We start from the raw sequence: 230686 nt of genomic DNA, 5'->3' as shown, positions 1-230686 counted from the left end.
TCGGCCCGCTTGAGCGCCTGTTGATCGTGACGCTGGCCCTCGCCGGCATGTATCCGATCGTCGCGGCACTGATTGCGGCAAAGGGCATTGTGCGTTTCCCCGAAATCTCCAGAGACGGCCCGTCGGGATCGAAAGCCGAGTATTTCCTGGTCGGCAGCCTCGTCAGCTGGTCGATCGCGGTCGCCATCGGTGGACTGCTCTGGATATCAGCCCACGGCTGATAATCGCCGAGTATGAGCAAGGAGCTTATGACTTTTTCACTGGAAGACCTCAGGCGGTGGCCCGACGTCGAAGCCGCAAACCTGTTCGCCTTCGACGCGAGCGACAGGCTGATCCTCGACGAGGCCGATGAGCTGCTCAGCGAAGTGAGCGGCAACGAGATCGTCGTGATCGGGGACCGGTATGGCGCGCTGACCCTGGGGGTCGCTGCGCGATACGGCGCCACGGGCATCCGCGCCCAGCAGGACCGGCTGACGGGCGAGCGGGCACTGGCGAACAATGCAGAGGCCGCTGGTCTCGAGACCACCTACCGCAGCCTGCCTCTGGGGGAGGAGTTGCTGGCAGGGGCGAAAGTCGTGCTGATGCAACTGCCGCGAAGCCTCGCAGAACTCGACGAGCTGGCCGACCTCATCGCCCGATTCGCCGACTCCACAGTTACCGTCTACGCCGGCGGCCGAATCAAGCACATCACGCGTGCGATGAACGATGTGCTCGGCGCCTCATTCAGCACAGTGTCAGCGACGAGGGCGCGCCAGAAGTCACGCGTGCTGGTGGCGTCGCAACCCAAAACAGCACCGGATGATCGCCCGTACCCGAAGCGCGAACTCCACGCCGACCTCGGGTTGACCGTGGCCGCGTACCCCGGGGCCTTCGCCGGCACCTCCCTCGATATCGGCACGCGTTTCCTGCTCGATTTTCTCGGGCAGGTCTCGCCCTCAGCCCACGCCGTGATCGATCTGGGGTGCGGAACCGGCATCCTCGCCTCCGCCATCGCGAAACAGCGGCCAGACGTGCAGGTGCTGGCGACCGACCAGTCGCAGGCCGCCGTCGAATCCGCGAGAGCCACGATGGCAGCCAACGGTCTCGCCGATCGCGTTTCTGTCGTGCGCGACGACGGGCTCGCATCCCAGCCCGATGCGAGCGCCGACGCGGTGCTGTGCAACCCTCCGTTCCACGTCGGAAGCACGGTTCACACCGGCGTCGCCCTGTCGCTCTTTCGCGATGCGGCCCGGGTACTCGTGTCGGGCGGCCAGCTGTTCACCGTCTTCAATTCGCACCTCGCCTACCAGGCAGATCTGCGACGCCTCGTTGGGCCGACGTCCGTGCTGGGGCAGAATGCGAAGTTCACAGTGACCGTTTCCACAAAGCGATGATCGGCACACTCTAGGCTGGGGCTGTGTCATATACCGTTCGCGACGTCAACGCTGTCATTGAGGGTCTCTGGCCCATCGAGCACGCCGAGCCGTGGGATTCGCCGGGTCTCGTGTCGGGTTCGCCGGAGGCCGAGGTCACGAGCATCCATCTCGCCGTCGATGCCGTAGCCGAAACGGTCGACGAGGCCGTGGCTGTCGGTGCCGGTCTGTTGCTGGTTCACCACCCGCTGCTCTTCCACGGGGTGACCACGATCGCCGAGACCACGTACAAGGGCGCCATGCTCGCCCGTCTCGTTCGGGGCAACTGTGCACTGGTGGCGGCCCACACGAATGCAGACATCGTTGAGAACGGGGTGTCGGCGGTGATCGCCGAGCGACTGGGGCTCATGGATGCTGTTCCCCTCGTGGCCGGAACTGTGCCTGGCACGGGGCTCGGTCGCTCCGGTGATCTCGCCCAGCCGGTCACCCTCGGGCGACTCGCACTGGAACTCGCAGAGATCCTGCCCGCAACCGCGACCGGCGTGCGCGTCGCCGGTGCGTACGACACCGTGGTCTCGAGGGTCGCGCTCTGCGGCGGGGCCGGCGATTCGCTGCTGTCGACTCCCGAGGTGCAGGCGGCCGACGTGTACATCACCTCCGACCTGCGCCACCACCCCGTCTCCGAAGCCCGCGAACAGGCCGCCGTGGGTGGCGGGCCCGCGCTCATCGATGTCTCGCACTGGGCGAGCGAGTGGCTGTGGCTCGAAGTCGCCGCTGAGCAACTCCGGGCTGCCCTGCCGGGAGTCGTCGTGACAGTGAGCGATGTGCGAACCGACCCCTGGGACTTCGTCGTCACCCAGTGACCGGCAACACCTAGCCCTGGCAAGAAGTCCCCCTGGCCACGAACCACCGGCCACACGAACCGACGGCCACACCTTGCACCTCAACACCGCTCACTGAAGGATTGAACCCATGAAAGCTCCCGTCTCCGAGCAGCGAACGCTGCTCGACCTCCAGGCCGCAGACAGCCGGATCGCTCAACTGGGTCACCGGGCGAAGACGCTTCCGCAGCAGAAACGGCTCGACGAACTCGCCGCCCAGATCGGTACCGTGTCACACCGGCTCGCCGGCACGAATGGCGAGCTCGAAGACGCCCAGCTGGAGATCTCCCGGGTGGAATCCGATGTGGAGGTCGTGGCAGCCCGGCTGGCCCGGGACCGATCGCGACTCGAATCCAGCTCGTCGACAAAAGACATCCAGGGTCTCGAACACGAGATCGCCTCCCTGGAGAAGCGGCAGTCCGACCTCGAAGACATCGAACTCGCCGTCATGGAGCGCATGGACGAGATCAATGGCCGCCTTGCCGTGATCGTCGAGGAGATGGCAGGCCTGGCTACAGAGCGCGACGAACTGCAGGCATCGCGCGACGCCGATCTGGCCGCGATCACCTCCGAGCTCGCCGGCGTGCAGCTGAACCGCGACCTGATCGCCGGGGGAGTCGGCGACGAGTTGCTGGCTCTCTACAACCGCCAGCGCGAACGGTACGGAATCGGCGCGGCGCTGCTCACACGGGGCGTCTCGATGGGGAGCAACGTCAAGCTGCACGAATCCGACCTGGCGAAGATCCGTGCCGCGGCACCCGACGACGTCGTGATCGATCCCGACAGCAGCTGCATCCTGGTGCGCACCGAGGAATCCGGGCTCTAGCAACGCGGCCGGAATCAGTCCCGTAGCGCCGGGTCGGGGTTGAACCGGTACCCGAGACCCGGCTCGGTGATGAAGTAGCGCGGCCTCGACGGGTCGGGCTCGAGCTTCTTTCGCAGCTGGGCAAGGTAGAGCCGCAGGTACCCGTCTTCGGAGCTGTAGGCTGCGCCCCACACAGTGGTGAGCAGGTGATGCTTGGTGACGAGCCGGCGCGGGTTGCGAACCAGCACCTCGAGAATGTGCCACTCGGTGGGAGTGAGTTTCACGACTTCGGGCGCCGCTGAGACCTCTGCGCCTCGAGCAGTGTCGTTCTGGGTTGTGTTGCCCCGGGCATCGGCCGCGCCATTCCTCGCCTCGTGCCTCACCTCGTGGGCGGCGAGGTCGACCACGATGTCACCGAACCTGACGATGGGCTCGTCGACGCCCGCGACCGTGCGCCTGGTCAGTGCACGGATGCGGGCGAGCAGCTCATCGACGGCGAACGGTTTGGTCACGTAGTCGTCAGCTCCGGCGTCGAGGGCGTCGACCTTGTCTGCAGAATCGCTGCGCCCGCTCACCACGAGAATCGGTACGGCACTCCAGCCGCGGATACCCTCGATCACCTCGATCCCGCTGAGTCCTGGCAGGCCCAGATCGAGCACGACGAGCTCGGGCGGATGCTCGGCAGCCCTCTTCAGCGCGGCTTCGCCTGTCGAGGCGAGGTCGACGTCGTACCCGCGGGCCGACAGGTTGATGCGCAGGGCGCGAAGGATCTGCGCGTCGTCATCGACGATCAGCACCCTCATGACGCCGCCACCTCCATGGGGTGCAGGGGGGCGTGCCGGCCGGGGCGGAGGGAGACGACCATGGTCAGCCCGCCACCAGGGGTGACCTCGGCTTCGAGCGTTCCCCCCATCGCCTCGACGAAGCCCCGGGAGAGAGCAAGTCCCAGTCCCACGCCGCTGGTGTTGTCGGTGTCACCCAGTCTCTGGAACGGCTGGAAGGCATCCGTGAGCCGTTCGTCGGGGATACCTGGCCCCTGGTCGATCACCCGGAGCTCAACGGTGTCGGCGAAGGCGCTGCCCGAGAGGATGGGTGGCTGGCCTGCAGGAGCGTACCGCAGGGCGTTCGAGAGCAGATTCACCAGAACCCGCTGCAGCAGGGCCGGGTCGCAGATGACCGGCGGCAGCTGGGGGGAGACGTTCACGACGACGGCACCGGCGACCACGTGGAGCTCGTCGAGAGCGAGCGGCACAATCTCATCCAATCCCACCTCAGAACTCGCCACAGCGAGCACGCCAGCCTGCAGTCTGCTGACGTCGAGAAGGTTGCTCACCAGGTCGGCCAGGGTCAGCAAGGACTCTTCTGCCGTGCGTAGGAGGTCGTCGCGGTCGTCGGCGCTCCATTGCACCTCTCTGCTGCGCAGGCTCGAGACGGCTGCGGTCGCCGACGAGAGCGGTGTGCGGAGGTCGTGGCCCACCGCGGCGAGCAGTGCCGTGCGCATGCGGTCGGCCTGCTCGAGAGGTTTGATGCTTTCGGCTTCGGCGGTCAGTCTGCGTTGGACAAGCGCGGACTCGATCTGTGAGAGAAACGCGGCGAGAATGCGGCGGTCGGAGGCCTCCAGTACGCGACCGGCGAGAACGAGCCGCGCCGACTCCGAGAGATCGAATACTGCCGTGGTGGTGAGCGGTTCTGCCGCACCCCTTCTCTGCGGTTGCTCCGGCACTCCGGAGCTCGCCGCTTCGTAGAGCACCTCGCCGTCGGATTCGAGCAGCACCGAATCGAGGGAGAAGACCTCTCGCAAACGGTCGATGAGTGCCTGCAGGGCATCCTGGCCCCGGAGTACGCTACCGGCGACGGTCGCGAGGGTCTCCGCCTCGGAGGCGCTGCGCCTGGCCGCCCGGGATCGCCTGGCCGAGGAGTCCACCACCACGCTGACGAGCACAGCGACCACGAGAAAGATCACGAGGGCGAGAAGATGGCGTGGGTCGTTGATGGTCACGGTGTACAGCGGTGCCACGAAGAAGAAGTCCAGCAGGAGGCCAGCGAGCACGGCGGTGGGAACGGCGGGTCGCAGGCCGCCGACGAGTGCGACGATCACGATCAGCAGCTGGTAGAGCAACACATCGCTCGTGATGGTCTCGTCGCTGCGAATGGCCGACAGGCCGAGAGTGAGAAGCGGCAACCCGAGCAGCGCAACCGCGCCACCCATGAGCTGCCGCCTGATGGTCAGGGCCCCGCCCAGCCGTGGCAGAGCGAGGCTGCCTGCAGCAGCATGGGTCACGATGTGCACGTCGATGTCGCCCGACTCGCGGATGACCGTGGCCCCGATTCCCGCACCGGTCAGCAGTGCCGTAAGCCTCGAGCGGCGGCTGACCCCGATGACGAGTTGAGTGGCGTTGGCACCTCTCGCGAAGTCGACCAGGGCCGTCGGGGTGTCATCACCGACCACATGGTGGTACTCGCCGCCCAGTTGCTCCACCAGCGTGCGCTGGGTGGCCAGGGAGCCGGGGTCTGCTGCGGCGAGGCCGTCTGCGCCGCTCACGTGCACCGCGAGCAACTCGCCTCCGCTCGAACGCGCGGCGATACGGGCACCCCGACGAACGAGCGTCTCGCCCTCCGGCCCGCCCGGCAACGCGACGACGACCCGTTCGCGTGCCTCCCACTTCTGCCCGATGCCGTGTTCGCTGCGATACGCCTTGAGTGCAACATCCACCTCGTCGGCCAGCCAGAGCAGCGCGAGTTCTCGAAGAGCCGTGAGGTTGCCGAGCCGGAAGTAGTTCGAGAGCGCGGCATCGATCGTACCGGCCGGGTAGACGAACCCGCCGGAGAGCCGGGCACGCAAGGCCTCCGGTGCGAGGTCGACGAGTTCGATCTGGTCGGCCGCACGAAGGATCGAGTCGGGGATGGTCTCCTTCTGGGCGATGCCGGTGATCTTCTCGACGACATCGTGCAGGCTGTCGATGTGCTGGATGTTGACGGTCGACATCACGTTGATGCCGGCGTCGAGCAGCATCCCGACATCGAGCCAGCGTTTGGGGTTGAGTGAGCCAGGCGCGTTGGTGTGGGCGAGCTCGTCGATCAAGGCCCACTGTGGAGCTCGCGCGATGAGTCCTTCGACGTCGAACTCGTCGAGAGCGACAGAGCGATGATCGACCCGCCTGCGTGGGAGGACTTCGAGCCCCTCGACGAGCTTCGCTGTGCCCGCCCGCCCGTGGGTCTCGACGATGCCGACCACCACGTCGAGTCCCTGATCGCGCAGGCGGCGCCCCTCTTCGAGCATGGTGAAGGTCTTGCCGACCCCTGGTGCTGCGCCGAGGTAGACGTGCAGTAAGCCTCTGCCCACGAATCCAGCCCTAACTGTGATGAGCGCGCCTGGGAACGCGCGTGACGATGAACATCGTGCCTCTACTTCAGAGCGTTCAGGGCAATGTTGAGTTGCAGCACGTTGACGGTCGGCTCACCGACGTACCCGAGATCGGCACCCTGGACGAACGATTCGACAAGTTTCGACACCTCAGCTTCGGGAAGATCTCTGGCCGCGGCGACCCGCGCCACCTGTTCACGAGCGTACTCCGGGCTGATGTGTGGATCGAGACCCGACGCGGAGGCGGTCAGCGCGTCTACCGGAATCGAAGCGGGGTCGACACCGTCGCTTGCAGCGATGGCTGCCTTCCGGTCTGCGATGGCCTGCACCAGCTTGTCGCTGTTCGGCCCGAGGTTCGAGCCGCTTGAGGCGCTGCCGTCGTAGCCGTTGCCGGCGGCAGAGGGCCGCGACTGGAACCACTGCGGCAGTGCGACACCGTCGGAATCAGTGAAGCTCTGCCCGATCAGGCTCGACCCGACGACGCTGCCGTTCACAGAGATCAGCGAGCCGTTGGCCTGCGCCGGGGCGATGAGCTGGCCGACCCCGGTGACCACCAGCGGGTAGACGATGCCGAGTGCGACGGTCATGATCAGGAAGAGCCTGATTCCGACCCAGTACTGCCTCAGTGTTGCGTTTCGTTTGCTCATGAGAGCTTTCTCGATTCTGGCTGTGGTGCGGTGGATGTCTCGTCGTGGGCGTTCATCAGGAGAGCCCCGGAATCAGACTGATGAGCAGATCGATGATCTTGATACCGATGAACGGCGCGATGATGCCGCCCAGCCCGTAGATCAGTAGGTTGCGGTTCAGGATGCTCGAGGCCGATGCGGCACGGTACTTCACTCCACGCAGCGCAAGCGGTATCAGCGCGACGATCACCAGGGCGTTGAAGATGATCGCCGAGAGGATCGCCGAAGCAGGTGACGAGAGCTGCATCACGTTCAGCACCGCGAGCGACGGGAACGCGACCGTGAACATGGCCGGGATGATGGCGAAGTACTTCGCCACATCGTTCGCGATCGAGAACGTTGTGAGCGAGCCCCTCGTGATCAGCAGCTGCTTGCCGATGCTCACGATGTCGATCAGCTTGGTCGGGTCGGAGTCGAGGTCGACCATGTTGCCGGCCTCCTTCGCAGCCGAAGTTCCGGTGTTCATCGCGACGCCGACGTCGGCCTGGGCCAGGGCGGGGGCATCGTTGGTGCCGTCTCCGGTCATCGCGACCAGGTTTCCACCCTCCTGTTCGCGTTTGATGAGCTCCATCTTGTCTTCGGGCGTTGCTTCGGCGAGAAAGTCGTCGACGCCCGCCTCCTCGGCGATGGCCTTCGCGGTGAGCGGGTTGTCGCCGGTGATCATCACCGTGCGGATGCCCATGCGGCGCAGGTCGGCGAAGCGGGCAGCAAGGCCGGCTTTCACGATGTCCTTCAGGTAGATGACACCGAGTACCTGGGCCTGACCCGAGGCCGACTTCTCGGCAACGACCAGCGGGGTTCCGCCCGCCTGGGCGATGTCGGTGACGATCTGGTCGAGCTCGGCGACCAGCGCAGGGTTCTGGGGAGCACCCTCGGCAACCCAGGCGGCGACCATGGAACCGGCACCCTTGCGCACCTGGGTGCCGTTGTCATAGTCGACCCCGCTCATCCGGGTCTGTGCGGTGAACGGAACCGCAACGCCGTCGCTCGCCTCAGGTACAGGCAGCCCGAGCGCGCGGGTGAGATCGAGCACCGACTTGCCTTCGGGAGTCGGGTCGCTGAGCGACGAGGCACTAGCGGCCGCGGCCAGCCTCGACACCGTGACTCCGGTGACGGGGCGGAACTCGGCGGCCTGCCGGTTGCCATAGGTGATGGTTCCGGTCTTGTCGAGCAGCAGGGTGGTCACGTCTCCCGCAGCCTCGACGGCACGACCCGACATGGCGAGCACGTTGTGCTGCACCAGTCTGTCCATGCCGGCGATTCCGATGGCAGAGAGCAGGGCCCCGATGGTGGTGGGGATCAGGCACACCAGCAGGGCGACGAGCACGATGAGGGACTGGGCGGCGTTGGAGTAGTCGGCGATCGGGTTGATGGTGAGCACGACCAGGAGGAACACGATGGTCAGGCTCGAGAGCAGGATGCTGAGGGCCAGCTCATTCGGAGTCTTCTGTCTCGATGCGCCCTCGACCAGCCTGATCATCCTGTCGACGAACGTGTCGCCGGGTTTGCTGGTGATGGTGACGACGATGCGGTCGGAGAGCACGCGTGTGCCACCAGTCACTGCGCTGCGGTCTCCGCCGGATTCACGGACGACCGGAGCGGACTCGCCGGTGATGGCCGACTCGTCGACGGAGGCGATGCCCCAGACGATGTCGCCGTCGCCGGGGATGAGTTCACCGGCGGTGACCACGATCGTGTCACCCAGCGTCAGGTCGGCAGAGGCGATCTGAGTGACAGGCGCGTGCTCAGCGCTCGGGTCGCTCACCGGGTTGTACTCGACGCGATTGGCGAGGGTACTGGTTCGGGTCGCCCGCAGGCTGCTCGCCTGCGCCTTGCCTCGGCCCTCTGCAACCGATTCAGCGAGGTTCGCGAAGATCCCCGTGATCCAGAGCCAGATCGCGATCGACCACGCGAAGAGCAGGGACGTGGGCGAAGCGGAGGCCGTGGAATCGGCACTCAGGAACGGCTGCGAGATGGCCAGCACCGTCGTGAGGAGTGCACCGATCTCGACGATGAACATGACCGGGTTCTTGTACATGAGTCGTGGGTCGAGCTTCTTCAGTGCACCCGGCAGTGCGTCAAGCAGCTGGCGTGGGCCGAAGGGAGCCGATCGTGTGGCGTGAGTGGTCGATGGCTCCTGGGGAGCCGTGGCGCGTGCTGCGGTGTCTGTCGACATGGTTATTGCAGCCCTTCCGCTAGGGGACCTAGCGCTAGAACGGGGAAGTAGGTGAGAGCGGAGACGAGCAGCAGCGTGCCGATCGTGAGGACGACGAACTGGGGTCGATGCGTCGGGAGGGTTCCCGCGGTTGCGGGCACCTTGCCCTGAGCAGCGAGGGAACCAGCGAGAGCGAGTACCAGCACGATCGGGATGTACCGGCCGAGGAGCATGGCGGCCCCGAGCGCCGTGTTGAACCACGGCGTGTTCGCGGTCAGGCCGGCGAAGGCCGAGCCGTTGTTGTTCGCCGCAGAGGTGAAGGCGTAGAGCACCTCGGAGAAGCCGTGCAGCCCGGTGTTGGCCATCGAGGTGCCTGTCACCGAGTCCCGAACCGCAGGAATGGCGAAGCTGAGGCTCGTACCGATCAGTACCAACGCCGGCGTAGCAAGGATGTAGAGGCTGGCGAGCTTGATCTCCCGCGTGCCGATCTTCTTGCCCAGGTACTCAGGAGTTCGGCCGACCATCAGCCCGGCGACGAAGACCGCGATGATCGCGATCACCAGAATCCCGTAGAGCCCGGAGCCCGTTCCGCCCGGGGCCACCTCGCCGAGCATCATGTTGACGATGGCTAGGCCACCGCCGAGCCCGGTGAAGCTGTCATGCATACTGTTGACGGCACCGGTCGAGGTGAGCGTGGTCGAGGTCGCGAAGATCGACGACAAGACGGTTCCGAAGCGCTCCTCCTTGCCTTCCATAGCTCCGCCCGCAGCCGCCGTTGCTGTGCCCGCGAGCGATGATTCCGCCCAGACCATGAGGGCAGACGACGCCACCCAGATCGTCGCCATGGCGCCGAGGATGGCGTAACCCTGGCGGTTGTCGCCCACCATCTTTCCGAAGGTGCGAGGCAAGGAGAAGGGGATGACCAACAGCAGGAAGATCTGGAGAAGACTGGTCCAGGCCGTGGGGTCTTCGAACGGGTGCGCGGAGTTGGCGTTGAAGAACCCGCCACCGTTGGTGCCGAGCTCCTTGATGGCCTCCTGCGAAGCCACAGGGCCTCCAGGCAAGGTCTGGGTACCGCCGGTGAGAGTCGTCACGTCCTGGAAGCCGTTGACGTTCTGAATGACCCCGCCGATGATGAGAACGATCGCGGTGACAAACGCGAGAGGCAGCAGGATCCGCAGGATGCCTCGAGTGAGGTCGACCCAGAAGTTGCCGATCGTCGTCGAGTTCTTGCGGGCGAACCCGCGCACGAGGGCGATGGCGACAGCAATGCCGAGCGCCGCAGAGACGAAGTTCTGCACCGTCAACCCGATGAGCTGCACGGTGTACCCCATGGTCGCTTCGGGGGAGTACGACTGCCAGTTGGTGTTGGTGACGAAGGAGATGGCCGTGTTCCACGAGAGCGACTGTTCGACGGCAGGCAGGCCCAGCGCCCAGGGCAGGAACTCCTGCAGCCGTTGGATCGCATAGAGGAAGACGACGCCGATCACCGAGAAGAGCAGAACGCTCTTCAGGTACCTCGGCCAGGTCTGATCTGAAGTCGAGTCGACTCCGATGAGCTTGTACAGCCCGCGCTCGACCCGCAGGTCTTTGCCCGAGGTGTAGGTGTGGGCCATGTAGTCGCCCAGCGGCCGATAGGCCAGCCCCAGGGCGATGATGAGCGTGCCCAGCTGGGCGACAGTGAGCCAGACGTCACCCATCAGAACCTCTCTGGCTTGACGAGGGCGTACACGCAGTAGAGAACCGCCGCGACGCCGAGAACGACGCTGATGATGCCGAAGACGATCACAGTTTCTGCACCCCTCGCGCGATCAGGGCCACGAGGCCGAACAAGACCACGATGCCGAGTAGGTAGGCGATATCAAGCACGGAATGCTCCCAAGGCTCAAACGGGCTGCACGGTCGGCGACTTTCTGCGCGACCGGGCAGGCGTGGTGATGACCACTGATCGATCACACACCCGCCGGGCATCCGGATGACCGTTCCTAACGGCTTCCTAACGCCGGCCGCACGATCCCTAACACGGCGCTGCACTTCCGGAGGAGATGCAGCCACACGCGCATCTGGCTGGCTGGGGCCACCCGGGCTGTGCTCCTCCCGAACTGGCACACGGGGTAGGCTGGGGCACGCGAATGGGTCGGCAAGACGGTCGCGTTGGCTCGAGCATCCGTCGTTCTGCGACAGGTGCGGCAGTCACCGAGGAACGTCCGGGCTCCGCAGAGCAGGGCGGTGGGTAACACCCACCCGGGGCAACCCGAGAGAACAGTGCCACAGAAAACAGACCGCCCTGGCTCCTTCGGGAGCCGGTGGTAAGGGTGAAACGGTGGTGTAAGAGACCACCAGCTGCCATGGTGACATGGCTGGCTAGGTAAACCTCGCCCGGAGCAAGGTCAGACAGAAGGCGATACGGCTGCTCGTCGTGTCTTCGGGTAGACCGCTGGAGGCGTGCGGCAACGTACGTCGTAGATAGATGGCCGTCCATGGGTTCGTGCGTTTTTCGCAGGGGCCCAAGACAGAACCCGGCGTAGCAGCCGGCCCATTCGTTCCACCTGCAGACGCCGACGCTGAAATTCAGAAGTGAAGTTCTGGATGCCCGGACCGACCGGCGCCGCGAAGGCCCCGGTAACGCCGGGTGGTCAGGTCTTCTGCGGGTAGATGGTCTCGCCGCGGGCGAGCATGTCGACGTACTCGCCGATCTTGCGGGCGCGGGTCTCCGGGCGTTTGACGTTGCCGATGCGAAAGAGGATCGCGTAGCGGTTGACGCTGTTCAGGCGTGCGAAGAATTCCGCTACAGCAGGGTTCGCGTCGAGCGCCGTTCTGAGGTCGTCAGGCACCTCGATGGTCTTCGAGCCCTCATAGGCCGCCTCCCAGCGGCCGTCGGCGCGGGCTCGCTCGATCTCCCGGAGCCCCGCGGGCTGCATGCGGCCAGCCTCGATCAGAGCGAGGGCCCTGTCGCGGTTGATTCGCGACCAGATACTCCTCGCCCTCCGCGGCCCGAAGTTCTGCAGGAAGTGATTCTCATCGAGCTTCGCCTTGCCGCCGTCGATCCAGCCGAAGCACAGTGCGATGTCGAGGGCTTCGGAGTACCCGACGCCGGGGATCGTGCCGCCCTTCTTCGCCAAGGCAAGCCGAACGCCGTCGGACGTGCCGGAGTTCTCCGTCAGCCAGCGCGCCCACTCGCGTGCATCGCTGCAGAAGAGAGCCTCACGTTCGACGACCATGACCGCCATCATATTCGGAGCAACCGACGCCTGCGTCGGGGTTTCGATGCGGCCCGTCGGGCCTACTCAACCAGCGTTGGTGTTGACGCCGGCGAGCACCTTCGGCTCGAGTGCCAGCGTCGCTGCGCCGAGGATTCCCGCGTTGTTGCGGAGCGTTGCGGGCACCATCGCGGTGTTGATCGAGATCTTCGGCAGGAACTCCTCGTAGCTCTTCGAGACGCCACCACCCACGATGAAGAGGTCGGGCCAGAGCAGCTTCTCGAGTTCGGCGTAGTAGGTCTGCAGGCGCGCGGCCCACTGCACCCAGTTGAGGTCGTCGCGCTCCTTCGCCGCGTACGAGGCCTTCGTCTCGTAGTCGACGCCGTCGATCTGGATGTGACCAAGCTCGGCGTTCGGAATGAGCACGCCGTTGTAGATGATCGCCGTGCCGATCCCTGTTCCGAGGGTCGTCATGATGATGAGGCCGTTCTTGCCTTTCGCAGCGCCGAAACGCACCTCGGCGTACCCGGCCGCGTCGGCATCGTTCACGAAGGTGATGTCGCGCTTCAGAGAGGTCTCGAACAGCTTCTCGGCTTCGAGGCCGATCCACTTCTTCGAGACGTTCGCCGCAGACATCGTGCGACCGTTCTGCACGACCGCCGGGAAACAGACCCCGATGGGAGCGTCGGCGGGAGCAGCCGTGAGGCTCTTCAGGATCTTCTCGACCGTTTCGACGATGTCTTTGGGCTTGCCGCCCTCTGGAGTGTCGAGTTTGATGCGGTCACTGAGGAGTTCGCCGGTCGACGTGTTCACGATCGCGCCCTTGATACCGGTGCCCCCGATGTCGATCCCGATGGCGATGTGTGCTGCCGAATCGTCGGTCATCTTTCTGTGCTCCCTTGTCGTTCGTATCTCGCCTGTGAGACGCATGCGAGTCTATTCTGCAGGTCGAAGGTGCCTTCGGGCGACACGTGGCCGGATGACCGGCTGAACCATAGCGGCGCGGCTTCGCCTGTGGTAGCGCCGCTGGGTGACTCCACCATCACGGCAGTGTCAGGACTTCGGCGCCCCGTTCGGTGACGACCAGGGTGTGCTCGAACTGGGCGGTGACGGACTTGTCGCGCGTCAGAACCGTCCAGTCGTCGCTCCAGAGTTCCCAGGACTGCGAACCGAGAGTGAGCATGGGCTCGATGGTGAACACCATTCCCACCTCCATCACGTCGGTGAAACGATCGGTGTCGTAGTGGGGAATGATCAGGCCGGAGTGGAACTGCTCGCCCACGCCGTGCCCGGTGTAGTCGCGAACGACGCCGTACCCGAACCGCTTGGCGTAGGACTCGATCGCCCGGCCGATCACGTTGACCTGGCGACCGGGGGCGACGGCCTTGATTCCCCGGTTCATCGCCTCACGGGTGCGTTCGACCAGCATGCGCACCTCGTCGCTCGGCTCACCGGCGAAGAACGTGGCGTTCGTGTCGCCGTGCACGCCGTTCTTGTAGGCCGTGATGTCGATGTTGACGATGTCGCCGTCGTCCAGAACAGTGGAGTCGGGGATGCCGTGGCAGATGACCTCGTTCACCGAGGTGCAGAGCGATTTCGGGTAACCGCGGTAGCCGAGGGTGGAGGGGTAGGCATCGTTCGCGATCAGAAAATCGTGGCCGAGGGCATCCAGTTCATCCGTCGTCACGCCCGGCGCGACGTGCTGGCCGACCCACTCGAGCGCCTCTGCAGCAATTCGCGACGACTCGCGGATGTCGGCGATGCGTTCGGGGGAGTAGATGTCGCTCTTGCCACCCTCGTCGGGTTCACGGCGGCCGACGTACTCGGGGCGCTCGATCGTCGAGGGAACGCTGCGAAGGGGAGAGACTCTCCCTGGCGTGAGGTGGCCGGAGGAGTCTTTGGGCATAGGCTCTATCGTAGTTGAGGCCCCTCCGGCGACGAATGCCGGTCTGGCCGTCGTGCACCCTGGGAGAACACATGTCAGCCGACCCGTCGCAGCAGTACTGGTACAACATCACGACCGGTGAGGTGGAGTTCGGTTACGTCTCCCCAGCCCCCGAGCGTGTGGGGCCGTTCCCGACCAAGGTCGAGGCCGAGCACGCCCTCGAGACGCTGCGAGCCAACAGCGCCAAGTGGGCAGAAGAAGACGCCGCCAACGACTAGACGGGTGTTGTCAGCGATCCTGGCACCGATTACCGGCCGGTGAACTTCTCCATTGTCGTATAGAGGTGGAACACGCGGTCGGCCATCTGGTCCCAGATCGCGGTCGGCAGCAGGCCCTTCGTGACCTTGGCGATGTGAACACTCCACGGCATCAACAGCAGGGGCTTTCCGGCGAGCATCGACGTCCAGACGCGGTCGACGACGAACTCCGGGGTCATGATCGGGGTGAGCACCGGGCCACGCGCGCCGGCGAACATTCCGGTCGAGATGTAACTGGGGGCGACCGTGGTCACAGTCATGTGACGGTGGCCCTGTTGCGACAGTTCGAGTCGTAGGGAGTCGCTCCAGCCGATGACCGCCCACTTCGAGGAGGCGTACACGCTCATCCTCGGGTTCGAGATCATGCCGGCGGCAGAGGCGATGTTGACGATGCGTACGGCCCGGTTGCCCGCGATCATCCGGGGCAGGAAAGCGCGTGTCACGAGCATCGGGCCCAGCGCGTTGATGCGCATCGTCTCGATGATGTCGGAGTCGATGTCGTGCTCCCAGAAGTACTTGCCGCGAACGATGCCGGCATTGTTGATGAGAACGTCGGGCACGCCGACCTCCGCAAGCACGCGTTCGGCGTTCTCGGCGATGCTCGTCGGCTCACCGATGTCGACCCTGTAGGTGTGTACGCGGCTGCGGCCCGGTTCGGTGTTGAGCCTCGCGGCGATCGATTCGAGCTTCTCGCCGTTGCGGTCCCAGAGGATCACGTCGCGCGCGCCTTCGGCGACAGCTCGCTCCGCGTAGAGCAGGCCCATGCCACTTGCCGCTCCAGTGATCAGCACGCGGGCGTGAGCCACCGTGCGTCTTGTTGCCACTGAACCGAGGATGGTTCTTGCCACTGTTCTACTCCTCGTACTCGTGTTCGGGTGCAGGGTACGCACCGGAGACGACATCGGCCCGGTACGCAGTGACGGCGTCGGTCAACACCTTCGTGAGATTCGCGTACTGCTTGACGAACTTCGGAGTTCGACCCTGCGAGAATCCAGCGAAGTCTGTCCACACCAGCAGCTGCCCGTCGGTGTGCGGCCCTGCGCCCACGCTGATCGTCGGAATGCGGAGCTCTGCGGTGACCCGCGCCGCGACCGCACTCGGCACCATTTCGAGAACGACGGCGAATGCACCCGCGTCTTCGACCGCATGAGCGTCGGCGAGCAGGGCTTCAGCGCCTTCGCCCCTGCCCTGGATGATGTGCCCACCCAGCCCGTGTTCACTCTGCGGGGTGAAGCCGACGTGCCCCATCACGGGAATACCCGCATCGACGATTCGCCGGATCTGCGCGGCACTCCGAACGCCGCCCTCGAGCTTGACCGCGTGGGCATGCGATTCCTTCATGAAACGCACGGCCGTGTGAAGCGCATCATCAGGGCCGCCTTCATATGAACCGAACGGCATATCTGCGACCACGAGCGCCCGCGACACTGCACCGGCGACTGCTCGTGTCAGTGGGATGAGGTCGTCGACGGTCACGGGGAGCGTGGTCTCGTAGCCGAAGACGTTGTTTCCGGCTGAATCGCCGACCAAGAGGAAGTCGATGTCAGCAGCGTCGAAGATGGCCGCTGACAGCTGGTCATAGCTGGTGAGGCCGACGATCGGTGTTCCATTCTCCTTCGCGGTCTGAAAGTGTCGCGTGCGAACGCGCTTGCGAGGGGACTGCTCCATCATCGTTCCAGTCTAATGACCGCGACTGTTGGGTCGGCCCCGGTCAGACGTCAGACGGGCGATACGTGATCGGCAGGCGTCGGTCGCGCCCGAATGCGGTGCGCGAGATCTTCGTGCCGATCGCGCTCTGGCGCCTCTTCCACTCCGAGTGGTCGACGAGCCCGACGATCCGGTCGACGGTCTCTGCGTCGAAACCACGGTCGACCAGCTCTGACCGGCCGAAACCACCGTTGATGTAGTCCTCGAGCAGGGCGTCGAGAACGTCGTACTCCGGCAGCGAATCCTGGTCGGTCTGGTCTGGTCGGAGCTCGGCCGACGGCGGTTTGCTGATGGAGTTCTCGGGGATGGGTGGTGTCTCGCCGCGACGGGCCGCGAAAGCATTCCGCCACCGCGAGAGCTCCCACACCAGCATCTTCGGCACATCCTTCAGTGGAGCAAAACCCCCCACCGAGTCACCGTAGATCGTCGAGTAGCCGACGGCCAGTTCGCTCTTGTTGCCCGTGGTGAGCACCAGGTGCCCGAGCTGGTTCGAGAGACCCATCAGAATGATGCCCCGGATGCGCGCCTGCAGGTTCTCTGCCGCCACGCCGTCGAGCGACAGCTGCGTCTCGATGGGGGCGACCAGCTCGGCGATCGCCTGCGTCTCGTAGTGGAGCCCGATCCGTTCGGCGAGGTCGTCGGCGTCGGATCGCGAGTGATCAGAGGACCACTGGCTCGGCATCGAGACGCCGTACACGTTGTGGGAACCGATGGCGTCAGCGGCCATGATCGCACAGACCGAGGAGTCGATGCCGCCGGAGAGACCCAGGATGACCGAACGGAAGCCGTTCTTGCGCACGTAGTCGCCGAGCCCGAGCACGAGGGCGTTCCAGATCTGCTCCAGCTCGTCGGGCACGACGGCTATGTCGCCGGAGACCGGCGTCTGGGAAGCGGAAAGCGAACCGGTTGCCGGGAGGGCGAGTTCCACCCGAACGACATTCGCGGGTAACTCCACGTTGCTCGCGGCCTCTGCGTCGACGTCGACCACGAGCAGGTGGGGCGCGAACTGCGGCGCGCGGGCGATGATCGTGCCTGAACGGTCGACGACGACGCTGTCGCCATCGAAGAGCAGATCATCCTGGCCGCCGACGATGTTGACGTAGGCGACGATGGTGTCGTTCTCGACCGCACGCCGGGTCACGAGGGGGAGCCGCACCTCGTTCTTGTCGCGCTCGTAGGGTGAGGCATTGATCACGAGCAGAACTCCGGCATCGGCCGAAGCGACGCGGTTGACTGGCCCGCCGTCTTGCCAGAGGTCTTCGCAGATGATGAGGGCAACATCGACTCCGCGCAGCCGCAGCACCAGCAGGTCGTCGCCCGGGATGAAGATGCGGTACTCGTCGAAGACCGAGTAGTTCGGCAGGTGGTGCTTCGCGTATCGCGCCTGAACAGCGCCATTCTGAAGCACGCTCGCCACGTTCTGGGCGATCGCGGTGGGCGCATTGCTGGTCGTGAAGCGCCGCGGTTCGAACGGCCCGTCAGGATGCCCGACCACGACCACCACGTCACCGAGCCCTGCCTCGTCGAGCTCTGCCGCAAGCGTGGCGATGCGCCCGCGGCACGCGGCAAGGAACGACGGACGCGAGGCGAGGTCTTCGATCGGGTAGCCCGAGAGGGCCATCTCGCCGAAGGCGACCAGGTCGGCCCCAGCGTCTCTGGCCCGGCGAACGGCGGCGATGATCTCGAGCGAATTGCCTCGGAGGTCACCGACAATGGGGTTGGTTTGGGCCAACGCTAAGCGAAGTCTCGGCATAGCCACTAGCCTAATAGCGGCAGAACTCCGTGCCGGAAAGAGGATCGAATTGTCGATGGATAAGCAACGTGACTTCGTTCTTCGAACCATTGAGGAACGTGGCGTGAAGTTCGTTCGGCTCTGGTTCACTGACGTGATCGGCACCCTCAAGTCGGTGGCCATCGCTCCCGCCGAGGTGGAGGGTGCGTTCGCAGAAGGGCTGGGATTCGACGGCTCGGCGATCGAAGGCCTCACCCGGTCTTTCGAGGCCGACGTGCTCGCGCATCCTGACCCCACCACCTTCCAGATTCTGCCGTGGCGCGGTGAGGTCGACCCCACCGCCCGCATGTTCTGCGACATCACCACGCCAGACGGCCAGCCCGCTGTCGCCGACCCGCGTAATGTGCTCAAGCGAACCCTCGCCAAAGCGGGCGAGCGCGGCTTCTCGTTCTACACGCACCCCGAGATCGAGTTCTACCTGCTCAAGTCGAGCGAAGTCGGCCCGAACGGCCCCGAGCCCGTCGACAAGGCAGGGTACTTCGACAACGTGCCGGGCGGAACGGCTCACGACTTCCGGCGTCGATCGGTGCGGATGCTCGAAGACCTCGGCATCTCGGTGGAGTTCTCGCACCACGAAGCCGGCCCCGGCCAGAACGAGATCGACCTGCGCTACGCCGATGCTCTCACCACGGCCGACAACATCATGACGTTCCGCACGGTGATCAAAGAGGTGGCGATCGAGCAGGGCGTGTACGCCACGTTCATGCCCAAGCCGCTTTCGGGACACCCCGGTTCAGGAATGCACACCCACCTCTCGCTCTTCGAAGGCGACTCCAACGCGTTCTTCGAAGCCGGTGCCGAGTACCAGCTCTCGAAGGTCGGGCGCCAGTTCATCGCAGGGCTGCTGAAGCACGCACCGGAGATCACAGCGGTGACGAACCAGTTCGTCAACTCGTACAAGCGCCTGTGGGGCGGGGGAGAAGCCCCGAGTTTCGTCTGCTGGGGCCACAACAACCGCTCCGCTCTGGTGCGCGTGCCGTTGTACAAGCCGAACAAGGGCCAGAGTTCGCGCATCGAATACCGGGCCATCGACTCGGCCGCGAACCCGTATCTCGCCTATTCGCTGCTGCTGGCCGCGGGGCTCAAGGGCATCGAAGAGGGCTATGAGCTGCCACCGGAAGCCGAAGACAACGTCTGGGCACTGAGCGATGCTGAGCGACGCGCCCTCGGCTACAGTTCACTGCCGGCGAGCCTCGACCAGGCGATCTCCGAAATGGAGAACTCAGAACTCGTCGCCGAGACTCTGGGTGAGCACGTCTTCAACTACGTGCTGCTGAACAAACGCCAGGAGTGGGCTTCGTACCGCGACCAGGTCACCCCATTCGAGTTGCAGAGCAACCTGGAAATCCTCTAAGAGCGCCGCAATCCCACCATGGCGAGGGTTCAGACCACACTCACCGATCTCGCCCGCGTCGGGTTCTCCCAGCTCTCGCAGGCTCCGGCCGACCTCGAGGTCGCCACGGAGCTGGGGGCTGTGGGGCTCGGCGATCTGCTGGGATCGCTCCGGCTCACCGCCGACCCCGACCAGGCGTTGTCCACACTGGTGAAGCTTCTGCGTCTGGCCGAGGCACCGACCAGGCTGCTCCTGGAGAGCGAACAGAGCCGCACACGCCTGTTGAGGGTGATTGGGGTCTCCCGTGGCTTCGGCGACTTCTTTCTTCGGCACCCCGAAGAGCTGGATTGCCTGGAAAGCCATCTCTCTGTGCTACCCGGACTACCGGAACTCGAGGCGGAGCTCCTCGACTCGGTCGGCGCGATCGACGGTTTCGCAGCAGTTTCCGGTGGCGTCGCCTACACCCGGCTGCGCGTGCGCTACCGACGAATCCTTGCGCAGGTCACGGCGTTCGACCTCGAACAGCCAGACCCGGTGCGCGGAGTCGACGCCATCGCCGACACGCTCGCCGACCTGGCATCGGCCGCGCTCGACGCCTCGCTCGCCGCAGCCCGTGCCCGGGCATCCATCAAGGGCGAAAGCCGCTGGCTGTTCCCGCGAGACGAGGTGGCTGCGACCAGGCTTTCGATCATCGGGATGGGCAAGGCCGGGGCGCAGGAACTCAACTACGTCAGCGACGTCGACGTCATCTTCGTGGGCGAGGGTGACGAGGAGGCGGGGCTCAGCACGTCGCGGGCCATCGACATCGCAACCGCCCTGGCCATGATGACCATGCACGGAATCATGGAGACCGGGCTGGAACCGGCGCTGTGGGAGGTCGACCCCAACCTGCGGCCGGAGGGCAAGGCCGGGGCTCTCGTCAGGTCGCTGGAGTCGCATCTCGCGTACTACGACCGCTGGGCAAAGAGCTGGGAATTCCAGGCACTCCTGAAGGCCAGGCCGTTGGCTGGCGACCTCGAACTCGGTGGCAGGTATGTCGATGCCGTGAGGCCCAAGGTCTGGAACAGCGCTTCACGTGACGGGTTCGTGGGTTCGGTGCAGGTCATGCGCCAGCGTGTCACAGAGCACATCCCCGATGACGAGGTCGAATACCAGCTGAAACTCGGTCCCGGCGGGCTCCGCGACATCGAGTTCACTGTGCAATTGCTGCAGCTGGTTCATGGCCAGAACGACCCGATGGTGCGTCAGAGCGCGACTCTGCCAGCTCTCGTGGCACTCGCAGACCAGGGGTACATCGGGCGTATCGAAGCGCAGGAGTTCTCGCAGGACTACCGCGTGCTGCGTCTGATGGAGCACCGCCTGCAACTGCGTGATCTGCGGCGCACGCACCTCGTGCCCCGCGACGAGTTCGAACAGCGGGTGCTGGCACGGGCAACCGAACTCGCGCCCAGCGCCGCGGCGCTGCTCACCCTCTGGAGCGAGATCAAGGTGCGCGTGCGTACGTTGCACGAACGGCTGTTCTACCGGCCTCTCCTGGCCGCTGTCGCCGCTCTCGGACCTGACGAACTCAGCCTCACCAGCGAACAGGCCGTCGCCCGACTTGCCGCCATCGGTTTCCAGGACCCGAGGGGCGCCCTGGCTCACATAGCGGCGATGACCGCCGGTGTCTCCCGGCGCGCGGCGATCCAGCGTCACCTTCTGCCGGTGATGCTGCAGTGGTTCGCCAATGGAGCAGATCCCGACTACGGGCTGCTCGCCTTCCGTCGGCTGAGTGACACCCTCGGCGAGACCTACTGGTATCTCCGGATGCTCCGGGACTCCTCGGGCGCTGCATCACGCCTCACGCAGGTACTCTCGGGCTCGCGTTTCGCCGGAGAACTGCTTGAGCGCATACCGGAGGCGGCCGCGTGGCTCGAGAACGACCACGAACTCCGGCCCCGACCCTTCGAGGTACTCGCAGGGGAGACGGCGGCCATCATCGCCCGGCACGACACTCCCGATGCCGCCGCGGCCGCCCTTAGACATGCGCGGCGTCGAGAGGTGCTGCGCCTCGCGTTCGGAGCGATTCTCGGCCTGCTCACCGTGCAGGAGCTGGCCAAGGGCCTGACCGACATCACGACGGTACTGCTGGAGGGGACTCTCGGGCTCATCCGCCAGGCAGCGGCCCCCGCAGCGGGGGATGGGATCGAGTTCGCCGTCATCGGCATGGGCCGGTACGGCGGCCGAGAGATCGGCTTCGGCTCCGACACCGACGTGATGTACGTCTATCGAGCGAAGACGATCGACGGTGAGACCGCCCAGTCGGTGGCACGGTTCATCGTCAACGAACTGGTCAGGCTGACCGAAGACCACAGACTGACACTCGAGCTCGACAACGACCTGCGCCCCGAGGGCAAGAACGGCATCGTCGTGCGTTCGCTCGATTCGTACCGTGCGTACTATTCGCGATGGTCGCTCACCTGGGAGGCGCAGGCACTGTTGAGGGCACGGGGTGTCGCCGGTGACCCAGCCCTGATTGCCGATTTCGAAGCCCTTGCCGATGAAGTCCGTTACCCGCACCAGATCGCCGAGACCGCGGTGCGCGAGGTCAAGCGCATCAAGGCCCGGGTCGAGAAGGAACGGCTGCCGCAGGGCGCTGATCCGGCTCGCCACCTGAAGCTCGGTCGCGGGTCGCTGAGCGACGTCGAATGGTATGTACAGCTCCTTCAGCTCGAGCATGGTGCCGATCATCCGGAATTCCGGACCACGTCGACACTGGATGCCCTGCAGGCCGAAGTAGAGGCCGGGTACATCGACCCTGCTGACGCCCGGAAGCTCCTCGATGCCTGGATCTTCGCCTCGCGCGCCCGGTCGGCGATGACGCTGTGGACGAACCGCACCGCCGACGTCCTGCCGATGGATCGTCGTGCGCTCGACGGTGTGGCCCGGCTTCTCGAGTATGCGCCCGGGTCGGCCACGGCCCTCGAAGAGGACTACCTGGCCGTGACCCGGCGAGCGCGGGCGGTCTTCGAGAGGCATTTCTACGGCGAGCTCTAGCTCCAGCCGGTCTTGCATCTGATGTATGCTCACATACTACGTCGAAGGGTACAAAGATGACAGACCAGCCCCAGCCGGTTCGCCAGTCCGTTCTGAGCGGACTGAGCGGCAACGAGATGTACTGCATCGATCTCCTCGGCTACCACCCCGGAAACCTCCTGGTCGGCAACAGTGTGTTCTCGAGGGGTTTCCTCGGGTCGATGAGCGCCGGGTTCAGGGGAATGGTCGGTGGGGAGATCACTGAGATCACTTCGATGATCACCCAGGGGCGTCACCTCTCGATGCAGCGGCTGATCGGCGAGATGCAGCACCACCAGGGGCACGGTGCAACCAGTGTCACAACAGAGCTGATCTTCCACACCCAGAACATCGAATTCCTTTCGGTGGCCTCAACGGTGCATCAGAAGGTCGGGGTGCCGGCCGTCGCCTTCACCTCGGCGAGCGACGGGCAGGAGCTCTTCTGCCAGGTCGATGCGGGTTACCAGCCGATCTCCTTCGTCATGGGCAACGTGGCGTACTCCATCGGTATCGGGCGTGGAATCACTGGTGCCTTCAAACAGATGGCGCGCGGCGAGGTGCGACAGTACAGCGATCTCTTCGCCCAGACGCGCAATCTGGCGCTCCAGCGGATCGTCGATGAAGCCACGTCGGTGGGCGCAAATGCGGTCGTGGGCATCACTACGAACATCCTGCCGTTCGGCGGCACTGCCGTGCAGGAGATGCTGATGGTCGGTACGGCCTCACGCCATGACATCTCCGACCCGGCGCTGGCAGCCATGGGTGTGATCACGAGCGACCTCACGGCCGAGGAGATGTGGAGCCTGGCCCGAATCGGATATGCACCGATGAAACTCGTGATGGGCACTTCGGTGTACTCACTCGGGCTGGTCGGCGGCATCACCTCGGCCTTCAAGAACTTCGTGAAGGGGGAGATCAGCGAACTGACGCAGCTGATCTACGGCGCAAGAGAAGAGTCGCTCGGCAAGATCCGCGATCAGGCAACGGCGGTCGGTGCCGACGACGTCATCGGCATCAAGACCTACGTATACGACCTCGGCGGCGGCCTGATCGAATTCCTCGCCATCGGAACGGCAGTGAAACGAACCTCGGTCGCCCACACCCGGTCCGAACAACTGCCGCCGCAGGCCATCGTGCGCGATCGCGACACCTTCTTCAATACGGCGGAGGCGTCCTACGGCGTGACGCTCACCGACCAGCAGCAGTAGCCTCGGCATCAGGGCCCGTCTCCTCAACGGACGTGGAGCGACCGCGTCACGCTGGCGCGCGCTCCACTCCACTTCGGTCGGAGATCGGCACACCCGGCGGCACAGTGTGCACACAGAGCCGTTCCTCCGCCGAAAGTGCACAGATCGCTTCGGACCGCCATGCTTTCAGGCCGCCGCGCCGCACACTCATCGCATGAGAATCGAAGAATACGTCCAGTCCGTGGGATTCACGCTCGGTCGCACTCGGAATTCCGAACGAGAGCGGGGTCGCCGTGCATCGGACATTTCCTGCGTATCGAGCGCCGCGTCACTGCCACATGGATTCGGTCGACGTTGCTCTGATGCACGCCATCGATTGTCAGCCCCGAGACTATGCGGTCGCCCTGTGCGACAGCGCACTCAATCTTGATCCTGCACGAGCGGGGCTACTTCGTCGTGCGGCTCAGCTACGCCCAAACGATGTTCGAGTGGTACGGCGCAAGCACCGCTGGCCCCGGACACGGTCCGCGCCCTTCAACACTTTCGACGAACATCCGGTGTTCTGGCAGCCAATAAGACGCCGGATGCCCGATTCTCCGCCCGAAGTGGAGTACGCATTCGCAGAGCAAACTCGCTCCCATCGAAAACCAGCCCAGTGGCCTAACCTCCGCTTGGCCAGCGAACGAAAAGGGCCGCACCCCATGAGGATGCGGCCCTTCGCGCTACCTGAGCAGAGCGTTATACGTCGCGCCCGACAGGGACGGGCGCGACCGTACACTCAGACGCCGTAGTACAGTTCGAACTCGAACGGGTGCGGGCGCTGGGCGATCGGCTTGATTTCGAACTCCCGTTTGTACGAGATCCATGTCTCGATCAGGTCGGGAGTGAAGACGCCGCCCTTGGTGAGGAACTCATTGTCTTCCTCGAGAGCCAGCAGGGCCGCTTCGAGGGAGGCGGGAACCTGGGGGATGTTCTTCGCCTCTTCTGGCGGCAGCTCGTACAGGTCCTTGTCGACGGGCTCGTGCGGCTCGATGCGGTTCTGGATGCCGTCAAGACCGGCCATGAGCTGGGCTGCGAACGCGAGGTACGGGTTGCCCGAAGCATCCGGGGCGCGGAACTCGATGCGCTTGGCCTTCGGGTTGGTGCCGGTGATCGGGATGCGCACCGAAGCCGAACGGTTGCCGGCCGAGTAGACCAGGTTCACCGGAGCTTCGAATCCCGGCACGAGGCGGTGGTACGAGTTGACCGTGGGGTTGGTGAACGCGAGCACCGCGGGAGCGTGCTTGAGCAGCCCACCGATATACCAGCGCGCAATGTCGCTCAGGCCGCCGTAGCCAGCTTCGTCGTAGAAGAGTGGCGAGCCGTCGTTCCAGAGCGACTGGTGGGTGTGCATGCCCGAGCCGTTGTCTCCGAAGAGGGGCTTCGGCATGAAGGTCGCAGTCTTGCCCCACTGGGTGGCCGTGTTCTTCACGATGTACTTGAACTTCAGGATGTCGTCTGCCGCGTGCACCATGGTGTCGAAGCGGTAGTTGATCTCGCCCTGGCCGGCCGTGCCGACCTCGTGGTGCGCGCGCTCGAGAATCAGGCCGGCGTCGATGAGCTTCAGCGAGATGTCGTCGCGAAGGTCGGCGTGCTGGTCGACGGGGCTGACCGGAAAGTAGCCGCCCTTGTACGGGGTCTTGTTGGCGAGGTTTCCGCCTTCTTCTTCGCGCCCGGTGTTCCAGGCACCCTCGCTGGAGTCGATCGAGTAGAAGCTCTTGTTCTGCTTCACTTCGTAACGCACGTCGTCGAAAATATAGAACTCAGCCTCTGGGGCGAAGAACGCGGTGTCAGCGATTCCCGTCGAAGCAAGGTACTTCTCCGCCTTCTTGGCAACCTGGCGCGGGTCGCGGTGGTAGATCTCACCGTTTCGCGGGTTGTAGATGTCGAAGATCAGGATGAGCGTGCGCTCGACCCGGAACGGGTCGATGTAGGCGGTCGAGACGTCGGGAATCAGCTGCATGTCTGACTCGTGGATCGAGGCGAACCCGCGGATCGACGAACCGTCGAACATCTGGCCGACGGAGAAGAATTCCTCGTCGACAGTTGAGGCAGGGATGTTGAAGTGCTGCTGAACACCGGGGAGGTCGGTGAACCGAATATCAAGGAACTTGACGTCGGTGTCCTTGATGAACTTGAGCACCTCTGAAGAATCACTGAACATTTGAGAGGCTCCAAATGGCTGGTACTTGATCAGTTGCAATCACAACTACCCCGAGGCTATCGCTAAGCCATTACCCCGTCGTATCGCGATTGTTTCGGGCATGTTACGCCGCTCCACGACGAGTAGCCGACGACCGCCCCTTTCTTCTTCGGGATGATCGCCGGCTGACGCCGTAAAGCTGTGTTCAGTTGGACGGAAAAGCGATGTGACTACAGGATGAAGAGCATCTCCTGGTAGGTCGGGAGGGGCCAGAGGTCGTCAGCGACGATCTCCTCGAGCACATCGGCTGCTGCGCGAACCCCAGACATTGCGGGCAGGAGTGCGTCGCGCGCGTGCTCCGCCTCGGCGAGAGCCGAGTGCCCGACCTCTGCACCAAGGGCGTCGCGCAGTGTCGACAATGCGCTCCGCAGCTCGGCAAGCGGGCCGCTCACCTCGTCGAGGAGTGCAATATCGGCGTCGACACCGGCGGCCTTCAGTGCGCCTAGGTTGACGGCGACCTCCGTCTGGTGACGGACGGCTGCGGGAAGAATGGCCGTCGAGCCGACCTCGAGCGTGAGGCGGGCCTCCACACCGATCGTGAGTGCGTACTGCTCCAGGCCGATCTCATAGCGGCTGTGCATTTCGCGGTGGTTGAACACCTTGTACTTCTCGAAGAGCTCCATGGCCGGCTCTGTGATGAGCTCTGGCAGAGCATCCAGAGTCGTCTTGAGGTTTGCAAGCCCACGCTTCTCAGCTTCGACCGGCCAGGCGTCAGCGTAGCCGTCGCCGTTGAAGACAACAGCGCCGTGCTCGTTGATGATCTGCGTGAGAAGGGTCTGAACTGCTTCGTCGAAGTCGGTGCCGTCGGCGACAGCGGTCTCGAGCTGGGTGGCGATGAAGTCGAGCGAGTCGGCCATGATCGTGTTGATCGTGGTCATCGGGCCGGCAACACTCTGCATCGAACCGGGCGCGCGGAACTCGAACCGGTTGCCGGTGAAGGCGAAGGGGCTCGTGCGGTTGCGGTCTCCCGGGTCGGTCGGCAGGACGGGCAGCGTGTCGACGCCGATGATCATCTGGCCCTTGCCCTTGGAGGACGTTGCGCGGCCGTTGGCGATCTGCTCGAAGACATCGGCGAGCTGGTCGCCGAGGAAGATCGAGATGATGGCCGGAGGAGCCTCGTTCGCACCGAGGCGGTGGTCGTTGGTCGCCGAGGCGACGGATGCCCGCAGGAGGCCTGCGTACAGGTGCACGGCACGGATGACCGCGGCACAGAACACGAGGAACTGGGCGTTGTCGTGGGGAGTGTCACCGGGCACGAAGACACTGCCGACCTCGGAGTTGCCGAGCGAGAAGTTGACGTGCTTGCCAGAACCGTTGACACCCTGGAACGGCTTCTCGTGAAAGAGGCACTCCATGCCGTGCTTCTTGGCGATGGTTTTGAAGGTCGTCATCAGGAGCTGCTGGTGGTCGGCAGCGAGGTTGGCGCGCTCGAACATCGGTGCGATCTCGAACTGGCCGGGCGCGACCTCGTTGTGGCGGGTCTTGGCAGGGATGCCCAGTTTGAACAACTCACGTTCGGTGTCCATCATGAACCCGAGCACACGCTCAGGGATTGCGCCGAAGTAGTGGTCGTCGAATTCCTGGCCCTTCGGCGGCTTCGCGCCGAACAGGGTGCGGCCGGCATTCAGCAGGTCGGGGCGCGCGAGGAAGAAGTGTCGGTCGACAAGGAAGTACTCCTGCTCCGGGCCACAGAATGAGACCACGTGCTCGGGATTGGTGTGGCCGAAGAGCTTGAGGATGCGCTCGGCGTGCTCACCCATCGCCTGCTGTGAACGCAGGAGAGGCGTCTTGTGGTCCAGTGCCTCCCCGGTCATGGAGACGAACACGGTCGGGATGCAGAGCGTGTTGCCGTTGGGGTTCTCGAGAACATATGCCGGGCTGGTCACGTCCCAGCCGGTGTAACCGCGTGCCTCGAACGTGTTGCGGAGTCCACCGTTCGGGAAGCTCGAGGCGTCAGGCTCGCCCTGGGTGAGGGTCTTGCCAGCGAACTCAGCGAGTGCTGATCCGTCGCCGACGGGTTCAAGAAAGCTGTCGTGCTTCTCTGCAGTGAGACCCGTCAGCGGGTAGAAGACGTGTGCGTAGTGTGTCGCGCCCTTCTCGAGCGCCCAGTCCTTCATCGCTGAAGCCACTGCGTCTGCTACCTGCGGGTCGAGCGTGGTGCCGTGCTCGATGGTCGAGATGACCGACTTGTACACCGACTTCGGAAGACGCTTCTGCATGACGACTTTGTTGAAGACGTTCTCGCCGAAGACCTGGCCAGGCGCCTCGGTGATGTCGAAGCTGACCGCTGGGGGCACGTAAGCCTCAACGTCTTTGATCGCCTGGAGGCGAACTGCATTTCCACTCATTTATTACCCCTTTGACACAGCATGCTGTTCTCAACAGCGTGCAGACTGCGGCCGAATGCGGATTGTGATCGCCCACATATTACGAAGGGTCTGTGGCGGGGATGTTTCGGCTGTGTGTCAGTTGGCAACCAGTAGCGTCGCTTAGAATCAGCGCGTGTCCAACGTCAAGTCATCGTCGCGATTCTCTGGTGCCGCGCCCAGTAACTGGCCGGGCGAACGCCTCGGTTTTCCTGAGGAAGGGCGCGGTTCGGTGGCGCGACCGGGCAGGCGCATCGGTGCCCTGTTGCTGGACTGGGCCGTGTGTTTCGTGATCTACGCGGCATTCTTCTTCGGCAACGCGTGGGCCGCGACGATCATCTTCGTGGTTGAGCAGGTCGTGCTCATCGCGTTCACCGGCAGCGGCTTCGGGCATCTGTTGCTGGGGCTGCGGGTTGTGAAGGTCGACGGAACATTTGCGGGCTGGTGGAGGCCGATCATCCGGACCGGACTCTTGATCCTGACGATTCCCGCGCTCATCTGGGATTCAGACCAGCGCGGGCTGCACGACGTGTTCGCCGGAACGGTACTCGTTCGCAAATAAGACCGGGGGTGCGGGGTCAGCGACCGCGCTGTGGCCGGGCCTTCATCGGGTCGACGCCCTTGGGGATCGGCAAGTTGCCCGACGCCAGCGAGCTGAGCCTGTTGCTCACGGCCAGTACCTCGGGCTTGGTGAGGTTCGGCTTGATCCTGGCGAGTTTTCTCGGGATGTTCTGCAACGAGATCGAGTCTGCGTCGGGGCCGACCGAGAGAAAGGTGACGGGCACGTTGGGCAGAACCCGAAGGACCTTGCGACGTTCGTCTTCGAGCATGCGGGTCGTGCGCGACTTGGGGCCCTCACCGATGAGTACGACTCCACCTCGCCCGACGGCACGGTAGACAGCATCCTGTGTCTTTGCATTGACAGCGACCGGCATTTCACTGCCACGCCAACTGCGGCGAAGTGAACTGCGGAGCACAGCGCCGACCGCACCCGGCTGACCCTCGATCTGGCCGTACGCGGCAGCTTCGGCGCGACGCCCGAGCAGAAGCAGCGCGAGAAGGATGCCCGCCAGCACGCCTGCGACAACCCACATGGTGATCGCGAAACCGTTGCCGTCGCCGAGTGTGAGAGCCAGAACCAGACCGATCGCAACGGGTACGAGGATGCTCAGCACCAGGATCAGGGTGATGTTCTTGTCATAGCGGCGAGTCATTTGGAAGACTTGCCACATCTGCTTCAGACGGCCGTCTTCTTTCGGCTTCTTGGGGGTCTTTTCTTTGGAACGTGCCATGTAACCCATGGTACCGAGTTACGCGGAGCCCCATCATCCCGGTCGGCGGTCTGGTCGTCCACAACGAACGCTGTCGGCGAACTTTTCACAGTTCAGAGGCTCTGGATGCCCGGAGTCTCCTCCCCGATTCATTCTGTTGTCATGAATCCTGCCGTCGCTCCTCTGGTTGTCAACTCCCCACCCTCCGACACCTCGCTGCCCAGCTGGGGTCCGCTTGCGATCGAGGTGCCCGCTTCAGACGAGATGATGCTGCAGGAGTTCCTGGAGGCCCGTGATCTGCTGCCGGGAGAAGCAACAAACGTGCTCGTAGCGGTGCTGCAGTCCTTGGCGGAAGTTCACGCGACGACCCAGGTCAGCGGGCGGATACGTGCCACAGACATCTGGCTCAGCGAGACTGGCGAAGCTCGCACTCTTCCGCCCCTCAACCATCCCCCTGGCTGCCCGGCTGCCGCCTCCGCTGGTACGCGGAGGATGTCACGCAGGGCTCGTCGAACGATGTCCCGCCGAGCCCGAGCGGCGGCGATGGACGACTGTCAGGCATTTGTCGATCTCTGCCATCACGTCTTCTCCTTCTCAGAGGTCGATGATGAAGATCATCGACAGCTCTTCGTTGAACTTGGACGCGCTGAACGCAGGCTGCGCCGCACGCCCCGCCGTCATCCCGGATACCGCCCCTTCAGCCGAGGGATTCTCCCTTCGATGCCTCCCAGCGGTACAGACCGCCGTGCCGTTTGGGTTCGGCAGGTGTGCAATTTCGCGGCCGAGTGTGAAGCCGCGCTCTTTGCCTGTGCTGAGCCATGCGCAATCGCACGCACGCCATCTGCTCCGGCGAAAACTTCGGCTCACTCCGATCCAGTGGTACCAGCCGTTACGGTCGCCAGCGAAACCGCCGAGTTCGATTGGTACGCTCAGTCAGCCAGCGCTCTTGCCGACATCGACAGAGCGGTCGACCGCATCCTCGAAGCAGACAGGGCGAGCCATCGACCTCGCGCACGTGTCGCAGATCTTGCGGCCCGCTCGAAGGCAGCAGGGGCGCGTCAGCTCACTCGAGCGGCGTCGGCGGTGAGGTCCCGGGTGAAACTGGTGATCGTCAGCGTCTCGGTGGTCACGGTGGCGCTTGTCGGTTCCCTCAGCGCCGGAGCGACAGCCTCCCACACCCAGGCGTCGGGCTATGCGGCATCCGACGCGCTGGTGTCCAGCACACCTTCGTCAGCAGCGCCGGGAGAAGCTACCGCTGTGACACTGCCTGAGTCGTCAGGTCGTGCGAGCAGGCTAACGCCCGACGTGTTGACCGCTGACGACCCGCGCGCCGCTGCCCTTAGTTCTGCTGGAAAGTCGGGATCACTGTCTTTCTGGTAGTTCAGCAGCCTGTCTGTCTGAAGTGGACCAGTTCCAGTCTCCTCTCCTTGCCGCCGACCTGATTCAATTCGCATGGAGTCACCGCGTGGGGACTCCACCGACGACGGCATCTTTCGCCAGCACGGCGACGGTACCGACGGTCGAGATTCTTCAGCGAACCGGGGGAGCCGTTCTTGTCAGAGTCGATCCGTGGCACGGAAATGAATCACAGCCTGCTGAACCGGCACCCGCGGCACACAACAAACCGGCCTCACTCCTTCTGGTGAAGGGTGAGGCCGGTTGGCGACTCCGAGAGGTCTTTCTGGCAGTTACCGATTGACGAACTCGCTGACACGATTCCGAGTTTCCCGGCGACCGGAGTATCGGCGGCCGGTATCTCTCAGTTAAGCGCTCCTCAGATACCGAGCTTGGAGGCGAAATCGCCGCCCTCGAGGCGGTTCTTCACTGCGACCAGGAAGCGCGCGGCATCTGCACCATCGACGATCCTGTGGTCGTAGCTCAGAGCGAGGTACACGGTCGAGCGGATCGCGATGGCGTCAGCCCCGTCGACAGTCACGACAACCGGCTTCTTCGTGACGATGCCAGTACCGAGAATGGCGACCTGGGGGAGGAACACGATCGGCGTATCGAAGAGGGCACCACGCGAACCGGTGTTGGTGAGCGTGAAGGTGCCCCCACCGAGCTCGTCAGGCTTCAGCTTGTTGTCACGCGTGCGAGCAGCGAGATCCGCGATCTCTTTGGCCAGGCCGGCGAGGTCCAGTTCGCCGGCGTTGCGCACGACGGGAGTGAGGAGTCCCCTCTCCGTGTCGACAGCGATGCTGATGTTCTCCTTGTCGGGGTACACGATCGAGTCGCCATCGATGGTGGCGTTGATGATCGGGTAGGCCTTCAGTGCCTCTGCGGCGGCCAGGGCGAAGAACGGGAGGAACGAGAGCTTCGTTCCCGTCTTCTCTGCGAAGGACGCCTTGACGCTGTCGCGGAATGACGCAACCTTCGTGACATCGACCTCCACCACGCTGGTGAGCTGGGCGCTTGTCTGCATGGAGATGACGGCGCGTTCTGCGACCACCTTGCGCAGCCGCGACATGGGCACCGTTGTGCCACGAAGCGGTGAGACTTCAAGAGGCGCCGGGGCAGCGGGAGCTGCTGCTGCAGGAGAAACGGTTGCTGAGGGACGAGCCGCGACTGCAGCAAGCACGTCTTCTTTGCGGATGCGTCCGCCAACTCCGGTGCCGGCCACACTGGCGAGGTCGATGTTCTGATCGTTCGCCAGTTTGCGCACGAGCGGCGTCACGTAGCCGGAGTTGCTGGTGCTTTCGGCGACAGGTGCAGCCGCAGCCGGCGCCGGTGCGGGGGTAGTGGGTGCAGGTGCTGCGGGTGCAGGTGCTGCGGGTGCCGGAGCTGCAACGGGTGCGGGAGCTGGAGCAGCAGTTGCGGGTGCTGCAGGAGCCTGCGCTGCGGGAGCCGGCTCAGGCTCCGCTGGTGCGGGAGCTGCGGCTTCGGTCGGCGCATCGACGGAGGGTACTTCGGCAACAGGGGCCTCGGCGGTCGGCGCGGCGGCTTCGGGCGCCGGAGCCTCTGCAGGTGCCGCACCCGACCCGTCGCCGATTGTGACCAGCGGCGTGCCCACCTCGACTGTCTCGTCTTCCTGCACGAGGATCTGCTCGATGACTCCAGCGATCGGCGATGGGATCTCGGTGTCGACTTTGTCCGTTGACACTTCGAGAAGGGGTTCGTCGACTTCGACGCGGTCCCCGACGTTCTTGAGCCAGCGGGTCACCGTTCCCTCGGTCACACTCTCGCCGAGTGCAGGAAGGTTGACGGATTCGCTCATCAGTGTGTCTCCTCTTCAGAAACAGTTCAGGTGTTGGTTTGTAGTTTATGTCTAGAGTGCGTGGAGCGGTTTGCCAGCAAGCGCGAGGTGCGCCTCGCCGACTGCTTCATTCTGGGTCGGGTGGGCGTGGACCAGCGATGCCACATCTTCGGGGTAAGCCTCCCAGTTGACGATCAACTGGGCCTCGCCGATGAGCTCGCCGACACGTGCCCCGATCATATGGATGCCGACGACGGGCCCGTCGTTGACCCGAACGACCTTGACCGAACCAGCGGTGCCGATGATGTGGCTCTTGCCGTTGCCTGCGAGGTTGTAGTCGTACGACGAGACCTTGTCGGTGCCGTACTTCTCAACGGCCTTGGCCTCCGTCAGGCCGACAGAGGCGACCTCGGGATCGGAATACGTCACCTTCGGGATGTTCACGTCTTCGACGATCTGCGGCGCCAGGCCAGCGAGTTCCTCTGCGACGAAGATGCCCTGCTGGAAGCCGCGGTGTGCCAGCTGGAGGCCGGGGACGATGTCTCCGACTGCGTATACTCCGGGAACACTCGTCTCAAGCCGTTCGTTCGTGATCACGAAGCCGCGGTCGACCGTGACACCCGCTTCTTCGAAACCGAGGCCGGCAGTCTGTGGTCCGCGTCCGACGGCGACCAGGAGCAGTTCTGCCTCGATGGTCTTACCGCTCTCGAGCGTCACCACGACGCCGGAGTCGTTCTGCGTGACGCTCTGGAAACGAACGCCGAGGGAGAACTCGATGCCGCGCTTTCGGAAGGCGCGCTCGAACTGCTTGCTGACCGATTCCTCTTCATTCGGCACAAGGTGGGGCAGAGCTTCGATGATCGACACTTCAGACCCGAAGGACTTCCACACACTGGCGAACTCGACACCGATGACGCCTCCGCCGAGGATGGCGACCTTTTTTGGAATGAAGTCGAGCGTGAGTGCATGCTCGGAGGTGATGACTCGTCCACCGATCTCGAGCCCCGGGAGGGAGCGCGAATACGAACCGGTTGCGAGGATCACGTTCTTGCCGACATAGCTGTCGTCACCGACCCGCACCGTCTTCGGGCCCACGAGCCGACCCTCGCCACGGATGACGGTGATCTTGCGGGCGTTGATCAAACCTTCGAGACCCTTGAACTTGCTCGCGACGATCGCCTCGCGGTACGCCGTCACTGCAGCGAGGTCGACGCCATCGAACGTGGTCCTGACGCCGTACTTGCCGGCATCGCGAGATACATCGGCCACTTCGGCGGAGTGCAGGAGTGCCTTGGTCGGAATGCAGCCCTTGTGCAGGCACGTTCCGCCCAGTTTGTCCTTCTCCACCAGCGCGACGCTGAAACCCAGCTGGCTGGCACGAAGAGCTGCCGCGTAGCCGCCGCTTCCTCCGCCGAGAACGACAATGTCAAAATTCTGCTCAGACACTCAAAGACTCCCTTAGCGTTTCGTATCCGTGAAACGACCGGCCGACAACAGCAGGTCTCTCGATGGCGAGATATTTTTTCGCCCTCCCGAGCCTACTACTCGGATGCACGGCCGAGCTTCTCCGCGACATCGAGCAAAGTGCGCACGGTGACACCCGTCGGGCCCTTCGGTGTGAACCCGTAACCCTCGCCGCCGTTGACTGCAGGGCCAGCGATGTCGAGGTGGGCCCAGGGGATCTGCGCCCCACCCTCGGCTGTCTTGCCGACGAACTCGCGAAGGAACGCGGCGGCGATCAGCATGCCACCAGCTGTGTTGCCTGGCTTGATGTTCTGGAGATCGGCGATGTCGGAGTTGAGCATCGGCCGGAACTCCGAGGGAATGGGCATCGGCCACAGCGTCTCGCCGACAGCTTTAGCCGATTCAATGACGGTGTTCACGAGATCGTCGTCACCGAGAGTGCCGACGTAGCGGTTTCCGAGTGCCGTCACTGATGCACCGGTCAGTGTGGCGACATCGATGATGGCGTCGGGGAATTCCTCGCTGGCGGCAACGAGTCCATCGGCGAGCACCAGCCTGCCTTCCGCATCGGTGTTCAGGACCTCGACCGTGCGCCCGCCGTGGATCGTGAGCACATCGCCGGGCCTGATGGCAGAGCCGGAAGGCATGTTCTCAGCGAGGCACAGCCATGCCGTGATCCGAACGGGCAGCGAGAGTGCTGCAGCGGCGAGGGTCACAGCGAGAACCGTCGCCGACCCGGTCATGTCGTTCTTCATGCCGATCATGGAGCCCGGCGGCTTCAGTGAGAGTCCGCCGGAATCGAAGGTGATTCCTTTGCCGACCAGGGCGAGGTGGCTCGACGAGGCAGCGGGTTCATAGGACACCCGCACCAGGCGCGGGCCACGTGTCGAGCCTTGACCGACCCCGAGGATCCCCCCGTATCCCTCCGCTTCGAGTTCTGCCACCTCCCACACCTTCAGGGACACCGGCAGGCCCTCAGCAGCGCTTCTGGCACGCTCCACCAGCGACTCGGGGTAGAGGTCGAGGGGAGCCTCGTTCACGAGGTCGCGCACCAGGTACACCGCCCTCGCGGTCTCTCGGGCCTGGGTCGCTGCCGCTTCCGCCCCGTCGAGGCCGGTGGGCACAACCAGGAAGTTCGCGCCGAGTTGCCGGGCATCCAGAGACGCCTTGCGATAGGTGGTGTAGCTGTAGGCGCCGAGCGCAGCCCCCTCGAGCACAGCGCGAACGTCGGCGACGCCGGTCACCGGCAGAGCAAGCGCGAACGAGGCGAACCCACGGATGCGCCTCGTTGCAACGCCCGCAGCATACCGCAGCGACTCCGCTGTCGGGCCGGCCTGCCCGAGCCCCACGACCACGATCACCTTCGACCGGATGCCCTCCACCGAGGGCATTCGAACGACCTCGTCCTTCTTTCCCGTGAACCCGAGCCCGTCGAACATCGATTCGATGCTGTCCGCCACACCGGCGGGCAGGTCGTCACTGCCGAGAAGGAAGAGCCGATCATCCGTTCGCCCTGCCGCGAGAACGAGAACATCGGCGTCGAGGTCGTGGGCGGGAGATTCTGCAACCGAAATATCTGGAAGAGTCATGTCAACAAGTATCGCGTTCGCTGAGGGCAGTTCTCCAACCGGGGCGCGGCCGTGCGCGCTCGGATTAGAGTGGAAACATGAAGGATCCGGCGGAGTTGTACGAACTGGCAGACGAGGTCGGCCTGATCCCGCAGGGACTGCCGTTGGTGGCGGCCCTGACGGGTTTCACAGACGCGGGCGGTGCGGTTTCACAACTCGGTGAGTATGTGCTCGACACTCTGAACAGTCGGGTGGTGGCTGAATTCGACGCCGATGCCCTGCTCGACTACCGGGCGCGACGACCCATCATCTACTTCGACCAGGACCACCTGACCGACTACCAGCCGCAGACTCTTCGGCTCTACCTGGTGAATGACGAGCTGGGCCAGCCGTTCTTGCTGCTGCACGGCTTCGAGCCCGACTTCAAGTGGGAGCAGTTCACGGCTGCGGTCCTGCAACTCATCGATCTCTTCCAGGTCAAGACGACGACCTGGGTCCACGCCATCCCGATGCCTGTTCCGCACACACGCCCCATCGGGGTGACCGTGAGCGGCAACCGCATCGAGCTCACTGATGCGATGTCAGTCTGGCGGCCGCACACCCAGGTGCCGTCGAACGCCCTTCACCTGGTCGAATACAGGCTGGCAGAGCTGGGTCACCCGGTGACCGGTTTCGTTCTGTTGATTCCGCACTACCTCGCCGATACCGAGTATCCCTCTGCCGCCGTCGCCTCACTCGAGAGCATCAGTGCGGCCACCGGGCTCATCTTTCCGACGGATCGCCTGCGCGAAGAAGGTCGTGAATTCCTGACGAAGATCGGCCAGCAGGTCGAGTCCAACCCGGAGCTCGAGAAGCTGGTCGGCACACTCGAAGAACGACACGACAGCTACATGCAGAATTCCGGCCTGCAGAACGCCGGATTGAGGTCCCCGTTGACGGACGAAGACGGTGAGCTGCCGTCAGCAGACGAGATCGCAGCGGAGCTCGAGAACTTCCTGGCGATCAAACGCCGCGGCGACGACGCCTCGCCCGGTTTCGCCGGCCTCTAAGCCTGGATTCACCGATGTTTTTGAGTGGTGAGCCGTTGACGGTTTCTGGGCAGTTCGGTGTTGCTGGGCGTGCTGGTGTTGCGTCCCTCGCTGGCCGCGGTGTTCCACTGGTTCGTTTCGTCGTTGCCTGGGGTGGCATGTTGGTCGGGTTCGTCAGCGTCGTGGTGGAGCCAGCGAATGCGTGACGAGCGTGGTCCATGCGGTTTCCCAGGGCCAGTTCTCGGGGAGATGCAGTCGAATGCGGCGCGCGGACGTCGCGATCCTCGCGGGGATGTTGATGAGTTTCTGGCGGATCGTCCCGGTCGTCGCGGACGCGAGAGCGGAGCCGGTGATGGTCGCGGCGGTGCGGGTGAGGTTGAACGCGATGACGGCGAGGACGAGCCAGGCGGCGTTGGCGGTGAAGACGCCTGAGGGCATGTGGGCGAGTGCGGAGTTCTTCAGGTCTGCGTTGACTTGCTCGATGATCGCGTGGCGGCGGTGGATCTGGTCGGCGGTGATCGTGTCGAGGGTGCTGGTGGTGAAGAACGCGTGGAAGCGGTGCGTGTCGAACAGGGTCGGCTGAGACAGCTTCTTCTTGTTCAGTTCAGGGATCCGCCGCACCACGAGGCGCCCGTGCACGTGGTCCTTCTTCGGTCTGGAGGCGAACGCAGTGAACGGGACCTCGGCGACTTCCGCGACAGAGGTCCAGGTGGCGGTGTCGGGGTCATAGATCGCGTTCGGATACTCGATCTTCGTCCAGGCATCATCCGGGATGGCGTGGATCGCGCGTTTCACCGCGGGATCCTGCCGGGCGGTGATCGACACGTTCGCGCCCGCGCGGAGCGCGGCGCTCACCGTCGCGTGTCCGTAGTAAGCGGAGTCCGCGCGCAGCAGCACCGGTGCAGCGTTCATCCCGGGGAGTCGGGTGACGGTCTTGAGCGCGTCGGCGACGATCCGGGCAGCGCCTCGTGGGGACCCGGCCGCACCCTTGCGGAGGCGCTGCCCGATGACCACGGGAGCGGTGGTGTCGGTCGATACGGTCGCGAGCAGCGCGTTGATGCCGCGGACACCGGAGTATCCGAACCCGGCGCCCTGCTTCTTCGGGCCGTGCACTTCGATGATCGTGTCATCGACATCAACGAACACCAGCCCGCCGTCGGCGGGCGGTGACACGATCGGAGCCTCAGCGGCGAGGTTGATCAGCAGCCGGGACGCGACGGCGTCGAGTTGGCGGACGTGCCCGAACGTAAACGATCGGAGGAACGACCCCAACGTCGAGGGGGCGTAGATCGATGTGAAGATCTTCCCCATCCCGCCGTGGCGCAGCACCGCCATGTCATCAATCGAATCCGCGCCGGCGACCATCCCGGCCACCAGCGAGGACACCTTCAACCCGGCATTCGCGCCCTTGTCTGTCGGGACGCTCAACCACTGGTCGGCGAGGTCACGGAGGCCTGCGTTCTCGGCGAGGCGCATGACCGGGAGTAAGCCGACGGACGACACGAGATTCGGGTCATCGAATGACCAGGCAGCGGACCGGGAGACGTGAGAAACTTGCACCTGCGAGATGCCTCTCTTTTCAGAGTAATAGGACCTTAGACAAGCTCTATTTTCCCTGATCAGACAGGCATTCTCCGTTTAACGCGCCGACCTCAACTCATACTCCATCGGTGGATCCAGGCTAAGAGAAGGCCCGCGGTCGCGAGCCTCTGATCGTCGACCCCGGGTTGCAGCCGGGTGGCGCATCGGGTGTGAGTTGCGTTCGGTATTATCGAATCAATGAACTCCAGACGCTCGTGGGTGATCTTCGGCGTGGCCGCGATCGCCTACATCGCGGCTGTCCTGCAGAGAAGCACCCTCGGGGTGGCTGGCGTCGCAGCGTCTGACAGGTTCCAGACGTCTGCGGCAATTCTCTCGAGCCTCGCCGTCGTGCAGTTGATCGTGTACGCAGCACTACAGATCCCCAACGGGATCCTCATCGACAAAGTCGGACCTCGCTGGCTTGTTGTCGTGGGAACGGCGGTGATGGCCGTCGGCCAGCTCATTCTCGCCTTTTCGCCAGACATCAGCATCGCGATCGTCGGCCGGATCCTTGTGGGCGCAGGGGACTCTGCGATCTTCATCTCGGTGATCAGGCTCGTCAACTCGTGGTTCTCGGGCCGAATCGTGCCTCAGGTCTCCCAGTGGATGGGCAATCTCGGTGCCCTCGGGCAGATTCTCTCTGCCGTGCCCTTCGCCTACCTTCTGCACCTCGCCGGCTGGAGCGTCGCCTTCGCCTCTGCGGCCTCCGTTGCGGTTCTCGCCTTCGTTCTCAGCCTCATCGTCCTGCGCGACAGGCCGCAAGCGGTGATTGCACCGCCTGCCCCGAGTTTTCGCACCGTCCTGGGGCGACTGGGCCCCACGTTGAGGCGTCCCGGTACCCAACTCGGGTTCTGGTCGCACTTCGTCACACAGTCATCAGGAACCGTCTTCAGTCTGTTCTGGGGCTTTCCGTTCATGGTTTCGGCCCTCGGCTACGACACCGGCTTTGCTTCCGGGCTCCTCGTGGTGATCGTCGTGACCGGTCTGATCTCCGGGCCGATCCTCGGCCTGCTCACAGCACGGTTTCCGACGAGGCGGTCGAATCTCGTGCTGGGAATCGTGGCCATGCTCGCAATTGCCTGGACCACTGTGCTGCTCTGGCCAGGCACACCACCCGTCTGGCTCATCATTCTGCTTGTGGTAGCCATGGGAGTCGGAGGGCCTGGTTCGCTGATCGGGTTCGACTTCGCGCGCACCTTCAACCCGCCGCACACCCTTGGTTCGGCGAACGGCGTGGTGAATGTCGGGGGGTTCACGGCCAGTTTCACAATGATGTTCCTCATCGGTGTGCTCCTGGATCTTCAGCACAACCTCGGGTGGAGCACGAATCTGTACGACCTCAGCGCGTTCAAGATTGCTTTCTGCGTGCAGTATGTCGTGATCGGAGCCGGCGTCATCCTCCTGCTGAGAGCCCGAAGGCGAGCACGTCGACAGCTCGAGGAAGACGAGGGAATATCGGTGGCACCGCTGTGGGTTGCACTGACTGAGGCATGGACGCAAAGAAAGACTTGACAAATCGTGTTGAGGTCAGAATGTTTCTCAATCCGTGCAATAATTAGTGCTAGAGACCCGTTCTTGTATTGGGGTGGCCGTTCATACGGCAACGCAAAAGCCCAGCACTTGACATGGGTCTTAGTAATGTCAAAAAACAACTCCGGTCGACCTTGACTCGGGCTCGCCAGATCTGGCGTTCCTGGTTTCTCGCCCGGTGTGAAAGGTGATCTCATGGCCACCACGAAAGCTCCCTCCGCCACAAAGGCGCCCGCTGCCAAGGCGCCTGCAACCAAGACCGCTGCGGCAGCCAAAGCTCCCGCAACCAAGGTAACGGCAACCAAGACAACGGCAGCCAAGACAACAGCAGCCAAGTCGGCCGCCGCCAAGAAGACCGGGCCTGCCGTCAAGGCGACTGCCCGCGGCAAGGCAACGGCAAGCAAGGCATCTGGCGCCAGCGACGCAGACGACGACGACGAAGCGGTCGAACTCGACGACGTTGTCGTGGTTGAAGACGACACCGAAGACGTGCTCGTCGTTGTTGCCGTGCCCGACGCCGACAGCGACTCGGCCGACGATTCGGATTCCGACGACGACTCCAAGAAGTCGGCATCGACCGAAGACCTACCCTCGGGCGCACTCGTCCTCTCGCTCGTCGACGATGACGATGACGTTCCCGTCTACTCGAGCGCAATCACGGGCGCCACAGCTGACCCGGTCAAGGACTACCTGAAGCAGATCGGCAAGGTCGCGCTTCTGAACGCGGCCGAAGAAGTCGAGCTCGCCATGCGCATCGAGGCGGGGCTGTTCGCCGAAGACAAGCTGGCGAACGCCGAGGGCCTCACTCCCCAGGTCAAACGCGAACTGCAGTGGGTCGCCAAAGACGGGCAGCGGGCCAAGAGCCACCTGCTCGGCGCGAACCTGCGCCTCGTCGTGAGCCTTGCCAAGCGCTACACCGGCCGGGGAATGCAGTTTCTCGACCTCATCCAGGAGGGAAACCTGGGCCTCATCCGTGCCGTCGAGAAGTTCGACTACACCAAGGGTTTCAAGTTCTCGACGTACGCGACCTGGTGGATCCGCCAGGCGATCACGAGGGCAATGGCCGACCAGGCGCGCACCATCCGCATCCCGGTCCACATGGTCGAGGTCATCAACAAGCTGGCTCGTGTCCAGCGCCAGATGCTGCAGGACCTCGGTCGTGAACCCACGCCAGAAGAACTGTCGCGTGAACTCGACATGACCCCCGAGAAGGTCGTGGAGGTTCAGAAGTACGGTCGCGAGCCCATCTCTCTCCACACCCCGCTCGGTGAAGACGGCGACAGTGAATTCGGTGACCTGATCGAAGACACCGAGGCAGTCGTGCCCGCTGACGCCGTGGGCTTCACCATGCTGCAGAAGCAGCTCGAGTCGTTGCTCGACTCCCTCTCTGAACGCGAAGCCGGCGTCATCCGCATGCGCTTCGGCCTCGGAGACGGCATGCCGAAGACTCTCGACCAGATCGGTGACACGTTCGGCGTGACGCGTGAGCGCATTCGCCAGATCGAGTCCAAGACGATGGCCAAACTCCGCCACCCCTCGCGTTCGCAGTCGCTTCGCGACTACCTCGAGTAGACCTTGAGTCTTCGCACCACGACGGCTGTTCTGGTCGGCCGAGCCGTTCGGCTCGCCGCACGTGCGCGAGGCGGCGGTTCGGCCATCCCGGGCACCATCGCGCTCACGATCGCTCCGCGCTTTCTCGAAGACACGATCTCGCGCATCCCGCTCGGTGTTGTGGCGGTTTCGGGTTCGAACGGTAAATCGACCACCACGAACATGCTGGCGGCGATCCTGCGCGAACACGGGCTCAAGGTCTTCACGAACCCTTCCGGTGGCAACCTGCCTCAGGGCATCGCGTCGTCTGTTCTCTCGAGTGTTTCGGTGACCGGTGTGCTCGACGCTGACATCGCGATTCTCGAGGTCGACGAAGGCTACGGCCCCAAGATCGCGAAGATGCTGAAGCCGACGACCGTGCTGCTGCTGAACATCCAGATCGACCAGCTCAACAGGTACCACGAGCCCGAACGAGTCGTGAGGATGCTCGAAGAAGTGGCCGGCACTGCCACCCGGGCCCTTGTGCTCAATCGTGACGACAACCACCTCGTGGACCTCGACTCCCGCCTCGCCGGCTCTCGTGAGGTCACGTTCTTCGGTGCCGCTCCGGAGCTCATCGCCGCCTCGGCCCACGGAGTCGCCTCGGCGGACCGGTTCGGTACAGGCGGCGTGCAGGCAGGGGATCGCGAAGCCGAGGTGACGGTGACCGACCTCGGTGAGAGCCAGGCTGTGCTCGCGATCGACGGGCGTGACGTGGCAGTGAGGCTGCCGGCCAGGGGCCTGCACTACGCACTCGATGCCGCCGGTGCCGCTGCCACGGCTAAGGCGATCCTCGGTGACCGCTTTCACCCTGGGCTCGTGACGGCGGCCCTCAACGGCCTCACGACGGTCTACGGCCGGGGCGAGTTGCTTCACGTGGGCAACGAAGCCATCGAGATCATCATGATGAAGAATCCGGCGAGCCTCCAACTGAACCTCGATTCGCTCGAAGCGGCGCCAGAGCAGGTCTTCATGGCGGTCGACGAGGGAACGCCCGACCCGTCGTGGATCTATGACATCGACCTCAGCAGGCTCGACCACGTCGACGTGATCACCGGCTCGAAAGCGTGGCAGTTCGCTGTTCGGTTCGGGTACGCCGGGATTCCTGTCGGAACCGTCGAACTCGACGTGCGTTCGGCGATCAAACAGTTTCTCGCCCTTCCCCGGCCGAATACCGGGCGAAAGACGATGATCCTGAACTACGAACAGATGATGCTCATTCGCAAGATCCTCGGTTTCAAAGAGCTCGAAGGCGGGGGCAAGTCATGACCGGATTGCGCATCTCCCACCTCTTCCCTCGCACCCTCGGAATGAACGGCGAGAGCGGCAATGTCGACGTTCTGCGCTTCCGCGCCGAATCACGCGGTCTCACCGTAGTAGTCGACCGGATTGAGCACGGCGACATCATCTCGCCGGAGACCGACCTGGTGTTCATCGGCAGCGGACCGGTCTCGGCGCTGATCGAGACCGAGCCGTGGATCGACGAGGTGTCGCCCGCCCTGCACACGCTGGCGTCAGCAGGGGTGCCTCTGCTTGCTGTCGGCGGTGGATTCCAGCTGCTCGGCGAATGGGTCAGGCTCGCGGATGGCCGGGAGCTCGAAGGTGCCGGAGTGTTTCCGGTGACGACCACAGTTGCGGGGGAGCGAGTGGTGGGCGACTTCGTCATCGAGTCCCGCCTCGGCCTCCTCGTCGGCTTCGAGAACCGTGGTTCGTATGTCGACATCGGCGATGCGACAGCTATCGGGCACGTCATCTACGGGCGTGGCAACGTCGCGGCCACAGGGCCCGGGGCCAGCGCTGGCGCGGCAGCTGTTGCGGCATCCGGGGCGAACGCGGTCGGTACCCTCCTCGTAACCCCCGACGAGCGCGTCGAAGGCTACTGGGTGGGCAACCTCATCGGTACACACCTCCACGGCCCCGTGCTGGCGAACAATCCGGCCCTGGCCGACTGGCTTCTGGAGGCTGCACTCGCGCGCCGCGGAGAGACTCTGCCAGCGGCGACGGCCGAGCTCGACGAGATCGATCGGCGTGCATCCGAAGCTCGCAGCACGATCGCGGCGGCTCCCCTCAGCGAATAGGGTCAGATCGACTGATCGTCGGCCCTCGTTCCGGCGCGAATAGTGCGTTGAGGTCAACCAGCGCCGACGAAGCTATGCTTCGTCGGTTCGCTAGGTGTCGATGCGCGCGCTGGAGCTATGGCGATTGCACAGCAATCGCGCGACGCCAGCGCCGACGAAGCTATGCTTCGTCGGTTCGCTAGGTGTCGATGCGCGCGCTGGAGCTATGGCGATTGCACAGCAATCGCGCGACGCCAGCGCCGACGAAGCTATGCTTCGTCGGTTCGCTAGGTGTCGATGCGATCGCGCGACAACCCTGAGCTCCCGGCGATGATGAACTCCTTGCGCGGGGCGACATCGTCGCCCATCAGGAGCTCGAAGGTGCGTTCGGCGGCCTGGGCATCGGTGACGCGAACCCGGCGAAGCATTCGGTGTCGCTTGTCCATCGTCGTCAATGCGAGCTGGTCGGCATCCATCTCGCCGAGGCCCTTGTACCGCTGGATCGGATCCTGGTAGCGCTTGTTCGTGCGCTTCAGCCCGGCAAGCACGCCCTGCAGTTCGGTCTCCGAGTAGGTGTAGATGGTCTCGTTCGGTTTGGTGCCCGGATTCATCACGACCACCCGGTGCAGCGGAGGTACTGCCGCGAAGACACGCCCAGCGTCGATCATCGGCCGCATGTACCGGAAGAACAACGTCAACAGCAGTGTGCGGATGTGTGCGCCGTCGACATCGGCATCGCTCATCAGGATGATCTTGCCGTACCTGGCCGAATCCAGGTCGAACGAACGGCCCGACCCGGCGCCGAGCACCTGGATGATCGAAGCACACTCGCTGTTCGAGAGCATGTCGGAGACCGACGCCTTCTGCACGTTCAGGATCTTGCCGCGAATGGGCAGCAGGGCCTGGAACTCGCTGTTGCGCGCCAGTTTCGCCGTGCCGAGCGCCGAGTCACCCTCGACGATGAACAGTTCACTCGAGACCACATCGCTGCTGCGACAGTCGACGAGCTTCGCCGGCAACGATGAGCTCTCGAGCGCATTCTTTCGGCGCTGTGTCTCTTTGTGGGCGCGCGCCGAGATACGGGACTTCATCTCGGCGACAACTTTGTCGAGCACCAGCGCTGTCTGGGTCTTGTCGTCGCGTTTCGACGACGAGAACCTCTCGGAGAGCGACTTCGTCACGACCGAGGTCACGATGTTGCGAACGGCAGGCGTTCCGAGGATCTCCTTGGTCTGGCCCTCGAACTGTGGCTCCGGCAGCCGAACCGTCAACACCGCGGTGAGACCTGCGAGAACGTCTTCTTTGTCGAGCTTGTCGTTGCCGACCTTCAACCGGCGTGCGTTGGCTTCGACGGTGGTGCGCAGAAAGCGGAGCAGCCCTGCCTCGAAACCGGCGAGGTGCGTGCCCCCCTTCGGGGTGGAGATGATGTTGACGAAGGTCTTGACCGTCGTCTCGTACCCCGTTCCCCACCGCAGGGCGACATCGACCGTGCAGTCCCTGGTGAGCTCGGTTGGCACCATCGCCCCGGCATCGCTGAGTACGGGCACGGTCTCGGTGAAGCTGCCATCACCCGTCAGGCGCCAGGTGTCGGTGAGCGGGGCATCCGGTGCCAGAAAGTCGACGAACTCGGCAAGACCCCCCTCGTAGCTGAACGATTCGTGCAGAGTCTCTTCGCCACGGTTGTCGGTGATGTCGAGCGAGAGCCCCGACACGAGGAACGCGGTCTGGCGTGCCCGGTCGACGAGCTCGTCGGTCTGGAACTGCGTGGACTCAGTGAAGATCTGCGGGTCGGCCCAGTACCTGATGCGGGTACCGGTCACACCGCGGGCCACCTTGCCGACGACACGCAGTTCGCTCTTGTTCTCGAACGGAGTGAATTTCGACGAAGGAGTCGGTGCACCGGCATCGGCGAAATTGCCCGGCTCCCCTCGGTGGAACGACATCGCCCAGGTCTTGCCGTCACGGTCGACCTCGACGTCGAGCCGCTCAGACAGCGCGTTGACAACCGAGGCGCCCACGCCATGCAGCCCACCAGAGGCCGCATACGAACCCGAACCGAATTTGCCACCGGCGTGCAGCTTGGTGAAGACCACTTCGACGCCAGACAGGCCGGTGCGCGGCTCGATGTCGACCGGTATGCCGCGAGCCCTGTCACGCACCTCGACGCTGTTGTCAGGGTGCAGGATGATCGAGATCTCGTTGCCGTGGCCACCCAGCGCCTCGTCGACCGAGTTGTCGATGATCTCCCAGAGGCAGTGCATGAGCCCGCGTGGCCCCGTCGAGCCGATATACATGCCAGGGCGCTTGCGAACAGCTTCGAGACCCTCGAGAACCGACAGGTGCCTGGCCGAGTAGTCGGAGGATGCCACAGAGTTGCCCTTCGTGATGGGTTGACGGGTTCCCACCCAACCACCAACCATACTTTCGGGCACTGACATCAGACGGCATCGACACCCGAATGCGGGTGTGCCGTACGCGCACAGCGAAACACAGACGAATGTAACCTAGTGGGAACATACTCATGCTTGTATTGGTTACACAGATTGTCTGAGGTACGAACCCGTGAGGAGCCAGAAGATGCAAACAATTGCAACAGAGACCAGCGTGGTGGGCGATCTCGAAGTGAGCCGTCAGCTGACCGGTGCCGACCGCTGCGACAGCTGTGGCGCACAGGCCTACGTCCGTGTCGAGATGGCCAGCGGTGAACTCCTGTTCTGCGCGCACCACGGTCGCGAGGTCCACGCCAAGCTGTTCCCCATCGCCAAGAGCTGGCACGACGAGTCCGCGCGACTGCTCGAAGACCACCGCTCGTAGTAGCCACTACGCACGCTTGAAGAGCGGCGCCTCGGCATCACTGGATGCCCGGCGCCGCTTTTTCGTTTCCTGCGGTTTCGATACGGGGCGCTTCGCGCCCCTACTCAACCAGCGGTCAGCCCAGCCAGCCTCATCAGCCCGGCCAGCCGTCTCAATCAATGGAGACGGCGAAGCCGATCGAGCCGACGGCGGCAGCCAGGGGAGTACCTGAGGCATCACGTTTCGCGCCCGCATCTGGAAGGGTTCGCACCGCACCGTCTGCGGCCACAGCGAGAGCCGGGGCCTGGCCGACCCAGGCGAGTTGGAGTGCATCTTCGCCCCTCAGGAAGCGATGCGCACGCACTCCACCCGTGGCACGGCCCTTCGGTGGGAACTCGGTGAACCGGGAGACCTTGGCCGACCCGGTGTCTGTACCGGGGAGAACGCCGGAACTGCCAGCGACAGTCGCGACCACGATCTGCAGCTCCTCGTCGGCGTCAGTGCTCGGCACAACGGCGGAGAACGCAATGACCGTTGCTCCCCCCGACAGGCTCATGCCGGCCATGCCTCCGGCCAGGCGCCCCTGCGGGCGAACGCTGGCCGCCGGGAAGTGCAGGAGCTGGGCATCCGTTGCCACGAACACCAGGTTCGACGACTCCTGTGCCTGCGCTGCACCGACGACCTCGTCGCCGGGCTTCAGGGTGATGAGCTCGAAGTCCGGCTTGTTCGGCCAGTCGCCGGGCGTGACGCGTTTCACGACCCCCTGTTTCGTGCCGAGCGCGATCGGGGTCTCTGAGGTGAGCGAGACGAGAGCGACGACGCGTTCGCGCTTGGCATCGACGGCGAGATAGTCGGAGATTCGCACCCCGGCGGCGAGCTGGATCGACGCCGAAGGGGCCGACGGCAGGTCGAGCACCGACATGCGGATGACGCGGCCCAGGTTCGTGACGGCGCCGATCTCCGTGCGGGTTGTCGTGAGCACCGTGGAGCGGACGGCATCGTGTTTGCTGCGACGCGCGTGAGCCGCAGCATCCGGAGCCTGCTCGCCGTCGTTCGGAAGATCGACCCGAAGTGCCCTGCCGGTCGTGCTGAGGAACACACGGCAAGGAGTGTCTGCGAGTTCGAGCGAAGGCAGGCTGCGGCCGCGGGCCGCCGCGGGCGCCGCTGCGCGGGCCTCGGTGAGCATCGTTCGGCGCGGCGTGCCCAGCTTGTCGGCGACGTCGTCGAGCTCTTCTGAGACGGTCTGCCTGATGAGAGCCTTGCTGGCCAGGAGCGCTTCGAGGTGCTCGATCTCGCGGCGGAGCTGATCGCGTTCGGCCTCGAGTTCGATGCGTGAGAACTTCGTCAACCGTCGAAGGCGCAGCTCGAGGATGTAGTCGGCCTGCAGTGTGTCGAGGTCGAAGACGTCGATCAACCGGACCCGCGCCTGCTCGGTGTCGTCGCTGTTGCGAATCACCTGGATGACCTCGTCGATGTCGAGGATGGCGATCAGGAGCCCCAGTACGAGGTGCAGCCGATCGCGTCGCTTCGTGAGCCGGAACTGCGTGCGCCGGGTCGTCACCTCGATGCGGTGGTCGATGTAGACCTGCAGCAGCTCTTTCAGCCCGAGCGTCTGGGGCTGGCCGCCGACCAGCGCGACGTTGTTGATGTTGAACGAGTCTTCGAGCGGCGTGAGTTTGTACAGTTGCTCGAGCACCGCCTCGGGGCTGAACCCCGTCTTGATGCCGATGACGAGCCGCAGGCCGTTCGTGCGGTCGGTGAGGTCGGTGACGTCGGAGATTCCCTGCAGCTTCTTCGCGTTCACGCCGTCTTTGATCTTCGAGATGACCTTCTCGGCTCCCACGAGGTAGGGCAGTTCGGTCACGACGAGACCCACCTTGCGGGCAGTCAACGTCTCGACGCTGACCTTCGCCCGGGTCTTGAACGCCCCCCGGCCGGTCGTGTAGGCATCACGGATGCCCGCCAGACCCACGATCGTGCCGCCCCCCGGCAGGTCGGGGCCGGGTATGAACGACATCAGGTCATCGACGGTCGCGTCGGGGTGCGTGATCAGGTAACGGGCACCCGAGACCACTTCGATGAGGTTGTGCGGCGCCATGTTCGTGGCCATACCCACGGCGATGCCGCTCGCGCCGTTCACCAGCAGATTGGGGTAGGCCGCAGGCAGCACGTCGGGCTGGGTGAGCTGGTTGTCGTAGTTGGGAACGAAGTCTACGACATCTTCGTCGAGCCCGTCGGTCATGAGCAGTGCAGCCGGCGCGAGACGGGCCTCGGTGTACCGCGAGGCCGCCGGGCCGTCGTCGAGCGAACCGAAGTTGCCGTGGCCGTCGATGAGGGGGAGCCGCAGGGTCCAGCTCTGCGCCAGACGAACCATGGCGTCGTAGATCGATGCGTCGCCGTGCGGGTGAAGCTTTCCCATCACCTCGCCGACCACGCGGGCCGACTTGACGTGGCCCCGGTCGGGGCGAAGCCCCATCTCGCTCATCTGGAAGAGGATGCGGCGTTGTACAGGCTTCATGCCGTCACGGGCATCCGGAAGTGCACGCGAATAGATCACCGAGTAGGCGTATTCGAGGAACGACCCCTGCATTTCGCTCGAGACGTCGATGTCTTCGATGTTCTCGACGATCGGAGCTTCGGGTTCGGGAGTTCTGGGCGTCATTCCTGCAGTTTCATCGAAGGTTGTCAGTCGCCGTGGGCCGGCACGATTGTGTCAGACTGGGCGCAATGCCCCCCATGCTACCGGCCCTCGATCAGGCTGCCCCTCACCTCACAGACGTGTTGCCCAGTTGCCTCGCCGCGCTGTCGGGGTCGGCCAATCGCCTGGAGCTTCCCCCGGCCGAACGGGCGGTGGTCGTACTGGTCGACGGCCTCGGCGCTTCGTCGCTGCGGGCGAGTGCGGGGCACGCACGCCATCTCGCCGCGAAGCTCACCAAGAGGGCGCGACTGGTGAGCGGCTTCCCGACGACCACGGCAGTAGCGCTGGCATCATTGACGACAGGTGTCTCTCCGGGTGTTCACGGGCTCGTCGGCTACACCGCGCTCGTGCCGGCAGCAGATGCCGTGCTGAACCAGCTCACCGGTTGGGGAGCCCAGATGCAGCCGGCCGAATGGCAGTCGCAGCCGACCATCTTCGAGCAGGCGACCGCGGCGGGTGTGGAGTGCACGGTCGTGGGTGCTGCGCGCTACGAGAACAGCGGGTTCACCGGAGCGGTGCTGCGCGGAGCCGCGTACATTGCCGGCAAGAGCATCGCGGAACGGTTCACCGCGGCACGCGCTGTGCTCGATCGCGGCGGGCGCAGCCTGGTCTACCTCTACATTCCTGAACTCGACATGGCAGCCCATGCGTTCGGCTGGCAGTCAGACAAGTGGCGGGCGGCCCTCGAAACGGTCGACGCCGAAACGCACAACTTCGCCGAGCACCTGCGCAAGGGCGAAGGGATGCTCGTGACCGCCGACCACGGAATGCTCGACATTCCTCTCACCTCCCACGTGCTCATCGATGCCGACCCTTCGCTGGTGGCTGGCGTCAGGCACGTGGCTGGCGACCCTCGCTGCCTGCAACTGCACCTCGAGCCTTCACTCGACCAAACGGAACGGGCCGGGCTCCTTGAGGCGTGGCGGGCGGCAGAGGGGGAGAGGGCGTGGGTCGTGACCCGCGACGAGGCGATCGAGGCAGGGTGGTTCGGTGAGGTGCTGCCGGGCATCCGCTCGCGAATCGGCGACATTCTGGTTGCCGCGCGAAAGAATGTGGCCTACTACGACTCGCGCCGAACTCCGGTGGCCAAACGCACCATGATCGGCCAGCACGGCTCGTGGAGTGACGACGAGCTGATCGTGCCTCTCTTACGCTTCGGAGCCTTCGACCGCAACTGACGTGGGCAGCTGACAGGGACGCAGCTGACGGGCACGCAGCTGACGGGGTTTGAGTAAAGCGTCTAGCCCAGGTCGTCGTCTGAGCGCGCCCCGAAGACGATCTCGTCCCAGCTCGGCATCGCCGTGCGGCTCGCGCGCTTTCGTGTGCCTGTTGCCGAAGACGACGTTGGTGAAGCATCGTTCGCTGTCGCAGAACCGGGGGGCACTTCCAGGCCATCGAGGGCGATCTCGCTCGTCTCCGGGTTTGCGGCGGCCTGGGCAGGTTGCCTAGCCGAGAAGCCACTGAATGGTGAAAGCCTGGCCATGGGCCGGGTTTCACCCTCGAGCGCGTCTGGTGCGTCGATGAGGTCGAAATCGTCGGAGGCATCGACCAGGAACGAGGCGGATTCGCGCTCGCCCCGGCGTCGCCGTAGGGCCTCGAGGAGGTCGGCCGTCTCGTTGTGGGCTGCAGGGCGCTCGGCTGCACGATTCACTGCAGCCGCCGAGGCCGCAGCAGACGATTCGCTCGAGCTGCGGGTGAACGGCGTCGGCTCCACGAGAACGGCAGGCACTCCGGGCACGGATGCCCCGGATGCCGGCATGGTGCCGATCGTCGGGGTCTCACGCGTAGTGGACGGATCTGAGTCGAGAGCGGAATCGAGTTCGTCGAAGCTGAGGCCGTCGCTCTGCCTCACCTCTCTTTCATGCCTCGCTCCGTCTGCTCTCTCTCTGCCGCCCGCACTCCTGTCGATAGCGCTCTTGTCGACGACGCGAAGGCGAGGAATGAGGCCGTCGGAGATCTCACCGTGTTGCGAGAGAGTGACCGCCCCGGAGTTCAGGGGCACCAGGGTGTGCCGCTTCACGTCGAACTGCCACCGGGCGTCGTGGTCGATGGTCGAAGCGGTGAAGGTGAGCTTGACGATCCAGCCCGCCTCTTCTTTCCAGCTCGCCCAGCGGAGGTCGACAGCTTCGAGCCCCGCGAGGCGTTCTTCGATGACGTCACCGAACGTGGAGGACTGGTCGTCACCGAGTGGGTCGCTCCGGAGGGGGTCGACACTCGACGCGATCTTCACGGGAACCCGAAGCGCAGAACTCACGATGTGGAGTCGTTCAGCGAGCACTGGCCCTTCGAAGCGCTCGACGTACTCGAGAGTGGCTCCTGTGGCCCTGGCGACGTCTTCAGCGCTCATTCCGGCACGGATCTGGGACTGGATCTCTCGCGGCGAGACCTTCACACCGGCGCTCGGCGTCGTCGTGCTCTGCCGCAGGCGCGACTGGAGCACCTCGTCGATGGCTACGCGGTATCGCTCACCGGTTTCGGAAGTGACGAGAAGTGCCCCGTTTTCGATTCCGATGACTGTTAGATCCTGCATGGTGAAAGTCCCCGTCTTGGTCTGGAGTTGCCTGCAAGGATGCCATGACAAACGCCCCGAGGTCGGGAATGTTCAGGGCGTGCCGTAAGTTGCTACGGGCGAGGAGTGTGAGCCGCAGATGCGCGGTTTGCTATTCCCCTTGGAATGATGCAAACTAACGCCGCCGATTTTGTTTCAGCTGGCGTATGAGAAGTGGATAAGCATGGCAACCGATTACGACGCTCCGCGCAAGACCGACGACGATTCAGATTCCATCGAGGCGCTGAAAGAACGCGTCCCCGACAAGATGTCTGGAGTTGTAGACGTCGACGACGCCGACAACCCCGGTGGGTTCGAACTCCCGGGTGCAGATCTCTCCGACCTCGACCTCGACGTGGTGGTTCTGCCACCCCAGGCAGACGAGTTCACCTGTGTGAACTGCTTCCTCGTGAAGCACCGCTCACAGATCGACCACCAGACGAAGCTGGGCCCGGTCTGCATCGAATGTGAAATGTGAACAATAGATAAATCGTCTTACTGACCAGCGAGCTCGTGGTGGGCCCTTTCGAGGGCGGCCACGAGCTCGTTCGGGTTTCGGGTCGAAACCAGCCAATAGGGCACCGGGTCCTGCGGGTCGTGCACCCAGACCTTGACGACAGGCTGGATCCACCCACGGATACACAGCCATGCCCGTGCGTCGAGCTTCTGCCCTCGTGCAAGTGTTGCAGCGCTGCCCGTGAAGGCTTCCGGTTCACCGAGGAGTGAGACGGGAATCCTTGCCTTGCCGGCCTGGAACACACCGTTCTCGATCTCGACGACGGGTGAGAGAACGAGAAGCGCCGCCACGCTTCCGCCGTAGAGCACGATCGCGCAGATGATGCCGGCAAGCATGTTGATGGGTGCGAACACCAGGATGCTCGCCGGCACCAGCAGCACCAGGTAGATGTACACCCGTGCTGAGGGGCTCAGTCTTTCTCGATACGTCGACATGCCTCTATTCGATCAGAGTTTCGGCTGGGAAATCTGCACTACCCTCGACTCGTGACTGAAAGCATCGAAGTACTCATCAAAGCTGAGCACATTCCCAGCTACGCTCACCCCGGTGATGCCGGAGCCGACCTGCGGTCAGCCGAGGCTCTCACACTGGCCCCCGGGCAGCGACACACCGTCGCCACGGGCGTGTCGATTGCCCTGCCCGACGGGTTCGTCGCATTCGTGGTCCCGCGCAGCGGGCTCGCGAGCAAACACGGCATCACGATCGTCAACTCCCCGGGAACGGTCGATGCAGGGTATCGGGGCGAGATCAAGGTCGCTCTTCTGAATACTGACATCAGCGTGCCGTACGATATCGCCGTCGGCGACAGAATCGCCCAGCTGATCGTGATGCCCGTGAGTCGGGCCACATTCGTGCCGGTCGACGAGTTGCCGTCGAGTGACCGAGGAGCCGGCGGCTTCGGGTCGACCGGAAAAAATGACTGAAACTGAGGACGTTCTCGCTGTGACTGACAACAACGAACCGATTGAAACCGAACTCGAAGGGAGCGAGCTCCAGGAGGTCTCCCTCGAAGAAACGTCTCCTGTGCAACAGGACGCAAAGTCGGCTCCGGAGAACCGGGCCGACGAGGGCCCCTTCGACGCAGAAGAGGCCAACCCGGCGAGGCCCTACGTCGACCTCGGGGGTGTCAAGATCCTCCCGCGCGAGGGGCTTCAGCTCCGGCTCGAGGTTGAAGAGGGCACGAACCGGGTCGTCGCGGTCGGTCTCGACTTCGCAGGCTCCACCCTTCAGGTCCAGGCCTTCGCTGCCCCCCGCTCCACGGGACTCTGGCACGATATCCGCGGGCAGATCCGCGAACAGATCACTGCCCAGGGAGGCAGGCTCACTGAGCAGGAAGGCGTATTCGGGCCCGAGCTCATCGCCGAAGTACCTGCCACCGCGCCTGACGGCACGACCGTGACCCGGCTCGCCCGCTTCATCGGTGTCGACGGACCGCGCTGGTTCCTCCGGGGTGTGATCGCCGGCGAAGCGATGGTGAACGAAGATTCCAGGGCGGCCGTGGAAGAGCTCTTCCGCAGTGTCGTCGTTGTGCGGGGCGGCTCGCCCATGCCACCGCGCGACCTGATTCCTCTCACCATTCCCAAGACATCGGCAGCTCCGAACGCCTCGACGACGCTGTAACGGCACAGCTCGATGACAGACCAGGAACCGCCGCGCTACGGAGAACGAACCACCGGCGAGCCGCTTTCACAACCGCCCGCTCAGCGGCCGGATCCCGGGGCCGCACAAGAACCAGACGATCACCCGATAACACTGTCTGACGCGTTTGCAGCAGCCGCGAGGCGTTCCGGGATCGGCCAGGTCGAACCAGGCCAGGCGCCCACGGCCCACTCACTGCTGCGGGCGATGGGCGGTGCAAGGGGCCTCATCGAGTCGATCCTGCCGGGCCTTGCCTTCCTGGTGATCTACACGTTCACAAAAGACCTGACTCCGAGCGTGATCGCGCCAGTCGCGGTCTCTCTCGTGTTCATTCTGGCGCGTGCTGTGACGCGAAGCGCCGTCATGCCTGCTGTCGTGGGATTGCTCGGGGTCGCCGTTTCAGCAGCTCTCGCCCTCTTCACCGGGCGAGCGGAAGACAACTTTCTGCCGGGCCTGGTTATCAACGCCGTATCGCTCGTCGTCCTGCTCGGGTCGATCGCTGCACGCTGGCCGCTCATCGGACTGATTGTCGGAGTGCTCACCGGCGATGCCACCGGATGGAAGAGCGACCCCGCCAAATTCAGGGTCGTGCTGATCGCGACCTGGTGCTGGGTCGGACTCTTCGGCATTCGGCTCGGCGTCGAATTGCCGCTGTATCTGGCCGGTAACGCCGAGGCTCTCGGTTCGATGAAGCTCCTGCTCGGCATACCGCTGTACGCCGGCATGCTCTGGGTCACCTGGCTGCTCGTGCGGGCCGCATTCGGTCACGAGAAGAAGCAGTAGTCGCTGGGCAACGCGCCAGGCGACGAGAATCACCGGAACGGGTTCAGACAGTGGCATTCGATCCAGGCCTGACGGGAGCCGACGTAGCCGAGCGTCTGCGCAACGGCCAGGTGAATGTCACGCATGCGCCGACCTCGCGTTCGCTGAGGAGCATCTTCGCCGAGAACGTGTTCACCTTCTTCAACGGCATTCTGACGGTCTGTTTCATCGCGGTCATTCTGCTCGGCGACCTGCGCGACGGCTTCTTCTATGGCGTGGTCGTCTTCAACGCACTCATCGGTATCGTGCAGGAGCTGAGAGCCAAACGGGCGCTCGACCGGCTTGCGTTGCTGGCCGCCCCCGAGACGGCGGTTCGTCGCGACGGAGCACTGCAGATCATCCGACCAGAAGAGGTGGTGCTGGGTGACCTGGTCATCGTGCGCCCTGGGGACCAGATCACCGCAGACGCCGAAGTGCTCGTGACGACGGCACTCTTTCTCGACGAGTCGCTGTTGACGGGCGAATCCGACCCGGTGGCGAAGAAGCCGGGTGACCACCTGATGTCGGGGTCGCTGGTGTCGTCGGGCACGGCTGAAGCTCGCGTGATCGCGGTGGGGGCGGATTCCTATGCGAGCAAGCTGACAGCGGAGATCAAGAGGCACAGCCTCGTGCATTCGGAGCTGCGGGCGGCCACCAATCGCATTCTCGTGTACCTTTCGTGGATCCTGGTGCCGATGATCATCATCATCGGTTTTGGCCGAATTGCCACGTACGGTGGCTTTGCAGCATTGGCGAACCCGGCAGACCAGAGCTGGCGTCTTGCCCTCATCGACGCCGTCGCGGGTGTTGTCGGCATCATCCCTGAAGGGCTCGTACTGCTCACCAGCCTGGCCTTCGGTGTCGCCGCAATCTCCCTCACCCGGCAGAAGGTGCTGGTTCAGGAACTCGCGGCCGTCGAGGTCCTGGCGAGGGTGGATACGCTGTGCCTCGACAAGACCGGCACACTCACCACCGGGGCAATCGGGTTCCATGGACTCGAGAGTCTGCCCGGTGATGACGGTGACCTCGACGACTGTCGGGTCGCCCTCGCTGCCCTGGCCACCGACGACGCCGGCAACTCGACCTCGCGTGCGCTGTCGAATCATTTCGAGCTCGGTGATGCCGTCGTGGGGGAGAGGCTGGCGTTCAGCTCGCAGCGGGCCTTCAGTGCCGTACGGCTCTCGTATCGGGTTGCCGCACCCGGTGGGCACGACGACGGCGTCACGTGGCTGCTGGGGGCTCCCGAGAAGCTGCTGGCCGGGCATCCGGTGGCCCTGACGGCGGCCAACACGATCGCGTCGAGCGGGCGCAGAACCCTCGTTCTCGCGCGCACGGAGTACCTGCCGACTCACTTCGTCGACCACCCCGATGCTGTCGCCTCGTGCTCACCGGCCTGTTTTGTGATCTTCGAAGAGACCGTGCGGCCCGACGCGCGCGAAACTCTCGACTACTTCGCCGAAGAGGGAGTGCGCGTCATCGTCCTGTCGGGAGACAACCCGCGCACCGTAGCAGCCATCGCCCGAAAGCTCGGCCTGGGTGAGGCGGCGGTCGACGCCAGCCTGCTCGACAGCGACGACGAATTGACGGCCGCCCTCCTGGAGTCGAACATCTTCGGGCGCGTGTCGCCGGCGCAGAAGCAGTCCGTGGTTGCGCTCCTCCAGGGCCAGGGTCGCTCGGTCGCGATGACGGGTGACGGCGTGAACGACGCGATGGCAATCAAGAATTCCGACCTCGGAATCGCGATGGGCAACGCGACGCCCGCCACACGCGCGGTCTCCCGGATCGTGCTGCTCGACAGCCGATTCGACCGGATGCCCGAGGTACTGATGCTCGGACGACGGGTCATCGCCAACGTCGAGCGGGTCTCGAACCTGTTTCTCTCGAAGACCGTCTACGGGATCGTGCTGGCACTGTTCACCGCTGCCTTCGCCTGGGAATTCCCCTTCCTGCCGCGACAGCTGACCCTGGTCTCGGTGCTCGCGATCGGTGTGCCGTCGTTCTTTCTCGCGCTGGCACCCAACCGGCGCCGGTATCGCCACGGAATCCTCCCACGAGTGCTCAAATTCTCCCTGCCGACGGGCGTCATCGCGGCGACCGCTTGCCTGGTGGCATACGGCCCGCTCCGGGAGACGCTGCCGCAGCGTGAAGCCCGCAGCCTCGCCACCATCGCCCTGTTCATCGTGTCGCTCTGGATTGTCTCCGTGCTGGCGCGCCCCCTCTCGCGGCAGCGCGTGGCGCTCGTGCTCTCGGTGTCGCTCGCCTTCGTATTGGCATACCTGCTGCCGTTCACCCGGGACTTCTTCCTGCTGGAGGTGTCGCTCTCTCCGTGGCTGTTCTACGTGGTGGGCGTGGGAATCGCCGGAGCCTTCGGAATTGAGATCTACTACCGCTTTGCCAAGCGACGTGGGCTCGTCGTCGACAGGGAATGACGTACGCGCAGGTTCGGGCGCGTGTGAAGGACCATACATACGTGTGGTGCTAAAGTTATCTCGACGTCAAGATACTTTGTGAAGCACGAGGGTGCCGCAGCCGGTTAGGTAAGCCTTCCTAGCCACGGGTATCTCGAGCGCAGAAGATTGACGTAGTCAGCGAAGGAGAGACGAACGTGAGTGCAGTCAACAGTTTTGGGTCGAAAGACACCCTGCAGGTGGGGGACAAGTCATATGAGGTCTTCCGCCTCGACACCGTTCCGGGGTACGAGAAGCTCCCGTTCAGCCTGAAGGTCCTTCTCGAGAATCTCCTTCGCACCGAAGACGGCGCGAACATCACCGCCGAGCACATCAAGACCCTCGGCGGCTGGGTTCCCACCGCCGAACCCGACACCGAGATCCAGTTCACACCTGCCCGTGTCGTGATGCAGGACTTCACTGGCGTTCCGTGCATCGTCGACCTCGCAACGATGCGGGAAGCCGTCGGAGAACTCGGCGGCGACCCGACCAAGATCAACCCGCTCGCGCCAGCCGAACTGGTCATCGACCACTCGGTCATCGCCGACCTGTTCGGCACCGAGAACGCCCTCGAGCGCAACGTCGAGATCGAGTACGAGCGCAACGGTGAGCGCTACCAGTTCCTCCGCTGGGGCCAGACTGCATTCGACGACTTCAAGGTCGTACCGCCGGGAACCGGCATCGTGCACCAGGTGAACATCGAGTACCTGGCTCGCGTCATCTTCACCCGGGAGGTCGGGGGAGTGCTCCGCGCCTACCCCGACACCTGCGTCGGCACCGACTCGCACACCACCATGGTCAACGGCCTGGGCGTGCTCGGCTGGGGCGTCGGCGGAATCGAGGCAGAGGCGGCCATGTTGGGCCAGCCCGTCTCCATGCTCATCCCGAAGGTCGTCGGCTTCAAGCTGAGCGGGTCGATCCCCGCAGGCGTCACCGCGACCGACGTCGTTCTGACGATCACGCAGATGGTGCGTAAGCACGGCGTCGTGGGCAAGTTCGTCGAGTTCTACGGCGAAGGCGTCACCGCTGTGCCGCTGGCCAACCGAGCAACCATCGGCAACATGAGCCCCGAGTTCGGCTCGACCGCCGCCATGTTCCCGATCGACGACATCACACTCGACTACCTGCGCCTCACCGGCCGCAGCGAAGAGCAGGTCGCCCTCGTCGAGGCCTACGCCAAGCTGCAGACGCTCTGGCACGACCCGTCGGTCGAACCCGCCTTCAGCGAGTACCTCGAGCTCGACCTCGGCACCGTCGTGCCGTCGATCGCCGGCCCGAAGCGCCCGCAAGACAGGGTGGAGCTCAGCCACGCGAAGTCGCAGTTCGAGCAGGACCTGAACGATTACGCCAAGCAGGACCTCTCCCGCGTGGACGCCTCGCTCGACGGCTCGTTCCCGGCCTCAGACCCCAACGGTTTCACCGCGCAAGACGAGGCCTCGGCCCACGAGCTCTCACACTCGCACGTCAGCCATGCACCGTCGACCGTCTCGGCTCCGACGAAGGTCACGACACCCGCCGGCCTGAACTACACGCTCGACCACGGAGCAGTTGCGGTCGCCGCCATCACCTCCTGCACCAACACCTCCAACCCGAGCGTGATGCTCGCGGCCGGTCTCCTCGCACGCAATGCCGTGAAGAAGGGCCTCACCTCGAAGCCATGGGTCAAGACGACCCTTGCACCGGGCTCCAAAGTCGTCACCGACTACTACGCCAAAGCAGGGCTGACCGCCGACCTCGAGGCCCTCGGCTTCTACACGGTGGGCTATGGATGCACAGTATGCATCGGAAACACCGGCCCGCTCATCGAAGAGGTCACCGACGCGATCAACAAGAACGACCTCGCCGTCACCGCAGTGCTCTCGGGCAACCGCAACTTCGAGGGTCGGATCAGCCCCGACGTGAAGATGAACTACCTGGCCTCACCGCCGCTCGTCATCGCCTACGCGCTGGCCGGCTCGATGAACTTCGACTTCGAGACTGACTCGCTCGGTACGGGCAGCGACGGCACCGAGGTGTACCTCCGCGACATCTGGCCCGACGCGGCAGAGGTGCAGCGCACGATCGACACCTCGATCAACACCGAGATGTTCACGCACGAGTACTCGAGCGTCTTCGACGGTGACGAGCGCTGGCGCTCACTGCCCACGCCGACCGGCCCCACCTTCGAGTGGGATGCCCAGTCGACCTACGTGCGCAAGCCCCCGTACTTCGAGGGCATGACCATCGAGACCACACCGGTGGCCTCGATCAGCGGTGCCCGCGTTCTTGCGAAGCTCGGCGACTCGGTGACCACCGACCACATCAGCCCCGCCGGCAACATCAAGGCAGACAGCCCTGCTGGCAAGTACCTCGATGCTCACGGTGTCGACCGCAAGGACTACAACTCCTACGGATCGCGCCGCGGCAACCACGAGATCATGATTCGCGGCACCTTTGCGAACATCCGCCTCCGCAACCAGCTCCTCGACAATGTCGAAGGCGGTTACACCCGTGACTTCACGCAGCCGGATGCCCCGCAGTCGTTCATCTATGACGCCAGTGAGAACTACCAGGCCGCGGGTATCCCGCTGGTCATCCTCGGCGGAAAGGAGTACGGCTCAGGCTCCTCGCGTGACTGGGCAGCAAAGGGCACCTCGCTGCTCGGCGTCAAGGCCGTCATCACTGAGAGCTTCGAACGGATCCACCGCTCGAACCTCATCGGCATGGGCGTGCTCCCGCTGCAGTTCCCTGCCGGCGAGTCGTGGGCCTCACTCGGGCTCGACGGCACCGAGGTCATCAGCATCTCGGGCGTCGAAGAGTTGAACGAGGGCCGCACGCCGAAGACCCTGCACGTCACTGCGGTGCCGAGCGAGAACTCGCCGGCGGGCAAGGCGACCATCGAGTTCGACGCCGTGCTGCGCATCGACACGCCCGGCGAAGCGGACTACTACCGCAACGGCGGCATTCTGCAGTACGTGCTGCGCTCGCTGGTCACCGCGGCGTAACAACCCTGCTCGCCGTTCTCCACGGCAGCTGATGCCCCATACCCTGCTTTGCTGCACCCTCAGGTGCCGACGGGGTGTGGGGCATCGTGCGTTCTGCGAGAGTTCCCCTGGCGGGTGAGCCGATCCTGCAGCCAGCGGCGCGATTGTCAAGTTCGCGGCCACGCTTCGAAGGTTCACACGAACCACCAATAGACTCGTACAACGGCTGCAGATCATCCGGATTTCGAAAGGTGGGGCACCGCGTGACACTCCTCGAACAGATCACCTCCCCCCGTGACCTCGACGCGCTGACGACAGACCAGCTCATCCAGCTCTCCGACGAGGTTCGGCAGTTCCTGATCGCCGAAGTCTCGAAGACGGGCGGGCACCTCGGGCCGAACCTGGGTGTGGTCGAACTGACCATTGCCATCCATCGTGTCTTCGATTCGCCGCACGACGCGATCGTGTTCGACACCGGGCACCAGTCCTACGTACACAAGCTCCTGACGGGCCGCCAGGACTTCAGCCACCTGCGTGAGCGCGGAGGCCTCGCCGGGTATCCCCAACGCTCTGAGAGCCCGCATGACGTCGTCGAGAGCTCCCACGCGTCGAGCTCGCTCTCGTGGGCCGACGGCATCTCCCGCGCGTTCACGATGACGGGCCAGGCCAATCGTCATGTTGTCGCGGTGGTGGGCGACGGTGCCCTCACCGGCGGTATGACCTGGGAGGCACTCAACAACATCAGCGACGACAACGACCGAAATCTGGTCATCGTCGTCAACGACAATGGCCGCTCGTACGCGCCGACCATCGGCGGCATGGCACGCTACCTCAACTCCGTACGAACTGCAGCGGGGTACCGTGATCTTCACCATTCGAGTGAACGACTCTTCGGTCATTTCGGAGCGTTCGGCCGCGCGATCTACCGAGGTGCCCGCGGCGGCATGCACGGCTTTCTGAGCCGCCTCACGAACAACGAGGCCCTCTACTCGAACCTCGACATCAAGTACATCGGCCCCATCGACGGGCACGACGTCGAGGCGATGGAGCAGGCCCTCCACCAGGCCAAGGAATACCGTCAGCCCGTCATCGTGCACGCCATCACCGAGAAGGGCCGGGGCTACCAACCGGCCCGCGCCGACGAGGCAGACCAGTTCCATGCCGTCGGCCAGATCGACCCCGAGACAGGCGAGCCGATCGGCAGCGCCTCAGGCGGCCCCTCGTGGACGAGCGTCTTCTCCGACGAGATCGCCGCGTTGGCGGAGAAGAACCCGAAGATCGTGGGCATCACCGCAGCAATGCTTCGCCCGACCGGTCTCCACACTCTCGCCGAGCGGTTTCCCTCACGCGTGCTCGACGTCGGCATCGCCGAGCAGCACGCTGTCACGAGCGCGGCCGGAATGGCCTTCGGGGGCCTGCACCCTGTTGTCGCTCTCTATGCCACCTTCATCAACCGGGCATTCGACCAGGTGCTGATGGATGTCGGGCTCCACCACGCCGGCGTCACCTTCGTTCTCGACCGCGCCGGCGTCACCGGCCCCGACGGACCGAGCCACCACGGCATCTGGGACCTGGCGATTCTTCAGGTCGTTCCGCACATCCGTCTGAGTGCCCCCCGCGACGCCGTTCGCCTGCGCGAGGTGCTGGCTGAAGCGATCGCCGTCGATGATGCACCGACGGTCATCCGGTTCCCGAAGGGCAGCGTCGGTTCGAACATCGACGCGGTCAGGCGAATGGATGATGGCGTCGACGTTCTTCGCGAGGGCGCTCAGAAAGACGTACTCATCGTCACGGTCGGCCCGTTCGCCTCAATCGGGCTCGACGTCGCCGAGCGCCTGGCAGCCCAGGGAATCGGCGCCACCGTCATCGACCCCCGCTGGGTGGTTCCGGTTGCGAAGAGTCTGATCGAACTCGCGGCAGAACACCGCCTGGTGATCACCATCGAAGACGGCATCCGCGTCGGCGGAATCGGTACGCGCATCAGGCAGGACCTGCGGGAGGCCGGCATCGACACCGCCGTGACCGAACTGGGCCTGCCCGACGAATTCATCGAACACGCCACCCGCTCACAGATTCTCGAAGACGCGAGGCTCACTCCTCAGCACATCGCTCGCGACGTCGTGGCTCAGGTACTCGGCAGCAAGATCCCCATCGCCCGCCCGCTGCCCGACGACGCCGACTCCCGCCAGCTCGACTCACACTGACAGAGGGCTCGCAGCGACCTCTCCTCGCAGGCACAGACAGCAGCGGGTTCGTCTGCCGCACTCGCGTGTGGCGACGAACCCGCTGGATCGTGTTTCAGCTGGCGCTAGCTGACTCCCGCAATGCGGGGGTGGTGGAAGGTGTCTCCGAAGACCCGCTCTGATGCGCCGACCCGGTCGAGGTAGGGCGTTGCGCCACCCATCTGGAATGGCCAGCCTGCACCCAGGATGAGGCAGAGGTCGATGTCTTCAGCTGCATGAACCACATCGTCTTCGAGCATGCGGTGGATCTCGTCGGCGAGGCCGTCTTCGACCCTGCGCAGGATCTCGTCGCCCGTCATCGGCGTGGTTCCGCCCGAGACGATCTTCACGGCCGTCTTGTCGAAGCCCTTGATCTTGCCCTTGGCGTCGCGCTCGAAGATCTTGCCGTGCTCGGCCAGCTTGTGCAGGTTCTGGCTCTCGAAGAACCGGTCGGGGAACGCGGCGTGGTGCGTGTCGAGCACATGGGCACCGACCTTGAGTCCGACGAGTTCGAGCAGTTCGAACGACGTCATCGGGAGCCCGAAGGGCGCGAGAGCCGTGTCGACGACCTCGAACGGAGTGCCGGTGTCGACCGCGTGCATGGCTTCGCCGAGCAGCTTGGCCAGAATGCGGTTCACTACGAAGCCCGGAGTGTCGCGGGTGATGACCGCATTCTTTCGCAGCTTCGCGGCGACGACCATCGCGGTGCTGAGGGTGGCGTCATTGGTGAGGGGAGTGTTCACGACCTCGACCAGAGGCATGACAGCCACCGGGTTGAAGAAGTGGAAGCCGACGACCCGCTCGGGGTGCTTGAGGTTCGCCCCGATCTGCTCGACAGAGAGCGAAGAGGTGTTCGTCGCGAGCACGGCCGTCTCTGAGATGTACTGTTCGACATCGGCGAAGACCGCCTGCTTCACGCCGAGCTCTTCGAACACCGCCTCGATGACCCAGTCCGCGTCAGCGAAATCGGCCTTGTCGGTGGTGCCGGAGATGAGGGCGTTCAGCCTGTTCGACTCGTCGGACGAGATCCGGCCCTTCGCCAGGAGTCCCGCGATCTCGCCCCGGATGTAGTCGAGGCCCTTGTCAACCCGGCCCTGGTCGAGGTCGGTGATGACCACAGGTACCTTGAGCTGGCGAACGAAGAGCAGCGCGAACTGGCTGGCCATGAGACCGGCGCCAATGACTCCGACCTTGGTGACGGGCTTCGCGAGCTTCTTGTCTGGTGCGCCCGCCGGCCGCTTGGCCCGCTTCTGCACGAGGTTGAAGGCATAGATGCTCGCCCGGAACTGATCGCCGGCAACCAGATCGGCCAAGGCGTCGTCCTCGCGGGCGAAACCCTCTTCTTTCGTGCCTGATTTTGCAGCCTTCAGCAGGTCGAGGGCGGCATACGGCGATTTGGCAACCGTACCGATGCGGCTCTCGAGCATCTTGCGGGCGATGCCCACCGCTGCATCCCACTTGACCAGGCGTTCGACCTTGCCGGGGGCGTTCGGGCGCTTGACCATGATCGAGCCGTCGAGCACGCCGTCAGCCCAGGTGAGAGACTCCTCGAGGAAGTTCGCCGACGAGAACATGACGTCGGCGATGCCGAGCTCGAGAACGTCTTTGCCCTTGAGGGTGCGGTTGTTCTTGAGCGGGTTCTCGATGATCACCTTGAGGGCGTTCTCAATGCCGATGAGGTTCGGAAGCAGGTATGCGCCGCCCCAGCCGGGGATGATACCGAGAAAGACCTCGGGCAGTGCCAGGGCGGGGATCGACGAGTCGACCGTGCGGTAGTCGGCCGCGAGGCCGATCTCGACGCCGCCACCGAGGGCCAGCCCGTTGATGAAGGCAAACGAGGGCACACCGGTCTCGCCGAGTTTGGTGAGAACGTAGTGACCGAGCTGGGCCATCTGCTTCGCCATCGCGTGCGACGACACTTCTCCCACCTTGCTCAGGTCAGCACCGGCGGCAAGGATGAACGGCTTGCCTGTTACGGCGACCGCGTCGATCTCACCGTTCGCGGCACGCTGCCGCAGGGCATCCAGTACGTCGCCGTACTCGACGAGCGTGACGGGTCCCAGCGTGTTCGGCCGCGTGTGGTCACGGTCGTTGTCGAGCGTGATGAGTGCGAGGGTCTTGCCGCTCCTCAGAGGAACGTCACGCACGTACGAGTGCGTGACGACTTCGTCGACGGAGAAGGCGATGAGTTCGGAGAAGTCGATCTTGGAGTAGTCAGTCATGGTCGTGTCAGCCGTGTCGCCCTAGCGACGTGCCTTCTTCGCCTTTCGGTCGTAGTTCGGGTTCTCCCAGATGACGGTGCCGCCCTGGCCGAGGCCGATGCACATGGCAGTCAGACCGTAGCGAACCTCGGGGTGTTCAGAGAACTGGCGGGCGAGCTGGTTCATCAGGCGCACGCCAGACGAGGCGAGCGGATGCCCGATGGCAATCGCTCCGCCGTACTCGTTGACTCTCTCGTCGTCGTCGTCGATGCCGAAGTGGTCGAGGAACGACAGTACCTGAACCGCAAACGCCTCGTTGAGCTCGAACAGCCCGATGTCGGTGATAGAGAGACCGGCCTTCTTGAGGGCTTTCTCGGTGGAGGGAACGGGCCCAATGCCCATGATCTCGGGTTCGACACCGGCGAAGGCGAAGCTCACCATTCGCATCTTGGCCGTGAGGCCGAGCTCTTTGACGGCGTCGCCGCTCGCGAGGATGCACGCCGTCGCGCCGTCGTTCAGGCCGGAGGAGTTGCCGGCGGTGACCCGGCCGTGGGGGCGGAATGGCGTGCGCAGAGTGGCGAGGCCCTCCATCGTGGTCTCGGGGCGCGGTGCCTCGTCGGCGGTGGCGAGACCCCACCCGGAGGCGCTTCGCGTGGCGACCGGAATCAGGTCGGGCTGGATCTTGCCGGCCGCGTAGGCCGCAGCGACCTTCTGCTGGCTACGCAGGGCGTAGTGGTCGGAGCGCTCTTTGGTGAGCTGAGGGAACCTGTCGTGGATGCGCTCCGCTGTCGATCCCATGTTGAGCGCCTCTTCGCTCACCAGCCGCTCGGCCAGGAAGCGTGGGTTGGGGTCTGCGCCGAACCCCATGGGGTGACGACCCATGTGCTCGACACCACCGGCGATGACGACGTCGTAGGCGCCGAAACCGATTCCGCTTCCCGTCGTCGTCACGCTCGTCATGGCGCCAGCGCACATGCGGTCGATGGCGAAACCGGGAACGGATTTCGGGAGCCCTGCGAGAAGAGCGGCCGTGCGGCCGAGTGTCAGGCCCTGGTCACCCTGCTGGGTCGTGGCCGCGATGGCGACCTCGTCGATGCGCTCGGGTGGGAGCCCAGGATTGCGTTCCAGGAGCCCCATCATGGCCTTGACCACGAGGTCATCGGCCCTGGTCTGCCAGAACATGCCCTTTTCACCCGCACGCCCGAACGGCGTACGAACTCCATCAACAAAAACGACTTCAGATATTTCGGCCACTATGCCTCATGCCTTTCGATTTACGTGCTGGTCTACACAGTGCAGGGTTTCACCCGCGCTGTCATTCGACCGTGCTGTCATTCACCATAAACACAGGCCGATTCGCGTCGAAATCGTTTGACTGTTCCTACGATTCGTCTTCGACCGCGTCGGCTGGCTGTTGGAGGGCTTGTACAAAGGCATCGGCGATCGGCTGTGCAGTAAGCCCAATCTGCCATGGCCGGGCCCCGGCCGAAGCCAGCGCAGTGGAAATGGCTTCGACATCGATTGAAGCTGGGGGAGTCCACGCCAGGCGGCGGAGAATCTCGGGCGTGAGCAGGTTCTCGAGCGGGATATGCTCGGTCTCTCCCACCTCGAGCAGTGCGGTGCGGGCCAGCTTGAGCCGGGCATCCGCTTCGGGGTTGCGGTCTGACCAGCTTCGAGGTGGCGGGAGAGTGTCGCCCGTTCGTGACAGCTGGGGTGCCGCTGTTGCATTTCGGCCGATCTCGATGGCGGCCCACCATCGGTCGAGCTCTGACCGGCTTGCCCTGCCGGTGAACTCGCGGAGAGAGGCAAGTTCACGCTTTGAAGCGGGGAGGGCACGGGCCGCCGCCGTGAGCGCGAGGTCGGGCACGAGCCGGCCCGGCGCGACATCGGTCTCCCGCGCGAGCTGGTCCCTGGCCAACCAGAGTTCACGTGCGGCAGTGAGGTTCTTGGCTCCTCGAAGCGAATGCACGCCCGACAGACGGCGCCACGGGTCTGCGGAAACCGGCTTGGCTGTCTTGTCGAGGGTCGCCTGGAACTCCTGGCGAGCGATCTCTGCCTTGCCCTGCACGTCGAGCATGTGGCTCATGACATCGCGGAGATCGATGAGAAGCTCGACATCGAGCGCTGCATATTCGAGCCACGCCGCGGGCAGCGGCCTGGTCGACCAGTCTGCTGCCGAGTGCTCCTTGGCAAGATGGATGCCCAGCAGCTCTTCGACGACCGTACCCAGCCCCACCCTGGGCAGCCCCAGCAGTCTGGCGCCCAACTCGGTGTCGAAGATCACCGTCGGGTCGAGCCCGACCTCGCGCAGGCACGCGAGATCCTGGCTGGCTGCGTGCAGCACCCACTCCTCGCCAGAGATGACGCTGGCGAGTTCGGTGAACGCACCGATCGGCGGAGGGTCGAAGAGGAAGGTACCAGCACCTCGACGGTAGATCTGGATGAGGTAGGCGCGCTGGGAGTAGCGAAAACCCGATGCCCGCTCGGCATCGACGGCCAGGGGGCCGGTACCACCGGCGATGAGCGCGACGGCCTCGAGATATTCGTGGTGTGAGTCGATGACGTGGCGGGGCTTGTTCACTGCCCCAGTCGCGAGGTCGCTCACCGGATCACTCACGCGCTGCGCGCCGGGCCTGGAGCAGCGTCACTCCTTCGGCGACAGGCGGCAGACCCGCGAGCATGCAGAGCAGGTCACCCCACGCTTCGACATGGGACTTCACGTTGCCATCTCCCGGCGTCCACGATGCTCGAAGCTCGATCTGGGCACCGTCGCCCTGCGCAGCCAGCTCTCCGAATCCCGTGGAGATGATCTTTGTTGCGGTTCCCGAAGCATGTGAATAGTTTGCACCCTGCGCGTCGAGCGCATCAATCAGCCACGACCACGTGACGTCTGCCAGGAACGGATCGAGCCCGATCTCGGTCTCGAGTGGTGCCTGAACGAAGCACACGACGCGAAAGACTCCACCCCAGGCGGCCGGCGCTTCGGGATCGTACAACAGGATGAAGCGCCCTGTGCCGAGATCAGAATCAGCGCCGTGACGCAGGGGCGTGACATCGGCAGACAACGCGAGGGTGTGGGGCGCGAGGTTCGCCGGCGAGGCTATCTCCCTGACCATCAGTTCTGGCCGCGCCGCAGCGGTGCGGAGGGAGCCCAGGGCCTCGGCGAATGCCGCAGGCAGAGCGGAGCTGGAGTCTGAATCGGGCACGTGGCCAGACTAGAGTTTTTTGAAGTAGTCGCACGCGAGGCTCGCCGCTTGAAAGTGCACGACTGGCGCTCAGACGGGCGGCGAGCAAAACAACGACAGGAGATGCGTACAGTGACAGGCCTTCAGGCATGAGCGGCAAGCGTGCTGGCGCCGAACATGCGGGGTCCCATCGGGCCAGCAAGAGTGACACCGTCTCGCCGTGGGTCCTCGGCCTCATCGCCGTGGGGGCCGCGGCCAGTTCCACAGCGGCAGCGGCAGCCTTCGTCACTGCGAAGTTCTCCCGGTCGGTGGTGATCCCGACCGATTCCTCTGATGAATCCCTTCGCATCCATGCGGTCGACGAGCCCGGCGGCACCATCACCCTCGGTGTGTCGGCAGACTCCCTGGTCGCCGGAAAGTACAGTCTCTGGTTCGCCGGCGGCACCGGTCACGCCAGGGTCGGCGACATCGTCTCGGTGACCGCCGGCCGGGTGACGCGCACGCTCGAGCGGGTCGACTACGGTGACCTCACGGATGCCCGGTGGTGCCGCCTCGGCAGCTGGTACTACCTCGATCCCCGCGAAACCGGTCTTGACGTCGTCGACGTCGAAGTCGAGACCGAACTGGGGCTCGCACCGGCGTGGTTCGTGACGGCCACCGACGACAAGGGGCACCCCAGCGACCGTTGGGTCATCCAGGTGCACGGCCGGGGCGTGCGGCGGGCCGAGACGATCCGGGCGCTCCCGCTCTTTCACGAACTCGGCTACAGCACCCTGCAGATCTCGTACCGCAACGACGGCGAGGCACCACGGAGCCCCGACGGGCGTTACGCTCTCGGCGACACGGAATGGCACGACGTCGACGCCGCGATGAAGTACGCGATCGACAACGGCGCCAAGCAGCTCATCCTCATGGGCTGGTCGATGGGTGGCGCGACAGTGCTCCAGGCAGCGACGAGGTCGGTCCGGGCATCCTATCTGCGCGCTGTGGTTCTCGACTCACCGGTGGTCGCCTGGAGTGACACGATCGTGTTCCAGGGCCACCTGAATCACCTGCCAGAGCCCATTTCGAAGGGCGTGATGGCGACCATCGGCAGTGGAATGGGCAAGCTCGTGGCCGGGCAGGCACAGCCCATCAACTTCAAGAGACTCGACTTCGTGGCCCGTGCGGCCGAGATCACGTTCCCGATCCTCATCCTGCACAGCGACGATGACGGGTTCGTGCCCTCGACGGCCTCACGGCGGCTGGCCGAGGCCCGGCCAGACCTCGTCACGCTCGTTCCGTTCTCCATCGCCAAGCACGTGCGGCTGTGGAACTATGACCCGGTCCGCTGGACGGGCTCCATTCGCGACTGGCTCACTTCACGCGGACTGGGACGCCAGTAGTTCGCGAACCTGGCGCTTCGCCCGCCCCAGCATTCCGCTCATCCCTCGAAGCCTGAGCGGCGAGACGGCCTGTGAGAGACCGAGCATCTGCGGGAAGTCGTCGGGAACGGCGAGCATCTGCTCTGCCGTCAGTCCGCTGAGGCCCTGGGCGAGAATCGAGGCGAAACCACGGGTGGTGGGGGACTCCTTGGGAGCCGTGGCGAAGAAATGCACCACAGCGTCTGCGTCGACCTCCACGAAGATGAATACCGGCGACTGGCACTCGACGACCTTCTCCAGGAGCTCCGGATGATCGGCATACCGCGTCGGGAGATCAGGCAACTCGTTCGAGAACTCCAGAAGCAGCTGCAGGCGCTCCTTCTGCGTGAGCGCGAGGAAGTCGTCGCGAATCTCGGCGAGAACGGGGAGCAGCTCAGTGTCAGACATGATGCTCCATTCTCTCAAGAACGACACTCACGAATGACCCTCATGAACGAAACTGAGCTGCCGTACCTCAGCGCGCGACGTGCTCGCCCGGCTCCGAGCCCTGCACGATCGGCGCTTGCACAGCAGAGCCCCACTCCGTCCATGAGCCGTCGTAGTTGCGCACCCCCTCGAAGCCGAGCAGGTGCGTCAGCACGAACCAGGTGTGGCTCGACCGCTCGCCGATGCGGCAGTAGGCCACCACTGCATCGTCGTCGGTCAGGCCGAGCTGGTCGCGATAGATCGCATTGAGGTCGGCGAGCGGCTTGAACGTGCCGTCTTCAGCGGCAGCTTTGGCCCAGGGAACGTTGTGGGCACTCGGGATGTGCCCGGCCCGCAGGGCACCCTCTTCGGGGTAGGCCGGTGCGGTGGTCCGTTCTCCGCTGTATTCCTCTGGTGATCGCACGTCGACGAGCTTTCCGCCCTCGTTCAGGTGAGGCACGATGTCGTCTTTGAACGCGCGGATCTCGACGTCACTGCGTTCGGCGATCGGATATTCGACCGGCGTCACCTCGGGCTCCTCGGTGGTGATGGCACGCCCTTCGGCGATCCACTTGTCACGGCCACCATCGAGCAGTCGAACGTCTTCGTGGCCGAAGAGGCTGAAGACCCAGAGCGTGTAGGCGGCCCACCAGTTGCTCTTGTCGCCGTAGATGACCACGGTGGAGTTGCGGGAGATGCCCCGGGAGCCTGCGAGCGTCGCGAACTCCTCGCCGAAGATGTAGTCCCTCGTCACGGGATCGTTGAGGTCGGTGTGCCAGTCGATCTTCACCGAGCCGGGAATGTGGCCCGTCTCATAGAGCAGCACGTCTTCGTCGGACTCGACGACGACGACATCGATGTCGTCACGATGGGCTTCGAGCCACTCGGTGCTCACCAGCCGGTCGGGGTGTGCGTATTCGGCGAACTTCGGGTTGGGGTCTGTTTCGACGGCCATTGTTACCTCCTTGCGGCCCCGGGGGAGGGCCGATCTTCGAACGTGCGCTTTAATAGCCAGTGATGACAACTGACAGCACAACTCTTCCTTTGCACCTCGTCGACCTCCGGCCCACTCTGAGCGGTGCGGAGATGGCTGCGGTGCTTGTGCCACCACGCCAGTTTGACACGGCATCGTTCGACTCCTACCGGCCCGACCCCGATCATCCGTCACAAGCCGCAACACTCCAGACGGTGAGAGAGTTCGCCGGCAGCTGGGCTCCCGCCAAACCCACCGGGTTCTTCGGGCGCGGCAAGAAGGCTCCGGCTGCGAAAGCGGGAATCTACCTCGACGGCGGGTTCGGCGTCGGAAAGACCCACTTGCTCGCCGCGCTCTGGCATGCGGCTCCCGGGCCCAAGTATTTCGGCACGTTCATCGAGTTCACTGCCCTGGTCGGCGCACTCGGGTACGCCGAGACCGTGAAACTCCTCACCGGCGCGAAACTCATCGCCATCGACGAGTTCGAGCTCGACGACCCGGGCGACACGATGATGATGACGCGCCTGCTCGGCGACCTCGTCGCCACCGGCAGCAAGCTCGCTGCGACATCGAACACGCCACCGAACGCCCTGGGGGAGGGTCGTTTCGCAGCCCAGGACTTCCTGCGCGAAATTCAGGCACTGGCCGACCGCTTCGACATCATCCGGATCGACGGACTCGACTACCGCCGCCGTGACATCGAGGGACACGCGAAGACGATGAGCTCCGAAGAGCTTGCCGCGCAGATCAGTTCACTCGAATCCAACGGTGCCCGATTCACCGTCGACTCCTTCTCGCAGATCGTGGCCTTCCTCGGCTCGCTTCACCCGTCGAAGTACATCAAGCTCCTCGACGACGTCGATGCGCTGGTGATGACAGACGTGGTCGAACTGCACAACCAGACGGATGCCCTGCGGCTCGTGGCCTTCATCGACCGCGTCTACGACGCTCAGCTGCCCATCTACGCCTCTGGCGTGCGGCTGGACCAGGTGTTCGCCGGTGACATGCTGAACGGCGGCTACCGCAAGAAATACCTGCGTTCGGTCTCCCGTCTCATCGCCTCGACCCAGTACTGAGAACCGACAGCGGATGGTATGAAATGTGCCCCAAACAAGGGGTAAACATTTCAATCGAATTGTCGGTTCGCCGAAACACAGATGTTACAAACGTCTCAATCGCGTTACGCGCCCGAAACATGGTTCGACACCTGTCGAAACCTCGACCCACGATGCTAACGGTGTAGCCGAGGCGAGCAGATCCCGACATGAACCCGGATTGTCCTGCGCACCGGTGCATTTACTCGGTTCGAGAGAGGTAATTTTTCAATGTTCCTAGCAGATGATCCAACAGCAGGGCAACTTGCAACAACGATCAACGCCCTGTGGCTGCTGGTAGCCGCAGCGCTCGTGCTCGTCATGACCCCCGGTGTCGCCTTCTTCTACGGTGGCATGGTCAAGGCGAAGAGCGTTATCAGCATGATGATGATGAGCTTCGGAGCCATCGGCCTCGTCGGTGTGCTCTGGATGATCTACGGTTACGGTCTCGCTTTCGGTACGGTTGCCGGCGACACCAGCAACGACCTGATCAAGGGCGTTCTGGGAAACCCGACCGGCCAGTTCTTCCTGAGCGACCTCATCTCGGCACCGGACGGATCGGGCCCGAACCTCTTCGGCCTCGCGTTCGCCGGCTTCCAGGCGACGTTCGCCATCATCACGGTCGCCCTCATCTCCGGTGCGATCGCCGACCGCGCCAAGTTCGGCGCCTGGATGGTCTTCGCCTTCTTCTGGGTGACCATCGTGTACTTCCCCGTCGCTCACTGGGTGTTCAACTTCACCCTCACCGACGGCGTCGTCTCCGACGGTGGCTGGATCGTCTACAACCTCGGCGTGAACGACTTCGCCGGTGGAACCGCAGTGCACATCAACGCCGGTGCAGCCGGCCTCGCCCTGGCATTGGTTCTCGGCAAGCGCATCGGATTCCAGAAGGGCATCCAGAAGCCTCACAACGTGCCTCTGACCTTGCTCGGCGCTTCGCTGCTCTGGTTCGGCTGGTTCGGCTTCAACGCCGGTTCTGAAGCTGCTGTCGACGGCATCGCGGCCACCGCCTGGATCAACACGCTCGCTGCTCCCGCCGCTGCAATCATCGGCTGGCTGATCGTCGAGAAGATCAAAGACGGCAAGGCAACGTCGATCGGTGCCGCTTCTGGTGCAGTCGCCGGCCTGGTCGCCATCACCCCGGCGTGTAACATCCTGACGCCCGGTTGGGGCATGCTCCTCGGTCTGATCACCGGTGCCGTCTGCTGTGTCGCGATCGAGCTGAAGTTCAAGCTCGGCTTCGACGACTCGCTCGACGTCGTGGGTATCCACCTCGTCGGTGGAATCATCGGTACGCTCTACATCGGCATCTTCGGTAACGGAATCGGCCTCATCGACCGGATCGCTGCTGGCGACTCCAACCCGCTCTCGCAGCTCGAGGCTCAGGGGCTTGGCGCCTTGTCAGTGCTGGTCTACTCCTTCGTTCTCGCCTGGATCATCGGCACGATCATCCAGAAGACGATGGGCTTCCGCATCACCAACGAAGACGAGATCGCTGGCGTCGACACAGTGGTTCACGGCGAAGAGAGCTACGCACTCGACGCGGTGTAACCACCACCTGCACCAAACGCTTCACAGCAACAACCAGCTTCACAGCAGAAAACCGGGTGTCGCTTCCTCTTTGGAGGCAGCGGCACCCGGTTTTTGCGTGCACGCGGGACGGTGTCTGTACGGCCGGCACTGTGCGTTCATTCAGTCCTGCGCGAGCAGATCCTCCCGCACCCTGCGGCGCAGCACCTTGCCGATGAGCGAGGTCGGGAGCTCGTCGATGACCACGATGCGCCTGGGCACCTTGTAAGCGGTGAGGTGGTCACGACAGAAGTCCCGGATGCCCTTCTCATCGAACTTCGCACCCTTCACCAGCACGACAGCCGCGACGACGTCTTCGCTCCCACCGGCACCGGGCAGGCCGACCACGGCGGCGTCCTTCACGCTCGGGTGGAGGCGAACCGCCTCCTCGACCTCCGAGGGCGAGACGTTGAATCCGCCCGTGATGATGAGCTCCTTGATGCGGTCGACGACTGTGACGAATCCGTCGGAGTCGGCCGTGACGATGTCGCCGGTGCGAAACCAGCCCTCATCGATCAGCACGTCACGCGACTGATCGGGCTTCTGCCAGTACCCCGCGAAGACCTGCGGCCCCCTGATCAGGAGCTCACCCGCCTCACCCTGGGGCAGGTCGCGAGTCGTGTCTTCGCGGTCGACGATGCGGATCTCGGTACTGGGGAATGGCACACCGATCGTGCCGGGCTTACGGCTTGGGCCGACGGGGTTGCCGAGCGCCACAGGTGAAGTCTCGGTGAGGCCGTAGCCTTCGACCAGGATGCCCCCGGTGACCTCTTCCCAGAGGCTCACGGTCGAGGCCGGCAGCGTCATTGCGCCGGAGATCGCGAACCGGATGCCGCGAAGATCGACGCCTCGATCCCTGGCCGTCTGGGCGAGCTTCTGGTAGATGGGTGGCACGGCAGGCAGGAACGTCGGTGGATGCTTCTTCGCTGCCCGGAGAACCAGGTCGACATCGAATCGGGGAAACAGCACGAGCCGCGCACCCGCGCTCATGGCGAACGTCAGGCAGAGGGTGAGCCCATAGGCGTGGAACATCGGGAGAGCGCCGTAGACGACTTCGCCTCCTTCACGGAGCTCGGGCAGCCAGGCCCGCCCCTGCAGTGCATTGGCGTGCAGGTTGAGGTGGGTGAGCATGGCGCCTTTCGGGCTGCCGGTGGTGCCGCTGGTGTACTGAAGAAGAGCAAGGTCCTCCCTGATGGGCCCGGGTACCGAATCCTTGATCCGGCGGTGATTCAGCAGCGTCTTCCAGGCAGTGGTGTGGCGCGCGACTCCGTGCAGAGCATCGCGGGCCAGGCGTGCCTTCTTCACCGGCAGCCGAAGTGCAATCCGTGTGTGCAGAGGCATGCCTTCGGTGAGGTCGACAGAGACCAGGTGTTGCACTGCAAGATCGTCGGGCATCTTCTGGATCGTTTCGCATACCTTGTCCCACGCGATCACGACCCGGGCTCCGTGGTCTTCGAACTGGTGCCGGAGTTCTTTCGGCGTGTAGAGCGGGTTGTGTTCGATGACGATCGCGCCGAGTCGCAGTACTGCGTAGAAGGCAGCGATGTGCTGGGGGCAGTTCGGCAACACCAGGGCGACACGATCGCCGTGCTTCACGCCCATTCGGCGGAGGCCCTCCGCCGCGCGGTCGATCTGCTCGCCGAGCTGTTTGTAGGTGGTTTCAGCACCGAAGAACTCGAGGGCGACCTTCGACCCGTAGGTCTTCACCGAAGCGCGAATCAGGTCGCTGAGTGACCCCTCGGGCAGTTCGATGTCGGTGGGAACGCCGGAGGCGTAACTCACCAGCCACGGCCGGTCCGCGAGATAGCGCGTGGAAACCCGAGCATCATCTGGAACAGGTCTGGCTGAAACCGATCCATCGGATCGAGGACTCTCGTCGTTCGTGTACTCAGTGGTGCTCATGCTCATCTGTGGCTGCAACCTCTCTGTAGCGCCTCAGCACCGTCTACAGCGGTGCGGATCCAAGACAGTATGCGCGGAGCCACCCCTGCTCCCGTAGCTGACTGTCGGCTTCCGACAACCATCGGCCCCGCGCAGGCGAAGCGATTATGAGACTTCGCCGGTCAAAGGTGCCTCGCGACCACCGGTCGTCAGGATGAGATGGGCGACGAGCGCGGTCCACCCCGTCTGGTGTGAGGCACCGAGCCCCTGGCCGGTGTCACCGTCGAAGTATTCATAGAAGAAGACGTTGTCCTTCCATCGGGGGTCGGTTGAGAGCAGGTCGTAACGGGCATCCGCCGGCCGTCGGCCATCGGGCCCCGGCAGAAAGAGCGAGATGAGCCGATGAGAGAGGGCGTCAGCAACGGAATCGAGGCTCATGAAGACGCCGGAACCGAGCGGGAACTCGACGACGGCGTCGTCATCCGGGTCGCCGCCCCCTGGGCCATCATCCACAGGCTCATCGACGGCCGAACTGTAGTTTCGCAACGCTTCGATGAACAGCACGTTCAGCGGAAACCAGACCGGCCCACGCCAATTGGAGTTGCCCCCGAAGAGCCCGGAGGTGGATTCCGCGGGTTCATAGTCGACACTCGCGGTCTGACCGTTCACCTCGACACTGAAGGGATGCTCGCGGTGATACGCGGAGATGCCGCGAATACCGTGGTCTGACAGCATTCCCTGTTCGTTGAAGACCTTCGTCACGATGCGATGCAACCGCTCCGGAGAGACGAGGGCCAATAGGTACCGGTCGTCCTCCGGCCCGTGACGACCGTGCACCGCTTTCGCGAGTCGCGGGTGATTGGTGAGAAACCAGGCGACCCTGGTCTTGAACTCCGGCAGATCGAGCTGTCCGTGAGCCACGAAAGCGAGCGAGGCGGCAACGGGCACGAGCCCGACCAGGGAGCGGACTTTGAGCGGCACATCCCGTCCGTCCGCGAGATGAAGCACGTCGTAGAAGTAGGCGTCGGTGTCGTCCCAGAGGGCGGTGTCGTTCGCCGAATCGGCGATCTGCAGAAAGTGCTCGAAGAACTTCGTGGCCACGTCTTCGTACGAGCGGTCGTTCGAAGCGAGTCGCACAGCGATGTTCAGCAGGTCGAGCGCGTACATGGCCATCCACGCGGTCGCATCGGCCTGCTCGAGGATGCCGACTTCGGGCGGCAGCTTCGAGCGGTCGAGAGGGGCGATGTTGTCGAGCCCCATGAACCCGCCCTCGAACAGGTTGTTGTCCCCGTGGTCCTTGTTGTTCGTCCACCAGGTGAAGTTCATCAGCAGCTTGTGGAACACCCGCGCGAGAAAGCTGAAGTCGGTTCCGCCGTCGAGCAGAAAGACCTGCAGGGCTGCCCAGGCATGAGTGGGCGGGTTCACATCGGAGAAATTCCACTCGTACGCCGGGAGCTGGCCGCTCGGGTGCATGTACCACTCGCGCAGCATGAGAATGAGTTGCGCCTTGGCGAACTCCGGATCGATGTGAGCCAGGGTCACGCAGTGGAAGGCCAGGTCCCAGGCGGCGAACCACGGATACTCCCACGGGTCGGGCATGAGGATCACGTCGTGGGCGTCGAGGTGTCGCCAGTGCTGGTTCCTGATCGTCAGGCGTTCTGGTGGCGGCGGGGGAGAGGCCGGGTCTCCCGAGAGCCACTTGTCCACATTGAAGTGGAAGAACTGCTTCGACCAGAGCAGCCCCGCAAACGCCTGGCGCAACACGCGGGCTTCATCGTCGCTGGCGTCGCCGGGCGTGACATCGGCGTAGAACGCGTCGGCTTCCTGCTTTCTCAGGGTCACGATCTCGTCGAAAGAGGTGGTGTTGAAAAAAGCCGTGTCGAAAAGAGCCGTGTCGAAAGATGCCGGGTCGGACGAGGCGGTGTCTGGGGAAGCCGCGTCTGAGGAAGCGGAGGAAGCGGAAGCCGAGGCGGGCGGCTCAGGGGCCGAGAGCGGCTCGTCGTACCCGCCTGTCAGCCTCACTCTGATCACCCGCGACCCACCCGGAGCAACAGTCACCGTGTAGTGCAGCGCCGCTTTGGTGCCCTCACCCTGAGGGTTCACGGTCTCCGCTCCCGCAACAATGAAGTCGTTGATGCCGTCTTTGGGGAATGCCGGCGACTCGAGTTCATCGTCGTCGGGGACACCAGAGGCAAAGAGCCGTGCGGTGTTGGTCTCGTTGTCGCAGAACAGTGGATGACCGCCGGACTCTCCCCGCAGAACCAGGCGGTGCCCGTCGGGAGTTTCGCCGACTATGGTCGACGACCCAGCAGGCCCGGGAGAGTGCAGTCGCGGTCTCTCTCCCTGGCCTTCATACCCCCAGGACCAGGTGTTGCGGTACCAGAGTGTTGGCAGGACCTCGATGGTCGCAGCATCCGGACCGGCGTTCTCGAGAGTGATCTGCATCAGGAGATCGTGCGGGCCCTCCTTGGCGTAGTCGACGGTGACCACCCAGTAACGGGAGTCGTTGAAGATCCCCGTGTCGACCAGCTCGTATTCGGATTCGAGCTTGCTGCGCCGGGCGTTCGTGTCGATGAGGTCGTCATAGGGGAACTCGGCCTGCGGGTAGTGGTAGCGCCAGGTGTTGAACGAATGGGTCGGCGTGCTGTCGAGGTACCACCAGTACTCTTTGACGTCTTCGCCATGATTGCCTTCGGGGCCGGTGAGCCCGAACATGCGCTCTTTGAGAATCGGGTCGACCCCGTTGTGCAGGGCCAGGGCAAGGCACCATTTCTGCCCGATGTCACTGAACCCGGCCATACCGTCTTCGTTCCAGCGGTATGTGCGGCTTCGCGCATGGTCGTGGGGGAAAGACGCCCACGCGTCGCCGTCGGCGCTGTAGTCCTCGCGAACCGAACCCCAGGCGCGCTCAGCGACGTACGGCCCCCAGTCCCGCCAGGCGACAGACCCGTCATTCGCCTGGGCCAACCGGAGACGTTCGGAGTCAGTCATGCACTCATTCTGGCTCACTCCGTGCTGGGTCATCTTCGAAGCTCCTGGCGGAAATTCCTCGAATTCGTCAAAGAACCACCCCCATTTCAGGTGGCAGACACGCCGAACGGTGTGCTGAAAGACTCCATACGTAAAGCCGAAACACACTTTGCAGAGCCAAACGTTAGGATCTCGCGGCCCTCGCGGGTTGAACCACACCATGAACCTCATTGGGCGCCAAACGGCGTTATCGCGAATCGTCTCGGTCGGGCAACAGCCCGAAGAGAACGCTGTCGTGGTCTATGGGGGGCCGGGTCTTGGCCGCACGAGTCTGCTCGAATCGGCGCGCCCGTTGTTGCCCATGCGGTCGGTGCTTGTTCGAGCGAATCCCTCCGAGTCGGAGATTCCGCTTTCCGGGTTGTCATTGATGATCGCGAATCTGGGCGATTCTCGCCTGGCGGAGTTCACGGGGCGTTTCACCGTCGCAAGTGGCGAGAAGGAACACCTCTTCGCTGCCGCCAACGCCCTGCTCTCGCTCCTGAGAGGGCTCTCACTCGACCCTGTAGTCGTGCTGCTCGACGATGCCGACAGGATGGATGAGGAGAGCCAGGTCATCGTGGGCTTCATGAGCACCCGTCTCACCTCGACCGGAATCCGCCTTGTGCTCTCACTTCAGGAGCTACCCGTGAACTCACCATTCGCCGGGTTGTCAGCCGTTGCGCTGAATCGTCTGAACCGAGCCGAATCCGAGCGTCTGTTCACCACCTTCGCCGGGCCCGATGCCGAGCCCGGCACCAGGCAGATCGTCTGTGATTTCGCCGAGGGAAATCCTGTCTCCCTGACGGAGATCGTGCAATCGCTCACCGATGAGCAGCTCAAAGGCGAGTCGGGTCTGGCGCTTCCGTTCAGACCCGGGCCCCGAATGCTGGAATTCGCCCGGAACGCGATCGCCGGGATCGACGAAAAGACGATGCAGATCCTGAAATCCGTGAGTACAGCCCCTCTTGTGCACCTCGAAAGCCTGATCGGAGACAACCCGGAGGCGACAGACGCGATCGACGATCTGGTCAGCAGTCGGCTGGTGCACATCGACGGCCGCTACGTTCTGGTGAGCGATCCTCTTGTGCGCTCCGGCCTCTATTGGGGCATGAAATCCGGGCAACGACGCGAGGAGCATGCGCTCCTCGCCCACGTGAATCGGGAATCCGATCCTGTTCTGGCATGCTGGCACGAATCCTGGAGCATCATGGGGTCAACGGGGCCGGGCCTTCTGGAAGGTGCCGCCGCACTGGCTACCGAAGGCTTCCGTACGGCAGCTGTGGAGTTCGTCGAACGAGCTCTTCTTCTGAGGCACCGCACCCAGTCGAGCATCGAGGAGATGCTGGGGGTGGTTCGCGCATTCGTCGATCGCGGCGACCTCGAGCTCGTCCTTCGGTACTGCGCACTCGGTCTGTCGGCGTCGATCGAACCGACGCTCGCTCTTGCGCTCTTCAGGGTGAAGGTGATTGCGACGTTCCTCCTCGAGGAGCGAATCGCCGCCGACGATGTCTGGGCACACATCGAGACGGCCGATGTGGCCCAGCCGAGCATCCGGGTCGAGATCAATGAGCTGTGCGCCACCGCAGGTCTCCTTGCTGCAGAGAGGGGCGAGACTGCAGAAGCGAACCGCTACCTCGCGAAGATCGAAACCGACAGCGTGGCCGGCGACGCCCTGATTCCAGGGCAGGACCCGTGCCTCACGGTAGGAGCATCAGACGGCGTGTCGACGGGATTCGACCTTCGCACGGTCGTGGTGCGGGCACTGGGGGGCACGCTCGAACCTCGGTTGCCCTCGTTTCTCTCCGCAGACGCGGCAGAACTCCAGTCCGATCCCATCGCGTCTCAGCTTGATGCGGCGCGCGCCCTCACCTTTGCCGAACATCACGACGATGCGCGCCGCATCTTCTCGAGAATGCTCATTCACGCCCCTGAATCTGCGAGCGTGTTGCGCGACACGGTTCGGATCTACGCTGCAGAGAACGACATCGCCGCGGGTCACTTCGACCAGGCCGGAGCCCTCGTCGACCAGCTGAACATCGAATCCCGGGTGATGCGGCTGCGCCAACTGCTTCTGCAGACCTGGTGTCTGACCATTCGCGGAAAGAGTGAACTGACGGGCCCTCTGATCGCTGAGTGCCTCACTCTGGTCGAACGAGACCGGAATCCGGTTCTGGGTGCGCGGTTCTTCGCCAACCAGGGAACCACGGCGCTCATGCGCGGCGAAGTCGAGCAGGCGGTCGATGAATTCGATCGGGTTCGCGCCTTCACCGCCGAGCTTCCGTTCACGCTCCACCCGCGATACCTGCCCGACTTGATCGAGGCGACGGTGCGCGGGAACTCGCCGCAGGATGCCCTTGACCTGCTCGCAGAATTCGACGAACAGCGTGCACGGACGCCGATGCGGTGGTCACTGCTGGCAGCTGCCCGTGCACGAGCGATTGTGGCACCGGATGATCGGGCCATCGCCGCGTACGAAGAAGCTCTCGCGCTCTTCACACCGGCGGATTCGCCCTACGAGCTCGGAAGAACCCTACTGAATTACGCATCGCGGCTCGACCGGATCTCAGGCCCGGAACAGGGCAACAGTGCCCGTGCTCGTGCGCATCATCTCTTCGGACGGATCGGCGCCCCGGCTTGGACGGAATCCGTCGTGCGCCCCCAGAGGGTGGCCCAGCCCCCGCCTGAAGCACGACCCGATTTCGAATTGAACGACAACGAGCTGGCTATCGTTCACATGATCCAGCGTGGCTTCAGGAACAAGGAGATCGCTGCGCGACTCTACATCTCACTTCGCACCGTCGAAGTGCGCCTCACCCAGATCTACCGCAAGACCGGGGCGAATTCGCGCACACACCTCTTGGCGCTGCTCACGCACTACGAGACGCAATCAGAGCTCGTCTCCCCGACGTCGGCCCTGAGCGGCGAGCGCTGATCCCGTCGTGGGCACCTGCTCGGAGACCAGCTCTGCGCCGCGCCGCGAAGGGCTCGTCCACACGCCGTTCGATTCGCCGATGATCGCCTCGGGCAGGCGATGGAGGCAGACCGCGGCATCCACGATCCGCAGGAGAGGAAAGGCGAATCCGAGCAGCAGGTAGACGGGCCGACGGGTGGCCGCGGCTGTGAGAATGGTCAGCAGGTAATCGGGTATCACGAACCCGAGGACGAGCACGTACACCGGTATTCCCACGCCCACTGAGACACCGCCGATGGTGCCGTCCCACCCAGCGGAGGCGAACACGCTGCTCAGGGCCGAGACGATGATCATCGGCACGAGAAGGAGCACCAGCACGCTGCTCACCACGAGTTCAGCGACGTAGAGGTACAGGGCGAACCAGAATTTGCGGGGCTGGAACGGATGCCTCAGCACGGTCTGCCAGAACCCGAGCGACCAGCGCCCCACTTGCTTGAGGTAATCGTGGAAGTTGTCGGGGTCCTGGGTGAAGGCCACCGCTGCGCCCGGATGGAACGCGATCCGCCCCAGTTTCTTCGCGTGGATCTCGAACGTCATGTTGTAGTCCTCGATGGTCAGGCCCGCGGCCGCGATGTCGACATGACTCAGGATGCCCGTGCGATACATGCTCGCAAAGCCGGGTACGATCGACACGACATCCGCAGGTCGTGCGGCCTGCCCAAACTTGATCAGGAGCTGCACGACCACGTAGACCCGCTCACGGTAGGCCACCAGGACCCGTCCCAGCGCAGACCGGGCTCCCGGAACGACGAGTGTCGTCGCGCGGCCGGCCACAGCCACAACTCCATCGTCGGTGAATAACGGCAGGCCGGTCTGCAGGTAGTCGTCGGAGAGCACGGTGTCAGCGTCGAGCAGCACGACGACTTCGAAGGCGCCGGCCAGGTCGAAGTGCTCGATGCCTGCGACGAGCGCGCCGGCCTTGCCGCGGTTGGGGTTCAGTTCGAGAACGTTGGCTCCAGCATCCATCGCCATCCTGGCTGTGTTGTCGTGTGAGCCATCCGAGATGACGAAGACGTGGTTCATCGGCACCTGGGCACCCGCGGAATGAAGGGTCTTCGCAATCACGGTCTCTTCGTTGTGGGCGGCGATCAGTATGGCGACGTCGCGGCGCCTGACGATACTCTGCTCGGCCGGAACCCGCACCAGCCCGCGGCGCACGTCATAACGGGTCTGGAGCGAGTTCATCCCTGTCGCCGCTATCCTGGCGAGCCCAGCCGTGCCCCAGATGATCGTGTTGAGGCCCAGCACAAGCACCATGACGAGAATGAAGGCGATCTCCGTCTGGTTCATTCTGTGTTCTCCCCGATCGTCTGGCCAGTGCCCTACAAGAGGCCTGCCCCAAAAAAAGGGGGTGCCCTGCAGAAGCAGTGCCACGCGTTCAGCGCAGCGACGCCCCCACCGTATTGGAGGGTTGCGACCGACGGGGATCTTTTGTCCGCATAGACCCGCACACCTTGTATCTGCGGGTGGAAGTGCGGAACTCTGCGGAGAACCGCATCTCGCAGGCTCACCACCGCCGCGTGTCTGCGCAGAACCGCACTGTTGAGGGTTTTGCGTTGCCACGAGCCGAGACCGCCGTCCAGTGTGAGACCCGAGCGGTGCGAGACCCACGTTGTGGGAGCACCCGGATCAACCAGGCAACAGGGCAGACAACCGATACGAACAGGGGACACGCACATGACATCGATCATCGACCGTCGAGATTCAACACCCGACGAGATTCCCGTCGGACCTCGGCCAGACAGGCCAACATTCGACTACGACGTCGCCATCATCGGACTCGGCTATGTCGGTCTCCCGACGGCCCTGTCGTACTTCGGCGGTGGAGCGCGGGTTGTCGGGCTGGAGATCAGCCAGCGCAGGCTCGAACAGATTGTGCGAGGCGAGGCCGACCTCCTCGAGCGTGACCAGCTGCGACTCAGCGATGCGATGATGTCCGAGACATTCACCCTCACCACGGAGGTCTCCGAGATCTCGAAGGCCAAAGCGATCATCGTCTGCGTACCAACGCCGGTCGACGACTTCCTCGTCCCAGACCTGTCGATCCTCCGGGCGGCGTGCGCCATGGTCGTCGAGGCCGCTGTTCCCGGCCAGACCCTCATGCTCACCTCTACCACCTACGTCGGATGCACAGACGATCTCCTCGTCAAGCCCCTGAGGGCACGTGGCCTGGCGATCGGCGTTGACGTCTTCGTCGCCTTCTCGGCAGAGCGCATCGACCCGGGCAATGCCAGCTTCGACCAGAGTGACGTGCCCCGGGTCGTCGGGGGAGCGACTCCCGAGTGTGAGGAGGAGGCAGACAGGCTCCTCCGGCGGTACGCGAACACCGTGCACCACGTCGGCTCCCTCGCCGCAGCAGAGATGACCAAACTCCTGGAGAACACGTTTCGTGCCGTCAACATCGCCCTGGCCAACGAGTTCGCCGACATCTGCCGCTCGCTCGACATCGACGTGAATGACGTGATCGACGCCGCCTCCACCAAACCATACGGTTTCATGGCTTTCCGGCCGGGGCCGGGCGTCGGCGGTCACTGCATTCCCTGCGACCCGCACTATCTCCTCTGGCAGTTGAAGAAGACGCGAGTGGATGCCCCGCTGATCGAAGAGGCGATGTCCGCCATTGCGCGCCGACCGAGGCAGGTGGTCGAACGAGTGCGTGACGTACTCTCGCAGCGCAGCCACGGACTCGGCGGGACACGGGTGCTGGTCGTCGGCATCTCGTACAAGCCGAACGTTGCGGACCTTCGCGAATCACCGGCTCTCGAAATCCTGAGCGGGCTGCGCGAACACGGTGCCGTCGTCGGCTTTCTCGACAACCACTTCGACCTGGTGACGCTTGCAGACGGCCACGTTCTGCAGGCCGTGACGCAGCCTGTCGCGTTCAACGCCGACCTGATCATCCTGCACACCACCCACGAGGGCGTGGACCTGAGCTGGATCCCCGGCGACCAGCTCGTCATCGACACGACCTACAACCACAGCGTGTTCCCGATGGCGGTGCAACTGTGAGCGCGACACCGGCCCGTGACCAGGCTTCGCCCTTACCCATGCGAACCCTGGTCACTGGCGGCGCTGGCTTCATTGGGAGCCATCTCTCGGACTATCTGCTGGCGCAGGGTGACCAGGTCACGGTACTCGACGATCTGAGCACCGGGTCGGTGCAGAACATCGCCCACAATCTCATGGATCCTCGTTTTCACTTCCACGAAGGATCGATTCTCGACGCCGAGACTGTGCACACCCTCGTGAGCGGTGCGGACCGGGTGTTCCACCTGGCGGCTGCCGTCGGTGTAAAGCTCATCGTCGAGCATCCACTCACCAGCTTGCGCACGAACATCCACGGCACCGAGAGTGTTCTCGACGCCTGCACGGCCTACAAGCGCACCCTGCTGCTGGCGTCGACGAGCGAGATCTATGGCAAGAATGAGGCCGACAGCCTGAACGAGGAGTCCGACCGAATTCTCGGGTCTGCTCTGAAGTCGCGGTGGAGTTACGCCGCGGCCAAAGGCATCGACGAGTCGTTCGCGCACGCCTACTGGCAGGAGTTCGGGCTCGAGGTGGCGATCGTGCGCCTGTTCAACACAGTCGGGCCGCGGCAGACCGGGCGCTACGGAATGGTTGTTCCGAACCTCGTCGGGCAGGCGCTCCGGGGTGAACCGCTCACCGTCTTCGGTGACGGTCACCAGACCCGGTGCTTCTCGTACGTCGGAGACATCGTGCCGGCGCTCAGTCGTGTGATCGAGACACCCAGCGCGCTCGGCCAAGCCTTCAACCTCGGAGGTGCACACGAGATCTCGATCATCGACCTGGCGGCCAGAATCATCGATCTGACGGGAAGCACCAGCACGATCAAGCTAGTGCCGTACGAGAATGCTTACGCGGCCGGATACGAGGACATGCGAAGGCGCGTCCCTGACAACAGCAAGGCGAACGCCCTTATCGGCTTCGTACCACGCACGGGAATCGACGAGATCATCGTCGCAGTGGCCGATGCTCTGTTTTCCAAGGCCTCGCTCGACAACGACATCATGGTGCAGGCCTCAGCGCTTCGTGCTTCGACCGTCGCTGGCCACGAGCCTGTTGCATCGGCGGCGCACTGATGTGCGGCATCGTCGGTTGCAGCACTCCGGCCAACGCAGCGAGTTACCTCCTGCCAGCCCTGCAGTCACTCGAATACCGCGGTTACGATTCGGTCGGCGTGGCGATTCGCACCACGGGCGGCGATGTCGCCACCCTGCGGTCGATCGACCGCATCGACGACCTCACGGCCCGAGTCGATGCCTGGGCTGGCCTCACCCTCGGCGGCGTCGGCATCGGTCACACCCGGTGGGCGACCCATGGTGACGTCACCGAGGCCAATGCGCACCCGCACCGTGACTGTGCGGGGCTCATCAGCGTGGTGCACAACGGGATCATCGAGAACTCCGACGCACTGCGGTCAGAACTGGTGGCCGGTGGCCACGAATTCGCCTCGGGAGTCGACAGCGAAGTGGTCTGCCATCTGATCGAATACAGGCTGGTCTTGGGTGACGACATCCAGACCGCCATATGTTCGGCGACCGCTCGACTCACCGGTTCCTGGGCGCTCGTCGTGATGGAGACCTCCACCGGGCGGCTCTTCGCGGCGACCCACCGCGCGCCCCTCCTGGTGGCGAACAGCGACCACGGTGTCTTCGTCGCCAGCGACATCACGGCGATCGCCCCCTGGGTCAGCCAGTTCAGGGTGATGGCCGACGACGACCTCGTGGAGCTCACGAGCCCGCCGTCGTGGAGCCGAAAGGGCGTCAGGGTTGCCCTGCCGGAGCCGGTCAGCCTGTCGTGGTCGAACACCATCCAGGCCCTCACCGCAGACGACGAAGACTTCATGGGCCGAGAGATCGCTGAGCAGCCCGAGACCGTCGCTCGAATTCTCGACGAGCTCGCTGATCGCGTCAGTGACGGGTCCCTGTGGAAGGATTTCGACCTGCCTCGATTCGACCGCGTCGCTGTGGTCGGGTGCGGAACCTCCCTGAACGCCGGGCGTATCATCGCCTCGGCGTTCGGCTCTTTCGCTCATCTGCCGCACACCTCGATCATCGCCAGCGAAGCTTCGGGGGTCGTTCTTGACCAACGCACCCTCATGATCGCGACGAGCCAATCGGGCGAGACTGCAGACGTTCTGCGTGCCCTCGACGACCTGCAGGGCAGTGGATGCCCGGTGCTGGCACTCACGAACAACTCCCATTCCACGCTGGCCCGCCGTGCCGACGGAGTGGTGAACTGCTTTGCCGGCCCCGAGATAGGGGTCGCAGCGACGAAGACCTTCGTCGCCCAGATCGTCACGGGCGTGTGCGTGGCGCTGTCGTCGATGGTAGCCAACGGCCAGATACCTGGCACCCAGGCCCAGGCGATCATCGACGACATGGCCCGCCTGCCCGACCGGCTCGAACGGGCGATCAGCGTGTCCAACGCTCTCGTGCCAGAGCTCATCGCCCAGCTGGTTGCGGCAGATGGCTTCCTGTTCCTCGGCAGGGGAGCGGGCGTCATATACGCGGCAGAGGGTGCTCTCAAACTCAAGGAGCTCACCTACCGCTGGGCCGAGCACTATCCAGCCGGCGAACTCAAGCACGGGCCGCTGGCCCTGGTCGACACGGGCACACCCGTGGTCGTGATCGACAACGGCGACCCACGCCTCGCCGGGAACATCGCCGAGGTACACGCGCGGGGTGGTCGGATCATCCGGATCGGCGGGCCAGGCACCTCGGTGCCCGTCGTCGCTGCCGGCCCGGTCGACCTCCTCCAGACGGATGGCGCCTCATCCTTCGCGCCACACACCTTCGCGCCGTGTGGGCCACTCGAGAGCGTGGTTCCCCTGCAGATCCTCGCGCGAGACCTTGCCATCGCTCTCGGTCGAGACGTCGACAAGCCACGCAACCTCGCCAAATCGGTGACCGTCGAATAGTCATCGTCGAATAGTCATCGTTCGTCATCACCGATCACACCCAGCCAGCAGTAGTCACCAGAAATTCAGAACCAGAGAGAAATGCGAATAGTGCCATGAGAAAGTCGAATCGCCCCGAATCTGAACCCGCGCACGACAGCAACGCGAACAACACGCGCGCCAGCAGACGCCGAGACCAGCGACGGCGGGCAACCCGCATGGGCATCGCGGCCCTCATCGCACTGTGTATGGGTGCGTTGGCATTCGGCGTCGGAACTTCCGGAGCTGTGGCGGCGACTGTGCCACCCACAGCGACGCCAACGGCGGCAGCTACAGCTACAGCTACTCCAACACCGACTCCCAAGCCGTCCACGGCGACGCCAACGCCCACGCCTACGACCCCGACGCCCACCCCGACGGCGACACCAAAGGCGCCAACAGCTGCTCCCACGCCGACAGCGACGACAACACCCGCCCCCAGCCCTACCCCAACCGCCACGGCCGCGCCCAAGCCGCAGACGGTCGTCAGCCTGACGTTCGACGACGGTAACGCCGACCAGCAGGCCGCAGCCAACACTATGGCGCAGTACAAGCTCAAGGGAACGTTCTTCATCAACTCCGGGTTCGTCGGAGGCGCGAACTACTTCACCGTCGCGAACCTGACCTCGCTGGCTGCGGCCGGCAACGAGATCGGGGGCCACACCGTGAGCCACCCGGATCTCACGACCCTGAGCTCCGATGAAGCCAAGCGGCAGGTCTGCAACGACAGGATCAACCTCACCAACTGGGGTTTCACACCCGTCAGCTTCGCGTATCCGTATGCTTCGACCAACGCCGCTGTTCAAAAGATCGTCTCCGACTGCGGCTACAACAGCGCCAGGGGCCTGGGCGATCTGCGTTCCCGGTTCGGCTGCGCGGGCTGCGCCTATGCCGAGACCATCCCGCCGGCAAGTAAATTCATCACCAAGGCCCTCGACGAGGTCGACAGCACGTGGACCTTGAAAGACCTGCAGGATTCGGTCACAAACGCTGAGAAGACCGGCGGCTGGGTGCAGTTCACCTTCCACCACGTCTGCGCCACGACCTGTGACCCTCTCGGGCTGACCATCACTCCGACCCTGTTCGCGCAGTTCGCAGCCTGGCTCGCTCCCCGCGCCACGACCAACAACACAGTCACGAAGACGGTCGCCCAGGTCATCGGCGGGGCCGTGAAGCCAGTCGTGGCTGGCCCGATCGTCGCTCCGGCGGCCGCAGGCGTCAACGGCTTGAAGAACCCGGGAATGGAAACCTTCAACCCCGCAACGGGCCTTCCCAGCTGCTGGATGATCGGCGGCTACGGCACGAACACCGCCGTCTTCGCTACGGGGAGTCCGACGCACACCGGCACCGGCGCCGAAGCGATCACGATGTCGAGTTACGCCTCAGGTGACGCCAAGCTGCTGCCCCAGTTCGACCTCGGAGACTGCGCGCCGACGGTCGTACCCGGGCACACGTACTCGCTCAGGAGCTGGTACAACTCGTCCGTCGTCACCCAATACGCCGTGTATCTCCGTGACTCGATCGGAGTCTGGCGGTACTGGACCTCGAGCCCATGGTTCGCAGCCTCGCCGACCTACGCCCAGGCCATCTGGACGACCCCAACCATCCCGACTGGCATGACGGGCATCAGTTTCGGCCTCAGCATCTTCCTCAACGGAAAGATCACCACTGACGACGCTGAGCTCTACGACGCCGTCGGAGCACCTGGCACCACCGCTCCCGCCGCGGCCACACCCCTGGTGGCACCGCCAGTGACCGGCAAAGTCGAGACACACGCCGGCGTGGCCCCCGCAACCGCGCCAGCTGGCTAGCCCACGTGTCACGGCTACCCCGGGCATCCGGAAGCAAGGCATCCAGGAGGACGGTGACGGCCGCAGTGGCCGTCACCGTCCTCCTCCTTGCCTCGGTCGTGCTCACAGCGTGCGCGTCGACTTCAGCACCGGATGCGCCGAACCACAGCACCTCGAAACCCGGCGCGACCGGGACCGCGCCGGCTCCGGTCGCGCCAACTCCAGGTACGACCTCAGGTACCTCCACAGCGAACGCCTCGCCATCGTCGAGTGCCAAACCCGCACCGAGTCCGTCATCGGCGGGTTCCTCGTCAGAACCATCTGGCGGGCTGCAGTCCGGACTCCCGTCTGCTGGCACCTATCCCTGGCACACCAACATCGTTTCGACCACCTTCTGGGTCGGCGAGATCTTCGACCCCACGGCCCCCGACGGCTCACAGGTCCTCTCGACCTACGATTCGAAGTGGTACGCAAGCTACGGCGGCTGCGACGGCGTCATTGTCTCCGGCGTGTGCCAGACCGAGACGAGAACGGCTGCCAGGGGCTACTTGCCGACCTCGATGACGCCCAAGGAAAACCCGTTCTACCTCGATCTGCCGTTCGATGACATCAACAATGCCTCCGCTCTCACCCAGCGTGCCTCGGTGATTCCCTGGGCGCACGAGCCGGGGTATGCCTCCCATCTCGCGGACCCGAATTTCAGCCTCATGAAGAACCGCTGGGTCGAACTCCAGCGCGGGTCACGCACCTGTTACGCCCAAATCGAAGATGCCGGCCCCGGCCAGTATGACGATTCGGCGTACGTCTTCGGGTCAAACGATGCCAGACCCCTGAACTCGAAATTTGGGGGAGCGGGAATGGATGTCTCGCCAGCCGTGAACGGCTGCCTCGCTTTCACCGAACTCAATGGCGACACCGATACCGTCTCGTGGCGCTTCGTCGACGACTCGAGTGTGCCGACGGGGCCGTGGACCACACGCATCACGACCAGTGGCGTGCAGTGAGATCGAGCCAGTCGGTCATGGGCCGGGCGGTGAACAGCCGGACAATCAGCAACCGGGCGATCAACAACCAGGCGTCAGTGCCACTTTCACATAGGCAGTGTTCTGGTAGGCGAACTGGTACATCCAGTCGATGAGGCTCAGTGGCGTCGTGACGGCGAGCATGTCGAGCTCACCGTCGAAACAGCGCTGCACGATGATTCGTGCGCGTGAGATGTGCGGCTTGAAGGTGATGACAGTCGCGCTCTTCCAACCGTGTTCCCGGGCCATTCGGCCCAGCCACCGCGCCTCGCCCTGCGTGGTGAAGGGATCAGGAACGGCACAGTAGACCGTGTAGCTCACCTTCTTCGAGCAGATCGTGTCTGGGTCGCTGGTGGCTTTCGACGATCCGACTGAGACCAGGAGGTTCGAGCTGAGACCCTTCTTCATGAGGCTCTCCGCGAGTGCAATGCGGTCATTGGTCGCGGGGCCGAGCACCAGGACGACGTCAGTGCGTTCCGGTCGACCGGTCTGCGGGTAGGCGAGATTCGCGACGGCGAAAGCCACAACGAGCGACAGTGCCGTGGCAACGACTACAACGGTCACCAGCAACTTCTTCGAGCGACGCGACATTCTCGTTCCTCCGGATGCGATGTCTGGGGGTGAGGGGAACACGTCGCTGTGCGTGGATGTTGTGCGTGGGTGCTGTGCCTGCTGTACTTTTGGAATGAACCTTCTGAGTGGGCGATACCGGACTCGAACCGATGACCTCTTCGGTGTGAACGAAGCGCGCTACCAACTGCGCCAATCGCCCGAGAATTGATTGAACCCGCGTGTGTGAACCACGCCGGGGAAGCGAATCTCGTGCTCGTCGATACTAGCCGGTCCCGGGCATCCATTGCACATCGACTCGCGCTCACAACCGTGCGAATAACCGTGCAGCCACAGTGTTACGACACGCAGGCGGCGCGGTTTGGCTTTGTGTCTCGGGTTCAGGTAGAGTCTTCCGAGTCGCAGTAGTGCGGCGAAACAAGCAGTGACGTACAAGTAGTACCGTTCAAGCAATACCGTTCAAGAATGCGGATGTGGCGCAGTGGTAGCGCACAACCTTGCCAAGGTTGGGGTCGCGAGTTCGAATCTCGTCATCCGCTCGAGTGTAGAAGTACCGTTGGGGCAACCCTCCATATGGTGGCGTGGCCGAGAGGCGAGGCAGCGGCCTGCAAAGCCGTCCACACGGGTTCAAATCCCGTCGCCACCTCCACTCGACAAGTAACAAACATGTGAAGTAGCACGAGAAATGCGACCAGCATGTGCACGAAATCTGGGCGGTTGGCGCAGCGGTAGCGCGCTTCCCTGACACGGAAGAGGTCGCTGGTTCGATCCCAGTACCGCCCACCACACGATTTGGCCCAGAACACTGTTCTGGGCCACTTCTGTTTTTCCAGGATCGAGCCGGCGACCGACAAGAATCAGTAAACGCGATGCGTTCACCCCCAGATTCTTGTCCTGGTTCGATCCCAGTACCGCCCACCAAGCAACCCCCGCGATTGACGCTAGAGGGCCTCCTGAGTCGTCTGCGACGAATCTAATCGCGACCGGTGTGGCAGCCTCAACTCGGCGTACCCGCCTCACAAGAGCAGCCCAGTCTCGAGGCACTGCCTGTACGCATGACATAATCTGCGTATGGATGCAGATACGCGGGCTTGCGGGCGCGAGACCGACAGTGAGTACGTCGAACTCGCGGTCGAGATCTTCGCCATGCTGGCCGACGCGACGCGGGTCCGCCTGATTCTGGCGCTCCGCGACGGGGAATTGTCGGTCAACTCGCTCGCCGAAATCGTCGACAAAAGCCCGGCCGCAGTGTCACAGCATCTCGCAAAACTGCGACTCGCGCGCATCGTCGCCACCCGACACCATGGCCAACGCGTGTTCTACCGACTCGAGAACGAGCACGCGTCGAAGCTCGTCACGGATGCGATTTTCCAGGCAGAACACTCCCTCGGCGACAATCCGCGGCACCACCACCCGCAGCACAACCACCCCCATGCGACTACGACAGGCGAGCAACAGTGAAACATGATGACCACGAAACCGTGCCCGTTTCCCCGGTGGCGTATAGCCACGAGCATCCTGACCGCGGTGGCGAAGCTCACGACCATGCACACGAAGGCGCGCACGAGCATGGCCACGACGCCGTGCATGATCACGAAGTCGGGCATGATCACGAAGACACGCACGATCACGAAGTCGGGCATGATCATGTTCACGGCCGAAATCACGGCCACAGTCACGAGCACGGTCAGAGTCACCAGCACGGTCACGAACACGAACACGAACATGATCACGAACACGGCCACAGCCATCCCACGGGCATCCGTGGCTTCTTCTACGGGCTCTTCGTTCCGCACAGCCACGACGCGGCCGATTCGATCGACGACGCACTCGAGGCCAGTGCGTCGGGTGTTCGCGCGCTGAAGATCAGCCTCTTCATTCTGCTGGGGACCACTCTTCTGCAGTTCGGCGTCTTTCTGATCAGTGGGTCAGTGGCGCTTCTGGCTGACACGATTCACAACTTCTCGGATGCCCTGACCGCAGTGCCTCTCTGGATTGCGTTCGTTCTGGCCCGACGTATCGCCACCAGGCGCTACAACTTCGGTTTCGGCCGTGCCGAGGATCTCGCGGGGCTGTTCATCGTCGCCGTTGTCGCGTTGTCGGCGATCGTCGCCGGCTGGGAGGCGATCACCCGGTTCTTCAACCCAATGACGGTCACCAACCTCGGGTGGGTGATCGCCGCGGGAATCATCGGCTTCGCCGGCAACGAGATAGTGGCGATCTACCGCATCCGGGTCGGGCAGCAGATCGGCTCGGCCGCCCTTGTTGCGGACGGCGTGCACGCCCGGATCGACGGTTTCACCTCCCTCTCGGTGGTGATCGGAGCAATCGGCGTGCTCCTCGGGTTTCCGCTTGCTGACCCGATCGTCGGCCTGTTCATCGCGGTCACGATTCTGATTCTGCTCTGGGGCACGGTGCGCAGTATCGGCACGCGCCTCATGGATGGTATCGACCCGCACATTCTCGAGCGCGCCGAGGCTGCGCTGACGGCGACTCCGGGCATCCTGTCGGTACCTCGTCTGCAGATGCGCTGGGTCGGGCATCGGCTTCAGGGCGCGGCGACGGTCCAGGTTGACGATGCTGCACTTTCAGACGTGGAGAAGATCGTGCACGAAGCAGAACATGAGCTCGGGCACGCTCTGCCGAATCTCGACGACATGGTGATCCGTGCGACTACGCTGTCGGGGGCTCCCAGCGCGCCGCACCGGCACGACTGACGCTGCCAACCTTCTGGTCAGCTGTCTCTGGTTCTCGGCCGATCTGACGGGTCTTCGGCGGATTCGTGGAAATCGATCCGAGGTCTGCGGGCATATCGCGTCTCGTTACTAGCTCAAGCTCGGCGGTGGAGTGGCTTTCGGATCTGACGATTCTTTCAGATCTTCCGAATCCTTCTGATCTTTCGAATCCTCCTGATGTTTCGAATCCTCCTGATGTTTCGAATCCTCCTGATGTTTCGAATCCTCCTGATGTTTCAGAATGGTCAGCTGTCGGGGTCGGGTGCCCACGCTCGAATGTTTGTGCCGGCGACAGATCAAGATCGGATCGACTCGGTTAGCGCCCGGTCGCCGTTGCAGTTGCACGTGCAGGTGCAGGTGCAGGTGCAGGTGCAGGTGCAGGTGCAGGTGCAGGTGCAGTTATCAGAATGGTGGCGGATCCTCCGCCGGCGTTTCGGTGAACTGCACGATGGGTTTGGCGAGTGGTGTGGGGTCGATGGTGTATTCGTATCCGGCGGGTGAGGTCCAGGTGATGGTTGGTGGTCGCCCGTTGGTGTTCGGGGTTTGCAGGATGGTCCATTCGGTGTGGTGTTTGACTTTGTGGTGCGAGGTGCACAGGGGGCTGAGGTTGTCGTAGGCGGTCTCGCCGCCGTCGCCCCAGGCGATGGTGTGGTCAAGGTCTGTGGTGGTTGAGGGTTCGCAGGGTGTCGGGAAGGTGCATTCGGTGTGGGTGAGCCGGATCAACTCGTCAAGGTCGGTGGGGGGTTTGTATCGTTGCCTGCCGTAGCTGAGCACTGCACCGGTGGCGGGGTCTGTCAGGATCCGGGTGAACGAGTGTGCGTGGCGGGTGATGGTGAGGGCGGTGTGCCGGTCGATCGGCCCGAACCCCTCCAGGTTGGCTGGGCCGGACGACTGGTCGGGGTCGGGATTCCCGTGGTGGTCGCGGCCCAGCAGTGTGAGGGCGGGGACGGTGACGTTCACGCGGGCCCGGATCCCGGGGGCAACCCGTGGGGTGTGGGTGTCACTGTTGAGCATCAGGTCGGTCAGGACGTCGACTTTCAGTTGGGTGAGGGTGCGGGGGTCGCCTGCGTGTTTGGCGGACCTGGCCATGTCGGTGGCCCGGTTGTGGATGGCAACAGCTTCGACGGCGGCGGTGTACAGGGTCAGGTACGCCATCCCGTCCGACCCCGGCTCCAGATACGTACGCCTCCCAGTGACGGCGTCGGTGTGGCGTTGACTGTCGGTGCGGGGTTGCGCCTCTTCCACTGCAGCGCGGGCGATCTTGTCGAGGCGTTGCGCGGTCACTTTCCGCGCCCAGGGCAGTACCGTCTTCTCGTACCGTCCGAGCGCTTCCCGGGGGAGCGGGTGCGAACGGTGAACGAGGGTTTCGGTGTGCCGGTACGACACCCGCCCCGCCGCCAACGCGTCACGGGTGGCGGTGAACGGGCCGGCGAGTCCTTCGCAGGTATCGACCAGCCGGCGCGCGTCAACCTCAGTGAGCTGCAGGGCGACGGCGAGCTCGAGGACGACTTGGCGTTGCACGATCTGGTCAGAGGACCACTGCGGGCCCCCGCCCCCGCTGCTGGCGAAACTGTCCTGGGTGTGAAGTGCGAACCCCGCCACCCGGGCCTCCTCGACCAGGAGAGCATGAGAGGCGTACGCCGCTGCGATCGCCCGATGCGACACGAGCACCGCAGCGACCGCCGCCGCAAAACGCTCCCGACGCAACGACGACGACGACCCCGACGAAGACGATCCTGATGAGGCAGATCCGGACGACGGCGATCCTGACGACGACCGTGATGACGACGGCGCACCGTTCGCGGCAGGGTCATTGTCGGCCGCACCCGTGGGTTCTGAGCCGAAGCCATCGGGGCCCGTGAACGTCGAATCAGACCAGGCGGCCGGATCAACCTCGTCATCAGTGAGTAATGCTCGTGTCATGGCAACAGTCAACCACCCACCCCCGACACCGAACAGCCAAAATCCCCGATCAGTGGACAACTCGCAAATTCCGCCCCTTGTGGAGGAGAAGATGATGAGTCACGGCATGAAAGTGGTCGAAGAGTCTTCGATACACGAGTGCTACACAGTCAGAATCACGTATTCGAGCTCTCCGCCGCGGCAATGAAATGCGGTAGTAGTCCTCCCCAGCCGCCCTGGTTTCGATCCCGCCACTGCTGTGCATCTGCTCCGAGGCGCTCCCACCCTGAGTGGATGATCTCCACACGAGTCTCGTTCTCGCCCACCGCAACAAAGTGGATGTCGACGTCGGTCGCATCTTCGCGCTGCCGCCGGATGTGCCAGAGGTAGCCGAAACGGTGTGGTGGGTCCCAGTGGGTGATTTCTCCCCACTCATGCTCCTGTCCGTCGGATTCGCGCTCGAAGATGCGCCCACCGACTCCCGGCTCGAGAACGACGGCAACGTCGGGGGAGCCGGAAACGGTATGACCCGTTGGCCACCATGACGAGATCTTCGATGTCCACACACGGAAGGCATGGTCGACCGGGCACGCAACGGAGATCGAAAGAGCCAGCGGTTCGATCATCGGGGCACCTGATTGGAGTCGGTCCCCGGGGTACTGCTTGCGGGCAGCGGGTCCTCGAGACCTGTGTACTCCGGTGCGGTGCTCGCAGGTGCGGTGCTCGCAGGTGCGGTGTTCCCAGAAGCGTCGCTCCCAGATGCGGTGCTCCCAGATGAGGTGCTACCCGATGCGGCGCCGTCAGCCGCCGCACTGCCATGTCCTGTTTTCGCAACCGCCGCGTTCGCAGGCGCCGTGTTCTCGGCAAACAACGCGAATCGAGCAGCCGACTCGCCCCACACCCGATCGAGATATGCGCGCACGGCCTCGATTCCGTCGGCGTGCAGCCGGTAGATCTGTCGGGTTCCTTCCCTTCTCGATTCGACGAGTCCAGCGTCGTCGAGAATCCGAAGGTGCCGTGAGATCGCGGGTCTGCTGATCGGGAAGAGGTTCGCGATTTCGCCCACCGACAGCTCCTCGGCGCTCAGAACATCGAGGATGCGTCGCCGATGCGGGTCACCCAGCGCATCGAAGGGGTCGGCCGACGAGAAGGCAGACGAGGTTGTGGATGCTCGGGGCCCTGGCCTCATCGGGCCGAAGACACGTTCTCGGAGACGGCTTTGAGGCCTGAGGCGAATTGAGCGAACGACGGATTGAGATCGGGGATCGACTTCCAGATCATCCCGAGCATTGCACCTGTGTACTCCTCGCGCATCGTGAAATCGGTCTCGGCAGCGCCTGCCACAGGCGCCAAGCTGTATGTACGCACGCCCTTGAACAAACCCAGGGGCATACCGCCGGTGAAGACCAGGGTGCGTGGTTCGTCGATGGTGGTGACCTTGACGGGGAAGGTGCGCCCAGGCGCGGCGGCCGAGCGGATCTTGAGGGTCGAGCCGAGCACGACAGTGCCGTCGACGCCCTCGACACCCGAATCCCAGTCGGGCCATGCGGCGGTGTTCACAAGGTGCTTCCACACTGCTTCTGGTGCAGCAGCGATACGGGCTTTCGATTCGAAGAAGTGCATGTCGATCATCCTGTTCTGTCGCGAGCGGGCTGGTGCCTGAAGACCATTCGTAACGAAAAGGTTACCGTAACTGATCGGTTACGAACAGTCTGTCTTCAACCACTCTTTGATGCCGTCGAGCTGGGTGCCGAAGCTGGTGGTGTCGAAGGATGGTCGAGGCGGATCCGACGCTGAGAGTGACGGGCTCGGCACGCCCGGCCCAGCAGAAGCCGCTGCCGGCTGCCGATCGGCCGAGGCATCCGGAGTCGCTGTCGGCGGATGCACGATGGCGTTGTACGTGTCGAGTTCGCGCCCGAACGCGAGGACCATCGCCGAGATCTGCAGGTAGTGGCCCGAGATCACAGGAGGGGCAGCAACGGCCATGGTCTGGATCGCATCGTCGAGTCCACCGATGCCGGCCGAGTCGTTCATGAGGGCGAGGTTGTTGGGGATGAGCGCCAGCGCCACGACATCGCCGCCCACACCGAGGCACGCTTCGGCACGCGATCCGTAGGTTCCCCACTGGGTCGGGTCTCCGCTGCTCGGCTCCGTTCCACCGGTCACGGTCGGGGTGGGCATCGGCGACCCCGTGGGCCCCGAGCCACCCGTGCATCCGGCGAGAACAGCGGCGAGCGCAAGTCCGAGGAATCCGGCAACCATCGCGCGAATGACTCGCCGCGACTTCCGGTTCATCGCAGAGGCTTCTCCCATGACAACCATCGTCAGTGCACCTCCAGAACCGGTCGTCCCACTCTATGCCGTGACTGTTGTACCGACCAGAGTTGTGCCGACCAGAGTTCAGCCCGGCCGACCAGAGTTGCGCCGGCCAGAGTTCAGCCCGGCGAGAGTCTTGCCCAGCCCGCCCGGCAACCGGTGACTACGCTCACAGCGGATGCCCGGCAGCAGTTTGCGCCAAGCGCGCGACCGTCGCCCGGAGTCGACGTAGCCTGAAGAGTGGAAGCTCGGGAAAGAATCTCGGAACAGAAGCTCGAGACAAAAGATCGAGAGAACAGCCCCAGACAGAGAAGCGGTGAGAGAGGTCCGGTGAGAATCCTCTTCATCGTTCTGCGTCTGGCTGCGCTGGTCACGACGGTGTCTGCGCTCATTTCGCGGGCCGACTGTGTCTTCACGACGGGGAGCTGCCGGGCATCCAATCTGCTCAGCTATTTCACCGTCGAGAGCAATTTGGCGTTCGTCGCGCTGCTGGTGTACCTACTGTTCCACGCGATCACGAAACGAGTAGAGGATGAACGGCTCACCTCGGTGCGGGCGCTCGTCACGACCTACTTGATCGTGTCGGGAATCACCTTCGTCTTTCTCATCGTGAACGCGGGGCTGGCCAACTACGGGTTTCTCATCCCGACGTCGGAGAAGATGCTGCACTTCGTCGTGCCGGCGTACGCGCTGGTCGATTTTCTGCTCGTACCCGGCCGGCGCCGCCTGCACTGGGGCACGGCGCTGATCTCGCTGGGGTTCCCGTTGCTCTACGGCATCTACACACTGGTGCGGGGGCCGGCGGTGGGCTGGTATCCGTACATCTTTCTCGACCCCCAGTGGGCCGGGAGCTATTCGGCGGTTGCGGTCTATGCGGCGATTCTGGCCGGGCTCATCGTGGCAGTGTCGTTCGCGCTGACCGCGACGAGTCGGCTGCCAACACCCCAGCTCGGGCGGCTTCGAGATCGCTGAACATCTGGCGCGTCGACACAGTGCAGCCCTAGGCTCTCGTCATGGCTGATGAGCGATCCACCGACTGCATGGTCGACGGATGCCAGGCCCTTCCCGATGACGAGGTCACGATTGATCTCTATGGGCTCCGAATGGTCTACACGATCTGTTCGGAGCACGCGCAGGATGTCCGGTGGGGAGCTCCCATCGAACAGGATGCTGCCACCAATCGCGGGCTCGTCGGGCCGGCGTGAACCAGCTCATGCCCTGGCAGAGACCGCGCATCGTGAGAAACTGACCTGTGCTTGAAATCACCTCATTCGGCGCTCTGCCGTCACTGTCGCCCGTAGCCGAAAGCGTGCCTGCCCTTCTCCGCGTGGGGCTGGTGCAGCATCGCTGGCACGATGACCTCACCGAGCTGAAGGCCGAGCTCCGGGAGGGTGTCGGTCGTGCAGCGCGTCTCGGTGCCCAGATCGTGTTCCTGCCGGAGTTGACACTGAGCAGGTACCCGGCCGACGTGCCACAGGGGGAGCGATCGAAGGGTGAGCAGGCAGAGGCGCTTCTCACCGGGCCGACCCTCGCGTTCGCCGCGGAGCTCGCCCAGCAACACGGGGTGTTCGTACACGCTTCCCTGTACCAGAGCGACGACGGGGCACGCACTCGTGAGTCCGATCATCCAGATGGGCCGATCAGTCCAGAAAGGCTGGGCCTCAACACCGCGATCGTCGTGTCACCCGAGGGCGAACTGGTCGGGCACACCCACAAGCTGCACATTCCGGTCACCGAGGGCTACTACGAAGACACGTACTTCCGCCCTGGGCCGGCCGCCGAGCCGTACCCTGTCTATCGGCCAGGCGAACTGTCGGCCTTAGCACTCGGCATGCCCACCTGCTGGGACGAGTGGTTCCCCGAGGTGGCACGCGCCTACTCACTCGCAGGCGCGAACCTGCTCGTCTACCCGACCGCGATCGGCAGCGAACCCGGTTACCCCGACTTCGACACGCAGCCGCTCTGGCGCCAGGTGATCGTGGGCAACGGTATCGCGAACGGCCTCTTCATGGTCGTGCCCAACCGCTGGGGCAACGAGGGGCTCATCACCTTCTATGGTTCGTCGTTCATCTCGGACCCCTACGGCCGGATGATCGTGCAGGCCCCGCGCGACGCATCCGCGGTGCTCGTGGCCGACCTCGACCTGCAGCAACGCGACGACTGGCTGACCCTGTTCCCCTTCTTGAAGACGCGGAGGCCCGATACCTACGGCAGTCTGGTCGCGCCGATCAGAGATGTGGCAATCGCAGGCGAGCACAGCGCATGAGCTGGCACATGCCGTCGGAGACCGCTCCTCACAAGCGCACGTGGATGGCGTTCCCCTCGTCGGGGTACACCCTCGGCGAGACGGCCGCCGACGCCGATGAGGCGCGCACGACGTGGGCGGCCGTTGCGAACTCGATCATCGACTTCGAGCCGGTGACCATGGTTGTCGGCCCGGGCCACGAAGAAGTTGCGCGCCGGTACCTCGCAAGCGAAATCGAAGTGGTCACCGCTGAGCTCGACGACGCCTGGATGCGGGACATCGGGCCCACCTTCGTGCTGGGCGACGACGGCAGGCTCGGCGCGGTCGATTGGGTCTTCAATGGCTGGGGTCAACAGGCGTGGGCCAGCTGGGAACACGACGCCCGCATCGGCCGATTCGTCGCCGAGCTCGCCGGCGCAGAGCTGGTCACCTCGCGGCTGGTGAACGAGGGCGGCGGCATCCACGTGGATGGGGCCGGCACGGTTCTCGTCACCGACACCGTTCAGCTCGACCCGCTGAGGAACCCCGGCTGGTCACGAGCCGACGTCGAGGCTGAACTCTCCAGAACCCTCGGCGTCAGCAACGTCGTCTGGATCCCGCGGGGCCTCACCCGTGACTCCGAGAGATTCGGCACCAAGGGGCACGTCGATATCGTCGCCACGATCCCGGCCGAGGGCGTGATCCTGCTTCACGGGCAGGCTGCTGCCGGGCATCCGGACCACGAGGCGATGACAGGGATCAGGCGCGCGCTTGAAAACAGCAGTACCGCCGACAGAAGACCGTGGCAGATCGTCGAGGTGCCGGCACCGGCGACCCTCAGTGACGCAGAGGGCTTTGTCGATTTCAGCTATATCAACCATCTCGTCGTGAACGGCGGAGTCATCGCCTGCTCGTACGACGACGCCAACGACGAGCAGGCCATCGGCATTCTGGAAGACGCCTATCCGGGGCGGGCGGTGGTGACCGTGGATGCCCGGCCCCTCTTCGCGCGAGGTGGCGGCATCCACTGCATCACCCAGCATGAACCGCTCGCTGCAGGCTGAAAAGCGGCTGCCTGCCGCATTCTGCCGTGCAGGCAACGTGGGTCTTTGTGCGCTGTCAGTCATGTCGCGGACCCCGTGTCATGCAAAAATGAAGCATGAGTATTGTTGCGATCCTCGACCTGCACGTCGCCCCTGAATTCATCGAAACCGCACCGGAGATTCTGGCTGCCGTTCTCGCGCAGACCTCTGCCTTCGAAGGCAATGAGGGCAATGAGACCCTCTTCGATCTGAACGACCCGGGCCACATCACCGTGGTGGAGCGGTGGCGTTCGATCGAAGATGACAACGCGTACCGGGCGTGGCGTGCGGGCGACGGGGCCTCGAACCTCGGCGACATTCTCGCCGGTCCGCCGACGCTGACCTGGTACAAGTAGCCGCAATCCGCGCGAACGCAGATCAACCCGGTCTGCAGTGAGATCCGGCCTGTTACAAGTGTGAGAACTTTTGGCGCAACGGCCCGTCCTGGCTTGGCGTCCGCCGTCATGAACCAATAGGTTCAAAACACCATGATCTCCTTCGCTGACTACCTGCAGCTGCTGCCCAAGGCCGAGCTGCACTGCCACTTCGTCTCGGTGATGCGGCCGGCCCGGCTGATCGACCTGGCCGCGAAGAACGACGTCTCGCTGAAGAGCACCGATGTCGACGATCTCCTCGACTACGACAACCTCATCGACTTTCTCGATGTCTTCAATGCCGGCCACGAAGTTCTCGTGAGCCCCGACGACTTCGCGACTGTCGCCTACGAAGGTGTGCTCGACGCCGTCGAATCGGGCAACCTCAAGTACCGCGAGTACTACGTCAACCCCTTCAACTTCGTTTCGCGCGGTATCTCCTACCAGACCCTCATCGACTCGATCTCGCAGGGTCTCGAGCAGGCAGAGTCCGACTTCGGCGTCGGCTTCCGCATCATCCCGGCCATCAACCGCTCGCACAGTGCCCAGAGCGCCGTCGAACTGGTCGAACTGATTGCCGCCCATCCGCACGAGAAGGTCGTGGGCATCGGCATGGATGATCTGACCCCCGAAGGCTTCGAAGAGCCGCTGCGCTTCCGTGAGGCATACGAACTCGCCGGCGAGCGCGGCCTGAAACGCACGGCTCACGCGGGCGAGACCCTGGCGGCCTCTGCCCAGAACGTCATCGACGCCATCGAGACGCTGGGCTGCGACCGAGTCGACCACGGTTACCGCATCGTCGACGACCAAGCACTTCTGCAGCGAGCACTCGATTCAGGGGTGCCGTTCGCGTGCACTCCGCTGTCGACCCGGGTGCTCTCCGGTTGGGCGTTCGACGACCAGCACCGGATCGCCCGGATGGTGCGTGCCGGCCTGCCCGTCTCCCTCTCGACCGACGACGCGGTCTTCTTTCGAACCGACATCGGTCTCGAATACACGGCTGCACTGCCCGCCATGGGCTTCACCGCCGCCGAGGCCAGCCAGATCGCCCTGGCCGGGATCGAAGCCGCCTGGTGCTCGCCAGAGGAGAAGGCGCGTCTTCTCGCAGATGCTGCGGCGGGCATCCGGGCACTCGACGCGCTTCTTGACATCCCAACGCTGCACATCCCGACGCTGCACATCCCAACGAAGGAATCCACGACATGAAGGCTCTTTCGTTCGGCGTCTTCGACATGATGAACCCGAGCAACGGCATGCCCACCTGGACCCACCCGAACGGTCGTGCCGACAAGTACACCGACGTCGGCTACTGGGTGATGGTCTCGAAGATGCTCGAAGAGGCCGGTTTCGACTTTCTCTTCTTTGCCGACACCTATGGCTACCCCACCATCGACGGCGAACTGCCCGAGCAGGTGGCGGCCTCGGGCATCCAGTTCCCGGCCGTCGACCCCATGCTCATCATCGCCGCGCTGGCCCAGGCCACCAGCACGCTCGGGTTCGTCGTGACGTCGCCGACGACGGTCGAGAAGCCGTACGCCTCGGCCAGGCGCTACGCCAGCCTCGACCACTACACCGACGGGCGCATCGGCTGGAACATCGTCACCGGGAGTTCCCAGTCCACCGTCGACCCGCTCTTCGGCGTCACCGAGCAGACGACGCACGACTCGCGATACGACATCGGCGACGAGTTCGTCGACATCAGCCTCGCTCTCTGGGAGGGCGGCTGGGATGACGATGCCCTGGTGATGGACAGGGAGCGCGGGGTGCTGGTCGACCCGGCCAGACTGCACCGCACCGAATACACGGGCGAGTATCTTCGCACTTCGGGGTACTTCGCGGTACCGCCGTCGCGACAGCGCAGCCCCGTGCTCTTCCAGGCCGGTACCTCCACCCGGGGCCGCGCCTTCGCCGCACGCAATGCCGAAGTGGTGCTCATCCAGGGCCAGACGATCGAGAAAGCCGCCGCGCACGTCACCGAGATCCGCGATCTCGCCGAGTCGCACGGCCGCCGGCGTGACGACATCAAGATCATCACAGGGGTCACCGTGGTTGTCGCCCCGACCAGCGAAGAGGCGGCAGCCCGCCGTGCCGAACTCGAAGCCCTATATGTCGTCGACGACGCTGCAGTGATCTACGCGGGGTTCACTGGTGTCGACTACCGCGGGGTCGACCCGACCACGCCGCTGGTCGCTGCCACTTCTGACCAGGGGCAGACCCTCGTCGACCGTTTTGCGGCACCGGGCGACCGTGTTCCCACTGTCGGTGACGTGCTCGAGAGCTTTCGGCTGAAGGCGAACCGGGGTTTCCAGGTGACCGGCGACCCGATCGAGGTGGCAGAGCAGCTCATCGCGATCGTGGACGGGTCTGACGTCGACGGCTTCATGATCGAACCGACCTTCGGTGACGAACTGGCCTACAGCGAGTTCATCGCGCAGGTCCTGCCGATCCTGGCGAAGCGGGGATATGTCGCGCCGAGAGCCGACGGTCTGACCCTGCGCGAGCGGCTGTTCGAAGAGGGCCGGTCCCGTCTTCCCGACTCACACCCTGGCGCACGTTTTCGACACGTTCTGGCACCAACAGTGCCCGATGTCCGCATCACAACAACAGGCACCAGCAGCGACCACCGCACCGGCAGCATCCACAGAAACAGCAGGGAGAACCCATGAAAGCCACCGCCGTCGACGCGGTGATCCGCGGCCTCAAGAAGGCGGGCGTCTCGATCGTCTGCTATCTGCCCGACTCACTCTTCAAAGAGCTCTATCCGGCTCTTGACGCCGACCCCGACCTCCGCACGATCCAGGTGACGAACGAAGGTGAAGGCGCCGCGATCTGCGGGGGAGTCTTTCTTTCGGGCAAGCGCGCCGTCCTCATCATGGAGAACTCGGGTCTCCGGGCATCCGTCGAACCGCTCGCTCGAATGGGGCTCGGGGCGGGCATTCCCGTCGTCATGCTGATGAGCTACCGGGGTGAGCTCGGGGAGAACAACTGGTGGGCGATTCCGCACGGCATCACGATGGAGCCGGTGCTGGATGCTCTGCGAGTGCCGTATCAGATCATCCGGGATGAGGCGGCGATCGAAGACGCGATCACCGACGCGTTCAGCTGGTCGTATGCGGCCTACTACCATTCCGCCATCGCGCTCGGAGGGAGCATCGTTCGATGAAACGCTATGAATGCATGATCAAGCTCGGCGAGCGTCTCAGGGACGAACTCGTCATTCTCTCGCTCGGCGGCAGTGTCGACGAGTGGTACAACGCCGCCCCCCACATGCGCGCGGGCAGTCTCTTCCAGCAGCAGCTCGGCTGTGTGACCGGTGAGGCCTTCGGTCTGGCCGTGGGGCTGCCGCACCGCCGGATCATCTCCCTCGACACCGACGGCGGGCTGCTGTTCAACCTCGGCATTCTCGCGACGCTCGGCAATGAGCAACCCGCGAACCTCTTCACTGTGGTGTGGGACAACCAGATGTACCAGTCGATCGGCGGCCCGAAGACCCACACCGCGAGTGGGCGTGTCGATCTCGCAGCGATCGCCCGGGCATCCGGTGTAGAGAAGGCGTTCACAGCGACCACGCTCGAGGAATTCGACGCACTCTGCGAAGAGGGGCTCGCATCGTCAGTGCCGTACGTGGTGGTTGCGAAGGTCGACGGCATTCTGCAGCCGGGCATCAAGCGCAAGCACAGCGACGGGCGTGAAGACAAGTACATCTTCGTGCGCCACGTCGAAGAGACGGAGGGCGTGGTCATCATGGGGCCGAGTGAGCACAATTAACCGCGACGCTCGAGCGTCGGTTGTCATCACTGAGACCGACATCATCGTCGTGGGCGGCGGTTCGGCCGGGTGCGTCGTGGCGCGGCGTCTGGCAGAGGATGCAGGGCGCGAGGTTGTGCTGCTTGAAGCGGGGCCCAGCGACAAGGGAATGCCGGGCATCCGTTCGGCCGGGTCGTGGGCGGGGCTTCTCGGTGGTGAGTACGACTGGAACCAGAGCTACGGAGCGACCTGGCGCACGGCCGGGCGACCGGTTCCGATTCCGCGCGGACGGGTACTCGGCGGGTCGAGCAGCATCAACGCGATGCTCTGGTATCGCGGGCATCGCTCGGACTACGACGCGTGGGAGGTTGCCGGCGCAACGGGCTGGAACTATGACTCACTTCTGCCGTACTTCCGGCGCAGCGAAGACTGGCAGGGTGGCTCGACCGAATATCGGGGCGCGGGCGGCCCGATGCGAGTCGAGACCTCGCGCGACCCTCACCCCGTTGCTGCGGCAATGCTCGAGGGCTGCGCCGAACTCGGCTTCGACGTGCTCGACGACGCGAACGCCGCCGAGAATGATGGTGCGGCGCTTGCCAACCTGAACGTGACAGTGGAGCCCGAAACTGGCGAGGTCACCCGCTGGAGCACAGTTCGTGGCTACCTCGAGCCGGCAGCCGCCTGGCCGAACCTGAACGTGCTCGTCGATTCGCCAGTGTCGCTCCTGGTCTTCGAAGGGTCGCGGTGCGTCGGGGTCGAGTACGAACGGACTACCGGCGACGGAACGCCGCCCGAAACTGTTCGCCTGCGCGCTCGGCAGGGAGTCGTGCTCACGGCGGGAGCGATCCACACGCCGAGACTGCTGATGCTGTCGGGAGTCGGCGACCCAGACGAACTCGTACCGCTCGGCATCAAAGTGCACACCGCGCTCCGGGGCGTCGGCAAGAACCTGCAGGATCACCCGCTGCTCATGGGAATGAACTTCCGTGCGCGTGAGCCTCTCGGGCCGACCCGCGACAACGGCGGCGGCAGCATGCTGAACTGGAAGAGCTCGAAATCGCGCGGCAAACCCGACCTCCACGCCTTCGTCGTGCAGGGCCCGCACGCCACAGACGAAGTGCGTGCCGAGCATGACCTGTCAGGCTCGGTCTTCGCGATCTCGCCGGGTCTGATGGATTCGCGGAGTATCGGGTATCTCCGGCTGACATCTGCCGACCCCGGTGCGGCCCTCGAGATCCAGCCGAACTACCTGGCCGAGCAGAACGACCTCGACGCCCTCATCGAATCGATGGAGACGATCGCTGACCTCGCGGCGACCTCGGCGTATCGCAACATCGGTTCGGCCCCGGTCGCACCGCACCAGCGGCTCTCGAAGCAGGAGAAGATCGCCTTCATCCGGTCGAGCTGTTCGACGTTCTTCCACACCTGCGGTACGGCCGCGATGGGCACGGGCGAATCGACTGTCGTGAACCCCGCCCTCGCCGTCCACGGCATCGATGGGCTCTGGGTGGCCGATGCGTCGGTGTTCCCTTCGATTCCCACTTCGAACACGCAGGCCGCGGTCATCGCTGTGGCCGAACGCGCCTCCGAGCTCATCGCAGCATCGCTCGTACCTTCACACGACAAGACGAAAGTGCACGCATGACCCTCCTCGACTATGACTCCGCAACACAACGCCCTGAGGTCTCGGCGTTCCTCGCGCGCGGCCCGCACCGGCTGCTCATCGCCGGCGAATGGGTGGCTCCGTCCTCCGGCGAGTACATCGACAGCATCGATCCCGCCACGGGGAGTACCCTCACCCAGATCGCGAGCGGAACCGCCGCCGATGTCGACGATGCCGTCGCCGCCGCCCGTGCAGCGCTCGAGTCCCCGGGCTGGGCACGCATGACACCGTCAGCCCGTGCCGCCCTCCTCTGGCGGCTTGCAGACCTGATCGAGCAGAACATCGACGAGCTCTCTGAGCTCGAGACCCTCGACCAGGGCAAGGCCTACCGCACGGCCCGATTCGGCGAACTGCCGGGCACGATCGCGCAGTTCCGCTACTACGCCGGGTACACGAACAAGCTGCTGGGCACCACGATCCCCACCTCGATCGCGCACCAACCTGAGGGCAAGCAGATCTTCGCCTACACGGTGAAGGAGCCCGTCGGTGTGGTCGCCGCCATTGTGCCCTGGAACTCCCCGCTGCTGATGGCATCGATGAAACTCGCTCCCGCTCTGGCTGCTGGATGCACGGTGATACTCAAACCGTCGGAGAACACGTCTCTCACCGCACTCCGCCTCGGGGAACTCGCACTCGAAGCGGGCTTCCCTGCGGGCGTCGTGAACGTGGTCACGGGCTACGGCAGGGAGGTCGGTCAGGCGCTGGCCGAGCATCCGGGAGTCGACAAGATCGGCTTCACCGGCTCGACGGCGGTCGGTAAAGCCCTGCTGGCCGCGGCGCAGGGTAACCTCAAACGACTCACGCTCGAACTTGGCGGCAAGTCACCGGCGATCGTGATGCCCGACGCCGATTTCGCGCTGGCCGTGCCCGGCATCGCACGCGGAATCTTCAACAACGGCGGGCAGGTCTGCGTGGCGAGCTCGCGGGTGTATGCGCATTCGAGCATATATGAGCGCCTGGTCGAGGAGGTCTCGCGCGAAGCCGATGCGCTGAGCCTCGGTCACGGCATGAACCCCGCCACCGACATGGGCCCGATGGTCAGCAGGGTGCAAGCAGACAGGGTCGCCGAGTATGTTCGCGAGGGCGTTGCCGACGGAGTCGAGGTGACAGCGGGAGGGCTCCAGGTCGACGAGCAGCGCACGTTCTACCGGCCGACCGTGCTCACCGGGGTGCGGCAGGACATGCGCCTCATGCAGGAGGAGATCTTCGGTCCCGTCGTCTCGATCACCCCGTTCGACGAGGTCGACGAGGTGGTCGCCTGGGCGAACGACAGCGTGTACGGTCTGGCGGCGAGTGTCTGGACGGAAGGGTTGTCGAACGCGCACACCCTCACCTCGCGCATCAAGGCCGGCACGGTCTGGGTGAACTGCCACTCGTACTTCTCGCCGGAGTTGCCCAAGGGCGGCCACAAGCAGTCAGGCTGGGGTTACGAGAACGGCGCCCAGGGAATAGAGAACTACCTCGAGTCGAAGACAGTGGTCACGCTCTACTGACGATCGCGCCGCCCCTCACTCAGCGCGTGCGTGAGTATTTCGTGAACATCATGCTGTCGGCGAGCAGCAGGTGCTCGAGCGTGAGCGAGCGCGGCACCGACGGCTGCGGGGCGTGCGAGATCCGCGGCCCTGCACCCCCCTCCAACACCGGGCTCAGGGTCAGGCACAGCTCATCGAGTTCGTCCGCGGCGATGAGATCGCCCAGCAGGCTCGGGCCGCCTTCGCAGTGGATCTGCGTCAGCCCCCGCCCGAGCAGTTCAGCGACCAGGCGCTGCGGTTCGACAGACTTCTCACCGCAGGCGACGACGTCGGCGACGTGCTCCAGTGCCGTGCGCCGGGTTGTGTCAGCCGACGCAGTCGTGAGCACCAGCGGCCGTCGGGGCGCCTTCGTGAAGACATCACTGTCGAGGTCGAGTTCGAGCCCGCGGCTGACGATCGCGAAGGCCGGATGCTCGGGGAGACCGTTCTGCGCACGCCACAGCGCGGCACGGGGTTCGAGCCGCATCGCACCGTACCCCTCCGCGCGCACGGTGCCCGCCCCGACCACCACCACGTCACACAACTGGCGCAGCAGGTCGAAGACGCGTTTGTCGCCCGGGCCGCCGAGCTCTCCGGAAAGCCCGCCGAGAGTGGCCGACCCGTCGATCGACGAGATGAAATTGGCCCGCACGAGCCGCTCTGAGCGGTTGGCGGGCGCATACAGTGCGATCAGTTGGGCGTCGGTCAGGGCATCCAGTTCACTCACTGTCGGCATGGTGTGCTCCCTCGCTGGCCGGCTCACGCACGACAGATTCCCGTCCTCTACAGATTGTGAATGGCATAGACGGGTTCCCGCCAGCCCATGATCGCCTCGACCATACGCATCGCATCGACCGACTCGCGAACGTTGTGCATCCGCACGATCCGTGCTCCGAGCATGACGCTCACCGTTGCCGCGGCGAGGGAGCCCGGGAGGCGCTCCGGTTTCTCGCGCCCCAGCGATTCACCGATGAAGTCCTTGTTCGAGACGGCGGCAAGCGTCGGCAGGCCCAGCGCCGTGATCTCACCGAGCCTGCGGGTCAACTCGAGGGTCTGGACCGTGTTCTTATTGAGGTCGTGCCCGGGGTCGACGATGATCCGGTTCTCGGGAATGCCACGCGACACGGCGAAGTCGACGCGCGACTGCAGGAATGACGCAATCTCGGCCGCGATATCGTCGTACTGCGGTCGCGGGTACTTCTGCCGCGGCGCCGCGCGGCTGTGGGTGATGACCAGCGTCGCGTCACTGCTGGCGACCACGTCGGCGAGCCGGGGGTCATGGATGCCCGTGGTGTCGTTGATCACACCTGCACCGGCGGCGATCGCCGCTTCGGCCACCTCGGGGCGGAAGGTGTCGACCGAGACCACGACGTCGGACTCCGCAACGAGCCCTTCGATCACCGGGATGACCCGTTCGAGTTCGTCTCTCGCGGAGAGCTCGGGCCCCGGCGCGAACGGGACTCCACCGATGTCGACCCAGTCGGCCCCGTCGCCGGCGGCACGCACCGCGGCCTCGACGGCACGATCGAGAGCGAAGGTCGCGCCCTCGTCGAAGAACGAGTCGGGGGTGCGGTTGATGATTGCCATCACGGCGATCTGGCGGGAGAAGTCGAAGGTCCGTGCCCCGATCACACGCACGGGCTCGCGAAGCGGCGGCAGGCTGAAAGCGGGTCCCATGTCGACCGACTCTAGCTGCTGGGGCCGGTCGCGCCGTCACTGCCGGGGCCGGTCGCGCCGTCACTGCTCGCCCCGGCCGCGGGCGAACCGGCCCGTCAGAAGGCACCGCTAAAGTTGACAGACAAGCAACACAACCCGCAGGGAGCACACGGCACGTGAGTGACATCATCCAGGTCGACAATGCAAGCACCGGATTCGAACTGTTCAGTGATCGAACGATCGTCGCCATGAAGGTCAATGGTGAGCTGCGCGACCTTGCCGCAACGGCTGCCGCCGGTGACTACGTCGAGGCCATTCACCTCGACTCCCCAGACGGCCTGAACATCCTCCGCCACTCGGCGACCCACGTGATGGCACAGGCTGTGCAGTCGATCAATCCCGAGGCGAAACTCGGCATCGGCCCGCCCATCACCGACGGTTTCTACTACGACTTCGACGTCACCACCGCGTTCACCCCCGACGACCTGAAGACGCTCGAAAAGGCGATGGATCGCATCATCCGGCAGGGACAGCGCTTCATGCGCCGGGTCGTGACCGAAGACGAAGCCCGCCTCGAACTGGCCCACGAACCGTACAAGCTCGAACTCATCGGCATCAAAGGTGGGTCTGCCGCCGAAGACGAATCGGTCGAGGTCGGGGGCGCCGAACTCACCATCTACGACAACGTCGACCCGAAGACCGGTGAGACCGTGTGGAGCGACCTCTGCCGGGGTCCGCACCTTCCGAACACCCGGATGATCGGCAACGGTTTCGCGCTCACCCGCCTGGCGGCGGCGTACTGGCGCGGCTCGGAGAAGAACCCCCAGCTGCAGCGCATCTACGGCACCGCGTGGCCCACCAAAGACGAACTCCGTGCCTATCAGGCCCGGCAGGAGGAGGCCGCCAAGCGCGACCACCGTCGCATCGGGGCCGAACTCGACCTGTTCTCCTTCCCGGAGGAGATCGGTTCCGGGCTTGCGGTGTTCCACCCCAAGGGCGGCATCATCCGCCAGGAGCTCGAGAACTACTCACGCCAGCGCCACATCGCGGCTGGCTACGACTTCGTGAACACCCCGCACATCACCAAGGCGAACCTGTTCATGACCAGTGGGCACCTGCAGTGGTACGCCGACGGCATGTTCCCGCCCATGCACCTCGACGAGGAGCGCGACGAAGAGGGCAACGTCACCCGGCAGGGCCAGGACTACTACCTGAAGCCCATGAACTGCCCGTATCACAACCTGATCTTCCGTGCGCGTGGCCGGAGCTACCGTGAGCTGCCGCTCCGCATGTTCGAATTCGGTTCGGTCTACCGTTATGAGAAGAGTGGCACCCTGCAGGGCCTCACCCGGGTTCGCGGCATGACACAGGACGACGCGCACATCTATACGACCCAGGAACAGGTGAAGCCCGAGCTCACCAGCACGCTGAAGTTCGTGCTCGATCTTCTGAAGGACTGCGGGCTCGACGACTTCTACCTCGAGCTCTCGACCAGAGATGCGACCAACCCGAAGTTCATCGGAGCCGACGAGCTCTGGGATGCCGCGACGGAGACCCTGCGCGAGGTCGCCGAGGAATCCGGACTGCAGCTGGTGCCCGACCCCGGGGGAGCGGCCTTCTACGGCCCCAAGATCTCGGTGCAGGCGAGAGACGCGATCGGCCGAACCTGGCAGATGTCGACCATCCAGCTCGATTTCAACCAGCCGGAACGCTTCGAGCTGGAGTACACAGCCTCAGACGGCACCCGCAAGCGACCGATCATGATCCACCGTGCGCTCTTCGGCTCGATCGAACGGTTCTTCGCTGTGCTCACCGAGCACTACGCCGGCGCGTTCCCCGTGTGGCTCTCGCCCGTCCAGGTGGTGGGCATCCCTGTCGCCGAGCAGTACGAGGAGTATCTCGGCGAGGTGATCGCGCAGCTGAAGGCCAAGGGCGTGCGTGCCGAACTCGACGCCAGCGACGACCGCATGCAGAAGAAGATCCGCACTCACACGAAAGAGAAGGTTCCCTTCCTTCTGATCGTGGGCGAGGATGACCGGGCAGGCGGCACCGTGAGCTTCCGTTTTCGCGACGGCACTCAGGAGAACAACGTGCCCGTCGCCGACGCCGTCGACAAGATCGTGGCGTCGATCGCCAACAAGACCCAGGTCACCACGCAGGGCCAGATCTGACGATGACGCCGACAGATGCCAGCGACCGGTTCACCGGTGACGACGAGTTCGCGGGGGTCGAGATCACCGCCTCCGGCCATCTGGCCGGAGTGCCCGACGAGTTCCAGCGGCTCTGGACACCTCACCGCATGGTCTACATCACGAACGGTACTCAGCCCGAGAAGCACGAGTGCCCGTTCTGCATCGCACCCACGCTCAGCGACGAAGAAGCACTCATCGTCGCGCGGGGTGAGCACGCGTATGTGCTGCTGAACCTGTTCCCCTACAACAGCGGGCACCTGCTGGTCTGCCCCTACCGCCACGTCGCGATGTACGACCAGGCGAGCGATGCCGAGGTGGCGGAGATCGCCTCCCTCACCCAGACTTCGATGCGGGTGCTCTCTGAGGTCTCGCGCAACGATGGGTACAACATCGGTATGAACCAGGGCCGGGTTGCCGGCGCGGGCATAGCCGACCATCTCCACCAGCACATCGTGCCCCGCTGGGCCAACGACGCGAACTTCTTCCCGATCATCGCCAAGACGAAGGCGTTGCCACAGCTCCTGGGTGAGGTTCGGGCATCCATCGCCGCTGCGTGGCCCACGGCTGGCTGAACGCGGCACCACGGCAGCCAATCGCGATCAACTGGTCTGGCTGTGGCATGCTGCACGCCACTCGTGCGTAACGGCGCCCAGGCCAATCGGTAGAATGGACACCACTATGACTGACAGCTCCCTCACCTCCTCCGTCGGCTCCAATCGCGTCAAGCGCGGCCTTGCAGAAATGCTCAAGGGCGGTGTGATCATGGACGTCGTGAACGCCGACCAGGCACGCATCGCCGAAGACGCGGGCGCGGTGGCCGTCATGGCGCTCGAGCGGGTGCCCGCCGACATCCGGTCGCAGGGTGGCGTGGCGCGCATGAGCGACCCCGACCTCATCGACGGGATCCGGGCTGCCGTGTCGATCCCCGTCATGGCGAAAGCCCGCATCGGCCACTTCGTCGAGGCACAGGTCCTGCAGGCGCTCGACGTGGACTACATCGACGAGTCCGAAGTGCTGAGCCCCGCCGACTACGTCAACCACATCGACAAGTGGAACTTCACCATTCCCTTCGTCTGTGGTGCCACCAACCTCGGCGAAGCACTTCGCCGCATCAATGAGGGCGCGGCCATGATCCGGTCGAAGGGCGAGGCCGGCACCGGTGACGTGTCAGAGGCCACCAAGCACATCCGCAAGATCCTGGGCGAGATCCGCGCGCTGAGTTCACTCGCTCCCGACGAACTCTACGTCGCCGCAAAAGAGCTCCAGGCGCCCTACGAACTCGTCGCCGAGATCGCCGAGACCGGCAAGCTGCCCGTCGTGCTCTTCACAGCCGGTGGAGTCGCGACCCCTGCCGACGCGGCAATGATGATGCAGCTCGGCGCCGACGGTGTCTTCGTCGGTTCTGGAGTGTTCAAGTCGGGCGACCCCGTCAAGCGCGCCGCCGCGATCGTGAAGGCGACGACGTTCTACGACGACCCCCAGGTCATCGCCGAAGCCTCGCGCGGTCTCGGTGAGGCCATGGTCGGCATCAACGTCTCCGACCTCGCCGCCCCCCACCGCCTCTCCGAACGTGGCTGGTAGTTCGGCAGTCTCGAGTGCCGGCCCTTCGACTTCGGGCCCGACGAACACAGGCCCGACAGTCGGAGTCCTCGCCCTGCAGGGCGACTTCCGCGAGCACGCCGTGGTACTCCGATCGTTCGGTGCCGACGTCATCACCGTCAGGCGGCCAGATGAACTCGCGCGAGTCTCGGGCCTGGTCATCCCAGGAGGCGAGTCGAGCGTCATCGACAAGCTCTCCCGGATGTTCGGCCTCGCTGAACCACTGAAAGCTGCCATCGCTGCGGGGCTCCCTGTCTACGGTACGTGTGCGGGCCTCATCATGCTCGCCGACACGGTGCTCGACGGAATCACGGGCCAGCAGAGCCTCGGCGGGCTCGACATCGCTGTGCGGCGCAATGCCTTCGGCGGCCAGAAGGAGTCCTTCGAGGTCGACATCGACATAGCGGAGCTGGGCGAGCCACCCGTGCACGCCGTGTTCATCAGGGCGCCGGTCGTCGAGACTGTGGGGGAACGGGCATCCATTCTCGGCGCCCTGGCCGATGGCCGGGTCATCGCTGTCGAACAAGGGAACCTCCTCGGAACCTCGTTCCACCCCGAGATGACCGACGACCACCGGTTCCACCGCCGCTTCTACGACCGGGTACTGGCAACCGACTTCGCAGCCAGCTAGTCTCGCTCAGTCAGCTTCACGCTCCACCGGTATCTCGGCATGCGACACGCTCATGTCGCTGCACCTAGACTGGGCGGAGTATTTTTCAAGGAGATCACCAATGTCCGGACATTCCAAGTGGGCCACAACGAAGCACCAGAAGGCCGTCACTGACGCCCGTCGTGCCAAGTCGTTCGCCAAGCTCATCAAGAACATCGAAGTCGCCGCGAAGCTGGGCGGCGCAGACCTCTCGGGCAACCCGACACTCGTCGACGCCATCCAGAAGGCGAAGAAGACCTCGGTTCCGAAAGACCTCATCGACCGCGCGGTGAAACGCGGTGCCGGTGTGGGTGCCGACGCGGTTGAGTACCAGACGATCATCTACGAGGGCTACGCGGCCCACGGCGTGGCCATGCTGATCGAGTGCCTCACCGACAACAAGAACCGTGCTGCGGCAGATGTGCGGGCGATCGTGTCCCGAAACGGCGGCACGATGGGCGACCCGGGCAGTGTCGCCTACAACTTCCATCGCAAGGGCGTCATCAAGGTCGAGCACACGCCGAACCTCACCGAAGACGACGTGATGATGGCTGTCATGGACTCCGGGGCCGAAGAGGTCACCGACCACGGCGACGTGTTCGAGATCCTCACCGAGGCGTCTGACCTCGTCGCGAACCGCACGGCACTCCAGGAGGCGGGGATCGACTACGACTCCGCCGACATCGAATTCGTGCCGGGCCTCAAGGTCGAGATCGATGCCGAGACCGCCCGCAAGGTGTTCAGGCTGATCGACGCCCTCGAAGACAACGACGACGTGCAGAACATCTACAGCAACTTCGACCTGAGCCCCGAGGTGCAGGCCGAGCTCGAAGAGGACTAGCTGCAGACTCGCGTCGGACCTGTTCCACGTGAGTCGCGCGCGCCGCGTTGTGCTCGGTACACCGGCCTCAACACGGCGCAGGAGCCTCACCGGGCGCGGCAGCACGTGCGGCGAGCGAGACCGGGGTAGGTTTGCGCCGTGCGCGTTTTAGGGATCGACCCGGGACTCACCCGTTGCGGTGTGGGTATCGTCGACGTGTCCCAGAACCGGCTTGCCACCCTCGTGCACGTGACCGTCATCCGCACACCTGCGGGGGAGAAGCACGAGAATCGACTGCTGACCATCAGCGACGGTATCGAGAGCCTCCTCGACGAGTACCGCCCCGAGCGCGTTGCTCTCGAGCGCGTCTTCGCCGACACGAACGTCAGCACGGTCATGGGCACGGCCCAGGTCAGCGGCATCGCGATGCTCGCGGCGGTCAAACGGCTGCTGCCGATCGGAATGCACACACCGACGGAGGTCAAGGCAGCGGTGACCGGCTATGGTCAGGCCGACAAGAAGCAGGTCGGCAGCATGGTCGCAAAGATCCTCCGGCTTGACGAGATTCCCAAGCCGGCCGATGCGGCAGACGCGCTCGCACTCGCGATCTGCCATGCATGGCGTTCCCCGCTTGGCGCGCTCACCGCGACCGCCATGACCGACCTTCACGGCGGTGCGGCGTCCCGGGAACGACCGACCACCCGGCCGACCAGCGCCCAGGCCGCCTGGCTGGCAGCAGAGCAGGCGGCCAAGGCCGCCAGCCCCGAACGCCGCGGCCTGCGACGCTGACGCCGCAACCCCAGGCATCCACCCTGCGCATCCACACTGCGGCGCGCCGGGCGAACAGGTGTTCGAAAGTCCACCGCTCAGCGTAGGGTGGTTTCGTGATCTCCAGTCTCCGCGGCACCGTCCTCAGCACGTTCGGCACTGGCGCCGTGATCGAGGTGGGCGGCGTCGGGTTCTCGGTGCAACTGACGCCCGCCCACGCACTTTCGCTGCGGCTTGGCGACGAAGCGAGAGTGCTCACCAATCTCATCGTGCGGGAGGATTCGCTCTCGCTCTTCGGATTCGCCGACTCCGAATCGCTAGAGATCTTCTCGCTTCTCGTCGCCGTCACCGGCGTCGGCCCGAAATCGGCGATGGGGGTGCTCGCCGCCCTGACACCGACCGAGATCGCCCGGGCCGTCAGCGCCGACGACGACACTGTCTTTCGCAAGGTCACCGGCATCGGCCCCAAGACGGCGAAACTCATCGTGGTGTCGCTCACCGGCAAAGTCGCTGCATTCACCGTGAGCCAGCCGGGCAGGCCCACCTTCGTTCCCGCGTCGAGCGTGCACGATGACGTACTCGTCGCGCTGGTCGGGCTCGGCTGGAACGAACGCAGCGCGTCTGAGGCACTCGACCGAGTGGTCGCGGATTCGAACGACGAGGAGAAGAACAGCATGCAGACGCTCCTCCGGCGCTCACTCACAGAGCTCGGCCCACGACAGAGCTCGGTGGGCCCTCGATGAGCCCGTTCGACAGAGACGCGGCCGATGAACTCCTGCAGCCCGAGATGATGGGCTCCGAGGCAGAGATCGCGTTCGAGGGTGCCCTCCGACCCAAGAGCCTGGCGGAGTTCGTCGGCCAACAACGGGTGCGCGGGCAGCTTCAACTGCTGCTGGATGCTGCGACCATCCAGAACCGCACGCCCGACCACATTCTGCTCGCCGGCCCGCCTGGGCTTGGCAAGACCACCCTCGCCATGATCGTCGCCCATGAGAGCGGAAGGCCGTTGCGCCTGTCCAGCGGCCCGGCGATCCAGCATGCCGGTGACCTCGCGGCAGTGCTCTCGTCGCTCGTGCCCGGCGAAGTGCTCTTCGTCGATGAGATCCACCGCATGGCTCGTTCAGCTGAAGAGCTGCTGTACCTCGCCATGGAGGATTTCCGGATCGACATCATGGTCGGCAAGGGGGCAGGCGCGACATCCATTCCCCTCGACCTGGCACCGTTCACCCTGGTGGGCGCGACCACCCGCTCCGGCCTGCTGCCGAACCCGCTTCGCGACCGGTTCGGATTCACAGCCCACCTCGAGTTCTACGACCCCGCCGAACTCGTGCACGTACTGCGTCGCGCTGCGGTGATGCTCGAGCTGCAGATCGAGGAGTCCGCTCTCATCGAGATCGCGGGCCGTTCGCGCGGCACACCCCGCATCGCGAACCGCCTGTTACGTCGCGTACGCGACTACGCACTGGTTCATGGGGGAGCGGCGACCCGCGAGGTGGTTCGAAACGCGCTCGAACTCTACGATGTCGACGAGCTCGGCCTCGACCGGCTCGACCGCGCGGTGATGAATATTCTGCTCACCCGATTCGCCGGCGGGCCTGTCGGCCTCAACACGCTTGCCGTCTCCGTTGGAGAAGAATCCGAGACCATCGAATCTGTTGTCGAACCATTCCTCGTGCGCATCGGGCTCATCGTGCGCACGCCGCGGGGCAGAATGGCAACACGTGCCGGGTGGGAGCACTTCGGTCTTTCCGCACCCGACGAGACCGCCTCCAGACCCGCGAAATCCGCACGAGGGCCGGCCAGTCAGCCGCTCTTCGGAGATGAACTATAATTCAAGCTGGCGTTCAGCCCCGATAAGTACACTAGGGCCGTCACTCTCCCCCCAAAGTTTTGGAAGGCTCTTACCTGTAATGGACCCGTTAACCCTGATCATGCTGGCCGTGCTGGCCGTACTCATCATCTTTATGGTGCGCAACAGCCGAAAGCGCAAGCGTGAGACAGAAGAGTTGGTTGAGAAGATCGTCGAGGGCGCCTATGTCATGACGAACTTCGGCGTATACGGCACCATCCTGAACATCGACGTCGAGAACAACCAGGTTCTGCTCGAGACGACACCGGGAACGGTTCTCAAGGTTCACCGCCAGACGGTGACGCGTGTCGTGCCGATCGAGGGCGCGTCAGAGCCAGAATCCGACAACGAGATCGACGAAAGCATCGAACCGGCGTACGGCGAGCGTGTCACTGAGGTAAACTCAGCAGCAGATGCTCACACGGTCGACACCCACGCCGAGACTGGTACCGTTCTGAACGGTGTGCCCGTCGACGAGAACGGCAAGCCGCGCACCGACTCCAAGTCGGCCGAGTAGTCTCAAATCCCCTTTCGACTCCATCGCAGCAGTCTGCCTGCGCGCTGATCCTCCCGCTCGCGCGGGAATGATTGTCCGCGCGGGCTGCTGCAGCCCAGGAGCCGGTACAGAAAGCTGAGTTCCCAGGTGGCAAAATCTACCGCCGTCAAGAAAGCCCGCCGCACGCTGGTCTGGCTTCTTGTCATCTTCATCGCCCTTGCGGGCGTCAATGCTGCCGGAGCGATCTGGGGCGGCGGTTCCTGGCTTCCGAAGCTCGGCCTTGACCTCGAGGGTGGTACGGAGCTCATCCTGGCGCCCAAGATCGCCGACGGTGCTGCCGCTCCGACTGACCAGCAGATTACGCAGGCCGTGTCGATCATCCGTCAGCGCATCGACGCGAGTGGTGTCTCTGAAGCGCAGATCTCCACCCAGGGTGGGCAGAACATTGTGGTCTCGATCCCCGGCAAGCCGGACGACGCCACCAAGGCGCGGATCGAAGCTTCTGCGAAACTCGACTTCCGCCCCGTGCTCGTCAGCAGCGCGGCAACCGTGCCGACGACGACTCCGACACCCGGACTCGACAGCACGCCGACCGCGTCTCCGACGAATGCCAGCGACCTCGCCTGGATCACTCCGGCGCTCGAAGACCAGTTCCTGAACATCGACTGCAGCTCGACTGCGGTGACGAATGCGGGCCAGGCTCCCGTCGACCAGCCACTCGTCACCTGTGGAGCCGACGGGGCGAAGTACATCCTCGGCCCGGTCGAAGTCGCCGGTGAGACAGTCACGAATGCCACCAGTGGCATGGCACAGACGAGCTCTGGTTCGTCTACTGGCCAGTACGTGGTGAACATCTTCTTCAACGAACAGGGCACCGCGCAGTTCGCCACGGTAACCACACGGCTTTCAGGCCTCACCGGCGCTCAGAACCAGTTCGCCATCGTGCTCGACGGCAAGGTCATCTCTGCGCCCCGGACTCTCGCGGTGATCACCAATGGGCAGCCCCAGATCTCGGGTAACTTCACCGCTGAGACAGCCAAGACCCTTGCGGACCAGCTGAAGTTCGGCGCGCTGCCGATCAGCTTCACTGTGCAGAGCCAGAACGTCATTTCGGCAACACTGGGCTCGCAACAACTCCTCAGCGGCCTGATCGCAGGCCTCATCGGTCTGTTGCTCGTCGTGCTCTACTCCATCGCCCAGTACCGGGTTCTCGGCCTGGTCACGGTGGCGTCCCTGGCGGTCGCCGCGACGCTGACGTTCCTCGTGGTCGACCTGTTGTCGTGGCGGGCCGGTTTCCGGCTGTCGCTGGCAGGTGTCGCCGGCCTCATCGTGGCAATCGGTATCACTGCTGACTCGTTCATCGTGTACTTCGAGCGAATCCGAGACGAGCTGCGAGACGGCCGGGGCCTCGAATCCTCCGTGCAGGCAGGGTGGAAGCGGGCCATCCGCACCATCACGGCATCTGACGCGATCAACTTCCTCGCGGCCGCAACGCTCTACATTCTCGCGGTCGGCAGCGTGAAGGGCTTCGCCCTGACCCTCGGAATGACGACCATCATCGACCTCGTCGTTGTGATCATGTTCACCCACCCGATCATGACTCTTCTGGCCGAGCTCCCGTACTTCAGAGACGGCCACAAGTCGAGCGGGCTCGATCCGCGACAGCTGGGCGCCGTCTATCGAGGTCGCGCCCAGTTCAAGACACCGTCTGCGGCCATCCCCAAGGGCAAGCAGGAGTCGGCGAGCCGTGAAGCGGCCCGGCGCCAGACGATCGCAGAACGCAAGGCCGCGGGAACGACCACGCTCGTTCTCGATGCGCCTACCGCTCCATCCAGCGCTGCACCGGATGTCGATGTCCTCGAGCCGACGCTTGGAGGGCCAACCTCTGTTGAACCTCTGACGCCGGCTCTCGCCGTAGCCGAGACAGAGACTCTGCCAGCAGCTTTGCCACCATCTCCGCCGGTACCACCCGTTCGTAAGAAGCCTCAGTCCAAGGGAAAGAAGCGCTAATGGCGAAGTTCAGCGACCTGGGCAATGACCTCTACAGCGGCAAGCGGTCCTTCAACATCATCGGTCGATGGAAGCTCTGGTACACGATTGCAGCCGTGATGATCCTGATCTCGGTCGTCGGGCCGTTCCTTCGGGGCGGATTCGTGCTCGGAATCGAGTTCAGAGGTGGATCGCAGTTCTCCATTTCGCAGGTTTCGAATCAGGACCAGCAACTCGGTGTCGATGCCGTCAAGTCGGTCGACCCGGCGGTCGTGCCGCTCGTAACCACGCTCGGTGGCTCTGGTGTGCGCATCCAGACCGACCAGCTCAGTGACGCAGAGAGCAACCAGGTGCGGGACGCGCTGGCCAAGGCGTACGACGTGCAGCCCAGCGATGTGACGATCAACTTCATCGGTCCGACATGGGGTGCTGACATCACCGGCCAGGCCATACGGGGGCTCGTGATCTTCCTCGCCCTCGCCGCGCTGTTCATGGCGATCTACTTCCGAACGTGGAAGATGGCGGCATCGGCCATGATCGCCCTCGTGCACGACCTCATCATTACAGCGGGCATCTATGGCATCACCGGGTTCGAGATCACCCCCGCTGCCGTCATCGGATTCCTGACCATTCTCGGCTATTCGCTTTACGACACTGTTGTGGTGTTCGACAAGATCCGGGAGAACACTCGCGAGATGGGCGACAAGCCCACCAGAACCTTCGGCGAAACGGTGAACCTCGCCGTCAACCAGACGCTGGTGCGCTCGATCAACACCTCTGTGGTGGCGATGCTCCCCGTCGCCTCCATTCTCTTCATCGGCGCCTTCGTGCTCGGTGCCGGAACCCTGCGCGACATCTCTCTTGCCTTGCTGATCGGTATTGCCGTCGGCACTTATTCGACGATCTTCATCGCGTCTCCGATCTATGCGCAACTGCGGGAGCGCGAACCGAAGATCAAGAAGCTGAACGCACGGGTTCTCGCCGTCAGGGCCCAGCGCGAACCCGCGACCGAAAGCGAAAGCATCTCGGCGTAGTGCGACCCCTGGCTGGTGGGATAATAGTGGCGGAGGCTGCCAGATGACCGAGACCACTGCGCCGACCAACGCGTCGCTGCGGAGGCTGGTACCACGGCTGTTCTCCCGCGCGCAGCCCGCGGGTGCCGTCGATACGCTGATTCGCACGGTCCGAGCGAATCACCCGAAGGCCGACCTCAGCATCATCGAGCGGGCCTACACCGTCGCCGAACGTGCCCATGACGGGCAGAAGCGACGCAGCGGTGAGCCGTACATCACTCATCCTGTCGCAGTAGCCCAGATCTTGGCTGAGCTCGGCATCGGAGTCAAGACGATCGCTGCCGCGCTTCTGCATGACACCGTCGAAGACACCGACTATTCGCTCGACGCACTGCGCGCAGAATTCGGCGACGAAGTGGCCATGCTCGTCGACGGTGTGACCAAGCTCGACAAGGTGAAGTACGGCGAGAGCGCACAGGCTGAGACCGTTCGCAAGATGATCGTCGCCATGTCGAAAGACATCAGAGTGCTGATCATCAAGCTCGCCGACAGGCTCCACAACGCGCGCACCTGGGGTTTCGTGTCTCCGGAGTCGTCGACACGCAAGGCCCAGGAGACGCTGGAGATCTACGCGCCACTGGCTCACCGACTGGGCATCCAGGCGATCAAGTGGGAGCTCGAAGACCTCTCGTTCGCCGTTCTCTCGCCCAAGCTCTACGTCGAGATCGAGAACCTCGTTCGCCAGCGCACACCCCAGCGGGAAGAATACGTGCAGCAGGTCATCGACATGGTCAGCGACGACCTGAAGACGTCGAAGATCCGCGGCAAGGTCGCCGGCCGGCCCAAGCAGTACTACTCGATCTACCAGAAGATGATTGTGCGTGGTCGCGAATTCGACGAGATCTACGATCTCGTCGGCATCCGTGTGCTGGTCAACTCGGTACGCGACTGTTACGCCGTTCTCGGCTCGATCCACGCCCGATGGACACCGATGCCCGGCCGATTCAAGGACTACATCGCTACACCCAAGTTCAACCTCTACCAGTCCCTTCACACGACGGTCGTTGGCCCCGGCGGCCGCGCGGTCGAGATCCAGATCCGCACCAACGAGATGCACCAGCGTGCGGAGTTCGGTGTCGCCGCGCATTGGAAGTACAAAGAGCGCGTCAACTCGGGCAAGACGACCAGCGATGATCGCGGTGACACCGACATGGCGTGGCTGGCGCGTATCTCGGACTGGCAGGCCGAGACCGTCGACCCCGGGGAGTTCCTCGATTCCCTTCGCTTCGAGATCGGTGCCAAAGAGGTTTACGTCTTCACCCCCAAGGGCCGGGTGATCGGTCTGCCCGCAGGCGCGACGCCTGTGGACTTCGCGTACGCCGTTCATACCGAAGTCGGCCACCGCACGATGGGCGCGAAGGTCAATGGGCGACTTGTGCCCCTCGAGAGCACCCTGACCACCGGCGACGTCGTCGAAGTCTTCACGTCGAAGAACCCGGACTCTGGTCCCAGCCAAGACTGGCTCAGCTTTGTGCAGAGCCCACGGGCCCGCAACAAGATCCGGCAATGGTTCACAAAGGAACGCCGCGACGAGGCCATCGAGCAGGGCAGGGACTCCATCGCCCGCGCCATGCGCAAACAGAACCTCCCACTTCAGAAGCTGATGAGCCAGGACTCCTTCTCCGAGGTGGCGTCGCAGCTCAGCTACAACAACGTAGAAGCGCTCTATGCAGCGATCGGCGAGGGGCACGTCTCCACGCAGTCCGTGATTGAAAAGGTGCTCCAGTCGCTGCAGACGGAGGTCGACAGCGACGACAGCGACATCGATGTCGTGGTGGGCAGGCGACCCCGGTCGTCTCACAGCGAATCCGGCGTACTCGTTCGGGGCGCACCCGACATCCTGGTGAAGCTCGCGAAGTGCTGCACTCCCGTTCCGGGCGACGAGATCGTCGGATTCGTGACACGTGGAGCCGGAGTCTCGGTTCACCAGTCGGACTGCCACAATGTCAAGTCGCTGCTGCAGGAGCCTGAGCGCATGATCGAGGTCGAATGGGCGCCCTCCTCGAAGAGTGTCTTCCTCGTTCAGATCCAGGTTGAAGCACTCGACCGCTCCGGGCTCCTCTCCGACGTGACACGGGTACTTTCAGAACACCACGTGAACATCCTGTCGGCCACCGTCAGTACCTCTCGGGATCGCCTGGCTATCAGTCGTTTTGTCTTCGAGATGGGCGACACCACCCACCTCGACCGTGTATTGAACGCGGTGCGGCGAATCGATGCCGTCTATGACGTCTATCGCGTCAGCGGCGGTTAGCCAAACTGCTTGTAGCGAGTTCTGTTCAGTCGGGCCAATGCCCGATTACGGTGGGGAATCCCGGGAGACCGGTCGAGCCGCTCCAAACAATCGTCGACGGGCACCGTGCACACAAGCAACAGTCGCGCGAGAGTCTCAACCTCGATTGCTCCGTACACTTCGGTCAGCCGTGCAAGATCGATCGCCGTGCGTACCGGAGACGTCACACGGACCCCTCCGAACTCGACGACGTCGTCTGAACAGAGCGCCACCTCTCTCACGCGCAGACGCGGTCGGGCAACCGGGCGTGAATTTCCTCCGACGGGGATGCAGAAGCTGTGCACGGCCGGTGGCCGGGGGAGTGCACCATAGACCCACAGCGCACTGTTGCGTTCGACGATCGCCCGTGCCGGCATCAGCGAGCGGAGCACACTGAGCCGCAGAGCGAGGGTGTGCGGCTCGTCGACACTGGTGAAAGCGTCGTCGATCGCGATCGTTTCACCGTCGAGCTTCATGGCGTGGAGTTCGGCGATATCGAAGTCGCCGGTGTCGAAGTCGCCGGTGTTCAGAGGGCTGCGGGAGGTGAGGAGACGGGGGAGCGCAGTGGGCATGCCCCCATGCTCCCGCCTGAACCGTTCACCACGCGTCACAGACGACAGAACTGTGGAAACACCGCGGCCTCGCAAGGCAGGGGAGGACGACAGGGGACCTAGCCCAGCGCGTCGAGCCAGATCTTGCGTGCATCCAGAGCTTCCTGGAGTTCTGCGACCTTGCGCTTGTCGCCGGCAGTCTGTGCGGCATCGATCTCGACCTGCAGTTTCGCGATCGCGTCGGTGAGCTGGCCTGCGAGACCCTCGGCGCGAGCCTTCTTCTCGGGGTTGTTTTTCTGCCAGAAGTCTTCGTCGAGCTTGCGCACGGCAGCCTCGACCTTTCGCAGCCGTTCGTCGACCGACTTCACGTTGTCGCGGGGGACCTTGCCGATCTCATCCCATTGGCGCTGGATGTCGGCCAGCTTGTTGCGGGCGACCGTGCGGTCTTTCTCCGTCAGCAACGTCTCGGCCTCAGTGAGAAGTGCGAGCTTCTTCGTGAGGTTCTCAGAGAACTCTTCGTCGTCTTTGGCGATGGTCTCGCTGCGCGCGGCGTAGAGGAGATCACCGGCGGCCTTGAACTTCTCCCACAGAGTGTCATCGACGCGCTTGCCGGCCCGCCCGGCGTTCTTCCATTCGGCCAGTAGGTCGCGGTAGGTGTTGACGCCGTCTGCGCCCTGTGAGGCAAGTGCCTCAGCGCGCTCGACGAGCTGTTGCTTCTTGGATCGGGCGTCACGATGAGTGTTGTCGAGTTCGGCGAAGAACGCCTTGCGGTGGCCTTCGATAATCGTGCGGGCGTCGCGGAATCGCTTCCAGAGTTCACTGGCCTCGGTTCGAGGGAGCCGCGGCCCCTCCTGCTGGTGTTTCTGCCAGCGGGCGAAGAGTTCGTCGAGCTGTGCGGTGACAGTTTTCCACTGCGCCTTGGCCGGGTCGGCAGCAGCCAGTGCCTCGACTTCAACCACGATGGCAGTTCGTTCGGCGACCGCCTCGGCGATCTGCGCCTTGGCCTCCCCCTGCTGCTTCTCGGTGAGTGAGGTGACCACGACAGAGAGAGCATCAACGCGCTTCTTCAGCGCCTCGAGGTCGCCGATCGCGTTCGCTGTCTCGATGGCACCCGAGAGTGACGAGACGGCCTTGCTGACATCTGCCGCAGAGGCACCGCGTTTCACCCGTTGCTCAAGGAGCGTCACCTGACCGGCGAGGTCGGTGAACTTGCGCTCGAAGTACGCGAGGGCTTCCTCGGGCGTTCCATCTGGATATTGGCCGACGACGCGCTCGCCAGAGGCCGCACGAAGGAAGACCGTTCCGGTTTCATCGACGCGTCCCCATGGGTGCTGGTCACTACTGATCACAGAAATCACCCTACTGCACGGTGACGCTGGTGATCGTGGTGGGTACGGCCGGCGTCTCCGTCCCCTGGGTCACGCCAGCAGAGATGATGGAGGTCTGCAACTGGTCCATTCCGCTCGTGACCTGGCCGATCACGGTGTAGCCCCCGGCCGTGTCCGCAGGAATGGTGCTGTCCTGGTAGAGGATGAAGAACTGGCTTCCCTGGCTGTAGCCCTGCGCTGACTGGCGAGCCATCGCGATCGTGCCCGCGGGGTAGACATTGTCGGTGGGTGCGTTCTCGACTGGTCCGTAGTAGTAGCCGGGGCCACCGCTGCCAGTGCCGGTCGGGTCGCCGCACTGAAGCACGAAGATACCCGTCACCGTCAGCCGGTGGCAGGTCACATTGGTGTAGAAACCCGACTTGATGAGTGAGATCGTCGACGAGACGGCTTGCGGTGCTGCGATTCCATCGAGCGTGAAATTCAGTGCCACATCGTTCAGTGTGAGGGTGCCGGTCCAGTTGCGACCGGCGGCAAGCGTCGACGGTGGCACGTCGCCGCTGTTCGCGTCGGCCTTGGGCGTGACTGTCGGTGACGGCGTCGGCGCGGCCGAGGGAGACGGTACGGGTGTACCAGGGCCGCCGGAGAAGTAGAAGACCTGCACAACGATGGCGATGATCACGACAACCAGCACGACGATCACAGAGACGAGATTGTCGCGCTTGCGCCGGCTCACCTGTCCCGCGTGAACGGTCTGACGTGCCTGGTAATTGCGCAGCCGCTGTTTCGCTTCCCGCGACTCGCGCTCTGAATTACTGGGTGCCACGAATCCTCCATTGCCGACCGTCTGGCGCATTGCCGACCGTCTGGCGGGCGCTGTTGCCTGTACTGTTCCTCAGCCGAAAAGCATGAAGACCCCACAGAACTTTACGGTGCGCGCGGCACCTTTCTCAAAACACGGGCGAATTCCCTGTCAGAGGCTGCGGTTACCCTATGAGAATGGTCAATTCGCAAGCCGGGCTGCACGCTGGAGCAGTGCCTCTCGCCGTGCGCATGAGGCCTCGCAGCCTCGACGAGGTTGCCGGCCAGAAGCATCTTCTACGCCCGGGCTCGCCTCTGGTGAACCTCGCAAACGACAAGGGCGGCGCGCAGGGCTCGGTGTCGATCATCCTCTGGGGCCCTCCGGGCACGGGCAAGACCACACTGGCACAGGCCATCGCCCACAGCTCGAACCGCAAGTTCGTCGAACTCTCGGCAGTCACGGCCGGCGTCCGCGACGTTCGCCAGGTGATGGAGGAGGCCTTTCGCAGCCGCGATCTCTACGGGCTGTCGACGGTGCTCTTCCTCGACGAGATCCACCGGTTCTCGAAGGCCCAGCAAGACGCCCTGCTTCCCGGGGTCGAGAACGGTTGGGTCATCCTGGTCGCCGCCACCACCGAGAACCCGTCATTCTCCGTGATAGCACCTCTGCTCTCCCGCTCGCTGCTGCTCACTCTCGAACAACTCGACGACGACGACCTGGGAGTGCTGGTCGACAGGGCGGTAGTGGATGCCCGGGGCCTCGCCGGCCGGGTGACGCTGTCGGCCGAGGCGAGGTCCACGATCATCCGGCTCGCTTCGGGTGATGCGCGACGTGCCCTCACGGCGCTGGAGGCTGCGGCTGCGTCGGTATTGTCTGGGCCTGCCGCCGCCCCTGCGGCAGACCTGACTGTGTTGACTTCGTCTGCCGCCGCCCCTGCGGCAGACCTGCCGGGCGAACGTGACGACAAGACCAGGAGTGATGAGTTTGTGCCCGAGATCAGCGCTGACACAGTGGCGCAGGCGGTCGACCGGGCGCTGCTGCGGTACGACCGCAATGGCGACGAGCACTATGACGTCATCAGTGCATTCATCAAGTCTGTTCGCGGCTCTGACGTCGATGCGTCGATCCACTACCTCGCTCGCATGATCGAGGCGGGCGAAGACCCCCGGTTCATCTCGCGCCGCATGATCGTGCTCGCGTCAGAAGACATCGGCATGGCCGACCCGCAGGCACTCGTGATCGCGGTCGCCGCCGCCGACGCCGTGCAGTTCATCGGAATGCCGGAGGGCCGCATCCCGCTGGCAGAGGCCGTCGTATACCTGGCGACCGCGCCGAAGTCGAATGCCTCCTATCTGGCAATCGACAAGGCGATAGCCGATGTGAGAGCGGGAAAGATCGGCAGGGTGCCGAAGCACCTCCGTGACGCGCACTATCCTGGGGCCAAACGGCTCGGGCACGGCAAGGGGTACCTGTACCCCCACGACGCAGAGATCGGGGTCGTCAGCCAGAGGTACCTTCCCGATGAACTGGTCGGAACGGGGTACTACCTGCCCACCGAACACGGCAACGAAAGAGACGTCTCGGCACGGCTCGAGAAGATCCGGCGGATCATCAACAACTGAACCGCGCATGTGGTAATCTTTTCGAGGCCTACTTTTGGGTGTCTTTAGCGCGGCTGCGAGAGACCCCGACGAGGAAGAGCGAGTTCTGTAGCCGAACCGCCTGACCCATCCCTCGCAATATTGATGGCTTCGCCTGTCCTCGACAGGCGAACGCGTCCGGTTCGATCCCTCGTCTTGAGGCACGCGGCCGCTCAATACTTTCCCATTTCTGTTGTCTCTAATTTTGAAGGATGTTTGTGTCTACCAAGTCACGTACCCGCAGCAAGACCCGCCTCTCCCGGGCACTCGGCATTCCGCTGACCCCGAAGGCGGCGAAGTACCTCGAGAAGCGCCCCTATGCTCCCGGTGAGCACGGCCGCACCAAGCGCAAGACCGACTCTGACTACGCGGTGCGTCTGCGTGAGAAGCAGCGTCTGCGCGCCCAGTACGGCATCCGCGAGGCCCAGCTGAAGATCGTCTTCCAGGAGGCCCGTCGCCAGGGTGGCCTGACCGGTGAGAACCTCGTCGAGCTGCTGGAGATGCGTCTTGACGCACTCGTGCTGCGCGCCGGCTTCGCCCGCACCACGGCCCAGGCCCGCCAGCTGATCGTGCACCGTCACATCCTCGTCGACGGCGCCCGCGTGGACCGCCCGTCGTTCCGCGTCAAGCCCGGCCAGATGATCCACGTTCACGCCCGTTCAGAGGTTCTTCCTCCGTTCCAGGTCGCTGCTGCCGGCGGTCACGTCGACGTGCTGCCCAAGGTTCCGGCCTACCTGTCCGTCGAGATCGACAAGCTTCAGGCACGGCTCGAGCGTCGCCCCAAGCGCGCCGAGGTACCCGTGACCTGTGAAGTCCAGCTTGTCGTCGAGTACTACGCGGCTCGCTAAGTAGTCCACCGGCTGCAACACGATTTGCAGTTACGCTTAGGGCGGCTCACCTTCGGGTGGACCGCCCTTTTGCGTGCAAGCCGCTGGGACACCTGCGGTTCGACGCTCGTTCGACTACAACCTGGAGGTAGACCCAATGTCGGGTGGAGATATTGCAGGCCTCATTGCTGCCGGCGTGTTTGCGGTGCTGGTCGGAATAATTGCTCTGCCGCTGATCAAACTGGGCAAGGTCTTCGACGAGACGACGCTGGCCATCCGCGATACCAGCAAGGGGATCGCTCCCATTCTCGAAGAGTCGACCGTCACCATCCAGGAGGCGAACAAGCAGCTGGCGAGGGTCGACACGATCACGTCGGACGTGGCCGAGGTCACAGGGAACGTCAACTCGCTCGTCGCCCTCTTCGCGGCCTCTGTCGGCGGACCACTGATCAAGCTGGCTGGATTCAGCGCTGCCGTTCGAGCGGCGTTCGCGGGGGCTCGTTCGTTCGGTGACGAAGCGCCATCGAAGAAACACGCGGGCACAAAGCCTGCGGGCAACACGAAGGCGGCCTCCCCTCGGGCGATCAAGAAGGCGCGCCGGTCAGACTACTGACTGAGGACTGTGCCTGACTGCCAATGCGCTGACCGTGTGCTCGGCCTGTCGGACTTTCGACCACGGACTAAACTGATCGTGGCTTTTCCAGAACACCCCTAAAGGAGCTCGCGCGTGAAAAAAGTACTGTGGTTCGCGGCCGGCGTCGCTGTCGGCGTTTTTGCGGCACACCAGTTCAACCAGACCGCCCAGGGCAAGAAGGTCTTCGCCGATTTCGAGACCAAGGTCAAAGACTTCACCGACGCCCTGGTCGACGGCTATCACGAGCGTGAGGCCGAATTGCGCGCCGCCATCGGCGATGCCGGCGACTCCGTGAAGAAGGCAGCAAACAAGTAGTGCAAACCGCTGATATCCGCCAGCGTTGGCTGACGTTCTTCGCCGACCGCGGGCACACAGTCGTTCCCTCCGCCTCGCTCGTCAGTGAAGACCCGACACTTCTCTTCACCGTCGCAGGCATGGTTCCGTTCATCCCGTACATGTCGGGGCTGGTTCCCGCACCCTTCAAGCGCGCAACGAGTGTGCAGAAGTGCATCCGTACCCTCGACATCGAAGAGGTCGGCAAGACCACCCGGCACGGCACGTTCTTCCAGATGAACGGCAACTTCTCGTTCGGCGACTACTTCAAGGAGACCGCCATCGAATTCGCCTGGGAGCTGCTCACCACGAGCGAGGCCGACGGTGGCCTAGGGTTCGAGGAGAAAGACCTCTGGGTCACTGTCTACGAAGACGACGACGAGGCCATCGCGTTCTGGAAGAAGACGGCAGGCCTGCCCGACTACAAGATCCAGCGACTCGGCAAGGATTCGAACTACTGGTCGACCGGCCAGCCTGGCCCGGCTGGTCCCTGCTCAGAGATCTTCTACGACCGAGGCCCCGCGTACGGCAAAGATGGCGGCCCTGCAGCAGACGAAGACCGGTACATCGAGATCTGGAACCTCGTCTTCATGCAGTACCTCATCGGCAACGTGAAGTCGAAGTACGACTTCGACGTGCTGGGCGAGTTGCCACGCAAGAACATCGACACCGGCATGGGCCTCGAGCGCGTGGCGTTCATCAAGCAGGGCGTGGAGAACCTCTACGAGATCGACCAGGTGCGACCCGTTCTCGATCTGGCCGCAGCACTGTCGGGCCGTCGCTACGGTGCCGTGCACGACGACGACGTTCGCATGCGCGTCGTGGCCGACCATGTGCGGTCCGCCCTCATGCTCATGTCGGATGGGGTCACCCCCTCCAATGAAGGGCGCGGCTACGTGTTGCGCCGCCTCCTTCGTCGCACCGTGCGCAGCATGAGACTGCTCGGCGTCGACCGCACCACGTTCCCCGAGCTCTTCCCGGCCTCGCGCGATGCGATGTCGGCGGCATACCCGGAGGTCGAAGCCGACTACGAGCGCATCTCTCGCACGGCCTACGCAGAAGAGGAGGCGTTCCTGCGCACCCTCTCCGGCGGAACCACGATCCTCGACCTCGCTGTGCTGAAGACCAGGTCAGAAGGGGCCTCCGCCCTCGCTGGCGACACGGCGTTCCAGCTGCACGACACCTTCGGCTTTCCGATCGACCTCACCGTCGAAATTGCTGAAGAGGCGGGTCTCACGGTCGACCGTGCCGCGTTCGAACGCCTGATGACCGAACAGAAGCAGCGTGCCAAGGCCGATGCCAAGTCGAAGAAGCTCGGTGCGAATGACCTGAGCGCCTTCGCCGAGTTCCGTGCGGCGGGCGAGACCGTCTTCACCGGCTACACCGAGTTGCAGACCGACTCGCGCGTACTCGGGCTCATCATCGACGGCACCTCAGTGACCACCGCCGTCGCCGGAGAACTCGTCGAGGTCATCCTCGCCGAGACGAGCCTCTACGCCGAGTCCGGCGGCCAGGAGGCCGACTCTGGCACCATCGTCGGTGACGGCTTCGAGCTCGAAGTGCTCGACGTGCAGAAGCCCGTCAAGGGGCTCATCAGCCATCGCTCGCGTGTCAGCAGCGGCCAGGTCGCCGTGGGTGACTCCGCGCGCAGCGTGGTCGACAGCGAGTGGAGAAAGGGTGCGACACAGGCACACTCCGGCACGCACATCGTGCACGCTGCACTCCGCGAGATCCTCGGCCCGACCGCACACCAGTCCGGCTCGTACAACAAGGCAGGGTACCTGCGTCTCGACTTCACGTGGAGCCAGCCCCTCTCTGCATCGACCAAATCGGAGATCGAAGAGATCTCCAACACAGCAGTGCGCGCAGACTTCGACGTGATCACCCGCGAGATGGCTGTGGATGATGCGAAGAAGCTCGGCGCAATGGCGCTGTTCGGCGAGAAGTACGGCGACGTCGTGCGTATGGTCGAAATCGGCGGCCCCTGGTCGCGAGAGCTCTGCGGCGGAACCCACGTAGTGCACACCTCGGAGATCGGGCTGATCAACCTTCTCGGCGAATCGTCGATCGGCTCGACCAACCGCCGCGTCGAGTCGCTCGTGGGTGCAGACGCTTTCCGTGAATTCGCCACGGAGCGTGCCATCGTCTCCCAGCTCACGTCCTCACTCAAGGCGCCCCGCGACGAGATCACGAACCGCATCGCAGACCTGGTCTCGAACCTCAAGGCCGCCGAGAAGAAGATCGCCGCCTACGAGGCCAGTGCACTCTCGTCGCGGGTGCCTGGACTCCTGGCCCTCGCGACTCCCATCGGGGGCGTGACAACCGTCACGGCATCGCTCGGCCAATTGCGCTCGAGCGATGACCTTCGCACCCTGGTGACGAGCGTTCGTGAGCGTCTTGGCAGCGCTTCGAGCGTGGTGGCCCTGGCGGCAGACGTCGGCGGAAAGCCGGTCGTGATCGTTGCGACGAACGAACAGGCTCGTTCGGCCTCACTGAAGGCTGGTGCCCTCGCCCGGGTAGCGGCATCGATTCTCGGCGGCGGCGGCGGCGGCAAGGACGACCTGGCACAGGGCGGCGGAACCGACGTGGCAGCCATCGACAATGCTCTGGCGGGCATCCGCTCGGCTGTGTCGGCTGCGGGCACCGCAGCCAGCGGCTCGAACTGATTTCGCTGAGAACTGCGGACGACGACGTGCGAGCGGGAGTGCGGTTGGGCATCGACGTGGGCAAGGCACGGGTCGGAGTGGCCCGGTCGGACCTCCACGGCATGCTCGCGACCCCGGTCGAGACGGTGCCGCGCGCCGCGAGCGGCGACTCAGACGTTCTGCGAATTCTCGCCATCGCACGGGAGCTCGAGGCATTCGAGTTCATCGTCGGGCTCCCGCTCTCGCTCTCTGGTGCTTCGACGCCGTCGACAGCAGACGCCGAAGAGTTCGCGGCACGGTGCCTCGCTGGTGCAACCGACGCACAGCTCGACATCGGTGTTCGGATGATCGACGAACGTCTCACGACCGTGTCTGCCCAATCGGCCCTGCACCGCTCAGGACGGAACACGAAGAACTCACGCCCAGTCATCGATCAAGTAGCCGCGGTTATACTCTTGCAACACGCTTTGGACACCGAGCGAGCGTCAGGCAGACCACCCGGATCAGTCGTCGACCCGAACCAAGGAACGAATAGTGACTGACCCCCAGCCACCCGAGAACCACCCCTTCGCCGAGTTCTTCCGGGAGGTGCCGAGCGCGGCACAGCCCAGCAGCAGACGTGAGGCGCGCGAGCAGTCCGCCCAGGGCAACCCGCCGACGGTAGGCGCTCCCGGAACCACCGGCACCACCGCATCCGCCGACACCGCAGGCGCAGCGAACTCCCGAACCACGAGCACCGCGATCGACGAGCTGCTTGCCGACCAGAGCGAACCCGCCGCCGGCGGCAGGTCAAAGCCACCCAAGGGCCCCCGGCAGCCCCGGCGTCAGCGAAGCAACCGTAAGAAGTCGAGGCGGGGGATCATTGCGATCATCGTCGCCGTCGTACTCGTCGGCGGGCTCGCCGCAGTCGGCACCTCGATCTACACCTCGTATGCACCGCAGATCAACAAGATCTTCGGCGCGAAGGAGGTCGACGACTACACCGGCAATGGCACCGGCGAGAAGGTCAGCTTCGTGATAGCCAGCGGCGACAATGGCTCCACCATCGGCGACAACCTCGCTGCTGCCGGCGTCGTGAAGTCTTCGGCTGGGTTCTACAACCTCCTGCTGAAGCAGCCCACCGTCGTCTTCCAGCCCGGCACATACACGCTTGCCAAACAGATGAGCTCCCAGGCGGCCCTGACGGCCCTGCAGGATCCGGCGAACCACGTCACGGCGCAGGTCGTCATCACCGAGGGCACGATCGCAGCCGACGCGCTCTCACAGGTCGCAACGGCGACCGGTGTGCCACTGGCCGACCTCCAGGCCGAAGCAGCCAACTTCACTCAGTTCGGCATCGATGCCTCAGCACCGAACATCGAGGGGTACCTCTTTCCGGCGACGTATTCCTTCGAACCGGGAATGAGCGCGCATGACCTGGTCAAGACCATGGTCGACCGCACGTTCCAGTCGCTCGACGCGGCCGGTGTGGCCCCGGCCGACAGGGAGAAGACGCTGATTCTCGCGTCGATCATCCAGAAGGAAGGCGGGAGCACGGCCGACTTCTACAAGGTCTCGCGAGTGTTCCTCAACCGCATCGCCGATGGGATGCCGCTGCAGTCCGACGCGACCGTGGCCTACGGCACGGGCCAGAAGCGCGTCGACACGACAGATGCCGAGCGCAACGACGAGTCGAACAAATACAACACCTACGTGTTCACCGGGTTACCGGTCGGGCCCATATCGAACCCGGGCGACGCAGCGATCGACGCGGCCCAGCACCCGGCAGACGGCACGTGGCTGTACTTCGTGACGGTCAATCTCGATTCCGGCCTCACTTGCTTCTCTGACAACCTCAGCCAGCACAATGCCGCCGTGGACCTCTATCAGGCCGGCAACGCCACCGCCTGCCCATGAGCTCACGCTTTGCCGTTCTCGGCTCGCCGATCGCTCACTCGAAGTCACCCCTGCTGCATACTGCGGCGTACCGGGAACTCGGCCTCGACTGGGAGTACACGCGGGCCGAAGTGAGCTCGGGCGAACTCGGCGAGTTCGTACTCGGGCTCGACGACTCGTGGCGCGGACTCTCGCTCACCATGCCGCTCAAAGAGGAAGCGCTGGCACTCGTCGACTCTGTCGATGTGCAGTCGCTGATGACGGGCGCCTCGAACACAGTCGCACTCGATCATTCGCAGTCGAAACTGACGGTGCAGGGATTCAACACCGACGTCGCGGGCATCGTCGGGGCCCTGGCCGACGTGGGGATCCGGCAGACCTCGCACGTACTCATCCTCGGTGCCGGGGCTACGGCGCGCTCGGCGATGGTCGCCGCCGCGAATCTCGGGGCCGAACAGGTGACCGTCGCCGCACGGTCGCCGCACAAGACGGAAGAGATCGTGAACGTTGCGGCCCGTGCGGGCCTCGTCGTCTCCGTAGTGCACCTCGGCGATGCACTGACGAGCGACCTGGTCGCCGACGTCACCATCAGTACGCTGCCGGGGGGTGCGCTGCAACTCGCCCCGGACGACATTCTCGCGGTGCCGCGCGGTGCCGTGCTTCTGGATGTCGCGTATGACCCGTGGCCGAGCGTGCTGGGCACCGCGTGGCGGGGCGCCGGGGGAGTGACCGTGTCTGGCCTCGCCATGTTGGCGCACCAGGCGCTCGGCCAGGTGCGCATCTTCGTCACCGGAGACCCCCTCTTGCCGCTCGATCGCGAAGACGAGGTCTTCACGGCGATGAAGCGTGCCGTCGGCCTCCCCAGCTGACAGCGGCGGCCGCTGAATCGGTGGCTGCACTCGAACGCCGCAGACTGTGGGAGGATTTTACTCATGCTTCGTTGGCTCACTGCCGGAGAATCGCACGGGCCTGAACTCATTGCAGTCATTGAGGGCCTCCCGTCGGGCATCCCGGTCTCCCTGGAAAATATTCGTGCCGATCTGGCGCGCCGCAAACTCGGCTACGGTCGGGGCGCGCGCATGAAGTTCGAGCAGGACGAGGTCTCGATCTCGGGTGGCGTCGTGCACGGCTTCACGCTCGGCAGTCCGATCGCCATTCGGATCGGCAACACGGAGTGGCCCAAGTGGGTCGACGTCATGAGCTCCGAGCCGATCGAGAACTACGTGCCGAGCGCTGGCAGAGGAGCTCCGCTCACCCGCCCCCGGCCCGGACACGCCGATCTCGTCGGCATGCAGAAGTACGGCTTCAACGAGGCTCGGCCCATTCTCGAACGCGCCAGTGCTCGCGAGACCGCGGCCCGGGTGGCCCTCGGCGCTGTGGTGCGCAATTTTCTCGCAGAACTCGGTATCACCCTCGTGAGCCACACGCTGTCGATCGGGCCGGTGCGCGTGCCTGAGGGCTCTGCACTGCCGACCCCGGGCGATGTCGATCGCCTCGACGCCGACCCGCTGAGGTGCTTCGACCCCGCGACTTCAGAACGCATGGTCGCCGAAGTCGACGAAGCCCAGAAAGACGGCGACACCCTCGGCGGCGTGGTCGAGGTGCTGGCGTACGGCCTCCCGCCCGGACTCGGTTCGCACGTGCACTGGGACAGGCGGCTCGACTCGCAGCTCGCCGCCGCCCTCATGGGCATCCAGGCGATCAAGGGCGTCGAGGTCGGTGACGGTTTTCTCACGACGACCAGGCGCGGCTCACAGGCGCACGACGAACTCATCGTCGGTGACGACGAGATCTCCCGCCTGAGCGCCAAGGCCGGGGGCACCGAGGGCGGAATGAGCACGGGCACGGTTCTGCGCGTTCGTGCGGGAATGAAGCCGATCGCAACGATCCCTCACGCCCTGCGCACGGTCGATGTCGCAACCGGCGAGGCAGCCGCTGCGCATCACCAACGCTCAGACGTGTGCGCCGTACCCGCAGCGGGAGTGGTCGCCGAAGCGATGGTCGCCCTCGTGCTCGCGAACGCCGTGCAGGAGAAGTTCGGCGGAGACTCGGTTACAGAGACGAAACGCAACCTCGACGCCTACATGGCTGCGATCCCGGCCGCACTGCGCACCGGAACGGCCAGCATCGACGATCCGACTTCCCCTCTCGCGTGACCATCGTCATCATCGGCCCCCCGGCGGCCGGCAAGACCCGGATCGGCCGACGCGTGGCCAAGCTGCTCGATATGGCCTTCACTGACACCGACAAGCAGATCGCAGCCACGAACGGCCCGATCCCTGCGATCTTCGAGAGCCTCGGCGAACCAGCGTTCCGTGCGCTCGAGCGGGCCGAGGTCGTCACCGCGCTTGCCGGCGGCGGCATCGTCTCGTTCGGCGGCGGCGCTGTGCTCAATGAGGCCACCCAGCGCGACCTCGACGGCTGTCTGGTCGTTCTCTTCACCGCGTCGGCCGAGGCCGTGCAGAAGCGCCTGGGCAACTCCCGGCGCCCGCTGGTGCCCGACATCGAGTCGTGGCAACGACTGGTGGATGCCCGGCACGAGCTCTACGACAGCCTCGCCGATTTCACGATCGACACCTCGCACCGCAAGGCCGACGACATCGCCGATGATGTCGCGGCGTGGATCACTGAGCAGTTTGAGGCTGGGCAGTTCCAAGCCGGGCACTCTGAAACACGGCGGCGCGACGCACAGCAGTTCGAAGCTGAAAAGCCAGGACCGACCCCGGGCCCGGCACAAGGGAGAGATTCATGACCGCGGACAGCCCCACGATCATCCATGTCGGTGGCGACAGCGCATACGACGTCATCGTCGGGCGAGGGGTGCTCGACCGGATCGGTGCGTCGCTCGCACCCGGCGTGCGCAAGGTGCTCCTCGTGCACGCGCCACCGCTGGCGGACTGGGCCTCGGCCCTGCGTGACGAGCTGAAGGGCGACTACGAGGTTCTGTTGGCGGAGGTGCCTGACGGTGAGGGTGCCAAGCGCATCGAGGTCGCCTCGTTTCTCTGGCAGATCCTCGGGCAGGCCGACTTCACGCGGTCAGATGCGATCGTGGGCTTCGGCGGCGGATCGACGACCGACCTCGCCGGTTTCGTGGCTGCAACCTGGCTGCGCGGTGTTCAGCTCATCCAGGCACCGACCACCCTGCTGGGCATGGTGGATGCAGCAGTCGGCGGCAAGACCGGGATCAACACGGCGGAGGGCAAGAATCTCGTCGGTGCCTTCTACGCACCGAGCACGGTGATCGCTGACCTCGACACGCTGGTCAGCCTGCCTCGCAACGACCTGCTCGCCGGGTTCGCCGAGGTCGTCAAGGCCGGCTTCATCGCGGAACCCGAGATCCTCGACATCATCGAGGCCGATGTCCAGGTAGCGACCGACCCGACGAGCGCCCCGTTCAGGCGCATGGTCGAACTCTCGATCGGCCTCAAGGCGAGGGTGGTCGGGGAGGACTTCAAGGAGGCGGGCCTCCGCGAGATCTTGAACTACGGCCACACGCTGGGCCACGCCATCGAGCACACCGAGCGCTACCAGTGGAGGCACGGGGCCGCGGTGTCTGTCGGCATGGTCTTCGCCGCAGAGCTCGGCAGGCTCACCGGGAGTCTCTCTGATGGCGCGGTCGACCGTCACCGCAGCATCCTCGAGTCCCTGACCCTGCCGACGACCTACCCGGTCGGCCGCTGGAAGACCCTGCTCGCCGCCATGCAACGCGACAAGAAGGCCCGGGGGAGCATGCTCCGGTTCATCGTTCTCGACGACATCGGCAAGCCCACCGTGCTCGCCGGCCCCGAGACCTCGCTGCTCTTCGCCGCGTACCAGGAGATCGGTTCGTAGCTTCCCCCACCCGAGTCGATCGATTTTCCCCCTGGTGCAGCAATTTCGCCTTTGTGCTGCACCATCGGGAAAGTCGATCTGCTTTCAACTACACTCGTATGTCGGGCCGCAACCGGCCCCCGCACTTTCTCAAATGAATGGATCACCCTTGGCTTCGACAAGTGACATCAGCAACGGCGTAGTGATGAAGATCGATGGGCAGCTCTGGGCTGTCATCGAATTCCAGCACGTCAAACCGGGCAAGGGCGGGGCATTCGTTCGCACCAAGATCAAGAACGTCGTCTCGGGCAAGGTCGTCGACCGCACGTTCAACGCCGGGGCGAAGATCGAGACGGCCAACGTCGACCGTCGTGACTACCAGTACCTCTACAACGACGGCCAGGACTTCGTGTTCATGGACACCGACACCTTCGAGCAGCTCACCGTGACTGACGCCGTGGTCGGCGACGCGGCCAAGTTCATGCTCGAGAACCAGATGGCCACCATCGCGCTGCACGAAGACGCACCGCTCTACGTCGAGCTGCCCGCTTCGGTCATCCTCGAGATCACGTACACGGAGCCGGGCCTGCAGGGCGACCGCTCCACCGGCGGCACCAAGCCCGCGACGGTCGAGACCGGCCACGAGATCCAGGTTCCGCTGTTCCTCGAGCAGGGCACCAAGGTCAAGGTCGACACCCGCACGGGCGACTACCTCGGCCGCGTCAGCGACAAGAGCTGATTCAGAGCCGTGAGTGCACGCACTAAAGCACGCAAGCGAGCCCTCGACGTTCTGTATGCGGCGGATGTCCGGCAGATCTCCATCAACGAATCCCTTGCGGCCGAGGCAGCCAGGGCGCTGACCGAACCCGCTCGTGAGGCGTCGTGGGAGTACGCCAGGGAGATCGTCGACGGAGTCGTGTCGCACGGCTACGAGATCGATGAGCTGATCGAGACGTATTCCAAGGGCTGGACCCTGGGCCGCATGCCGCACGTCGACCGCGCACTCCTGCGGATCGGCATCTGGGAGGTCCTCTACAACGATGATGTGCCAGACAACGTGGCCATCGCCGAAGCAGTCGAGGCCGCCCAGTCGATGTCGACGGAGGCCTCTGCCCCGTTCATCAACGGCATCCTCGCGAAGATCGCCCAGACCAAGGGCGTCACGCACTAGAACGTGTCTCCCACCTCGGTCACCCTCGTTGCGTGGGGTAGAGTTGGACGTATTGGACAACCTTTAACTTCCGCCCTGTGAGGCGGGGAAGGGAGTCGGGAATGGCACGCGTTGTGTTGTCTCAGGCTGATATCACCCGGGCGTTGACTCGGATCTCCCACGAGATCCTGGAGTCCAACCGGGGTGCAGACGATCTCATCATTCTCGGGGTTCCCACGCGCGGAGTGTTCCTGGCGCGGCGCATTGCAGAGATCATCCAGCGCATCGAACCGGGTGCACCCGCGTCGATGGTCGGGGCGCTCGACGCCACGATGTACCGCGACGATCTCTCGCGGAACGTCACCCGGACCCCCTCACCGACGCAGATCCCTGCCGGGGGAGTCGACGGCAAGACCGTCGTGCTCGTGGACGACGTTCTCTACTCCGGCCGCACGATCAGGGCGGCACTCGACGCGCTGAACGACATCGGGCGCCCGCGCATCGTGCGTCTCGCGGTTCTCGTCGACCGCGGCCACCGCGAATTGCCGATCAGGGCCGATTTCGTGGGTAAGAACCTGCCGACCTCCACAGACGAGCGCATCAACGTGCGGCTCAGCGAAGTCGACGAGGTCGAAGAAGTCAGTATCGAGGCAGCCCGATGAAGCACCTCCTGTCGACCAGGAACCTCAGCAGGGATGAGGCGATCCAGATTCTCGACGTGGCTGAGAACATGGCCGACGTGTCGAACCGCGAGGTCAAGAAGCTCCCCACCCTTCGGGGCAAGACCGTCGTCAACCTGTTCTTCGAGGACTCCACCCGCACGCGGATCTCGTTCGAAGCTGCCGCGAAGCGGCTGAGCGCCGACGTGATCAACTTCAGCGCGAAGGGCTCGAGCGTCTCGAAGGGCGAGAGCCTGAAAGACACTGCCCAGACGCTCGCTGCGATGGGCGCAGACGGTGTCGTCATCCGCCACCACTCCTCTGGCGCGCCCCAGGTGCTGGCCGAGAGCAACTGGATCGACGCGCCCGTCATCAATGCGGGCGACGGCACCCACGAGCATCCGACCCAGGCGCTTCTCGACGCCTTCACGATGCGTCGGCGACTCTTCGGGGCGGCCAGTCGCGGCCGGGACCTGCACGGCGTGAGCGTGGTGATCGTCGGCGACATCCTGCATTCGCGGGTGGCGCGGTCGAACCTCTGGCTGCTGCAGACCCTCGGCGCACATGTCACCTTCGTGGCCCCGGCCACCCTGGTGCCGTTCGGCGTCGAGACCTGGCCGGCGACAGTGAGCTATGACCTAGACCGGGTGCTGCGGGAGTCCGAGCCCGACGTCGTGATGATGCTGCGTATTCAGAGTGAACGCATGAATGCGGCGTTCTTTCCCAACGCCAGAGAGTACTCCCGCGAGTGGGGCCTTGACGATGTGCGGTTCGGCCGGCTTCGCGCGGATACGATTGTGATGCACCCCGGCCCGATGAACCGGGGCCTGGAGATCTCGGCCGCTGCTGCCGACTCAGCGCAGTCGACCGTTCTCGAGCAGGTCACCAACGGGGTCTCCATTCGCATGGCGGTGCTGTATCTCCTACTTTCCGGCGAACGAGAGGCCCTGTCGTGAGCGACTCACCTTCCAGCACAGACACACTTGCGAGCCTCGGCTACCTGGTCTCGGGTACAACCCTGCCCACCGGTGAGCGGGCTGACCTCCTCGTACAGGGCGGTCGCCTGAGGGCGGTGGGTCGCTCGCTCGACGCCCATGGCGCCACGGTCATCGATGCAGACGGCCTGCTCGCCCTGCCCGGCCTGGTCGACCTCCACACGCACCTGCGCGAGCCGGGTTTCGAGCAGAGCGAGACCGTTCTCACCGGCACTCGCGCGGCTGCGGCCGGCGGGTTCACGAGTGTCTTCGCCATGGCGAACACTTTGCCGGTGTCTGACACTGCAGGCGTGGTCGAACAGGTGCAGGCATTGGGTGATGTCGCTGGCTTCGCAACCGTGCGCCCGATCGGCGCCGTCACCGTCGGCCTTGCCGGTGAACGACTGAGCGAGATCGGCGCCATGGCGCACTCACGAGCTCGCGTCCGGGTCTTCTCCGATGACGGCAAGTGTGTTCACGACTCGCTGCTCATGCGCCGGGCCCTCGAGTACGTGAAGACCTTCGACGGGGTCGTCGCACAGCACGCGCAAGACCCACGACTCACCGAGAACTCCCAGATGAACGAGGGTGCACTCTCAAGCGAACTCGGGCTCAAGGGCTGGCCGGCCGTGGCCGAGGAGTCGATCATTGCGCGCGACGTGCTGCTGGCCGAGCACGTCGGTGCCCGGCTGCACGTCTGTCACGTCTCGACTGCCGGCTCGGTCGAGGTCATCCGCTGGGCGAAATCCCGCGGCATCGCGGTGACGGCCGAGGCGACACCCCACCACCTGCTGCTCACCGAAGACCTCATCCGTTCCTATGACGCGCGGTACAAAGTGAACCCACCATTGCGCCGGGACGACGACGTGCATGCGCTTCGTGCCGGGCTTGCTGACGGCACGATCGACATCATCGCCACCGACCACGCGCCGCACCCCGCCGAATCGAAGGAATCCGAGTGGGACGCGGCGTCATTCGGCATGGTCGGCCTCGAATCGGCGCTCTCGGTCGCCCAGACGGCGCTCGTCGACACCGGCCTGCTCACGTGGGCAGACATCGCCCGGGTGCTCTCGCAGACCCCGGCGGAGATCGGCCGCCTTGCCGACCACTCGCACGCGTTCGAAGTCGGCTCCCCGGCCAACTTCACCCTCCACGACCCGAACAGCACCAGCGTCTTCGGTCTCGACCGGCTCGCTGGGAAGAGCACGAATTCACCGTTCCTCGGCATGGCCCTGTCGGGCCGGGTCGAGTACACCTTCCATCACGGCTACCCGACCGTCTTCGGCGGCACCGTGCTCGACAGCGCTGAGGTCGCGGCAAGCGTCGCAGCGTGGAAAACAGGAAGCACTCATGGATAGAATCGGCCCCGCACTCATCGTCCTGGCGATCCTGATCGTCATCTACGCCGCCATGGCGCTCGGCTGGCGGGCCCGAAAGCGCCGCCAGGCCGCCTTCACTGCACAGTCTGAGACGCCACAGGATGCTGGCGAGCTCCTGCTCGAAGTGCCGATGCTCTACGTGGCGACCACGCCGGCGAACAAGCCGCTCGAACGACTGACCATCAGCGGACTCGCGTTCCGCGGCCGTGGAACGTTCATCGTCTGGCAGCACGGCGTCACTCTCTCTGTGAACGGGGAACCTGACGTCTTCGTGCCTGTCGCCGACATCCGCTCGATCGGAACCTCGACCTACACGATCGACCGCGTCGTCGAATCCGGCGGCCTGGTCCGGCTCGACTGGGTCTCGGCTCTCAACGGAGACGACCAGTCCCGGCTGAGCGCCGCAACCGCCGGGTCGAACCGCGCCGAACGCAACGCTGCCATCGCCCGCGCCATCTCGACAGCCCACGACACCGCAGAGGCAGCCGCTGCAGTCGCCGCCGCCACCGAGGAGTTCGACCACGCACACCCCCGGCCACGCCCGGATGGTCGGGGTACGGCCCAGGCGAGTCACCGCAGTTCGACGGCGACGATCGTCACCCACAGCACTGCAGACGTCGAGTCGTACGTGCGGATCCTCGACCAGGCCGACAGCGTGCGTGTTCTCGATGCCGTCGACGGAATCGTCGCGGCCTTTGCTCGAACCACTCAGACCAACACCCCACCCCCCGCAACCCCGACGCAGGAAGGGACTCTCGCGTGATCGCACCAGAGCCCGCAGTTTTTGTTCTCGAAGACGGCAAGCGGTTCGTCGGGCGCGCCTATGGCGCCCACGGCCGCACCATCGGTGAAGCCGTCTTCGCCACCGGCATGACCGGCTACCAGGAGACGCTCACCGATCCCTCGTACGCGGGCCAGATCGTCATGATGACGGCACCGCACATCGGCAACACCGGCACCAACGACGAAGACCTCGAATCCAGTCGCATCTGGGTCTCGGGATTCGTCGTGCGCGACCCCTCCCGGGTCGTGTCCAACTTCCGTGCGACCCGCAGCCTCGACGACGACCTCGTCCGCGATGACGTTGTGGGCATCAGCGGCATCGACACCCGGGCCGTGACGCGGCACATCCGGTCATCCGGCGCCATGCGTGCGGGAATCTTCTCAGGCCCCGACTTCGAGCTGTCACCGGATGCCCAGCTCGAGCTGGTGCGCGCCGGCGCCGAAATGGCGGGCCAGAACCTCTCGAAGGTCGTCTCGACGCCCGAGCCGTACACGGTTGCAGCAGTCGGCGAACGAGTCGGATCAGTCGTGGTTCTCGACCTCGGCGTGAAGAAGTCGACGCTGAACTACCTCGCCGACCGCGGATTCGACGTGGAGGTGCTGCCGGAGTCGTCAACCTCGGCCGAGATCCTCGCGCTGGACCCCTCCGCACTCTTCTACTCGAACGGCCCGGGCGACCCCGAGGCCTCCGAAGGCCACGTGCAGGTGCTGCGCGACGTTCTGCACGCCGGGCTGCCGTACTTCGGCATCTGCTTCGGCAACCAGCTACTCGGCCGCGCGCTCGGTTTCGGCACTTACAAACTGCCGTTCGGCCACCGCGGAATCAACCAGCCCGTGCTCGACCGCACGACCGGCCGCGTCGAGATCACCAGCCAGAACCACGGCTTCGCGGTCGACGCCCCGCGCGAGGGCGTAATCGAGTCGCCAGAGGGGTTCGGCCTCGTCGAGGTGAGCCACGTCAGCTTGAACGATGACGTGGTCGAGGGCATCCGATGCCTCGAGATCAACGCCTTCTCTGTGCAGTACCACCCTGAGGCGGCCGCCGGCCCTCACGATTCGATGTACCTCTTCGATCGCTTCAGGGACATGGTCCTCAGCTCCAACCTCCCGCACGCCAACTCCCAGGAAAGCAAGTAATGCCCAAGAGAGACGACATCAAGAGCGTTCTGGTCATCGGCTCCGGCCCGATCGTGATCGGCCAGGCCTGCGAGTTCGACTATTCGGGTACCCAGGCCTGCCGCGTGCTCCGCGAAGAGGGCGTTCGCGTCATCCTGGTGAACTCGAACCCGGCCACCATCATGACCGACCCCGACTTCGCTGACGCGACCTACGTCGAGCCCATCACCTGGCGGGTCATCGAGAGCATCATCGCCAAGGAGAAGCCCGACGCGATCCTGCCGACCCTCGGTGGCCAGACTGCGCTCAACGCCGCGATCGACCTGCACAACCACGGCATTCTCGAGAAGTACAACGTCGAGCTGATCGGCGCGAACTTCGAAGCGATCAACAAGGGTGAAGACCGCCAGATCTTCAAGGAGCTGGTTCTGGAGTGCGGAGCTGACGTCGCGCGCTCGTTCATCGCCCACACGGTCGAGGAGGCGGTCGAGTACGCCGCAGACCTCGGTTACCCCCTCGTGGTGCGCCCCTCCTTCACCATGGGTGGGCTCGGCTCCGGCTTCGCGTACACCGAAACCGAGCTGCGCCGCATCGTCGGCGACGGCCTGCACCAGAGCCCCACCACCGAGGTGCTGCTCGAAGAGAGCATTCTCGGCTGGAAGGAATACGAGCTCGAACTCATGCGAGACACGGCCGACAACACGGTCGTGGTGTGCTCGATCGAGAACGTCGACCCGGTCGGCGTGCACACCGGCGACTCCATCACCGTGGCGCCTGCGCTCACACTGACCGACCGCGAGTACCAGAACCTTCGCAACATCGGCATCGACATCATCCGCGCGGTCGGCGTCGACACCGGCGGGTGCAACATCCAGTTCGCGATCGACCCGGCGAACGGCCGGGTGATCGTGATCGAGATGAACCCGAGAGTCTCCCGGTCATCCGCCCTCGCCTCGAAGGCCACCGGATTCCCCATCGCGAAGATCGCCGCGAAACTCGCCATCGGTTACCGCCTCGACGAGATCCCGAACGACATCACCAAAGTCACACCCGCCTCGTTCGAGCCGACGCTCGACTACGTGGTCGTCAAGGTGCCGCGGTTCGCGTTCGAGAAGTTCCCCGCTGCAGACCCGACCCTGACGACCACCATGAAGTCGGTCGGCGAGGCGATGGCGATCGGGCGCAACTACAGCACGGCCCTGCAGAAGGCCCTGCGTTCGCTTGAAAAGCGCGGCTCCTCGTTCCACTGGGACGGCGAGCCGGGCGACAAAGATGACCTGCTGGCCATTGCTGCGGTACCCACCGACGGCCGCATCGTCACCGTGCAGCAGGCTCTCCGCGCAGGTGCGACCATCGACGAGGTCTTCGAGTCGACCAAGATCGACCCCTGGTTCATCGACCAGATCGTACTGATCAACGAGGTCGCGGATGCTGTTGCCGCCGCTCCTCTGACCGACGAGCACATTCTGCGCCACGCCAAAGACCACGGTTTCTCCGACATTCAGATCGCCGCCCTCCGCGGTACCACCGAAGACGAGATCCGCCAGATCCGGTACGGACTCGACGTGCGCCCGGTCTACAAGACCGTCGACACGTGCGCGGGGGAGTTCCCCGCCCTGACGCCGTACCACTACTCGAGCTACGACCTCGAGACCGAGGTCATGCCGAGCAACCGCCGCAAGGTCGTCATTCTGGGCTCTGGGCCGAACCGCATCGGGCAGGGTGTCGAGTTCGACTACTCCTGCGTGCACGCCTCGTTCGCGCTGAGCGATGCCGGCTACGAGACCATCATGATCAACTGCAACCCCGAGACGGTCTCGACCGACTACGACACGAGCGACCGGCTCTACTTCGAGCCGCTGACGCTCGAAGACGTGCTGGAGGTCATCCACGCCGAGAGCCAGAGCGGCGAGCTCGTCGGAGTCGTCGTGCAGCTGGGTGGCCAGACGGCGCTCGGGCTCGCGAAGGGTCTCAAGGCTGCCGGCGTGCCGATTCTCGGAACGACACCCGAGGCGATCGACCTCGCAGAGGAGCGCGGGCTGTTTGCGGGCATCCTCGATGCTGCCGGCCTGCTTGCCCCGAAGAACGGCACCGCGACCGACTACGAGACGGCGGTCGTCGTCGCCGAGGAGATCGGCTACCCCGTTCTGGTTCGCCCTTCGTATGTGCTCGGCGGCCGCGGCATGGAGATCATCTACGACAGCCCCTCCCTCGAGGACTACTTCGAGCGGGTGTCCGGCCAGGGGATCGTCGGGCCTACGCATCCACTTCTCGTCGACCGTTTTCTCGACGACGCGATCGAGATCGACGTCGACGCGCTCTATGACGGCGTCGAGCTCTACATCGGCGGCATCATGGAGCACATCGAGGAGGCCGGCATCCACTCCGGCGACTCGAGCTGCACGCTGCCTCCCGTCACGCTCGGGCAGGACGTCATCGCCCGGGTGAAGAAGGCCACGCTGGGCATCGCCGAGGGCGTCGGCGTACGCGGGCTGCTCAACGTGCAGTTCGCCGTGGGGGCCGGTATTCTCTACGTGCTCGAAGCGAACCCCCGGGCATCCAGAACCGTGCCGTTCGTCTCGAAGGCGCTCGGTATTCCGCTGGCCAAGGCCGCCTCGCGAATCATGGTCGGCGACACCATCGCCGAACTGGTGGCCGAGGGCATGCTGCCCAAGCTCGACGGCTCGATCGTTCCCTTCGATGCTCCGGTCTCGGTGAAGGAGGCCGTGCTTCCGTTCAAGCGGTTCCGCACCAAGGAAGGCCTGGTCGTCGACTCTGTGCTGGGACCTGAGATGCGCTCGACGGGTGAGGTCATGGGCATCGACCGCGACTTCCCACGGGCGTTCGCGAAGAGCCAGGAGGCCGCGTACGGCGGACTCCCGCAATCGGGTGCCGTGTTCGTCTCTGTCTCCGACCGCGACAAGCGCGCCATCGTGCTGCCTGTTCTGAGGCTGTCGCAACTCGGCTTCGAGATCCTCGCGACCGTCGGCACGGCAGAGGTTCTGGGCCGCAACGGTATCCGCACACGCATCGTGCGCAAGTACAGCCAGGGCGCCTCACGCACCAATGAGCCGAACATCGTCGACCTCATCAACCGCAACGAGGTCGACATCGTGATCAACACGCCGTCTGGCCGCTCCGCGCGCGCCGACGGGTACGAGATCCGCGCAGCGGCCGTGGCAGCTGACAAGCCGCTGTTCACGACCATCGCGCAGCTCGGCGCTGCCGTCGCCTCCTTCGACGGCATTCGCGACGGCTTCACTGTGACCAGCCTGCAGGAGTACGCGTGGGAGCGTTCTGAAGCACTCGAGCGGGCCGAAGAGGCCGCCGCGGCAGAACTGCTGCTCGAGGAAGTCGAGGCGTAGGGGTGGTGATGGTTGGCACAGGGGCGGCACCCTTCGGTGAACGGCTGGCCGGTGTCTTCCGCGAGCGGGGCCAGCTCTGCGTGGGCATCGACCCCCACGACTACCTCCTGCGCGAATGGAACCTGCCGCTGAGCGCCGCCGGTGTGCGCGAATTCGGGCTCCGGGTGGTGGATGCTGCGGCTGGGGTTGTGGGCATCGTCAAACCGCAGGTGGCCTTCTTCGAGCTGTTCGGCTCAGCCGGCTTTTCTGCCCTCGAAGACGTCCTGGCGGCCGCCCGCGCCGCCGGACTGATCGTGATCGCCGATGCGAAGCGGGGCGACATCGGAACCAGTGCAGAGGCCTACGGTCGGGCCTGGTTGCAAGCGGGGTCTCCACTCGAGGCCGACGCCGTGACCATGACGGCCTATGCCGGAGTCGGCTCCCTCCAACCGGTCTTCGACCTCGCCGAAACGGCAGGCAAAGGTGTCTTCGTCTTGAGTGCCACTTCGAACCCCGAGTCGTTCCAGCTCCAGACCGCGCGGGCCTCCGGCGCAGGCGGCGACAGTTCGCTGGCTGGGCTCGTGGCCCACGAGGTCTCTGTGCACAATTCATCAGCACGTGCCCAGGCGGTCGCGCAGGGGAGTGCCGACGCCTCGGGAGAACTCACCCCGGGCACCGCCGCGCTCGGTAACATCGGACTTGTGTTGGGTGCGACGAAGAACCTCAGTGACTATGGCATCGACACGGCACGCCTTGCCCTGGCACCGGCCACCCCCGTGCTCGCCCCGGGATTCGGATTCCAGGGAGCGGTCTTCAGCAGCGTGCGCTCGGTCTTCGGCCACCTGACGCCCGGCACGGTGGTCGCAGTGTCGAGGTCGGTGCTGGCTGGCGGGCCGCAGCAGCTCGAGCTGGGCATCCGGCAACAGTCTGACGATCTCGCCGAAGCATTGGCGGTCACCGAATGACGACCTCGGATTCCTCCCTCGAGCCGGCAGCGGGCACCCCTCCCCGCCACACGACGCCTCCCGACGTCGACCGCGTCGCCGCGTCGAGGGCCGCCGTTGCTGCCCGTCGCGCGCGCGCTGCAGTGAAGTCGGCCATCGTCACCGGGGCCAGAACGGCGATGGATGTCGTGCAGACGGGGTTCGACGAACCGGGTTCCGCCGAGGCGGGGCTGCGTGTGCGCGAGCTTCTGCGGTGCATCCCGGGTCTCGGGCCTGTCAGAGCCGACAAAGTTCTCGAAACCCTGGCGATCTCTCCGTCAAAACGCATCGGCGGCCTCGGCAAACACCAGCGTGTGAAACTCGTCGAATACGTGGGTAAGCGCACGCAGGCGCCCTCGGCAGCGAGCGGCTCAACCGCAGCACAGCGGTCACGACTGGTCGTTCTCGCCGGGCCGACGGCAGTCGGCAAAGGCACGGTGTCGACCTATATTCGAGAGAACTACCCCGAGGTCAAACTGTCTGTCTCTGCGACAACCCGCGCGCCTCGGCCGGGAGAAGTCCACGGCGTCAGCTACTACTTCGTCTCAGACGAGGAATTCGACAGGATGATCGCTGCCGACGAGTTTCTCGAGTGGGCGATCGTGCACAACCAGTCTCGCTACGGTACGCCACGCGGGCCCGTGAATGAAGCCCTCGAAAGCGGGCGCAGCGTGCTGCTCGAGATCGACATCCAGGGCGCGCGCCAGGTACGCAGGACTGCACCCGATGCCGTGCTCGTCTTTCTGCTGCCGCCCACGTGGGAGGAACTCGTACGCCGCCTGGTCGGTCGGGGAACCGAATCGGCTGAAGAACAGGGGCGACGCCTCGACACCGCGAAAGTCGAACTGGCGGCGCAGGATGAGTTCGATTTCCGTGTCGTGAACACCCAGGTCGACGATGCGGCGCGCGAGGTCGTAGACTTAATGAACATTTCCTAGGCCCCCCGTGGCCTTCTGCACGTTCTGAAGGCCCGTCACCCACCGCGTTTCGGGGGTGTGCCTTCTCATCATCAAGGAGCATTTCCATGCCAGCCAAGCCACTCGGCATCATTGACCCGCCCATCGACGAGCTGCTCTCGAAGGTCGACTCGAAGTACGCCCTGGTCATCTTCGCGTCAAAGCGTGCCCGCCAGATCAACGACTACTACGCTGACCTCCACGAAGGCAGCCTGTTCGACAACGTCGGCCCACTGGTCGATTCCGGCATCGACGACAAGCCGCTCTCGATCGCCCTGCATGAGATCAACGAAGACAAGCTCACGGTGAAGGCCAACGCACCCATCGCTGACTGAACACCGATCAGTGACCACAGAGGGCCCGCGCTTCACTGCGACGGGCTCTCTTCGTCGTAGTGCGGCCCTGCCAATTGCCGACAGAGCCGGCTTCGGGCCGCAGATCTGACAGGGTAGAGCTATGAACATCGTCGTCGGTATCACCGGGGGTATTGCCGCGTACAAGGCGGTCGGCGTCATCCGGAGTCTTGTGCTGGAAGGGCACTCTGTGCAGGTCATCGCGACCGAGCACGCGCTTCGTTTCGTCGGTAAGCCCACCCTCGAGGCGCTTTCTCGCAACACGGTCCATAGCGACCTGTATGAGGGTGTGTCTGAGGTTCGGCACGTGGCGATCGGCCAGGCGGCCGACCTCATCGTCATCGCCCCGACCACAGCCAACACCCTGGCCAAACTGGCCGCAGGCATTGCGGATGATCTGCTCGGCAACACCGTCCTCGCGACCACTGCTCCCATTCTCCTGGCGCCGGCGATGCACACCGAGATGTGGCAGAACGCCGCCACGGTGAGCAACGTGGCGACGCTTCGGGCGCGTGGATTCCGCTTCGTCGGCCCGACGCGCGGCCAACTCACAGGAACGGACTCGGGTGTCGGGCGCATGGCGGAGCCAGACGAGATCGTGGCGGCTGCACTCGGAATCATCACGGCACGGGAACCCGGCGAACCGGGCCTCAGCGAACCGGGTCGTGACCTCGAAGGCCTGCGGATCCTGATCTCCGCCGGAGGCACGCGAGAGCCGCTGGATCCTGTGCGGTTCATCGGCAATCGGTCCAGCGGCAGACAGGGTGTCGCCCTGGCCGATGCAGCGGTGTCGCGAGGAGCCGAAGTCACGTTCATCGGTGCCCACCTCGAGGTCGAGCCCCCACGGGGTGCGACGATCCATTCCGTCGAGACAGCAGAAGAACTCCGAGTGGAATTGCTCGCTCTCCTCCCTGAAACCGACCTGGTGATCATGGCTGCGGCGGTCGCCGACTACCGGCCTCGCACGGTCTCCGAGGGCAAGATCAAGAAAGACGTCACCGGTGATGTGCTCACGCTCGAGCTGGTGAAGAACCCCGACATCCTTGCGGAGCTTGCGGCCATGAAGGCCGGTCACCAGGTGGTGGTCGGGTTCGCAGCGGAGACGGCCACAACCGAAGGAGAACTGCTGAGCCTCGGTCGGGCCAAGATCGCTCGCAAGCGTTGCGACTACCTTGTCCTCAACAGGGTGGGCTGGACCGAGGGGTTTGCCACAGAGGGCAACACGATCGTGGTGCTCGATCATGACGGGCATATAGTGATCGAGGCCGAGGGCACGAAGCTCTCCGTGGCACACAGCATCCTCACCGCGGTGAGCACACGTACTCCAACAGAAATCGCAGTCGAACCACCAGGAGCCCCATGACGAACCTTCGCCTCTTCACGTCAGAATCGGTGACCGAAGGCCATCCCGACAAGATCTGCGACCAGATCTCCGACAGCATCCTCGACGCGCTGCTCGAAGTCGATCCCTCCAGCCGGGTCGCAGTGGAGACGCTGGTCACCACCGGCCTGGTACACGTGGCCGGCGAGGTCACCACGAAGGGCTACGTCGACATTCCGACCATCGTGCGAGACCGCGTGCGGTCGATCGGCTACACCTCATCAGACATCGGCTTCGATGGCAGCAGTTGTGGGGTCTCCGTGTCGATCGGCGCCCAGTCACCCGACATCGCCCAGGGTGTCGACAATGCCTGGGAGACCAGGCAGGGGCACGACTCCGACCCACTCGACCGACAGGGTGCGGGAGACCAGGGCATCATGTTCGGGTTCGCCACCACAGAGACCCCCCAGTTCATGCCGCTGCCGATCTGGCTGGCCCACCGTCTGTCAGAGCGCCTCGCCGAAGTGCGCAAGAGCGGCCAGCTCGACTACCTCCGGCCCGACGGAAAAACCCAGGTCACCATCGGCTATGAGGGGCTCGCTCCCCGCACGGTCGAAACGGTCGTGCTCTCGACCCAGCACACGCCGAGCGTCTCCACGGCCCAGCTCCAGGCCGACGTCGCCGAACTCGTCATCGGCCCGGTTCTCGCCGATGCGCCGCTGGATTCCGGCTCGGTGAGACTACTGATCAATCCCACGGGCCGCTTCGAGATCGGCGGACCCCAGGGTGACGCCGGTGTGACCGGTCGCAAGATCATCGTGGACACCTACGGGGGAGCAAGCAGGCACGGTGGCGGCGCCTTCAGCGGAAAAGACCCGTCGAAGGTCGACCGCTCGGCTGCGTATGCCATGCGGTGGGTCGCCAAGAACGCAGTGGCGGCTGGCCTTGCCGACAAGCTGGAAGTCCAGATCGCCTACGCGATCGGCAAATCAGCTCCCGTGGGGCTGTACGTCGAGACTTTCGGCACCGGTCACCTCCCCGACGACGACATCATCAACGCCATCCGCGAGGTCTTCGATCTCCGCCCGGCGGCGATCATCGCCGACCTCGACCTCCTGCGGCCCATCTACGCTCAGACGGCCACCTATGGTCACTTCGGCCGCGAGCTGCCGGACTTCACGTGGGAACGTCTTGACCGGGTCGAAGCCCTTCAGGGCGCAGCCCGGTTGTGACCAGTGCCGCGGGTGCCGACCGGGCTCCGGGTGACATCACCCAGGTGTTGGTCGCCCGGGTGATGCTCGAATCGCTCCTCCCGCAACTCGACCGGCTGTTCGACTATCGCATTCCCGATCACCTCGTGGGCCTGGCAGTGCCCGGAGTTCGGGTGAAGGTTCCCCTGCGGTCAGCGGGCCGGGTTTCCAGAGGGTACGTGATCGAGGTCACCAGCGACGCTGACTACTCCGGCACATTGAGTGAAGTCGACGAAGTCGTCTCACCGGTGCCGGTGCTCACCGCAGAAGTCTGGGCGCTGGCCCGACGGGTGGCCGACCGTGCCGCCGGAAACGCCAGTGACGTCGTGCGACTCGCCGTTCCACCGCGGCAGGTGCGCGTCGAGAAGGCCTGGCAGGCCCGGCAGCCGGCGGTCGCCCGTCCAGAATCTGAGACCACTGACTCTGAAGACACGGTCGCTGACACCACAGACGCTGAAGCAACAGACGCTGACACTGTAGGCGCTGAAACAACAGACGCTGACACCGTAGGCGCTGACACTGCAGGCGCTGAAGCCATGGTCACGCCCGAGACACGCACCCCGGCGCAGATCACGGGGTATGGGCCCGGTGCCGTCGAATCAGCACTCGCACGACGTGCACGTTTCGCGCTGGCCGCTGTTCCTACCGTCACCCAGACGAGCACGGGTGCCTGGGTCGGGCAGTGGGCCACGACATTGGCGGCGATGGCCGTGTTCACGCTGGGGCTCGGCCGATCATCCATTCTCGTCGTGCCCGACTACCGCGACCAGGACCAGCTCGAAGCCGCCCTTCAGGGTCTGGTCTCCGTTGGGCTCCTCGCCGCCGAGTCGATCGCCAGGGTGGATGCCCGGCAGTCAAATTCCGAACGTTACGCGCGTTTTCTCTCCTGCCTCGAAGAGCGGCCGAAGATCATCGTGGGCAACCGCTCTGCGATCTATGCCCCTGCCCACGCGCTGGGGCTGATCGCGCTCTGGGACGAGGCCGACCCACTGCACAATGAGCCACTGAGCCCCTACGTCGCCTCTCGCGATGTCGCCCTGATCAGGCAACAGCAGAGTGGCGCCGCGCTGGCGTTCGTCTCGCACTCGCAGAGCACGTTCGTTCAGCGGCTCGTCGAACTCGATTTCCTCGAAGAGATCGCCCAGAACCCGCGATTTCTGCCGCACGTCGTCCCGACGTCGGCGCAGGCCTCCACCGACCGTTTCGCACAGTACGCCCGCATTCCCACGACCGCGTGGAACACGGCGCGAAAGGCACTCGAGACCGGGCCCGTACTGGTTCAGGTGGCGAGGCCGGGCTACGCTCCAGTGCTGGCCTGCAGCAGTTGCGCGAAGCCCGCACACTGCCAGGTGTGCGAAGGGCCCCTGCAGGCCGCGAGCCGGAACGCCAGGCCCTCGTGCGGCTGGTGCGGGGCGATCGCCGCCCAGTGGTCGTGCCACTACTGCGAAGGCACGAATTTTCGGCTGGTGGGCAACGGCAGCACGCGAACGGCAGAAGACCTCGGCAAGGCATTCCCGAAGACGCGGGTCATCGTGTCAGATGGCACACGATCGCTCACCGATGTCTCTGCCGCGCCTGCGCTCGTCGTGGCAACCCGCGGTGCCGAACCTGTGGCGGCTGGCGGGTACCACGCCGTGTTGTTGCTCGACGGCGAACGGATGCTCGCCCGCGAGTCGCTCACGGTTGCCGAAGAGTGCCTGCGGTGGTGGTCGAACGCCATCGCCCTGGCTGCCCCACGCGCGCCTGCCATCATCGTGGGGGTCGGTGGCGAGCTCGCGCGAACGCTGGTGACCTGGCAGCAGGGCAGGTTTGCCGCGTCAGAACTCGCCGATCGACGCACGCTTCGCTTCCCACCTGCCATCCGCCTGGCGACCGTGCGGGGCACTCCGGAATCCGTTGCATCGGCTGTGAAAGAACTACACGATTCGGTGCGGGGCGAAGATAGCGCGAAGATGGATGTGCTCGGCCCAGTGCCTGATGAAGGCGAATTCGTGCGTTCCATCGTGCGATTCGACTATTCGGTCGGCGCCACGGTCGCCACGACCTTGCGCGCAGCGGTGATCAAGAATGCAGCAAACCGGCGAAAACCGGCGGGCCGACCAACGAACTACCGCACGCCACCCACCCTCAGGGTTCGATTCGATGACACGGAGATCCTCGATTGAGAATTGTCTTCGCCGGTACGCCAGCCGTCGCAGTACCGACGCTCGTCGCCCTCGCAGCCGATCATGACGTCGTCGCGGTCATCACACGGCTCGATGCTCCGATCGGTCGCAAGCGCGTGCTGACTCCGTCTCCTGTGGCGGAGCGTGCGGCTGCGCTGGGCATCCCCGTGATCAAAGCAAACACGCTCGACGCTGCCGTCACCGATCAGGTCGCGGCGCTCAGCCCAGACCTCGGTGTGATCGTGGCATATGGCGGGTTCGTGCGTGAACCTCTGCTGGGCACGCCTCGTCTCGGCTGGATCAACCTCCACTTCTCACTGCTGCCGCGATGGCGCGGTGCCGCTCCGGTGCAACGTGCCGTGATCGCCGGTGACGAGGTGACCGGCGCTTCCGTCTTCCAACTCGTTCCTGCGATGGATGCCGGTGACGTGTTCGCCACCCTCACCACCTCTGTTGGCGCTCACCAGACTTCCGGGCACCTTCTGGAGTCCCTGGCGCACAGCGGGGCCGACCTGGTGGTGCAGGTGGTCGCAGACCTGGCGGCAGGGACAGCGGTGGCCGCACCCCAGTCGGGAGAGGTCACCCTCGCGCCCAAACTCTCTCTCGACGACGCGCGGCTCGACTGGAGCAGACCACTGGCCGAGGTATACCAGCGCCTTCGGGGAGTCACGCCCGAGCCGGGAGCCTTCACCGTTGTGAATGGCCTGCGGCTGAAGATTCTCGAGGCAGAACCCGCCCACGATCTACCGTCGTTGCCGCCAGGCCGAATCCGGCTCGCGTCGGGCTCTGTTGTTGTCGGCACCGCCGATGTGCCGCTTCGGCTGCTTCGGGTGCATCCGGCCGACAAGAAGGGCATGACTGCAATCGACTGGTGGCGAGGCGTTGTGCCCAGCACGCAGAACAGCGTGCAGGCAATCAGCCCCGACGGCGGCGCCATCCAGCAACAGGAACTGACAGCAGAATGAGAGAGTCATCGTGAGTTCATCCCAGGGCAGCACCGGCGACCGCCCCAAGCACGGCCGCCAGGGCGCGAACCAGGGTCGCAACGGGTCAAGCCCGGCGCGCGTGCCTGCTGGGCGCGACCACGGTCGAACGGCAGGCTCACGCGGTCGCTCCGGTTCGGCCCCGGGGCCGAGTGAACGGGGCCAGGGCAGTGCGGGCGTTCAACCGGCCCGCCGCATCGCCTTCGAAGTGATCCGCGCCGTGCGCGAAGACGACGCCTACGCCAACCTGCTTCTGCCCGCCAAGCTCGAACGCGCCAGGCTGAGCAGCGCAGACGCCGGCCTGGCCACCGAACTCACCTACGGCACGCTCCGCATGCGCGGCTACTACGACCGCGTCATCGAGCTCGCGGCCAACCGCCCGATCACGGAGATCGACGGCGTCGTGGTCGACGTGCTCGAGCTGGCCAGCCATCAACTGCTCTCGCTGCGGGTGGCCAGCCACGCCGCGGTCAACGAGGCTGTCGAACTCGCCCGCGATGTGGCGAGCCGATCATCCACCGGCTTCGTGAACGGTGTTCTGCGCACCATCACCCGCTCGACACCCGAAGAGTGGCAGGAGCGCGTTCTCGAAGCGGCCGGCAACGACGATGCGCGGCTGGAGGTGCTGTACTCGCATCCGTCGTGGATCATCCGCGCTTTCCGTCGCGCGCTCCTGGTCGATGGAGCCACTCCCGAGGAGGCAGAAGTCGACCTCGTCGCGCTCCTCGAAGCTGACAATGAGGCGGCGAAACTCGGTCTCATTGCGCTGCCGGGGTTGGCTGAGCGCAGTGAGATCCATGTCGACGGGCACGCGTCGCTGTATTCGCCCTTCGGTTTCATCACGGACTCCGGCGACCCGCGCGACATCGAGCAGGTCCGTAGCGGAACGGTCCGCGTTCAGGATGAAGGCTCACAGCTCGCCGCCCTCGCACTCGTGCACGCCGCGCCGATAGCCAACGGCGAGGTCTGGCTCGACCTGTGCGCCGGCCCCGGCGGAAAGACGGCCGTGTTGGCGGCGGAGGCGCGCATCGGGGGAGCGACGGTCATTGCGAACGAACCCGTTGCCGCCCGCGCCGAACTCGTACGCAACGCACTGGCCGCCTTGCCGAACCCCCCTTCGGTGTGGGAGGAGGACGGAACACTGATGGGCGAGGAGAACCCCGGGCGATTCGACCGGATTCTCGTCGATGCCCCGTGCACCGGGCTCGGTGCTCTGCGCAGACGACCAGAGGCGCGATGGCGAAAATCACCCGCAGACGTCTCAGAACTCGTCGGGCTGCAGGCGCGATTGATCGACGCCGCGGTGCTCGCCCTGAAACCCGGGGGCATTCTGGTCTACGTCACCTGCTCGCCGCACGTCGCCGAGACACGGGGCCAGGTGACCGACGCGCTGAAGCGCCACAGCGAGACTCTGCGGCCGTTGCAGACCCAGGCCGTGATGCAGTCGTTCGTGTCGACTCCGCTACAACTCGGCACTGACACGACGCAGGCCCAGCTGTGGCCACACCGGCACGGCACCGATGCGATGTTCGTCGCGGTGATGCAGAAGATCTGAGAAGCACGCGACCCTGAGCAGCACGCGACCCTGCACAGCGCGAGACTCTGCAAGTGAGACCCTAGGCTGGAGCCATGCCCATGCGTATCGATCCCAGCATCCTGGCCGCCGATTTTGCCAATCTCCAGGCCGAACTGGCCAGGGTCGGCACGGCAGACCTCGTGCATGTCGACGTGATGGACAACCATTTCGTGCCCAACCTCACCCTCGGGCTCCCCGTAGTCGAGGCGCTTCAGAAGGTGTCGACCCTGCCGCTCGACCTGCACCTCATGATCACCGATGCCGACCACTGGGCTCCTGTCTACGCCGAGACCGGCGCGTATTCCGTGACCTTCCACGCGGAGGCAGCCGCAGATGTCGTAGCAACCGCCCGGCGCCTTCGACAGATCGGCGCTCGTGCCGGCCTGGCCGTCAAGCCCGGCACCGACATCGAGCCCTACCTGGAACTCCTGCCCGAATTCGACATGCTGCTGGTGATGACCGTCGAACCCGGGTTCGGAGGGCAGTCGTTCATGGCCGACACGATGCCGAAGCTCCGCCGGGCATCCGAAGCCGTCGCGAAGAGCGGACTCGACGTGTGGCTCCAGGTCGACGGGGGCATCAGCGAGAAGACGATCGAGATCGCGGCAGAGGCCGGGGCGAACACCTTCGTCGCCGGGTCGAGCGTGTTCGGCGCCGAGAATGCGGCCGCCCAGATCACCCTGCTGCGTGATCTCGCCTCCCGGCATACCCATACGCCGGCCCAGCCCACCCACTGAACGCTGACAGCTGGCTCTTGCCGGTACCCTTGAACTGTGAAGACCTTCGACGAACTGTTCAGTGAGCTCAGCGAGAAGCAGGCGCTGCGGCCCGAGGGTTCCGGCACCGTGCGCGAACTCGATGCCGGCGTGCATGCCATCGGCAAGAAGATCGTCGAAGAGGCGGCCGAAGTCTGGATGGCCGCGGAGTACCAGAGCGACACCGAGACGGCCGAAGAGATCTCGCAGCTGCTCTACCACCTACAGGTCCTGATGCTGGCCAAGGGCCTTTCGCCAGCCGACATCTACCGGCACCTGTAACAAATTGTCTCGTGCGTCCCCGCCGCACAAGACGAACCCACTGAACTTCGCACGGCACGTCCGGACGAAAACCTGAAAGACACGAAATGCTGAAAATCGCGGTGCCCAACAAGGGTTCCCTGTCAGAGACCGCCGCTCAGATGCTCGCAGAGGCGGGCTACCACGGCCGCCGCGACCCGCGCGAGCTCGTCACCCAGGACCCGAAGAACGATGTGGAGTTCTTCTACCTCCGGCCGCGCGACATCGCGACCTACGTCGGCTCCGGTGCCCTCGACATCGGCATCACCGGCCGTGACCTGCTGCTCGACTCGGAGTCGACAGCGACCGAGATCGCCGAGCTGAACTTCGGTGAGTCGACCTTTCGCTTCGCCGCCCCGCCGAAGACGTTCGACTCGCTGAGCCAGCTGCAGGGCCGCCGCGTGGCCACCAGTTACCCCGGGCTCGTCGCCGCGTTCCTCGCCAAGTCGAACGTCACAGCCACTCTGGTGAAGCTCGACGGCGCCGTCGAGTCCGCTGTGCGACTGGGGGTGGCGGATGCTGTGGCCGACGTCGTCTCGACTGGCAGCACCCTGCGCAAGGCAGGGCTCGAGATCTTCGGCCCGGTCATCCTCGAATCCACTGCCGTGCTCATCAGCTCCGGTGTGCAGAAGCCGGGTGCAGACACTCTGCAGCGACGCCTGCAGGGTGTGCTGGTCGCGCGCCAGTATGTGCTGATGGACTACGACGTTCCCCGCGCGCTCCTCGACGCCGCGGCGGCGCTGACTCCCGGCATCGAATCACCCACGATCTCGCCGCTGGCCGACCCCGACTGGGTCGCTGTACGCGCCATGGTGCCGCGCCTGGACATGAACCTCGTGATGGACGCACTCTGGGAGGTCGGCGCACGCGCCATCCTGGTGAGCCCCATCCACGCCGTGAGAATGTAGGCACAGGCCGTGTCACTCGCAGTGCGCGTCATCCCGTGCCTCGACGTCGCCGGCGGCCGCGTCGTGAAGGGCATCAATTTCGAGAACCTGCGTGACGCAGGTGATCCGGTCGAGCTCGCAACCCTCTACGCCGCGCAGGGCGCAGACGAGATCACCTTTCTCGATGTCACGGCCACTGTCGACGAGCGGGCCACGACGTACGACATCGTGCGCCGCACCGCCGAACAGGTCTTCATTCCCCTGACCGTCGGCGGGGGAGTCCGAAGCCCCGAAGACGTCGCACGGCTGCTGGCCAGCGGCGCAGACAAGGTCGGGGTCAACAGCGCCGCCATCGCGCGCCCCGAACTCCTCGGCGACATCGCCGACCGCTTCGGCGCGCAGGTGCTCGTACTCTCGCTCGACGTCAAGCGTGGCGGCAACACCGAATCGGGCTTCATCGTCACCACCCACGGCGGTCGCCGTGACACTGAGCTGGATGCGCTGGCCTGGGCATCACGTGCCATCGAACTCGGCGCCGGCGAACTCCTCGTCAACTCGATCGATGCCGACGGCACCAAAGACGGCTATGACCTCGAACTCATCGCCTTGATGCGCCAGGTGAGTTCAGTTCCGGTGATCGCCTCAGGGGGAGCGGGCCGCACCAGCGATTTTCCCGAGGCGATCGCCGCCGGCGCTGACGCAGTGCTGGCCGCATCGGTCTTCCACAACAGACAATTGACCATCGCTGACGTGAAGTCGGCGCTTGCAGAAAGCGGGGTGGTGGTGCGATGAGCTTCGCGCTCGACGTCGACTCGGTGATCAGCCGGGCCACGTTCAACGACCAGGGCCTGCTGCCGGCGATCATCCAGCAGTTCGACACTTCTGAAGTACTCATGCTTGGCTGGATGGACGCCGAAGCGCTTCGGCGCACGTACACGAGCGGCCGGGTGACGTTCTGGTCGAGGTCGAGGCAGGAATACTGGCGAAAGGGCGACACCTCCGGGCACGCGCAGTTCGTTCGTGCGGCGGCTCTCGACTGTGATGGCGATACGCTCCTGGTCACGGTAGAGCAGGTCGGCGTTGCCTGCCACACCGGTACGCGCACCTGCTTCGACGGCGACGTTCTCGCACCCGAGACGGGGTTCGCGAGTCGGGCCGGAAGTGAAATCCACACGGAGACGTCCCCCGACAGCGGCATCACGGCCGGCCCCGAGTAGTCTCAGATCCCGAGCACACTCCTACCAACAGGAACAGCGATGGCACCCAGCACCCCGAGCTCGACGACTCGCGAAGAGTTCGACCGACTCCTGAACACCCACCGGGTGATCCCGGTCATTCGCACGCTCTTCGCCGACGGTGAGACGCCGATCGGCATCTACCGCAAACTGAGCGACAACCGCCCTGGCACCTTCCTGCTCGAATCTGCGGGACAGGGCGGCGTGTGGTCGCGGTTCTCGTTCATCGGCGTGTCGAGCTACGGCGTGCTGAGTGCAGACGGTGACCGCGCTGTGTGGATGGGATCCGGGCTCAACACAGCCCGGGCATTCCCCCACGGAATGCCGAGCGGGCCGCTCGAGGCGCTGGCCGAGCTCTACGAAGAGTGGAAGACACCTGCCATCGAGGGGCACCCTCCCCTGACCGGAGGACTCGTGGGGTTCATCGGCTGGGAGACGGTGCGCCAGATCGAACACCTTCCCAACCGGCCGCCGGCCGATTTCGCTGTGCCGTGCCAGGCGCTGTCGTTCGTCTCCGACCTGATCGCTGTCGACCACCTGCTCGGCACGGTGACCCTGGTCTCAACGGTGCTCGCCGACGGCGATGTTGCGGGGGGATCCGGCGATTCCGGCGGCAGGAACGCCGACCCCGACGAACTCTGGCGCGACGCCGTTGCACGGCTGGATTCGATGCAGTATCGCCTGGCGAAACCGGCAGAGGCCTGGCTTGCAGAGGCGGATTTCTCGCTGGCTGCGACCCCGGATGCCCGCACCACGCGCCCCGATTTCCTCGACTCGATCGAGGTGGCCAAAGAGCACATCCGCGAGGGCGACATCTTTCAGGTGGTCATCTCGCAGCGCTTCGACCTGGCCTGCAGCGCGGAGCCGATCGAGGTCTACCGCGTGCTCAGAACCCTCAACCCGAGCCCGTACATGTACCTGCTGAACCTCGAATCCCCGTCTCGGCAGCCGTACGCCATTGTCGGTTCGAGCCCCGAGGCGCTGGTCAAGGTCGAAGAGGGTCGCGCATTCACCCACCCGATCGCCGGTTCACGCCCGCGCGGCCGCGGAGTCGACGAAGACCTGAATTTCGAGAGCGAGCTGCTGGCAGACCCCAAAGAGAAGGCCGAGCACCTGATGCTCGTCGACCTCGCGCGCAACGACCTGCTGAAGGTCTGCGAAGCGGGATCGGTCGAGGTCACCGAGTTCATGCGCATCGAGCGGTTCAGTCACATCATGCACATCGTGTCGTCGGTCGAGGGGATTCTCGCCCCCGAGGTTACGGCGATCGATGTGTTCCGAGCGACCTTCCCAGCCGGCACCCTCTCTGGTGCCCCGAAACCGCGTGCGCTACAGATCATCGATGACCTCGAACCAGCGCAGCGCGGCGTCTACGGTGGGGTGGTCGGGTATTTCGACTTCGCCGGCGGAGCAGATCTCGCCATCGCGATCCGTACCGCGGTGATCGCCGGCGGCGTGGCCCACGTTCAGGCCGGTGGCGGTCTCGTCGCGGACTCCGACCCCGCCTCTGAGTTCCTCGAATCCCAGAACAAGGCCGCGGCGCCCCTTCGCGCCGTGGCGATCGCCAATGCCATGAAGAGAGTCGGATGACCGGGGCACCGCTTCGCCGGGTCAAATCCCTGAGCATCCTCGCCGTCGTCGCGTGGAGTGCCCTGGTGTTCCTGTCGTGGTCGCAACCGTGGTTCACACTGACGGCTCAGGGCCGTGCCGGAGACACTCTCACGGTCACGGTTCAGGGTGCCGCTGCCGCTCCGGCTCTCTCGGCCCTTGCTCTTGCGGGCCTCGCACTCTCGGCAGCGCTGGCGATCGCAGGGCCCGTCATCAGGATCATCCTCGGCCTGCTCGAACTCGTGCTCGGCCTGTCAATACTCGCCTCCTCCGCCGCGGCTCTGGCAGACCCCGTTCTGGCCGGTCAGTCGGCTGTGACCAGTGCCACCGGCGTGGCGGGGAGCAGCTCGATCCTGGCCATCGCCCAGTCGACAGGGTCGACCCCCTGGCCGTGGGTCGCGGCCGTCGCGGGTGCGCTGATGGCCGTGACGGGCATCCTGATCGTCGTGACGTTCCGCCGGTGGCCAGTATCGGGTCGAAAGTACCAGCCGGTGCAGTTCGCCGATGAGACCGGGCGAACGTCAGCCAGCCCGGCCACACTGGTCGAGGCGAATCTCGGATCGGTGGGGCCCGAGACCGAGAACAGTGCCGCTGCGCCTGTCGGCCACGAAACAGCCGGGGACTCCGCTCCCTCGACCACCGCATCGGCAGAGACAGGGGTGCCGGTCGACCTCGACGCGAAAGCCGAGTCAGACCGTACCCGGGCCGTCGACAGCTGGGACAGTCTCAGCCGCGGAGTCGACCCCACCAACTGACATTCCGGGCAGCGCATCTGAACTGCACGGCAATTCGGCACCCGATAGACTGGTCGCCGACCCACGCACATCTTCAAGGAGCACCATGAGCATTGAGTCATCTGAGCCCGGCCACGGCAGTTCCATCGCATCGTGGACGGCGGTCGTGATCATGCTGGTCGCATTCGCGATCGGCACCCTCGCTTTCTTCCTCTCCATCGTCTGGCTGGTCTGGGCCTCGGCAGTGCTCCTCGTCGTCGGCCTGCTGGTGGGGTACGGCCTCGCCAAAGCAGGCTACGGCGTCGACGGGGCGAAGACCGCTGCCAGGGGGCACTAACTCCAGTGCTCTCCTCTCTGAGTGCCGGGGCCGCTGAAGACGCGGAAGCCCGGCGTCTTCTCGTCAGCTACGACGATGTCGAACGTGCCGCTCTCGCCCAGGAGCCGGCGCTCGACGCCCTGGCCTTCCTGGCTCCGGCCGAACGTGTCAAGATCATCGCCGAAGTCAAACGTGCCAGTCCGTCGCGCGGCGCGCTGGCGGCGATCACCGACCCCGCAGCGCTGGCCTCGACCTACCAGTCGGCCGGCGCGAGTGCAATCAGCGTGCTGACGGAAGGCCGCAAGTTCAAGGGCTCCCTCGAAGACCTGGTGCTGGTTCGGCAGGCCGTCTCGGTACCCGTTCTCCGCAAGGACTTCGTGACCCTCGACTACCAGGTGCTCGAAGCGCGTGCAGCGGGCGCCGACCTGGTTCTGCTCATCGTGGCCGCGCTCGACCAGTCGACACTGCTGCACCTGCATGAGTTCATCAATGAACTCGGAATGACTGCGCTGGTCGAGACCCATTCAGCTGATGAGGTCGAACGCGCCCTCGACCTCGGCGCCTCGCTCATCGGCGTCAACGCCCGAAACCTGTCGACGTTCGAACTCGACAGCGACCTGTTCGGCCGCCTCGCCGACCGCATCCCGGCCGGCATCATCCGCGTTGCAGAATCCGCAGTGAAGACCGCTGCCGACGTCAGCCACTACCGCTCGAGCGGGGCCGACGTCGTGCTCGTCGGCGAAGCACTCGTCACCGGCGACCCTGCACGCACCCTCGAAGAATTCCTAGGAGTCTCATGACCACCCACCTGCGTGACGAGAACGGGCCGTTCTTCGGCGAGTTCGGGGGCAGGTTCATGCCGGAGTCGCTCATCGCTGCGCTCGACGAGATCAGCGCTGCCTACGACGAAGCGAAGAACGACCCGTCGTTCGCCGCCGAACTGGCCGAACTCCACCGCACCTACACCGGCCGGCCCTCGATCATCACCGAGGCCAGGCGTTTCGCCGAGTATGCGGGCGGAGCCCGCATCATCCTGAAGCGTGAAGACCTGAACCACACCGGTTCGCACAAGATCAACAACGTGCTCGGCCAGGCGTTGCTCGCCAAGCGACTCGGCAAGACCCGCCTCATCGCCGAAACCGGCGCGGGCCAACACGGTGTCGCCACGGCAACGGCCGCCGCGCTGTTCGGTATGAGCTGCGTGGTGTACATGGGCGAGGTCGACACCGAGCGCCAGGCGCTGAATGTGGCTCGCATGCGTCTGCTCGGTGCTGAGGTCGTCCCGGTGACGACGGGCACCCGCACGTTGAAAGACGCGCTGAACGAAGCATTCCGCGACTGGGTTGCCAACGTCGGCGACACACACTACCTGCTCGGCACCGTTGCGGGGCCGCATCCCTTCCCCGTGATGGTGCGCGACTTCCACAAGATCATCGGCGAAGAGGCTCGCGAGCAGGTCCTGGCGCTGACGGGCTCACTGCCTGACGCCGTCGTCGCCTGCGTCGGTGGTGGCTCGAATGCCATCGGCATCTTCCACGCGTTCCTCGACGACCCCGACGTCGCGCTCTACGGCTATGAGGCAGCGGGAGACGGCGTCGACACCCTGCGCCACGCGGCAACGATCACCATGGGCCGCCCCGGGGTGCTCCACGGCTCGCGCAGCCTCATGCTGCAGGACGACGACGGCCAGACGCTCGATTCGCACTCCATCTCCGCCGGCCTCGACTACCCAGGGGTCGGGCCCGAGCACGCCTGGCTCGCCTCCATCGGGCGCGCAAGCTACCTGCCTGTCACTGACGGCGAAGCCATGTCGGCCTTCCGCCTGCTCTGCCAGACAGAGGGGATCATTCCTGCCATCGAATCGGCGCACGCGCTGGCAGGTGCGTTGACGCTCGGCCGCGAACTCGGCCCCGATGCCACCATCCTCATCAATCTCAGCGGCCGCGGTGACAAAGACGTCGAGACGGCGGGACGCTACTTCGGTGTGCTCGACGAGGCCGCCCTCGTCGCCAGCGAACTCGAACTCACCGACCTCTCGAGCGAACTCGAGAGCGGGGCAGAAGAGGTCGCCGAACTCGACCGCGATGCCAGAGAACTGGCCAAGGGCGAGGGAACCCAGCGATGAGCGACCACACCACGACGATCTCGCCCGTCGCCACGACCATCACGAACGCCCGCGTCGATCGTGCCGGTGCCCTGATCGGGTACTTGCCGGTCGGGTTCCCCACGCTTGAGACGAGCATCGACGCCGCCGTCGCGCTCGTTGAGAACGGCGTCGATGTGCTCGAGCTCGGGCTGCCGTACACCGATCCGGTGATGGATGGCCCGGTCATCCAGAAAGCCACCCAGACGGCACTCGAGAACGGCTTCCGGCTGCGCGACGCCTTCACGGCCGTCGAAGCCATCCGCTCGCGCGTCGATGCTCCCATCCTGCTCATGACCTACTACAACCCGGTCGTGCAGTACGGCGTCGATCGCTTCGCCGACGATCTCGTTTCGGCCGGGGGAGCCGGGCTCATCACGCCCGATCTCACACCTGACGCCGCAAGCGAGTGGCTCGCGACCAGCGACCGCACGGGCCTTGACCGGGTCTTCCTGGCTGCGCCGACATCGACGGATGATCGGCTGAAGCTCGCGGTCGACAACAGCCGTGGCTTTGTCTACGTGGTCTCGACCATGGGCGTCACCGGTGCCAGGGGTGACGTCGACGCGGCGGCACGCACTCTCGTGGACCGCCTGCGAGAGGCCGGCTCCACCAGCGCCTGCGTCGGCATCGGAATCTCGACCAGTGACCAGATCGCCGAGATCCTGGCGTACGCCGATGGCGCGATCGTGGGCTCTGCCCTCGTTCGAGCCCTCTCCGACGACGGTGTTGCCGGTGTCGCGCGCGTCGCCGCCGCTCTGGCACGGGGCACCGCGCGCTGAAGCCCCCGCCGAACCCGGCGCGTCACGTGCCAGCGTCACGCTGCCCGCATCATTCTGCGAGACCTCGAAGGTTCTGAACCCGTGTCACGCGGGTGCACACGACGCATCATAAGATTGGGCTTGCCGATTGCCCATTGACGGCAACGACCCACTACGGAAGGTTTCCACCCAGGTGTTTGTGCCGCAAAGCATTCCCAGCCCGACGATCAATTCCCTGAACATCTCGGGGTGGCTCCAGTCGCTGGGCATCAACCTGCCTTTCACGATCGACATCAAGTTCTATGCGATCTGCATCCTCATCGGCATCGTCGCTGCGACCATCCTGACGTCGCGCAGGCTCACGAAGCGAGGTGCAGAGCCAGGCATCGTGCTCGACATCATCCTGTGGGCCGTGCCGCTCGGCATCATCGGCGCGCGTGTCTTCCATGTGCTCACCCACCCCGGTGACTACTTCTACGACGGCGCCAACCTGTGGGAGGTGTTCGCCATCTGGAATGGCGGCATCGCCATCTTCGGTGGCCTCATCGGCGGCGCGATCGGTGCGCTGATCGGCTGCCGCCTGTCGGGCATCCGGTTCTGGACCTTCGCTGACGCCCTGGCGCCCGGGCTCCTGCTCGCGCAGGCCTTCGGCCGTTTCGGCAACTACTTCAACCACGAACTCTTCGGCAACCCGACCGACGGCTGGTGGGGCCTCGAGATCCCGGCAACCTTCCCCTGGAACGGCCAGCCCAACCCGGCCATTCCCGTCGGCCTGGCCCCGGGAACGCTCTTTCAGCCGACCTTCCTCTACGAGGTCATCTGGAACCTCATCGGCGTTGCTTTCCTGCTCTTCATCGGCAAGAAGCTGGCCCTGCAGTGGGGCAAGCTCTTCGGCATCTACCTCATCTGGTACGGCGTGGGCCGCTCGGTCTGGGAGACCATCCGTGTCGACCCCAGCGAGATCTTCTTCGGTGTTCGGGTCAATGTCTGGGCGGCGTGGCTGGCGATCCTCATCGGTATCGTCATCATCGTCGTGCAGACCAAGCGCCACCCTGGGCGGGAGCGCACCCCGTACAGTTCGGGCATTGCATGGTCGCCAGCAGGCGCTGAGGTAGACTCGGGTGAGAGATACACAGACGAAGAACTTCGCGGCGACGGTGCCGTCGAAGCAGCGGCAGGCGAGAGTTCGGCCGATTCAGACGCTGGCACCACGACTGAGAATGACCTCGAACCCAGCGCCACAAGCGCGACGCGTACAAAACCCACAGCTTAACCAGAAGCCCGAATCCGATACGCTCGTATCGTTCACACCCCTGTCACACCTCGGGCCGCCGGCGTCCCAATCACGAAGAACCCGGTTATGTACCCGGGGGGATGGATTCTTATGGTTGAGAGCAGAACCTCTTCCCGCTTCACCGCGCACCCCGCGCCCCAGGGACTCAGCGCCTTCTCCACAAGCCCTGCCCCACAGGGCTCCAGCGCCTTCTCCACAAGCCCTGCCCCACAGGGCTCCAGCGCCTTCTCCACAAGCCCTGCCCCACAGGGCATGTATGACTCGGCGAACGAGAAGGACGCGTGCGGGCTGGCCATGGTTGCCACACTGCGCGGAGTCGCCGGGCACAACATCATCGACACGGCACTGGATGCCCTGCGGAACCTCGAACACAGGGGCGCCGTCGGCTCCGACGCGGGTACCGGCGACGGTGCCGGCATCCTCACCCAGATCCCCGACGAGTTCCTCCGGGCGGTTTCTGGCGTAGAACTGCCCGAAGTCGGTCACTACGCAGTCGGCAACGCCTTCCTGCCCCTCGACGATACTGAACGCGATGTCGTCATGACCCGCCTCGCCGAGATCGCCGAAGAAGAGAGCCTGACCGTTCTCGGCTGGCGCGAAGTCCCGGTTCGCCCTGACGAGCTCGGTCGTCTGGCGCGCGAGGCGATGCCCGCGATCTGGCAGCTGTACGTCGAGGCGAAACACCACGACGTTCACGGCGAGAAGGCTTCGGGCATCCAGCTCGACCGTCTGACATACCGGCTGCGCAAGCGGGTCGAGCACGAGCATGAGGTCTACTTCATGTCGCTGTCTGCCCGCACGCTCACCTACAAGGGCATGGTCACGACGCTTCAGCTCGAGCCGTTCTACCCCGATCTCTCTGACGAACGCTTCGCCTCGAAGCTCGCCCTGGTGCATTCTCGCTACTCCACGAACACCTTCCCGTCGTGGCCACTGGCACAACCGCTCCGCATGATGGCCCACAACGGTGAGATCAACACCGTTCAGGGAAACCGCAACTGGATGCGCGCCCGCCAGTCCCAGCTGAAGAGCGAACTGATCGGCGACATCGCACCGTTGCGCCCGATCGTCACGCCCGGTGCGAGCGACTCGGCGTCGTTCGACGAGGTCGTCGAGTTGCTGACCCTCGCCGGCCGCTCTCTGCCACACGCGATCATGATGATGGTGCCGGAGGCCTGGGAGAACAACGCCTCGTTCGACCCTGCCCGGCGTTCGTTCTACGAGTTCCACTCCATGCTCATGGAGCCCTGGGACGGCCCTGCGGCCCTTGTCTTCACTGACGGCAACCTCGTCGGTGCCACCCTCGACCGCAACGGGCTCCGCCCGGGCCGGTATCTCGTCACCGACGACGGCCTCGTCGTGCTGGCGAGTGAGATCGGCGTGCTCGACGTCGACCCGTCGAAGGTCGTTCGCAAGGGGCGCCTGCGCCCCGGCAAGATGTTCCTTGTCGACACCGAGGCCGGCCGTCTCATCGAAGACGACGAGATCAAGGACTCCCTCGCCGCCAGCGAACCGTGGGCCGAGTGGCTCGAAGAGGGGCGCATCAACCTGCGCGACCTTCCCGAACGCGAACACATCGTACACACGCCCGCCTCGGTCACCCGTCGCCAGCGCACCTTCGGTTTCACCGAAGAGGAGATCCGCATCCTGCTCACGCCGATGGCGAAGAACGGTGCAGAGCCCCTCGGTGCCATGGGTTCCGACACGCCGATCGCCGTGCTGTCGAAACGACCCCGGCTGCTGTTCGACTACTTCACCCAGCAGTTCGCCCAGGTCACGAACCCGCCGCTCGACTCCATCCGTGAAGAGGTCGTCACCTCGCTGCGCCTCGGCCTCGGCCCTGAGCGCAACCTGCTCGACGCGACCCCCGGCCACACCGGCCAGGTCGTGCTCGACTTCCCGGTGATCGACAACGACGAACTTGCCAAGATCCAGCACATCGACCCCAGCCCCGGCAGCGCGACGACCACGACCCTTCGTGGGCTGTACCGCGTTGAGAATGGCCCCTCGGCCATGCAGGAACGCATCGCCGAAATGTGTATCGAGGCCGATGAGGCCATCGCCAACGGTGCAAAGTTCATCGTGCTGAGCGACCGCGACTCGAACAAGGAGAACGCTCCTGTTCCGTCGCTGCTCATGCTGTCGGGAGTGCACCACCACCTGATCCGGGCAGAGACCCGCATGAAGGTCGGGCTGATCGTCGAGGCCGGAGACGTGCGGGAAGTGCACCATGTCGCACTGCTGATCGGCTTCGGAGCATCCGCTGTCAACCCGTACCTCGCCATGGAGACCTGCGAGAACCTCGTCCGCTCCGGAATGATCACAGGAATCACGCCTGAGAAGGCCGTGAAGAACGTCATCAAGGCGCTCGGCAAGGGCGTGCTGAAGATCATGTCGAAGATGGGCATCTCGACGGTCTCGTCATACGCCGGTGCCCAGGCCTTCGAAGCCGTGGGCCTCGACAAGGAATTCGTTGCGAAGTACTTCACCGGTACCTCGTCGAAGCTCGGCGGCGTCGGCATCGAGGTCATCGCAGCCGAGAGCGCGAACCGCCACGCTGCGGCCTACCCCGAAGATGGCGCGATCACCGTGCACGAACCGCTGGCCGTGGGCGGCGAGTACCAATGGCGCCGCGAGGGGCCGCCCCACCTCTTCAACCCCGACACCGTCTTCCGGTTGCAGCATTCGACGCGGGCGCGCCGGTATGACATCTTCCGCGAGTACACGAAACTCGTCGACGACCAGTCCGAGCAGTTGATGACCGTTCGCGGTCTCTTCAAATTGAAGACAGACGTTCGCAAGCCCGTTCCGCTCGATGAAGTGGAATCGGTCGAATCCATCGTCAAGCGCTTCTCAACCGGCGCGATGAGCTATGGCTCCATCTCGCAGGAGGCACACGAGACGCTTGCGATCGCCATGAACCGGCTGGGCGCCAAGTCGAACACCGGCGAAGGCGGCGAAGACGTGGCCCGCCTGCTCGACCCCGAACGCCGCAGTGCGATCAAGCAGGTCGCCTCAGGCAGGTTCGGCGTGACGAGCATGTACCTCACCCACGCCACCGACATCCAGATCAAGATGGCGCAGGGCGCCAAGCCCGGCGAGGGCGGCCAGCTGCCGCCGACCAAGGTGTACCCGTGGATCGCGCGCACTCGTCACGCGACCGCCGGAGTCGGTCTCATCTCGCCGCCTCCCCACCACGACATCTACTCGATCGAAGATCTCAAACAGCTGATTTTCGACCTGAAGCGCGCCAACCCCGAAGCACGGGTGCACGTCAAGCTCGTGAGCCAGAACGGCATCGGCGCTGTCGCTGCCGGCGTCACGAAGGCACTAGCCGACGTCGTTCTCGTCTCCGGCCACGACGGGGGAACGGGTGCGAGCCCGCTCAACTCCCTGAAGCACGCGGGAACACCGTGGGAACTCGGCCTCGCCGAGACGCAGCAGACGCTGATGCTCAACGGAATGCGCGACCGTGTTGTCGTGCAGGTCGACGGCCAGATGAAGACCGGCCGTGACGTCATCGTCGGCGCACTTCTGGGGGCCGAGGAGTTCGGTTTCGCGACCGCACCCCTCGTCGTCTCCGGTTGTGTGATGATGCGTGTCTGCCACCTCGACACCTGCCCCGTCGGCGTGGCTACGCAGAACCCCGAACTCCGCGCCCGGTTCACCGGCAAGCCGGAATTCGTCGTGAACTTCTTCGAATTCCTCGCCCAGGAGGTTCGCGAGTACCTTGCAGAACTCGGCTTCCGAAGCCTCGAAGAGGCGATCGGGCACCACGAGCTCCTGAACGTGAACGCGGCACTCGAGCACTGGAAGGCTGACGGCCTCGACCTGAGCCCGATCCTGGTCGGCCCGGTCTTCTCCGACGACGAACCCCGCGTCAACCGCCGGCAGCAGGAGCACGAGCTCGAGAAGCACTTCGACGTACAACTGATCAGCGACGCTGAAGAGGCACTCGCCTTCGGTGAACCCGTGGTCATCTCGCTGCCGATCCGCAATACCGAGCGCGCCGTCGGCACGATGCTCGGCCACGAAGTCACCGTTCGCCACGGCGAGAACGGCCTACCAGACGACACGATCCAGATCACGCTGCTGGGTTCTGCCGGGCAGTCGCTGGGGGCGTTCCTTCCCTCAGGCATCACGCTGAGACTCGAAGGCGACTCGAACGACTACGTCGGCAAGGGTCTCTCGGGCGGCCGCATCGTGGTGCGCCCGAACCGGGCCTCGACGTTCGCGGCTGAGCAGAACGTCATTGCCGGCAACGTCATCGGGTATGGCGCGACCAGCGGAAGCATGTTCATCCGGGGCATTGTGGGCGAGCGTTTTCTCGTGCGCAACTCGGGAGCAACGGCCGTGGCAGAAGGTGTGGGAGACCACGCCCTCGAATACATGACCGGAGGGATCGCGCTGATCCTCGGCGCGACCGGCCGCAACCTGGGCGCCGGAATGTCGGGCGGAACGGCGTACATCCACAAGCTCGATTCGGGGTTGGTGAACACCGACTCGCTCGGGTCGGGGGAGCTGCAGTTGCTCCCGCTCGATGAGACCGACAAAGACCTGGTGCGTTCACTTCTCACCGAACACGAATCAGAGACGGGGTCGACTGTGGCGGCCGGTCTCCTGGCCGACTTCGACAACGCTGCGGCGGACTTCATGAAGGTCCTGCCCCGCGACTATGCTGCCGTTCTTGCAACCCGCCAGACTGCGCTCGACGAGGGTCTCGACCCTGACGGCGATGTGGTCTGGGAACGAATCCTGGAGGTAACCGGTGGCTGATCCCAAGGGATTCCTGAAAGTCACTGAGCGTGAGCTGCCCAAGCGGCGGCCCGTTCCCATTCGACTCATGGACTGGAAAGAGGTCTACGAACCGGCGAACCCGTCTGAGACCCGGCGCCAGGCCGGTCGCTGCATGGACTGCGGCATCCCGTTCTGTCACCAGGGTTGCCCGCTCGGCAATCTGATTCCCGAGTGGAATGACCTCACCTGGCGTGGCGAAGGGCGCCAGGCGATCGAGCGCCTGCACGCGACGAACAACTTCCCGGAGTTCACCGGCCGCCTGTGCCCGGCCCCCTGCGAGAGTTCGTGCGTTCTGGGCATCAACCAGCCGGCAGTGACGATCAAGCAGGTCGAGGTCTCGATCATCGACCAGGCCTTCGCCAACGGCTGGGTCACACCCCACCCGCCGGAGCGACTCACCGGCAAGACGGTCGCCGTCGTGGGCTCAGGCCCCGCAGGGCTGGCAGCAGCACAACAGCTGACCCGGGCCGGCCACACCGTCGCTGTCTACGAGCGGGATGACCGCATCGGCGGTCTGCTGCGCTATGGCATTCCCGACTTCAAGATGGAGAAGAAGCACCTCGAGTCGCGTCTGACGCAGATGATGGCCGAGGGAACACGTTTCCGCGCTGGGATCAACATCGGCGTCGACATCACCTGGGCCGAGCTGCGGTCTCGCTACGACGCCGTCATCGTCTGCACGGGAGCCACCGTGCCGCGCGACCTCGCCATTCCCGGGCGCGACCTCGATGGTGTGCATTTCGCCATGGAGTATCTGGTTCAGGGCAACAAGGTCGGCGCCGGCGACGTGGTCAACGACCAGATCACCGCTGAAGGCAAGCATGTCGTCGTTCTCGGCGGCGGCGACACCGGGGCAGACTGCATCGGTACTGCACACCGGCAGCAGGCCCTCTCTGTCACGAACCTGGCCATCGGGCAGCAGCCGCCGCACGAGCGCACAGAGAACCAGCCCTGGCCGACATTCCCGAATCTCTTCGAGGTCTCGAGTGCGCACGAGGAGGGCGGCGAGCGTGTCTATCTCGCCTCCACCGTCGAGTTCCTCTCCAACGAATCCGGCGAGGTTCGTGCGATCCGTGTCGCCGAGACCGAGTACCTCGACGGGCGGCGCGTGCCGAAGGCCGGCACCGAGCGGGAGATTCCCGCTGACCTGGTGCTCCTCGCCCTGGGCTTCACCGGCCCGGAGTCCGCAGACCTCTCGTCACAGGTCGGCGCGGTCTTCGACGGTCGCGGCGCGATCGAGCGCGACAAGGACTACGAGACGAGCATCCCCGGCATCTTCGTCGCCGGCGACGCCGGACGGGGGCAGTCGCTCATCGTCTGGGCGATCGCCGAAGGGCGCGCCGCTGCAGCGTCTGTCGACCGGTATCTCGAAGGAGACACCGAACTGCCATTCCCCGTTTCCCCCACAGACCGCGCTATCGCGATCTAATAGAACAGATCAACCAATGCGCTCTCGCGCAGAATCATGGAGCACCGTTCAGATATGAGACGCGCAAAAATCGTCGCAACACTCGGCCCGGCGACATCGTCGTATGAGAACCTCCGGGCCATCATCGACGCCGGGGTCGACGTCTGTCGCATGAACCTCAGCCACGGCACCTACGACGTTCACGAGGCGATCTACGCCACCGTGCGCAAGGCAGCCGCCGATTCAGGCCGGGCTGTCGCCGTCATGGTCGACCTGCAGGGCCCGAAGATCCGCCTCGGCAAGTTCGAGGGCGGCCCGTACTACCTCGAACAGGGTGACATCTTCAAGATCACCACCGACGAGGTCATCGGAACCCGTGAACTCTCGGGAACGACCTTCAAAGGCCTTCCTCAAGACGTTTCTCCCGGTGACTTCCTGCTGATCGACGACGGCAAGGTCAAGGTCCGTGTACTGGAGACCGACGGCACCGTCGTAACCACCGAGGTCGTCGTGGCCGGCAATGTCTCGAACAACAAGGGCATCAACCTTCCTGGGGTTGCGGTCAACGTACCTGCACTGTCGAAGAAAGACGAAGCAGACCTGCGGTGGGGCCTGAAGCTCGGCGCCGATCTCATTGCACTCTCGTTCGTTCGCGACGCAAGCGACATCACCCGGGTGCACGAGATCATGGCCGAAGAGGGTCGCAAGATCCCGGTGATCGCCAAGATCGAGAAGCCCCAGGCCGTCGACAACCTCGAAGAGATCATCGACGCGTTCGACAGCATCATGGTCGCCCGCGGTGACCTGGGCGTCGAGCTGCCCCTCGAGGCGGTGCCGATCGTTCAGAAGCGAGCAATCGAGCTGTCGCGCCGCATGGCCAAGCCGGTCATCGTCGCAACGCAGATGCTCGAGTCGATGATCTCCAGCCCCATTCCGACGCGGGCAGAGACCTCCGACGTCGCGAACGCCGTACTCGACGGAGCAGACGCGGTCATGCTGAGTGGCGAGACCAGCGTGGGGGAGTACCCCATCATCACGGTGCAGACCATGGCGCGCATCGTCGAGTCGACCGAGGTGCACGGCATGGAGCGCATTCCTGCGCTCGGCACGAAGCCACGCACGCAGGCCGGTGCGATCACGTTGGCTGCCGCCGAAGTCGCCGACTTCGTCGAAGCCAAGTACCTTGTGGTGTTCACGGAGTCCGGCGACTCAGTGCGACGGATGACACGGCTTCGGTCGAGCATCCCGATCGTCGGCCTCACACCGGAGCCGGGCATCCGCAACCGCATGGCCCTGTCGTGGGGTGTCGAGTCGTTCCTCGTCGACCGGGTCAAGCACACTGACCAGCTGATGGTTCAGGTCGATGACGTGCTCCTCGGCGAGAACATGGCCGAGGTCGGCGACAAGGTCGTGGTGATCTCCGGATCCCCTCCCGGAAAAGCAGGCACCACCAACGACATGCGCGTGCACATCGTGGGTGAGGGTCACAACCCCAAGAAGCCCGACCCCGACGAGCTCGACCACTAAGACGTCAAAGAAAAAGACCCGAGAAACTGCTTCTCGGGTCTTTTTCTGTTTTGTACCGGTGGTCGGACTCGAACCGACACGTCTTGCGACAACGCATTTTGAGTGCGCCGCGTCTACCATTCCGCCACACCGGCTCGCGTCAACATTGTTCAGAATACCGTAGGGTTGAGTTGTGACTGACCACGATACGCCCACGACTGCACCCCGCCGTGTAGTTGTCGCTGAAGATGAATCCCTGATCCGCCTCGACATCGTCGAGATCCTTCGCGACAACGGGTTCGAGGTGGTGGGTGAGGCTGGCGACGGCGAGACCGCGGTGGCGCTTGCGACCGAACTCCGGCCCGACCTGGTCATCATGGACGTCAAGATGCCACTGCTCGACGGCATCTCCGCTGCAGAGCGCCTTTCGAAGGGCCACATCGCTCCCGTCGTGCTGCTCACGGCCTTCAGCCAGAAGGAGCTCGTCGAACGCGCCACCGAGGCCGGCGCACTTGCCTACGTGGTCAAGCCCTTCACCCCGAATGACCTGCTGCCCGCGATCGAGATTGCTCTCTCGCGCTATGCCCAGATCATCACGCTCGAGGCAGAGGTTGCCGACCTCGTCGAGCGGTTCGAGACCCGCAAGCTGGTCGACCGCGCCAAGGGGCTCCTGAACGAGAAGATGGGGCTCACCGAACCTGAGGCGTTCCGATGGATCCAGAAGGCATCGATGGATCGTCGTCTCACCATGCACGACGTCGCGCAGGCGATCATCGAGCAGCTCTCCGTCAAGAAGTAGAGCGCGCGCAGAGTTGACCGTGCCACACGAGGCCACTGCTGCGGGTCGCGCGAATTCCGCTGACGAAGTCCCCGAGCCGACCCCGATCGACGTGAAAGCGCTGTTCTCCGGAGGTCTTGGCGCGCTTGCGGAGAAGATGGGTATCACATTCTTCGAGCTGACACCCGAGCGCTCGGTTGCGACCATGCCCGTCGAAGGCAACACCCAGCCATTCGGTGTCGTGCACGGCGGCGCCTATGTCGTGCTTGCCGAAAGCCTGGGCAGTTTCGCTGCGAACATCTTCGCCGGTGAGGGCCGCGTAGCCATGGGCATCGAAGTCAATGCGAGCCACACGGGTTCAGCATCCAGTGGCATCGTCACCGGAGTGTGCACAGCCATCAAGCTCGGGCGGACCCTCGTCGTTCACGAGATCGCCATTTCCGACGAGGCCGGCCGGCGGCTCTCGACGGTGCGCATCACCAACTTCATCAAGGACCTGTAACGCTCAGCACGGCATCCACGGTGTCACAACCCGGCGGGCGAACACCGCCGAGACGTGGTTGCACCCTCGAATGCCGCCGTCGGCCCCCCTGTGTAGGCTTGCCCTGTGCCGGATACCGAACAGCCCACCCTTCTCATCGTCGACGGTCACTCGCTCGCGTTTCGCGCGTTCTACGCCCTGCCTGTCGACAGCTTCCAGACCAGAGACGGTCAGCACACGAACGCCATCCACGGCTTCGTGTCGATGCTCCTCAACCTTCTGAAGAACGAGAAGCCCACCCACGTTGCCGTGGCATTCGACATCTCCAGGTTCTCGTTCCGCACCCGCGAATACCCCGAATACAAGGGCACCCGGGGCGAGACGCCCCCGGAATTCATGGGCCAGGTACCCCTGCTCAAAGACGTCCTGCACGCGATGAACATCGAAACCCTCGAAAAAGAGGACTTCGAGGCCGACGACATTCTCGCGACGCTATCTGTGCAGGGTGCCGAGCAGGGCTTCCGCGTTCTCGTGGTCTCCGGTGATCGCGACACCATCCAGCTGGTGAACGACAACGTCACTCTGCTGTACCCGTCGAGGCAGGGAGTCACCGATCTCACCCGCTATGACCGCGACAAGGTCTTCGAGCGGTACGGCATCGAACCACACCAGTACCCCGAAGTGGCGGCGCTGGTCGGCGAGACGAGCGACAACCTGCCGGGCATCCCCAAGGTCGGCGAGAAGACCGCGGTGAAGTGGCTGAACCAGTTCGGCAGCCTCGATGAGATCCTGCGGCGCTCTGACGAGATCGGCGGCAAGGTCGGCGAGAGCCTCCGCGAATTCCAGGAGAATGCCGTGCGCAACCGCCGCCTCAACCGGCTGCTCACTGACGTGGAACTGCCCGTCGGGCCGGCCGATTTCACCCGGCGACCCATCGACGAGCAGGCCGTGCGCGACATCTTCGCCCGGCTCGAATTCAGAACGCTGCTCGACCGGGTATTCAAGCTCGACGGCATCGTTTCGGAGCCGGGGGCAACAGCGTCCGTCACTGTCGACGAGAAGGCCGTCGTCGTCCCTGTCCCGTCTGCGCTGCTCGACGAAGAGCTCGAGGCATGGCTTGCACGGCACATCGCGGCCGAGCCGTTCGGGCTCGCACTGAGCGTGGAACTGCTCGACGGCAAGCCGATCGGGTTCGGGCTCGCGTCGTCTGAGGCGGCACTCTTTCTGCCATGGATTCCCGACAGTCGTGACTACCTGCCCTTCGAGAACTGGCTGGCGAGCGATTCGCCCAAACTCCTGCACGGGGCGAAGACACAGCTGAAGGCCATGATCACGGCGGGGCTGACGGTCGCCGGCATCACCTTCGACACGTCTGTGGCCGCGTGGCTGCTGAAGTCCGACGGCACTGCGCCGTCACTTTCAGAGCTGGTGGATCGCGAGCTCGGCGAGACGCTGCCCACCCCCGACCCGAACCAGCTCGTGCCCGCTGACGAATCCGTGGTCGGCCCGGCAATCGAGGCCTGGTTCGTCGGCCGTGTCGCACGCTCATTGAACGACCGACTCGAAGAGGGTTCGCGTTCTGTGCTCGTCGACATCGAGATGCCGGTGCTCGCCGTGCTCGCCCAGATGGAGCTCGACGGCATTGCGGTCAGCCATGCCCAATTGGCCGAGCTCTCTGGCGAACTCTCGGCCCGGGCATCCGACCTCGCGGCCCAGGCGTTCGTGATCATCGACAAGGAGATCAACCTCGGTTCGCCCAAGCAGATCCAGGAGGTGCTCTTCGAGCAGCTCGGTATGCCCAAGACCCGGGCGACGAAGACCGGGTACTCCACCGACGCAGTGTCGCTGGCCGACCTGCAGGCGAGTTCGCCGCATCCGTTCCTCGACCTGCTGCTCTCACACCGCGACGCCACGAAACTGAACCAGATCGTCGAGACGCTCGACAAGTCCATCGCCGCCGATCGCCGCATCCACACCACCTACGTGCAGACCGGTTCGAGTACGGGGCGCATCTCCTCCACAGACCCCAACCTGCAGAACATTCCCGTTCGTACCGAAGAGGGCCGTCGCATCCGTAAGGCCTTCATGGTCGGCGAATCGTACGAGACGCTTCTCACCACCGACTACTCGCAGATCGAGATGCGCATCATGGCGCACCTCTCCGAAGACGAGGGGCTCATTGCCGCCTTCCAATCGGGTGAAGACCTGCACCGTTTTGTTGGCGCGCGCATCTTCGGCGTCGAGCCGGCAGATGTGACGCCGGCCATGCGCTCGAAGGTGAAGGCGATGTCGTACGGCCTCGCCTACGGCCTGTCGGCGTTCGGACTGTCGAAGCAGCTGCGCATTCCGCGCGACGAGGCCAAGCAGCTCATGAGCGACTACTTCGAGCGCTTCGGTGCTGTGCGTGACTACCTCCGCAACGTCGTCGTGCAGGCGCGCGAAGACGGCTACACCGAGACGATCTTCGGCCGGCGCCGCATGTTCCCCGACCTCGCCAGCGCCAACCGGGTGTTGCGCGACAATGCCGAACGCCAGGCGTTGAACGCACCCATCCAGGGCACGGCCGCCGACATTCTGAAGATCGCCATGGTGAACATCTCGGCAGACCTCGCCGAGCGCGAACTGCAGTCACGCATGCTTCTGCAGGTGCACGACGAGCTTGTCTTCGACGTGTATCCCGGCGAATGGGATGCCCTGGCCGACGTCGTCACGACCCGCATGTCGACCGCAGCCGAACTCAAGGTGCCGCTCGATGTGCAGCTCGGCCGCGGCCAGAACTGGAACGAGGCCGCGCACTAGTCTGCGCCTGCGTGACTCGGAAGGCTGCGTGATTTCGGGGTTCTGCGTGATTTCGGGAGGAGAGCAGGCGATGTACTGCCCATAGTGTCGAAACTTTCGCTGTTCTCCTCCCGTTCCCCTCCCGGCACGGCGGTGCGGGGCGCTTCAGCGAAAGTCGCGGGAGCGGGCGGGGGCACCGAGCGGCAGCAACTCGAAGCGGTCGGCCACGAGGTTCAGAATGCCCTCGGGGGAGCGCTCGATGATTCCGCGCACAACCATGGCGGGGGCCTCGCGGGCAACACGGCGATAACGGCTCCAGACCCCCACGCTGCAGATCACGTTCAGGATGCCCGTCTCATCTTCGAGGTTGACGAAGGTGATTCCGCTCGCCGTGGCCGGTCGCTGCCGGTGCGTGACGACCCCGCCCACCTCGATCCGGCGGCCGTTCTCCGTGGTCTCGAGGGCGGCGATCGAGAGCGCTCCGCGCTCATTCAGCCAGTCACGCGAGTGCGAGACAGGGTGGTCGTCTGGCGAGATCCCGGTGCTCCAGAGGTCGTAGATCACCTGCTCGGTGGGGCTCAGCATCGGTAACAGAGGCGGCTGCACGCTGACGTGCGTGCCCTGCAGGAATTCTGGGCGGTCCTGGGCGGCGTTGCCGGCCTCCCACAGCGCTTCGCGGCGCGTCAGGTTCAGGCCGGTGAACGCTCCCGCCGAGGCGAGGGCCTCCATCTGCGTGGTGTTGAGGTCGTTGCGGCGGGCCACGTCGGCCATGTCCCGGTAGAGGCCACCCCGGTCGCGTTCGGCCACGATGCGTTCGGCGAGCTTGTCTCCGATCGAGGTCACGTCGGCGAGGCCGAGGCGCACGTCGAGGTTGCCGTCACGCCGGTGCTCGGCGAAATCGGCCGGGATCGCGCGGTTGAACGGCACGGCGACCGGCGGCTGGTCGTGCAGGATGCACTCGTGCCGACCGGTCGGCAGGGCGGTGGCTCCGACGGCGATGTCGTCTCGGGGTTCGAGACCGGCCTGCACCCCCGAACGCTGGATGTCAGGGCGGTGCACGACGACGCCGTGCCGCCGGGCATCCGCCACCAGGGTCTGCGGCGAGTAGAACCCCATCGGCTGGGCGCGCAGCAGCGAGGCGAGGAACGCGGCCGGGTAGTGCAGCTTGAACCACGAGCTCGCGTAGACGAGCAGCGCAAAACTGTTCGAGTGGCTCTCGGCGAACCCGAAGTTCGCGAAGGCCTCGATCTTCTGGTAGATCTGCTCGGCGACGTCGGGGGCGATCCCGTTGGAGGCCATGCCCGCGAAGAGCTTCTCGCGCAGGGACGAGATCTTCTCGACACCGCGCTTGGAGCCCATGGCCCGGCGGAGCAGGTCGGCGTCTTCAGCCGAGCACCCGCCCACCGCCTGCGCGACCTGCATGAGCTGCTCCTGGAAGAGCGGTACCCCGAGCGTACGTTCGAGAGGTTCTTCGAGCAAGGGGTGCAGGTACGTCACGGGTTCGAGCCCGGTCTTTCGACGAATGTACGGATGCACGGCCCCACCCTGGATGGGACCGGGCCGTATCAGCGCGATCTCGACGACGAGGTCGTAGAACCGGCGCGGCTGCAGGCGGGGGAGTGTGCCCATCTGCGCGCGGCTCTCGACCTGAAAGACACCGATCGAATCGGCCCGGCACAGCATGTCGTACACCCCCTGCTCCTCTTTGGGGATGCTCTGCAGCGACCAGTCTTCACCGAGGTGCTCACGGACGAGGTCGAGCGAGTGCTGCAGGGCAGAGAGCATGCCGAGGCCGAGCAGGTCGAACTTCACCAGGCCCATCCACGCGCAATCGTCTTTGTCCCACTGGAGAACGGTGCGGCCATCCATTCGCCCGTTCTCGATGGGGCAGACCTCGCCGACCGGCCTGTCGGTGAGCACCATTCCTCCCGAATGGATGCCCATGTGACGGGGGAACTTCAGCACCTGCTCAGCGAGCCCGATCACCTCGGAAGGGATGTCATGCTCCTCGGTCGAGATCGTCGACCCCCAACGCTCGATCTGCTTCGACCACGCATCCTGTTGGCCGGGGCTGTGCCCGAGCGCCTTCGCCATGTCGCGCACGGCGAACTTCGGCCGGTAGGTGATGACATTCGCGACCTGCGCCGCGTTGCGCCGCCCGTACTTCTGGTAGACGTACTGGATGACCTCCTCTCGTCGATCCGAATCGAAATCCACGTCGATGTCGGGTTCTTCGTCACGCATGCTCGAGAGAAACCGTTCGAACGGCAGCTTGTAGAAGATCGAATCGACCGCCGTGATGTCGAGGATGAAGCAGACGGCGGAATTGGCGGCCGAGCCACGGCCCTGGCAGAGAATACCCTGGCTTCGGGCGTAGTGCACGATGTCGTGCACGATCAGAAAGTACCCGGGAAAGTCCTTCTGTTCGATGACGGCGAGCTCCTTCTCGATGCGCGCCCGGTTGTCGGCCGTGGCATGGGGGTAATGCGTGGCCATGCCGTCGGCGACCAGCTTGCGCAACCAGCTCATCGGTGTGTGCCCCTCCGGCACCTTCTGCCGGGGCAGTCGCGGTTTGGCGGTGCGCAGCTGAAAAGAGAGGTCGTCGGCGACCTCCACCGTACGCTCGACCGCCCCGGGGTACCGCGCGAACCTGGCTGCCATCTCGCTACCGGATCGAAGATGAGAGCCGGCGGATGCAGGCAACCACCCTTCGAGGTCATCGAGGCTGCGCCGTGCCCGAACGGCCGCAAGGGCCTGCGCGAGCGGAAACTGCTTCGGCGTGGCGTAGTGCACATTGCCGGTCGCAACGGTGTTCACCCGGTGCTTCGACGCCAACGCAGCCAGTGCGTCGTTGGTGTCGCTGTCGAGCGGGTTGCCGTGGTCGAAGAGTTCGACCAGCACGTTCTCGCGGCCGAAGAGAGCGACCAGCCGGTCGAGCTCGCGTGAGGCTCCTGGCAACCCCTCGGATTCGAGCGCCTGGCGAACGACACCCTTGCGGCAGCCGGTGAGGATCATCCACTCGACACTGTCGGTGCTACCACGGCCCGCCACTCCAGGACCGGCCGAAACCGCCTCACTGCCGTCGGCTCCGCTACCGCCGCGGGCCTGGTCGGCCAGCAACTCGAGATCGTAGAGAGGCCTGCCCTTCTCGGCGTCGGTGGCGAGCTGGGCAGAGGTGATGGCGCCGGCGAGCCGGTGGTAGCCCTTCTGCTTGCGGGCCAGGATGACGAGGTGCGAACCCTCGGGGTCTGCCATCCCGTTCTGGGGCTTGGTGAGCCCGAGCGAGAGCTCTGCGCCGAAGATCGTGCTCACGCCGGGGTGCGATTCTGCGGCTTCGGCCAGGTGTACGACCCCGTAGAAACCGTCATGGTCGGTGAGGGCGAGCCCGTGCATCTGCAGCCGTGCGGCTTCTTCGAGCAGCTCTTCGGGAGGCGAGGCACCATCGAGAAAGCTGAAATTGGAGTGGGCGTGCAGTTCGGCGTAGGGCACAACCGGGCTGTCATCGGCAGGATCGGGTGCACGGAGCGGTTCGGGCGGGGGAGTGTACGGCTGTCGTTTGCGCGAGAAGGCCGGCCCGTCGCCCCCGTCGCGGTCGGTGGGCGCGCCGGGACGCCGCGTGTCAGAGAGCTTCTTCTCGAGCTCTGACCACGGGATGGCGGGGTTGTTGAAGCCCATCAGCTCACCCAGCCTTCACTGTGACCTGAAGGTGAGACTGAGCCCGGGCTCCGGATTGAGCCTCAGTGGGCAAACTGTAACCTTCAAGCTCACGGTGAATGTTGGAGATCTGTCCATCAGGTACACCGCGCCGTTCAGGTACACCGCGCCGTTCAGTCATATCGCGCCTCCGCCCACCATTCGTGCTCGTGCAGGGCCAGCAGCCAGGCCGTTCCCTCTGCGTCGACCACCTGGAAACGGTGGAACGACCGGGCCTGCTCGTGATCCCACCAGCGTTCGAACACCGGCCAGGGGCCGGCCCACGCCGTGAGCTGCGGCAGCCGAGGGGCCACATGCTCGTCTGAGGCCCGGGCAGCTGAGGCCCGGGCAGCTGGGGCCCGCGCACCAGGGGCCTGTGCAGGAACGGCGCTCTCTTCGGAGAACCGGGCCGGAACACCCGTCAGCACACCGCGCTCGGTCACGCCGACCGGGCCGCCGTCTTCGGCCTGCACGCTGACTCTTCGGGGCCTCTCGAACACCGTGGAGGGCGCCGGGAGCGGAATGCTGCCCGGCCATGGTTTACCCCCGAGCTCGCGCTCCTTCGGCCGGGGGTCGCCCCACGGCACCAGGATCTGCCGCTCGCTGATACCGCGCCCGCCGCCGATCGCCGCCGTCATCACCCCGCCGTGCCCGAGCAGGCTCTGCACGCGTGAGAGCCCGTGGTGAACGCGGTCGTCTGGTGTGCTGCCCCAGAGCCCGGTCTCGTAGTTGCCGATCGAGTCGAACCCCTCAGGCAACACCCGCACCTTCGTGATCGGTGAGCCGAGCGCACCGTTGCCGTTGCCGGTTCTGCCCTGCACCTGCCAGCGAATGCGGTCGAGCACATCAGAAGCACTGAACCACCGCGGGTGCCCCCACGAACGCTCGTGCACCCCGCCGTTGTCGGTGTGGATCTCGACCCGGATGCCCGTGCACACCAGCAGCGCCCGTGTGAGTTCTTCGACGAACCTTTCGGCTGTGGTTCGAAAGGCGAAGGTGACCTGGTCGACAAGCTCGAGTGGAGGCTCGAACGCCAGCTCGATGTCGCGCAGTTGCGGCGGCAGGCGCGGAACGACCCGCCGGGCATCTCTGCCGCTGGCGAGCGTGTGGGCATACACCCCGGTTTCACCGAACCGCGCCCGCACGTCACGAAAGTCGAGCGCGGCGAAGTCGCCGAGGGTCGTGAGCCCGAGTCTTCGCAACAGGGTGGCCAGCGCCTGGTCGCCGATGGTCTCGATGGGCTGGGGTGCGAGGAATGCCGGTGAACCGCCCGTGGGAACGATACGGATGCTCTGCACCCCCCTCATGCGCACAGCCTGTTCGGCAGCGAACCGGCCGTCGGCGACGGCAATGCGCGCCGACGTCGTCTCTTCGGCCTGTTCGGAGGCGTGCAGCCCGGATATCTCCAGCGCCGCCAGCGCCGTGAACAGCACCTTCGCCATCTCTTCTTCGCCGCCGTAGTAGCGGGCGGGGCCCCGGGAGCGCAGGGCGCAGGCGCCGGGCCTGATGAGCTGCACACCCGGCATCAGTTCTTCGATCGCCGAGACGATCGGCTCGAAACTGCGATGGTCGAGCGCCGGGTCGTAGTCGAAGACCAGCAGTTCGGGGCATCGCGACTGGGCCTCACGGATGCGCTGGCCACGCCGGACTCCTTCGCCCCGCGCACTCGGCGAACACGCGAACACCAGGCCGCGGTCGACCAGGGCGATGGGCAGTGCCGGCTCGATCTCTTCTGCACGCGCGTGTGCCCGAACAGGCCAGTCGGGAAACCAGATCACCAGAGTGCGTGTGACATCTGTCATGTCAGCTCGCCCTCTCGCTGCGTGCCGGTTGCAGGCCAGCCAACCGGCTTTCGGCCACACGGTTCCCGACGCCACGCCCCTCCGCCACACGCCCGTCAACCCCACGGCCCTGCTCCGCCACGCGCACCTGCTCCGCCACGCGCACCTGCTCAGAGGAATCGGGCAGCCACAGCCTGGCCGTGCGGTTCTGACCCCGGAACGCCCTGCCGGCAGAACTCACCGTCACCTGCCGGCTCGCCAGGTGCCCGTAGCCCTGCCCGATGCCACCCCACTGGCTCGCCGTGATGCGGAGGGTCGCCTCGCTCTGCGGCCAGCCCCCCAGCACGATCAGGGTGGCCTCGCGCTGGCGGATGCGCGCGGTCAGCCGTGCCACGACCGAATCGCTGAGGCGTGGGGGAGTCACGGTGACCACCACCGTCACCACGTCGATCACCGCAGACGCCACGGCCAGCCACTGCTCACCAGGGTGCGGCACCAGAACCAGCCGCTCGAGGTCGATGCCCGATCGGCTCGCTGCTTCGGCGCCGAAGTCGGGCAGGCCGATGACCCCGCACCACGCTCCCGCTGCAGAGGGGCCCGTCATCAGTGCCATGAGCAATGCGTGCGACCCCTCGACCGAGTACGCAGCCCCCGCCTTGAGGGCACCGCCCGGCAGCAGGGAGGCGAATGCCGGAGAGGTGTTCAGGCTGCGTGTCTCGAGTTTTGTGCTCTGCATCTGCCGGATGCGCTCCTGGAGTTCGCGCACCGCTGACGCCGCGGGGGCGGCTTCGTCAAGGAGCAATGCAGGTTCAGGCACCCTTCAATATTCGAATATATGTTCGAATAAGTCAATTGCCCCCAGCGTGTCGCAGGCTCGTATCACGGGCCCGATCCGCCGGTGTCAGTCAGCCTCTGGCCGGAAGATGTGTACCGCCTCGCGGGCGGCGTAATAGACGATGACGTAACCGGCAATCGGGTCGGCCCACCACCAGCCGGCCAGTGAGTTGAGGGCGAGTCCGAGAAGCACGGCGACGGCGAGCATTCCGTCGATGAACGTCACCCGACCCTCGGTGACCAGCACGGGGTTGCCGAGCTCACGGCCGGTGCGGCGTTTACCTGCCGCGAGCGCGAACATGACGAGGGCAGTGACCGCTGTCCACACTATTCCCGCCGCGCTGGGAGAGGCGTGATGACCGGTGGCCAGCGCGAGTGTCGACTGCACCGCGAGGTACGCGGCGAGCGCGATGAAAGCGATGCCGATCATCCGGAGCGCACGTCTCTGGCGTGCTTCGCCGGTACCAGAGAGCTCCCACAACACCACCGTGCTCACACCGATCTCGATGAGACTGTCGAGGCCGAAACCCACCAGCGCAACCGACGAGGCCGACACCGCGAGAATCGCGAGCACGACGACGCCCACCACGTTCCAGCCGAGCGTCGCCCATTCAAGCAGTCGTCCGCGCCTGAGGAGAACCACGGCATCGTCAGGCGGTGATGGGGTCATGACTCCATTCTGCTTCCCGATGGCAACCACAACACGCACCCTCGGAGGGCACTTATGAACCGACAGTGAGTCAGCTGGACACCTGGCGTACACGTCTTCTTCACTTCGGTGAGGGCGAAAAGCCACTCACACCCGCCAAGGTACTGGCTGAACGCATCGCGTTCTCAGCCTGACTGAGCTCTTCAGCCCGACTGAGCTCGTCAGACTGAGTGAACCCGAGGATCCCGTGTCAGCCAGCCCGTGCATCGTCTTCTCGGCGTTCCGCACGAATTCCGAGCCGATGATCCGCGCGTGGTCGGCTTTCCGCCAGCAGGTGAAGGTCGGCGAGAAGACCACAGCGACGAACACCGCAGCCCAGAACATCGCGGAGCCGACAAGGGCGCAATTGACTCTCAGCGAACCGCCGGCCACACGCACGCCAAGTACAGCCGCACCGAGCCAGTCGGGCATCTGGCGCCTGCTCGCGTCGAACAACCGCGAGGTCGCGCGCAGCTCGTACCTCTATACCTCGTTCGTCGCCGCTCGCGGGCACGTGCTCTACCTGCAGCAATCGGTCGACGACATGCAGATCACCATCGTGAATGGCCCGACGGCAGGCACCCACGGGTGGTTCGCAACCATTGACTCGTCAGCCGTGATGACCTGCGCCCGGTGGTACGGAGCAAGTGCCTCGAGCCTCGAAGCTGCCGTGACCACGCTCGCCGCCCTGCGCAGTGCGACGGTGACAGACGACCCCCGGCGTACGGCCACGCCCGGCCAGCGCAACCGGCCCCTCACCTCCACGCCATCGCGAGCTGCCGCGTGGTAGCCGGGCACTGACCATGAGAACCAGCATCACCCTTCTCGTCACCGCCCTGCTCGCCCTGGGCGGGTGGCTGGCCTACAGTGCCGTCACAGCTCCCGGCCAAGCCGCCCACGCCGCACTCGGGGTGCCCGGGCAGACCGACCTGGCAGCCCTGGCACCGGATGTTGTCACCCCCGTCGACCCGTCACCATCTACGCTCACCGAGCCCTCGTCACCGACGTCGTCGGCATCGGGTACCTCTGACGCGTCGACCACGACGGCCGGCCCCGGACTCGCGGGTACCACTGCAGGCGCAACGGGGACCACTACATCGAGCAACACCGGCAATTCTCGCAGGGTCGACCGTGCTTGGGCGCAGCGCGCGGCATCGGCCACGGGCATCCCGTATCGCGCAGTGCTCGGCTATGCCGGCGCGACCATCGCTCTGCAGGCCGAACAACCCTCGTGTCATCTGGGATGGAGCACTCTCGCCGCTCTCGGCAATATCGAGTCGGGGCACGGAACACATGCCGGTTCGCTCATACAAGACAACGGCGTTGACACACCCGGAATCTTCGGCCCCTCGCTCGACGGCACGAGCTACGACGCGATCGCCGCCGCACCGACGGGCACGACGGGTAACGCGGGCAGCACGTCAGCCCAGTGGGCACGAGCAGCGGGGCCGTTGCAGTTCATCCCCTCGACCTGGGCCCAGTGGGGTTCTGACGGCAACTCCGACGGTGTGGCCGACCCCCAGCAGATCGACGATGCGGCGTTGACCGCCGGGCGCTACCTCTGCAGCTACGGGGATCTGTCGACGGCAGCGGGCTGGCGGGCATCCGTCTTCGCCTACAACCATGTCGAGTCGTACGTGGACTCCGTCGCAGCGACGGCGAATCTGTATGCCGCCGAGGTCGGGTGACTCGTGCAGCACGCAACAGAAGGACTCATCTCCGGGCGCTTCAGGCTCGGCGACCTGCTGGGAAGCGGCGGCTCGGCATCGGTCTTCGACGCTGTCGACGTCACTGCTGCGGATTCTGCCACCGCAGCTGAGCCGGCCGAAACCCACGTCGCGCTGAAGATCCTGCACCCGCACCTTTCGCGCTCGCCCGAAGCCCGCGACGCGTTCTTCACCGAGGCACGGGCGGCCGAGAATCTGCGGCACCCGAACATCGTCGCCGTTCTGGGCGTCGGCGTGCACGACCCCGAGGGCGAGCCGCTCGCGTGGATCGCCCTGGAGCGCGCACCGGGAATCACGCTGGCCGAGTTCGTCGAACTGAACGGCCCGCTGAGCGTCTCGAGCAGCCTGGCGCTTGCCGATGGCGTACTGCGCGCACTGGAGGCGGCCCACACAGTCGGGCTCATGCACCGCGACGTGTCGCCGGCCAACATCATGGTCGAACCCGGTGCGCACAACGTTCTCACCCCCGAGGCGGTGCGGTTGGTCGACTTCGGCCTCGCCGATGCGGCCGGGCGCCCCGTTCTCGGCGCTGACATTCTTCGGAGCACTCGCCCGGGCCCCAGCGACCCGAGTGTCGAAGCATCGGGCAACGAAGAACCACCCACCGAGCTGAACACCTCGCCGCTAGGTGCTCTCGGGGTGCTTGGCAGCGCCAACTACATGTCGCCGGAACAGGCTCTCGGCGAGGCGGTCGACGAACGCGGCGACATCTACCAGGTCGGCGCAGTGCTTCATTTCGCGCTCACCGGGCGCCCACCGTTCGTGCGCGACTCGACGTCGGCCGTCATGCGCGCCCACGTGAACTCGCCACCGCCGGTGCCGTCCGTGCTGTACTCCGGCATTCCCCGTGCCATCGACCGACTGGTCGTCAAAGCGCTGCTCAAAGACCCGGCCGGCCGCTACCCCTCTGCCGCCGCCATGCGTGAGGCCGTTGTGCTCCTCGAAGTTCGAAACACCGGGCCGAATTCGCAGCGAACGGTCATGCTGCCGCCGTCCGGCACCACGACACGGATGATCGCCTCACCCCCGCTCGCACCCCGCCGCCCCGCGGGCCCACCCGGTACGGCGCAAACGGCCGCTGCACGCCAGCCGACCGCATCCGGCCCCGTGTTCACCGGGCAGTCTCGGTCCACTGCCTCCGAGCCCAGTCTGACCGCCGCCGCGCTCACGCCGACCCAACTCACTGCGGCGTCGGCCTCACCGACGGTCTACGCCGGCCGGCGCCAGCGGGGCGGGGGAGCCGTCTGGGCCGGCATCATCCTCACCCTGACCGTCATCGCCGTGGCCTGGGTGCTCGCCACAACGTCGAACCCGAGCTCGTCGACAGCAGCAGGGCCGGGTTCGGCGAACCCGGCAAGTCATGCGGCAACGCCGTCTGCGACCGCCAGCGCCGAGCCGAGCCAGACGCCGGTGGTCACCGCGGCCGCGAGCACGACCCCCGCGCAGGTCGCCGCGCCCGCTCTGCTTTTGCTCAGTCTCGCCGATGCGAGAGCGGCGCTCACAGCTGCCGGCCTGACCCTCGGGAGTATCACTTCGCAGGATTCCAACCGGCCCGGCGACACCGTACTCTCCGTTTCGCGCACCGCGGGCACGAGCGTCGAGCCGGGCAGCGCGGTCGACGTCGTGGTCGCCTCTGGCTCGAACGCCGTGCCGATCGTGACCGGGCTCGGTCAGAGCGACGCGATCGCGAGCATCCAGTCGGCGGGTTTCGCAGTGGTGGTGCAGACGCAGGTGACCGGTTCAGCGGTGCCCGGCACGGTGACTGGAACCCAACCGGCCGAAACCTCGTCGCTGCGGCTCGGCAGCTCGGTCACCATGATCGTCGCCACGGCGCCTGCCACAACCGCCCCGACGCCGAGCCAGACGGTCACGCCGACACCGTCAGTCACCCCGCACGCATGACCCTCTCACTGGGGGGTGCCGACCGATTTCTGATCATGCCGCGTTTATGCCTCCTTCACCCTCCCGGCCCCGGGCGTTTACTTTGCCCGGTGATTATCAGGCCTGTGGTGCGGAGCCTGCCCGAGGCATGCCACGAGGAGGTGCACTGTGTCTGAAAAGAAGTTCGACTCGTTGACAGACGTGCACAGCATGCTCACCGACAAGACCAGCGTGAAGACCCCCGTTGCGCGGGTGATCGCCGACGAGGTCGGCCCCGACCCGTCAGTACTGCGACCGCCGCTGCCACCTGATTCCGACGACGCGCCCACCCATGTGAACCCCGACCCGATCAACATGGTCGGCGTTCACAAGCGGTCGCTGAAGTCGCGCCCCTCCCGCTCGGACTCCGTTTTCAAGGGCGTCTCGTTCACCGCCGGCGCAACCACGGTCGGCATCATGCTTGCCGTCGGCCTCTTTCTCACCCTGCGCGCCAGCGACGCCCTCCAGGTGCAGGGCATCAACTTTCTGTTCGAACAGCAGTGGTCGCCCGACACCCACCAGTTCGGCATCGCCGCCGTGATCTTCGGCACGTTCACCATCGCCATCATCGCGATGTGCGTCGGTGTACCCCTGGCCGTCGGCACCGCCCTGCTGCTCTCCGAGGTCGTGCGCGGCGGCCTCCGCTCCTTTCTGGTCTCTCTGGTCGACCTCATGGCCGCCGTGCCGAGCGTGGTCTTCGGCCTCTGGGGTCTGTTCTTCCTCCAGTCGGCGGTCATCCCGGTATCGAAGTGGATCTCGACCTACTTCGCCTGGATCCCCGTCTTCGCCGTGACCGACCCCTCCAGCGGCCAGACCCTCACCGAGGCGAGCGCCTTCACCTCCTCGGCCTTCATCGCCGGCATCGTGGTCGGCCTCATGGTCGTGCCCACCCAGACCTCGGTCATGCGCGAGGCCTTCTCGCAAGCCCCCATCGGCGAGCGCGAAGCAGCCTTCGCCCTGGGCTCCACCCGCTGGGGCATGATCCGCACGGTCGTCATCCCGTTCGGGCGGGGCGGGATGATCGGGGGAGTCATGCTCGGCCTCGGCCGCGCCCTCGGCGAGACCATCGCGGTGTATCTCATCATCTCGCCGATCTTCTCGATCAACTGGCAGGTGCTGAAGACCGGCACCAACTCGGTCTCGGCCCTGATCGCTCTGCGCTACGGAGAGGCAACCCAGTTCGGGCTCTCCGCCCTCATGGCCGCAGGCCTCGTGCTCTTTCTCATCACCCTGGTCATCAACTTCACCGCATCGTCGATCGTGGCCCGCTCGCGTTCCGGCGCTGAGACGAGTTAGGCGCGCAGATGACCACCATCACCACTTTCGAGAAGCCCGTTTCGGGCGACCCCGACGACGACGGCTTCGGCGAGGGCACCCAGAACGACGAAGACCTCGACTCTGGGCCGCGCCTGACCTTCATTCCTCCCCACGTGCACGAGGCCGCTCCCACCGAGCCCGCACCGCGCCGCCGCCTGCGGGAGGCGACCCTCGACGAACGTTTCAACATCATCGGCGCCCTCGTGGCCGGCCCCACCCTGGCCACCCTGCTCTTCGGTTGGTTCACCCCGCTCACCGGCCCCATCGGCTGGGTCGTCGTGGCCTTCATCTCCTTCATCGGCTTCTACATCCTGCTGGTCTCTCTTCGCTCCGACCGTGAAGAGGTCAAGGACCGCGTGCTCACGGTTCTGCTCATCAGCGCCGGCACCGTGCTGTTCAGCGCGCTCGTCTTCGTCGTCATCTTCACGGTGAGCCGCGGCCTCGAAGCCCTGCCGCACATGAATTTCTTCACCCAGACGATGCAGTTCGCCGGCCCGCTCGACGGTCTCGACGTGGGAGGTATCGCTCACGCAATCGTGGGCACGCTCATCCAGATCTCCATTGCTCTGTTGATCACGATTCCGCTCGGTATCACCACAGCGGTGTTCCTCAACGAGATCGGCGGCAAATTCGCCCGCTTCGTGCGCACCATCTCCGACGCCATGACTGCGCTGCCGTCGATCGTCGCCGGCCTGTTCGTCTACGCCGCCGTCATCCAGCTCTTCACTCACCAGCGCTCGGGGTTCGCCGCCGCAATCGCCATCGCGGTGATGATGCTGCCGATCATCATCCGCGCCTCCGATGTCGTGCTCCGGCTCGTACCGGGCAACCTGCGCGAGGCCGCCTACGCCCTCGGGTCGACCCGCTGGCGAACAGTCTGGGAGGTCGTGCTGCCGACGGCACGTTCGGGCCTCGTCACCGCGGTCATCCTGGGCACTGCACGAGGCATCGGCGAGACCTCGCCCGTGCTGCTCACCTCGGGCATCACGGCCGTGATGAACCTCAACCCGTTCGAGGGCCCGATGATCTCCCTGCCATTGCAGGTGTTCGACTTCGTCAAGTCGCCCCAGCCCACCATGATCGCGCGGGGGTTCGGCACGGCGGCCGTGCTGATCTCGCTCGTTCTTCTGCTGTTCATCGTTGCGCGCCTCATCGGTGGCAAGGGCCCAGGGCAGCTCTCCGACGGCCAGCGCCGCCGGGTCGCCCAGCAGTCAGCGGATGACCTGCAGCGCATCACCGTCATGAAGTACGCCCTCGCCCAGAACGTCGAGGCCACACAGCCCGCGGCCCCTGCGCCCCCGAGCTCCGCACCTCCCACACAAGCACCCACGACCCACGTGACCACGAACAACAGCGAGGAGACGTCTCAGTGACGCCGCGCATCCGATTCCTTCGTTTCTTCACCGCGGCTTCGGCCTTCGCGGTTCTGCTCGTCAGCGCTGTCGGTGGTGTGACGACGCAGAGCGCCTCGGCCGACACCTACGTGCCCATCTCGGGCAGTGGTTCGACGTGGTCGTCGAACGCGCTCGACCAGTGGCGCAAGGACTTCGCCTCGAACTTCGGCGTCACGGTCAACTACTCGGCGTCGGGTTCGTCTGCTGGGCGAACAGACTTCATCAACGGCTCTGTCGACTTCGCGGTGAGCGAGATCCCGTTCCAGACCGCGCCGGTCGACGGTTCGGCTCCGGAGAACGCCACGGATTACGCCTACATGCCCATCGTGGCCGGGGGCACGTCGTTCATGTACAACCTCAACATCGGTGGCAAGCGCGTCACCGACCTGCAGCTCGACGGCACCACCATCACGAAGATCTTCACCGGGGCCATCACCAACTGGAACGACCCCGCCATCCAGGCGACGAACCCGAGCTTGGCCATGCCCAACAAGCCGATTGTGCCCGTCGTACGCTCCGACGGCTCGGGTTCGACGGCGCAGTTCACACTGTGGATGGCGAAGCAGCACTCCGATGTGTGGTGCCCGTTCGTCAACGAAGCGCCGGGTGACAGCTGTGGGCTCACCTCGCAGTACCCCAACGCGAGTTTCGCAAAGTTCCAGAGCGGCTCGCTCGGTGTGGCCGGGTATGTGAGCCAGGGCTACGGCGAAGGGGCGATCACGTACGTCGAGTACTCGTACGCGCTCAACTCCAAGTTTCCGGTCGCGAAGGTGCTGAATGCAGCGGGCAACTATGCCGAACCGACGGCCTCCGCGGTCGCGATCGCGCTCGGCAAAGCGAAGATCAATGCAGACCTGACACAGGACCTCAGTGACGTCTACGTCAACCCCGACCCCGCTGCGTATCCGCTTTCGAGCTACTCGTACATGATCATCCCGACCGTGGCGAAGGGTATCTTCACCAATGACAAGGGAAAGACTCTCGCTGCCTTCGTGACGTATGTGCTGTGCAACGGGCAACAGCAGGCCGCAGCACTCGGCTATTCGCCGCTGCCCGCAAACCTCGTCTCCGCCGCCTCCGAACAGGTGAAGCGCATTCCGGGTGGACCCGCCGCAGGAATCGACTGTTCCAAGGTCAAGGGCGGCTCCACCGGGGTCACGGTCACACCAGACCCGACCGCCAGTGCGGCTGCAACAACGGCCGGTGCTGGCGGTGCAGCCAGCACCGGCGCCGGGGCCGACGGCTCCACTGCCGCGGGCACTACGGATTCCGCTGCCGCCGCGGCTGCGTCGAACACCGCCGTGTATGACGCCAATGGCGCCATCGTCAGCGGTTCGTCAGGAGTGGGGGCCGCAGTTGCTGCGTCGAAACCCCTCGTGCTGGATGACAGCGCCTTCGGCTCACAACAGATTGTGATGATCGTGGCCGGCCTGCTGCTGGTGCTGGCGATCGTTCTGCCGCCGTTTCTCTCACGTCGTCTGAAACGGAGCAAGTAGCCCTTTCGCCCCTGCTGAAACACCCCCAGGAGCACGTGCTGTCGGGGGTGCTTCCGGTGTGCCACAAAGCTTCAGATCGCCCGCCCCATTGTGAAATCTCCGAAGCGGTACTCGTTCTCGCGTCGTTCATCTGGGCGACACTCTCCGCCCCTACTTTTATGCCGTTCCTCTTCGAAACCGCTGGTTTCCCGCTTGGAGTTTGCCTTGTCTTCAGCCCCCCGTCACTGCCAGTCGCGGCGCCGAACCCTCGTTCAGTCGGGGCTCTCTGGCATCATCGGCGGCATCGCCGTCGGGGCGATCGTGACGCTGGGTGGCGTGGTGATCCCAGCGACGTCAGCACAGGCATCCGTATCGAGTGCAGTCACCGTGTCGGTCGCTGACCAGGACAAATCAGGCACCGCACCCCTCCCTGATCTGAAGGTGACCGTCTCGCAGACGAAAGACCTGCAGGCCCAGGGCATCAAGGTGAGCTGGACGGGTGGCAAGCTCTCGTCACCTCCCGGTGGCGGCAGTGGAGGCGGCGACTATCTCCAGGTCATGCAGTGCTGGGGCAACGATCCTCTTGACGCCTCGCAGCCCGACCGGACCACATGCCAGTACGGGAGCTTCGGCACCACCGGTGCGGCGCGCTACACGAATATCCAGCCCGGCGACGTTGCCGCGGCAGAAGACAAGTTATACACCGTACCTGCCGGCGACTTCACCTCAGGCATGACGTCTGTGCCGTTCAAACCGTATCCAGGCGATGATGCAACAAAGACTGTAGCTCTCGTCCAGGACAGCAAGTTCGTGCCGAATGCCACGGACCCGGCCAACAACCAGTACTTCACGAAGCTGACGACGAACGAGGTCAGCTGGGCCGGTTCCGGGCCCAACGGCGACGGGTCTATCAAGTTCGAAATGCAGACGGCCACGCAGGCCTCCGGTCTTGGCTGTGGAACCCCGGTAACGACCGGAGGCGTCGTGTCTGGAACGCCGTGCTGGCTTGTCATCCTCCCGCGGGGTCAAAATGATCCCGGGTCGACGGTCGTCGGAACGAAGCAGTCAGGGCTCGACTTCAACGTGTGGAAACACAAGCTGGCGGTCAAGCTTGACTTCCAGCCGGTGGGGCTCCGTTGCACCCTCGGCTCGGCCGTCAGGCAACTGGCCGGAAGCCAGCTGATCGAAGGTGCCGTGCGATCGTGGCAGCCACAACTCTGCACCGCCGCAGGCGGAGCGACCTATGCGCTCATCGGGCAGCCCGAAACCGACGCGGCCACGGCCGCGAACAGCACCGACCCCCAGCCTCTCGCGCTGACCTCGAGCGCTCTTCAGACCGATGGAACCGATTCACTGACCTACGCGCCCGTTGCACTGAGTGGTGTCACGATCGCCTTTGCCATCGACAGGAGTGTGAAATCGACGTGCCCCGGCGTCTCCGCCACTGATCTGGCCGCCTACAAGTCCCAGAACCAGCTGCCGTTCACGGAGCTCAAGTTGACACCGCGCCTTGTGGCAAAACTTCTGAGCTATTCCTACTACGACTCCCTGCCCAACGGGGCCGACAAGTCTGAAGTCGGCTACACGAGCCCGCCGAACCCAGGCCCGAACGCCAGGAACATCACGTGGGACAAAGAGTTCATCGAGATCAACGGCCCGGAGTGGGGTTGCCAGAGCATCGCCGACGCGGCAATCGCAGACATGCTCGAGCCTCTGGGGCACTCCGACGCGGCATCTGCTGTCTGGAAGTACGTCATGAGCGACAAGGACGCCGTTGACTTCCTGAACGGCGTACCAGATCCCTGGGGCATGAAGGTCAACCCGTGGGCATCCACGAACCCCGATCTCAACCCGACTGGTGTCGGACTCGCGCTCCCCACCGACAGTTTTCCGAAGCCCAGCCCCATCGAGCGAGCAGCCACGGCCTCCGAACCCGCTCTCAATCTCGTGACCTGGCGACCTTACACAAACAGCCTCGATGCAGGCGGCCTTGCCGTGCTGAGAGGCGACGGCCAGGACTACGGAAGCTATGACCCGGGGCCACCGCCGAAGTACAGCAAGGCGGCACGAAACCTGCCGGGCCTACAGAAGGTCCTCGGCATCACGAGCTCAGCATCCGCCGCGAAGTACCAGCTGTTCACTGCGGCCCTCCGTAACCCGGCTGGCAACTATGTGACTGCGACGACCGACTCGTTGACGGCAGCCGCTGCAGCTATGACGACCGACCCGAAACAGGCCCAGGTAGTGGGATTCGACCCTGCGTCTGACTCAGCCAAGGCTGCCCAGACGGCATACCCGCTGACGATGCCCGTCTATGCGGCGGTGAACGCAGGCATGAAGGACCCGACGGCCACAGACCCGACCTCCATCCGCAAGGACTACGCCGCGTTCATCCGGTATGCGGTGGGTGCCGGACAGGTCTCTGGTACAGCGCTCGGCCAGCTTCCCGATGGCTATGCTCCGATCCCCGACGCCTGGAAGACCCAGGCGCTGGCTGCCGCGACAACGATCGGCGGGGCGCTGCCCACCACGGCGACACCGACTCCCAGCCCCTCCGCGACGTCCGCAGCACAGACCACGACGAAACCCGTGCAGAGCTCGTCGGCCGGCACTTCTTCTTCGCAGGTCGCGCCCGTCGCTGCCCAGCCCGTCTCGACCCCGACCGACCCCGCGCCCACTGGCGCCGCGGCAAAACCACTACTCGGAGACCCCACCCCGGCCGACCCCACGTCGGGAGCACTCCCCGCAGCCCTGCCAGCGAGCATCATCGCCGGCCTCGGGTTCGCGCTGGCTGTTCCCTTCGTCTCCCGCATCAGGAGAAGACGATGATGCCCCACATTCTTGGCACCCGCGAACGACGGCAACGATTGACGCCGCTCGCACCAAGTCGATGCGACTGCGCCTGCCGTTGCTCGGTTAACCCTCCCGAAAGGAATCCCCACAGTGAAGATCAATAAGGTTGTTGCAGTTGCAGCAGCTCTGGGCGTCGCCGTTGCCGGCATCGCTTTCTCCGCTCCCGCCGCTTACGCGGAGCCTGTCTCCAACAGCTACGTGCTGGTCGGTTCCGACACCCTTCAGGATGCAGTCAACGCTCTGGCCAACGGCACCTCGATCAGTGGCGCGAGCGTTCGCGTCACCGCTTCGGGTTCCTCGATCGGTTCCTACGACGCCTTCGGTTCGAACGCCATCCAGGTCAAGCCTGCTGGCCCGACCTTCGGCCGCCCCTCGGGTTCGGGCGACGGAGTCAAGGCTCTCAGCCGCTCCATCGACGGTGCCAACTGGGTCAAGAACGGTCTCACCAAGTCCATCACGGGCCAGGTCGACCTCGCTCGTTCATCAAGCGGCCCCTCGGCCAACCCGACGGGCCCGCTTCTCTACGTGCCGTTCTCACGTGACGCTGTTTCGTACGCGTACAAGTTCGGCGCCGGCGTCACCTCTGCTGCAGGCATCGACACCCTCAGCGCCGCTGACCTGACCTCGCTCTACAACGGAACGCTCACCTCCGTCGGTGGCGTCACCGTTGTTCCCCGTCTTCCCCAGGATGGCTCGGGAACCCGCAAGTTCTGGGTCGGCGCTCTCGGCGTCGGCAACGCACCTGCCGGTGTTCCGGATGCTGCAACCACCACCCTGCAGGAGAACGACGCCACCCAGCTGACCCCCGCCGCGAACACGATCCAGATCGTTCCCTTCTCGGCTGCCAGCTGGATCGCCCAGTCCAACGGCGCCACCGGCACCAACACCATCGCGGGCTCGGGCGTCTCGCTCGGCGCCATCGGCGGCGTTGTAGCCTTCACCGGTTCGGGCACCGCGCTCGTTCCTGACGCTCCGTTCTACGCCAACACCACGTTCGGCCGCGACACCTACATCGTCGTCGAGTTCGCTCGCGTCGACTCGACCAGCGCAACGTACGACGCCGGCCTGGCTTCGCTCGTGAACCCGACCGTTTCGAAGAGCCTCACCAACTTCGGCTCGAGCCCGGCAACCGCCGGCGCCGTGAAGAAGAAGTTCGGCTTCCTCGCACCGTCGACCACCGCTACCCAGCGTGCAAACCTCTCCTAGTTCCCCCTTCACTCTCAACACCTCTGAAAGGCTAGAAATGATCAAGAAGAATGCCATTCGTTTGGCATCAGTCGGCATCATCGCCGGCGCGCTCATCGGCGCGACGTCGCTGACTGCCCAGGCAGCACCCGGCGTGCCGCCCGCTCCCGTCGGCTCGACAGGTGCCTACTACCTCGTCGACTCCGGCACCGGCGCACCCGTGGTTGCGGGTACCGTTCTCAACTACAGCGACGACGTCTCCGGTTCACCGGTCGTCGGTGCAGTGAACGACTTCGCGAACTACTTCACCGGCCCGGCCGACGCCACCGGCGTCAAGGTGTTCGTCACCGCGCTCGGCACCGAGCGGACCCCCGCTTCGTACTCGTCGTTCGCACCGAGCGCGTTCGCTGACCCTGCCGCCAAGACCGTGCTGCTCCCCGCAGGCGAGCTCGACGCCATGATCAACGGCCTCCCCGGCCAGGCGGCAGTCAAGTCCGCTGGTGGAAACTACAGCCTCGGCGTTGCGTTCACCAAGGACAACGGCGTGAACATCGCGTCGAATGCTGTGTACTACACGACCATCAGCATCGAAGCCGGCACCGGCCTCTGGACCCCGTACGTCACGGGCGTCGTCACCCCGCCGCCGCCCGCGAGCGGTACCTTCGACCAGAACCTGTCGGCTACCACCATTGCCGCGCAGGATGGCACCCTGAACCTGGTCGCGCCGGCCAGCTCCACCACCACCCTTGGTGCAGCGACCCTGGTCAACCAGCTCTCGACCTCGACCGGTGACCTCGGTAAGTTCACCGTTCAGGACACCCGCGTCGTCACCGCCAAGGGTTGGGACCTGACCACCTCGGTCACGAACTTCACCAACACGGCTGACAACACCAAGACGATCGACAAGAAGCAGCTCGGTGTCGCGGCCAAGGCCGCAGCCGGCACCACGCTTCCTGCCGGCGTCACCCTCGCAGCAGCCCAGGTCGCCGGCTCCGCCGTCAACCCGGCGCCGTTCGCAAGCGCTGCCGCAGGCACCGCGATCGCCGCAACCGACCTCGACGCTGGACTGACGCTTGTCGCTCCCGCCAACACGCCGGCTGGTACCTACACCGCGAAGCTCACCGTCACGCTGGCTTCGAAGTAACACCCGCTCCACAGAACTGAACCAGGGGAGGGGTCGCGCAAGCGGCCCCTCCTTTTGGGGTGACAGCAGAACCGCTGGGCGCCCCTTGTTCACCTCCGGTTCAGCTCCCCGACCTACTCCCGCCAACTGAGTTTGGATAAATGTACTGTGCCCGTTATCACAGCCCTGCCCTCATTGCTCAAACGCATTCTCGCGTTCGCTTTCGCGTCTCTGTTCGTCGCCGGACTGATGGTCTCATTCCAGTCGGCCACGAGTGCGCGAGCCGACGACACCGCTGGAATCTCTGGCGCACCCTCTGACGGCAAGGCGACAGACGATCGATCACGATTCAGCTATCAACTCGCGCCCGGCCAGCACATCGACGACTTCTACCAGGTCAAGAACACCGGTACGGTTCCTCAGACCATGAAGGTCTTCGCAACAGACGCCTACAACACCGACGACGGTTCGTATGGCCTGCTCGACACCGATGCAACCCCTGCCGATGCCGGCAAGTGGGTCTCCTTCGCCAACGGAGCGAAACAGCTCTCCATCCCTCTCGACCCGGGAGCCACGCAGATCGTTCCCTTCACACTGGATGTGCCGGCCGACGCCTCGCCCGGTGACCATGCAGCAGGGATCGTCATCTCTGTACTGACCCCCGACGGCCAGGTTCTCGTCGACCGCCGAGTCGCCACGCGCCTCTACGCCCGCGTCGAAGGCGCCCTGCAGGCTGCGCTCACCATCAGCAGCATCTCGGCGAGCTACGACCAGCAGTTCAATCCGTTCGATGGGGCGGCCACCGTCACCTACACCGTGAAGAACAACGGAAACGTGGCGCTCGGTGCGAACACCGTCGTCGGTGTCAACACCTACCTGGGCATCGCCGCGGCGGGTCAGGTACGCACCGAGCTCAAAGAGATGCTCCCCGGTAGCACACGGACCGTTTCGGTCACGGTCCCCGGCGTCGCCCAGCTCGGCTACCTCAACCCCTACATCAGCCTTGCCCCGACGATCGATCCCGAAGCCCTGAACCCGGGCCCGCTCACCACCGTCAACCGCGACACAGTGCTCATCGCGATGCCGTGGTGGCTCGTGATCATCCTCGTGATCGTGCTGCTCGTCTGGCTGTTCCTGCGCATCCGTCGCAAGCGCGACGAGAAGAATGCTATTGCCTGGGCCGCCTACACCGAGGCAGAGGCCCGCCGCCGCGCGACAGAAGAACTCGTCGCTACCGGTGCCACAACCACTGGTGCCGCATCCGCTGCCGAGGGCACCGCGCCCGACTCCTCCCGGTAGCACGGTGAGATCGAGAAGGCGAGCGATAGCAGCCAGAGTGGCGGTGACCCTCGCGATGGCCTCCGTCGCGACGGCAGTGTTCGGCACGAGCGCGGCGATGGCCGATGACAGCTCAGGGGGAGTGGGCATCACCGTGACAGTCGCCGGCGCCCCAACCAGTTCGGTGGTGACGACCACGCGCGCAGCGGGCGCGACCGCCTCCCCGTCGAAGTCGGGCACGAGTTCCGGCTCGTCGACGGTCGTCACCCCGACCACATCGTCGACGAACAAACCCGTCGCTGCAGCCGGCGAGTTCGACCTGGGCGGCCTCATCTTTCTCAGCGGCGTCACCTCCGACTACGCCTGGAGCATCAACCCGCTCGGCGGCGAATCACACGCCCAGATCACGGTGCACAATGTCTCAACCGAGACCATCGACTCGACCGCCGACTTCGTGATCGTCGGCCCCTTCGGCAATGAGATCAGCCGAGTGGATGCTGTGCCCATCACCGCCCTGAAACCCGACGAGTCCCGCACCGTCGAAGCGACCTTCACTGGCCTCGGGCAGTGGACGTTCCACACCACCCACGTCACCTTCGTTCCGCCGCCGACCGTGCAGGGCACAGAGTTGTCACCCGTCACCCGCGATGGATTCATGTTCGTGCTTCCGTGGTTCCTTCTCGTTCTGCTGATATTGGCCATCGGCACGTATTCGGTCGTGCGGATCATCCGTGAGGCCGAATTCGAAGGCGCGATCGTCGCCAGCTCGCCCGGCCTCGGAGAGGGTGTCGCGTGACCGCCACCATCGAAGCGCCCCCCGGCGGCACACTGGCCGGCCCGCCTTCACTAAGGCCACCGAAACCGCCCAAGCCGCCCAAGGTTCCCAAGGCTGCACGGCCACCGCGACCACCGCGCCGCCCGCCGGCCTCGGCGATGCCGGTCATTCCTCTCGGGCCAGCTCAGACGATCCTCCGGGGCGTGCTTCTGCTCGTCGCCGTCATGCTGTTCGCCTTTGCCGCGAACCTCATGATCCTCAGCCACGTTCAGCACGCGGTGGCCCAGCAGCAGCAGTCGAATGAGCTTCGCGTCGAGCTCGCCGCAGGCACCACACCCGTGAGCGAGGCGACTTTCGACGACAAGCTCGTGGCCGACGGCGCTCCGCTCGGCATCATCGACATCCCTTCGATCGGCGTACACGAAGTCATCTCCGAAGGCACCTCGGCCGACATTCTGAAGAACGGCCCTGGCCACCGGCGGGATTCGGTTCTGCCGGGTCAGGCCGGAATCAGCACGGTCATGGGCCGCGCTGCTGCCTACGGCGGCCCGTTCTCTCGCATCCAGGAGCTCGCGCCCGGCGACCGCTTCACCGTGCTCACCGGCCAGGGCACCCAGACGTTCTCGGTGATCGGCGTGCGCTACGCCGGCGACCCTGTTCCCACCTTCCAGGGTGGAACCAGCCGCCTGACGATGATCACCGCACGTGGGCCGGCGTACATTCCGAACGCGATCGCCTACGTCGACGCCGCCCTCGCCTCCGAGGTGCAGCCCGCGGGCAAACGCCAGACGACCTACCTCGCCCTGCCGGCGACCCAGCAGGCCATGGCGACAGACCCCTCGACCGTCTGGGCGCTCGTCTTCGCCCTGCAGTTCCTGCTGGCCGTCGAGATCGCAGCCGTCTGGGCCTACCGCAAGATCGGCCCGCAGAAGACCTGGGTCGTGTTCCTCCCGCTCTCGGTGCTCGCCGCGCTCTATGTGGCGAACCAGATGACCCTGCTGTTGCCCAACCTGCTGTGATCCGGTCGCAGCGCTGTCAGAGCCTGATGGATGCTGCACCGCACTCCATGCATCACTACCGCCCCCGCAAGAACCCGTTCCTGCCAGAGAAATGATTCGCCATGACTGACGCCGCCGCCACGCCCTCCGAAGCGCCCGCAGAACTGCCCGCTGAAACTCCGCTCACGGCATCAACCCCGGCACCAGCAGCGGGCTTCTCCGACGCCGACAAGACGGAAGTGCTTCCCGCCCAGAAGCGTCGAGACAAGCGCGTGTTCTCATCGACGGTCAAGGCTCCGAAGCCCCCGAAAGCCCCCCGGGCGCCGAAGCCACCGAAGCCACCCAAGGGCGCAGCTCCCTACGTGCGCGTCGGTACGCCCGGGGCGCGCGACTGGACCCCGCCCGCCGGCAGTACGGCCGCGTGGGTACCCCCGGCATCCGGCGGTCTCACCCCGCTGCCCGGCACGGCCCCCTCGTTCGCCGTCGGCGCGACAGCCGGTTACGCCTCTGGCCAGGCCGGGGCGGCCGTTCTCGAGCGCCCGCCCCTCGCCGCCCTCGAAGCCAAGAACATCTCGGCCTGGTTCGGCGACCACCAGGTGCTCGACCGCGTCTCGCTCACGATGCCCGCCGGCGTGATCACCTCGCTCATCGGCCCCTCGGGCTGCGGCAAATCGACCTTCCTGCGCATTCTGAACCGCATGCACGAACTCGTGCCCTCAGCGAGCCTGGCCGGCGAGGTGCTCATCGACCACGAAGACATCTACAGCGCCGACCGCAAGCTCGTCGACGCGCGCAAGAGCATCGGCATGGTCTTCCAGAAGCCGAACCCGTTCCCGGCGATGTCGATCTACGACAACGTCATCGCCGGCCTGCGACTCACCGGCACCCAGGTCGGCCGCGCCGAACGCGACTTCCTCGTCGAGAGCTGCCTCACCAAGGCCGGCCTCTGGAAGGAGGTGCGCGACCGCTTGCGCGCACCCGGGGGCGGCCTCTCCGGTGGCCAGCAGCAACGCCTCTGCATTGCCCGCTCGCTCGCCGTCACCCCCCGCGTTCTGCTCATGGACGAGCCCTGTTCTGCCCTCGACCCCACCTCCACTCGCGTCATCGAAGAGACCATGCTCGAGCTCGTGAACGACGTCACCATCGTCATCGTCACGCACAACATGCAGCAGGCCCAGCGGGTTTCGACCCAGTGCGCGTTCTTCCTGGCATCGCAGGGCAAGCCCGGCGGCATCGTCGAATACGGCGACACCGAGGCCATGTTCTCTGAGCCCATCGACTCCCGCACCTACGACTACGTGAACGGCGTCTTCGGCTAAGCGCGCACCGCGCCCCACTCTCATAGGCTGTGGTCTATGGATGATCTGCGAGCCCCCAGCGACCTGAAGCTCCTCGCCGATCCCACCCGGGCCCGCATCGTGCAGCTCATCCTCGACAGCCCCGACGGTCGCCAGCGGGTCGGTGAACTGGCCACCGAGCTCCAGCTGCGCCAGCCCACGGTCAGCCACCACGTCAAGGCGCTGCTGGATCAGGGTCTGCTCGAGCGTCACCCCGACGGTCGCCGCGTCTGGTACTCGCTCGCCGAAGACCGGCGCGACCGGGTCCACGCCCTCGTGCCGGGGGAGACGGAACGCACCGTCGAACCTGAGGTGCTCGAACGAATCTCCTCCGACCTCGCCCTCCGCTTCTCCGGCACGTTCTCCCGCGAAACCGTCGATCGGTACGTCGCCGAGAGTTTCGCCCTGCTGTCAACCACATCCCAGCTGACCAGTCACGTGGCATCCCTCACCGCGACATTCACTGCCGACCGGCTTTCCGCCCTCGCCACGCAGAACGCCTCACCGGCCGACCTGGGGGCGATGCCCCGCGTTCCGGAGGTGCTGTTCGTCTGCGTGCAGAACGCCGGCCGCTCGCAACTCGCGGCGGGCATCCTGAGGCATCTCGCAGGGGACCGCGTGCACGTTCGCACCGCCGGATCGGCACCAGCAGCAGCCATGCGCTCGGTGATCGTCACCGCGCTCGACGAGATCGGGGTTCCCGTCGGGGGTGAATACCCGAAACCGCTCACCGACGAAGTCGTACGCGCAGCAGATGTCGTCATCACGATGGGCTGCGGAGACGCCTGCCCGGTCTACCCGGGTCGCACGTACCTCGACTGGAGCATCGATGATCCCGACGGCCAGCCGCTGGCCGGGGTGCGGGTGATCCGCGACGACATCGAGACGCGCGTTCGGGCGCTGCTATCGAGCCTCGTGGTGAACGATTCATGAACAGGCGATCATCCACGAATGCGTTGCATAGATGGTGGTCTATGCTTTAGGAAACAACCGTGAGGAAGCACCATGTCAGAAAAGCCCGTCGTCCTCTTCGTCTGCATCCACAACGCAGGCCGCTCCCAGATGGCCGCCGGCTACATGCGTGCACTCTCTGGCGGTGCCGTCGAAGTGCGCTCCGGCGGCTCGGAGCCCGGTGACCAGATCAACCCGATCGCCGTGCAGGCCATGGCCGAAGAAGGCATCGACATCTCCGAGGCCGTGCCCCAGCTGATGACCACCGAGCAGGTGCAGGATTCTGACGTCGTCATCACGATGGGCTGCGGCGACGTCTGCCCCGTCTTCCCCGGCAAGCGCTACGAGGACTGGGAGCTGGTCGACCCGCGCGGCAAGAGCATCGACGAGGTGCGCCCCATCCGCGACGACATCAAGGCCCGCATCACGGCGCTCCTGGCCGAACTCCTGCCTGCGACGGTCTGAGACCACCGCTCTGACGAAATGACCGCAAAGTCGTTATCCGCGTTCGTCAGAAACCGATCTTCGTCACGACCACCTCCACGCACGAGCAAGTCGCGTCATACATCGACAAGTGTCAATATGAGGTTTACGATGTGAACATGGCAATCGCACTCCCACTCCTGACCGAAGACACGGCGATCTGCTGCGCCACCATGACCGGCGGTGTTCTCGACGCCGCACAGGCCGAGCGCATCGCCCGAGTCTTCAAAGCCCTCGGTGACCCGACACGCGTGCGTCTGCTCTCCCTCGTCGCTGCGGGGACCGACGGGGAGGCGTGTATCTGCGACCTCACTGCGCCTGTAGGGCTGTCCCAGCCGACGGTGTCGCATCACATGAGCAAGCTTGCCGACGCCGGCCTTGTCACACGCGAACAGCGCGGAAGGTGGGCGTACTTCCGGGTCGTGCCAGAGGCGCTCGAATCGAGCGCCCAGGCGCTTCTGACGAAATAACCGTCATCCAGCTTCGGGCCCTGGCCCAGACAGCGAGCGGGGCGTCATGTTTCTGCCGGTCAACACTCTGGTAATCGGTAGCCCTGGTCTGGGTCACGCCAGCTGGGGAGCCACAGTCGCCAGCGCCGCCAGCCGGTCGAGCCCGATCGGCTCCTCGGCGAGCAACGGGATGATCGCCACCCGGTCGGTCAGGCCCCTGACCTTCTCGATCTGCTCGACTTCACGTCTGGCCCTGGACTGAAGGAACGGCGTCCCTGGGTGAGCGGCGGCGATGGAGTTGTTCACGACCCAGCCCCACGGTTCGATGCCTGCCCGCTGCAGATCGTGCTGGAGGTCCTCTGCTTCGAGTACCGGGGTCGTCTCGGCGAGCGTGACCAGGATGACCTTCGTCAGCGCCGGGTCCTGCAGGTGCATCAACGGGGTCACGAAGGGCATGCTGCCACCGATCTGGCGGGAGATTTCGCGGTGATAGGAGCCCGTGGCATCCAGAAGCAGCAGGGTGTGGCCTGTCGGAGCGGTGTCGACGACCACGAACTCCCGGCGCGACTCGTGAACGGCCTTCGAGAACTGGCGGAAGACGGCAACCTCATCGGTGCAGGGGGAGAGCAGGTCTTCTGCGAGCGCCGCGCGACCGTCGGAATCGAGGTTCTTCCCCTTCGTCGCCATCACGTGTTCGCGGTACTCGCTGACGGCCTGTACCGGGTCTATTCGTGATACGCGGAGGCCGGGAATGCTGCCGTGGAGCGTTTCTGCGAGGTGTGCGGCGGGGTCAGTGGTCGTCAGGCGCACATCGTGGCCACGCTCGGCCAGGGCAACGGCGATCGCTGCAGCAACCGTGGTCTTGCCGACACCGCCCTTGCCCATACACAAGACGAGCCCGTGGCCGGGCCGCTCGAGCTCGTCGACAAATCGGCCGAGGGGATCGTCAGAGACCTCGACCGAACGGTGGTCCGCGAGCGGAACACCGTCGCCTTCACCCACGCCTGCGCCTGCAGCGACATCGAACAGGGTTGCCAGGGCGCTCACACCCATCATGTTGCCGGCCTTGAGGTCGAGCACGTCGCGGGGGAGACCCGCGATCCCCTCGGGAATCGCGGCGATGGCCGCCGACTCACGCTGACGGACCGCGACAGCAATGGGTTCTGTTCCGGCGATCGCAGGCAACACCCCATTGATGACCACATAACCTCCTGCGATGCCGACGCGACCGAGTTCGAGTGCAGTGCGTTCGATCTCTGCCAACGAAGAGGCCTGCGCCCGGGCAACGAGCACGAGGCGCGTTCGATGCGGGTCGGCAAGTGCAGCCACAGCTGCCGAGTAGACGGCTTTGTGTTTCTCCAACCCGGAGAGCGGCCCGAGGCAGGAGGGGTCGCCCTTGCCTGCGTCGAGGAACTCGCTCCACGAGCCCGGCAGCTGCAGCAGGCGGATCGTGTGCCCGGTGGGTGCCGTATCGAAGACGATGTGGTCGTACTCGCCCACCAGGCCCTCATCGGTGAGCAGCTCGGTGAATTCGTCGAACGACGCAATCTCGGTCGTGCATGACCCGGAGAGACCCTCAGCGATGTTGGCCACCTCGCTGGCGGGCAGCAGGCCACGAACCGGTGCGATGATTCGCTCCCGGTAGGCAGCAGCGGCCTGCTCTGGGTCGATTTCGAGCGCCGACAGGCCGGTGACACCGGCGATCGGAGTCACCGTGTTGCCGATGCGGAGCCCGAAGACCTGCCCGATGTTCGAGGCCGGATCAGTGCTCACCAACAGAACACGGCTGCCACGGCCAGCCAGTTCCACTGCCGTGGCGCTGGCCACCGAGGTCTTGCCGACTCCGCCCTTTCCGGTGAAGAACAGAAATCGAGGAGGATTCTCCAGAAATTTCATGATTCAGTTCAGCAACACCCGGATGCGCCGCCGCAGCATCCACTGGCCGACTTCTCTGCGAGCCCCAGCTGCGTGCGACCCTGGTTCGCGGCGACAGGGGTGTCGAGCCCGGAGAATGCGAGCAGCTGCTCGCGTGAGGGATAGGCGCCCGTTGCCACTGTCACACCGTCGACCACCGTGAGGGGGAGACCCGTCGACCCGACGACGTGCATGAATGCGCGGACCGTCTCGTCTGTGGTGAACGAAAGAGGATCGCTGGCCAGATTGTGGCGCTCGATGTCGACGCCGAGCTCCTGCAGGCTGCGCACAGTCGCGGTGATGTCCACCAGGCCCTGGTCGACATCGGCCCCGCAGACACCCGTGTCGCAACACAGCGCAGGCTCATAGATCCGAATTGCCGTCATGAGATTGCTCCTTATATCGATTAACTTCGATATGTAGAGACTGGCGGATACATCGATGAATGTCAATACGATAACAGCCTCCCACGAGACTGACGGTGCAACCAGGAGCCTCTCTTCATCGTCGACGGTCGGCCGCCGACATAGGCTGGGAGGTATGACCGACAGCACCTCACCGGCCCCGCGCCCCGCCCGCGTTCCCACAGCGATCGACGACATCGCCGAACGCTGGGTCGACACTCTCGTCGCCCTGCAACCCACCCTCGGCACGTACATCGGCCGCGACGAGGCGAACGACCGCTACGGCGACTACTCACCCGCTGGCCACGCCGCATACCTCACTGAAGTACGGCGTACACTCGCCGAACTCGAAGCTTCCGCACCAGCCGACTCCGTGGATCTCGTCACGCTCACCGACCTCAGCAGCGAGCTGCGGCTCACCATCGAGAGCGCCGCAGCGCAGCTCGAACTCCGCGACCTGAACGTCATCGAGTCGCCCTCGCAGCAGATCCGCGACGTGTACGACCTGATGCCCACCGAGACGACCGAAGACTGGGAGGTCGTCGCCACGCGGTTTGCCGGGGTGGGCGACGCGATCGATGGGTACATCGAGACACTGCGGCAGGGCATCCGCTCGGGTATCACGCCAGCGAAGCGCCAAGTGCGTGAGGTCATCGCCCAGGCCAGGAAGAACAGCGGCGACGACGGTTTCTTCCACAATCTGGCCCGCTCGGCGGGTTCGACATCGCTGGGCGATCACCCACGTGCCGGCGAGGCGGGCGGTACGGATGCCCTGCCTCCCACCATCGCGAAGCACCTGTCCCTCGGAGCCGACCTCGCCTCGCAGGGCTACGAGCGCCTAGCAGAGTTCCTCACCACCGAGTTGCTGCCCGTCGCCCCCGAGAGCGATGGAGTGGGGCGCGAAATGTACGAACTCGAGTCGCGCAAGTTCCTCGGCGCGAGCATCGACCTCGACGAGACCTACGAGTGGGGTATCGACGAGCTCGCACGCATGGTCGCTGAGCAGGAGTCGATCGCGCGAGAGATCCTGCCGGGAGCGTCGGTCCTTGAGGCGATCGCTTTCCTCGACAACGACCACGGCCGCAAACTCCACGGATCGGCCGCGCTGCAGGAATGGATGCAGGCCACCAGCGACCGCGCCGTCGCCGAGCTCTCGGTGAGCCATTTCGACATTCCCCAGGAGGAGAGCGACTTCGAGTGCCTCATCGCACCCACGAACGAGGGCGGCATCTACTACACCGGCCCCACAGACGACTTCTCGCGGCCCGGCCGCATGTGGTGGTCTGTTCCAGAGGGCGTGACTGAATTCGACACCTGGCGCGAACTCACGACGGTGTTCCACGAGGGCGTTCCCGGCCACCACCTGCAGATCGGCCAGGCTGTCTACAATCGTGCGAAGCTCAACACGTGGCGGCGGCAGCTCGCAGGCACCTCCGGCCACGCCGAGGGCTGGGCCCTGTACGCCGAACGGCTCATGCAGGAGCTCGGGTACCTCGACGACCCCGCAGACAGGCTCGGGATGCTCGACGGCCAGCGCCTGCGGGCAGCGCGCGTGGTTCTCGACATCGGCGTACACCTCGGCAAGCCGCGGCCCGACGGCACAGGGGTCTGGGATGCGGGCTACGCCCTGGAGTTCCTGCGTTCGAACGTGAACATGAACGATGGTTTCATCCGCTTCGAAGTGAACCGGTACCTCGGCTGGCCGGGCCAGGCCCCCTCCTACAAAGTAGGGCAGCGCATCTGGGAGCAGGCCCGCGACGACTTCCGCAGGCGCGAAGGGGCCGCCTTCAGCATGCGTGAGTTCCACCGCAGGGCCCTCGACCTCGGGGGAGTCGGCCTCGACACCTTGCGATCTGCCCTCGAAGCCTGATGTCTGAACTGGTTCAGCAACGCCGGTTGAGCAGGCCGAAGGCCCCGGCGACATCAGATTCCGGGCCGACACGGGCTCTCCTCTGACAGGTTGCCGCACGCCGAAAGCAGGGGCTAGGATTGATTGGCGCGATTTGCGTCACTCATCCATCGCCACGCGATGAAGAACTCCCCAAAGATCTTGAGAGCTTTTCTTTGCGTTGCCTGATATATGTCCATACTGGAGCAACTACTACATGACAATCGTAACGACCGACAGGGCACCCAAGCAGGTCGCCGTCAACGACATCGGGTCTGCCGAAGACTTTCTTGCCGCGGTCGAGAAGACACTGAAATTCTTCAACGACGGAGACCTCATCGAAGGCACCGTTGTAAAGATTGACCGCGACGAGGTTCTCCTCGATGTCGGTTACAAGACCGAGGGTGTAATCCCCTCCCGCGAACTCTCCATCAAGCACGACGTCGATCCTACTGACGTCGTCCAGGTCGGCGACCTGGTTGAGGCCCTCGTTCTTCAGAAAGAAGACAAAGAAGGCCGCCTCATCCTGTCGAAGAAGCGCGCTCAGTACGAGCGTGCCTGGGGCGACGTCGAGAAGATCAAAGATGCCGACGGTGTTGTCACCGGTTCGGTCATCGAGGTCGTCAAGGGTGGGCTCATCGTCGACATCGGCCTCCGCGGCTTCCTGCCGGCCTCGCTCATCGAGCTCCGCCGCGTTCGTGACCTCACGCCCTACCTCGGCCAGGAGATCGAAGCGAAGATCCTCGAGCTCGACAAGAACCGCAACAACGTCGTTCTGTCGCGCCGCGCCCTGCTCGAGCAGACGCAGAGCGAGAGCCGCACCACGTTCCTGAACAACCTCCAAAAGGGCCAGGTCCGCAAGGGTGTCGTCTCGTCGATCGTCAACTTCGGTGCGTTCGTCGACCTCGGCGGCGTCGACGGTCTCGTCCACGTCTCCGAGCTCAGCTGGAAGCACATCGAGCACGCTTCAGAGGTCGTCGAGGTTGGCCAGGAGGTCACCGTCGAGATCCTCGAAGTCGACCTCGAGCGCGAACGTGTCTCCCTGTCGCTCAAGGCGACGCAGGAAGACCCGTGGCAGGTCTTCGCCCGCACCCACGCCATCGGCCAGGTTGCACCGGGTAAGGTCACCAAGCTCGTTCCCTTCGGCGCGTTCGTTCGCGTTGCAGAGGGCATCGAGGGCCTCGTGCACATCTCCGAGCTGTCGGGCAAGCACGTCGAGCTCGCCGAGCAGGTTGTCTCGGTCGGCGACGACGTCTTCGTCAAGGTCATCGACATCGACCTCGAGCGTCGCCGCATCTCGCTGAGCCTCAAGCAGGCCAACGAGGGTGTCGACCCCGAGGGCACCGAGTTCGACCCGGCACTCTACGGAATGCTCACCGAGTACGACGACCAGGGCAACTACAAGTACCCCGAAGGCTTCGACCCGGAGACCAACGAGTGGCGCGAAGGCTTCGAGACCCAGCGCGAGAAGTGGGAGCAGGACTACGCTGCAGCCCAGGCTCGCTGGGAAGCCCACAAGAAGCAGGTTGCAACCTCGAACGAAGAGATCCCCGAGGGCGCGTCAACCGCTTCCGCTGGCTCCTCGTTCTCGAGCGAGTCGACCGGCGCGGGTACCCTCGCCGACGACGAGACCCTCGCGGCACTCCGCGAGAAGCTCAGCTCGAACAACTAGCAGAACCGATGGGCGGTCCCTTGGGTCGCGCATCACACGAAAGGCCGTTCTCCTTCGGGAGGGCGGCCTTTCGCCGTTCACTGCACGCACACGGCCCCTGGCGCGCACGCGAGGGGCTGCTGCGACGTGATGAGACAGCTGTACGCGCCTCAACACGGCACAGGGGACTCACCTGTCCATCATCGGTATGGCAGAGACGCCTCAGCTAACATGAAGGCGTGTATCTCATTGGCCTCACCGGGGGCATCGCCTCCGGCAAATCGACCGTCGCAACCCGCCTTGCCGAGCACGGAGCGGTGCACATCGACGCCGACCAGCTGGCCCGCGAAGCCGTCGAACCCGGTACGGATGCCCTGCAGCAGATCAGCGACACGTTCGGTTCCCAGCTGATCCTCCCCGACGGTACGCTCGACCGACCGGCTCTCGGCGCGCTGGTGTTCGGCCACCCCGACGAGCTCGCGAAACTGAATGCCATCGTGCATCCTGCCGTTCTCCAGCTGACCCGCTCACACATCGCGGAGGCCGAACAGCACGACCCGAATGCGATCGTCGTCTACGACGTGCCTTTGCTCGCCGAGTCGAACCTCCCGCACCGGTTCAACCTGATCGTCGTGGTGAATGCCTCCGACGAGACGAGGATCGACCGTCTCATCGCCAACCGGGGGATGAGCCGCTCAGAGGCCCACAAACGCATCGCATCCCAGGCCTCCGAAGCCGAACGGCTCGCCCTCGCCGACATCGTGATCGACTCCGACGGCACTCTCGCAGAGACCCTCGGGCAGGCGGATGCCCTGTGGAGCCGTCTCGTCACCCTCTCCGGGTCGCGAGGCCCCGCCGGCGGTTGACCGCCTCCTAGCCGAAGAGGAGGTCGGCCTCGTCGTACGCGAGCGCAGCGTGCGCGCCTGAACGGCGCGTACGCCCCCAGCGCGGCGCGAGCTGCATACGTCGTTCAGCCGAAGAGTAGAGCGGCCTCGTCGTACCGGGACTGGGGCACGGTCTTGAGCTTGCCGAGGGCCTCCTCGAAGCCGACGTGCACGATGTCGGTGCCGCGCAGCGCAACCATCTGGCCCCAGCGCTCCTCGAGCACCGAGTCACTCGCCGCCATGCCGAGGCGGGTTGCCAGAACGCGGTCGTAGGCGCTCGGAACACCACCCCGCTGAATGTGCCCCAGGGTCGTCGCACGAGTCTCGATTCCCGTCATCTCCTCGATCAGGGGGGCGAGATGTTCGCCGATGCCGCCGAGGCGGGGGCGGCCGAAGGCATCGAGTCCGCGTTCGGAGTGTGCATCGTCGGCATGCCCGGCAACAAAGCCTTCAGCAACCACAACGAGCGGGGCGCGGCCACGCGCGTTGGCGCTCTCGACCCAGTCGGCGACCTGTTCCATCGTGGTCTTCTGCTCGGGAATCAGAATCGCGTGCGCGCCCGCGGCCATGCCGGAGTGCAGGGCGATCCAGCCGACGTGTCGGCCCATGACCTCGGCCACCATGCAGCGGCTGTGGGCGTCGCCGGTTGTGCGGAGCCTGTCCATCGCGTCGGTGGCGATCTGAACGGCCGTGTCGAAACCGAAGGTGTAGTCGGTGGCGTCGAGGTCGTTGTCGATGGTCTTCGGCACTCCGGTGATCTTGAGCCCAGCATCCGTCAGCCGTTTGGCGGCAGCCAGGGTGCCCTCGCCGCCGATGGCGATGATGGCGTCGATACCCTCGCGCTGCATGTTCTCGAGAATGCGGTCGGGGCCGCCGTCGCCTTCGAACGGGTTGGTGCGTGAAGTGCCGAGGATCGTGCCACCCTCTTTGGAGATGCCGCGAACGTTCGCCCGGCCGAGTTCGATCAGGTCGGTGTTGACGACCCCGCGCCAGCCCCCTTTGAAACCGACGAACTCCTGGTTGTTGATCTCGGTGCCCTTGAGCACGATTCCGCGGATGACCGCGTTCAGGCCGGGGCAGTCTCCGCCACTGGTCAGAATTCCAATTCTCATCGTCTGTTCCTGAATCTCTCTCTGGGCGTTCGGACGTTACGTCTGGAGGGGTGGGTTCGTTGCGTGGAGCGGTGTTCTGGCACCGGGCGGCAGTGTCAGTGCCTCTACGTAAACTTAATGCATGGAACCCACTCGCTCTGTCCGCCCTTTCGAGGTCATCAGTGACTACACGCCGAGCGGTGACCAGCCGGCGGCGGTCGCCGAACTGACGGCCCGCATCAACGCGGGTGAGACCGACGTGGTGCTGCTGGGCGCCACCGGCACCGGCAAGTCGGCGACAACAGCGTGGCTCATCGAAGCCGTGCAGCGGCCGACGCTCGTGCTGGCGCACAACAAGACGCTTGCGGCGCAGCTCGCGACCGAGTTCCGCGAACTCATGCCGAACAACGCCGTCGAATACTTCGTGTCGTACTACGACTACTACCAGCCTGAGGCCTACGTGCCCCAGACCGACACCTTCATCGAGAAAGACAGCTCGATCAACTCCGAGGTCGAGCGGTTGCGGCACTCCACGACCAACTCGCTCCTCAGCCGGCGAGACGTGGTGGTGGTGTCGACCGTGTCGTGCATCTACGGTCTCGGCACTCCGGAGCAGTACATGAAGGCCATGATGGCCCTGCAGGTCGGCATGAAGGTCGACCGCGACTGGCTCATCCGCAAGTTCATCTCCATGCAGTACCAGCGCAACGACATCGACTTCTCGCGGGGCAACTTCCGGGTGCGCGGCGACACGATCGAGATCATCCCCATGTACGAGGAGCTCGCGATTCGTATCGAGATGTTCGGCGACGAGATCGAGGCGCTCTACACGCTGCACCCCCTCACCGGTGACATCGTGCGCAAGATGGATTCGATCTCCGTCTTTCCCGGATCGCACTACGTCGCAGACACCAACGTGATGCATCGCGCCATCGGCACCATCCAGGAGGAGCTGGCCGAGCGGCTCACCCAGCTCGAACGCGAGGGCAAGCTCCTCGAAGCCCAGCGGCTCCGCATGCGCACCACGTTCGACCTCGAGATGATGCAGCAGATCGGATTCACCTCCGGCATCGAGAACTACTCGCGGCACATCGACGGCAGGCAGCCGGGCGAGGCACCACACTGCCTGCTCGACTACTTTCCCGACGATTTCCTCGTCGTCATCGACGAATCGCACGTCACCGTTCCCCAGATCGGGGCCATGTACGAAGGTGATTCGTCGCGCAAGCGAACGCTCGTCGAGCACGGCTTCCGGTTGCCGAGCGCACTCGACAACCGTCCATTGCGCTGGAACGAGTTCAACGACCGCGTAGGCCAGAAGGTGTACCTCTCTGCGACACCGGGTAAGTACGAGATGGGTATCGCCGACGGGGTGGTCGAGCAGATCATCCGGCCGACCGGGCTCATCGACCCCGAGATCATCGTCAAACCGTCGAAGGGGCAGATCGACGACCTGCTTGAAGAGATCCGCATTCGGGTAGCGAAAGACGAGCGAATTCTCGTCACCACCCTCACCAAGAAGATGGCCGAAGAACTGACCGACTTCATGGCAGAGCACGGGGTTCGCGTGCGGTACCTGCACTCCGATGTCGACACGCTGCGTCGAGTCGAACTGCTCAGCGAGCTGCGGGCGGGCGTGTACGACGTGCTGGTGGGCATCAACCTTCTGCGTGAGGGCCTCGACCTGCCGGAGGTGTCGCTGGTGGCGATTCTCGACGCCGACAAAGAGGGTTTCCTGCGGTCGTCGACCTCGCTCATCCAGACCATCGGGCGAGCGGCGCGAAATGTCTCCGGCGAGGTGCACATGTATGCCGACGTCATGACGGCGTCGATGACCCGGGCAATCGAAGAGACGAACCGCCGGCGCGAGAAGCAGGTTGCCTACAACCTCGAGCGCGGGGTCGACCCGCAGCCGCTCCGCAAGAAGATCAACGACATCACGGAGATGCTCGCGCGCGAGGGGGCAGACACGGCAGCACTCCTCGCTGGGCGCAACAGTAAGAAGAAGAGCCCCACGCCGAATCTCCGTCGCGAAGGCATAGCGGCGGCTGGGGCGAACGAACTCGAGAGCCTCATCGCCGACCTCAACGACCAGATGATGACGGCGGCCGGCGAACTCAAGTTCGAGCTGGCTGCGCGTCTGCGTGACGAGCTCGGCGACCTGAAGCACGAACTCCGGCAGATGGAGAAGGCCGGCCACATCTAGCGCTTCTGGCACGACGGTCGTTTTCCCGAATGTGCACAAATGCCGCCGAAACACTGCACATTCGGGAAAGTCGATGTTGCTCACGCGCTCCTCAGGGTCTCAGTACGCTGTCAGCGGAGGCTCTGGGGGAGCGGTGTCGGTGGCTGCACGTAGACTTCTGGGGTGTCGATTACTGAGGTGGATTCTGTCGGAAAACTGAGTGTTCGTGGCGCGCGCGTGCACAATCTGCGCAATGTCGACCTCGACATTCCGCGTGATTCACTCGTCGTCTTCACGGGGCTCTCTGGGTCAGGAAAGTCGTCGCTCGCGTTCGACACGATCTTCGCCGAAGGGCAGCGTCGTTACGTCGAATCACTGAGCGCCTATGCCCGCCAGTTCCTCGGGCAGGTCGACCGCCCCGACGTCGACTTCATCGAAGGCCTGAGCCCTGCGGTGAGCATCGACCAGAAGTCGACCAACCGAAACCCGCGCTCGACAGTCGGCACCATCACTGAGATCTACGACTACATGCGCCTGCTCTGGGCGCGCATCGGCATACCTCACTGCCCTGTCTGCGGCGAGAAGATCTCAGCGCAGACGGTGCAGCAGATCGCCGACCAGCTCATGGAGATGGAGGCGGGAATCCGCTACCAGGTGGTCAGCCCGGTCATCACGCAGAAGAAGGGCGAATTCGTCGACCTCTTCAAAGAGCTGGCGGCTGGCGGGTACTCGCGTGCAGTTGTCGACGGCGAGATCGTCCAGCTCAATGATCCACCCAAGCTCAAGAAGCAGATCAAGCACGACATCTCGGTGGTCGTCGACCGCCTCGTAGCCGGCCCCGACATCCTCAGCCGCCTGACGGACTCGCTCGAGACGGCCCTCCGCCTCACCGACGGCATCGTTCAGGTCAACTACGTCGACGCCGACGGACCCGACGCGTGGCAGACGTTCAGCGAGAAGCTGAGCTGCCCCAACCAGCACCCTCTGCAGCTCACCGAGATCGAACCTCGCACGTTCTCCTTCAATGCGCCGTTCGGCGCGTGCCCCGAGTGCTCCGGCCTCGGCACGCGCATGTCGGTCGACGCCGACCTGCTGCTGGGCGACCCTGAGCTCAGCATCAAGGAGGGCGTGATCATCCCCTGGACCACGCAGGGCAAGGGGCTCTACAACTACTACGAGAAGCTGCTCGACGGGCTCTCGCGCGACCTCAACTTCGACCTGAGCACACCGTGGAACGAATTGAGCAAGACCGTGCAGGAGGCCGTGCTCCGCGGCGACAACTTCGAAGTGCGGGTGAAGTGGAAGAACCGCTTCGGGCGCGAGATGAGTTACACCTCGGGTTTCGAGGGTGTGGTTCCCTACATCGAACGCCAGTACCTGCAGGCAGAAACCGACAACCAGCGTGCCCGCTGGTCAGAGTACCTGCGCGAAGTGGCGTGCCCGGTCTGTGACGGCAAGCGGTTGAAGCCCGAGGTGCTTGCGGTGCTGGTCAACGGCCACAGCATCGCCGACGTCACCGACATCAGCCTCACCGACGCGCATGACTTCATGGCGGAGCTCACTCTCACCGATCGCGAGGCGCACATCGCCGCCCAGGTTCTCCGTGAGATCCGTCTTCGACTCGACTTCCTCATCCAGGTCGGGCTCAACTACCTCAACCTCGCGCGGGCCGCAGGTTCACTGAGTGGTGGCGAAGCCCAGCGCATCCGGCTCGCCACGCAGATCGGCTCGGGCCTCACCGGCGTGCTCTACGTGCTCGACGAGCCGAGCATCGGCCTGCACCAGCGCGACAACCGCCGGCTGATCGAAACGCTCATCAAGCTGAAGAACCTCGGCAACACGCTCATCGTGGTCGAACACGATGAAGACACGATCCGCACCGCAGACTGGGTGGTCGACATCGGCCCCGGTGCCGGCGTCAACGGCGGCAAGGTCGTGCACTCGGGCTCCTACGAAGGCTTGCTCGCCAACCGGGAGAGCCTGACCGGCGACTATCTCTCCGGCCGCAAGTCGATCGCGATTCCCGAGTTCCGTCGCCCGATCGACCCTGCGCGAGTGATCACCGTGGTCGATGCCGAGGCGAACAACCTGAAGAAGGTGACCGTCGACTTCCCACTAGGCACTTTCATCGCTGTCACCGGCGTGAGCGGCTCCGGCAAATCGTCGCTGGTCAACGACATCCTCTACCGGGTGCTCGCCAACAAGCTGAACGGTGCGCGAAAGATCCCCGGCCGCCACAAGCGCGTTACCGGCCTCGAGAACCTCGACAAGGTGGTGCACGTCGACCAGAACCCGATCGGCCGCACGCCCCGGTCGAACCCCGCAACGTACACCGGCGTCTTCGACCGCATCCGCACGCTCTTCTCCGAGACTCTCGAGGCGAAGGCGCGCGGCTACCTGCCCGGGCGGTTCAGTTTCAACGTCAAGGGCGGTCGCTGCGAGGCCTGCTCCGGTGACGGCACGATCAAGATCGAGATGAACTTCCTGCCCGACGTCTATGTCGCCTGCGAGGTCTGCGGGGGAGCACGCTACAACCGCGACACTCTCTCGGTTCACTACAAGGGCAAGAATATCGCCGAGGTGCTCGACATGCCGATCGCCGAGGCAGCCGTGTTCTTCGAGCCGATCCAGGCGATCCACCGGTTCCTGAACACCCTTGTCGAAGTCGGCCTGGGCTACGTGCGGCTCGGCCAGAGTGCCACGACCCTCTCGGGTGGTGAAGCCCAGCGCGTCAAGCTCGCCACAGAACTCCAGAAACGCTCCAACGGGCGGAGCGTCTACGTACTCGACGAACCGACGACCGGGCTCCACTTCGAAGACGTGCGCAAGTTGCTGCTCGTTCTGAACGGCTTGGTCGACAAGGGCAACACTGTCGTCGTCATCGAACACAACCTCGACGTGATCAAGTCGGCCGACTGGCTCATCGACCTGGGGCCGGAGGGCGGCTCGGGCGGCGGCAAGATCCTCGCGACGGGCACGCCGGAGCAGCTCGCCAAGGTGAAGAAGAGCCACACAGGCTTCTTCCTCAAAGAGATCCTCGACGCTGAAGAGGGTACGAGACGCAAGGCGTCATGAGCGACACCGTCAGCTATCGCCCGAAAGCGGGGGAGATCCCGACCCAGCCCGGCGTCTATCGGTTCCGCGATGATTCGGGCCGGGTGCTCTACGTGGGCAAGGCGCAGAACCTCCGCGCCCGACTGAGCAACTACTTCGCACCTCTGAGGAGCCTGCACGAGCGCACCCGCCGAATGGTCACCACAGCATCCAGTGTCGAATGGACCGTTGTGGCCACCGACATCGAGGCGCTGCAGCTCGAATACACCTGGATCAAGGAGTTCGAGCCTCCCTTCAACGTCAAATTCCGCGACGACAAGACGTACCCGTTCATGGCCATCACCCTGGCCGACGAGGCACCGCGCGTGATGGTGACGCGCAACCAGAAGATCAAGGGCGCGAAGTACTTCGGCCCGTACCCCAAGATCTGGGCAGTGCACGAGACCATCGACTTGATGATCAAGGCCTTCCCCATTCGCACCTGCTCCGATTCGAGCTACAAGAAGGCCATGCAGAGCGGTCGGCCCTGTTTTCCCGGCCAGATCGGCCGCTGCGGTGGGCCATGCTCCGGCAAGGTCACCATCGAAGAACACCGCGAGATGGTGAACGACTTCATCGCCTTCATGAACGGCCACGACAAGAGGTTCGTCACCGAAGCGACCAAGCGCATGCGCGAGGCGTCAGAGGCGCAGGAGTACGAGAAGGCAGCGCGCTATCGTGACCAGCTGCAGGCGCTTGACGCGGTTCTCGAGAAGAGCAACGTCGTGCTGGCCGACAGCGTCGACACCGACCTGTTCGGTATCGAACACGACGAGCTGGCCGCTGCCGTGCAGCAGTTCATCGTTCGGGGAGGCCGCATCCGGGGTGTGAGGGCATGGATGGTCGACAAGGAGCTCGATCTGAGCACCGCCGAACTCGTGGACTCCATTCTGCAGACCGCGTACGACGGCTTCATTCCACCGCGCGAAATCATCGTGCCAGACCTGCCCGACGACGCCGAAGAGCTCGAACAGTGGCTCTCGCAGCGTCGCGGCACCTCGAAAGTGGCTCTGAAGACGGCCCAGCGGGGTGAGAAGGCCGCACTCATGCAGACAGCCACCCTGAACGCCAAGAACGCGCTCATGCTCTACAAGATGCGCCGCAGCACAGACTTCGTCGCACGCACCGAAGCCCTCACCGACATCCAGAACGGGCTCGGGATGCCCGACGCCCCCCTGCGCATGGAGTGCTTCGACGTGTCGCACCTGGGCGGCACCAACGTCGTCGCCTCGATGGTCGTCTTCGAAGACGGGCTGGCGCGCAAAGACCAGTACCGCCGCTTCACCATTCCCGAGACGACAGACGACACCGACTCGATCTACCAGGTGATCACCCGCAGGCTCGCCTACCTCGAAGAAGGCTCAGAACGAGCAGACTCCGACACTGCTGCGAAGAAGTTCTCGTACCCGCCGAACCTGCTCATCGTCGACGGTGGCCAGCCGCAGGTGCAGGCCGCCGCCCGTGCGCTGAAGGAATCCGGAGTGACCGGCATCTTCCTGTGCGGCCTGGCGAAACGGCTGGAGGAGATCTGGCTGCCCGACGACGACTTCCCGGTCATCCTGCCCCGGGGCAGCGAGGCCCTCTTTCTGCTGCAGCGCATCCGCGATGAAGCCCATCGTTTTGCCATCACTCACCAGCGGGCACGCCGGAAGCGGGACATCACGAGTGTTCTTTCCGAGATCCCGGGTCTGGGCCCGGCGCGGGTCAAGACACTGCTCAAGGAGTTCGGTTCGGTCTCGAAGCTGAAACAGGCGAGTGCCGAGCAGATCGCAGAGGTGAAGGGCATCGGCGAGGTGCTGGCCACAACGATCCACCATCAGCTGCGGTCGTAGAGTGACCCCGTGGCACACCGGCACGCGCCAGACGGCCTCCGCCCGGGCCGATAGTCTAAGAAGACGCACCAGGCTCCGACGAAGCGAAGGCACACAACAGCGATGACACTCGACACTGCCCAGCAGCAGGAAGTGCTCATCGTGACCGGCATGTCGGGCGCTGGCCGTTCGACTGTCGCGAACGCGCTCGAAGACCTCGGCTGGTACGTCGTCGACAACCTGCCGCCCCAGATGCTCCGGCCGCTGGTCGATCTGGCGGAGCACGCCGGCCAGGCACTGCCCCGCCTGGCCGCCGTCGTCGATGTTCGCGGACGTGACTTCTTCTCTGATCTTCAAGACATCATCCAGGCCCTCCGCAGCGGCATCCAGCTGCGTGTGGTCTTCCTCGAGGCGACAGATGCCGCACTGGTGCGCCGCTTCGAGCAGGTGCGTCGCCCGCACCCCCTCCAGGGCAACGGCACCCTGCTCGACGGCATCGGTGCGGAGCGAGCCCGCATGACCGCCATCCGCGAGTCGAGCGACATCATCATCGACACCTCCGATCTCAACATCCACCAGTTGGCAACCGTGGTGGCCGAGCGGTTCGCCGCGGTCGAGACGGCCGGGGTGCAGGTCACCGTGATGAGCTTCGGGTTCAAATACGGTGCCCCGTCCGACGCCGACGCCATGGCCGACTGCCGATTCATCCCGAACCCCTTCTGGATTCCCGAACTGCGCGACAAGACCGGCCTCGACGTCGAGGTTGCAGACTACGTGCTCGCCCAGGAGGGTGCAGAGGAGTTCATTGACAACTATGCGAAGGCACTCGCCCCCGTTCTGGCGGGATACCAGCGTGAGAACAAACGGCACGCCACGATTGCCATAGGCTGCACGGGCGGCAAACACCGTTCGGTGGCCGTTGCCCGCAAGCTCGCCGAACTGATCAGCACCAATCCCGGAGTCGCCGTGAGCATCAAGCACCGCGACCTCGGGCGCGAATAACCGGCATCCGTCGCACACCAGGGTCGCGCCTTTTCGCGGCTGGTACAGAGGATGACCGCACTAAAGGAGATGGAAGAGATTGGCTCTCACCGCCGATGTCAAGACCGAACTGACCGGAGTCGTTGTCAGCAAGACAGCAGCCCGGGCCGCCGAACTGGCGACGATACTGAGGTTCGCCGGGGGTCTGCACCTGATCTCGGGTCGAATCGCCATCGAGGCTGAACTCGAAACAACCGAACTCGTGAAACGCGTGCGAAAGGACCTCGCCGAACTCTACGGAGTCCGGGGCGACGTGTCGCTCATTGCGGCATCGGGCGCCAGGCGAAGCAGCTACTACCTGGTGCGGGTCCTCGACGGCGGCGAGACGCTGGCACGCCAGACAGGCCTGCTGGATGCCCGGCGGCGCCCGATCAGAGGCCTCCCCAACCGCCTCACGACCGGGTCGGTCGAAGAACTCGCCGCGGTCTGGCGAGGAGCGTTCCTCGCCCAGGGTTCGTTGACGGATCCCGGCCGCTCCGCGGCACTCGAGGTGATCTGCCCAGGCAACGAGTCGGCAATGGCTCTCGTCGGTGCTGCTGCTCGCCTGCACGTTGCGGCGAAGGCACGTGAAGTGCGCGGTGTAAACCGGGTGGTCATCCGTGACGGCGAGGCGATCGCCTCGATGCTCGGGTTGATGGGTGCGAAGGATTCGGTGGCCCGCTGGGAGGAGATGCGCCAGCGTCGCGAGGTCCGCGCCACAGCCAACCGACTCGTGAACTTCGACGATGCGAACCTCCGCCGGTCGGCCCAGGCTGCCGTTGCCGCGTGCTCACGAGTCGAACGCGCTCTCGAGATCATCGGCGACGAGGTGCCGGAGCACCTTCGCTATGCAGGTGAACTCCGGTTGAACTTCCGCGACGCAAGCCTCGATGAACTCGGTTCCCATGCCGAACCACCGATGACCAAGGATGCGATCGCCGGGCGAATCCGTCGACTGCTCGCGATGGCAGACAAGAAGGCGACAGACCTCGGAATCCCCGGAACTGACGCAAACCTTCCGCCTGATCTCGACGACTGAGGCCCGCTGCTCCCTCACAGGGGGAATCATTCAGATGACGTGCGGTTGACTTCAATAGAATGGTCAGGTGGGGGAGTGAGCCCTCGGTTTCGACCTTGAGGCCTGAGGCAACACCCCACACAACGAGTACAAGGAGACACAATGGCTGAATACACCCTTCCAGATCTTCCCTACGACTACGCAGCGCTCGAGCCGCACATCAGTGCCACGATCATGACGCTGCACCACGACAAGCACCACGCGACCTACGTCGCCGGCGCTAACGCCGCACTCGCCCAGCTTGCCGACGCCCGCGACTCAGAGAACCTCGCAATCGTCAACAAGCTCGAGAAAGACCTCGCCTTCAACCTCGGTGGCCACGTCAACCACTCGATCTTCTGGACGAACCTGTCTCCAGAGGGTGGCGAGCCGACCGGTGAGCTGGCCGCCGGCATCGATGAGTTCTTCGGCTCGTTCGACAAGTTCAAGGCCCACTTCACCGCCGTCGCGCTCGGCGTGCAGGGTTCCGGCTGGTCCGTTCTGGCCTACGACGTCATCGGTAAGAAGCTCAGCATCTTCCAACTCTTCGACCAGCAGGGCAACGTGCCGTTCGGCCTCGTTCCGCTGCTCATGCTCGACGTCTGGGAGCACGCGTACTACCTCGACTACAAGAATGTGCGCCCTGACTACGTCAAGGCGTTCTGGAACATCGTCAACTGGGAGAACGTCGCATCGCGGTACGCCGCAGCGAGCTCGAAGACTGACGGTCTGCTGATACTGTCATAGCGAATCCACGTCAAGCATTCACGGGCGCCGCACCGGCTCACGCCGCGCGCGGTGCCCAATGCTTGCCGCTCTGCACCAGCAGCACCATCTTCACCACGCAACAAGCACTCTGACTCACGGTAATGAACAACCTGCCCCGCGGGGCCCCAATCACAGGAGCAACACGTGTCTGTCAAGATCGGTATCAACGGCTTCGGCCGCATCGGCCGCAACTACTTCAGAGCAGCCCTCGCCAAGGGCAGCGACATCGAGATCGTTGCTGTCAACGACCTCACCGACAACAAGGCTCTCGCCCACCTGCTGAAGTACGACACCATCGGTGGCCGTCTCAACGCAACCGTCGAACTCGACGGTGACAACATCGTCGTCAACGGCAAGCCGATCCTCGTGCTCGCCGAGCGCGACCCCGCCAACCTCCCCTGGGGTGAGCTGGGCGTCGACATCGTCATCGAGTCGACCGGCCGCTTCACCAAGTCGTCAGACGCTCGCAAGCACATCGAAGGCGGCGCCAAGAAGGTCATCGTCTCCGCTCCCGCGACCGGCGACGACGTCGCAACCATCGTTCTCGGCGTCAATGAGGGCACCTACGACTCTGCCATCCACGACATCATCTCGAATGCCTCGTGCACCACGAACTGCCTCGCGCCCCTGGCCAAGGTCTTCATGGACAACTTCGGCATCGAGCGCGGCCTGATGACGACGGTTCACGCGTACACTGCCGACCAAAACCTGCAGGACGGCCCGCACAGCGACCTTCGCCGCGCCCGTGCCGCAGCTGCGAACATCATTCCGACCTCGACCGGTGCCGCCAAGGCTCTCGGGCTCGTCATCCCCGAGCTCGTCGGCAAGCTCGACGGCTACGCACTCCGCGTTCCCGTGCCCACCGGCTCGATCACCGACCTCACCATCGAGACCAGCTCCGTCGTCACCGTCGAGCAGGTCAACGCCGCCTACAAGGCTGCCGCAGAGGGCCCGCTCAAGGGCATCCTGAAGTACACCGAGGACGAGATCGTCTCCAGCGACATCGTCGGCGACCCGCACTCCTCGATCTTCGACGCCGGATTGACCAAGGTCATCGGCAACCAGGTCAAGGTCGCTTCGTGGTACGACAACGAGTGGGGCTACTCGAACCGCCTCGTCGACATCACCGAGTACGTCGCAGCACAGCTCTGATCCTATGGTTTTACCGGCCCTCGGCCGGCAAACACGAATGAATATCGCAGATAGGTAGCAATAAGAAGTGACGATACGTACCCTCGAATCCCTCGGGTCGCTCGCCGGTAAGACGGTCATCATCCGATGCGATCTGAACGTGCCGTTGAAAGACGGCATCATCACCGACGACGGGCGAGTACGCGCGTCACTTCCAACGCTCCAGGCTCTTGCAGCCCAGGGCGCCCGGGTGGTCATTGTGAGCCACCTCGGGCGCCCTGAAGGCAAGCCTGAAGCCAAGTACAGCCTTGCCCCTGTGGCGGAACGCCTGTCCGAGCTGCTTGCGGCTCCCGTGGCTTTCGCGACTGACACCGTGGGGGAGTCCGCTGCAGCCGCAGCATCCGGTCTCTCTGATGGCGGATTCGCCCTGCTCGAGAACCTGCGCTTCAACCCAGGCGAAACCAGCAAAGACGCGGATGCCCGGCGCGCCTTCGCCGAGCAGCTCATCGCTGCCGTGTCGGCCGATGCGTTCGTCTCCGATGGCTTCGGCGTCGTGCATCGCAAACAGGCGAGCGTGTTCGAACTCGCTGAACTTCTGCCCAGCGCCGCGGGCCTGCTCATCGAGACCGAACTCCGCGTTCTCGACCAGCTGACCGAGACACCGACGCGCCCCTATGCAGTGGTGCTCGGTGGCTCGAAGGTCTCCGACAAACTCGGTGTCATCGGGCATCTCCTGCCCAAGGTCGACTCGCTGCTCATCGGTGGGGGCATGCTCTTCACCTTCCTCGCCGCACAGGGTTTCCAGGTGGGCGCCAGCCTGCTCGAGAAAGACCAGATCGAAACCGTGAAGGGCTACCTCGCCAAAGCGAAGGAGCTGGGCGTCACGATCGTGCTGCCGACAGATGTCGTCGTCGCGTCGAAGTTCGGTGCAGACGCAGAGCACACGGTGACCTCCGCTGAAACGATCGAAGAGACTCCGTTCGGAGCGAGCGGTCTCGGACTCGACATTGGTCCAGCTACGTCGGCCGCCTTCGCGGCCGTCATCGAGGCATCGCACACGGTGTTCTGGAACGGCCCGATGGGAGTCTTCGAACTCGCGCCCTTCGCCGAAGGCACCCGGGCAGTCGCCGCCGCACTCACGCACGTAGACGGACTCGGCGTCGTCGGAGGTGGCGACTCTGCCGCGGCCGTTCGCGCACTCGGATTCACAGATGACCAATTCGGTCACATTTCAACTGGTGGCGGTGCAAGCCTCGAGTTCCTCGAAGGCAAGCGCCTGCCCGGCCTGGAGGTCCTCGGATGGTAAACGCACAATCACCGGTCGGCCGGTTGCCGCTCATCGCCGGCAACTGGAAGCTCAACCTCGATCACCTGCAGGCCATTGCCTTCGTGCAGAAGCTCGCGTGGAGCCTGAAAGACGCCAGTCACTCGTACTCCGACGTGGAGGTGGCGATCTTTCCGCCGTTCACCGACCTTCGTTCGGTACAGACGCTCGTCTCGGCAGACAAGCTCGAACTCGCCTATGGCGCGCAAGACGTCTCAGCTCACGACTCCGGCGCCTACACCGGCGAAATCTCCGGCGCATTCCTCGCCAAGCTCGACTGCACCTATGTCATCATCGGCCACTCCGAACGACGCACGCTTCACAACGAGACCGATGAGGTCGTCGGCACGAAGGTCGCGGCTGCACTGAAGCACGGGCTCATCCCCGTGCTCTGCGTCGGTGAGACCGCAGAAGACCTGGAGAAGTTCGGCCCGAGCGCAGTGCCGGTCGCCCAACTCAAGGCCGCCCTCGTCGGCGTCGCCGCCGACGCAAATATCGTCGTCGCCTACGAACCTGTGTGGGCGATCGGCTCGGGAAAAGCAGCTACACCTGAGCAGGCTGAGGCAGTCTGCGCGGCCCTGAGAGCCGAGCTCAGCACGACGCTCGGCCCAGAGGCTGCCGCTTCGACGCGCATCCTCTATGGCGGTTCGGTGAAGGCATCGAACATCGCGAGCTTCATGCGCGAGCCGAACGTCGACGGCGCCCTGGTCGGTGGAGCAAGCCTCGATCTCGACGAATTCAGCGCCATCGTTCGCTTCAAAAAGCACGTAGGCGTGTAGTACTTCAATCATCAAGCTATACTGACTCTTGGTCTGGGAGCAGTCGTGGCCCGGGTGGGGTGCTGAATAGTGACCCCGTTGTCTGTGAAAGGTTTTTCGTGCAAATCCTCCAAGTCGTGTTGCAGGTTGTGACCGGTATCACCAGTCTGCTGCTGACACTGCTCATCCTTCTTCACCGCGGTCGCGGCGGGGGCCTGAGTGACATGTTCGGTGGCGGCGTCACGTCAAACCTCGGTGCTTCAGGGGTCGCAGAACGCAACCTGAACCGCATCACTGTCATTCTCGGGGTCGTGTGGGTTTCCTCGATTGTGATTCTCGGGCTCATCACCAAGTTCGATTCAGGAAATTAGGGGAAAATCATGGCTTCTGGCGGCAGCGCTATTCGGGGTTCGCGCGTTGGCGCCGGCCCCATGGGCGAACAAGACAGAGGGTTTCACGCCGACCGCATCAAGGTCTGCTACTGGGACGCACTCGGCAACGAGACTGTGCGGTATTTCGCCGCGAACCTCCCGCTCGATGAGATTCCCGAGACGATCGATTCTCCGCAGTCCGGTCTTCCGGCAGGCCGCGACCAGCTGAACCCGCCCTCGGTGGCCAAGCTCGAGCCGTACAAGACTCACCTCGCCTACGTCAAAGAGCGCCGAACCGAAGAAGAGGCAGCACAGCTTCTCGAAGATGCTCTCTCACAACTGCGCGCGCGCCGCGGCACCATGACCCCGACTGCGTAGAGCTCGGCGAACTCACCTCCAACCAACGAAGAAGCCCTCCATCCGTAGCATCTGCTGCCGATGGAGGGCTTTCTTTGATCTTCGAAGCCTGTGAGACCCTCAGTACGACGGCGCGATCAGGCTCTCAGGCACTTCAGCGGCAGCTTCGCGATCGACGAAGAAGACCGTGCGCTTGCGACCCTCGGCCCCGGCAACCGGTACTTCCTCTTCGCTGGCGCCGGCCAGGGCGAGGCCGAGTGCCGAAGCCTTGTCCGCCCCGGCAAGCACCAGCCAGATGCGGTCAGCCGACTGGATGACCGGCAGAGTCAGGCTCAGCCGAAGTGGCGGTGGCTTGGGCGAGTTACGCACCGCGACCACCGTCGCCTTCCGCTCTGCGATACCGGAAAGCCCCGGAAAGAGCGAGGCGATGTGGCCGTCGGGGCCCACGCCGAGAAACATGATGTCAAATCGCGGGTAAGGCGAACCCTCATATGCCGCATCGGCGAGCTCGGCGGCATATGCCGCAGCGGCCTCGTCGATGTCTGCTATCTCGTCTGACGAGGCGAACACGTGGATCTTTGACTCGTCCACCGGGATGTGGTTCAGAAGTGCATCCCGAGCCTGCAGATCGTTGCGGTCGGCGCTGCCTGCTTCGACGAACCGCTCGTCGCCCCACCAGAAGTGGATCCGCGACCAATCCACGTTGTTCTGTGCAGGGGAGTCACGGATGGCTGCAAGAACCGCCGTGTTCACACTTCCACCACTCAAGACGACATGAGCCACGTCGTTCTCATCGAGAATGTCGATGATCTTGGTGATGAACCGGGCGGCAACGGCGCCCGCCAGAGAGTCCTTATCCGAGTGAACGAGAACGCGACGATCAGTTGTCATGTATTTCAGCCTTCGTAGCTACTTATGGACGGCTCTGAAAGCCTACTTCTGACGATTCGAAAAGCTCAGTGAGCCCCACTGAGATCACTTCACCATACAGGTCGTCAGGGTCGAGCCGTCGCAGCTCCTCCGCGAGGCAGTCGCGCAGGTTCCGCCGGGGCAGTGCGAGCGTGTGAGTCGGCTGGTCCGGCTGAATCAGCGTCGCCACATTCGGAACTTCGCGGGTGAGGTCGATTGTTCCGGAGGCCCGAACGAGCATCACGCTGTGAATGCCGCTCGACCCGTTTGCCCGCGCCGTGAGGCCGTAGGTGACCGGCACCTGGAGCTGGTGGCCGAGCCACGCGGCCAGGAGCAACGTCGAGGGTGAATCGGAAGCACCCTGGACTTCCACCGAGAGAACCGGCTCGTACGGCGGCTGGTCGAGAACAGCAGCAAGTTGCGCACGCCACAGGGTGAGCCTCGTCCAGGCGAAGTCGGTGTCGCCGGGGGAATAGGACTCCGCGAGTCGAATCAGTGATTCGACAGGGTTCGAATGGTTTGAGGCATCCGTGATTCGTCGTTGTGCGATGCGCCCGAGGCTCGAGGTCGAGACCCGGTCAGGCGAGTCACCCGGCCACCAGACGACGACCGGCGCATCGGAGAGCAGCAGCCCGGTGACGAGCCCTTCTTCGTCGGATGCCGCCGCGCCGTAGGCCTTGAGCAGCACTACCTCGCTGGCGCCAGCGTCGCCGCCGACGCGGATCTGGGCGTCGAGGCGTGCCCCGCGCCCCGAGCGGGCTCCGTCTGATTCGCTGTCGGTTGAGACGACGATGACGCGCATCGGATGCTCGCGGGATGCTTCGTTCGCCGCCTCGATGGCGTCTTCTTCGTGCCCGAGGCTCGTGCGGATGATCAGCGTCAGAACGCGCCCGAGAGCGACCGCGCCACCCTCTTCGCGGATCTTGACCAGCGCTTTCGAGATCTTGGCGATATTGGTGTCAGGAAAATCGACGATCATGGGCGTCTCCAGGTTCTTCCGTCGCGGGACAAGAGTTCATCGGCTGATTCGGGCCCCCAGGTTCCTGGGCGGTATTGGTCGGGTTGACCCTGCGTCGCCCAGTATTCCTCGATCGGATCGAGGATCTTCCACGACAGTTCGACTTCCTGGTGACGCGGGAACAGGGGCGGATCGCCGAGGAGTACGTCGAGAATGAGTCGCTCGTACGCCTCGGGGCTCGCCTCGGTGAAAGCGTGGCCGTAGCCGAAGTCCATGGTCACGTCGCGAACCTGTACGCCGGCACCGGGCACCTTCGAGCCGAAACGGATCGTCACACCCTCGTCGGGCTGAACACGGATGACGAGGGCATTCTGGCCGAGCTCCGACGTCTGGCTCTCTGCGAAGAGATGCTGCGGAGCCCGCTTGAAGACCACGGCGATCTCGGTGACACGGCGACCCAGTCGCTTACCCGCGCGCAGGTAGAACGGCACGCCGTTCCAGCGGCGCGTGCCGATGTCGAGGCGCACCGCAGCGTAGGTCTCTGTGGTGGATTCGGGGTTCATGCCGTCTTCTTCGAGGAAGCCGGGCACGTATTCGCCACCCTGCCACCCGCTGGCGTACTGTCCCCTGGCCGTCGAATGGCTGAGGTCCTTCGGCAGCTTCACCGCCGCAAGCACCTTCTCTTTCTCGGCGCGGAGGTCAGCCGCGTCGAAGGAGATGGGCTCCTCCATCGCCGTGAGCGCCATCAGCTGCAACAGATGGTTCTGGATGACGTCACGAGCTGCGCCGATGCCGTCGTAGTAGCCGGCACGGCCACCGACACCAATGTCTTCGGCCATGGTGATCTGCACGTGGTCGACGTAGTTCGCGTTCCAGATCGGTTCATAGAGCTGATTCGCGAAACGAAGCGCGAGGATGTTCTGAACCGTCTCTTTGCCGAGATAGTGGTCGATGCGGAAGACGTCATCGGGAGCAAAGACCGACTCGACCACGTCGTTGAGCTCGCGTGCGGTCTTCAGGTCGCTCCCGAAGGGCTTCTCGATGACCACCCGACGCCACTCTCCCGGCTTCGGGTGTGCCAGGCCAGACCGACGAAGCTGCTCGGTCACCAGGGGGAAAGCCTTCGGCGGAATCGAGAGGTAGAAGGCGTGGTTTCCCTTTGTTCCCCGTGATTCATCGAGCTCGGCGATCGTCTCCTTGAGGTGCAGGAACGCATCGTCGTCATCGAATTCTCCCGAGACGAAGCGGATCCCCTCGGAGAGCTGGCGCCACACGTCTTCGTCGAACGGAGTACGCGCGTACTCCTTGACTGCGTCGTGCACGACGCGCTCAAAATCCTGGTCCTCCCAGTCACGACGGGCAAAGCCGACGAGAGAGAAACCGGGCGGCAGAAGCCCCCTGCTTGCCAGGTCGTAGACGGCTGGCATGAGCTTCTTTCGTGACAGGTCGCCGGTCACACCGAAGATGATCAGGCCGCTGGGGCCGGCGATCCGGTTGAGACGCCTGTCTGTGGGAAGCCTGAGAGGGTTGTACTCCGGAGTGATTTCTACCGGTGACATCGTGCTCCTTGCGTAGTGCTGATGCTGGTGTGCGCGAAGCTCGAAGGGTTACCTCGCGCACAGGTGTCGTGAGACTAGTGGACGGCCTCGAACAGGGTCGAAACGTTCGCTGACGGATCGGTCAGATTGAGCCGGAGCACAGGCTGACCGTGGGACTCGAGCACGCTCGCGTCGCCGGCAGCCTGTGCCTGGATGAGCTGGCCGAAGGTGAACGGGCGATCCGGCACCTCGAGGTCGACACCGGCGTCTTCAGTGATCTGGAGGAATACACCGATTGCCGGGCCGCCCTTGTGGAACTGGCCTGTCGAGTGGAGAAACCGCGGACCCCAGCCGAACGTGACAGGTCGGTCGATCTTCGATGCGATCGCATCGCGCAACTCGGCGAGTTCCGGCAGCGCAACCCGGTCGACGTACGCCTGGATGGAGACATAACCGTCTTCCGGCGTCTCGGCTAGCAGCCTATCGATTGCTGCAGCGACGGTGTCGACACCGGAGACCACGGATGCCGTACCACGCACCTCGATGCCGTCGACAGTGAACGCAGACGCCTCCGGTGCGGGCTGGGCATCGAGAAGCCCCCTGGTGGCAACCTTCGCCGATTCGACATCGGGCTGATCGAAGGGGTTGATACCAAGCAGGCGCCCGGCAACAGCGACGGCGTACTCCCAGGTCAGAATCATTCCGCCGAGGGAACCACTCATGAGGATCTCGCCCTCGTGACGGTTCTGCGGCAGGATGTGGAACTGGTCGGCATCCTTCACCAGGCGCACCACCTGCAGGTCAGCCAGCTTCTCGCCCAACTCGGGGGAGTGGGTGTCGAGAACGACGGGCAGCAGCCCGCGACCGTTCTTTCCTGTCGATTCGGCGATGAG

187 protein-coding genes, 5 tRNA genes and 1 other RNA gene (2 of these 193 only partly in view) are annotated in these 230686 nt (G+C 64.7%); 137 read left to right on the top strand and 56 right to left on the bottom strand.

The genetic code is table 11. From position 1 onward, the window contains the following. The 4 genes from KPL76_RS12085 to KPL76_RS12070 all read left to right on the top strand — a co-directional run. Positions 1 to 221 carry the 3' portion of a hypothetical protein gene (locus KPL76_RS12085; RefSeq protein WP_216333763.1) on the top strand. The gene continues 547 nt to the left of window position 1, outside the view, so only the last 221 of its 768 coding nucleotides appear in the window; its start codon lies beyond the left edge, outside the window; its stop codon occupies positions 219 to 221. A 27-nt stretch (positions 222 to 248) separates the two neighbouring features. Next, a complete protein-coding gene (locus KPL76_RS12080) occupies positions 249 to 1373 on the top strand; it encodes a class I SAM-dependent methyltransferase (protein ID WP_216333762.1) in 1125 nt (374 codons plus the stop codon). A gap of 23 nt (positions 1374 to 1396) precedes the next feature. Then, the gene (locus KPL76_RS12075) at positions 1397 to 2215 is read left to right on the top strand and encodes a Nif3-like dinuclear metal center hexameric protein (protein ID WP_216333761.1); all 819 of its coding nucleotides are present in this window, start codon (positions 1397 to 1399) and stop codon (positions 2213 to 2215) included. A 109-nt stretch (positions 2216 to 2324) separates the two neighbouring features. Continuing rightward, complete coding sequence (locus KPL76_RS12070; protein WP_216333760.1) at positions 2325 to 3059, top strand: zinc ribbon domain-containing protein; 735 nt, start codon at positions 2325 to 2327, stop codon at positions 3057 to 3059. 14 nt (positions 3060 to 3073) lie between these two features. Here the strand turns inward: KPL76_RS12070 and KPL76_RS12065 are convergent, their stop codons facing one another. The 6 genes from KPL76_RS12065 to KPL76_RS12040 form a co-directional block, all read right to left on the bottom strand. Further along, entirely contained in the window at positions 3074 to 3841 is a 768-nt protein-coding gene (locus KPL76_RS12065) for a response regulator (protein WP_216333759.1), read from the bottom strand. Further along, positions 3838 to 6381 (bottom strand): DUF4118 domain-containing protein, encoded by a 2544-nt coding sequence (locus tag KPL76_RS12060; RefSeq protein ID WP_216333758.1) that lies wholly within the window; start codon positions 6379 to 6381, stop codon positions 3838 to 3840. The genes KPL76_RS12065 and KPL76_RS12060 overlap by 4 nt, the downstream gene beginning before the upstream one ends. A gap of 62 nt (positions 6382 to 6443) precedes the next feature. After that, the gene (gene kdpC / locus KPL76_RS12055; RefSeq protein ID WP_216333757.1) at positions 6444 to 7049 is read right to left on the bottom strand and encodes a potassium-transporting ATPase subunit KdpC; all 606 of its coding nucleotides are present in this window, start codon (positions 7047 to 7049) and stop codon (positions 6444 to 6446) included. A 55-nt stretch (positions 7050 to 7104) separates the two neighbouring features. After that, positions 7105 to 9264 (bottom strand): potassium-transporting ATPase subunit KdpB, encoded by a 2160-nt coding sequence (gene kdpB, locus KPL76_RS12050; protein WP_216333756.1) that lies wholly within the window; start codon positions 9262 to 9264, stop codon positions 7105 to 7107. A 2-nt stretch (positions 9265 to 9266) separates the two neighbouring features. Further along, positions 9267 to 10943: a potassium-transporting ATPase subunit KdpA gene (gene kdpA / locus KPL76_RS12045; protein ID WP_216333755.1), complete on the bottom strand. Its 1677-nt coding sequence runs from the start codon at positions 10941 to 10943 to the stop codon at positions 9267 to 9269. After that, positions 10943 to 11032 (bottom strand): potassium-transporting ATPase subunit F, encoded by a 90-nt coding sequence (locus KPL76_RS12040; protein WP_216333754.1) that lies wholly within the window; start codon positions 11030 to 11032, stop codon positions 10943 to 10945. The genes kdpA and KPL76_RS12040 overlap by 1 nt, the downstream gene beginning before the upstream one ends. Before the next feature lie 344 nt (positions 11033 to 11376). Between KPL76_RS12040 and rnpB the strand changes: the two genes are divergently transcribed. Beyond that, positions 11377 to 11786, top strand: an RNA gene (gene rnpB, locus KPL76_RS12035) — RNase P RNA component class A. A gap of 93 nt (positions 11787 to 11879) precedes the next feature. Here rnpB and KPL76_RS12030 read toward each other — a convergent pair. The 3 genes from KPL76_RS12030 to map form a co-directional block, all read right to left on the bottom strand. Beyond that, positions 11880 to 12464 (bottom strand): YdeI family protein, encoded by a 585-nt coding sequence (locus KPL76_RS12030; protein ID WP_216333753.1) that lies wholly within the window; start codon positions 12462 to 12464, stop codon positions 11880 to 11882. A gap of 66 nt (positions 12465 to 12530) precedes the next feature. Beyond that, complete coding sequence (ppgK, locus tag KPL76_RS12025) at positions 12531 to 13328, bottom strand: polyphosphate--glucose phosphotransferase (RefSeq protein WP_216333752.1); 798 nt, start codon at positions 13326 to 13328, stop codon at positions 12531 to 12533. Between the two features lie 157 nt (positions 13329 to 13485). Then, complete coding sequence (gene map / locus KPL76_RS12020; RefSeq protein ID WP_216333751.1) at positions 13486 to 14349, bottom strand: type I methionyl aminopeptidase; 864 nt, start codon at positions 14347 to 14349, stop codon at positions 13486 to 13488. A 71-nt stretch (positions 14350 to 14420) separates the two neighbouring features. Between map and KPL76_RS12015 the strand changes: the two genes are divergently transcribed. Next, complete coding sequence (locus tag KPL76_RS12015) at positions 14421 to 14606, top strand: SPOR domain-containing protein (protein WP_205108520.1); 186 nt, start codon at positions 14421 to 14423, stop codon at positions 14604 to 14606. A 29-nt stretch (positions 14607 to 14635) separates the two neighbouring features. On the opposite strand, the gene KPL76_RS12010 is transcribed toward KPL76_RS12015, so the two are convergent. The 3 genes from KPL76_RS12010 to KPL76_RS12000 are packed head-to-tail and all read right to left on the bottom strand — an operon-like array spanning position 14636 to position 18105. Beyond that, positions 14636 to 15493, bottom strand: coding sequence for an SDR family NAD(P)-dependent oxidoreductase (locus KPL76_RS12010; RefSeq protein ID WP_253202025.1), 858 nt, complete (start codon positions 15491 to 15493; stop codon positions 14636 to 14638). A gap of 4 nt (positions 15494 to 15497) precedes the next feature. Further along, positions 15498 to 16316 (bottom strand): 3-methyl-2-oxobutanoate hydroxymethyltransferase, encoded by an 819-nt coding sequence (panB, locus tag KPL76_RS12005; protein ID WP_216333749.1) that lies wholly within the window; start codon positions 16314 to 16316, stop codon positions 15498 to 15500. 40 nt (positions 16317 to 16356) lie between these two features. Next, the gene (locus KPL76_RS12000) at positions 16357 to 18105 is read right to left on the bottom strand and encodes an NAD+ synthase (RefSeq protein ID WP_216333748.1); all 1749 of its coding nucleotides are present in this window, start codon (positions 18103 to 18105) and stop codon (positions 16357 to 16359) included. Positions 18106 to 18160: 55 nt separating this feature from the next. Between KPL76_RS12000 and KPL76_RS11995 the strand changes: the two genes are divergently transcribed. The 3 genes from KPL76_RS11995 to KPL76_RS11985 are packed head-to-tail and all read left to right on the top strand — an operon-like array spanning position 18161 to position 23739. After that, the gene (locus KPL76_RS11995) at positions 18161 to 19498 is read left to right on the top strand and encodes a glutamine synthetase family protein (RefSeq protein ID WP_216333747.1); all 1338 of its coding nucleotides are present in this window, start codon (positions 18161 to 18163) and stop codon (positions 19496 to 19498) included. Positions 19499 to 19516: 18 nt separating this feature from the next. Then, the gene (locus KPL76_RS11990; RefSeq protein ID WP_216333746.1) at positions 19517 to 22513 is read left to right on the top strand and encodes a bifunctional [glutamine synthetase] adenylyltransferase/[glutamine synthetase]-adenylyl-L-tyrosine phosphorylase; all 2997 of its coding nucleotides are present in this window, start codon (positions 19517 to 19519) and stop codon (positions 22511 to 22513) included. A 56-nt stretch (positions 22514 to 22569) separates the two neighbouring features. Then, entirely contained in the window at positions 22570 to 23739 is a 1170-nt protein-coding gene (locus KPL76_RS11985) for a heavy metal-binding domain-containing protein (RefSeq protein ID WP_216333745.1), read from the top strand. A gap of 757 nt (positions 23740 to 24496) precedes the next feature. Here the strand turns inward: KPL76_RS11985 and glnA are convergent. After that, complete coding sequence (gene glnA / locus KPL76_RS11980; RefSeq protein ID WP_216333744.1) at positions 24497 to 25921, bottom strand: type I glutamate--ammonia ligase; 1425 nt, start codon at positions 25919 to 25921, stop codon at positions 24497 to 24499. Between the two features lie 209 nt (positions 25922 to 26130). After that, on the bottom strand, positions 26131 to 28308 hold the full coding sequence (locus KPL76_RS11975) for a glutamine synthetase III (protein ID WP_216333743.1): 2178 nt from the start codon (positions 28306 to 28308) through the stop codon (positions 26131 to 26133). 154 nt (positions 28309 to 28462) lie between these two features. Here KPL76_RS11975 and KPL76_RS11970 point away from each other — a divergent pair, with 154 nt between their 5' ends. Then, a complete protein-coding gene (locus KPL76_RS11970) occupies positions 28463 to 28888 on the top strand; it encodes an RDD family protein (RefSeq protein ID WP_216333742.1) in 426 nt (141 codons plus the stop codon). 16 nt (positions 28889 to 28904) lie between these two features. Here the strand turns inward: KPL76_RS11970 and KPL76_RS11965 are convergent, their stop codons facing one another. Further along, entirely contained in the window at positions 28905 to 29618 is a 714-nt protein-coding gene (locus KPL76_RS11965; RefSeq protein WP_216333741.1) for a DUF4191 domain-containing protein, read from the bottom strand. Between the two features lie 855 nt (positions 29619 to 30473). Here KPL76_RS11965 and KPL76_RS11960 point away from each other — a divergent pair. After that, the gene (locus KPL76_RS11960) at positions 30474 to 30977 is read left to right on the top strand and encodes a hypothetical protein (protein ID WP_216333740.1); all 504 of its coding nucleotides are present in this window, start codon (positions 30474 to 30476) and stop codon (positions 30975 to 30977) included. Between the two features lie 394 nt (positions 30978 to 31371). Here KPL76_RS11960 and sucB read toward each other — a convergent pair whose 3' ends face one another. The 3 genes from sucB to KPL76_RS11945 form a co-directional block, all read right to left on the bottom strand. Beyond that, entirely contained in the window at positions 31372 to 32811 is a 1440-nt protein-coding gene (gene sucB / locus KPL76_RS11955; RefSeq protein ID WP_216333739.1) for a 2-oxoglutarate dehydrogenase, E2 component, dihydrolipoamide succinyltransferase, read from the bottom strand. A gap of 51 nt (positions 32812 to 32862) precedes the next feature. Beyond that, positions 32863 to 34236 carry a dihydrolipoyl dehydrogenase gene (gene lpdA, locus KPL76_RS11950; protein WP_216333738.1) on the bottom strand — a complete coding sequence of 458 codons (1374 nt, stop codon included), beginning with the start codon at positions 34234 to 34236 and terminating at the stop codon, positions 32863 to 32865. Between the two features lie 95 nt (positions 34237 to 34331). Continuing rightward, on the bottom strand, positions 34332 to 35843 hold the full coding sequence (locus KPL76_RS11945) for a leucyl aminopeptidase (protein ID WP_216333737.1): 1512 nt from the start codon (positions 35841 to 35843) through the stop codon (positions 34332 to 34334). Positions 35844 to 35920: 77 nt separating this feature from the next. On the opposite strand from KPL76_RS11945, the gene KPL76_RS11940 reads away from it, so the two are divergent. Then, a complete protein-coding gene (locus tag KPL76_RS11940; RefSeq protein WP_216333736.1) occupies positions 35921 to 36871 on the top strand; it encodes a proteasome assembly chaperone family protein in 951 nt (316 codons plus the stop codon). A 153-nt stretch (positions 36872 to 37024) separates the two neighbouring features. Here KPL76_RS11940 and KPL76_RS11935 read toward each other — a convergent pair whose 3' ends face one another. Then, entirely contained in the window at positions 37025 to 38410 is a 1386-nt protein-coding gene (locus KPL76_RS11935; RefSeq protein ID WP_216333735.1) for an IS1380 family transposase, read from the bottom strand. Between the two features lie 219 nt (positions 38411 to 38629). On the opposite strand from KPL76_RS11935, the gene KPL76_RS11930 reads away from it, so the two are divergent. The 4 genes from KPL76_RS11930 (at position 38630) to KPL76_RS11915 (ending at position 43629) form a co-directional block, all read left to right on the top strand. Beyond that, a complete protein-coding gene (locus tag KPL76_RS11930; RefSeq protein ID WP_216333734.1) occupies positions 38630 to 39943 on the top strand; it encodes a nitrate/nitrite transporter in 1314 nt (437 codons plus the stop codon). Between the two features lie 213 nt (positions 39944 to 40156). After that, a complete protein-coding gene (locus KPL76_RS11925) occupies positions 40157 to 41533 on the top strand; it encodes an RNA polymerase sigma factor (RefSeq protein ID WP_216333733.1) in 1377 nt (458 codons plus the stop codon). 3 nt (positions 41534 to 41536) lie between these two features. Next, positions 41537 to 42820: a MurT ligase domain-containing protein gene (locus KPL76_RS11920; RefSeq protein WP_216333732.1), complete on the top strand. Its 1284-nt coding sequence runs from the start codon at positions 41537 to 41539 to the stop codon at positions 42818 to 42820. Beyond that, a complete protein-coding gene (locus tag KPL76_RS11915; protein ID WP_216333731.1) occupies positions 42817 to 43629 on the top strand; it encodes a type 1 glutamine amidotransferase in 813 nt (270 codons plus the stop codon). The genes KPL76_RS11920 and KPL76_RS11915 overlap by 4 nt, the downstream gene beginning before the upstream one ends. Positions 43630 to 43895: 266 nt before the next feature. Here KPL76_RS11915 and KPL76_RS11910 read toward each other — a convergent pair whose 3' ends face one another. Further along, positions 43896 to 45977, bottom strand: a complete 2082-nt coding sequence (locus KPL76_RS11910) for a type IIA DNA topoisomerase subunit B (RefSeq protein ID WP_216336433.1) — start codon at positions 45975 to 45977, stop codon at positions 43896 to 43898. A gap of 208 nt (positions 45978 to 46185) precedes the next feature. On the opposite strand from KPL76_RS11910, the gene KPL76_RS11905 reads away from it, so the two are divergent. Beyond that, on the top strand, positions 46186 to 46422 hold the full coding sequence (locus tag KPL76_RS11905; protein ID WP_205108558.1) for a hypothetical protein: 237 nt from the start codon (positions 46186 to 46188) through the stop codon (positions 46420 to 46422). A 151-nt stretch (positions 46423 to 46573) separates the two neighbouring features. Here the strand turns inward: KPL76_RS11905 and KPL76_RS11900 are convergent, their stop codons facing one another. Next, a complete protein-coding gene (locus KPL76_RS11900; protein ID WP_216333730.1) occupies positions 46574 to 49063 on the bottom strand; it encodes a DNA topoisomerase (ATP-hydrolyzing) subunit A in 2490 nt (829 codons plus the stop codon). A 65-nt stretch (positions 49064 to 49128) separates the two neighbouring features. On the opposite strand from KPL76_RS11900, the gene KPL76_RS11895 reads away from it, so the two are divergent. After that, entirely contained in the window at positions 49129 to 50277 is a 1149-nt protein-coding gene (locus KPL76_RS11895; protein WP_216333729.1) for an alkaline phosphatase family protein, read from the top strand. A gap of 62 nt (positions 50278 to 50339) precedes the next feature. Here KPL76_RS11895 and sepH read toward each other — a convergent pair whose 3' ends face one another. Beyond that, entirely contained in the window at positions 50340 to 51629 is a 1290-nt protein-coding gene (gene sepH, locus KPL76_RS11890; RefSeq protein WP_216333728.1) for a septation protein SepH, read from the bottom strand. A 202-nt stretch (positions 51630 to 51831) separates the two neighbouring features. Here sepH and KPL76_RS11885 point away from each other — a divergent pair, with 202 nt between their 5' ends. Continuing rightward, positions 51832 to 52125 (top strand): DUF4193 domain-containing protein, encoded by a 294-nt coding sequence (locus KPL76_RS11885; protein WP_205108569.1) that lies wholly within the window; start codon positions 51832 to 51834, stop codon positions 52123 to 52125. Positions 52126 to 52142: 17 nt separating this feature from the next. Here KPL76_RS11885 and KPL76_RS11880 read toward each other — a convergent pair whose 3' ends face one another. Beyond that, positions 52143 to 52598, bottom strand: a complete 456-nt coding sequence (locus KPL76_RS11880; protein WP_216333727.1) for a DUF3093 domain-containing protein — start codon at positions 52596 to 52598, stop codon at positions 52143 to 52145. Between the two features lie 51 nt (positions 52599 to 52649). Between KPL76_RS11880 and dut the strand changes: the two genes are divergently transcribed. The 6 genes from dut (at position 52650) to dxs (ending at position 62217) form a co-directional block, all read left to right on the top strand. Beyond that, positions 52650 to 53087: a dUTP diphosphatase gene (dut, locus tag KPL76_RS11875; protein ID WP_216333726.1), complete on the top strand. Its 438-nt coding sequence runs from the start codon at positions 52650 to 52652 to the stop codon at positions 53085 to 53087. Further along, entirely contained in the window at positions 53080 to 53784 is a 705-nt protein-coding gene (locus tag KPL76_RS11870; RefSeq protein WP_216333725.1) for a DUF3710 domain-containing protein, read from the top strand. Before dut ends, KPL76_RS11870 begins: the two co-directional genes overlap by 8 nt. Positions 53785 to 53796: 12 nt before the next feature. Continuing rightward, complete coding sequence (locus tag KPL76_RS11865) at positions 53797 to 54585, top strand: DUF3159 domain-containing protein (protein WP_216333724.1); 789 nt, start codon at positions 53797 to 53799, stop codon at positions 54583 to 54585. 50 nt (positions 54586 to 54635) lie between these two features. Continuing rightward, positions 54636 to 57032, top strand: coding sequence for an HAD-IC family P-type ATPase (locus KPL76_RS11860; protein ID WP_216333723.1), 2397 nt, complete (start codon positions 54636 to 54638; stop codon positions 57030 to 57032). A gap of 176 nt (positions 57033 to 57208) precedes the next feature. After that, positions 57209 to 60034, top strand: coding sequence for an aconitate hydratase AcnA (acnA, locus tag KPL76_RS11855; RefSeq protein ID WP_216333722.1), 2826 nt, complete (start codon positions 57209 to 57211; stop codon positions 60032 to 60034). A gap of 242 nt (positions 60035 to 60276) precedes the next feature. Continuing rightward, positions 60277 to 62217: a 1-deoxy-D-xylulose-5-phosphate synthase gene (gene dxs, locus KPL76_RS11850; RefSeq protein ID WP_216333721.1), complete on the top strand. Its 1941-nt coding sequence runs from the start codon at positions 60277 to 60279 to the stop codon at positions 62215 to 62217. A gap of 104 nt (positions 62218 to 62321) precedes the next feature. Here dxs and KPL76_RS11845 read toward each other — a convergent pair whose 3' ends face one another. From KPL76_RS11845 to KPL76_RS11830, 4 genes are all read right to left on the bottom strand, one after another. Continuing rightward, positions 62322 to 64457: a 3-hydroxyacyl-CoA dehydrogenase NAD-binding domain-containing protein gene (locus KPL76_RS11845; protein WP_216333720.1), complete on the bottom strand. Its 2136-nt coding sequence runs from the start codon at positions 64455 to 64457 to the stop codon at positions 62322 to 62324. 21 nt (positions 64458 to 64478) lie between these two features. Further along, positions 64479 to 65690 carry a thiolase family protein gene (locus KPL76_RS11840; RefSeq protein ID WP_216333719.1) on the bottom strand — a complete coding sequence of 404 codons (1212 nt, stop codon included), beginning with the start codon at positions 65688 to 65690 and terminating at the stop codon, positions 64479 to 64481. A gap of 127 nt (positions 65691 to 65817) precedes the next feature. Further along, positions 65818 to 67041: an HRDC domain-containing protein gene (locus KPL76_RS11835; RefSeq protein ID WP_216333718.1), complete on the bottom strand. Its 1224-nt coding sequence runs from the start codon at positions 67039 to 67041 to the stop codon at positions 65818 to 65820. Between the two features lie 4 nt (positions 67042 to 67045). Then, positions 67046 to 67642: a DUF3000 domain-containing protein gene (locus tag KPL76_RS11830; protein ID WP_216333717.1), complete on the bottom strand. Its 597-nt coding sequence runs from the start codon at positions 67640 to 67642 to the stop codon at positions 67046 to 67048. 128 nt (positions 67643 to 67770) lie between these two features. Here KPL76_RS11830 and KPL76_RS11825 point away from each other — a divergent pair, with 128 nt between their 5' ends. Next, positions 67771 to 69006, top strand: a complete 1236-nt coding sequence (locus tag KPL76_RS11825) for a S9 family peptidase (protein WP_216333716.1) — start codon at positions 67771 to 67773, stop codon at positions 69004 to 69006. Here the strand turns inward: KPL76_RS11825 and KPL76_RS11820 are convergent. Beyond that, complete coding sequence (locus KPL76_RS11820) at positions 68983 to 69432, bottom strand: SufE family protein (protein ID WP_216333715.1); 450 nt, start codon at positions 69430 to 69432, stop codon at positions 68983 to 68985. The two genes, KPL76_RS11825 and KPL76_RS11820, sit on opposite strands and share 24 nt — an antisense overlap. 67 nt (positions 69433 to 69499) lie before the next feature. Further along, positions 69500 to 70405, bottom strand: a complete 906-nt coding sequence (locus KPL76_RS11815; protein WP_216333714.1) for a sulfurtransferase — start codon at positions 70403 to 70405, stop codon at positions 69500 to 69502. A 62-nt stretch (positions 70406 to 70467) separates the two neighbouring features. Here KPL76_RS11815 and zapE point away from each other — a divergent pair, with 62 nt between their 5' ends. Continuing rightward, a complete protein-coding gene (gene zapE / locus KPL76_RS11810; RefSeq protein WP_216333713.1) occupies positions 70468 to 71499 on the top strand; it encodes a cell division protein ZapE in 1032 nt (343 codons plus the stop codon). Between the two features lie 249 nt (positions 71500 to 71748). Next, on the top strand, positions 71749 to 73068 hold the full coding sequence (locus KPL76_RS11805) for an ammonium transporter (RefSeq protein WP_216333712.1): 1320 nt from the start codon (positions 71749 to 71751) through the stop codon (positions 73066 to 73068). Positions 73069 to 73209: 141 nt separating this feature from the next. Here the strand turns inward: KPL76_RS11805 and KPL76_RS11800 are convergent, their stop codons facing one another. Both KPL76_RS11800 and KPL76_RS11795 read right to left on the bottom strand, forming a co-directional pair. After that, positions 73210 to 74994 carry a long-chain-fatty-acid--CoA ligase gene (locus tag KPL76_RS11800; protein WP_253202024.1) on the bottom strand — a complete coding sequence of 595 codons (1785 nt, stop codon included), beginning with the start codon at positions 74992 to 74994 and terminating at the stop codon, positions 73210 to 73212. 138 nt (positions 74995 to 75132) lie between these two features. Next, positions 75133 to 77958 (bottom strand): glucosidase, encoded by a 2826-nt coding sequence (locus tag KPL76_RS11795; RefSeq protein WP_216333711.1) that lies wholly within the window; start codon positions 77956 to 77958, stop codon positions 75133 to 75135. 199 nt (positions 77959 to 78157) lie between these two features. Here KPL76_RS11795 and KPL76_RS11790 point away from each other — a divergent pair, with 199 nt between their 5' ends. Next, on the top strand, positions 78158 to 80908 hold the full coding sequence (locus KPL76_RS11790) for a LuxR family transcriptional regulator (protein ID WP_216333710.1): 2751 nt from the start codon (positions 78158 to 78160) through the stop codon (positions 80906 to 80908). Here the strand turns inward: KPL76_RS11790 and KPL76_RS11785 are convergent. Then, on the bottom strand, positions 80864 to 82237 hold the full coding sequence (locus tag KPL76_RS11785; protein ID WP_216333709.1) for a glycosyltransferase: 1374 nt from the start codon (positions 82235 to 82237) through the stop codon (positions 80864 to 80866). The genes KPL76_RS11790 and KPL76_RS11785 overlap by 45 nt on opposite strands. Positions 82238 to 82624: 387 nt before the next feature. On the opposite strand from KPL76_RS11785, the gene KPL76_RS11780 reads away from it, so the two are divergent. The 5 genes from KPL76_RS11780 to KPL76_RS11760 all read left to right on the top strand — a co-directional run bounded on the left by KPL76_RS11780 (position 82625) and on the right by KPL76_RS11760 (position 89700). Continuing rightward, complete coding sequence (locus KPL76_RS11780; RefSeq protein ID WP_216333708.1) at positions 82625 to 83956, top strand: nucleotide sugar dehydrogenase; 1332 nt, start codon at positions 82625 to 82627, stop codon at positions 83954 to 83956. A 38-nt stretch (positions 83957 to 83994) separates the two neighbouring features. Continuing rightward, on the top strand, positions 83995 to 85047 hold the full coding sequence (locus tag KPL76_RS11775) for an NAD(P)-dependent oxidoreductase (RefSeq protein WP_216333707.1): 1053 nt from the start codon (positions 83995 to 83997) through the stop codon (positions 85045 to 85047). After that, the gene (glmS, locus tag KPL76_RS11770; protein ID WP_216333706.1) at positions 85047 to 86888 is read left to right on the top strand and encodes a glutamine--fructose-6-phosphate transaminase (isomerizing); all 1842 of its coding nucleotides are present in this window, start codon (positions 85047 to 85049) and stop codon (positions 86886 to 86888) included. The genes KPL76_RS11775 and glmS overlap by 1 nt, the downstream gene beginning before the upstream one ends. Before the next feature lie 95 nt (positions 86889 to 86983). Beyond that, entirely contained in the window at positions 86984 to 88717 is a 1734-nt protein-coding gene (locus KPL76_RS11765; protein ID WP_253202022.1) for a polysaccharide deacetylase family protein, read from the top strand. Positions 88718 to 88770: 53 nt separating this feature from the next. After that, complete coding sequence (locus KPL76_RS11760; RefSeq protein WP_216333705.1) at positions 88771 to 89700, top strand: hypothetical protein; 930 nt, start codon at positions 88771 to 88773, stop codon at positions 89698 to 89700. Between the two features lie 60 nt (positions 89701 to 89760). On the opposite strand, the gene KPL76_RS11755 is transcribed toward KPL76_RS11760, so the two are convergent. Together KPL76_RS11755 and KPL76_RS11750 are read right to left on the bottom strand one after the other, a co-directional pair. Then, positions 89761 to 90282, bottom strand: coding sequence for a YdcF family protein (locus KPL76_RS11755; RefSeq protein ID WP_216333704.1), 522 nt, complete (start codon positions 90280 to 90282; stop codon positions 89761 to 89763). 135 nt (positions 90283 to 90417) lie between these two features. Then, a tRNA-Val gene (locus KPL76_RS11750) sits at positions 90418 to 90490 on the bottom strand. Positions 90491 to 90755: 265 nt separating this feature from the next. On the opposite strand from KPL76_RS11750, the gene KPL76_RS11745 reads away from it, so the two are divergent. From KPL76_RS11745 to KPL76_RS11725, 5 genes are all read left to right on the top strand, one after another. Continuing rightward, a tRNA-Gly gene (locus KPL76_RS11745) sits at positions 90756 to 90827 on the top strand. Between the two features lie 36 nt (positions 90828 to 90863). Next, a tRNA-Cys gene (locus KPL76_RS11740) sits at positions 90864 to 90937 on the top strand. 62 nt (positions 90938 to 90999) lie between these two features. Then, a tRNA-Val gene (locus KPL76_RS11735) sits at positions 91000 to 91074 on the top strand. Positions 91075 to 91359: 285 nt separating this feature from the next. Then, the gene (locus tag KPL76_RS11730) at positions 91360 to 91749 is read left to right on the top strand and encodes a metalloregulator ArsR/SmtB family transcription factor (RefSeq protein ID WP_216333703.1); all 390 of its coding nucleotides are present in this window, start codon (positions 91360 to 91362) and stop codon (positions 91747 to 91749) included. Continuing rightward, a complete protein-coding gene (locus KPL76_RS11725; protein ID WP_253202021.1) occupies positions 91746 to 93005 on the top strand; it encodes a cation diffusion facilitator family transporter in 1260 nt (419 codons plus the stop codon). Before KPL76_RS11730 ends, KPL76_RS11725 begins: the two co-directional genes overlap by 4 nt. A 420-nt stretch (positions 93006 to 93425) precedes the next feature. Here the strand turns inward: KPL76_RS11725 and KPL76_RS11720 are convergent, their stop codons facing one another. The 5 genes from KPL76_RS11720 to KPL76_RS11700 all read right to left on the bottom strand — a co-directional run bounded on the left by KPL76_RS11720 (position 93426) and on the right by KPL76_RS11700 (position 97220). Then, positions 93426 to 94946, bottom strand: a complete 1521-nt coding sequence (locus KPL76_RS11720; RefSeq protein ID WP_216333702.1) for an HNH endonuclease signature motif containing protein — start codon at positions 94944 to 94946, stop codon at positions 93426 to 93428. A gap of 155 nt (positions 94947 to 95101) precedes the next feature. After that, complete coding sequence (locus KPL76_RS11715) at positions 95102 to 95551, bottom strand: SRPBCC domain-containing protein (protein ID WP_216333701.1); 450 nt, start codon at positions 95549 to 95551, stop codon at positions 95102 to 95104. After that, positions 95548 to 96114 carry a helix-turn-helix transcriptional regulator gene (locus KPL76_RS14790; protein WP_253202020.1) on the bottom strand — a complete coding sequence of 189 codons (567 nt, stop codon included), beginning with the start codon at positions 96112 to 96114 and terminating at the stop codon, positions 95548 to 95550. The genes KPL76_RS11715 and KPL76_RS14790 overlap by 4 nt, the downstream gene beginning before the upstream one ends. Further along, positions 96111 to 96548 carry an SRPBCC domain-containing protein gene (locus KPL76_RS11705; protein WP_216333700.1) on the bottom strand — a complete coding sequence of 146 codons (438 nt, stop codon included), beginning with the start codon at positions 96546 to 96548 and terminating at the stop codon, positions 96111 to 96113. The genes KPL76_RS14790 and KPL76_RS11705 overlap by 4 nt, the downstream gene beginning before the upstream one ends. A gap of 78 nt (positions 96549 to 96626) precedes the next feature. After that, on the bottom strand, positions 96627 to 97220 hold the full coding sequence (locus tag KPL76_RS11700; RefSeq protein WP_216333699.1) for a hypothetical protein: 594 nt from the start codon (positions 97218 to 97220) through the stop codon (positions 96627 to 96629). A gap of 351 nt (positions 97221 to 97571) precedes the next feature. On the opposite strand from KPL76_RS11700, the gene KPL76_RS11695 reads away from it, so the two are divergent. From KPL76_RS11695 to KPL76_RS11645, 11 genes are all read left to right on the top strand, one after another. After that, positions 97572 to 98213 (top strand): Pr6Pr family membrane protein, encoded by a 642-nt coding sequence (locus KPL76_RS11695; RefSeq protein ID WP_216333698.1) that lies wholly within the window; start codon positions 97572 to 97574, stop codon positions 98211 to 98213. Between the two features lie 41 nt (positions 98214 to 98254). Next, the gene (locus KPL76_RS11690; protein ID WP_216333697.1) at positions 98255 to 98446 is read left to right on the top strand and encodes a hypothetical protein; all 192 of its coding nucleotides are present in this window, start codon (positions 98255 to 98257) and stop codon (positions 98444 to 98446) included. A gap of 47 nt (positions 98447 to 98493) precedes the next feature. Then, the gene (locus KPL76_RS11685; protein WP_216333696.1) at positions 98494 to 99507 is read left to right on the top strand and encodes a nitrilase-related carbon-nitrogen hydrolase; all 1014 of its coding nucleotides are present in this window, start codon (positions 98494 to 98496) and stop codon (positions 99505 to 99507) included. Further along, positions 99504 to 100529: an agmatine/peptidylarginine deiminase gene (locus KPL76_RS11680; protein WP_216333695.1), complete on the top strand. Its 1026-nt coding sequence runs from the start codon at positions 99504 to 99506 to the stop codon at positions 100527 to 100529. The genes KPL76_RS11685 and KPL76_RS11680 overlap by 4 nt, the downstream gene beginning before the upstream one ends. A gap of 95 nt (positions 100530 to 100624) precedes the next feature. Continuing rightward, positions 100625 to 100903, top strand: a complete 279-nt coding sequence (locus KPL76_RS11675; RefSeq protein ID WP_216333694.1) for a putative quinol monooxygenase — start codon at positions 100625 to 100627, stop codon at positions 100901 to 100903. Between the two features lie 132 nt (positions 100904 to 101035). Next, positions 101036 to 102127, top strand: coding sequence for an adenosine deaminase (gene add, locus KPL76_RS11670; RefSeq protein WP_216333693.1), 1092 nt, complete (start codon positions 101036 to 101038; stop codon positions 102125 to 102127). After that, positions 102124 to 103587, top strand: coding sequence for an NtaA/DmoA family FMN-dependent monooxygenase (locus tag KPL76_RS11665; RefSeq protein WP_216333692.1), 1464 nt, complete (start codon positions 102124 to 102126; stop codon positions 103585 to 103587). The genes add and KPL76_RS11665 overlap by 4 nt, the downstream gene beginning before the upstream one ends. After that, on the top strand, positions 103584 to 104084 hold the full coding sequence (locus KPL76_RS11660) for a thiamine pyrophosphate-binding protein (RefSeq protein ID WP_216333691.1): 501 nt from the start codon (positions 103584 to 103586) through the stop codon (positions 104082 to 104084). The genes KPL76_RS11665 and KPL76_RS11660 overlap by 4 nt, the downstream gene beginning before the upstream one ends. Further along, positions 104081 to 104689 carry a thiamine pyrophosphate-dependent enzyme gene (locus tag KPL76_RS11655; protein ID WP_216333690.1) on the top strand — a complete coding sequence of 203 codons (609 nt, stop codon included), beginning with the start codon at positions 104081 to 104083 and terminating at the stop codon, positions 104687 to 104689. The genes KPL76_RS11660 and KPL76_RS11655 overlap by 4 nt, the downstream gene beginning before the upstream one ends. Further along, positions 104676 to 106313: a GMC family oxidoreductase gene (locus tag KPL76_RS11650; protein WP_216333689.1), complete on the top strand. Its 1638-nt coding sequence runs from the start codon at positions 104676 to 104678 to the stop codon at positions 106311 to 106313. Before KPL76_RS11655 ends, KPL76_RS11650 begins: the two co-directional genes overlap by 14 nt. Further along, a complete protein-coding gene (locus tag KPL76_RS11645) occupies positions 106310 to 107824 on the top strand; it encodes an aldehyde dehydrogenase (RefSeq protein ID WP_216333682.1) in 1515 nt (504 codons plus the stop codon). The genes KPL76_RS11650 and KPL76_RS11645 overlap by 4 nt, the downstream gene beginning before the upstream one ends. A 19-nt stretch (positions 107825 to 107843) precedes the next feature. Here the strand turns inward: KPL76_RS11645 and KPL76_RS11640 are convergent, their stop codons facing one another. Together KPL76_RS11640 and folP are read right to left on the bottom strand one after the other, a co-directional pair. After that, a complete protein-coding gene (locus tag KPL76_RS11640) occupies positions 107844 to 108578 on the bottom strand; it encodes a pyrimidine reductase family protein (RefSeq protein WP_216333674.1) in 735 nt (244 codons plus the stop codon). A gap of 47 nt (positions 108579 to 108625) precedes the next feature. Further along, complete coding sequence (folP, locus tag KPL76_RS11635; RefSeq protein WP_216333672.1) at positions 108626 to 109519, bottom strand: dihydropteroate synthase; 894 nt, start codon at positions 109517 to 109519, stop codon at positions 108626 to 108628. A gap of 227 nt (positions 109520 to 109746) precedes the next feature. Here folP and thrS point away from each other — a divergent pair, with 227 nt between their 5' ends. The 12 genes from thrS (at position 109747) to KPL76_RS11575 (ending at position 123187) form a co-directional block, all read left to right on the top strand. Beyond that, positions 109747 to 111669 carry a threonine--tRNA ligase gene (gene thrS, locus KPL76_RS11630; protein WP_216336425.1) on the top strand — a complete coding sequence of 641 codons (1923 nt, stop codon included), beginning with the start codon at positions 109747 to 109749 and terminating at the stop codon, positions 111667 to 111669. A 2-nt stretch (positions 111670 to 111671) separates the two neighbouring features. Then, on the top strand, positions 111672 to 112262 hold the full coding sequence (locus KPL76_RS11625) for an HIT domain-containing protein (protein WP_216333670.1): 591 nt from the start codon (positions 111672 to 111674) through the stop codon (positions 112260 to 112262). Between the two features lie 106 nt (positions 112263 to 112368). Further along, positions 112369 to 113271 carry a pyridoxal 5'-phosphate synthase lyase subunit PdxS gene (gene pdxS / locus KPL76_RS11620; protein WP_216333668.1) on the top strand — a complete coding sequence of 301 codons (903 nt, stop codon included), beginning with the start codon at positions 112369 to 112371 and terminating at the stop codon, positions 113269 to 113271. Next, the gene (gene pdxT, locus KPL76_RS11615; protein ID WP_216333659.1) at positions 113261 to 113920 is read left to right on the top strand and encodes a pyridoxal 5'-phosphate synthase glutaminase subunit PdxT; all 660 of its coding nucleotides are present in this window, start codon (positions 113261 to 113263) and stop codon (positions 113918 to 113920) included. Before pdxS ends, pdxT begins: the two co-directional genes overlap by 11 nt. 100 nt (positions 113921 to 114020) lie before the next feature. Continuing rightward, the gene (locus tag KPL76_RS11610) at positions 114021 to 114779 is read left to right on the top strand and encodes a YebC/PmpR family DNA-binding transcriptional regulator (RefSeq protein WP_216333657.1); all 759 of its coding nucleotides are present in this window, start codon (positions 114021 to 114023) and stop codon (positions 114777 to 114779) included. Positions 114780 to 114917: 138 nt separating this feature from the next. Further along, positions 114918 to 115547 carry a crossover junction endodeoxyribonuclease RuvC gene (ruvC, locus tag KPL76_RS11605; protein ID WP_216333655.1) on the top strand — a complete coding sequence of 210 codons (630 nt, stop codon included), beginning with the start codon at positions 114918 to 114920 and terminating at the stop codon, positions 115545 to 115547. Positions 115548 to 115642: 95 nt separating this feature from the next. After that, a complete protein-coding gene (gene ruvA / locus KPL76_RS11600) occupies positions 115643 to 116269 on the top strand; it encodes a Holliday junction branch migration protein RuvA (protein ID WP_216333653.1) in 627 nt (208 codons plus the stop codon). Continuing rightward, complete coding sequence (gene ruvB, locus KPL76_RS11595) at positions 116266 to 117357, top strand: Holliday junction branch migration DNA helicase RuvB (protein ID WP_216333644.1); 1092 nt, start codon at positions 116266 to 116268, stop codon at positions 117355 to 117357. The genes ruvA and ruvB overlap by 4 nt, the downstream gene beginning before the upstream one ends. A gap of 79 nt (positions 117358 to 117436) precedes the next feature. Beyond that, positions 117437 to 117892: a preprotein translocase subunit YajC gene (yajC, locus tag KPL76_RS11590; protein ID WP_216333642.1), complete on the top strand. Its 456-nt coding sequence runs from the start codon at positions 117437 to 117439 to the stop codon at positions 117890 to 117892. 126 nt (positions 117893 to 118018) lie between these two features. Then, positions 118019 to 119881 (top strand): protein translocase subunit SecD, encoded by a 1863-nt coding sequence (secD, locus tag KPL76_RS11585; protein ID WP_216333641.1) that lies wholly within the window; start codon positions 118019 to 118021, stop codon positions 119879 to 119881. Beyond that, positions 119881 to 120894, top strand: coding sequence for a protein translocase subunit SecF (gene secF, locus KPL76_RS11580; protein WP_216333639.1), 1014 nt, complete (start codon positions 119881 to 119883; stop codon positions 120892 to 120894). The genes secD and secF overlap by 1 nt, the downstream gene beginning before the upstream one ends. Positions 120895 to 120937: 43 nt before the next feature. Further along, on the top strand, positions 120938 to 123187 hold the full coding sequence (locus KPL76_RS11575) for a bifunctional (p)ppGpp synthetase/guanosine-3',5'-bis(diphosphate) 3'-pyrophosphohydrolase (RefSeq protein ID WP_216333631.1): 2250 nt from the start codon (positions 120938 to 120940) through the stop codon (positions 123185 to 123187). Here the strand turns inward: KPL76_RS11575 and KPL76_RS11570 are convergent. From KPL76_RS11570 to KPL76_RS11560, 3 genes are all read right to left on the bottom strand, one after another. Next, complete coding sequence (locus KPL76_RS11570) at positions 123184 to 123777, bottom strand: type IV toxin-antitoxin system AbiEi family antitoxin (RefSeq protein WP_216333629.1); 594 nt, start codon at positions 123775 to 123777, stop codon at positions 123184 to 123186. The two genes, KPL76_RS11575 and KPL76_RS11570, sit on opposite strands and share 4 nt — an antisense overlap. Positions 123778 to 123875: 98 nt before the next feature. Continuing rightward, positions 123876 to 125105 carry a DUF349 domain-containing protein gene (locus tag KPL76_RS11565; protein ID WP_216333627.1) on the bottom strand — a complete coding sequence of 410 codons (1230 nt, stop codon included), beginning with the start codon at positions 125103 to 125105 and terminating at the stop codon, positions 123876 to 123878. A gap of 10 nt (positions 125106 to 125115) precedes the next feature. Then, positions 125116 to 125907: a peptidylprolyl isomerase gene (locus KPL76_RS11560; RefSeq protein WP_216333625.1), complete on the bottom strand. Its 792-nt coding sequence runs from the start codon at positions 125905 to 125907 to the stop codon at positions 125116 to 125118. Positions 125908 to 126080: 173 nt separating this feature from the next. On the opposite strand from KPL76_RS11560, the gene KPL76_RS11555 reads away from it, so the two are divergent. From KPL76_RS11555 to pyk, 42 genes are all read left to right on the top strand, one after another. Beyond that, on the top strand, positions 126081 to 127505 hold the full coding sequence (locus tag KPL76_RS11555) for a replication-associated recombination protein A (RefSeq protein ID WP_216333623.1): 1425 nt from the start codon (positions 126081 to 126083) through the stop codon (positions 127503 to 127505). A gap of 230 nt (positions 127506 to 127735) precedes the next feature. Beyond that, positions 127736 to 128371, top strand: a complete 636-nt coding sequence (rpsD, locus tag KPL76_RS11550) for a 30S ribosomal protein S4 (protein WP_205108685.1) — start codon at positions 127736 to 127738, stop codon at positions 128369 to 128371. Positions 128372 to 128507: 136 nt separating this feature from the next. Continuing rightward, complete coding sequence (locus KPL76_RS11545; RefSeq protein ID WP_216333621.1) at positions 128508 to 128963, top strand: DUF948 domain-containing protein; 456 nt, start codon at positions 128508 to 128510, stop codon at positions 128961 to 128963. Between the two features lie 114 nt (positions 128964 to 129077). Then, the gene (locus tag KPL76_RS11540) at positions 129078 to 129299 is read left to right on the top strand and encodes a hypothetical protein (RefSeq protein ID WP_216333619.1); all 222 of its coding nucleotides are present in this window, start codon (positions 129078 to 129080) and stop codon (positions 129297 to 129299) included. Next, positions 129299 to 131983, top strand: coding sequence for an alanine--tRNA ligase (gene alaS, locus KPL76_RS11535; RefSeq protein ID WP_216333617.1), 2685 nt, complete (start codon positions 129299 to 129301; stop codon positions 131981 to 131983). The genes KPL76_RS11540 and alaS overlap by 1 nt, the downstream gene beginning before the upstream one ends. 26 nt (positions 131984 to 132009) lie before the next feature. Continuing rightward, complete coding sequence (gene ruvX / locus KPL76_RS11530) at positions 132010 to 132504, top strand: Holliday junction resolvase RuvX (protein WP_216333615.1); 495 nt, start codon at positions 132010 to 132012, stop codon at positions 132502 to 132504. Then, positions 132497 to 133858, top strand: a complete 1362-nt coding sequence (gene mltG, locus KPL76_RS11525) for an endolytic transglycosylase MltG (RefSeq protein ID WP_253202019.1) — start codon at positions 132497 to 132499, stop codon at positions 133856 to 133858. The genes ruvX and mltG overlap by 8 nt, the downstream gene beginning before the upstream one ends. Then, a complete protein-coding gene (locus KPL76_RS11520; protein WP_216333613.1) occupies positions 133855 to 134706 on the top strand; it encodes a shikimate dehydrogenase in 852 nt (283 codons plus the stop codon). The genes mltG and KPL76_RS11520 overlap by 4 nt, the downstream gene beginning before the upstream one ends. A gap of 63 nt (positions 134707 to 134769) precedes the next feature. Further along, complete coding sequence (aroC, locus tag KPL76_RS11515) at positions 134770 to 135993, top strand: chorismate synthase (RefSeq protein WP_216333611.1); 1224 nt, start codon at positions 134770 to 134772, stop codon at positions 135991 to 135993. Further along, entirely contained in the window at positions 135990 to 136589 is a 600-nt protein-coding gene (locus tag KPL76_RS11510; RefSeq protein WP_216333608.1) for a shikimate kinase, read from the top strand. Before aroC ends, KPL76_RS11510 begins: the two co-directional genes overlap by 4 nt. Next, the gene (gene aroB, locus KPL76_RS11505) at positions 136586 to 137668 is read left to right on the top strand and encodes a 3-dehydroquinate synthase (protein WP_216333606.1); all 1083 of its coding nucleotides are present in this window, start codon (positions 136586 to 136588) and stop codon (positions 137666 to 137668) included. The genes KPL76_RS11510 and aroB overlap by 4 nt, the downstream gene beginning before the upstream one ends. 148 nt (positions 137669 to 137816) lie before the next feature. Next, complete coding sequence (efp, locus tag KPL76_RS11500) at positions 137817 to 138386, top strand: elongation factor P (RefSeq protein WP_216333605.1); 570 nt, start codon at positions 137817 to 137819, stop codon at positions 138384 to 138386. Between the two features lie 9 nt (positions 138387 to 138395). Continuing rightward, the gene (nusB, locus tag KPL76_RS11495; RefSeq protein ID WP_216333603.1) at positions 138396 to 138818 is read left to right on the top strand and encodes a transcription antitermination factor NusB; all 423 of its coding nucleotides are present in this window, start codon (positions 138396 to 138398) and stop codon (positions 138816 to 138818) included. A 101-nt stretch (positions 138819 to 138919) separates the two neighbouring features. Continuing rightward, positions 138920 to 139459, top strand: a complete 540-nt coding sequence (gene pyrR / locus KPL76_RS11490; RefSeq protein WP_216333594.1) for a bifunctional pyr operon transcriptional regulator/uracil phosphoribosyltransferase PyrR — start codon at positions 138920 to 138922, stop codon at positions 139457 to 139459. After that, positions 139456 to 140412: an aspartate carbamoyltransferase catalytic subunit gene (locus tag KPL76_RS11485; RefSeq protein WP_216333592.1), complete on the top strand. Its 957-nt coding sequence runs from the start codon at positions 139456 to 139458 to the stop codon at positions 140410 to 140412. Before pyrR ends, KPL76_RS11485 begins: the two co-directional genes overlap by 4 nt. 44 nt (positions 140413 to 140456) lie before the next feature. Continuing rightward, a complete protein-coding gene (locus tag KPL76_RS11480; RefSeq protein ID WP_371733959.1) occupies positions 140457 to 141788 on the top strand; it encodes a dihydroorotase in 1332 nt (443 codons plus the stop codon). Continuing rightward, positions 141781 to 142572 (top strand): hypothetical protein, encoded by a 792-nt coding sequence (locus KPL76_RS11475; protein WP_216333589.1) that lies wholly within the window; start codon positions 141781 to 141783, stop codon positions 142570 to 142572. Before KPL76_RS11480 ends, KPL76_RS11475 begins: the two co-directional genes overlap by 8 nt. Beyond that, positions 142569 to 143729, top strand: a complete 1161-nt coding sequence (gene carA, locus KPL76_RS11470) for a glutamine-hydrolyzing carbamoyl-phosphate synthase small subunit (RefSeq protein WP_216333588.1) — start codon at positions 142569 to 142571, stop codon at positions 143727 to 143729. Before KPL76_RS11475 ends, carA begins: the two co-directional genes overlap by 4 nt. After that, positions 143729 to 147073, top strand: coding sequence for a carbamoyl-phosphate synthase large subunit (gene carB / locus KPL76_RS11465; protein WP_216333587.1), 3345 nt, complete (start codon positions 143729 to 143731; stop codon positions 147071 to 147073). Before carA ends, carB begins: the two co-directional genes overlap by 1 nt. A gap of 8 nt (positions 147074 to 147081) precedes the next feature. After that, positions 147082 to 148017, top strand: a complete 936-nt coding sequence (gene pyrF, locus KPL76_RS11460) for an orotidine-5'-phosphate decarboxylase (protein ID WP_216336415.1) — start codon at positions 147082 to 147084, stop codon at positions 148015 to 148017. Further along, on the top strand, positions 148014 to 148973 hold the full coding sequence (gene gmk, locus KPL76_RS11455) for a guanylate kinase (RefSeq protein ID WP_216333577.1): 960 nt from the start codon (positions 148014 to 148016) through the stop codon (positions 148971 to 148973). The genes pyrF and gmk overlap by 4 nt, the downstream gene beginning before the upstream one ends. Before the next feature lie 86 nt (positions 148974 to 149059). Further along, a complete protein-coding gene (gene rpoZ / locus KPL76_RS11450; RefSeq protein WP_205108719.1) occupies positions 149060 to 149326 on the top strand; it encodes a DNA-directed RNA polymerase subunit omega in 267 nt (88 codons plus the stop codon). Between the two features lie 121 nt (positions 149327 to 149447). Continuing rightward, the gene (gene coaBC / locus KPL76_RS11445; RefSeq protein WP_216333576.1) at positions 149448 to 150707 is read left to right on the top strand and encodes a bifunctional phosphopantothenoylcysteine decarboxylase/phosphopantothenate--cysteine ligase CoaBC; all 1260 of its coding nucleotides are present in this window, start codon (positions 149448 to 149450) and stop codon (positions 150705 to 150707) included. Then, positions 150704 to 151897 carry a methionine adenosyltransferase gene (gene metK / locus KPL76_RS11440; RefSeq protein ID WP_216333574.1) on the top strand — a complete coding sequence of 398 codons (1194 nt, stop codon included), beginning with the start codon at positions 150704 to 150706 and terminating at the stop codon, positions 151895 to 151897. The genes coaBC and metK overlap by 4 nt, the downstream gene beginning before the upstream one ends. After that, positions 151894 to 154080, top strand: a complete 2187-nt coding sequence (locus tag KPL76_RS11435; protein ID WP_371733897.1) for a primosomal protein N' — start codon at positions 151894 to 151896, stop codon at positions 154078 to 154080. Before metK ends, KPL76_RS11435 begins: the two co-directional genes overlap by 4 nt. Continuing rightward, the gene (gene fmt, locus KPL76_RS11430; protein WP_216333565.1) at positions 154077 to 155045 is read left to right on the top strand and encodes a methionyl-tRNA formyltransferase; all 969 of its coding nucleotides are present in this window, start codon (positions 154077 to 154079) and stop codon (positions 155043 to 155045) included. The genes KPL76_RS11435 and fmt overlap by 4 nt, the downstream gene beginning before the upstream one ends. Positions 155046 to 155145: 100 nt before the next feature. After that, on the top strand, positions 155146 to 156618 hold the full coding sequence (locus KPL76_RS11425; protein WP_216336411.1) for an RsmB/NOP family class I SAM-dependent RNA methyltransferase: 1473 nt from the start codon (positions 155146 to 155148) through the stop codon (positions 156616 to 156618). Between the two features lie 74 nt (positions 156619 to 156692). Beyond that, positions 156693 to 157376, top strand: a complete 684-nt coding sequence (gene rpe, locus KPL76_RS11420; protein WP_216333563.1) for a ribulose-phosphate 3-epimerase — start codon at positions 156693 to 156695, stop codon at positions 157374 to 157376. Between the two features lie 36 nt (positions 157377 to 157412). Next, a complete protein-coding gene (locus tag KPL76_RS11415) occupies positions 157413 to 157676 on the top strand; it encodes a phosphoribosyl-ATP diphosphatase (protein WP_216333561.1) in 264 nt (87 codons plus the stop codon). Between the two features lie 86 nt (positions 157677 to 157762). Then, entirely contained in the window at positions 157763 to 158602 is an 840-nt protein-coding gene (gene hisG / locus KPL76_RS11410) for an ATP phosphoribosyltransferase (RefSeq protein WP_216333559.1), read from the top strand. A gap of 9 nt (positions 158603 to 158611) precedes the next feature. Further along, positions 158612 to 159373, top strand: coding sequence for an imidazole glycerol phosphate synthase subunit HisF (gene hisF / locus KPL76_RS11405; RefSeq protein ID WP_216333557.1), 762 nt, complete (start codon positions 158612 to 158614; stop codon positions 159371 to 159373). Beyond that, positions 159370 to 159798 (top strand): phosphoribosyl-AMP cyclohydrolase, encoded by a 429-nt coding sequence (hisI, locus tag KPL76_RS11400; protein WP_216333548.1) that lies wholly within the window; start codon positions 159370 to 159372, stop codon positions 159796 to 159798. Before hisF ends, hisI begins: the two co-directional genes overlap by 4 nt. A 39-nt stretch (positions 159799 to 159837) precedes the next feature. Continuing rightward, positions 159838 to 161406, top strand: a complete 1569-nt coding sequence (locus KPL76_RS11395; protein WP_216333546.1) for an anthranilate synthase component I — start codon at positions 159838 to 159840, stop codon at positions 161404 to 161406. After that, a complete protein-coding gene (locus KPL76_RS11390) occupies positions 161403 to 162179 on the top strand; it encodes a Trp biosynthesis-associated membrane protein (RefSeq protein WP_216333544.1) in 777 nt (258 codons plus the stop codon). The genes KPL76_RS11395 and KPL76_RS11390 overlap by 4 nt, the downstream gene beginning before the upstream one ends. A gap of 85 nt (positions 162180 to 162264) precedes the next feature. Then, on the top strand, positions 162265 to 162495 hold the full coding sequence (locus tag KPL76_RS11385; protein ID WP_205108737.1) for a DUF6704 family protein: 231 nt from the start codon (positions 162265 to 162267) through the stop codon (positions 162493 to 162495). A gap of 5 nt (positions 162496 to 162500) precedes the next feature. Then, positions 162501 to 163274, top strand: coding sequence for an indole-3-glycerol phosphate synthase TrpC (gene trpC / locus KPL76_RS11380; RefSeq protein WP_216333542.1), 774 nt, complete (start codon positions 162501 to 162503; stop codon positions 163272 to 163274). Then, positions 163271 to 164599, top strand: coding sequence for a tryptophan synthase subunit beta (trpB, locus tag KPL76_RS11375; RefSeq protein ID WP_216333541.1), 1329 nt, complete (start codon positions 163271 to 163273; stop codon positions 164597 to 164599). The genes trpC and trpB overlap by 4 nt, the downstream gene beginning before the upstream one ends. Continuing rightward, positions 164596 to 165399: a tryptophan synthase subunit alpha gene (trpA, locus tag KPL76_RS11370; protein ID WP_216333539.1), complete on the top strand. Its 804-nt coding sequence runs from the start codon at positions 164596 to 164598 to the stop codon at positions 165397 to 165399. Before trpB ends, trpA begins: the two co-directional genes overlap by 4 nt. Positions 165400 to 165571: 172 nt before the next feature. Then, complete coding sequence (lgt, locus tag KPL76_RS11365) at positions 165572 to 166651, top strand: prolipoprotein diacylglyceryl transferase (protein WP_216333537.1); 1080 nt, start codon at positions 165572 to 165574, stop codon at positions 166649 to 166651. Between the two features lie 273 nt (positions 166652 to 166924). Continuing rightward, complete coding sequence (gene gltB / locus KPL76_RS11360; protein WP_216336409.1) at positions 166925 to 171448, top strand: glutamate synthase large subunit; 4524 nt, start codon at positions 166925 to 166927, stop codon at positions 171446 to 171448. After that, complete coding sequence (locus tag KPL76_RS11355) at positions 171441 to 172898, top strand: glutamate synthase subunit beta (RefSeq protein WP_216333527.1); 1458 nt, start codon at positions 171441 to 171443, stop codon at positions 172896 to 172898. Before gltB ends, KPL76_RS11355 begins: the two co-directional genes overlap by 8 nt. A gap of 36 nt (positions 172899 to 172934) precedes the next feature. Then, positions 172935 to 174404 (top strand): pyruvate kinase, encoded by a 1470-nt coding sequence (pyk, locus tag KPL76_RS11350; protein WP_216333526.1) that lies wholly within the window; start codon positions 172935 to 172937, stop codon positions 174402 to 174404. A 53-nt stretch (positions 174405 to 174457) separates the two neighbouring features. Here pyk and KPL76_RS11345 read toward each other — a convergent pair. Next, positions 174458 to 174538 (bottom strand) — tRNA-Leu (locus KPL76_RS11345). A gap of 38 nt (positions 174539 to 174576) precedes the next feature. Between KPL76_RS11345 and KPL76_RS11340 the strand changes: the two genes are divergently transcribed. From KPL76_RS11340 to polA, 3 genes are all read left to right on the top strand, one after another. Beyond that, the gene (locus tag KPL76_RS11340) at positions 174577 to 175182 is read left to right on the top strand and encodes an ANTAR domain-containing response regulator (protein WP_205108751.1); all 606 of its coding nucleotides are present in this window, start codon (positions 174577 to 174579) and stop codon (positions 175180 to 175182) included. Positions 175183 to 175318: 136 nt separating this feature from the next. Then, positions 175319 to 175663 carry a PaaI family thioesterase gene (locus KPL76_RS11335; protein ID WP_216336407.1) on the top strand — a complete coding sequence of 115 codons (345 nt, stop codon included), beginning with the start codon at positions 175319 to 175321 and terminating at the stop codon, positions 175661 to 175663. A 105-nt stretch (positions 175664 to 175768) separates the two neighbouring features. Further along, a complete protein-coding gene (polA, locus tag KPL76_RS11330) occupies positions 175769 to 178441 on the top strand; it encodes a DNA polymerase I (protein ID WP_216333524.1) in 2673 nt (890 codons plus the stop codon). A gap of 144 nt (positions 178442 to 178585) precedes the next feature. Here the strand turns inward: polA and KPL76_RS11325 are convergent, their stop codons facing one another. The 4 genes from KPL76_RS11325 to KPL76_RS11310 form a co-directional block, all read right to left on the bottom strand. Next, a complete protein-coding gene (locus KPL76_RS11325; protein WP_216333522.1) occupies positions 178586 to 182095 on the bottom strand; it encodes an error-prone DNA polymerase in 3510 nt (1169 codons plus the stop codon). A gap of 152 nt (positions 182096 to 182247) precedes the next feature. Beyond that, complete coding sequence (locus tag KPL76_RS11320) at positions 182248 to 183915, bottom strand: DNA polymerase Y family protein (RefSeq protein ID WP_216333520.1); 1668 nt, start codon at positions 183913 to 183915, stop codon at positions 182248 to 182250. A gap of 1 nt (position 183916) precedes the next feature. Next, positions 183917 to 184711, bottom strand: a complete 795-nt coding sequence (locus KPL76_RS11315; RefSeq protein WP_253202017.1) for a hypothetical protein — start codon at positions 184709 to 184711, stop codon at positions 183917 to 183919. 84 nt (positions 184712 to 184795) lie between these two features. Then, positions 184796 to 185398, bottom strand: coding sequence for a cation transporter (locus KPL76_RS11310; protein WP_216333518.1), 603 nt, complete (start codon positions 185396 to 185398; stop codon positions 184796 to 184798). Between the two features lie 226 nt (positions 185399 to 185624). Between KPL76_RS11310 and KPL76_RS11305 the strand changes: the two genes are divergently transcribed. The 16 genes from KPL76_RS11305 (at position 185625) to KPL76_RS11230 (ending at position 204702) form a co-directional block, all read left to right on the top strand. Continuing rightward, complete coding sequence (locus tag KPL76_RS11305; protein WP_216333516.1) at positions 185625 to 186206, top strand: hypothetical protein; 582 nt, start codon at positions 185625 to 185627, stop codon at positions 186204 to 186206. A 13-nt stretch (positions 186207 to 186219) separates the two neighbouring features. After that, complete coding sequence (locus tag KPL76_RS11300) at positions 186220 to 187104, top strand: lytic transglycosylase domain-containing protein (protein WP_216333508.1); 885 nt, start codon at positions 186220 to 186222, stop codon at positions 187102 to 187104. A gap of 3 nt (positions 187105 to 187107) precedes the next feature. Next, positions 187108 to 189045, top strand: a complete 1938-nt coding sequence (locus KPL76_RS11295) for a PASTA domain-containing protein (RefSeq protein WP_216333499.1) — start codon at positions 187108 to 187110, stop codon at positions 189043 to 189045. A 147-nt stretch (positions 189046 to 189192) separates the two neighbouring features. Next, entirely contained in the window at positions 189193 to 190359 is a 1167-nt protein-coding gene (gene pstC, locus KPL76_RS11290; RefSeq protein ID WP_253202016.1) for a phosphate ABC transporter permease subunit PstC, read from the top strand. 8 nt (positions 190360 to 190367) lie between these two features. Beyond that, the gene (gene pstA, locus KPL76_RS11285; RefSeq protein WP_216333489.1) at positions 190368 to 191753 is read left to right on the top strand and encodes a phosphate ABC transporter permease PstA; all 1386 of its coding nucleotides are present in this window, start codon (positions 190368 to 190370) and stop codon (positions 191751 to 191753) included. Next, the gene (gene pstS, locus KPL76_RS11280; RefSeq protein WP_253202015.1) at positions 191750 to 193270 is read left to right on the top strand and encodes a phosphate ABC transporter substrate-binding protein PstS; all 1521 of its coding nucleotides are present in this window, start codon (positions 191750 to 191752) and stop codon (positions 193268 to 193270) included. The genes pstA and pstS overlap by 4 nt, the downstream gene beginning before the upstream one ends. A 204-nt stretch (positions 193271 to 193474) precedes the next feature. Continuing rightward, positions 193475 to 196078 carry a hypothetical protein gene (locus KPL76_RS11275; RefSeq protein WP_216333487.1) on the top strand — a complete coding sequence of 868 codons (2604 nt, stop codon included), beginning with the start codon at positions 193475 to 193477 and terminating at the stop codon, positions 196076 to 196078. A 114-nt stretch (positions 196079 to 196192) separates the two neighbouring features. After that, a complete protein-coding gene (locus KPL76_RS11270) occupies positions 196193 to 197308 on the top strand; it encodes a hypothetical protein (protein ID WP_216333485.1) in 1116 nt (371 codons plus the stop codon). Positions 197309 to 197345: 37 nt separating this feature from the next. Further along, a complete protein-coding gene (locus KPL76_RS11265; protein WP_216333484.1) occupies positions 197346 to 198431 on the top strand; it encodes a hypothetical protein in 1086 nt (361 codons plus the stop codon). 147 nt (positions 198432 to 198578) lie between these two features. After that, the gene (locus KPL76_RS11260) at positions 198579 to 199709 is read left to right on the top strand and encodes a WxL protein peptidoglycan domain-containing protein (RefSeq protein WP_216333482.1); all 1131 of its coding nucleotides are present in this window, start codon (positions 198579 to 198581) and stop codon (positions 199707 to 199709) included. Positions 199710 to 199746: 37 nt separating this feature from the next. Further along, positions 199747 to 200484 (top strand): hypothetical protein, encoded by a 738-nt coding sequence (locus KPL76_RS11255; protein WP_216333480.1) that lies wholly within the window; start codon positions 199747 to 199749, stop codon positions 200482 to 200484. Continuing rightward, the gene (locus KPL76_RS11250) at positions 200481 to 201482 is read left to right on the top strand and encodes a sortase (protein WP_253202014.1); all 1002 of its coding nucleotides are present in this window, start codon (positions 200481 to 200483) and stop codon (positions 201480 to 201482) included. The genes KPL76_RS11255 and KPL76_RS11250 overlap by 4 nt, the downstream gene beginning before the upstream one ends. Before the next feature lie 548 nt (positions 201483 to 202030). Next, on the top strand, positions 202031 to 202780 hold the full coding sequence (locus tag KPL76_RS14785; RefSeq protein ID WP_253202245.1) for a phosphate ABC transporter ATP-binding protein: 750 nt from the start codon (positions 202031 to 202033) through the stop codon (positions 202778 to 202780). A 36-nt stretch (positions 202781 to 202816) separates the two neighbouring features. Next, on the top strand, positions 202817 to 203731 hold the full coding sequence (locus KPL76_RS11240; RefSeq protein ID WP_216333476.1) for a metalloregulator ArsR/SmtB family transcription factor: 915 nt from the start codon (positions 202817 to 202819) through the stop codon (positions 203729 to 203731). Between the two features lie 72 nt (positions 203732 to 203803). Beyond that, positions 203804 to 204214 carry an arsenate reductase ArsC gene (locus KPL76_RS11235; RefSeq protein ID WP_216333467.1) on the top strand — a complete coding sequence of 137 codons (411 nt, stop codon included), beginning with the start codon at positions 203804 to 203806 and terminating at the stop codon, positions 204212 to 204214. Between the two features lie 137 nt (positions 204215 to 204351). After that, positions 204352 to 204702, top strand: a complete 351-nt coding sequence (locus tag KPL76_RS11230) for a metalloregulator ArsR/SmtB family transcription factor (RefSeq protein WP_216333465.1) — start codon at positions 204352 to 204354, stop codon at positions 204700 to 204702. A gap of 93 nt (positions 204703 to 204795) precedes the next feature. Here KPL76_RS11230 and arsA read toward each other — a convergent pair whose 3' ends face one another. Together arsA and arsD are read right to left on the bottom strand one after the other, a co-directional pair. Then, positions 204796 to 206577 carry an arsenical pump-driving ATPase gene (gene arsA / locus KPL76_RS11225; protein ID WP_216333463.1) on the bottom strand — a complete coding sequence of 594 codons (1782 nt, stop codon included), beginning with the start codon at positions 206575 to 206577 and terminating at the stop codon, positions 204796 to 204798. A gap of 8 nt (positions 206578 to 206585) precedes the next feature. Then, on the bottom strand, positions 206586 to 206981 hold the full coding sequence (gene arsD, locus KPL76_RS11220; protein ID WP_216333461.1) for an arsenite efflux transporter metallochaperone ArsD: 396 nt from the start codon (positions 206979 to 206981) through the stop codon (positions 206586 to 206588). A 154-nt stretch (positions 206982 to 207135) separates the two neighbouring features. Here arsD and KPL76_RS11215 point away from each other — a divergent pair, with 154 nt between their 5' ends. From KPL76_RS11215 to coaE, 3 genes are all read left to right on the top strand, one after another. After that, positions 207136 to 208869: a DUF885 domain-containing protein gene (locus KPL76_RS11215; RefSeq protein WP_216333459.1), complete on the top strand. Its 1734-nt coding sequence runs from the start codon at positions 207136 to 207138 to the stop codon at positions 208867 to 208869. A gap of 235 nt (positions 208870 to 209104) precedes the next feature. Next, a complete protein-coding gene (gene rpsA, locus KPL76_RS11210) occupies positions 209105 to 210559 on the top strand; it encodes a 30S ribosomal protein S1 (RefSeq protein WP_205108804.1) in 1455 nt (484 codons plus the stop codon). Positions 210560 to 210777: 218 nt separating this feature from the next. Next, positions 210778 to 211404: a dephospho-CoA kinase gene (coaE, locus tag KPL76_RS11205; protein ID WP_216333457.1), complete on the top strand. Its 627-nt coding sequence runs from the start codon at positions 210778 to 210780 to the stop codon at positions 211402 to 211404. Positions 211405 to 211508: 104 nt separating this feature from the next. Here the strand turns inward: coaE and KPL76_RS11200 are convergent, their stop codons facing one another. After that, positions 211509 to 212534, bottom strand: coding sequence for an ATP-dependent 6-phosphofructokinase (locus KPL76_RS11200; protein WP_205108808.1), 1026 nt, complete (start codon positions 212532 to 212534; stop codon positions 211509 to 211511). 121 nt (positions 212535 to 212655) lie between these two features. Here KPL76_RS11200 and uvrB point away from each other — a divergent pair, with 121 nt between their 5' ends. The 11 genes from uvrB to KPL76_RS11145 all read left to right on the top strand — a co-directional run bounded on the left by uvrB (position 212656) and on the right by KPL76_RS11145 (position 226409). Next, positions 212656 to 214719, top strand: a complete 2064-nt coding sequence (gene uvrB / locus KPL76_RS11195; protein ID WP_216333455.1) for an excinuclease ABC subunit UvrB — start codon at positions 212656 to 212658, stop codon at positions 214717 to 214719. 162 nt (positions 214720 to 214881) lie between these two features. Continuing rightward, positions 214882 to 217773, top strand: coding sequence for an excinuclease ABC subunit UvrA (gene uvrA, locus KPL76_RS11190; protein ID WP_216333453.1), 2892 nt, complete (start codon positions 214882 to 214884; stop codon positions 217771 to 217773). Beyond that, on the top strand, positions 217770 to 219623 hold the full coding sequence (uvrC, locus tag KPL76_RS11185; RefSeq protein ID WP_216333451.1) for an excinuclease ABC subunit UvrC: 1854 nt from the start codon (positions 217770 to 217772) through the stop codon (positions 219621 to 219623). Before uvrA ends, uvrC begins: the two co-directional genes overlap by 4 nt. A gap of 102 nt (positions 219624 to 219725) precedes the next feature. Then, entirely contained in the window at positions 219726 to 220604 is an 879-nt protein-coding gene (rapZ, locus tag KPL76_RS11180) for an RNase adapter RapZ (protein ID WP_216333443.1), read from the top strand. Between the two features lie 79 nt (positions 220605 to 220683). Further along, entirely contained in the window at positions 220684 to 221661 is a 978-nt protein-coding gene (gene whiA, locus KPL76_RS11175; RefSeq protein WP_216333441.1) for a DNA-binding protein WhiA, read from the top strand. Between the two features lie 141 nt (positions 221662 to 221802). Then, complete coding sequence (locus KPL76_RS11170) at positions 221803 to 222426, top strand: superoxide dismutase (protein ID WP_216333432.1); 624 nt, start codon at positions 221803 to 221805, stop codon at positions 222424 to 222426. 165 nt (positions 222427 to 222591) lie between these two features. Continuing rightward, complete coding sequence (gap, locus tag KPL76_RS11165) at positions 222592 to 223599, top strand: type I glyceraldehyde-3-phosphate dehydrogenase (protein WP_216333430.1); 1008 nt, start codon at positions 222592 to 222594, stop codon at positions 223597 to 223599. Between the two features lie 67 nt (positions 223600 to 223666). Further along, positions 223667 to 224884: a phosphoglycerate kinase gene (gene pgk / locus KPL76_RS11160; protein ID WP_216333428.1), complete on the top strand. Its 1218-nt coding sequence runs from the start codon at positions 223667 to 223669 to the stop codon at positions 224882 to 224884. Continuing rightward, complete coding sequence (gene tpiA, locus KPL76_RS11155; RefSeq protein WP_216333426.1) at positions 224878 to 225681, top strand: triose-phosphate isomerase; 804 nt, start codon at positions 224878 to 224880, stop codon at positions 225679 to 225681. Before pgk ends, tpiA begins: the two co-directional genes overlap by 7 nt. A gap of 98 nt (positions 225682 to 225779) precedes the next feature. Next, complete coding sequence (secG, locus tag KPL76_RS11150) at positions 225780 to 226031, top strand: preprotein translocase subunit SecG (RefSeq protein ID WP_205108830.1); 252 nt, start codon at positions 225780 to 225782, stop codon at positions 226029 to 226031. 9 nt (positions 226032 to 226040) lie between these two features. Then, positions 226041 to 226409, top strand: coding sequence for an RNA polymerase-binding protein RbpA (locus tag KPL76_RS11145; RefSeq protein WP_216333424.1), 369 nt, complete (start codon positions 226041 to 226043; stop codon positions 226407 to 226409). A 99-nt stretch (positions 226410 to 226508) separates the two neighbouring features. Here KPL76_RS11145 and pgl read toward each other — a convergent pair whose 3' ends face one another. The 4 genes from pgl to KPL76_RS11125 form a co-directional block, all read right to left on the bottom strand. Further along, entirely contained in the window at positions 226509 to 227279 is a 771-nt protein-coding gene (gene pgl / locus KPL76_RS11140) for a 6-phosphogluconolactonase (protein ID WP_216333422.1), read from the bottom strand. A 22-nt stretch (positions 227280 to 227301) separates the two neighbouring features. After that, positions 227302 to 228276: a glucose-6-phosphate dehydrogenase assembly protein OpcA gene (locus KPL76_RS11135; protein WP_216333420.1), complete on the bottom strand. Its 975-nt coding sequence runs from the start codon at positions 228274 to 228276 to the stop codon at positions 227302 to 227304. After that, complete coding sequence (zwf, locus tag KPL76_RS11130; protein ID WP_216333418.1) at positions 228273 to 229814, bottom strand: glucose-6-phosphate dehydrogenase; 1542 nt, start codon at positions 229812 to 229814, stop codon at positions 228273 to 228275. The genes KPL76_RS11135 and zwf overlap by 4 nt, the downstream gene beginning before the upstream one ends. Before the next feature lie 74 nt (positions 229815 to 229888). Continuing rightward, a protein-coding gene (locus KPL76_RS11125) for a glucose-6-phosphate isomerase (protein WP_216333410.1) crosses the window boundary here: on the bottom strand, positions 229889 to 230686 show its final stretch. 813 nt of this gene lie beyond the right edge of the window; the window shows 798 of its 1611 coding nt (coding positions 814–1611); the start codon falls outside the window, past its right edge; the stop codon is at positions 229889 to 229891.

The organism is Subtercola sp. PAMC28395, from assembly GCF_018889995.1.
Taxonomy (GTDB): Bacteria; Actinomycetota; Actinomycetes; order Actinomycetales; family Microbacteriaceae; genus Subtercola.
Note: the sequence above shows the minus strand (reverse complement) of the source record. Positions and strands in the feature narration are given on the sequence as shown.

Excerpts from the sequence above, each read along its gene's own strand:
- rpe (WP_216333563.1), top strand. The coding sequence starts at position 156,693 with ATGCCCATGCGTATCGATCCCAGCATCCTGGCCGCCGATTTTGCCAAT.
- KPL76_RS11170 (WP_216333432.1), top strand. The coding sequence starts at position 221,803 with ATGGCTGAATACACCCTTCCAGATCTTCCCTACGACTACGCAGCGCTC.
- KPL76_RS11135 (WP_216333420.1), bottom strand. The coding sequence starts at position 228,276 with ATGATCGTCGATTTTCCTGACACCAATATCGCCAAGATCTCGAAAGCG.
- KPL76_RS11715 (WP_216333701.1), bottom strand. The coding sequence starts at position 95,551 with ATGATCGAACCGCTGGCTCTTTCGATCTCCGTTGCGTGCCCGGTCGAC.
- KPL76_RS11675 (WP_216333694.1), top strand. The coding sequence starts at position 100,625 with ATGAGTATTGTTGCGATCCTCGACCTGCACGTCGCCCCTGAATTCATC.
- rpoZ (WP_205108719.1), top strand. The coding sequence starts at position 149,060 with ATGCCAGCCAAGCCACTCGGCATCATTGACCCGCCCATCGACGAGCTG.
- KPL76_RS11880 (WP_216333727.1), bottom strand. The coding sequence starts at position 52,598 with ATGTCGACGTATCGAGAAAGACTGAGCCCCTCAGCACGGGTGTACATC.
- KPL76_RS11730 (WP_216333703.1), top strand. The coding sequence starts at position 91,360 with ATGGATGCAGATACGCGGGCTTGCGGGCGCGAGACCGACAGTGAGTAC.
- KPL76_RS11905 (WP_205108558.1), top strand. The coding sequence starts at position 46,186 with ATGCAAACAATTGCAACAGAGACCAGCGTGGTGGGCGATCTCGAAGTG.
- trpB (WP_216333541.1), top strand. The coding sequence starts at position 163,271 with ATGACCACCCACCTGCGTGACGAGAACGGGCCGTTCTTCGGCGAGTTC.
- KPL76_RS11690 (WP_216333697.1), top strand. The coding sequence starts at position 98,255 with ATGGCTGATGAGCGATCCACCGACTGCATGGTCGACGGATGCCAGGCC.
- KPL76_RS14790 (WP_253202020.1), bottom strand. The coding sequence starts at position 96,114 with ATGAGGCCAGGGCCCCGAGCATCCACAACCTCGTCTGCCTTCTCGTCG.
- aroB (WP_216333606.1), top strand. The coding sequence starts at position 136,586 with ATGACCGCGGACAGCCCCACGATCATCCATGTCGGTGGCGACAGCGCA.
- arsD (WP_216333461.1), bottom strand. The coding sequence starts at position 206,981 with ATGACGGCAATTCGGATCTATGAGCCTGCGCTGTGTTGCGACACGGGT.
- KPL76_RS11545 (WP_216333621.1), top strand. The coding sequence starts at position 128,508 with ATGTCGGGTGGAGATATTGCAGGCCTCATTGCTGCCGGCGTGTTTGCG.
- kdpB (WP_216333756.1), bottom strand. The coding sequence starts at position 9,264 with ATGTCGACAGACACCGCAGCACGCGCCACGGCTCCCCAGGAGCCATCG.
- KPL76_RS11395 (WP_216333546.1), top strand. The coding sequence starts at position 159,838 with ATGGCACCCAGCACCCCGAGCTCGACGACTCGCGAAGAGTTCGACCGA.
- KPL76_RS11965 (WP_216333741.1), bottom strand. The coding sequence starts at position 29,618 with ATGGCACGTTCCAAAGAAAAGACCCCCAAGAAGCCGAAAGAAGACGGC.
- tpiA (WP_216333426.1), top strand. The coding sequence starts at position 224,878 with ATGGTAAACGCACAATCACCGGTCGGCCGGTTGCCGCTCATCGCCGGC.
- KPL76_RS11795 (WP_216333711.1), bottom strand. The coding sequence starts at position 77,958 with ATGACTGACTCCGAACGTCTCCGGTTGGCCCAGGCGAATGACGGGTCT.
- hisG (WP_216333559.1), top strand. The coding sequence starts at position 157,763 with ATGCTGAAAATCGCGGTGCCCAACAAGGGTTCCCTGTCAGAGACCGCC.
- KPL76_RS11610 (WP_216333657.1), top strand. The coding sequence starts at position 114,021 with ATGTCCGGACATTCCAAGTGGGCCACAACGAAGCACCAGAAGGCCGTC.
- metK (WP_216333574.1), top strand. The coding sequence starts at position 150,704 with ATGACGAACCTTCGCCTCTTCACGTCAGAATCGGTGACCGAAGGCCAT.
- KPL76_RS11320 (WP_216333520.1), bottom strand. The coding sequence starts at position 183,915 with ATGACAGATGTCACACGCACTCTGGTGATCTGGTTTCCCGACTGGCCT.
- zapE (WP_216333713.1), top strand. The coding sequence starts at position 70,468 with ATGACAACTGACAGCACAACTCTTCCTTTGCACCTCGTCGACCTCCGG.
- carB (WP_216333587.1), top strand. The coding sequence starts at position 143,729 with ATGCCCAAGAGAGACGACATCAAGAGCGTTCTGGTCATCGGCTCCGGC.
- trpA (WP_216333539.1), top strand. The coding sequence starts at position 164,596 with ATGAGCGACCACACCACGACGATCTCGCCCGTCGCCACGACCATCACG.
- KPL76_RS11775 (WP_216333707.1), top strand. The coding sequence starts at position 83,995 with ATGCGAACCCTGGTCACTGGCGGCGCTGGCTTCATTGGGAGCCATCTC.
- gltB (WP_216336409.1), top strand. The coding sequence starts at position 166,925 with ATGTATGACTCGGCGAACGAGAAGGACGCGTGCGGGCTGGCCATGGTT.
- KPL76_RS11265 (WP_216333484.1), top strand. The coding sequence starts at position 197,346 with ATGATCAAGAAGAATGCCATTCGTTTGGCATCAGTCGGCATCATCGCC.
- KPL76_RS11665 (WP_216333692.1), top strand. The coding sequence starts at position 102,124 with ATGAAGGCTCTTTCGTTCGGCGTCTTCGACATGATGAACCCGAGCAAC.
- KPL76_RS11660 (WP_216333691.1), top strand. The coding sequence starts at position 103,584 with ATGAAAGCCACCGCCGTCGACGCGGTGATCCGCGGCCTCAAGAAGGCG.
- KPL76_RS11870 (WP_216333725.1), top strand. The coding sequence starts at position 53,080 with ATGACTGAAACTGAGGACGTTCTCGCTGTGACTGACAACAACGAACCG.
- KPL76_RS12015 (WP_205108520.1), top strand. The coding sequence starts at position 14,421 with ATGTCAGCCGACCCGTCGCAGCAGTACTGGTACAACATCACGACCGGT.
- rpsD (WP_205108685.1), top strand. The coding sequence starts at position 127,736 with ATGTTTGTGTCTACCAAGTCACGTACCCGCAGCAAGACCCGCCTCTCC.
- KPL76_RS11785 (WP_216333709.1), bottom strand. The coding sequence starts at position 82,237 with ATGAACCAGACGGAGATCGCCTTCATTCTCGTCATGGTGCTTGTGCTG.
- panB (WP_216333749.1), bottom strand. The coding sequence starts at position 16,316 with ATGATGGAGCAGTCCCCTCGCAAGCGCGTTCGCACGCGACACTTTCAG.
- KPL76_RS11790 (WP_216333710.1), top strand. The coding sequence starts at position 78,158 with ATGAACCTCATTGGGCGCCAAACGGCGTTATCGCGAATCGTCTCGGTC.
- KPL76_RS11925 (WP_216333733.1), top strand. The coding sequence starts at position 40,157 with ATGGCCACCACGAAAGCTCCCTCCGCCACAAAGGCGCCCGCTGCCAAG.
- kdpA (WP_216333755.1), bottom strand. The coding sequence starts at position 10,943 with ATGGGTGACGTCTGGCTCACTGTCGCCCAGCTGGGCACGCTCATCATC.
- KPL76_RS12070 (WP_216333760.1), top strand. The coding sequence starts at position 2,325 with ATGAAAGCTCCCGTCTCCGAGCAGCGAACGCTGCTCGACCTCCAGGCC.
- rapZ (WP_216333443.1), top strand. The coding sequence starts at position 219,726 with ATGACACTCGACACTGCCCAGCAGCAGGAAGTGCTCATCGTGACCGGC.
- KPL76_RS11765 (WP_253202022.1), top strand. The coding sequence starts at position 86,984 with ATGAGAAAGTCGAATCGCCCCGAATCTGAACCCGCGCACGACAGCAAC.
- KPL76_RS11995 (WP_216333747.1), top strand. The coding sequence starts at position 18,161 with ATGGATAAGCAACGTGACTTCGTTCTTCGAACCATTGAGGAACGTGGC.
- KPL76_RS11240 (WP_216333476.1), top strand. The coding sequence starts at position 202,817 with ATGGATGATCTGCGAGCCCCCAGCGACCTGAAGCTCCTCGCCGATCCC.
- KPL76_RS11230 (WP_216333465.1), top strand. The coding sequence starts at position 204,352 with ATGGCAATCGCACTCCCACTCCTGACCGAAGACACGGCGATCTGCTGC.
- KPL76_RS11825 (WP_216333716.1), top strand. The coding sequence starts at position 67,771 with ATGAGCGGCAAGCGTGCTGGCGCCGAACATGCGGGGTCCCATCGGGCC.
- map (WP_216333751.1), bottom strand. The coding sequence starts at position 14,349 with ATGCCCAAAGACTCCTCCGGCCACCTCACGCCAGGGAGAGTCTCTCCC.
- KPL76_RS11945 (WP_216333737.1), bottom strand. The coding sequence starts at position 35,843 with ATGACTCTTCCAGATATTTCGGTTGCAGAATCTCCCGCCCACGACCTC.
- KPL76_RS12000 (WP_216333748.1), bottom strand. The coding sequence starts at position 18,105 with ATGCCGAGACTTCGCTTAGCGTTGGCCCAAACCAACCCCATTGTCGGT.
- KPL76_RS11990 (WP_216333746.1), top strand. The coding sequence starts at position 19,517 with ATGGCGAGGGTTCAGACCACACTCACCGATCTCGCCCGCGTCGGGTTC.
- kdpC (WP_216333757.1), bottom strand. The coding sequence starts at position 7,049 with ATGAGCAAACGAAACGCAACACTGAGGCAGTACTGGGTCGGAATCAGG.
- KPL76_RS11485 (WP_216333592.1), top strand. The coding sequence starts at position 139,456 with ATGAAGCACCTCCTGTCGACCAGGAACCTCAGCAGGGATGAGGCGATC.
- KPL76_RS11390 (WP_216333544.1), top strand. The coding sequence starts at position 161,403 with ATGACCGGGGCACCGCTTCGCCGGGTCAAATCCCTGAGCATCCTCGCC.
- KPL76_RS11625 (WP_216333670.1), top strand. The coding sequence starts at position 111,672 with ATGACGCCGACAGATGCCAGCGACCGGTTCACCGGTGACGACGAGTTC.
- KPL76_RS11145 (WP_216333424.1), top strand. The coding sequence starts at position 226,041 with ATGGCTTCTGGCGGCAGCGCTATTCGGGGTTCGCGCGTTGGCGCCGGC.
- yajC (WP_216333642.1), top strand. The coding sequence starts at position 117,437 with ATGGACCCGTTAACCCTGATCATGCTGGCCGTGCTGGCCGTACTCATC.
- KPL76_RS11655 (WP_216333690.1), top strand. The coding sequence starts at position 104,081 with ATGAAACGCTATGAATGCATGATCAAGCTCGGCGAGCGTCTCAGGGAC.
- pgl (WP_216333422.1), bottom strand. The coding sequence starts at position 227,279 with ATGACAACTGATCGTCGCGTTCTCGTTCACTCGGATAAGGACTCTCTG.
- KPL76_RS11940 (WP_216333736.1), top strand. The coding sequence starts at position 35,921 with ATGAAGGATCCGGCGGAGTTGTACGAACTGGCAGACGAGGTCGGCCTG.
- KPL76_RS11700 (WP_216333699.1), bottom strand. The coding sequence starts at position 97,220 with ATGAACCGGAAGTCGCGGCGAGTCATTCGCGCGATGGTTGCCGGATTC.
- KPL76_RS11215 (WP_216333459.1), top strand. The coding sequence starts at position 207,136 with ATGACCGACAGCACCTCACCGGCCCCGCGCCCCGCCCGCGTTCCCACA.
- uvrC (WP_216333451.1), top strand. The coding sequence starts at position 217,770 with ATGAGCGACACCGTCAGCTATCGCCCGAAAGCGGGGGAGATCCCGACC.
- arsA (WP_216333463.1), bottom strand. The coding sequence starts at position 206,577 with ATGAAATTTCTGGAGAATCCTCCTCGATTTCTGTTCTTCACCGGAAAG.
- hisI (WP_216333548.1), top strand. The coding sequence starts at position 159,370 with ATGAGCTTCGCGCTCGACGTCGACTCGGTGATCAGCCGGGCCACGTTC.
- KPL76_RS12030 (WP_216333753.1), bottom strand. The coding sequence starts at position 12,464 with ATGGTCGTCGAACGTGAGGCTCTCTTCTGCAGCGATGCACGCGAGTGG.
- uvrB (WP_216333455.1), top strand. The coding sequence starts at position 212,656 with ATGGAACCCACTCGCTCTGTCCGCCCTTTCGAGGTCATCAGTGACTAC.
- KPL76_RS11895 (WP_216333729.1), top strand. The coding sequence starts at position 49,129 with ATGCCCCCCATGCTACCGGCCCTCGATCAGGCTGCCCCTCACCTCACA.
- KPL76_RS11865 (WP_216333724.1), top strand. The coding sequence starts at position 53,797 with ATGACAGACCAGGAACCGCCGCGCTACGGAGAACGAACCACCGGCGAG.
- KPL76_RS11805 (WP_216333712.1), top strand. The coding sequence starts at position 71,749 with ATGTTCCTAGCAGATGATCCAACAGCAGGGCAACTTGCAACAACGATC.
- KPL76_RS11575 (WP_216333631.1), top strand. The coding sequence starts at position 120,938 with ATGACCGAGACCACTGCGCCGACCAACGCGTCGCTGCGGAGGCTGGTA.
- glmS (WP_216333706.1), top strand. The coding sequence starts at position 85,047 with ATGTGCGGCATCGTCGGTTGCAGCACTCCGGCCAACGCAGCGAGTTAC.
- KPL76_RS11640 (WP_216333674.1), bottom strand. The coding sequence starts at position 108,578 with ATGCCGACAGTGAGTGAACTGGATGCCCTGACCGACGCCCAACTGATC.
- KPL76_RS11475 (WP_216333589.1), top strand. The coding sequence starts at position 141,781 with ATGGATAGAATCGGCCCCGCACTCATCGTCCTGGCGATCCTGATCGTC.
- KPL76_RS12080 (WP_216333762.1), top strand. The coding sequence starts at position 249 with ATGACTTTTTCACTGGAAGACCTCAGGCGGTGGCCCGACGTCGAAGCC.
- KPL76_RS12065 (WP_216333759.1), bottom strand. The coding sequence starts at position 3,841 with ATGAGGGTGCTGATCGTCGATGACGACGCGCAGATCCTTCGCGCCCTG.
- pyrF (WP_216336415.1), top strand. The coding sequence starts at position 147,082 with ATGGTTGGCACAGGGGCGGCACCCTTCGGTGAACGGCTGGCCGGTGTC.
- KPL76_RS11900 (WP_216333730.1), bottom strand. The coding sequence starts at position 49,063 with ATGACGCCCAGAACTCCCGAACCCGAAGCTCCGATCGTCGAGAACATC.
- zwf (WP_216333418.1), bottom strand. The coding sequence starts at position 229,814 with ATGTCACCGGTAGAAATCACTCCGGAGTACAACCCTCTCAGGCTTCCC.
- KPL76_RS11845 (WP_216333720.1), bottom strand. The coding sequence starts at position 64,457 with ATGACTGACTACTCCAAGATCGACTTCTCCGAACTCATCGCCTTCTCC.
- KPL76_RS11335 (WP_216336407.1), top strand. The coding sequence starts at position 175,319 with ATGGGTATCACATTCTTCGAGCTGACACCCGAGCGCTCGGTTGCGACC.
- KPL76_RS11885 (WP_205108569.1), top strand. The coding sequence starts at position 51,832 with ATGGCAACCGATTACGACGCTCCGCGCAAGACCGACGACGATTCAGAT.
- KPL76_RS11325 (WP_216333522.1), bottom strand. The coding sequence starts at position 182,095 with ATGGGCTTCAACAACCCCGCCATCCCGTGGTCAGAGCTCGAGAAGAAG.
- folP (WP_216333672.1), bottom strand. The coding sequence starts at position 109,519 with ATGGGACCCGCTTTCAGCCTGCCGCCGCTTCGCGAGCCCGTGCGTGTG.
- KPL76_RS11570 (WP_216333629.1), bottom strand. The coding sequence starts at position 123,777 with ATGCCCACTGCGCTCCCCCGTCTCCTCACCTCCCGCAGCCCTCTGAAC.
- KPL76_RS11930 (WP_216333734.1), top strand. The coding sequence starts at position 38,630 with ATGAACTCCAGACGCTCGTGGGTGATCTTCGGCGTGGCCGCGATCGCC.
- ppgK (WP_216333752.1), bottom strand. The coding sequence starts at position 13,328 with ATGACCGACGATTCGGCAGCACACATCGCCATCGGGATCGACATCGGG.
- KPL76_RS11200 (WP_205108808.1), bottom strand. The coding sequence starts at position 212,534 with ATGAGAATTGGAATTCTGACCAGTGGCGGAGACTGCCCCGGCCTGAAC.
- rpsA (WP_205108804.1), top strand. The coding sequence starts at position 209,105 with ATGACAATCGTAACGACCGACAGGGCACCCAAGCAGGTCGCCGTCAAC.
- sucB (WP_216333739.1), bottom strand. The coding sequence starts at position 32,811 with ATGAGCGAATCCGTCAACCTTCCTGCACTCGGCGAGAGTGTGACCGAG.
- KPL76_RS11815 (WP_216333714.1), bottom strand. The coding sequence starts at position 70,405 with ATGGCCGTCGAAACAGACCCCAACCCGAAGTTCGCCGAATACGCACAC.
- pstA (WP_216333489.1), top strand. The coding sequence starts at position 190,368 with ATGACCACCATCACCACTTTCGAGAAGCCCGTTTCGGGCGACCCCGAC.
- KPL76_RS11915 (WP_216333731.1), top strand. The coding sequence starts at position 42,817 with ATGACCGGATTGCGCATCTCCCACCTCTTCCCTCGCACCCTCGGAATG.
- add (WP_216333693.1), top strand. The coding sequence starts at position 101,036 with ATGATCTCCTTCGCTGACTACCTGCAGCTGCTGCCCAAGGCCGAGCTG.
- thrS (WP_216336425.1), top strand. The coding sequence starts at position 109,747 with ATGAAGGTCAATGGTGAGCTGCGCGACCTTGCCGCAACGGCTGCCGCC.
- coaBC (WP_216333576.1), top strand. The coding sequence starts at position 149,448 with ATGAACATCGTCGTCGGTATCACCGGGGGTATTGCCGCGTACAAGGCG.
- glnA (WP_216333744.1), bottom strand. The coding sequence starts at position 25,921 with ATGTTCAGTGATTCTTCAGAGGTGCTCAAGTTCATCAAGGACACCGAC.
- KPL76_RS11235 (WP_216333467.1), top strand. The coding sequence starts at position 203,804 with ATGTCAGAAAAGCCCGTCGTCCTCTTCGTCTGCATCCACAACGCAGGC.
- secF (WP_216333639.1), top strand. The coding sequence starts at position 119,881 with ATGGCGAAGTTCAGCGACCTGGGCAATGACCTCTACAGCGGCAAGCGG.
- KPL76_RS11720 (WP_216333702.1), bottom strand. The coding sequence starts at position 94,946 with ATGACACGAGCATTACTCACTGATGACGAGGTTGATCCGGCCGCCTGG.
- KPL76_RS11800 (WP_253202024.1), bottom strand. The coding sequence starts at position 74,994 with ATGAGCATGAGCACCACTGAGTACACGAACGACGAGAGTCCTCGATCC.
- KPL76_RS11780 (WP_216333708.1), top strand. The coding sequence starts at position 82,625 with ATGACATCGATCATCGACCGTCGAGATTCAACACCCGACGAGATTCCC.
- ruvB (WP_216333644.1), top strand. The coding sequence starts at position 116,266 with ATGAGCCCGTTCGACAGAGACGCGGCCGATGAACTCCTGCAGCCCGAG.
- KPL76_RS11820 (WP_216333715.1), bottom strand. The coding sequence starts at position 69,432 with ATGTCTGACACTGAGCTGCTCCCCGTTCTCGCCGAGATTCGCGACGAC.
- KPL76_RS11310 (WP_216333518.1), bottom strand. The coding sequence starts at position 185,398 with ATGACCCCATCACCGCCTGACGATGCCGTGGTTCTCCTCAGGCGCGGA.
- pyrR (WP_216333594.1), top strand. The coding sequence starts at position 138,920 with ATGGCACGCGTTGTGTTGTCTCAGGCTGATATCACCCGGGCGTTGACT.
- KPL76_RS11520 (WP_216333613.1), top strand. The coding sequence starts at position 133,855 with ATGAGCTCACGCTTTGCCGTTCTCGGCTCGCCGATCGCTCACTCGAAG.
- KPL76_RS11645 (WP_216333682.1), top strand. The coding sequence starts at position 106,310 with ATGACCCTCCTCGACTATGACTCCGCAACACAACGCCCTGAGGTCTCG.
- KPL76_RS11985 (WP_216333745.1), top strand. The coding sequence starts at position 22,570 with ATGACAGACCAGCCCCAGCCGGTTCGCCAGTCCGTTCTGAGCGGACTG.
- KPL76_RS11555 (WP_216333623.1), top strand. The coding sequence starts at position 126,081 with ATGGTCAATTCGCAAGCCGGGCTGCACGCTGGAGCAGTGCCTCTCGCC.
- gmk (WP_216333577.1), top strand. The coding sequence starts at position 148,014 with ATGACGACCTCGGATTCCTCCCTCGAGCCGGCAGCGGGCACCCCTCCC.
- KPL76_RS11705 (WP_216333700.1), bottom strand. The coding sequence starts at position 96,548 with ATGCACTTCTTCGAATCGAAAGCCCGTATCGCTGCTGCACCAGAAGCA.
- sepH (WP_216333728.1), bottom strand. The coding sequence starts at position 51,629 with ATGCAGGATCTAACAGTCATCGGAATCGAAAACGGGGCACTTCTCGTC.
- KPL76_RS11300 (WP_216333508.1), top strand. The coding sequence starts at position 186,220 with ATGAGAACCAGCATCACCCTTCTCGTCACCGCCCTGCTCGCCCTGGGC.
- KPL76_RS11680 (WP_216333695.1), top strand. The coding sequence starts at position 99,504 with ATGAGCTGGCACATGCCGTCGGAGACCGCTCCTCACAAGCGCACGTGG.
- pdxS (WP_216333668.1), top strand. The coding sequence starts at position 112,369 with ATGACTGACAGCTCCCTCACCTCCTCCGTCGGCTCCAATCGCGTCAAG.
- KPL76_RS11385 (WP_205108737.1), top strand. The coding sequence starts at position 162,265 with ATGAGCATTGAGTCATCTGAGCCCGGCCACGGCAGTTCCATCGCATCG.
- pyk (WP_216333526.1), top strand. The coding sequence starts at position 172,935 with ATGGAGCACCGTTCAGATATGAGACGCGCAAAAATCGTCGCAACACTC.
- KPL76_RS11975 (WP_216333743.1), bottom strand. The coding sequence starts at position 28,308 with ATGAGTGGAAATGCAGTTCGCCTCCAGGCGATCAAAGACGTTGAGGCT.
- aroC (WP_216333611.1), top strand. The coding sequence starts at position 134,770 with ATGCTTCGTTGGCTCACTGCCGGAGAATCGCACGGGCCTGAACTCATT.